Below are 222,458 nucleotides of genomic sequence, written 5' to 3' on the forward strand. Positions count from 1 at the left end.
TGGATCTCGCGCTGGCTGGCGTTGCGATCGAGTAATGTAAATACAGTGCTTTGCAGGTGTGGCTTCAAGACGTTCAACTCCCAGTCCCCTTGCTCGATAAAAGGGGACGAAAATAAACGTCCTGCCGGACCGGCTACCGCTGTTCAGCGGCGCTGCCGGCGATCATCAGGTGGGGGAGTTTCAAGTGACCATACCCGGGGGATTTTGACCGACCCACGGGGCCCGGGGGTTTCGACAGATCGACGATAGTCGTGCTCCCGGAGCGGGTCACCATGGGTGCATCGGCAAAGGGAAAGGTCGCGAAGGCGCTGCGCAAGACCCGGAGGGCCTTCTCGGCCTGCTGTCGCGACGGACGCTTGGGGATATCAGGCGCGTCGATTCCTGCGCACCAGTAGCCGGTCTGAGGATCGTAGCCCTGAGCGATCCGGATATTGCCGTCATTCGAAAGAATCGGAGCGCGGCAGATACCGTTCAATTCGCCGACAGCCCATTTGTCGTGCAGATTGAGATACAGGCGCGCAACGCGATCCGGCAGCGTCACCGGCTCAAGCACGATCTCTCCTTGGACGATCTTTTGAAAGACCGGCCGGCAGACGCGGTGACCATGATTGACCACGTCATGAACGGTGATCGGTCGCGCAACGGGCCCACGGTCCGACTCCACGACCTTCACCAGCGCCTCGGCTCTCCGAAAGAAGACATCAGCCGCCGAGAGCTGGTCGGCCAACCGTACGGCGGCGGCCGGAAGATCGGCCTGATCAATAATCAGATCGGGCAACCCGGCGGGGGCACACTTTGGAAGCGCAGACGTCGCGCCCTGCTGCTTGCGCTTGTTCTCTGAGGCGGCTTTCGACATCCGGTCCCCTTCTTCACCACTGTCGCCATCGTCCGGTGCAGCTCGAGGACGACCTCTACTCGCAAAAACAGCGGAAACTTCCCGAGACCCCCCAGGAAGTTTGCTCACGGCGATGAATTACGCTTGGCGCGGGTGATGGCATTCGACCCATCGTTCCTTCGAGTGCCGAGTGAAGCTGAGTGAGTAGGATGCGCTTCTTCACGTACGAGACAAGAATCAAGCGCGACGCCAAGCGCCTCAAGAAGTCTTTGGCCCGACATGGATACGATCTGCGGCACGTCGGCTGCCTCGATCTGATGGCGCGCTTGCATGGCTTTTCGCGCTTTACTGAGTGGAAGAGCGCGGTGTGGGACGGACCGCTGAGCGCCTTCGATGAGGACGCCGACGACGCGGTCGTCGAAGCCCGCTTCCAGCATCAGGAGCGTGTGATGACTGAGGCCGGTTTCACCGACATCGCGGGCGCAGTGTTGGATGAGGTGAACCCAACGGGCCGCCACAAGCAGCCGCTCCACAGCGGTGACGAGTTCGCGGACGACGCGAGCTCGGCCTCGGGCCTGGACTAGGGAAGGCGCGATGATGTCCGACACGTTCATCGAACAGATGATCACGGTGGCGCTCCCCGCCACTGACCGGTTTGTGGAGAACCACCACAACAAGGCCAAGGCGGCGATTGCGGCGATGTCGCTGTCCCGCCAGTGGGGCGCGGAAACGAATCTCCGGAGCTGGCGCCGCTGGATCAATTCTATCGATCCCGCCCGGGATAATGGCTGGGCCTTCTGCGGCGTTGAGCTCAAGCCCGGCGCTGACGCCACGCTGCCCCTCGGCGCGGTGATCGTGGCCTGCGACTACAGCTGGGCGAAGGCCAAGTGGTACGCCGGACAGTTCATCCAGCCCATGAGGGTCGATGCCGCGCTCTACGAGGTGAAGGATGACGGCTTGATCGAGTTGACGCGCTCGATGCGTCGGGCATGGGCGCGCGACCTGCTCGGCTGGCTTGTCAGGAACCGACCGGACGTGCCGGTCGCGAAGATCAGCACGTCGGACGCGCGCGGGGCGATGTGATGGCGCGCACCAACAAGACCAAGTTGCGCGGCAAACGATCAGCAGTGGATCGTACGAAACAGCGCCACCGCGCGAAGGCCCGGCGCAAGATCGATCCGATGTCGCAATCGTATGGACCGATCGGTCGCGCCTGGAAGGCGTTTAACCAGAAGCTGTTTGGCGGCGAGTTGCCGCCTTGCCTGATCACGCTACAGCGCAAGAAGCGCGCTTTGGGCTTCTTCGCAGGACGGCGCTTCCGGTCCTCGGACGGCACCATCATCACCGACGAAATTGCTCTCAACCCTGCGCACTTCGCACAGCGCGGCGCCAAGCGGGTGTTGTCGACGCTCGGTCACGAGATGGCCCACCAGTGGCAGCATCACCACGGCAAGGTCTCGCGTGGTGGCTATCACAACTTGCAGTGGGCGGCCAAGATGGAAGAAATCGGCCTCGTGCCCTCGCACACCGGGCGGCCGGGCGGCGAGAAGACGGGCCAGCGGATGACGCACTATGTCAGGCCCGGCGGCCCGTTTGACCGCGCCGCTGACAAGCTGATCGCGAAGGGTTTCGCGCTCGCGTACGTGGAGCGCACGACGAAAGCCGCACGCAAGATCGCGCTGAAGAAGCGCCTGAGCAAGACGCGATACCAGTGCGCCGGCTGCGGGCAGAACGCCTGGGCCAAGCCGGACGCCCATTTCATCTGCGGCGACTGCAAACTGCGGCTCCTGCCGTAGCCACCTAGTCAAGAGGCTTAGTCAGAGGAGAAGTAAGCGTGAGTGCAGCATGGGACTTTGTGTGTGCCATCGAGGCAATCGGTGAAACGCCGCTGGGGGTGGATTTTCAACAGACGCTGATGCGGTCCCTGACGCAGAAGCTGCAGCACGCTGTCGGCGACAAGCGCCCGTGCATCCTGGAAATCCCGGCCCAGCTCGGCCTTCCTCCCTATCTGCCGACCACGACCACTCCGGTTCGCTTTCACGTCGGCAATTGGGCAACGGTCTCCGCCGTGGAGCGCATGGTGCGCAACGGAGTCCTGCAGACCGCACCAGTCCAGCTCTGGGATGAGACCGGCCTGGTCACTCGCGGCATCCAGGGGATGCGTAACGACAGGCCGGTCATGATGATCACGGCCGCACGCAGTCTCGAAACGCTATTCGTCCGTATCGGCGCCTTTGATCGCCGGCTGCAGTTCGGCGGCAAGAACTAGGCGCAATCCGGCAATTCCATCCAAGACAATCAATTCAGGAGGTTGAACGTGGCGAAGAAGGTCCCGCCGAAGGCGTCCAATACGGCGAACGAGAAGGACAGGCGCAAGAAGGCGCGCAAGCGGCGAGAGAACGCTGCCGTGCGGCAGCGCGAACAGGACGCACGCGATTACGGCGAGATCCCTCCGCCGCTGGCAGTCTTCGAGATTCTGCCGAACGTGCTGCAGACCGGCAACAACGGCATCGTGATGGCCTTCGTGAAGGAGATGCCGCCGAAGAAGGACTTTGCGGGCCGCTATGAACAAAGCGGCGTGGTGCAGCAGCTCAACATTGCTCTCGGCGTGCAGACGCTGCTGGCGTACCACTGCCTCACGGCGCTGCTTGGGAGCGGTGCGAAAGCCAAAGAGGAACTGGGCAAAATTGGCGGCGGGTCCGATACCGTTGACTATCGGTTGAACATCGGACGCAAGCATTTGATGAGCCGCACCGCGTTTGAATCAGAGGACGAGCTCAAACTGTGGGCCCCCCTTAAGCTGCAAATGGACCATGGGACGCCGCCGTGCGCAGCGGAGTTCACCAAGATGATCGAGGCCGAGACGGAAGCGGTAAGGCTGATCTCTCGCGCCTATGACCGCGCCCAGCGCGTAGCGGCAGCTCACAAGGCGGCAGCCGACATGGGCGCAGCGGATGCGGCGGCGCGGTTGGAGCTAGACTACACCCATTCCAGCACGGATGTGTCTTGGACCGAAGCCTGCCAGATCGCGATTTCCGCCGACATCAATCCTGCGGAGCTCTGGATGGAATATGGAGCATCCTACGGGAAGACGTTCGAGATCGCGCGGTTCATCGGACGCATCAATGCCGGCCTCGAGGCCAAGCTCGGTCCCGAGCTCTTCGGGATCGCGCGGCAAGTGCTGGTCGCCCATCCCTGTGGGACCGAATTGTCGCGGGTTTGGACGAGATTGAGGGAGCTCCTGATCCTGGCGATCTCCGCGGACCAGTTCGAGCAGGGGCTCTGCAGCGCAGAAGCCGTCGCCGGCACCATCCGGATCGCGCGGGCAACGCGAGAGCTTTCAGTCATGCGACCCTCCACCGCTGTCCCGTAATCAGCGCGGCGGATGGCCGAGGCCATCCGGCGTCAGGGGCCCCCTGGACATAGTTGTAACACACTGATCCGACGGCGAAATTTCGCGCCCATTCATCCATTCGCTTGGTCGGGCGGCCGATGGAAGGATCGCGGGTGGGCGGATAATCGCCCGCTCACAAGAGGATCACCATATGCTGAAGAATCTCGACGCCTACCCGCTGCCCCTGGATCGCATCGCCGCAGAGGATGAGATCCCGCCGATGACGCGGCTCATCATCCAGGAAGTCGGTCATGTGACGGTGGCCGCGGCGGCCGGCATCCCCGTCGACTACGTCATCATCGACGAGCAGGGCCACCGTCACGCCACGTACATCGATGAGATCTATCGCCCGCGGTTGGAGCGCGACAGGGTGCTCAATGCCAGAATCCTGGCGGGGGGCTACGCGGCCGAGCTCGCCATGCTCGGTGCGGCCAACCTGTGGGTCTCGAGCGAGGACCTGTTCACCCTCGCCGGCTACCTCGGCATTTCCGCGAGCGGGGCTCCCGAGGGCTGGATGAAGCAGACCGCGCTCCGCGCGCTGTGGGTCTACCAGCCGGTGCTCGAGGTAGACGCGGTCGAGCCGATCAAGCGCACCTACGCCAAGCTCGCGGCGGCGATCAAGAGCAAGCAGTACCTCGGTTCTGGCGCCCACGTCATCCCGATCGAGGCCTTCCATACCATCGCGCTGCCGTTGCCGGATGCGGAGTACTGGCGCGCGCGCCAGCGCACCAAGGCCGGCAGCGGCTCGGACGAGATCCTGGCCACCTTGCGCGCCGGCGCCCCGTCCGGGGTCTAACGCGAAGGCGCCACGCCGAATGGCGTGGCGCCTTCGCCCATGCCTCACGCGGCGAGACATCCAGGCAGCCAGGATCGCATGGTCGACTGTCATGCCTCGTCAGATCTCAACGAGAATCGAGACCACAGAGCATGAAAAAAGACAGTAACACGGAGAGCAAAACGCCCGGATTTGCCGAGGTTGGTCCCGCCGCACTGATCCTGACCTCCGATGAAGGCGCCGCCGGCAAGACGACGACGGCGCTGCAGCTCGTCACCGCCTTCGGCCTCGCTGGCTTGCCGCTCGACCTTTTTCAGATGGACACCAAGCGCAAGCTGTCAATGAAGGCGGGCGTGCCGGTGGAAAGCCTTCTCGTCCCGGAGCACCGCGAGAGCCGCGGCGACGACTTGGTGCCCAGCGACATTATCGCGCCCTGGTACCGCGCCGTTACCGACGCGCCGCAGACGCTGCGTTCGACCTTGCTGGAGGTTGGCGGCGCGCTCGCGCCGCTGTTCCACGTCGCGATTGCGGATCTCGACCTCGATGAGGACATCACCAGCTTGGGCTTGCAGGTAATGCCGCTTGTCGTCTGCAAAGCTGGTGAGGATTCCGCCTCACAGATGATCCGCGAGCTCAAGCGCATCGAGCGGAATCTCCCCAACGCCACCACGGTGCTGGTGCTCAATCACTATGCGGGCGACCCGACGAAGGCCATCAGCTACTGCCAGGAAGACACCCGCAAAGCCTTCATGAGCGCGATCAAGCGCTATCCCGTGATCGAGATGCCAAAGGTCCGCGCTCGCAGCATGGCCATCTACGAGCGCCTTCAGGCGCTCCCCTCTACCATCGTGTCCTGGCACGCCGACAATTATGCGGAGGCGATCCGCCAGACCGGCGCGCCGCGTGACGAGGCGAAGATCCTGGTAAAGGACATCGCGGAGTGGTCGGCGATCATGCAGGATGAGATCTGCCGCATCCTGCCGTTCCTCTCGGGAGAGCGTCATGGCTGATCGCCGTGCCATCTTCCACAAGGACATGGCGAAGGTGAAGAGGGACGCCGCAAACGAGTCGCGGCAGCTCATGAACCGCCTCAAGCAGATGACGCCGGCGCAGTTCTTGCGCCTGCCTGCCAAGACATTGGCACGCCTGACGGCCGCCCAGCATCGCGAGGTCGTCGGTACGATCGCGCCGGAGATTACGCTGTCGGCGCCTCCCCCGCTGCCCGAACCGAAGCGCGCGACCCTAAGTTGGCGTGAGCGGTGGCAGCTGTTGCCCTCCTCGGCGCAGATGACGGCGATCACGTCGGTGTTGACCACTGTGATTGTCATCGTGGCAGTTGCGAGCCCGCAGGTCTTGAGGTGGACTCTGACGCACATCGAAATCGTGCGACCGGGAGAGCGTGGGAGCTGGCCGCGCTGCGCCCGGCTGAGCCGGTACACCGATGGCTGCCTGTATTCCCCGACCTATGACATGGACTGGGATGCTCTTGCAGAGCAACTGCACATTCCGCGGCCGCAGCTTTACGACGACAACAAGCATCTTCCCCCGCAGTTCATTCCTGCGCGGGCGCCAATCGTGGTTTGGCGTCACCGTGGCCGCCTAGTGGAGTGATAAGCATGAATCGCCTCGCAAAGTACGAATATCGCCCGGCGGCGCCTGCGGCATTCGCCCTCATTGGCATGGCTTTGCTGTCATGCCTGGTCGGGCTCGCGTTGTCCTTTGCCCTGCTCCCGCCGATGGCGTGGCGGGGGGATGTGGCGGTCGCGGTTACCGTTACCGATCTGGTTTCCAACATCAACGCGCGCGGCTTATACGCCGCACTATCCGCTGACGATCTGCTCCGCGAAACACTCCCCCGGCTGATCGGCGTAGCGCTCGCGGCGCTCATGTCGGGAGTTATCGCGTTTCGGATGCGCCGTCGCGCTACACCCATTGTGGATGGTCGTGAGCACTACGAAGGCCTCAAGCTCCTGAAAGGCGGAGCCGCGATTGCGAGCGCGAATGCGTTGCTGGGCAAGGAGCCCAAAGGAACTGATCGTACGATACAATGGCTGCCAGGCGTGTTCATCCCGCGCGTCATGGAGGTTCAAAACCTCTTGATCCTTGGCGCCATCGCTTCCGGCAAGACACGCATCATCCTGTATCTGCTGGAAGAAATGATCGGTCGGCTGCTGCGAAATCCCACCGCCGATTACGGCCTGTTCGTCCACGACACGACTGGCGAGATATTGGACGGATTCCCGATGGAGGACGGTCAGTTCGCCGTCATCAATCCTGATCGTCCGGGAACGTTTGCCTGGGCGATGGGGCGGGATCTTCGCGACGACAGCGATTGCGAAAGCGCGGCCGAGCAGATCATCGGACAGACCAGCGAAGCGTTCTGGGGCAAAGGTGCCGCGACGCTCTTTGCGGGTTGCATGATCGTGTGCAAAGCCAAGTGCGGCGACACCTGGGGGCTGCCGCAGCTCTATATGGCCTGCCTCCGCGAGCCCGCGCAAATGAAGACGGAATTCGAGCAATACTATCGCCCGGCGTCGGGTCTCATTGAATTCGATGCATCGGGCGAACTCAGCAAGACCACCGTCTCGCTGTTGTTGACGTTCCGTGGCAGCGTGCTGCGAGTGCTCCGACCACTGGCAAAAGCATGGGTGGACGTTCCGCGTGAGCGGCAATTCTCGTTTGGAGAGTGGGTTAGCGGATCGAACCCGAATCAGCCGAAGGTCGTCATCGTTCAGCGGTCCGGCCGTCATCCGGAAACCAGCGCGGCCTGGATCGGGATGGCCGTCGATTTCATTACGGCGGCGGTCGGTGACAATAGATTGCCGGTGAGCCAAACGCGCATCCGGAACTTCGTCCTTGACGAGGCCCCTGCGCTGGGCCGGCTGCGGCGATGGCCAGAGCTCCTGGACGTCGCAAGGAACAAGGGAGCATCTACAATCGCCGCCATTCAGGACATCGCACAGTTCAAGCGGATCTATGAGGATGCGGCTCCCAGCATCTTCCAGCGCTTCAGGATCAAGATCGTCTGCGCCCAGACACAAGGCCCCGAAACGACGGAGCTTGCCGAACAGACGATTGGCAAGCGGTCAATTCTCGAGGCGGACGTGACGCTGACCGTTGAGCGGGGGCCGGCAGGCCGAAGCGAGCAAAGCGTGATGACGAAACGGATCCGAGAGGTACCAATCGTCCGAGCGGAATACCTCGCGTACCGGCTCGGCGTTGCCCATCGGAAGGTCAAAGCTCTGGTTCTTGGGCTCGGCGACGTGCTGGAAGTGGAATGGCCAATGCGAGTCTGGCGGAAGCGGAGGCAGACTTAATACGCCACGGTCTTTGGCGCACGTACGCTGAAACTCTGGAATGTCTACAACGGAGGCGCAGGTGGTGCGCAGGGTTCTCGTGCATTCGTCCAATCGGACGGACGCCTTGCGCGATACGGGCTCGGCGGTGGGCCGATGACGTTCGGCGGAAGCCCTGGGCTCGGTTGACTCTCGAAGCCGTCGTGCCTGCGCTACTGCGTCTGCACGGTGACAATAGAAGAGAGCTTGCCTGCCGAGCAGCTGAACGACAAGCCCGCGAAATCTAGGCTCACGTCTTCGTCGGGTCTGGACAACGTCCTCTTGAGACAGCGTATTGCGCCCTCTCGAACGCTGTCCGCTCTGCCATGGAGCACGACCGAACCGGCGGCGCCGAGAAAATCAAAATAGTCAGTCTTCGGATATTTTCTCTCTACGACGGCGACAAAATTCCTGAATGGCAAGCAGCCGATCGAGGCATATTTTACGGATGGATGGGAAAGAAAGATCACCACTGAGCTTCGCCGGCCGACGCTAACGTCTGGTACGCGCGCGGCGACTTCGCCGGCCATCGCATCACACTCATCGGCTTTACCTGGACAAATCGATCCGAGGCTGAGCATCGCGATTGCGAGAGAAAGGACTTTCAGCATGCGCTCTTCGACGTGTTCTCGTTTCCAGAAGCCAGCCCAAAGGAGACTGCCTCACGTGCCATCATGCCGAGTTTCGCGCGCGGATGGTTGTTCTGCCCTAGCCAATTCGGAATGTTCGCCCCTTGCGAGACGAAATGCTCAACGTGAACGACGGTTATCTGTCCATCGGTGTACGCAACCTCGTTCACGGTTCGCCAAGTACCAGGCCGCCCCGCCTCGATCGCACGGCGCGCTGCGGACACATAGCTCCCCTTAGCGCCAAGACCGAACATGATGATCAGCTTCGTTCGATCGGGTAGGTTGCGCAAGAACGTGGTCGCGCAAGCATGCGAAATTCGCTTGCCAAACTCATGCTTCATGAACTCGTCGATCATCCCGCCACTGCCGACCCATGTCTTCCCGTCGAAGCGCTCGACGGTACAGCGGACCAGCGAGCCCCATCCGAAGCGGCCCTGCGTATTGGCAATCGTCTGATCGACGAGGTCCTTTAGCTCCTCGGGGTGGGCGGCCGGAAGCAGACCCACATGGGCCAGAATCTTGCCGACCTGTTTCCGGCCCTTTCGGTATGGAATTTCATTATGAGGAAGCCGTTGAAGCTCGCCAGCTTGGCTGGGACCCTTCGAGAAGCCCAGGATGAGGACTTCAGGTTCGGTGTTCCCCCAAGCGAGCGGATTTGCGGTTATCCGCCAAGCTTGATCTGCGCTCAGCGTCCGCGTTTCATCGAACGAGAATCGGTCGGAATGATAGATCGAGCAAGAAATGCGGCCATGCGCCGGAAGCGAGCAAGTCATGATTCCATCGTTGCTTTTTGCGAGTTAAAACAGCCGAGACGCTACCGAACACTTTAAATCGGCGGACATTCCCATCTGCGCCTTCTCCCCGCGATCAAGCTTGGTCTGCTCTTCCCTGCTTAACCACCGCATGTTCATTTCGCCGGATGTCCGGTCAAGCGAGCCGGCCACAAGAAAGCCCTTCCACGTCCCGTTGAAACTGACGGATGATTTATCGACGCCTGTTATGCCATAGCGCCCGAACGGCGTGCTGATGCGCATAGTTTCCAGATCAACCTGTGTCGCTGTTGGAGACACCGCCGCGTGGATTACAGTTGGAAGGTACTGATGGAGCGTGCCATTGCACGTAAGCTCGATTGGCGCAGCGGCGGCGCTCGAAGCGGCGCTCAGGAATGCAGCCACCGCAACAGAGAGTTTCATTGTTGGAACCAGCCCCGGGTCTTGGCGAACACACGGGCCTTCTAATCAGATCAACACCTCGAAGTCATCTCATCATTCGGTAGCATTGATTCTGGCTCTCGACCTTCAGTGCTATCGCGGTGCATGTGGATACCGAAACTCATCGGCCTGGGCCGTTTCGCATTGTTTACTTGGACGTCTCGCTCTCGACGTAGGCCATCCAGTTATCGGCGCCGGCATATTCGCGTGCCAAGCCGTCGAGCAGGATTTGGCGGTGCGCCTCTGCCGGAATGACCTGCGGCAGCATTGCCAGAAACAACGGCTGACGGCTTTCACCGCTGTCCGACATGATGGTCCGTAGCAGATCCTCGCCGTGGTGCTTCGGGGCGATGATGGTCTCGGCGAGACGGTAGGCCTTGCGCTTCATGATGGGATAGAGGTCTGACATTCGTGTTCCTTGCTGTAGCTTGGGCGTCCCTTGACTTAGAAGGCGTCAAGCCGCGCTTCAAGGTCTTGGGCTTAGTGGTCACAGTGAAAGCTCTTTGCGTGCCATTCAGGTCAGGCCGTGGCAAGCGAACTATCAAATGTCTCGAGGAGAAATAGCGCCGCTTTATCCAAGCCATCGCGAACGTCACCAAATTTGGACGCCATAGCGACGTACGGATCTCTCCAACGTCGGGGGCAAGCCGATCGATGCGGGGACGCGTACAGAGGGCCCTCGTCTGGAGGAGTTTTCTGGAACCCTCATCAAACGGACTTGAGTGCCGTAGAGCGAGGCAGCCTGGACAACCGCGGCGAGGTTGATCGGTTCTCTTGAGGAAGTCGAAACAAGAAGCGGGCACGCATGTGGCGCCTTCGGACTGAGCTTCCAAAGCATACAGCACATTCGAGCGGCTCGTTCTCTCCAGCAACGCTCGGGATCCAAGCAATTGAAATAACTTCATTAATTCGGCCGCATTGATTCAATCGCCTTTGCTGGAGATATGCATATTGAAGAAGGCCTCCATCGGGGGCCTTTTTCGTGGTTGCGACCTGGAATCCAGCAGCGGCGAGCTCGTACTACACGCGTCAGCGTGAGACGGAGTATTACGCCGGCAGTGGCGAGCCGCCCGGCATCTGGTACGCGCCGGCCGGGGATTTTGGTCTCGTCGACGGATCGTGCGTCGACCGCGTCACCTTCGATCGCCTGTATCATGCGCGCGATGAAGGTGGCGCTCCGCTGCTCGAACAGATTCGCCGCCACAAAGAGCGTACGCCCGCCTTCGACATCACCCTAAGCGCGCCGCGTTCGGTCAGCCTCGTTTGGGGCCTTGGATCGTACGATACAAAATGTCTGATCGAAGCGGCTCAGCAGAAGGCGGTTCGGGCCACGCTCGCCATGCTGGAACGCGAGGCGACATGGGCGCGTCGCGGGTTCAAGGGCGCCTTCCTGGAAGGAGTCGCGTTGTCCTCGGCGACTTTTCAGCACGGGGAAAGTCGAAAAGCTCAGCACAGTGACGGGCGTGTGTTTGCCGATCCGAATCTGCACACGCATTGCGTATGCCTGAACATCGCGACACGTCCGAGCGATCATACTGTCGGCGGACTCCACTCGAAAATCATCCGCGATTTCAAGATGGCGGCCGGGGCGACGTATCACGCCGCGCTGGCCCATGAGCTTGAGAAGATCGGATTCGCGATCGACCGCGTCGGCAAGAACGGCGTGTTCGAGATCGCCGGCGTTGACGATGCGACGATCAAGTATTTCAGCGCGCGGCGCCAGGAGATCGAGGACGAACTCGCTGGACACGGCGTAACCAGCGGCCAGGCGACTGCGCTTGCGGCCGCCATCGCCAAGGCGACGCGAAGCAGCAAGCGCGAGAGCGAGAGCGTCGGGCGGGAGGAGGTCTGGCGCGATGCCGCGCGGTCGTTCGGCCTGGATACCGAGTCGTTCGCCGAGAACTTGAGGGACCAATCAAACACGCTCGATCAGGAAGCGGGCGAACGGGTCCTCTCGGAGCGATTGACAGCCCTGCCGGCGAGCCTCACGGAACATGAGAGCGTCATCGAGCGGCGTGAGCTGCTGCGCTCGGTGACAGCCGGGTTGGTCGGCACCGGCCTGCTGGTCGAGCGCGCGGAGATCGAATTTAACCGCCTGCTGAGCCAAGGCGCGTTCGTGGAAATTGGGCATGATGCGCTTGGCTTGCCCTGCTACTCGACCCCGGAGATGCTCGCAATCGAGCGAGAGGTCGTCGAACAGGCGCAACGTCTCGCAAAGCAGTCCTGGCGTTTCGTCGATCCGGGGGCGCTGAGAGACCGTTGCCGAGCCTTGGGGCTCATGGCCGAGCAGACGGACGCAGCGCTCGCCGCAACGACAAGCTCGGCGGTTGCCATCGTTGAAGGCGCCCCCGGGGTGGGCAAGTCGACGCTCCTCGCGCCGGTTGTAGAGGGATACGCCAAGGCCGGATGCCGGGTGATCGGCGCCGCATCCGCGTGGCGAATCGCCAACATGCTCCGGGATGACCTCGGAATCGAAGCCCGGGCAACGGCCTCCTGGATCGCGCGGCTCAAAGCCGGCGAGAAGGTGCTCGACAAGCAGACGGTCTTGATTGTCGACGAGGCCGGCCTGCTGTCCTCGCGGGACATGCATGCGCTGCTTGGCGCCGTCACCGTAGCCGGCGCCAAGATCATCCTCGTGGGGGATCGGCAGCAGCTCCAGGCGATCGGCGCCGGTCCTGGCCTGGATCTGGTGGCGCGCGCCGTTGAAGCTGCGCGCGTCAACAACATTGTTCGCCAGCGCGAGGCCTGGGCGCGCGAAGCCATCACAGCCTTCGGCACCGGGCAGTCAGTGTCCGCGCTCGAGGCGTTCGCTGAGCAGGGCTTGCTGATCGAAGCCGACGGCGCCAAGGCGGCCATCGCTCAGGTGCTGGATTCGGCTGAGCAAGTCCATTCCGGCGACCCCGCTGCCTCGATCCTGATCCTTGCAAAGTCCAACGCCGCGGTGGCCGCCATCTCACAGGCCGCCCGCGAGCGCCTCAAGCACAGCGGCATCATCCGGGGCCCCGAAGTTAGCTTCACCGCGGCCACGCCGTCCGGCCACTCAACCCAGATTACGTTGGCGGCCGGGGACAAGATCAGGTTCCTCGTCCGCGATGACGAACTTGGCGTGGTCAATGGCTCTACCGCGACCATCATCAAGGTCAGTGAAGCCGCCGCGCCCCTTGTAGATGAAAATCGGATCATCATCGAAGCCGACATCGAGGGGCGGCGAATTGCCTTCGATCCGATGCGGCTTGCCGACGCGCAGGGACGCCCCCGTCTTGGTTGGGCTTATGCATCGACCATCTACGGCTGCCAGGGCCTCACGGTCGATCATGCGGTCGTGTATCTGGATCACAGCTACAATCGCCACGACGCCTACGTGGCGACGAGCCGTGCGCGGGAGCGGACGGCGCTCGTGGTCGACGCCAAGAGCATTGATCGGCGCCTCGCCGCCGAACTGCCCTTCGATCAACAGCGTGATGATGTGGTCTTTTCGGCGAGCCAGCGCCAGAACTGGCTTGCCGAACGACTATCGCGCGCCTCGCCCAAGATTTCCACGCTCGACGTCATTGAGGGTTCGCGACCGCTCGAGCGGCAGACGGAGAAGGATCGGCATCATCGGCGGGAGCTCAGCTATGAGCTCTAAGCCGATGGCGGCGCGGTCGCGCATCAAGCGGCGGACGAGGGCCGTCGGCGCATGCGTTCATGCTCCCGCGGCTACTCCTGATGGTGTGTCGAAGAAGAGAGGGCGCCGACAGCCGCAAGCCGAGGACTTTCACGTAACACTTGATCTGCCGCCCTCGCCGCCGATCCTGGACCGCGAGTTGCGCGCGATTGAGATCCTGCTTGGCCGAGAGCTGCAGGATTTGCTTGCTGGTATTGAAGATTTCCCCGGAAAATAGCCGTTGACAACCCATCGAGTGAGATTCACGAATCGAGCGTTGAGAACGCCGTCAGCATCGAGCGTCACTAGAGTTCCGTCATGAACAAGCACGTCTTTCGCAATTCGATTTCAAAGCAGACTGAGGCGGCCAAGCGCGTTGCGACCTATTACAGAGTCAGCACCGGTCGCCAGTATGCCAATGAAGCGTCGATTCCGAGCCAGCGGAAAATTACAGCAAGCTTCTGCGATCAGAACGGCTACATCGTGGTCGAGGAATTTGTCGAAGCCAAGACCGCGACCGACGATCGGAGGCCGGTGTTGCAGGACATGATCGAGCGCGCGTGTGCGCCGGATCATCCCTACGACGCGATCGTGTTCTATGCATTCAACCGATTCTTCCGCAACGTCGCCGAGATGGAGTTGACGATCCGGAAGCTGCGCAAGCACGGTGTCGAGGTGGTCTCGGTCACGCAGCCAACGGGGGATGATCCCAGTCAAATCCTCGTTCGTCAAATCATCGGAGCCTTTGACGAACACACATCCAGAGAGATATCCAAGAACACAACTCGCGCGATGCGCGAGTCGGCCAAGCAAGGCTTTTGGAACGGTGCGACGCCGCCCCTCGGCTACAAGATCGTCGAGGCGGAGCGGCGCGGGCAGAAGATCAAGAAGAAGCTCGACATTGACGCAGTCGAAGCCGAAACCGTTCGGCTGATGTTCAAGCTTTACCTTGAGGGCGACGGCAAGACCGGCCCACTGGGCGTCAAGGAGACGACGAAATGGCTGAACAGCCATGGCTACCGCACCCGCCGGGGCGCGACATTCGGTGTCGGGCCGGTCCACAAGATCCTGACCAACAGCTGTTACGCGACCGGACAATGGCCGTACGGCGTGCGCAGCTCGCGGGATGGCCGGAAGCATGACCCATCGACGGTGATCCATATTTCCGTCCCCGTCCTGATCGAGCAAAGCGATTTCGATCGGGTGCAGGCGAAGCTCGCTCGCAGCAATCCCAAGACGGCGCCGCCGCGGGTCGTGAACGGCCCTTCACTGCTGACGGGCATCGCGGTCTGCGCCTCCTGTGGTTCCGGAATGACCCGGACCGGGACGACCAATCGACAGGGACGGTCGTACTCGTATTATTCGTGTGCGGGTTGCCAGCAGAAGGGCAAGTCGGTTTGCAAAGGTCGGCACATTCCGGCGGCGACCCTGGACGAAATCGTCTTGACCAACCTCAAGCAGCGCGTGCTGGCGCCCGACCGCATCGCCGACCTCCTGAAATCACTGATCGAGCGTCAGGCGGCAAAGAGCGAGTCCGCGGACGGCCGGCTGCTGGGTTTGCAGAAGGAATTGACCGACTGCGAAGATCGCATGAAGCGGCTTTACCGCTCGATTGAGGACGGCATCGTCGAGCTCGATGATATTCTGCGCGAGCGCACCGCCGCTCTGAAAGCTCAACGGGACCGGGCCAAGGCGGCCCTCGATCATGCCCGCGCCCAATGCGGCATGGCAGCCGCCGTGAATGCAGAGAAGATCGACGCATTCGCCCGGTTGATGAACGCGAAGCTCGATGCGGGCGACACCAACACCCGCAAGGGCTATATCCATTCGATCATCGATGCGGTCGAGGTCGACGACCAAGCGATCCGGATCATCGGCAGCAAGGATATCCTCCAGGCGGCCATTGCGGGCAAACAGACCGAGAACGGAAATGTTCGTGGTTTTGTACGCAAATGGCGCACCCGACACGATTCGAACGTGTGACCTTTGCCTTCGGAGGGCAACGCTCTATCCAGCTGAGCTACGGGTGCAGTTGCAGGTTCATTTAGCCGATTGGCGAGGGGCGGGCAACCGCTTCTCGCGACATTGAGCGCTAGGCTGATTTGGCCGATTTGCGCCGGAAAGGGCCCGGAACCGCTGCGGCCTGCCGGCCGAGACTGGCGAACTCGGCCAGCACCCGTTCGGCGCAGATGACGCGATTGCGCCCGAGCCGCTTGGCGACATAGAGCGCCTCGTCGGCCGCGCCCAGCAGCCGGTCGGGGCTGCCGTCGATCGCGCCGGGAATGTGGCTGGCGACGCCGACGCTGAGGGTGACGTGGTCGCCGGCGCCCGCAGCGCCGTGGGCGATCGCTAAGGCCAAGACGGCGCCGCGGATCTCCTCGGCGATGACGCAGGCACTGTCGCAATCCATGTCCGGCAGGACCAGCGCGAATTCCTCGCCGCCATAGCGGCTGGCGAGATCGAGCGGGCGCACGGCATGCCGGCTGACGACGGAGGCGATCGCGCGCAGGCATTCGTCACCGGTCTGGTGGCCATGGTGGTCGTTGAACAGCTTGAAATGATCGACGTCGACGAACAGCAGCGCCAGTGGCTTTTGCGTGCGATGGGCCCGGGCCCATTCGCTCACCAGCATCTGGTCGAATGAGCGGCGGTTCGACAGGCCGGTCAGCCCGTCCTTGGTGGCGAGCTCCTTCAGCGCCATCTCGGCGCGCTTCTGGTCGGTGAGGTCGCGCAGCGTCTCCACCACGGCGATCAGATGGCCGGCCTCGTCGTGGATCGGGCCGGCGTCGATGGCGAGATAGAGCTGGCTGCCGAGCTTCGGCATCGTGCACCAGTTCTCCGCGGAAAAGCCCAGCCCGTTATGGCCGCGCGCGCCATATTCCGAATAGAACTCCGGAAGCCGCTCCGGTTGGTCGAGTGCGACGAGATCGGCAAGGCAAGGGCGCCTGGTTTCGTAGAAGCCCTGCCAGTGCTTGTTGGTGCCGATCACTTCCGAGGCGGCGAGGCCGGTCAACCGTTCGCAGGCCCTGTTCCAGATCACGACGTGGCGCTTCGGGTCGATCACGAAGGTCGGCACCACCAGGTGCTGCATCAGCCGCACGGCATAGGAATCAGCGACGTCGGTCGTCTTGGCCGAAGACTTGGCCGAAGACTTGACTGAAGACTTGGCCGAAGCCTTTCGCGGCATCTTGCCCGACGGCTTCACCGGTTTTGCCATCAGGCCACCGCCGCCACCCGCAAGGCGCCGGGCAAGCCGTCACTCGGGCCGAACAGCTTGCGCACCTCGGCGGCCGGCTTCGGCGCGCTGAACAGATAGCCCTGCATCTGCGTGCAGCCGAGCGCACGCAGCATCTCACGCTGAGCCTCGGTCTCGACGCCCTCGGCGACCGTGGTCATGCTGCTGGCGGCGGCGATGTTCACCACCGCCTGCACGATCACGGGCGACCCGCTCGCCTCCGCGATGTCGGCGACGAAGCAGCGGTCGATCTTGATCTTGTCGAACGGGAAGCGCTTGAGATAGCTGAGCGAGGAATAGCCCGTGCCGAAATCGTCGAGCGCGATGCGGACGCCGATCGAGCGGAGCTGGTGCAGGATCGAAAGCGCAGCCTCGTCGTCGCGGATCAGCACGGCCTCGGTGATCTCGAGCTCGAGCCGGCGCGGGTCGAGGCCGGAGGCGGCGAGTGCGCCTGCGATGCGGAGCGCCAGCGTGTCGCATTTGAGCTGTACCGGCGACACGTTGACCGCGACGCGGATATGCGTCGGCCAGGTCGCGGCCTCGTTGCAGGCCATGCGCAGCACCCAGTCGCCGAGCTCGGTGATCAGGCCGGTGTCCTCGGCGACCGGAATGAACTCCGCCGGCGAGACCATGCCGCGCTCGGGATGTCGCCAGCGCAGCAGCGCCTCGCAGCCCGAGACCTCGCCCGAGCGCAGATCGACCAGCGGCTGATAGTGAATCTCGAAGCCGCCGTCCACCAGCGCCTGGCGCAGATCCTGCTCCATGCTCAGGCGCGCCCTGGCGCAGGCATCCATCGCCGGCTCGAAGAAGCGATGGGTGCGGCGCCCTTCGGCCTTGGCGCCGTACATCGCGAGGTCGGCGTTCTTGACGAGCTGGTCGAGATCGGTGCCGTCCTGCGGCGCCAGCGCGATCCCGATGCTCGCGTCGGTGGAGAGTTGATGGCCGAGACAATGATAGGGCTGCCGGATCGCCTGGTAGATCCGCGTCACGAAGGCCAGCACCTCGGCGGAGGATTGGATCCCGGTCTGGATCACCGCGAACTCGTCGCCGCCCAGGCGTGCGATCAGATCGCCCTCCTTGAGACAGCCGCGCAGACGGCTTGCGATCGCCTTCAACAGCTCGTCGCCGACGTGATGACCGAGCGAATCGTTGATGCCCTTGAACTCGTCGACGTCGATATAGAGCAGCGCGAACTGATCCCCGTCCGCGACCTTCGCCAGCTCACGTTCGATCTGCTCGCGGAACAACGTGCGGTTCGGCAGGTCGGTCAGCGCATCGTAATGCGCCATATGCGCGATCTTCTCGTCGGCCCGGCGCCGCTCGGTGACGTCATCGACGACATTGATGATGTAGCGCGGCTCGCCGGATTTGTCGCGGATGCCGATCCGCGTCGAGGTGATGTAGCGCGGTCCGACAGCCGGCGTGTGCCAGACGTGCTCGTCCAGAAACAGCCCGTTCGGCGATTGCAGCACCCTGTCGTCGTCCCGGGTGATGATTTCGGCGGCTTCCGTCGGGTAAAGGTCGAATGCGCTCTTGCCGACGATCGTATCCGCAGTTTCGTCGAGCTGTTCCTCGGCCACTTGGTTGGCCAGGAGATAGCGTCGCGTCCGGGCGTCCTTCACGGTGATCCGGGACGGGATATGGTCAATGATCTCACGCAGGAAGGTGTGGTTGCGATCGCGCTCCTGTTCCAGGTGGCGGCGCTCGGTGATCTCTTCGATCGTGGCGACCCATCCGCCCTGCGCCAGCGGGGTGTTGATGACCTGGAAGGCGCGGCCGTTGGCCAGCTGATGCATTCTCGTGGAGACCGTGCCTTCGGCGGCCACCCGCATCACGTCGGCGCAAAACGCCTCGACGTCGCCGTCGAAAGCGCCGCGCTCCTTGCGATGATACATCGCCTCGCGAATGTGGCAGCCGGGCTTGATGACGTCGTGAGAAAGACCGAACATGTCGGCGTAACGGCGGTTGCAGGTGACGATGGTGCCGGCCGCGTCATACAGGATCAGCCCCTGCGTCATGTTGTTCAGGGCGGTGTCGAGCCGCAGCCGCTCCGCTTCCAGCCGTTCCTGCGCCTCGCGATTCTGCCGGTTGATCAGGCGAATGATCAGGTAGAGGATGAGCGCGATGACGGCTGCCGAAAGGGCGGCGGTGGCCACCATGAAATTGGTCTGCTGCCGCCAGTCCGCCAACGCCGCGGCTGTCGTGTTGGTGGCGACAATGACCAGCGGGAAATGCGTCAGCGATGCCGCCGAGCCGAGCCGGTCCTCGCCGTCGACGGGGCTCTTGCCGCGCAGCGTCAGCTGACCGCCCGTGGCCAGCACCTCCTGCAACAGCGGCGCGTCCTTGAAGTTTCGCCCGATCAGTTCTTCGCGATGCGGATAGCGCGCCAGCATCTTGCCTTCGCGATCGAACAGCGAGATGGCCGTGCCCTCGGCAAGCGCGACGGATGCGAAATAGTTCCGGTAGCTGTCCGGGTCGATCCGGCGGACCATCGCGCCGAGGAAAGTGCCGTCCGCGCCGTTCAAGCGGCGTGCGACGATCGTGGTCCATTTGCTGATGATGAAGCTGCGGACGGATTCCAGCAGCACCGGTTCGGACCGCGGGTTGGTCTTGAATGTCTGAAAGTAGGCCCGGGATGAAACGTTGACCTTAGGCAGCGGCTGGGCCCGCGACCAGTTGATCAGCTCGCCGTCGGCATCGTAGATCGCGATATCGCCGAGATAGGACACCGGGCTGATCTTGCCGCGCAGCATCTGGTGCGCCGCAGGCCCGGACATGCGCTCGCGGAACGTCTCCGGGGAGTTGATCTCCGCCAGGTTCATTTGCGCGATCAGGTCGGCGGCGACGACGTCGGAATCCTCAAATTGCTGGTCGAAGTGCCGCGCGATCAGCTGCACCGTGTTTTCGAGCTCGCGCTCGCGATTGGACAGCGCGCGCTCGCGAAACTCGCCGACGGCGATGGCCGTCACGCCGAAGATGGCCGCGACCAGCAAGACGCCGCACAGGGTCAACCACAGGACGGGACCACGGCGCATCAAGGCCTCCCAGCCGTTCCTTGCGGCTAGAGACGTTCCGGCGGCCACCGTGGAAAAGACCTGGCGCATTCCCCCTCCCTGGAGGAACACGAATACACCGCACAAATGGCCTAAACCTTAGGAAAGCCAGTTACCTAAGCATTAATCGAGTTGTGCGACCGCAGTCATACCTAGCCGGGCGGGAATCGCCTCGCGGTTGTGCTGCGCGCACTGCGATCGCCGCGCTGCATCATGAATCGTTCGTTAATGCGAACTGCCGGCGCTCTTGCCGCCCGCAGGATTGCGCAGCCGTCCGACCACGCCAGTCGGGAAGAAGTAGACGCTGGCGATGAACAATAGCCCCAGCCACAGCAGCCAGCGGTCGGGATGCAGCAGCCCGGGCAGCAGCGGCAGGCCGGCCTCCGAGGCCGCGTTGGAGGCGACGCCCATCAGCGACTGCAAATAGTTCTGGGCGAGGATGAAGATGCTGGCGCCGATGATCGCGCCGTAGATCGTGCCCATGCCGCCGATCACGACCATCAGCAGGATGTCCAGCATGATCGAGAAGCTGAGCGAGGTATCGGGACCGGCATAGCGCAGCCACAGCGCGTTCAGGATGCCGGCGCCGGCGGCGACCAGGGCGGCGAGGCAATTGGCGTAGGTCAGGTGAAACACCGTGCGGAAGCCGAGCGCCTCGGCGCGAAAGCGGTTCTCGCGGATGGCCTGCAGCACACGCCCGAACGGCGAGTTCACGACACGGAGCAAAGCGAGGATCATCAACGCGGAGCCGGCGAACACGAGGTAATAGGTCAGGATGCGGCCGTTGATTTCGAAGCCGAACATGTCCTTGGGGATCAGCACCGTGCCCGGCCGGAGCAGTTCCGGCAGCCGGAAGCTGCGCCCGTCCTCGCCGCCGGTCAGCCAGGACAGCTGCGAGGCCAGCACCTGGAAGGCGGAGGCGACCGCGAGCGTGATCATGGCAAAGAAGATCGCCGCAACCCGCAGCGAGAACAGCCCGATCGCGAGCGCCAGCAGGGCGGCCAGCGGCAAGCCGGTGACGATGCCGGTTGCGACCGCGGCCCAATTCGGACCCATCCCATACAACGCGATGGCGATGGCGTAGCTGCCGATGCCGTAAAACATGGTGTGGGCGAACGACACCGAGCCGGTATAGCCGAGCAGGAGGTCATAGGAGGCGACCAGCGCGGCGAAGACGCAGATCTTGGCCGCGACGTTCAGCGCCTTGGCCCCCGGGAACAGGAACGGCGTCGCCGCCAGCGCCAGGATGATGACGACGAGGACGAGCGTGAGAATTCGGCTGCGCGGCGGATCGCCGGAGAGGATCATCATCGGCTGGTCACCGCATAAAGGCCGCGCGGCCGCCACATCAGAATGGCGACCATCAGCAGGATGTTGGAGACGAGGGCGAGTTTCGGCACCAGGAAGCCGCCGTAATTGGCGACCATCGCCACCAGGATGGCGCCGATGAAGCAGCCGCCGATCGATCCCAGGCCGCCGATGATGACGACGATGAAGATCAGCACGGTGAGGTCGTCGCTCATGGAGGCGTGCACCTGCTCGCGATAGAGCGCCCACATCACGCCGCCGAGGCCGGCGAGCGCCGATCCCGTCATGAACACGCCGAGGAACAGGCGGCGGATGCGATAGCCGAGCGCCTCGACCATCTCGCGGTTCTCGACGCCGGCCCGGATCAGAAGGCCGAGCTTGCTGCGATTGAGCACGAGCTGGATCGCAATGAAGATGCCAAGGCCGATCAGCATTGCCAGCACGCGGTACTTGGCGATCGCGACGTCGCCGATGATGAAGGAGCCGCGCAGCGAGGCCGGTAGCGGCATCGGGATGATCTGCGGTCCCCACAGCGCATACAGCGTCTGCTCGGCCACGATGAGGCCGCCCGTCGTCATCAGGATCTGCTTCAGGTGCTGGCCGTAGACGGGGAGGATCAGCACGCGCTCGACGACGAGGCCGAGGGCGCCCGACACCGCCATCGACAGCAGCGCGGCCGGTGCCAGCACCGCGAGGTTCATCCACAGCGAATCGGCTTGGATGGAGGCCGCGAACGGCGCCAGCACCAGAGTCGCGACATAGGCGCCGACGGCGATGAAGGCGCCGTGGCCGAAATTGAGCACGTCCATCAGGCCGAACACCAGCGTCAACCCCGAGGCCATGATGAAGATCATCATGCCCATCGCAAGGCTCGCCGCAGTCAGCGTCAGCCAGGACGAGGTCGAGCCGATCAGCGGGATCATGAGCAGCGCGAGCGCGACCGGTAGCAAGATCGGCGCGATGTCGCGCTTCGGCTTCGGCAGCGGATCGTTTGCGGCAAGTTCGGTCACTGATGTGTCTCCAGGCTCAGGCCGAGCAGCCGCTCCTGCAGCGGCACGTCCGCGGCGAGCGCCGCCATCTCGCCGCGATGGACGATGGTGCCGTTGTCCATCACAAGCACGCTGTCGCCGAGCTCGCGGGCGGCGAAGAAGTTCTGCTCGACCAGCAGGATGGTCGCGCCCTTGCGCTTGATTTCCTTCAGGCACTCGATCAGCGCCATCACGATCGCGGGCGCCAGGCCCTTGGTCGGCTCGTCGATCAGGAGCAGCTGGCGCGGCTCGATGATGGCGCGGGCGATGGACAGCATCTGCTTTTGTCCGCCCGAGAGACTTCCCGCGCGCGACAGCCAGAACCGGCGCAGCGCCGGGAAGAAGCCGAAGATCCAGTCGAGCCGGCTGTCGTCGAGCGGGCCGTCGCGCGCCGCCAGCACGAGGTTCTCCTTCACCGTGAGATCGGAGAACACCGCCATGCTCTCCGGCACGTAGCCGACGCCGAGCCGCGCGATATCGGGCGTGGCGCGGCCCTCGATGCGCTCGCCACCGAGGCTGATCTCGCCGCTCGAGGCCTGCCACAGCCCCATGATGGTGCGCAGCGTCGTGGTCTTGCCGGCACCGTTGCGGCCGAGCAGCATCGTGACCTGCCCCTGCGGAACCGCGAGGTCGATGCCCTGCAGGATGTGATAGCGGCCGATATGGGTGTGCACGCCGGTGAGCTTGAGCAGATCGGTCATGCGACGCTCGCTGCGTTCTTGGGGGCGACGCCGAGATAGGCCTCCTGCACGATCGGCGAGGCGATCACCTCGGCCGGCGGGCCGTCGGCGACCAGTTGGCCGTTATGCAGCACGATGATGCGGTCGGCGAGCGAGCGCACCACGTCCATCTTGTGCTCGACCAGGAGGATGATCTTGCTCTTGTCCTGCTTGAGCTGCGCGATCAGGTTGAGGACGACAGGCACTTCGTCGATGCTCATCCCGGCGGTCGGCTCGTCGAACATGAAAACCTTCGGCTCGAGCGCGATCATCAGCGCGACCTCGAGCTTGCGCTGGTCGCCATGTGACAGCGCAGTCGCGGCGACGCCGCGGCGGCTGCCGAGCGCAACCTGGTCGAGGATGGCATCGGCGCGCGCGATCAGGTCGCGGCGCACCATCCACGGCCGCAGCATGTCGTAATGGGTGCCGTTGGCCGCCTGCACCGCCAGGCGCACGTTCTCTTCCACGGTGAGGTTCGGAAACAGATTGGTGAGCTGGAAAGCCCGCCCGAGGCCGGCGCGGGTGCGCAGCGGCGCGGAAAGCTGGGTGATGTCGGTGCCGTCGAACAGGATGCTGCCGTGCGAAGCGCGCAGCTGGCCCGAGATCAGGTTGAAATAAGTGGTCTTGCCGGCGCCGTTCGGCCCGACGATCGCGGTGAGCTCGCCCGGGCGAAACGTGCAGGAGACATTGTTGACTGCAACGTGACCGCCGAAGCGGATGGTGAGGTCCCGGGTTTCGAGGCTGAGCGGCATGAAAGGTCTGGCAAATGATGAGCGGAATAGTCTCGCAGGTGACGCTGCGCTCCCTCCCCCGCTTGCGGGGGAGGGCTGGGGAGAGGGTGCTTCCGCATGGGATAATCCCCAAGAGGAGAAACCCTCTCCCGGCCTCTCCCGCAAGCGGGAGAGGTGAAGCAAGACCTCAGCGCTTGTTCTTGACCGGAACTTGCATGTCCTCGATCTTCAGCTCGCGCACCGGCTCGAGCACGGCCCAGGCGACGTTCGGATCGACCTTGACCTTGAAGTGATACATGCTCTGCAGCGCCTGATGGTCTTCCTTCCGGAACACCATCTTGCCCTTCGGCGTGTCGAACTCGAGGCCCTCCATCGCCGTGATCAGCTTCTCGGTATCGGTCGACTTCGCCTTGGTGACGGCGGCGACGACGGACATCGCGGCGGCGAAGCCGCCGGCGGTGAAGAAGTCCGGCGGCGCGTTGAAGCGCTTCTGGTGCTCGGCGACCAGCCAGTCGTTCACCGGATTCTTCGGGATGTCGTAGAAATAATAGGTCGCGCCTTCCATGCCGGGCAGGCCCTTATAGGCCGCGAGCGCCGGCAGGATGTTGCCGCCGGTGGAGAGCTCGATGCCGTAGCGCTTCGGGTCCATGTCCTGCAGCTTGGCCAGTGGATTGCCGGCGCCGGCCCAGATCACCCAGATCACCTTGCGGCCCGGCTTGTCCTTCAGCGCGTCGAACAGGCGCTGGCCGACCGCGGTGAAGTCGGTGGTCGAGGTCGGCGCATATTCTTCGGCGGCAAGCGTGGCGCCGGTCTTGGCCAGCGCGTCCTTGAAGGCGGCGACGCCGTCACGGCCGAACGCGTAGTCCTGCGCCAGCGTTGCGACGGTGACGCCCTGCTTGCCGATCGCGACCGCGTTGGAGATCGCGTCCTGCGAGGAGTTGCGTCCGGTGCGGAAGATGTAGCGATTCCACTTCTCGCCGGTAATCTGGTCCGCGACCGCGGGCTCGACGATCAGGATCTTCTTGTTCTCTTCGGCGACTGGGAGAATGGCGAGCGCGGCGGCGGACGAAGTCGTGCCGATCGCGATATCGACCTTGTCGTCCTGGTAGGCTTCGGCGAGCGCGGCCTTGGCAAGGTCCGGCTTGCCCTGGTCGTCCTTGGTGATGATGACGATCTTGCGGCCGTCGAGCGTCATGCTGCCCTTGGTGGCGTATTCGAAACCCATCTTCAGGCCGGTTTCGGTCTGCTTGGCATAGGCCTCGAGCGGGCCGGTCTTGCCGTAGATCAGTCCGATCTTGAGATCGTCGGCCCGTGCGGCGGTGCCCGCGGCGAGCGCGAGAATGGTTGTTGTTAAGATGAGTGATCGACGCACGATGGTTCCTCCTGATGTAAAGCTTCTGGCAACAGCGATTTGCACAACGCTACGAACATTGCAATCGAACCTTCCGGCGACGCGGATCAGCCGCGCGAGCCTGCATCATGTCTGGGCCTGCTGCACGGCGCGCGCGGTGCCGGCGCCTTCGACGTGGCGCCAGTCGGACTGCGCTTCTTCCGCGCTTTCGAAAATATGCGGCGCGACGCCGCGCTTCTCCAGGGCTTCGCCGAGCTTGATGCGCAGGAAGCCGGACGTGGTGTAGCGCGACACGCCTGAATAGAAGCGGTCGACGAGGCGGCGCACCATGGCCGAATAATCGTCCATCAGCTCCGGCAGGATGGAAAAATTGTCATAATTGACGATGGCGTAGACCCGGCGGCCGAGCGGCGCGAGCCGCGCCTCGACGAGCGCAGCGATGGTGTCGATCTCGGCTCTGCTGCGCAGCGGATAGCGCTCCAGATTGACGAAGAAGAGGTTTTGCTGCTCGTCCAGCGTGAAGCGCTGGTCGAGCGGAATGGTGAGCAGGCGCTCGCGCAGGTCCATCATGCCCTCGCGGAAGATGCGCTCGTCCATCAGCGCGGGGTCGCGCGGGATCAGCGGCTTGAAATCCATCAGGCGCAGGATGTCGCGCTCGACGTCGATGCCGGGCGCGACCTCGGTGAGCTCGAGGCCGTCGGGCCTGAGCTCGAACACGCAGCGCTCGGTGACATACAGCGTGCGCTGCTTGCGGGCTGCGGCGAACGGGCCGCTGAAGGTGACATGCTCGACATTGCCTACGAATTTGCGCGACTTGGCCTCGTCGACGATGACGAGCTTCCCGCCCTCCACCCCAATGCGTTGCTTGCCCGCGCCGAAGGTGCCGACGAAGATGACCTCCTTGGCGTTCTGGCTGATGTTGATGAAGCCGCCGGCGCCCGCGAGCTTCGGCCCGAACTTGCTGACGTTGAGGTTGCCGGCGCGATCGACCTGGGCGAGCCCGAGGAAGGCGGCATCGAGCCCGCCGCCGTCGTAGAAGTCGAACTGATAGGGCTGGTCGATCACGGCCTGCGTGTTGATCGCCGCGCCGAAATCGATGCCGCTTGCCGGGATGCCGCCGATCACGCCGGGCTCCGCCGTCAGCGTGATGAGGTCGATGATCCGCTCCTCGTTGGCGATCGAGGCGATCCCCTCGGGCATGCCGATGCCGAGATTGACGACGCTGTTGGCCTTGAGCTCCAGCGCCGCGCGCCGCGCGATGATCTTGCGCTCGCTGACCGGCATCACCGGCAGCGAGGCGGCACGGACGCGGATCTCGCTCGAGAACGCCGGATTGTACTGGGTGCCGAAGGTCTGCCAGTGATTCTCCGGCCTTGCCACCACGACGCAGTCGACCAGGATCCCGGGGATCTTGACCTGGCGCGGATTGAGGCTGCCGGCCTCCGCCACCCGCTCGACCTGGGCAATGACGATGCCGCCGGAATTATGCGCCGCCATGGCAATGGCGAGCGCTTCCAGCGTCAGCGCCTCCTTCTCCATCGTGAGGTTGCCGTCGGGATCGCCGGTGGTGGCGCGGATGATGCCGACGTTGATCGGAAAGGTCTTGTAGAGCAGGCATTCCTCGCCGCGCAGCGTGATCAGCTCCACCAGATCCTCGGTGGTGCGCGCGTTCAGCTTGCCGCCGCCCTGCCGGGGGTCGACGAACGTGCCCATGCCGACGCGGGTGATGTGGCCGGGCCGGTGCGCGGCGATGTCGCGGAACAGATGCGTGATGACGCCCTGCGGCAGGTTGTAGGCCTCGATCTGGCCCGCGACCGCGAGCTGCTGCAATTTCGGCGCAAGGCCCCAATGTCCCCCGATCACGCGCCGGACCAGGCCCTCATGCGCGAAATGGTTGAGGCCGCGCAGCTTGCCGTCGCCCTGGCCCGCCGCATAGACCAGCGTCAGATTGCGCGGCTTGCCTTGCGTATAGGGCGCATCGCCCTCGTTGGCGAGGTAGAGCTCCTCCAGCGCGATCGCGATCTCCTCGGCAAAGCCGATGCCGACGAAGCCGCCGGTCGCCACCGTGTCGCCGTCGCGGATCAGCATGACCGCTTCGGCCGCCGTGACGACTTTGCCTTTCTCGGAATTGCGCAAATAGGGCAGAGCTGGATGATGGCTCACGGTGGTCCTCCCGATCCTTCGACCGTATGCCGATATTGTTTGTGTTGATTCTAGCGCAGGGACCGGCCCTGGAACAGCGTGCTCCCGTGAGAGCGGGCAGCAACGAGCAAGGTTTGCGCCAGATCCCTTTGGCCTGCGAAAGGCTGTCGAATCCAGGCAATTGCGGGATGGTTGGAGCCGAAAGAGTAGCCGGGCACCGTGTCAGGAATCCGAGACTCCGGACAGGTCCGTGTCTCGAAACTCAGACGGAGGCCTGCCCCGAGGCGAGGCCGAACTTGGCGAGCTTCTTGTAGAAGGTCGCGCGCGAGATCCGCAGCATCCTGGCGGCCTCGGAGATCTGGCCGTTGCTGGCGGCGAGCGCCTGTTCGAGCGTGTGCTTCTCGAACTCCGCCTCGGCTTCGGCATAGGGCACGACGAGGCCGGCCGGTCGCTCGGATGGCGCGTGCCTGACCTCGGTGCCCAGGGGAAGAATGCGCGCGACGTCCTCGCCGGTCAGCCGGCCGGAATCGCTGAGGATCAGCGCGCGCTCCAGGATGTTGCGGAGCTCGCGGACGTTGCCGGGCCAGTCGTAGCGTGCGAGTGCGGCGAGCGCGCTCGGCGTGATCTTCGCCTTGACGTAGTCGCCGGAGGCGCTGATGTCCTCGAGCAGCCTGGCGCAGATATCAGGGAGATCGTCGAGGCATTGGCGCAGCGGCGGCAGGTCGATCGAGAGCACGTTGAGCCGATAATACAGATCGGGTCGGAACGCACCGTCGCTGACGCGCTTGCGCAAATCCACATTGGTGGCCGCGACCACGCGCACGTCGATCCTGGAGATCTTGTCCGAGCCGAGCGGCTCGATCTCGCGCTCCTGCAGCACGCGCAGCAGCTTGGCCTGCAATTGCAGCGGCATCTCGCCGATCTCGTCGAGGAACAGCGTGCCGCCGTCGGCAACCCGGAACTTGCCTTCGCGTCCCCTGCGATCGGCGCCGGTATAGGCGCCCGGCGCGGTGCCGAAGAATTCCGATTCGATCAGCGTCTCCGGGATCGCGGCGACATTGACGCTGACGAACGGCTTGTCTGCGCGCGAGGAGGCATTGTGGATCGCCTGGGCCAGCATCTCCTTGCCCGTTCCGGTCTCGCCGGTGAGGAGCACGGTGACGCTCTGCCGCGCGGCGCGGCCTGCCAGCGCCTTGGCCTGCGCGATCCCGGCCGTGGTGCCGACGAAGTCGGCGAAGGTGAAGCGCGCCGCGCGCGCGTTCGACAATTGCCGGCGCGCCAGGCGCAGATCGCTTTCGAGCTGGGCGACGCGGGCGAGCAGCGGCTTCAGGCTTTCGAGGTGGTCATAGAGCACGAAGCCGATCGCGCCGATCACCGCCCCGTTCTCGTCCTCGATCGGCATTCGCGTGACGACCAGCTGCTCGCCGCCGAGCTCCATGATGTCGAGCAGGATCGGCTCCCCGGTCTCGGCCACCTTCCGCATCAGGCTGTTGGGGATGACCTCCTCGATCGGCCGGCCGATCGCCTCGCTGGTGCGCCCGAGGCCGAGCGCTGCGAGATATTTTTCATTGACGTAGACGACGCGCCCGTCGCGGTCGATCGCGATGGCGCCCTCGCAAAGCTTTTCCAGCCGTTCGAACAGCGTCTCCATCGCGCGCGCACGGAGATAGGCAGGGTCGCGGATCGAGCCGGAAGCGGACATGACAAATCCCACGGGAAGTCCGCCTGTGTATTAGCAAAAGGCCAGTGATTTCAAAGGGGGAAATGGTGGGGTTGAGGTGCGGGCCACACCCGCCGCTGTCATGCCCCGGCTTGACCGGGGCATCCAGTACGCCGTGGCCTATCGATTCAACAACGACTGTCTCTGGAATACTGGGTCGCCCGGTCAAGCCGGGCGACGACACCGAGATTGGAGCGGCGCTTGCGCCCCTACCGCCGATACCCGCTCGCCCGCGAATAGCCCTGGCGGTTCTGCTGCATCGGGCGGCTCGCGACGTTGGCCCGCGCCTCGCTGGAGAGCGGGGTTGCGAGCTTCAGCTCCTCGAGGAAGATCGGCCGCGAGAAGTAATAGCCCTGCGCGTAGCGGATCTTGGTCGCGGCTTGGAGATAGGCGAGCTCCTCGTAGGATTCGAGGCCCTCGGCGATCACGGTCATGCCGAGCGCTTCGCTCAAGGATTCGATCGCGCGCAGGATGCCCTGGCTGCGCGGGCGCTTGTGAATGTCGGTGATGAAGGAGCGGTCGATCTTGATCTCGTCCGCGGTGATGTCGGCGAGCGCCGAAAGCGAGGAATAGCCGGTGCCGAAATCGTCGATCGAGATGCCGACGCCGAGCTTGCGGAACATCGGCAGGACCTCGGCCTGGAAATGATTCTTGGCGACGAAGGCGTCTTCCGTCACCTCGATCATGAAGCGCTGCGGGAAGCCGGTCTCCTCCAGCGCCCGCGCAAAGCTGCGCATGAACTCGGGGTTGCCGGCCTGCTTGGCGGCGACGTTGATGCTGATGGTCGCGTCGGCGCCGAACGTGGCGTTGATCGCGTCGATCGACTTGACGATCTCGGCGAGCACGAGGTGGGTCAGCTCGTCGATCAGGCCGAGCTCGCCGGCGAGATTGATGAACGAGCCGGGCGCCTGGATCACGCCCTCGTCGTCGCGCAGGCGTACCAGGGCCTCGATGCCCTTCACGGCCTGCGTGCGGATGTCGACCTTGGACTGGAAAGCGCAGCAGAAGCGCTTCTCGAGGATGGCCAGTCGCAGCGATTGCTCGATCTTCATCCGTGCCAATGCCTCGCGCTCCATGCTGGAGTCGAAGAAGGCCGCCGATCCCTTGCCGTCGTTCTTGACGCGGTACATCGCGATGTCGGCGTTCTGGCGCAGCGCCTCGAAGCTGTTTCCGTGATCGGGATAGAGGCTGATGCCGACGGAGGTGGAGGCGAAGACTTCCGAATTGTCGATGAAGAACGGCGCCGTCAGCCGCTCCAGCGTCGATTGTATGAATTCGGCCACTTCCTCCACGCTCTGGATCGGCGACAGCAGCAGCAGGAATTCGTCGCCGGAGATGCGCGACAGCATGTCGGAATCGCGCAGGTCCCGTCCGAGCCGCTTCGACAATTCGACCAGCAGCGCGTCGCCGACGGCGTGGCCGTAATAGTCGTTGATGTGCTTGAAATTGTCGACGTCGAGGAAGGCGAGCGCGAAACGCCCGCCGCCGCCGTTCTCAGCAAGCAGGCTGTTGGCGCGATGTTCGATCACGCGCCGCGAGGGCAATCCGGTCAGCTCGTCGAAATAGGCCGAGCGGAACAGCTGGTCCTCGAAATTCTTCTGCTCGGTGATGTCGGAGGATGCCGAGATCAGGAGCTCGCGTCCGGCGAGCCGAACCGGACGATGGGTCGTGAGCAGCACCTGGCGTGCGGCGCCGCCGTGCAGCGCTTCCTCCATGACGACGGCCTGGCCGGCGTTCAGGGCGCGGCGACAGGCCTCGCGGCGCGGTGCCAGGTCGGGTGAAGGACGGCTGCCGTCGATGCCGAGCTGCGCGGCCGCGGCGTCGTTGACCAGCAGCAGCTCGCCATGCGCATCCTGAACGGTCAGGCCGGCCGGCAGCATTCTAACGATTTCCTTGAGAAAACCGAGCTCGGCTTCAGTCGCGCCGGAATATTCGTTGTCGTTCATAGATGTCATGAATCTTGTTGTTTCAGCGCGCTTTGCAATGGCCGCGATCTTGCGCGGTTCCCTCTTAAGTTTGGTTAAGGGGTCCGGAGAAATACGGGTCTGTTTTGGCGGAAACGTGCGGCGTTGCGGGGTGCGCTGGCGATCGTCATTAACAGAGCGTCAACGGCGCCTGCGAAAGCACAGGCGAAGGGCGCGGATGCGCTTTCGCTTGGCGCGCGCTGCTATTCGCTTTGCGGAATTCGGCACTGCATGATGCAATGCAGCCCGGTCTTCAGGTAAGAGATCTCGGTCCTGCCGTCGAAGGCCGACAGGGCCGATTTCAGCAGCTTGGTGCCGAAGCCGGGCTCGGAGACCTTGTCCACGCTCGGCCCCTCGGTTTCGTCCCAGGTGATGGTCAGGCGGTCGTCGCTGACGGTCCACGACACCTGCAACAGGCCGCGCGGTGCGGAGAACGCACCATATTTGCCGGCATTGGTGGCGAGCTCGTGAAACATCAAGGACAGCGTGACCGCGAGCCGCGGCGGCAGGAACAGTCGCTCGCCATTGAGGGTGAAGCGGACATGGCCGTAAGGCCCGAGCTCCGAGATCAGGAGGTCGCGGATGTCGCAGCCGGACTTGTCGATCCGCGAGATCAGATCGTCGGTCGCAGCCAGCGAGCGCAGCCGCGGATCGACCCGGCCCCAGACCTGCGGCTGGTCATGCAGCACCTGGTGCAGCACGGCGTGAACCGTCGACAGCTTGTTCTTCAAACGGTGCTGGAGCTCGTCGACCAGCAGCTTGCGATACTCTTCTTCCTCGATCAGGCGCTTGGAGATCCGGCGCTGCTCCGCCAGCATGGTGCGATAGTGCTCGACGCCCCAGATGGTGAGCGCGCAGACCGCCCAATAGAGTGCGAGCAGGGCAAACCGTGCACGATCGGCAAAGGCATCGCCGAAATTGACGACCACGCCCAGCACGCCGCCGACCAGCGCGGTCACGATCCCGATCCGGAAGCCTCCGAATGCGGCGGCAAAGAACACGGCCGGAAAGTAGGGCGTGAAGTAGACGTCGGGACGCACATGGGCGAGTCCCCAGCGCACCAGGGTCGCGGCCAACAGGCAGAGGACGGCAAAAGAGGTGCTGAGACTGAGCGAGGGCGGCGCCGTGCCCTGCCAGCCTTTGCGGAACTCGTCGATCAGCTTCCCCATGCGCGGCCCAGTTGCGATCGGCATTCGAAAGACGCGCGGCTCACCAGGATGCTACGCATGCCGTGCGCGCAAGCATAGCTTGCCTCGGCGGAAGCGGGCAGGAATAGTGGCAGCTCCGGCCACGGCAGCGGCCAGGCTTCGCCGTTTGGCATCAAATCGTTTGAAAACAGGAACATTCCATGGGCAGGTTGGACGGCAAGGTTGCGGTGATTACGGGAGCGACGAGCGGGATCGGATTGCGCACTGCGGAAGTCTTCATTGCCGAAGGTGCCAAAATTGTGATCGCGGGCCGGCGTGTACCGGAAGGCGAGGCGCTGGCACAGCAGCTCGGGGCCAACTGCATCTTCCGCCAGACCGACGTCACGGTCGAGGCGCAGATGCAGGCTCTGATCGCGCTCGCGCTGGACAAGTTCGGCCGGATCGACTGCCTGTTCAACAATGCCGGCGGGCCGGCGCAGACCGGCGGCATCGAGGGCCTCGAGGCCGAGCGGTTCGACGCGGCCATGGCGACGCTGGTGCGCAGCGTCATGCTCGGCATGAAGCACGCCGCGCCCGTCATGAAGAAGCAGGGGGCAGGCAGCATCATCAACAACGGCAGCATCGCCGGCCGCCTCGCCGGCTTCTCGTCGTCGATGGTCTATAGCGCGGCCAAGGCCGCGGTGATCCATCTCACCAAATGCGTGGCGATGGAGCTTGGCGAAGCCAACGTGCGCGTCAACTCGATCTCGCCCGGCGCGATCGCGACCGGCATCTTCGGCAAGGCGCTGGGGCTCTCGACCGATGCCGCAGAGAAGACCCCGGCCGTGATGCGCGAGGTCTACAAGACCGCGCAGCCGATCCCGCGCGCCGGCCTCCCTGACGACATCGCCCATGCGGCGGTGTTCCTGGCCAGCGACGAATCCAGCTTCATCAACGGCCACGATCTCGTCGTCGACGGCGCCATGACCGGCGGCCGCAACTGGAGCCAGCAGCAGCAGGGCTATGTGGCCTTGCGCAAGGCGTTCGATCAGGGGGCGTAGCGGTCGCCCCACCGGTGGTGCCGTGGGGTGGGCAAAGCGACTTGTCCGCCGTAGCTCGCAGAGCGAAGGCGGAAGCGTGCCCACGAATTCCTATCGCGACGAAACGTGGGCACGGCGCTCCGCGCCTTTGCCCACGCTACGAGACCTCGTGCCCCGGACGCAGCGCAGCGCTCCTTCAGCGATGCGCTGCAGAGCCGGGGCCCATCTCTCCAAGCTGAAGCGTTGCAAGATTCTGGGGCCCGGCTCGCGCTGCGCGCGTCCGGGACACGAGAGTGGCCGCTAGATCGCCTTCACCCGCACCCGCAAGCCGTCGCGCGGCTTCGGGATCGGCCACATCTGCCAGTCCGGCTTGTAGCCCTCTTCCAGCGACACCTCGATGTTCTGCAAAAAGTGCCGCGCGAAGCATTTCGCCTGCATGTAGGCGAAGTGCAGGCCGAGGCACATATGCGCGCCGCCGCCGAACGGGACCCATGCGAAGCGGTGGCGTCCGCGCTGGGCCTCCTCGGTGAAGCGCATGGGATCGAATCGGTCCGGCTCCGGCCAGATCTCCTTCATGTGGTGGGTATAGAGCGGATTGACGCCGACCGCAGTGCCGGCGGGGATCGTAAAACCCTTGAAGGTGAAATCGCGCATCGCCCGGCGCGGCATCGAGGGCACCGGCGGCTTGATCCGCAGTGCTTCCTTGAACGCCATCTCCGACAGCGGCATCTTCTCGAGGTCGTCGAAATTGCTGGGCGCACCCGGCGCCAGCCCGAGCGCGAGAACTTCCGCGCGCAGCCTGTCCTGCCAGTCCGGGTTGGCGGCGAGCTCGCCGACGAAGGAGGTCAGCGACGAGGTCAGCGTGTCGTGCGCCGCCATCATCAGGAAGCTCATATGGTCGATGATGTCCTGCTCCGTCAGCAGCGCGCCGTCCTCGTGGGTGGCGCGGCAGAGCTGCGAGAACAGATCGTCGCCGCCGTGATTGCCGCGTCGCAGCGGAATCTGCTCGCGGAAATAGGCGACGATGCGCTTGCGCCCCTTGACGCCGCGCGCCATCTGCGTGCCGGGCAGGGGGCGGCGGACCGGGGCGACGGCGGCGGCGACCATGTCGACGAAGGCGCGGTTGATCTCGTCGACCTCCGGTCCGATGTCGGCGCCGAGGAACGAGGTTGCGGCGAGATCGAGCGTGAGCTGCTTCATCGCCGGGTAGAGCTGCATCTCGCCGGGCTTGGCCTTCCACTGCGCGACCCGCGCGGCGATGCCGCGGTCGAGATCGGCGAGGTAGGATTTCATCGGGCCGGACTTGAAGGCGACCGACAGCGTCTTGCGGTGCAGCCGATGCTCGTCGAAATCGAGCAGCATCAATCCGCGCGGAAACAGCAGGCCGAGCACCTTGTTCCAGCCATGGGTCGAGGAGAACAGCTTCTGCTGGTCGAACATCACGAGCTCGTTGGCCTCAGGCCCGAGCAGCACGACATTGGTCTCGCCGAAAACATGGGTACGGTAGACCGGGCCGTATTTGACGCCATTCGCCTCGACATGGCCCTTGGGATCGGCCAGCACCTGGAGGGTCTTGCCGATGATCGGCCAGCCTTCGTCGCCGGGAATGTGCGTCAGGGCGTTGCGCTTGGGCGCGGTGTAGTCGGGCGCTGCTGCGGCCACATTCTGCATCGACATGACGATTGCTCCGGTTAAGCCAAGCTCCGCGAACATAGCACGATCCGGCCGCGATGGGCTGCGGTCGTCTAGCGCACGAGATCGTCACACTACCGCTTCGCCGCCTCCTTCTGCAGATCAGGGGCGTTGACGGCGGGGATGGCGACACGGCCCGGGCCGGTCACCTTGAGTGCCTCGGCGGCCTTTTCGTTCTCCATGATCTTGGCCATCACCGCCTGGCCCGCGCGCTCGAAGATCGCGCGGTTCTCGATCACGAATTTCTGCGACCTGCGCAGGCCGTCGATATAGCCGTTGATCTCCGGCACGACGTAGCGCGCCACCATGTCCCAGCTCCGGCGCGTCGCTTCCGGATTGGCCCAGTCGTGCACGAAACCGATGATGGCGCCGACGCCGCCCGACACCTGCATCACGTTCTTGATGGTCTTGACGAGATCGTCGGGCGTGCCGATGGTGGAGGCCGCGCCCTCGACGAAGGCGGTCTTGTCCACGGCTTCGTCGGGCGAGGAGAACGCGGTGAGGCCCGGCCGCTGCAGCGTGCCGACATTATATTCGTTGTGCCAGCGCATCAGCCCGGCGCCGGCCTCCTTGCGCGCCTGCTCGCGCGTCTCGGCGATGTGGAAGGTCAGCAGCACGCGCCAGTCGGCACGGTTCACCTTGGTGCCGTGCTTCTTGGCGGCATCCTCGGCGAACTGCCATTGCTGCTGCAGCGACATCAGCCCCTGCGTCGTCATCGAGCCCAGCGAGATGATGCCGATGCCGTATTTGCCGGCCAGCGTCATGCCCGACGGCGAGATCTGCGAGGCCACGACGAACGGCATCTCCTCCTGCAACGGCAGAATCTGCAGCGCGGCGTCGTTCATGGTGAACCAGTCGCTCTTGGCGGTGACACGCTCGCCGTTGAAGAGGCGGCGGATGATGCCGATGGCCTCGTCCTGGCGGTCGCGCTGCGTCATCGGGTCGATGCCGAGCGTATGGGCGTCGGAGGCGAGCGCGCCCGGGCCGGAGCCGAAGATGGCGCGGCCGCCGGTCATGTGGTCGAGCTGCACCATGCGCTGGGCGACGTTGTAGGGATGATGATAGGGTAGCGACACCACGCCGGTGCCGAGCTTGATCCGCTTGGTGCGCTCGCCGGCCGCGGCCAGGAACATCTCGGGCGAGGCGATCATCTCCCAGCCGGATGAATGGTGCTCGCCGCACCAGAACTCGTCGTAACCGAGCGCGTCGAGCTGCTCGACGAGGTCGAGGTCGCGCCGGAACTGGAGCATCGGATGCTCCCCGATCGGGTGATGCGGGGCAAGAAAGGCTCCGAACTTCAGGCGCGCCATGGCGTTTCTCCGGCTTTGATTTTCTGTTTGTTGAGGCGGCAAGGCTACGTGCCGGAGGGGGCAAACGCAATCGCGCCATGTCCCGTGTTGCGGAATGCAGGCATGCGGTTGAGATGCTTCGTCTCGCTCTCACCGCTTGCGGGGAGAGGATGACGAGCGCACGAACCGTAACTGGATTGGCGAATCGTCGCGGCCGCCCGGTTCATGTTCGGCGTCGCTGCCTTGATCGTGAACGGAGCCATTTCCACCATCGCGGTCGATGCGTCGCCCGTTCCTGCTCGCTCGGACTGTTTGTGACATTAATCATGATTTGCGCCGCATTTCTGGCGTGGCTGCGCCGCGCATCGGCATGAAGTTGCGCCAATGCGGTTAATGCGTGCCGATTTCCGCAGCATTTCCCGTGATTCCCGGTGAATTGACAGCGCACGGTCTTTTTATTTTGCAATGCAGCAACTATCTGGTTTGGCTGGACGTTGAACGTCGCCCACCAGGAAGTTGCCGTGTCGCTCGCCAAGAATATTGATCTGTTGAGACGTCTGCCGAGGCTGGACGGTCTGCGCTTTGCCGAGTTCGGTCGCGGCGCGGATACATCAAGTCCGTTGCAGGAGGTCACCGGCTTCGGCGGCAATCCCGGCGCCTTGCGCATGTTCGCCTTCGTGCCGGCGCGATTGCAGAAGCCGCGCGCGCTGGTCGTCGTGCTGCATGGTTGCGGGCAGACTGCGGCGGCTTACGATCTTGGCGCCGGCTGGTCGACGCTGGCCCAGCACTATGGCTTCGCACTTCTGATGCCCGAGCAGCAGCGCATCAACAACGGCAATACCTGCTTCAACTGGTTCAACCCGGAAGACACGGCGCGAGGCAGCGGCGAGGCGCATTCGATCCGCGAAATGATCGCGCACATGGTCGGGGCACATCGCATCGATCCCGCGCGCGTCTTCATCACCGGCCTGTCCGCCGGCGGCGGCATGACCTCGGTGATGCTCGCGACCTATCCGGAGGTCTTCGCGGCCGGCGCGGTCATTGCAGGACTGCCCTATGGCATCGCCTCGAACCTGCGCGAGGCGCTCGAGGGCATGTTTCATTCCCCGGTGCGTCCGGCGCGCGAGCTCGGCGATCTCGTGCGCAACGCTTCCGATCATCGCGGCCCCTGGCCGAAAATCTCGGTGTGGCACGGCAGTGCCGACCGCACCGTCAATCCCGGCAATGCCAACGAGATCGTCAAGCAATGGCTCGATCTGCACGATCTGCCGGACGCGCCGATGGCGGAGACCATCGTCGACGGTCATCCGCGGCAGGCCTGGTGGGGCAAGGACGGCGAGACGCTGGTCGAGTGTTACGCCATCACCGACATGGCGCATGGCACGCCGCTGGGCCTTGCAGACAATGATCAGCGCTATGGCGTCGAAGGCGCGTTCCTGATCGAGGCCGGCATTTCCTCGTCCTACCACATCGCCAAGTTCTTCGGCCTCACCGCCTGGATCGCGGACACCAAGCCTGCGGACGCCAAGCCCTTAGCCAAGCCCGCGCTGTCGCCCGCGCCGCATCTCGCCCGCACGATCCGCGCTGCGATCGCCGAGCAGCCGTCCGAACCGAAGCGCGAGCGCGCCCGCGGCTTCGATCTCAGCCAGATCATCACGCGCGCGCTGACCGCCGCGGGATTGATGAAGTAGCCCCGCGGGTCGTCCCGGGGCGCGACGTAGTCGCGAGCTATGATGCGCAATTGCGCATCTGAGGACCCATAGCCACAGGACGAAATGAGATGCGCAAGCGTCGCTCCGGGTCCCCCGCAACCACATTGTCCTGTGGTTATGGATTCCGGGCTCGCGCTGTCGCGCGCCCCGGAATGACGAGGAGTTTGCCGCAACCCTCACATCTCTCCGGTGATGAACGGATTGGTCATCCGCTCCTGGCCGATGCTGGAGCCGGCGCCGTGGCCGCAGATGAAGCCGACGTCGTCGCCGAGTGGCAGCAGCTTTGTCATGATCGAATTGATCAGGGTCGCGTGGCTGCCGCCGGGCAAATCGGTGCGCCCGACCGAGCCCGCGAACAGGACGTCACCGACATGGGCGAACCGTAATTCCTTGTTGAAGAACACCACGCTGCCCGGCGAGTGGCCGGGGCAGTGGAAGATGTCGAAGTTGAGATCGCCGATCGACACGGTATCGCCCTCGCTCAGCCATCGGTCGGGCGCGAAATCGCGCACGCCGGTCATGCCGAAGCGCGCACCGCTTTCGACCACGTTGTCGAGCAGGAATTTGTCCGCCTCATGCGGACCCTCGATCGGCACCTTCAGCGCGTCGCGCAAATCGGCTGCGCCGCCGACATGATCGATATGGCCGTGGGTCAGCCAGATCTTCTCCACGGTGACGCCGGTCTGCTTGATCGCGTCCAGGATCTTCGGGACGTCCCCGCCGGGATCGATCACCACGGCCTTCTTGGATGGCTCGTCCCAGATGATGGTGCAGTTCTGCTCGAACAGCGTCACGGGGACGATGATCGCGCCGGCCTTGGCTGTCGTGTCGTTTTGCTCGGTCATGGCGCCACAATGCCGATTTTTGCCAGGCCGCCAAGCAAAAGATTCGTGCCGGACCGCGGAACAATAGTCACACCGCCGTCCCAATTGGCCTGCCAATTTGAACCGGGGCGGCGTTGTCGCGTTCTCCCGCGCGAGAGGCAGATTTTGGGTGGTCTTCCGGCATGGCTCACGACAACGAGAACTGGTGGCGCGACGGCATCTTCTATCAGATCTACCCGCGCTCGTTTCAGGATTCGAACGGTGACGGGGTCGGCGATCTCGCCGGCATCTTGCGGCGGCTGCCTTATGTCAAATCGCTCGGTGTCGACGCGATCTGGCTGTCGCCGATCTTTCCGTCGCCCATGGCCGATTTCGGCTACGACATCTCGGACTATACCGGCATCGAGCCGCTGTTCGGCACGATGGCCGATTTCGATGCGCTGATCGCGGCAGTCCACGACAACGGCCTGAAGCTGATCCTCGATCTCGTGCCGAACCACACCTCGGACCAGCATCCCTGGTTCGTCGAGAGCCGCGCCTCGCGCGACAATCCCAAGCGCGACTGGTACATCTGGCGCGATCCCGCGCATGACGGCGGCGTGCCGAACAATTGGCTGTCCGAGTTCGGCGGCAGCGCGTGGCAGTTCGACGAGGCCACGGGCCAATATTACTACCACGCCTTCCTCGCCCAGCAGCCGGACCTGAACTGGCGCAATCCGGACGTCCGCAACGCGATCTACGACGTGATGCGGTTCTGGCTGGAGAAGGGCGTCGACGGTTTTCGCGTCGACGTGATCTGGCACCTCGTCAAGGATGCCGAGTTTCGCGACAATCCGCCGAACCCGCATTACGTCGAGGGCCGGCCGCCCAACGAGAAGATCCTGACCCAATATTCGACCGACCAGCCGGAGGTGCACGATGTCATTGCCGAAATGCGCCGCGTCACGGATGCCTACGGCGCGCGCGTCTTGATCGGCGAGATCTATCTGCCGCTGCACCGCCTGATGGCCTATTACGGCAACGACCTCACCGGCGCGCAGATGCCGTTCAACTTCGCGCTGCTCTCGACCTTCTGGAGCGCGCGCTCGATCGAGAAGATCATCGAGGACTATGAGAAGGCGCTGCCGCGCGGCGCCTGGCCGAACTGGGTGCTGGGCAATCACGATCGCCCGCGGGTTGCGAGCCGCGTCGGCACGGAGCAGGCGCGTGTCGCCGCAATGTTGCTGCTGACGCTGCGCGGCACGCCGACGCTCTATTACGGCGACGAGATCGGCATGCACCAGGTGGCCATCGCGCCGGAGGATGTCCGCGATCCCTTCGAGAAGAACGTGCCCGGCATCGGCGTCGGCCGCGACGGCTGCCGGACGCCGATGCAATGGGACGCCTCCGAATTCGGCGGCTTCTCCGCCGTGCGGCCATGGCTCCCGCTGCCCGAGCATTATGTGCGTGACAATGTCGCCAATCTCGAAGCCGATGCGCACTCGATCCTCAATCTCTACAAGCGCCTGATCGGCCTGCGGCAGAGTTGCCCGCCGCTGGTCGCGGGCGATTATGAGCCGATCGCCGCGCAAGGCGATCTGCTGATCTACCGCCGGCAGGCCGAAGGCAAGGCCGTGATCGTGGCGCTCAATCTCGGTGCGGACCCGGTCACCGTGACGACCAGCGCAGTCCGCTTCGGCAGCAGGATCCTGCTGTCGACCTTCCTGGATCGCGAGGGCGAGCAGATCGAAGGCGTGCTGGATCTGCGCGGCAATGAGGGGGTGATCGTCGCTCCACCCTAGCTGTCGTCCCGGGTCTCGCGTTCGCGGGGACGACACCGAATGTGCGGCAACAGCGCGCCCCCAACCGAACAGTGTCCGCCCCAAGCGGAATCGGCTATCCTCCGGCCTATGGACAGCACCGCCCGCAACCTCTCCCTCGTTCCACCGCCTGACCGCCGCCAATCCGAGACGGCGCTCGCGATCGCGCGCGGCACGTCGCGCCTCTTACGGTCGCTCGGCTTCTCCTGCATCAGCGAATTGCCGCTGCCCTCGGGCCGGCGTGCCGATCTGGTCGCGCTGAACGAGCGCGGCGAGATCTGGATCGTCGAGATCAAATCGTCGGTGGAGGATCTGCGTGCCGACCAGAAGTGGCACGAATACCGCGCCCATTGTGATCGGCTATTCTTCGCCTTCACGCAGGACCTGCCGTGCGAGATCTTTCCGCAGGACACCGGCCTGATCGTCGCCGACGCCTATGGCGCGCACCTGCATTGCGAGGCGCCCGAGCACAAGCTCGCCGCCGCCACGCGCAAGCAGATGACGGTGCGCTTTGCGATGGCGGCGGCCTTGCGCATCAACCGGCTGGTCGATCCGCAAGGCCACGCGGATTTCTGGGAATAGGCGCGCGCTGGACGATGCGCCGGCGTGATCCGGAGCCTTCGTGATTCGCGAGGGCACCGATTTGCAATGGGCCGCGGCTACTTCTTGGCGTGCGCCGCTCGGATCGGACCGAAAGGCCCGTACATGTGCTGCTGCTGATCGAATCCGTCGGCGTATGGTCCGTAAGGCGTGTCGACCGGCTTCTTCGAAAGGTCGGGATAATCCTTGTCGAGACCGTCCTTTCTCGGACGCGGTTGAGAGATCATATAGGCGGCCACATCCCAAGCCTGCTCGACCGTGAGCTGCGGATTCAGGTAGTCCGTTCCGTGCGGCATGTTGAAGTGCAAGAAGTTCGCCGCGGTAATCAGCCGCGCCATGCCGGCACCGTCATTGAAACTATCAGGGCCCCAGAGCGGCGGCACCATGTAGCCGAGATCGGCGCTCGGCAGGCTGCGGCGTATTCCGGAGCCGTCCTCGTTGTGACAGGAGAGACAAGCGCGCGCATAGATCGCTTTGCCACGAACGGGGTCGGCCGCTCGATCGAGCTCAGGCATCGATCCGGTGCCGAGTCCTGAGAGCGCCTTACCGGCCGGCACGCCGGACGAGAGGAACTTGATGTAAGCCACGAAGGCAGGCATTTCCGGACTGTCGAGCGGCAGCGCGCGGCCATTCATGCTGCGCGCCATGCACGAGTTCACACGATCCTCGATCGTGATCTCGGCGCCGAGGCGGGCACTGTATTGCGGGAAGAGTTCGACCAATCCAAAGATCGGCAAGCCGAATTTTTTCGTGCCAGCTTCGAGATGACAGTTGTTGCAGGCGAGATTGTTGCCGGCGTAGCGCTTGGCCGGGTCCGGCACCTCCGGCCCGATATGGGCGTAGGTCGCCGTGACGAGGTCGCGCCCGCGTCGCACGAGCCGACCATGAGCGTCATCAGGCAGCGCGCCGACTTCAGGCACCGTCCAGACCGGCGGAGAGACTTGCTGCGCACGCCCCGCACCTGGTGCGGCTACGGCGACGACAGCGACGGCAATTGCACGTAGCGTCCGGAAGCAAAGCGATGCAAGCAGCGGCGTAGGATGAACCATCGTTCTCTCGATATGTTCGACGCGTGAGGTCGGCGCGATGATCCGCCGTCTGAGGTTAACGTCGAGTTCAGCGAGCGCACGACGCCAGCACCCGGCTTTGTCAATATAGCGTGGGGATATCGGTCCGGGCACGCTCAGCCGCCGACCGACTTTGAGCGTGTTGGGCCAGGAGCGTACGCGCCGAGAGCTGCGGAGTCCGGCAGCTCATCCGCCTGAAGGGCAAACTCCGCGTTCGCGGCCTCACGAATCGGCCATGCCAGGTCAAAGCGACGACGCTTTGACCACCTCGAGCATCTCCGCCTCGGCCATGAAGGGCGGAGATCTGCGCTTCCCCGAGTGAGCGTCGGGATTACCTCGGCGCGCGCTTGGCCAGGATGCGCTGCAGGGTGCGGCGGTGCATGTTGAGCCGGCGCGCCGTTTCCGAGACGTTGCGGTTGCACATCTCGTAGATGCGCTGGATGTGCTCCCAGCGCACGCGGTCCGCCGACATCGGGTTGGCCGGCAGCTCGGATTTCTCCGCATTGGTCGACAGCAGCGCCGCGACCACGTCGTCGGCATCCGCGGGCTTGGAGAGATAATCGACCGCGCCCATCTTCACTGCGGTAACGGCGGTGGCGATGTTGCCGTAGCCGGTCAGCACGATCGCGCGCGCATCCGGACGCTTCTTCTTCAGCGCCGAGACCACGTCGAGGCCGTTGCCGTCGCCCAGCCGCAGATCCACCACGGCGAATGCGGGCGCAGCCCTGCCGATCTGCGCAAGACCGTCCGAGACGGTATCGCAGGAGGTCACCGTGAAGCCGCGCGTTTCCATGGCGCGCGACAGGCGCTCCAGGAACGGCTTGTCGTCCTCCACGATGAGCAGCGAGCGGTCGGCCTGTTCGTTCAGTTCGGCGATGGCGTTCAAGGTTTTGTCCTCTCTCCAACGCATTGACATATGGCCTTGCTATCGGGCGGTGCCAAGGCCGCCGATAGTCGATCGGCCCCGTTGTGCGACGCAAGGTCGCGGCCACAAGCGCGATGAATGCTCGTCGCGCCAGCGATTCCCGCTTTCAGCATGATCGCGTCGGAAACGCACTGAAGGCGCTTCCGGATCATACCCTACCCTATTGTTTCTTCGAGGGTCTCGATAGCCTCAATAGCCTCAAATCGTTGTCGCGGCCAACTGATCTGGACCACGGCACCGTGTTCCGGAAAGGTCCGGTTGGTAAACGAGACCTTGGCGCCGGTGCGTTCGAGCAATGTGCGCGCGATGAACACGCCCAATCCGAGGCCGCGTCGTTCACCGCCGCCCTCGTCCACGGTTCGCCGCCGCGACAGATAGGGCTCGCCGATGCGGTTCAGGATGTCAGGGGGAATGCCGGGACCGTCGTCGGAGATCACGAGGTCGATGATGTCCTTGTTCCACCACGCGTTGACCTCGACGGTGGTGCGAGCGAAATCGACCGCGTTCTCGACGATGTTGCCGACGCCGTAGAGGATCGCCGGATTGCGGGAGCCGACCGGCTCGGCCACGACGGCGACCGCGATCCGCACCTTGATCTCGACGCCGAAATCGCGGTGCGGGGCCACCACCTCCTCGATCAACTCCGACAGCTTCATGCGGTCGAACGGCGCGCCGATGGAGGAGAGCTGGGTGATCTTGCTCAGGATGTCGCGGCAGCGCTGGGTTTGCTCGCGCAGCGTCTTCAGGTCGGCGGCGATGCTGGCGTCCTTCACCGTCTTTTCCAGCTCGCGCGAGATCAGGAAGATCGTGGCGAGCGGCGTGCCGAGCTCGTGTGCGGCGGCCGCGGCAAGGCCGTCGAGCTGGGTCAGATGCTGCTCGCGCGACAGTACCAGCTCGGTCGCGGCCAGCGCGTCCGCGAGCTTGCGCGCCTCTTCGGTCACCTGGAAGGAGTACAGGCTGGTGACGCCGATCGCGAGCGCGATGGAGAGCCAGACGCCGACCAGATAGATCGGCGGCAGCACCAGCGGATCGTCCGAATCCCATGGTAGCGGCAGGTGGAAGAAGAACAGCACCGAGGCGCAGGCGACCGCAAGCAGGCCGAGGCCGAAGGTGAAGCGCGCCGGCAGCGCCGTGGCCGAGATCAGCACCGGCGCGAGGAACAGGAACGAGAACGGGTTCTGCAAGCCGCCGGTGAAGTACAACAAGCCGGCAAGTTCCACGATGTTCAGCGCGAGCAGGCCGGCCGCCTGCACCGGCTCCAGCCGCTGCATCGGGTTGACCGCGGTCTGGAGTCCCAGGTTCACCGCCGCCGACAAGGCGATGATGCTGACGCAGGGGACGATCTCGACGTCGAATTCCAGCCCCTGCGCCACGATGAAGATCGCAGCGAGCTGGCCCAGCACCGCGAGCCAGCGCAGCCGCAGGATCGTGTCCAGGCGGATATGCCGCTGCGGGTGGCGGAAGTTCGAAGCGGCAATTTCGGTCATGTCGGCCAATGTGGCGGCGCCTTCCAAAGTCACAAACGCGGGGCTCGCGGAACCACCGGATTACAAGCCTTGCGCTCCCTGCCGCAATAGCAGAAGAACGGTCAGCATGACCGAGAATGACGAGGCTTCAAGCCGGCCGACTGTCGCGGATCGCAGCCCGTCCGCGGCGATCGCGGTCGATCATCTCGTCAAGGTCTACAAGCAGACCCGCGCCGTCGACGACATCTCTTTTTCGCTGCCACGCGGCAGCATCACCGGGCTTCTGGGCGGCAACGGCGCCGGCAAGACCACCACCATCGCAATGATCATGGGCCTGGTGCTGCCGACCTCCGGCCGGGTCCAGGTGCTGGGCCATCGGATGCCCGAGGAGAGCGCCGCGGTGCTGGGGCGCATGAACTTCGAAAGCCCCTATGTCGACATGCCGATGCGGCTCACGGTGCGGCAGAACCTCACCGTGTTCGGCAAGCTTTATGCGGTGAAGAACCTCGCCGGCCGCATCAGGGAGCTCGCCGACGATCTCGACCTCACCGACTTCATCGATCGCGCCAACGGCAAGCTGTCCGCCGGGCAGAAGACCCGCGTTGCGCTTGCCAAGGCGCTGATCAACCAGCCCGAGCTCCTGCTGCTGGACGAGCCGACCGCCTCGCTCGACCCCGATACCGCCGACTGGGTGCGGGCGCATCTGGAGCGCTATCGCAAGGACAACAACGCCACCATCCTCTTGGCGTCGCACAACATGTTTGAGGTCGAGCGGCTCTGCGACCGCGTCATCATCATGAAGCGCGGCCGTATCGAGGACGACGACACACCCGGGGCGATCATGGCCCGCTACAACCGCACCACGCTGGAGGACGTATTTCTCGACGTCGCGCGCGGCCGGGTGAACGGGGTGAAGGAGGCGGCGCGGTGAGGGGGAGCACGGCCACGGGCGCTTTTTCCGTCAGTGCGAGCGCAGCGAAGCAATCCAGCAAATCTCTGAACGGCTGCCGTGGCCCGGATGGAGCGCAGCGCAATCCGGGATCAGTCTTTCCGGAGGTAGCGGCCCCGGATTGCGCTTCGCTCCATCCCGGCTACGGGAGAGCGCCATGACCGACGTCTCCGACCACACCGGCATCTCTATCCACCGCATCGGCGCGATGATCCTGCGCTATTGGTACCTGCTGCTGTCGTCCTGGCCGCGGCTGCTCGAGCTGCTGTACTGGCCGGCGCTGCAGGTCATCACCTGGGGTTTCCTCCAGCTCTACATCGCCGAGAACGCCAACTTCTTCGCGCGCGCCGGCGGCACGCTGATCGGCGCCGTCATCCTCTGGGACATCCTGTTCCGCGGCCAGCTCGGCTTCTCGATCTCGTTTCTGGAAGAGATGTGGGCGCGCAATCTCGGCAACCTCATGATGAGCCCGCTCAAGCCGATCGAATTTCTGCTCTCGCTGATGGTCATGAGCCTGATCCGGCTCGCGATCGGGGTGATCCCGATGACGCTGCTGGCGCTGTTCCTGTTTCACTTCAACGTCTATGCGCTCGGCCTGCCGCTGATCGCGTTCTTCTGCAACCTGATCTTCACGAGCTGGTCGGTCGGCATCTTCGTCTCGGGCCTGGTGCTGCGAAACGGCCTTGGCGCCGAGAGCATCGTTTGGACCCTGATGTTCGCGATCTTGCCGCTCACCTGCGTCTATTATCCGGTCAGCGTGCTGCCGACCTGGCTGCAATACGTCGCCTGGACACTGCCGCCGACCTACGTGTTCGAGGGAATGCGCGCGCTGCTGATCGAGAACACCTTTCGCGCCGACCTGATGCTGGACGCACTGGTCATCAATGCCGTGCTTCTGGTTGCTTCTTTTGGGGCATTCCTTGCTCTTCTGCGCAGCGCCAAAAAACACGGCTCGCTGCTGTCGGGCGGCGAATAGCGTCACTTTCTCGTGGATTTAGGCTGGTTTGCCCGCTTTCGGCTACGTAGATGTACGGAACCATGCATTGACGCAATATTACGCATTCGGCAGTATGCTGCGATGCGAAGAGGAATATAGCGATGCCCATTGGTGAGTTTGGCGGCGCGCCGCCCCTGGCGGCTGAAGGCAGTCCGGTCCTGACGACGCCGATGTACTGGATGTACGAGATGGCGCACGCCTCTCTCAATCCGGCGCGCGCCGTCACTGACGCGACCAAGCTGCTGTTTCAGAATCCGCTCAATCCCTGGGCGCGCACCGAGGTCGGCAAATCGGTCGCCGCGGCCTGCGAATTGTTCGAGCGCACCACGCGCCGCTACGGCAAGCCGGAATGGGGCCTCAACGACACCGAGGTCAACGGCATCCGCGTTCCGGTCGAGATCCGCTCGGTCTGGGAAAAGCCGTTCTGCCGGCTGCTGTACTTCGATCGCAAGTTCGCACGGCCCTTGCGCAGCCCGCAGCCGCGCGTGCTGATCGTGGCGCCGATGTCCGGTCACTACGCGACGCTGCTGCGCGGAACGGTCGAGGCCTTCCTGCCGGCGCATGAAGTCTACATCACCGACTGGGCCGATGCCCGCATGGTTCCGCTCAGCGACGGCCGCTTCGATCTCGACGATTACATCGATTACGTCATCGAGATGCTGCATGTGCTCGGCGGCAACACCCATGTCATGGCGGTGTGCCAGCCTTCCGTGCCCGTCGTTGCGGCGGTCTCGATCATGGAAGCGCGGCGCGATCCCTTCGTGCCGATCTCGATGACGCTGATGGGCGGCCCGATCGACACCCGTCGCAATCCGACCGCGGTGAACAACCTCGCGCAGGAACGCGGCATCGACTGGTTCCGCAACCACGTCATCACCAAGGTGCCGTTCCCGCATCCGGGCATGATGCGCGACGTCTATCCGGGATTCCTGCAGCTCAACGGCTTCATCAGCATGAATCTCGATCGGCACATGGATGCCCACAAGCAGCTCTTCGCCCATCTGGTGAAGGGCGACGGCGACCTCGCCGACAAGCATCGCGAGTTCTACGACGAATACCTCGCGGTGATGGACCTCTCCGCCGAGTATTACCTCCAGACCGTCGACACCGTGTTCGTGAAGCACTCGCTGCCCAAGGGCGAGATGACCCATCGTGGAACGCGAATCGATCCCTCCAAGGTCACACGCGTGGCGCTGATGACGGTCGAAGGCGAGAACGACGACATCTCCGGTCTCGGTCAGACCGAAGCAACGCACACATTGTGCAGCTCGATCCCCGATCATCGCCGTGTTCATTACGTCCAGAAAGGGGTCGGACATTACGGCGTGTTCAACGGCTCGCGATTCAAGTCGGAAATCGTGCCGCGGATTCATGATTTCATGGTCTCGACAGCGAATCCGACCTCATTGCAGGCGCGCGCCGCCGAATAAGTCGCGTTTTCGGCTTTCCCGTCGCGAATCCAGGCTTGGCCGAAGGATTCGGCGAGGCTGAGTTTCGGCCAGATTCGCGGTATTCAGGTAGCTTTATAGGAGTGAGTCTGCGCTCACCTCTTGGGGGTGTCGCATGCATCCAGCGAGGGCGAAAAAAGCCGGTTCCAACCCCAGTCTGTAGGGTCTCCCGGACGCCTGACCGCTGTATATTGGGCAAATGATTTGTTTTTGCGCCGAGCGCTTCCCATGGCGGCGGTTATGGCAGAATCCGGGCGCCCTCCTGCCCCCCGGACTGACAGACATGGCCACTCGCGCACTCCTTTATCGGCGGCCCCACGAACCGAAGACCCTCGTCATCACCCACGGATCGCAATTTTTTGCCATCCGATTGCGCCGGCACAGGCGCGCGCGCCGCTACACGCTTAGAATTCATCCGAGCGATCGCGAAGCCATCCTCACCATCCCGCCGCGCGGCACGCTCGCCGAAGCGAAGGACTTCGCGCAGCGTCACGGTGCGTGGATTGCCGCGCGCCTCGGTCGCTTGCCGAAGGCCGCGCCGTTCCAGCCGGGCACGGTGATACCGCTCCGCGGCACGCCGCATCGCATCGTTCATCGCGCCGGCACGCGCGGCACGGTGTGGACCGAGATGCGCGATAGCGGTGAACGCATCCTTTGCGTCGCCGGTGGGCTCGAGCATGTCGATCGCCGCGTCAGCGACTTCCTCAAGCGCGAAGCGCGCAAGGATCTGCAACGCTCGTCGGAAGCCTATGCCGCCGAGCTCGGTGTCAGGGTCAAGCGCCTCTCGATCCGCGATCAGTCCAGCCGCTGGGGCTCCTGCACCTCGGCCGGCTCGCTGTCGTTCTCCTGGCGCCTGATCCTCGCGCCGCCTTTCGTGCTGGACTATCTCGCCGCCCACGAGGTCGCCCATCTCGTCGAGATGAACCATTCGGCACGCTTCTGGCGCGTCTGCGGAAAAGTCTGCCCGTCGATGGAGCGCGCCAAGAAGTGGCTCGACACCTACGGCAACGATCTGCACCGCTACGGGGTCGAGGAGTAGGGCCTCGGCCCGAAGATCACGCCCACGGCGCCAACTCAGCAAACACTGTCATCGCCCGCGAAAGCGGGCGATCCAGTATTCCAGAGACAGCCGTTGTTGAGCCGAGAGGCTGCGGCGTACTGGATTCCCCGCCTTCGCGGGGAATGACAGCGTAGGGCCCCTTCGGTGTTTTTGCTGCCCGCGCAAGCCGTTGATATCGTTAGCCCCGGCTACTGTGCATGGGGTTGTTTTCGCAGTTTTTGTGTCCGAGGCCCGAATGCCCTCGGCCTGCGACTATCGGTTTCCGCCGAACAGCCGGTCCATCAGCCAGCCATCGAGCCCGGCCGCAGCCTCCGGCCGCGCATTGGCGCGCGTCGGCGGCGGGCGATAGCCGCCATTGTTGGCCGCTGCCGGTGCGGGCGCTGTCGGTGGCGACACCTGCGATGCCGCCTGCGCGAGGTTCGACAGGCCCCAGCCGCCCGGTGCGATTGGCAAGTTGGCAACCGGCACACCTTCGTGCGCGGTCTTCATGAAGCGCGACCAGACTTCCACCGGCAGGCCGCCGCCGGTGGCCTTCTTGGTCGGCGAGTTGTCGTCGTTGCCGAGCCAGACGCCGGTGACGAGATTGGCGGTGTAGCCGATGAACCAGGCGTCGCGATAATCCTGGCTGGTGCCGGTCTTGCCGGCCGCGGGCCAGCCCGGGATCTCGGCCTTCTTGGCGGTGCCGGAAACCAGCGTTTCCCGCATCATCGCGTTCATCATGCCGACATGGCGGGGATCGACGACCTGATTGCGCTCTTCGGGCTGGCGCATGTAGAGCAGCTTGCCGCTCTGCGTCCTGATCCGCGTCACGACATGCGGCGCCACCGCGAAGCCGCCATTGGCGAACGGCGCGTAGGCGCCGACCAGCTCGACCATCGAGACTTCCGACGTGCCGAGCGCGATCGAGGCGTTTGGCTCGAGCTTGGAGGAGATGCCGAGCCGGTGCGCGGTGCGCACCACATTCTTCGGCCCGACCTCGAGGCCGAGGCGGATCGCGACGGTGTTGAGCGACATCGCCAGCGCCTGCGTCAGCGTCACCGCGCCGAAATATTCATGGGTGTAGTTCTCGGGCTTCCAGCCTTTGACCTCGATCGGCGCGTCCTGGCGCATCGTGTCGGGCGTCAGGCCCTGTTCCAGCGCGGTGAGATACACGAATGGCTTGAACGCGGAGCCCGGCTGGCGTTTTGCCGTGACCGCGCGATTGTATTGGCTGTCGGAATAGTTCCGCCCACCGACCATGGCGCGGACGGCGCCATCGGGCGTCATCGCCACCAGCGCGCCCTGGCTGACGTTGAACTTCACGCTCTTGGCCGCGAGCTCGTCGATGATGGCGGCTTCCGCCACGCTTTGCAGCTTCGGATCGATCGTGGTCTCGACCTTGATGCTCTCGTCGATCTGGCCGACCAGGTCGTCCAGCACTTCGCCGATCCAGTCGGCGACGTAGTTGATGGTGCCGGCGCCGGCCGGTTTCACGTTGTAGGAGGGATGGCCGATCGAGGCCTTGGCCTGCGCGTCGGTGATGAACTTTGCATCGGCCATCGCCGCGAGCACGATCTGCGCGCGCGCTTCCGCGCCTTCGGGATTGCGGTTCGGTGCGAGGCGCGAGGGCGATTTGACGAGGCCGGCGAGCATTGCCGCTTCGGCGACCGTGACGTTCTTGGCCGACTTGCCGAAATATTTCTGCGCCGCGGCTTCGACGCCGTAGGCGCCCGAGCCGAAATAGACGCGGTTGAGGTACAGCTCCAGGATCTCGTCCTTGGAATGCTTGCGCTCCAGCCAGATCGCGAGCTCCGCCTCCTGCAGCTTGCGCTGCATGGTGCGCTCCTGGGTCAGGAACAGGTTTTTCGCGAGCTGCTGGGTCAGCGTCGAGCCGCCCTGCGAGACGCCGCGATGGAGCAAATTGGTGACGAGGGCGCGCGCGATGCCGACGGGATCGATGCCGAAATGCGAATAGAAACGGCGGTCCTCGATGGCGATGAACGCCTTCGGCAGATAAGGCGGCAGGTCCTTCAGCGCGACATTGGCGCCGGCCATCTCGCCGCGCTGCGCCAGCATGCTGCCGTCGATGCCGACGATCTGGATCGTCGGCGGGCGCTTTGGAATCTCCAGTGATTGGATCGGCGGCAGATGGGCGCCGACATAGATCACGACGCCGACCACCGCGATGGCGCCCCACAGGCTCAGCACCGCGCTCCAATAGACGAGGCGGCCGAGGCCGAACCCGCCGCGTGACTTTGCGCGACGCTTGGCACCGCTGCGGCTGCCAGCTGCCTTGCGCTCGCGCGGCGGCTCGTTGCCGGAATCCTCGCTCTTGCGCTTGGTCGATGATTTCGCTGATTTCTTCGGCTTATCATCGCCGCCGGGGACGCGGTCCGCCGGGGTCAGGCGCAGATCGGCGAGCGCCGCGGGCAAGCCGAACAGCGGCTCCTTCCGCCCACCCTTTTTCTTTCCCCACGCCATACGCAAAACGCCCGGTCAGCCTGCCCCGCCGAGACGCTAGCGGTCGCTGTTTAAGGCCCGGTTACCCCGGCGTTAACGCGCGATTAGGAGGTGGGGCATTCGCACCCCGCAGTTCCGCTCATTTGGCGCCGGAGCTAGGATCGTTGCGATCAAGAAGAGGGAGCACGCATGGGCCATATCGATCCGACCAAGGAGATCTTCGCGCAGTTCCGGGACAACGACCGTCCCGGCCCGATCCACATGCTGAACCTGGTGCGGCTGCGCAAGGAGGCGGCCTATCCGGACGGCCGCAAGGCGAGCGGCGCGGAAGCCTACGCGGCCTATGGCCGCGAGAGCGGCCCGGTGTTCGAACGCCTCGGCGGCCGCATCGTCTGGCAGGGCAAGTTCGAGCTGATGCTGATCGGCCCGGCGGAGGAACGCTGGGACCATTGCTTCATCGCCGAATATCCAAGCGTTGCCGCCTTCGTCGAGATGATCCGCGACCCCGTCTATCGCGAGGCGGTGAAGCATCGGCAGGCAGCCGTGGAGGATTCGCGACTGATCCGGCACGCCGTGCTGCCGGTCGGAAAGAATTTCGGGGAGATACCGACCTAGATTGTAAGGTGGGTTAGCGCAGCGGCGGCGCGAAGCGCAGTCCGCTGGGCGTAACCCACCTCATCTCGTTCCCGTGTATCGGCAGAAGGGGTGGGTTACGCCTTCGGCTAACCCACCCTACGAGACCAGCGCCTAGCCCGACGGCCCCGTGTCCTCGATGACCGGTCCGAACAGCTCCCAGCGTTCGCCGTTGAACTTCATCATCTGCATCTGCTTGTTGACGCGGAAGTCGTTCGGCCCGGTGTTGATCTTGATTCCGGGCAGCGCCAGGCTCGGCGTGTAGCCCTTGATGTTTGCGACCTGCTTCATGACGTTCTCGCGCGTGAGGTCGTCGCCGCATTGCTTCAGGACCTGCACCAGCAACTCCGCCACCGAATAGGCGTAAGTGTTGATAGTGTTGAGCTTGTCTCCTTCCGGGAAATACTTCTCCATGAAGGCGAAGAAGGCCTTCACGCCCGGATCGTCCTTCCACTGGGGATCGCCGGGATCCTTGCCGTAATTGGTCGAGATGATGCCCTTGGAGATGTCGAGGCCGGCGGGCTTCAGCGTCGCCGACACGGGGCTCGCATTGATGTCGAGGATGTGCACGGGGGTCCAGCCGAGATCGGCAAGCTTCTTGATCGCCTGCGCCGCGAATTTCGGCGTCGAGGCGTCGAACAACAGATCAATCCCCATCGACTTCAGCTTGACCACCTGGGAGTCGACGGTCGGGTCGGTGACCTCGTAGGAGACCTCGCCGACGACCATGCTGGCGGCCTTGTCGCCGAGGCCGCTCTTGAGGCCCGCGAGATAGTCGCGGCCCATGTCGTCGTTCTGGTAGAGCACGCCGATCTTGGCGTTCGGATGCTCCTTGAGAATGTACTTGGCGTAGATCCGTCCCTCGGACACATAGTTGGGATTGTAGGCGATGGTCCAGGGATAGTTCTTGGGATCGTTGAAGCGCGCGGCGCCGGTCGAGGCGAGCAGCTGCGGCACCTTCTTGCCGTTGAGGTATTTTTGCACGGCGGCATTGGCGGCGGTGCCGATCAACTGGAAGGTGAACAGCACCTCGTCGCCCTCGACGAGCTTGCGCACCTGCTCCACCGTCTTCGGCGGCGAGTAGGCGTCGTCATACTGGATCAGATTGATCTTGCGGCCGTTGATGCCGCCCTGATCGTTGATCATCTTGAAATAGGCGGCCTGGGTCTTGCCGATATTGGCATAGACGGAATATGGGCCGGAGAACGGCACGGTCTGGCCGATCTTGATCTCGGTGTCGCTCGCCCCGATGTCGTATTTCTTCTGGGCGAGAGCTTGGCTTGCGGAGAACGCGAACGCGAGCGCTGCCGTGGCAGCTAGGAAGGCCCTGCGATTGTTCATATTTGTTTGTTCCTCCTGACGGAATTTTCGGCCGATGGTCTTTATCCGTTGATTGCAACGGTCGCCATCGCTGCCGAAGATTGTGGAGGAAGGCGCAGCGCCGCGCAAGGATCGCGACGCCGCGCCGTCGCGTCTCAGGCGACAGACTAAGCCAGGAACAACGCAGCCAGCGCGATCACCGCCGGCAGCGCCTGCACCATCAGGATGCGTGAACTGACGGTCGCGGCTCCGTAGGCGCCGGCCACGATCACGCAAAGCAGGAAGAACGCCTTGATCTGGAATGCGAAGGCCGGATTGCCGTGGACGAGGCCCCAGATCAGGCCGGCGGCGAGGAAGCCGTTATAGAGGCCCTGATTGGCGGCCAGCACCTTCGTGATCTCGGCCTTCTCCGGCGTGTTGCGAAATACCTTCAGGCCCTGCGGCTTGTCCCAGAGAAACATCTCCAGGATCAGGAAAAAGACGTGCAACGCGGCGACCAGCGCCACCAGGATATTGGCGATCAGGACCAAGGTGAGCTCCCCCAAAAGCGTCAGCTTTCGGGTGGACGTTAGCACGGCCGGCATGGCAAGTGCGACGGGCGCGTTTCGATGCAATGGTGACGCAATGGCCAGTCGATCAACCAAACCTTCCGTTAGCTTCGGCCTCGATCGCCTGACGACGCCGATCGGGATCGCCCTGCTGGTCACGGATGCCGAAGGCGCCCTGCGCGCCCTCGACTGGGAGGACTACGAGCACCGCATGCGCGAGCTTTTGCGCCTGCATTACGGTGTGGTGGATCTGAGCGACCAGCCCGCGCCCGCGGCCATGCGGACCGCGCTGTCGGGCTATTTCGACGGCGATTTCGGCCAGCTCTCGGGCATCGCATGGCGCATTGCCGGCACCGCGTTCCAGCAGAAGGTCTGGACCGCGCTCGCGCAAATCCCTGCCGGCACCACGATGAGCTACGGTGCGCTCGCCGCAAGGATCGACACGCCAAAAGCCATTCGCGCCGTCGGCCATGCCAATGGCTCCAATCCCATCAGCGTGGTGCTGCCGTGCCACCGGCTGATCGGCGCGGATGGCTCGCTGGTCAAGTATGGCGGCGGGCTGGAGCGGAAGAGGTGGTTGCTAAGGCACGAGGGGGTGGAGATTTAGGCCTCTCGCCAAGTCATTCCGGGGCGCGCGCCCCGGAATAACGAGTGGAGAGAGACGCGCTCGAACGGTAGGCCTCACGCTGCCGGCTGAACCGCCTTGTCGCCGGCCATCACGTGGGTCAGCGCGCTCTTGATCGCGGCCTGGCGGGTCGGCGCGTTGATCTGAGCGCCCAGGAGGTCGGTGACATAGAACACGTCGCGCGCGCGCTCGCCGAAGGTCGCGACGTGGGCTGACGCGATGTTGAGGTTCAGTTTCGAGATTGCCGTGGTCAGCTCGTAGAGCAGGCCGGGCCGATCGAGGCCGGAGACCTCGATCACCGTGTAGCGGTCGGACCATTGGTTGTTGATGGTCACTTCCGGCTCGATCACGAAGGGCCGCGCCTTGCTGCGGACGGTGCGCCGCGCCACCACCTCCGGCAGGCGCAGCTTGCCTTCCAGCACGTCCTCGATCATCTCGCCGATGCGGGTGGCGCGCCGTCCCTCGTCCTCGTCGCGGTCGTATTCCCGCGAGATCGAGATGGTGTCGAGCGCGCGGCCGTCGGTCGTGGTGTAGATCTGGGCGTCGACGATGTTGGCGCCGGCCGAGGCGCAGGCGCCGGCGATGATCGAGAGCAGCCAGGGATGGTCGGCTGCGAAGATCGTCAGCTCGGTGACGCCGCGCACCTCGTCGAAGCCGACATTGATCGCGAGCTTGTGCCCGGCCTGCTCGCTGGAGCGGACGAAGCGGGCGTGGCGGATCTTGCGCGGCAGCTCGACCTTGAGCCAATAGGCCGGATAGTGGCGGCCGATATAGGCATCGAGCTCGTCCGCCGGCCATTCGGCAAAGGCCATGCGGAATTCGGCATAGGCGGCTGCGAGGCGCTTGCCGCGATCGACCTCCGAGAAGCCGCCGGTGAGCACCGGCTCGGTCTCGTAATACAGCGAGCGCAAGAGCTGCGCCTTCCAGCCGTTCCAGACGCCGGGACCGACGCCGCGGATGTCGGCCGTGGTCAGGATGGTCAGGAGCTTCATCTGCTCGACCGACTGCACCACCGCGGCGAAATTCTCGATGGTCTTGCGATCCGACAGGTCGCGCGACTGCGCGACCGTGGACATGGTCAGATGTTCCTCGATCAGCCAGGCGATCAGCTCGGTGTCGGCCGGACTGAAGCCGAGCCGCGGGCAGAGCCGGCGCGCCACCTTGGCGCCGGCGATCGAGTGATCCTCCGGACGGCCCTTGGCGACGTCGTGCAGCAGCGTGGCGATATAGATCACCGCGCGGTGCTCGGGCCTCGTCTTGCGCATGAGATCGCTGGCGAGCGCGAACTCCTCGACGCCGCCGCGCTCGATGTCCTGAAGGAAGCCGATGCAGCGGATCAGGTGTTCGTCGACGGTGTAGTGATGATACATGTTGAACTGCATCATCGAGACGATCTTGCCGAAGGCGCGGATGAAATGGCCGAGCACGCCGGTCTCGTTCATCCGCCGCAGCACGATCTCGGCGTTGTCGGAGGTCAGGATCTCCATGAACAGCCGGTTGGCCTCGGGATTTTCGCGCAAGCCTGCGTTGATCAGGCCCAGCGAACGCGTCACGCCGCGCATCGCATCCGGATGAAAGGCGAGATTGTTCTTCTGCGCGAGGCGGAAGATGCGGATCAGATTGACCGGATCGTGCTTGAAGACGTCGGGCGCGGCGACGTTGATGCGGTTGTTGTCGACGATGAAATCGTCGCTATCGGGGACGCGCCGTTTCACCGTGCTTGGCCGCAGCCGCGCCATCATCCGGCTCAGCACCGGCGCAGGCTTGGCCTGCTGATCCTCGAGCTTGGCGCAGAGGATGGCGGTGAGGTTGCCGACTTCCTTGGCGACCAGGAAGTAGTGCTTCATGAAGCGCTCGACGTCCTGCATACCGGGATGCGAGGTGTAGCCGAGCCGCACCGCGATCTCGCGCTGGAGGTCGAAGGAGAGGCGCTCTTCGGCGCGATTGCAGTAGAAATGCAGATTGCAGCGCACCGACCAGAGGAAATCGGCGCAGCGGCGGAAGCTGCGATATTCCTGCGCGTCGAACACGCCGCGCTCGACCAGCTCGCTGGTGTCGCGCACGCGGTAAACGTATTTGGCGATCCAGAACAGCGTGTGCAGGTCGCGCAGGGCGCCCTTGCCATCCTTGACGTTGGGCTCGACCAGGTAGCGCGACTGGCCGCCGCGGCGATGCCGCTCCTCGCGCTCGGCGAGCTTTGCGGTGACGAATTCCGAGGCGGTGCCCTGCACCACCTCCTTGTCGAAGCGCGCGACCAGTTCGTCATAGAGCGGCCTGTCGCCGGTGAGGAAGCGCGTCTCCAGGATCGCAGTGCGGATGGTCATGTCGCCGCGCGCCTGCCGGATCGATTCGTCGACCGAGCGCGTGGCGTGGCCGACCTTCAGCCCCATGTCCCAGAGACAATAGAGGATGGCCTCTGCCACCTGCTCGCCCCAGGCGGTCTGCTTGTAGGGCAGGATGAACAGCAGATCGATGTCGGATTCGGGTGCCATCAGGCCGCGGCCGTAGCCGCCGGTCGCGACCACCGCCATGCGCTCGGCGCCGCTCGGGATCGGCGAGCGGTAGAGATGACGGGTCGCCGCCGAATACAGGATGCGGATGATCTCGTCCTGGACGTGACACAGCCGCTCGGCGCAGCGGCGGCCGTGGCGGTCCTTCAAGAGGATTTCCTGTGCCGCGGCGCGCGCCGCGATCAGCTCGGCCTTGAGCAATTGCGCCATGGCGGTGCGGAACGCGTCTTCGCGCCCCTGATGCTTTTCGGCAAGCGCATCGACCGCGGCGGTGATCCGCGCGGTGTCGAATCGATCGTCCACCCCGGCCTTCTGCTCAGTCGCGATGCTGTCCATATCTCACCGGATATAAGAGGTGACGGGCGCTGTCACCCGCCATTCTCTGGCAATAGTCGTTCCATGCTGGAAAGCCGCGGCTTCGGGCAAGTCTGTTCTCGGCCGGCGGGCTTTCAGGGGACGGATTTTCTCGTTGATTCCCAGATATAACTCCTTGAAAAACAATGAAGTTTTTGAGGAGGCTGGGCATGACCTGGATGACACGACGCATTCTGCTGGCGGGAGCTTTTGCGCTCGCCGTGACACCTGCGGCCAAGGCGGCGGATCCGCTCAAGGAAATCCGCATCGACTGGGCGACCTACAATCCGGTGTCGATGGTCTTGAAGCAGAAGGGACTGCTCGAGAAGGAGTTCGCCAAGGACGGGATCACCGTCACCTGGGTGCAGTCGGCCGGCTCCAACAAGGCGCTCGAATTCCTCAATGCCGGCTCGATCGATTTCGGCTCGACCGCGGGCTCGGCGGCGCTGGTGGCCAAGATCAACGGCAACCCGATCAAGTCGATCTATGTCTATTCGCGCCCCGAATGGACGGCGCTGGTGACGTCGAAGGATTCCAAGATCGCCGGCGTCGCCGACCTCAAGGGCAAGCGCGTCGCGGTGACGCGCGGCACCGATCCGCACATCTTCCTGGTGCGTGCGCTGCTTGGTGCCGGTCTCACCGAGAAGGACATCACGCCGGTGCTGCTGCAGCACGCCGATGGCAAGACCGCGCTGATCCGCGGTGACGTTGACGCCTGGGCCGGCCTCGATCCGATGATGGCGCAGGCCGAGGTCGGGGAAGGCGCAAAGCTGTTCTACCGCAAGGCCGACGCCAACACCTGGGGCATCCTCAATGTGCGTGAGCAGTTCTTGAAGGACCATCCTGATGCCGTCCGCCGCGTGCTCGCCGTGTACGAGGAAGCGCGAAAGTATTCGCTGGCGAACTACGACGAGCTGAAGAAGACCTTCATCGCCGTGACCAAGCTGCCCGAGGCCGTCGTCGACAAGCAGCTGAAGGAACGCACCGAGCTCACCCACAGCCGCATCGGCGCGCCGCAGCGCGAGTCGATCCTTGCCGCCGGCCTCGCGCTGCAGCAGGCCGGCGTCGTCGACGCCAAGGTCGACGTGAAGGCGACGCTGGATGCCCTCATCGACGACCAAGTCCCGCTGCCGACGAATTAGTTCCCAGGCAAAGGGCAAGCCGCGCGCAACAAACTCCGCTGTCGTCCCGGGACGCGAAGCGAACCCGGGACCCATAACCACAGGGCGTGGTTGTTGCGCGAAGATGGTCACTCCGAGTCCCCGTAACCACATCTCCTTGTGGTTATGGGCCCCGGGTTCGCTTCGCTTGTCCGGGGCGACAACCGAGATTGCCGCACGCCCTTGCATTCCCAGACCAGACGCGCTTGCTAATGACCATGATCTCCGACGCGCCAGCTTTGCAGCAAACCTCGGAACCGGCCGAAAGCGCTGCGCCCTCACGGCTGTCGCGCTATGCGCGGCCGCTGCTTGGGATATTGCTGCCGCTGACGCTCGCGCTCGGCTGGGAGCTCGTGGTCCGGCTCGGCTGGTCCAACGGGCGGCTGGTGCCGCCGCCCTCGCGCGTCTTTGCCACCATCGCTGAGCTTGCCCGCTCCGGCGAGCTGGTCCGCCACATCGCAGCGACGCTGTGGCGGGTCTCGCTCGGCTTCGCATTCGGCGTGGTCGCAGGCACGTTGCTCGGCGCCATCTCCGGCTATTGGTCGCTGGCGCGGCGGCTGCTCGATCCGACCGTGCAGGCGCTGCGCGCCATCCCGTCGCTGGCCTGGGTGCCGCTGTTCATCCTCTGGCTCGGCATCTTCGAGACCTCGAAGGTCGCGCTGATTGCGGTCGGCGTATTCTTCCCGGTCTATCTCGGCGTGATGGGAGCGATCCTCTCGGTCGATCGCAAGATCGTCGAGGTCGGACGCACCTTCCGCCTTTCCGGCTTCGCGATGATCCGCCGCATCCTGTTGCCCGCCGTGCTGCCGGCCTATGTCGTGTCCTTGCGCGTCGGGCTTGGGCTCGGCTGGATGTTTGTGGTTGCGGCCGAGCTGATCGGCGCCTCCGAGGGCCTCGGCTATCTCCTGCTCGACGGCCAGCAGCTCGGCAAGCCCGCGCAGATCCTCGCCGCCATCGTGATCTTCGCCATCCTCGGCAAGCTCACCGACTGGCTGATCGAGGTCGCGGCCGCGCCCTTCCTGCGCTGGCAGGACGCGTTCGGCCGCACCAAGGGAGCGTGACGCGATGCTGACGCTCGATCGGGTCAGCAAGACCTATCCCAACGGCGTCGAGGCGCTGGCGCGCTTCTCCGCGGAGATCAGGCAAGGCGAGATCATCGCCGTCATCGGCGGCTCCGGCTGCGGCAAGTCGACATTGCTGCGCGCCATCGCCGGCCTTGATTGCGCCTCCTCGGGCACGGTGGCGCTCGACAATGAGGCGATCGCCTCGCCCCATGCCAAGATCGGCATCATCTTCCAGGAGCCGCGGCTTTTGCCCTGGCTCAGCGTCGCCGACAATATCGGCTTTGGACTTGCCGATCTGCCGGCGGCGCAGCGGCGCGAGAAGGTGATGCGCGCGCTCGAACGCGTGGGACTCGCCGACAAGGCCCAGGCCTGGCCGCGCGAGCTCTCGGGCGGCCAGGCGCAGCGCGTCGCGATCGCACGCGCGCTGGTTCCGCAGCCCGAGGTGCTTCTGCTCGACGAGCCGTTCTCCGCGCTCGATGCCTTTACCCGCAGGGATCTCCAGGATCATCTGCTCGATCTCTGGGCCGATACGCGGCCGACGCTCGTTTTCGTCACACATGACGTCGACGAAGCCGTGGTGCTGGCCGACCGCGTCCTGGTGATGCGGCCACGTCCCGGGCGGCTGTTCGACCGGATCGAGGTCAATCTGGGCCGGCCGCGCGACCGCAATTCGCCGCTGTTCGAGAATTTCAAGCGGAGCGTGCTGACGTCACTCGACCGCTCGCTCGACCGCAGCGTGCCCGACCGTGACGCAACCCAGGGTCCCGGTCAGGCCATGTGGTGGTGACAATTCCGCTTCGAGCCGGTACATCGAAGGTAATTTTTCCGGGAGAGAACAAGATGGACGCCGTCCAGCTGCGCCAGATGCAGGCTCCGATCAAGGAGCGCTACAAGACCGATCCCAAGACCGCGCTGATCACACTGAAAGCCAAGGGCTCCACCGACAGCGAAGGCATCGCGTGCAAGGTCGAGACCGGCCGCGCCATCGCGATGGCAGGCCTGCATCCGGCCACCGGCGGCTCCGGTCTCGAACTCTGCTCCGGCGACATGCTGCTCGAAGCCCTGGTCGCCTGTGCCGGCGTCACGCTGAAATCGGTTGCGACCGCGATCGAGGTGCCCATGAAGACCGGCAACGTCTATGCCGAAGGCGATCTCGATTTCCGCGGCACGCTCGGCATCGACAAGGAGACCCCGGTCGGCTTCGCCGAGATCCGTCTGCGCTTCGAGGTCGATACCGACGCGCCGCAGGACAAGCTCGATCTCCTGCTCAAGCTCACCGAGCGCTATTGCGTGGTCTACCAGACCATCAAGAACGGCCCGAAGGTCTCGGTGTCGATGCAGCGGATGTGACTCTCTTACCCTCTCCTGGAGGGGGAGGGTCGATCGCGCGCAGCGCGAGCGGGGTGGGGTGATCTCTCCACTCGGGCACCGAATCCGTCGAGAGACTGTCACCCCACCCCGTCTCATATTCCGCTGCGCTCCATATGAGCCGACCCTCCCCCTCCAGGGGAGGGTAAGAAGCCAAAATGTCCCCCGACCTCCATTTCATCCTCCTCCTGCTCCTGCGCATGGCGATCGCGGCGACGTTCGTCGTGACGGCGTCGATCATCACCGAACGCGCGGGGCCGGTGATCGGCGCGCTGGTCGCAACCCTGCCGATCTCAGCCGGTCCGTCCTACGTCTTCCTCGCGCTCGACCACGACGCCGCCTTCATCGCGCAGGGCGCGCTGGCGAGTCTTCCGATCAATGCGGCGACCATCTTCATGTGCCTCACCTATGTCGTGCTGGCGCAGCGGTACGATCTCGTGGTGAGTTGTGGCAGCGCGGTCGCGGTCTGGATCGTGCTTGCGTCGATCGTCCGTCAGTTCGAATGGTCGCTCACCGCCGGGCTGGCCGCGAACCTGATCGCCTTCGGCATCTGCATTCCGCTGCTGGCCGGCTACCGCCACGTGAAGATGCCGCTGGTGACGCGCCGCTGGTATGACGTTCCGATGCGGGCTGCGCTGGTGGCGACGCTCGTCGCCATCGTGGTCTCGACCTCGGGTTGGGTCGGGCCTCGCATCAGCGGTATCATCGCGCTTTATCCCGTCGTGTTCTCCAGCATCATGGTGATCCTGCATCCGCGCATCGGCGGCCCGCCGACGGCCGCCGTGCTCGCCAACTCCGCGTGGGGTCTGCTCGGATTCGGCACGGCGATCGCCGTCCTGCACGTGGCAGTGGTGTCGTTCGGATCAAGCGTCGGTCTGTGCCTCGCGCTCGGCACCTGCGTTGTTTGGAATCTGACGCTGTGGGGCATCGGTCGACGAGCGATGCGCAAGACGTCGCAGCCGTAAGACTACGGATCAGCGCGACGCCGGTGGCGAAAAGTCGTGTCGGGCATGTCGACCTCATGCTCACGCGGCATCTTCGTAAGCCGTTGAATGAGATGCGTCATTTCAAACTGTGCTGTCGGTCGCGCTGATCGCGACGTGGGCAGGTTGTTCCGGCACCCGCCGAATTCCGATACGTCTATTAGAACTTTGTTCGAGCTTTTGCCTTACGAATATCCTGCGTACCCCGCTTCCGCCGTCATCGGCGTGAACTCGTCCGAGCTGCATCCGAGTGCAGGGGACTCGCGGGAATTGTAGATTTGAGTACGGCTGTTTCGCCGCCGCGGTCGCTTCCTCTACGAGCTGCCCACCTAATTTCGAGATGGAGATTCCCTGATGTTCGGTCGCAAGTCCCAGGTTGATGCCCAAGCACGGCTCGATGCGATCGGCCGCTCGCAGGCCATGATCGAATTCAATCTTGATGGCACGATCGTCACGGCCAACAAGAACTTCCTCGACGCCCTCGGCTATCGGCTCGACGAGATCCAGGGCAAGCATCATTCCATGTTCGTGCCGGCCGACCAGCGCGACAGCGCCGAGTACAAGGCGTTCTGGGCTGCATTGAACCGTGGCGAGTATCAGGCGCGCGAGTTCAAGCGGATCGCGAAGGATGGCCACGAGGTCTGGATCGAGGCTTCCTACAATCCGGTGCTCGACGGCAACGGCAAGACGGTGATGGTCGCCAAGATTGCGACCGACATCACCGCGAAGAAGATCCGCAGCATGACGGATGCTTCGAAGATCGCCGCCATCAGCCGCGCCCAGGCCGTGATCGAGTTCAGGCTCGACGGTACCATCGTCAGTGCCAACGAGAATTTCTGCAAGGCGCTCGGCTATTCGTTGTCCGAGATCGAGGGCAAGCACCACGGCATGTTCGTCGCCGAGGCCGAGCGCAACGGCGCCGCCTATCGCGAGTTCTGGGCCAAGCTCAACCGCGGCGACTACCAGGCTGGGGAGTTCAAGCGCATCGGCAAGGGCGGCCGCGAGATCTGGATCCTCGCCTCCTACAATCCGCTGCTCGACGAGAACGGCAAGCCCTACGGCGTCGTCAAGTTCGCGACAGACGTGACCGCGGAGAAGCTGAAGAACGCCGATCTCGCCGGCCAGCTCGCGGCGATCGACAAGGCCCAGGCCGTGATCGAGTTCAACATGGACGGCACGATCATCACCGCGAACGCCAACTTCCTCGGCGCGCTCGGCTATTCGCTGGCCGAGATCAAGGGCCATCATCACAGCATGTTCGTCGAGCCCAGCGAGCGCGACAGCAGCGCCTATCGCGAGTTCTGGGCGGCGCTCAACCGCGGCGAATACCAGGCGGCCGAATACAAGCGGATCGGCAAGGGCGGCAAGGAGGTCTACATCCAGGCCTCCTACAATCCGATCATGGATCTCAACGGCAAGCCGTTCAAGGTCGTCAAATACGCCACCGACGTCACCAGGCAGGTGCTGGTCCGCATGGGCAACGAGCGGGTGCGCGGCATGATGGAATCGGTCGCCGCGGGTTCGGAGGAGCTCAACGCCTCGGTGCGGGAGATCTCCGAGGCGATGACCAAATCGCGCGAGACCGCGATGAGCGCGGTGGACCAGGTCGCCACCGCGGACGCGCAGGCGCAGCGCCTCACGGAAGCCGCACAGGCGATGAGCGGCATCGTCGAGCTGATCAACAACATCACCGGACAGATCAACCTGCTCGCGCTCAACGCCACGATCGAATCGGCCCGCGCGGGCGAAGCCGGCCGCGGCTTCGCGGTGGTCGCCTCGGAGGTCAAGAGCCTTGCCAACCAGGCCAAGCAGGCCACCGACAAGATCGGCGCGGAGATCGGCAGCCTCAACGGCATCTCCGGCGACGTCGTCAGCGCGCTCGGCGCGATCAAGCAGGCCATCAACAATGTCAGCGAATACGTGACGTCGACGGCCGCGGCGATCGAGGAGCAGAGCACCGTGACGAACGAGATGTCGACCAGCATGCAGCGCGCTGCGGCGGAAGCCGCGGCGATGGCCAACCGGGCATAGGATAGACAGTAGGGGGCAAAGGCGCGCTCTCGCGCGCCGTGCCCACCATCTCTTCGCGATCCAGCAGATGCGCGTGGGCACGCTTGGCTTTGCCCGCCCCACGGCCCCTTTACTGCTTCGGCAGCTTGGCCTTCAATGCATAGAGCGCTTCGAGCGCCTCGCGTGGCGACATCTCGTCGGGGTGTAGGGCCTTCACCGCGTCCATCAGCAGCTCGGCCTCGCTCGGCGGGGCGGCTTCCGCTGCGGCGCGCGAGGGCACGGCGAACAGCGGCAGGTCGTCCACCAGCGCGCGTGCGGTCTGGCCGCGGTCCTGTGCCTCCAGCTTGGAGAGAACTGACTTCGCGCGCGTGATCACCGCCGGCGGCAGGCCGGCGAGTTTCGCCACCTGGATGCCGTAGGAGCGGTCGGCCGAGCCCGGCAGCACCTCGTGCAGGAACACGACATTGCCCTGCCATTCCTTCACCCGCACGGTGGCATTGAACATCCGCGGCAGCTTGGCCGAGAGCGCGGTCAGCTCGTGATAATGCGTGGCGAACAGGGTGCGGCAACGGTTGCTCTCATGCAGATGCTCGATCGCGGCCCAGGCGATCGAGAGGCCGTCGAACGTCGCGGTGCCGCGGCCGATCTCGTCGAGGATGACCAGCGAGCGCTCCCCGGCTTGATTGAGGATCGCCGCAGTCTCGACCATCTCCACCATGAAGGTTGAACGGCCGCGGGCGAGATCGTCGGCGGCGCCAACGCGCGAGAACAGGCGGTCGACGATGCCGATCCGCGCACGCGTGGCCGGCACGAAGCTGCCGATCTGGGCGAGCAGCGCGATCAGCGCGTTCTGGCGCAGGAAAGTCGACTTGCCGGCCATGTTGGGACCGGTCAGCAGCCAGAGCTGGCCGGATTTCTGGCCGGGCGCGGGCGAAAGATCGCAGGCATTGGCGATGAACGGCTCGCCATTGCGCTTCAGGGCCTGTTCGACCACGGGATGGCGGCCGGCCTCGATCGCAAAGCTGAGGGAATCGTCCACGTCCGGCCGCACGTAATGATCGTCGACCGCGAGCTTTGCCAGCGATGTCGCGACGTCGAGCAGGGCAAAGGCGTGCGCCGCGGCGCGCAGATCGTCGCTGATCGCCATCGCCTTCGCTGACAGCCGCTCGAAGATCTCGAGCTCCAGTCCGAGCGCACGGTCGCCGGCATTGGCGATCTTGGCCTCGATCTCGCCGAGCTCGGAGGTCGTGAAGCGCACCTGGCCCGCCAGCGTCTGGCGATGGATGAAGGTCGCGTTCAGCGGCGCCGACATCAGCTTGTCGCCGTGCTGCGCCGTGACCTCGACGAAATAGCCGAGCACGTTGTTGTGGCGAATCTTGAGGCCTTTGACGGCGGTCGCGTCGGCGTAGCGGGCCTGCATCGAGGCCACCACCAGGCGCGAGGCGTCGCGCAGGTTTCGCGCTTCGTCGAGGGCGGGCTCATAGCCCTGTCGGACGAAGCCGCCGTCACGCTTGATCAGCGGCAGCTGCTCGTCGAGCGCGCTGGTGAATTCCGTCGCGAGCTCGCGTGACGGCCTTTGCAGCGCTGTCATCACCGCCGCGATCTCCTGCGGCGGCGCATCCAGTTCGGAGAGCCGCGTCAGCACCTGGTCCGCGGCGATGATGCCGTCGCGGATGCCGGCGAGATCGCGCGGCCCGCCGCGACCGACCGAGAGCCGGGCCAGCGCCCGCGACATGTCGGGCGCTCCGCGCAGGATGCTGCGGATGTCCTCGCGCGCGGCCGAATCGGTGACGAAGGTGCCGACCGCGTCGAGCCGGCGCGCGATGGCGGGTGCATCCGTCAGCGGCGCCGCCAGCCGCTGCGCCAGCAGGCGCGAGCCCGCCGAGGTCACGGTGCAGTCGATGGCGTCGAGCAGGGAGCCGCGGCGCTCGCCGGCGAGCGTCCGCGTCAGCTCGAGATTGGCGCGTGTGGCCGGATCGATCGCCATGGTCGCGCCGGAGGCCTCGCGCGCGGGCGGCGACAGCGGCGGATGCTTGCCGACCTGGGTGCGGTCGACATAGGTGATCGCGGCGGCCGCGGCGGTCGCCTCGAGCCGCGTGAGCTGCGCCAGCCCGTCCATGGTTGCGACCGCGAAATAGTCGCACAGCCGCTTCTCGGCGGTGGCGCCGTCGAAGACGTCGCGGGTCAGGGGCGTCACCGCCGGCAGCTCGCGCAGGGTCTGTCCGAGCTCGCTGTCATTATAGAGCGCGTCGGTGACGATCGCCTCGTTCGGGTTGATGCGCGCCAGCGTCGCGGCGAGCTCGCCGCTCGAGCATTCGGTGACCATGAACTCGGCGGTCGAGATGTCGATCCAGGCAAGGCCGAAGCGATCGCCGCCGCCGGAGGCGCGGGCGCGCGCGATCGCCAGCAGGTAATTGTTGGCGCGGGCGTCGAGCAGCGTGTCCTCGGTCAGCGTGCCCGGCGTGACCAGCCGCACCACGCCGCGGCGGACCACGCTCTTGTTGCCGCGCGCTTTCGCGGCGGCAGGATCCTCGGTCTGCTCGCAGACCGCGACGCGGTGACCGGCCGAGATCAGGCGGTGCAGATAATCCTCGGAGCGCTCGACCGGTACGCCGCACATCGGGATGTCGGCGCCCTGATGCTTGCCGCGCTTGGTCAAGACGATGCCGAGCGTCTTGGAGGCGATCTCGGCGTCCTCGAAGAACAATTCGTAGAAATCGCCCATCCGGTAGAACAGCAGCAGGCCCTGATGCGCCGCCTTGATCTCCAGATATTGTTCCATCATCGGCGTGACGCGCGCGGCGGCTTCCGCCGGCAGTGCGGGCGTTTCGTCGGGGGGCGGTGCTTGGATCGGCTGCTGCATCGTCATGGGCGGCGCAACCTACAAAATTTCGGCACCAGCTCCTATCGCTTTGGCCGGAGAGAGAAGGTTTTCCACGTTGTCCGCATCGCGGCAGCGGCTGCCACATTCTGGCTGTCATTCCGGGATGCGCCGTCAGGCGCAGGCCCGGAATCCATAACCCCGGCTCGTGGTTATGGATTCTCAGGCGCGCGATCGCGCACCGTAGCTCGCCCTTCGGGCGCCCCGGAATGACGACGGAATTCAGGCACTGCTCCGAATACGCCACCTGCGAATCCGTCAATTGACCTGCCGCGGGCGCCCTCCTAAAACTCCGCCGTCATTGAAGAATTTGGGCCGAACCGCGGCATTCAGGGAGAACAACGATGCGTGACGTCTTTATCTGCGATGCCGTGCGGACCCCGATCGGCCGCTTCGGCGGCTCGCTCGCCAAGGTGCGCGCCGACGATCTCGCCGCCGCCCCGATCAAGGCGCTGATGGCCAAGCACCCCAATCTCGACTGGGCGCAGGTGGACGAAGTCTTCTTCGGCTGCGCCAATCAGGCCGGCGAGGACAACCGCAACGTCGCGCGCATGGCGCTCCTGCTCGCAGGTCTGCCGGATTCGGTTCCCGGTCAGACCCTGAACCGGCTCTGCGCCTCCGGCCTCGATGCGGTCGGCGCCGCGGGCCGCGCCATCCGCTCCGGCGAGATCGAGCTCGCCATTGCGGGCGGCGTCGAGTCGATGACCCGCGCGCCGTTCGTGATGGGCAAGGCGCAGGAGGCCTTCTCGCGCTCGGCCGAGATCTTCGACACCACGATCGGCTGGCGCTTCATCAATCCGCTGCTGAAGGCGCAGTACGGCGTCGACGCCATGCCCGAGACCGGCGAGAACGTCGCCGAGGAATTCCAGGTCTCGCGCGCCGACCAGGACGCCTTCGCGATCCGCTCGCAGCAGCGCGCCGGCAAGGCGATCGCCTCCGGCTATTTTGCGGAAGAGATCACCCCGATCACCATTCCCGGCGGCAAGGCCGGCCCCATCACTGTCGACAAGGACGAGCATCCGCGTCCCGAGACCACGCTGGAAGGCCTCGCCAAGCTGAAGCCGATCGTGCGCAATCCGGGCACCGTCACCGCCGGCAACGCCTCCGGCGTCAATGACGGCGCTGCCGCGATGATCCTGGCCTCGGAGGCCGCTGTGAAGAAGCATGGCCTGACGCCCCGCGCCCGCATCCTGGGCCTCGCCTCGGCCGGCGTGCCGCCGCGCATCATGGGCATTGGCCCGGTGCCCGCGACCCGCAAGCTGATGGAACGCCTCGGCAAGAAGATCAGCGATTTCGACCTGATCGAGCTCAACGAGGCCTTCGCCTCCCAGGGCATCGCCTGCATGCGCCAGCTCGGCGTCGCCGATGATGCCGATTTCGTCAATCCGCATGGCGGTGCCATCGCGCTCGGTCATCCCCTCGGCATGAGCGGCGCGCGCCTCGCGCTCACCGCGGTCCACGGCATGGAAAAGCGTGGCGGCAAGCTCGCACTCGCCACCATGTGCGTCGGCGTCGGCCAGGGCGTCGCGGTCGCGATCGAGAAGCTGGACTGACCGGACGCGTAGCGTTCCGTCATTCCGGGTTCAGCCCTGCGGGCTGGCCCGGAATGACAGCTTCGGAAAGCCCGCGAAACCGGCTTCCCCAAATTAGTTATATCCTATAATGATCGGCGGTATTCATTGACCGACCGGCCGGAGCAACATGGCCGGGGAGGAGTTCGCCGATGACGTTCATCTATCCCACCGACAGCAACAAGGCGCATCCGCTGCCGCTGTCGCCCGACTACAAGAGCTCGATCAAGCGTGCGCCGAACAGGCCCTTGATTCCGATGCGCCATACCTTGTCGGAGCTCACCGGTCCGGTCTACGGCCATGAGACCGTGCGCGAGGGCGACAACGATCTCACCCGCCAGCACAGCGGCGAGCCGATCGGTGAGCGCATCATCGTTCACGGCCACGTGCGCGACGAGGACGGCCGCGGCGTGCCGAACTCGCTGGTCGAGATCTGGCAAGCCAATTCCTGCGGGCGTTACGTCCATGTCCGCGACCAGCATCCGGCGCCGCTCGATCCGAACTTCACCGGCGCAGGCCGCACCGTGAGCGATGCCTCCGGCTATTATCGTTTTGTCACGATCAAGCCCGGCGCCTATCCCTGGGGCAATCACCACAATGCATGGCGACCGGCGCATATCCATCTGTCGGTGTTCGGCTATTCCTTCGTCACGCGCCTCGTGACGCAGATGTACTTCCCGAACGATCCGCTGTTTCCGTTCGACCCGATCTTCAACTCGGTGCCGGACGAGAAGGCGCGGACGCGCATGGTCTCCTCGTTCGATCTCGAGAACACCCAGCCCGAATGGGCGCTTTGCTACCGCTTCGACATCGTGCTGCGCGGCAAGAACGCCACCCCCATGGAGAATCATTAAGTGCAGGACTCTGTGAAACCCAATGGGATCACGCCGTCGCAAACGGTCGGTCCGTTCTTCAAATACGGCCTGACGCCGGCCGGCGAGTACGCCTGGAACGATGCGTTCACCAACTCGACGCTGACCCCCGACGTCACGGGCGATCGCGTCCGGATCGAAGGCCGCGTGTTCGACGGCGACGGCGTCGCCGTGCCGGATTGCATGCTGGAGATCTGGCAGGCGGACGCGCAAGGCCGCTTCGCCGACCCGCAGGACAAGCGTGCGCTGCCGAATGCGAGTTTCCGCGGCTTCGCCCGTTGCGGCACCGACAAGGACGGCAATTACGCTTTCGAGACCATCAAGCCGGGCGCGGTGCCGGATCCCGACGGCAAGCCGCAGGCGCCGCACATCCTGCTCGCGGTGTTCGGCCGCGGCATGCTGCGGCATCTCTACACCCGCATCTATTTCAGCGACGAGTCCGGCAACGCCGCCGATCCCGTGCTGGCACTGGTGCCCGCTGACCGCCGCGCCACGCTGATTGCCGTGCGGGAGGTTGGCAAGCCGGTCTACCGGCTCGACCTCCGGCTTCAGGGCGACAACGAGACGGTGTTCTTCGATGTGTGAGGGAAACGGTGCCGCTGACGCCAGATCGCCGGCACCGCATTTCTCATCCAGCGCAAGCGGCCTTGGTCTCCGGCCGCATGCGTCTCTCTGATTGCCGGTGCGTCAGTCCCGTTGACCTAAAACCGACTGACCGGCGACCAATTGCCGTAGTCTTGCGGAGCCTTTCTTTCAGCACCGCCCCGGGGTGCAAGCCCGTATTTACCACATTGATCTAGGCTGCACGCGGTTTCGGCGCGCGCCCTGGATTATTTCATGAAAATTCGTTTGTCGCTGTCCTCCGCGATCATCGCATTCGGAATCGTTCTCGCGATTGGCTTTGCGGCGGTGGTCTCCACCAGCCTCTATGCGCTCCGTGAGCTCAAGGTCGGGGGTCCGCTCTATTCCGACATCAAGCTGGGCAACGACCTCATCGCGGACATCCTGCCGCCGCCCGAATATATCATCGAGGCCTATCTCGAGGCGACCCTGGCCATGCGCGAGCCGGATCAGCTCGCGGCCCACGGCGAGCGCCTGGTTCAGCTCCGCAAGGACTACGACGAGCGCAAGGCCTTCTGGGTCTCCTCCAGCCTCGCGGCCGACCTGAAGACGGCGCTGGTGTCGAAATCCGATGCCGAAGTGCAGAAATTCTGGAAGGCGTCCGACCAGCTCCTGCCGGCCCTCAAGGCCAGGGACACGGCTGCATCCGAGCGCGCCTATGCCCAGGTCAAGGAGGCCTATACCGCGCATCGCGCCGTGATCGACAGCATCGTCGAGAGCGCCAACAAGCAGAATGCCGCCATGGAGAAGCTGGCCGCGGACCGCGACAGCTCGATGCTTTGGATCCTCCTCGGCGTCGCAGCCGCCGTCCTGGCCTTTGTTGCCGCCGGCCTGCTCGGCGTTGCCGTCGGCGTGGTGCGCCCGATCGTGCGCATGACGGACACGATGCAGAAGCTTTCGACCGGCGATCTCGCCGCCGACATTCCGTTCGCCCACCGCCAGGACGAGGTCGGCTCGATGGCGGGTGCGCTCGTGGTGTTCAAGCAGGCGGCGGTCGAGAATTCCCGCCTGCGCGAGGAACAGTTGCGGCAGGAGCAGGAGGCGGCGCTGGCCAAGCGTGGTGCGCTGCAACAGATGGCGGAGACCGTCGAGCGTGAGACCGGCCGCTCGGTCGACACCGCCAGCGCGGCGAGCCAAGGCGTGGAGCGGGCTGCCACCAGCCTGTCCGAGATTGCAAATTCGCTCTCGGCGCAGTCGCAGGCCGTCGCCGCAGCCTCCACCCAGGCCCTCGGAAGTTCGCAGACCGTCTCGGCCGCGGCCGAGGAACTGAGCGCCTCGATCCGCGAGATCGCGAGCCAGGTCGCGCGGACCAGCACGGTCACGAAATCGGCGGTCGCCGGCCGCGAGCAGGCGCGTTCGACCATCCAGGCGCTGGCCGGATCGGTGAAGAAGATCGCCGAGGTCTCCGACCTCATCGGCGGCATCGCCGGCCAGACCAACCTGCTGGCGCTGAACGCCACGATCGAGGCGGCGCGTGCCGGCGAGGCCGGCCGCGGCTTCGCCGTGGTCGCCGCCGAGGTGAAATCCCTGTCGGACCAGACCGCCAAATCCACCGAGGAGATCGCGCGGCTGATTGCCGAGATCCAGGCTTCGACGCAGGCCGCGGTCGATGCCGTCGAGACGATGGGAGGCCACATCGTCGAGATCGACGGCGTGGCGACCTCTGTTGCCGCTGCGATGGAAGAGCAGGACGCCGCGACGCGGGAGATCACGCGGTCGATTTCCGAATCGGCGTCTGCGGCGAAGGAGGTCTCGGCCAAGATCGGCAATGTCAGCCGCGACGCCGCCTCCGTGAACGAGCGCGCAGCCGAGGTCAGGCAGGCGATCACCGGCATGGCGGCCAATCTCGAACAGCTGCGCTCGGTCGTGGTACGGACCGTGCGCGACTCGACCGCGGCAGCTTGAGCCCGGCGGCATTTCGGCTGCTGGTGCCCGGGAGTGCGAATCGTGCAGGATGGCGCGGGACAGGGGCATCGTGGTTCATGACATCTCCACAATTGCCGGCGGTCGTTGAGCCCGCCCGACTGACAGCCGCGCTGCGCCGCGGCGGCGTGCTGGACGCCGGTGCGGTGCGCGAGGTCAAGGTGCTGCACCAGCGCGACACCCTGGTGTCGCACATCATCCGGCTTGGCCTGCGCTATGTCGGCGAATCCGCCGGCGCCCCGCAATCGCTGATCCTGAAGACCGCGAATTCCGCCTTTGCCGAGAAACTTGCCGATGGCGGCCGGCGCGAGGTGGAATACTACACGCGGCTGACGCCGAGCATGCCGCCGGGACTCGTGCCCCGCTGCTTCGACGGACATTTCGACGAGGACAGCTTCGCCTGGCATCTTCTGCTCGAGGACCTCACCGAGAGCCACGCCATCGCGGCGGCGTGGCCGCTGCCGCCATCGCGCAAGCAGACGATCGCGATCGTGACGACGCTCGCACGCTGGCACGCGGCGTGGTGGGACCATCCGGGCCTCGGCGATGCCGTCGGCAGCTTCGCCAGCCCCGAGGACAGCGCGGAGCGCATGGAGACGTTCGCGGGACATTACGACCGCTTTGCCGATTATCTCGGTGACCGCCTCAGCGAGGAGCGGCGCACGCTCTATCGGCGCCTGATCGATCAATCGGATCGGCTGTCCCAGCGCTACCATTCACGCCGCCACCTCAGCATCACCCACGGCGATGCCCATGTCTGGAATTTCCTGCTGCCGCGCGCGGGCGTCGCCGACACCGTGCGGATCTTCGATTTCGATCTGTGGAGCATCAACGTTCCAACCCACGACCTCGCCTACATGATGGCGATGCATTGGTATCCGGAGCGCCGGCAGGCGCTCGAACGGTCGCTGCTCAATCTCTACCACGACACGCTGATCGAGGGCGGCATCGCCGGCTACACGCGCGGCGCGCTCGATCGCGACTATCGGTGGGCGGTGCTCTGGCAGATCACGCGGCCGGTCTGGCAGTGGAGCATCGACATCCCGCCGGTGATCTGGTGGAACAATCTGGAGCGGGTGATGGCGGCGGTGGACGATTTGGGCTGCGAGGAATTGTTGGCGTGATCTCTCGTGCCCCGGACGCAGCGCAGCACGCAGTGATGCGCTGCCGAGCCGGGGCCCAGAGCCGACAGAGAATGGATCCCGGTTCTGCGGCGCATCGCTACGCGCTGCACCGCGCCCGGGACACGAGATCGCGCGACTGCGTTACTCCATCACCGCATGTTCCGGCCCGGCCGCCTGCTTGCGCAGCGTGGTCTTGGTCGAGCCGATCAGGAGCGCGAGCGGGATGGTGCAGAGCACGAAGATCATCACCAGCTGGTAATCATGGGAAAAGGCGATGATCTGTGCCTGCACGCTGACCATTCGGTCGGCCATGGCGCGGCCGGCGTCGGTCGACAGATTGATCAGGCCGCTGACGCCGGGCATCTGCAGCGCGTGATTGAAGGGATTGATGTGCTCGGAGAGGATCGCGTAGGTCCATCGCGTGCCCTGCGTCAATTGCGCGATCACGATGGAAATGCCGACCGAGCTGGCGACGTTTCGCATCAGGGTCAGCATCGCAGTGCCGTCGGTGCGCAGCTCGTTCGACAATGTCAGGAACGCCACGGTCGAGAGCGGCACGAAGACGAGGCCGAAGCCAAATCCCTGGATGACGCTGACGGTCACGATTTCCGGCACCTGGGTCAGTTCGGTCCAGCCGGTCATCTGGAACAGCGAGCCGGCCGTCAGCGCCAGCCCGGCGATGATCAGCGTGCGCGCCTCGAAGTAGCGCATCATGCGGCCGACCAGCATCATGGCGAAGAAGGTGCCGATACCGCGGGTCGCCAACAGCAGGCCGGCGGTGATGATGGGATAACCGATCACGTTCTGCATGTAGGGCGAGGCCAGCGCCATGGTCGAGAACAGCACGAGCCCCATCACGATCATGAACATGCAGCCGGTGACGAAATTGCGGTCCCGGAACAGTGCGAAGCGGATGAACGGAGTCGAAGTCGTGAAGGAATGCGCAAGGAAGAAGTAGAACGCGACGGCCGACACGATGAACTCGGCGAGGATCTCGTTCGATTCCAGCCAGCCCAATTGCTCGCCGCGGTCGAGGGCGAGCTGCAGCGCGCCGATCGCGACCGCCAAGGCGGCGAAGCCGAACCAGTCGAATTTGAGGCTGATGTTCGTCTCGGTCTCGTCCATGAACACGATCAGCCCGAGCACCGTGATGACGCCGAACGGCAGATTGACGAAGAACACCCAGTGCCAGGAATAGGTCTCGGTCAGCCAGGCACCGAGGGAGGGGCCCATGATCGGGCCCATCATCACACCCATGCCCCAGATCGACATCGCCTTGGCACGCTCCTGGAGCGTGTAATAGTCGAGCATGACCGATTGCGACAGCGGCACCAGGGCGGCGCCGAACACGCCCTGCAGCAGGCGGAACAGCACCATCTGGTTGATGTCCTGCGCGAGGCCGCACAGCACCGAGGCCATGGTAAAGCCGGCCGAGCAGATGATGAAGATGCGCTTGCGGCCGAAGCGGTTGGCGATCCATCCCACCGGTGCCGTCATGATCGCGGCGGCGACGATGTAGGAGGTCAGCACCCAGTTGATCTGGTCCTGCGAGGCCGACAGCGTGCCCTGCATGTAGGGCAGGGCGACGTTGGCGATGGTGGTGTCCAGCGCCTGCATGATGGTCGCGGTCATGGCGCAGATCGTCACCATGTTACGGCGCAGGCCGGGGACCATCAGATTGGCGTTGGGACCGGACATCGGATCAGTCTTTGTCTTGTTGGTTTAGTCTTTGTCCTGGCTCGCGGTCGCCGACAGGCCGAAGAGGCCGGCGAGCGAGCGCCGATGGCCGGTGTCGATGGTGGCATAGACGCTCATGCCGGCCTTCAGCTTGCGCACGTATTTGTCGGTCTCGTCGAAATAGATGCGGATCGGTACGCGCTGCACCACCTTGACGAAATTGCCGGTGGCGTTCTGCGGCGGCAGGATCGCAAATTGCGCGCCGGTGCCGGGCGAGAGCGAGCCGATCGTGCCCTTGAAGACGTGGTTCGGGAACGCGTCGACCTCGAGCGTGACGGGCTGTCCTACGGTGACATGGGTGAGGTCGCTCTCCTTCGGATTGGCGTCGACCCAGGGATGGGCGACGTCGATGATGGAGAACACCGGCGTGCCGGCCGCGACGTAGCGTCCGAGCTGGATCTGCTCGACCTGCGTCGCCACGCCTTCCATCGGCGCGCGAAGCACGGTGTGGTCGAGGTTGCGCTGGGCGTCGTCCAGCTTGGCCTTCGCCTGCGCGTAGGGCGGAAATCGCTCCAGCGGCAATTCGGGGTCGCCGAGCAGCTGCGTCTTGGCGTTGGAGAGTTGCTGCTTGATGTATTGGGCCTGCCCGCCGGCGGTGACCAATGCGGTCGAGGCGTTGTCGAGGTCGAGCTGCGAGCCAAAATTGTTCTTCACCAGCGCCTGCTTGCGCTCGACATCGCGCTTCTTCAGATCGATGCCCTGCTGGGCCAGATCGAGCATATCGCCATAGATCTTGATGTTGGCGACCAGGTTGTCATACGTCGTGCGGGCCTGCGCGAGCTGCGCCTTGGCCTCGTCCACCGCGAGGCGGAACGGGACGGGGTCGATCTCGAACAGCTCGTCACCGCGCTTGACCGACTGGCCCTCCTTCACGATCACCTTCAAAATCTTGCCGGAGATGTCGGGCGTCACCAGCACCTTCTGGGCGCCGACATAGGCGTCGTCGGTCCCGACATAGCGGCCGCCATGCAGGTAGAAGGTGAGGCCGCCGATCGCGGCGGCAAGGGGCAGCACGACCAGGAGCAGGAAGCGGCGATAGCGGCGCAGGCCTGCCACCAGGCGGCGGCGCGGGTCGGTGCCGGCTTTTTTGGTGGGCTTGCCACCGTCAGACTTCTGCTCGGGCTGGAACTTGAGGACTTGGTCAGCCATAGCGCTGCTCCTTGCGTGCTTGCTCGGCGCCGGATGCCTGGATCGCAGTGCGCACGTTTTCCTTGATGGCCTCGAGCTGGGTCAGCAGGCGGTGGGCGTCCGCCGGTGTGATGCCCTCGAGCGCGTTGGCGGTCAGCTCGGACTTCAGCCCGCTCATCCGGCCCAGCAATTGCCGGCCGGCCTTCTTGAGATACAGGCGTTTGACGCGGCGGTCCGAAGCGTCGCTGCGGCGCTCGATCCAGTCGTTGTCGCAGAGCTTGTCGATCAGTCGGGTCAGCGTGATCGGCTGCATCTCGAGCAGCTCGGCGAGTTCCGACTGCTTCATGCCCTCGCTGCGCTCGACCTTGGACAGCACGGCCCATTGGGCGCGGGTGATGCCGAAGCGGGATGCCTCCTTGTCGGCGTAGACGCGGAGCAGGCGATAGAGCTCGCCCAGCGTGAACAGGAAGTTTTGATCGACCGACCCGCGGCTCATGAGCTTGATCTCCAATAAGCTTGGCATATAATAAGCAAGCTTATGATTATTCCCATGGCGAGTTAGAAGGGGCTGCCCCGCAGCGCCAGCATGGCTGACAGCCGTTTGCATGGTCGCGCTTTGGGTTCCCGAGCCCGGATGCTAAGATTGCCCACGCATGACCCTCGCCAAGCCGGCATTTCCCGCGCCCGATCACGATCACGGCCGCTGCACCGCGGATGCGCTGGCGCATGCCGAGGAGGTTTGCGAGCAGCGCGCGCAGAAATTCACGCCGATCCGCCGCCAAGTGCTGGCAGCGCTGCTCTCCAGTCACCGTCCCCTCGGCGCCTATGAGGTGATCGACGAGCTCGCCAAGTCGATGTCGCGGCCGGCGCCCATCACGGTCTATCGCGCGCTCGATTTCCTGATGGCCAACGGTCTCGTGCACCGTATCGAAAGCCGCAACGCCTACCTCGCCTGTGCCGCCCACGACCACGACGCGACCTCGGCGGTCGCGTTCCTGATTTGCGAGCGCTGCGGCCTGGTCGGCGAGATCCCGTCGGCCTCATTCGCCGGGGATCTCAATGCCGCGGCACGCAGCTCGGGCTTTGCTCCGAAGCTGTCCGTGGTGGAGATCACGGGCGTCTGCACCCATTGTCAGAAAGCTGCATAGCGCAACAACGGCGCAAAGCCGGTTTTTCGGGAAGACATGTCCTCACCACAAGCCAACCACTCCGCCGCACGTCCTCTCAGTGCCGGCGCCATCGCCCTGATGCTCATGCTGTGCCTGACCTGGGGGTTCAACCAGATCGCGGTGAAGCTGGTGCTGCCGGACATCCCGCCGATGCTCCAGGCCACGATCCGCTCGGCGGGCGCGCTGCCGGTGCTGTTCATCATCGGCACGTTTCGCGGCGTCAAATTCTTCGAGAACGATCACACCTGGAAGCCGGGCCTGATCGCCGGCCTGATGTTCGGCATTGAATTCGTGCTGATCTTCCAGGGACTGCGTCTCACCTCTGCTTCGCGTGCGGTGGTGTTCCTCTACACGACCCCATTCTTCGTTGCGCTCGGCTCCTATCAGATGCTCGGCGAGCGTCTCGGCGGTTCGCAATGGCTGGGCCTTGCCATCAGCTTTGCCGGCGTCGCGCTTGCGATCGGCGTGCCCCAGCCCAATGTCGACTCGCAGGTTCTGCTCGGCGATCTCCTGATCGTCGGTGGCGCCACGCTTTGGGCGGCGACGACGCTAATTGCCAAGGGTACGCGGCTGCGGTTTGCCGCGCCCGAGAAGGCGCTGGGCTATCAGGTCGCCACCTCGATCCCGATCCTGGGGCTCGCGGCCTGGCTGTTCGGCGAGAGCATCACCCATACGCCGGCGCCGCTATCGCTCGGCCTGATGGCGTTCCAGGCGATCTGGGTCGTTGGAACCACGTTCACGCTTTGGTTCGCGCTGGTGAAGACCTATTCGGCCAGCAAATTGTCGGCTTTTACCTTCATCACCCCTTTGTTTGGCGTGGTGGGTAGCTATTTCATCATGCACGACACCCTAAGCCTGGCATTCGGGGCGGCTGCCCTCCTTGTAATTGCTGGGCTTTTTCTGGTCAACCGTCCGAGCTCAACGGCTGCGGCGCCAGCTGATGCATTGCTGAACGTCACCAAAACCTGATATTTGGACCCCATGAACAAGCCCGAAACCAGCATCGATTCCGACATTGCGGGGCCTGCGCCGCGCCATCGTACCACCCAGGTCAAGGTCGGCGACGTCGCCGTCGGCGGCGGTGCGCCGATCGTCGTGCAGTCGATGACCAACACCGATACCGCCGACATCGACGGTACCATCGCCCAGGTCGCAGCGCTCGCGCGCGCCGGCTCCGAGATGGTCCGCATCACCGTGGACCGCGAGGAAGCCGCGGCCGCCGTTCCGCACATTCGCGACGGCCTCGCCAAGCGCGGTATCAATACGCCGCTGATCGGCGACTTCCACTATATCGGCCACAAGCTGCTCGCGGCCTACCCGGCCTGCGCCGAGGCGCTCGCCAAGTACCGCATCAATCCCGGCAATGTCGGCTTCAAGGACAAGCGCGACACCCAGTTCGCCGACATCATCGAGATCGCCAACAAGAACAACAAGCCGGTGCGCATCGGCGCCAATTGGGGCTCGCTCGACCAGGAGCTCCTGACCAGGCTGATGGACGAGAACGCAGCCTCCGCCAATCCGCGCGATGTCCGCGCCGTGACGCGCGAGGCCATGGTGCAGTCCGCGCTGCTCTCGGCCGCGCGCGCCGAAGAGCTCGGCATGCCCAAGAACCGCATCATCCTCTCCGCGAAAGTCTCGGCGGTGCAGGATCTGATCGCGGTCTATCAGGACCTCGCCAGCCGTTCCGATTACGCCATCCATCTCGGCCTGACCGAGGCCGGCATGGGCTCGAAGGGCATCGTGGCGTCCTCGGCCGCGCTCGGCATCCTGTTGCAGCAGGGCATCGGCGACACCATCCGCATCTCGCTGACGCCCGAGCCCGGCGGCGACCGCACCCGCGAGGTGCAGGTCGGCCAGGAGCTACTGCAGACCATGGGCTTCCGCACCTTCGTGCCGCTGGTTGCGGCCTGCCCCGGCTGCGGCCGCACCACCTCGACCACGTTCCAGGAGCTGGCGCGCTCGATCCAGGATTTCATCCGCGACGAGATGCCGAACTGGAAGACGAAATATCCGGGCGTCGAGGAGCTCAACGTCGCGGTGATGGGCTGCATCGTCAACGGCCCCGGCGAATCCAAGCACGCCAATATCGGCATCTCGCTGCCCGGCACCGGCGAAGCGCCGGCCGCGCCCGTCTTCGTCGACGGCAAGAAGTTCCGCACGCTGCGCGGCCCCACCATCTCCGCCGACTTCAAGGCGCTGGTGATCGACTATATCGAGCAGCGTTACGGCCAGGGCGCCAAGCTGCCGGTGACCGCGGCGGAGTAGGCGTTCAGGTCAGCATGTAATCGTGCTGACCTGTCCCGTTTCGCCATATCTCAGCAGCAATCCGTCCCGCGTAATCACGCTCGCGCCAAGGTCGCGAGCGGTCGCAATGATAATGCGATCCGCAGGGTCGCGTGGCGGCTCGCCCGGTAAGAATGACGACGCGATCAGGATATCGGGCGTGAGTTCGGCGAGCCGGACTCCTTCGACGGCAAGCAGCCGCTGAAACCAGAGTTCTGGTCTCGTGGAGAGGCCCAGCCTGTTGCGAGCAACGAGCAAGCCGATTTCCCATGCGGTAATTGCGGACACGAAGATTGCAGTCCCCGCCCGATAGGCGGCTTCGATCGCCTCGCTCGCCTCCGAGGCGATGGGCTTGTCTTCTGCAATCCAAACTGCGGCATGCGTATCGAGCAGAAGAGGCGCAGGTTCACTCATAGACCTTGCCCCAGTCTGGATCGGCCGGCTGGGTCAAATCCACGCCCGATGGGATGTGGGCCAATCCTTTGAGGGCGCCGAACAGCGGATGGCGGCCGAGCTTCTTGGCACGCGAAGGCGGCGGTTCTGCGGAACTCAATTCAACCCGCCGAAACACGACCTTGCGAGCCTTCGTGTCAACCTGCTCGGTACGAAAGCCCGCGGCTAGCCACACCTTCGTCATCACGTTGTTGGTCGGGTTATTGCTCCACCAGGCCGGATATTGAGGAGAGTTGGGGGGCAGCTTGCTTCCGATGATCCGCTCGATTTCGGCAAAGGTCAAAGGTACCTCCTTGGTCCTTTGGGACTTCAGGAATTCACCCAGGCGCTCATATTTACCCATCGGACGACCTCCATCTACAAAAACACTATTAAAGCTTTAGAAGTGTGTCAAGGCGGGTTTCGCCTTTGCGTCCGCTCATCCGAAGCCTAGGATCAGCACCAACGAAGAACAGATCGGGAGACACGCCATGAGCTCACTCGCCGGCAAGCAGGGTCCGCGCTATCGCCACACGGCCGAGGGCGACGCGCCTTACGAGACCATCGCGGTCGAAAAGCTCACGCCCATCATCGGCGCGGAAATCTCGGGCGTGGACATCGGCAAGCTCGTCTCGGACGAAGCGCCGTCCAACCGGCAGATGGACGAGATCCACCGCGCGCTGGCCGAAAATCTCGTCATTTTCTTCCGCGACCAACACATTACCCCGCAGCAGCATCTCGCTTTCGGCCGCAAGTTCGGCGAGCTGCACTTTCATCCCGCCGCGCCGCATGAGGACGAAGACCCGGCCCTGATGAAGATCTACGCCGACAGGAACTCGCCGCGGGCCAACGGCGAGGGTTGGCACTCCGACGTGTCCTGCGATCTCGAGCCGCCGATGGGCTCGATCCTCTACATCAAGCAATGTCCGCCGCGCGGCGGCGACACGCTGTTCGCCAACATGTACGCGGCCTATGAGGCTTTGTCGGAGCGCATGAAGGCCTATCTCGACGGCCTCACCGCCCTGCATGACGGCGAGCCGATCTATCGCGGGCTCTATGCGAATTACGGCGTTGCCGACCGGCCGAGTTATCCGCATGCCGAGCATCCCGTGGTGCGCACGCATCCGGTCACCGGCAGGAAGGCGCTTTACGTCAACCGCGGCTTCACCCGCCACATCAACGGCATTCCCCGCGACGAGAGCGACGCGATGCTTGCCTATCTGTACCAGCATGCCGAAAACCCGCTGTTCCAGTGCCGCTTCCGCTGGACCGAGAACGCGATCGCGTTCTGGGACAACCGCTGCACCCAGCACCGCGCGATGTGGGACTACTGGCCGCACACCCGCTCGGGCACGCGGGTGACGGTGAAGGGCGAGCGACCGGTTTGATCGCGCTTCGCGACACGCGCGCTATCTTGCGTTGACCCGCCCCGATTCCCGCGCCAATCTTCCCGAAGCCAAATCGCGGGCTTCGTCGGCCGCCCGCGGATCGCAGGGCGGAGCAGGGCTTGGGGCAATCGCGCAGCATCATCGCCGGGCTGGTCGCGTCGATCTTGCTGTCGCCGCTCGCCCTTGTCGACGCCAGCGAGGCGGCTGCCGCGCGAAGGATAGCCAGGTCCGGGCCGTTGCCACTGACCAAATGCGAGACGACAAAATTCCGGATCGTCGTGGATGTCGGGCACACGCCGGACTCTTACGGCGCGCTCAGCGCGCGCAATGATCCGGAGTTCGGCTTCAACTTCCGCCTCGCACGGCTGATCACGACGAAGCTCAAGTCTGAAGGCTTTGCCGAGACGCGGCTGCTCGTCACGGACGGCAAGGCGCGGCCGAGCCTGTTCAAGCGGGTCAGTGCCGCGAATGACGGCCGGGCCGATCTGTTCCTGTCGGTTCACCACGATTCGGTGCCGGACAAGCTGCTCGAGACCTGGGAATTCGACGGCGCAAAGAGCTATTTCAGCGACCGCTTTTCGGGCCACTCGCTGTTCGTGTCGCGGCAGAATCCGCACTTTGCGACCAGCCTGATGCTGGCCCGGATGATCGGCGGGCAGCTGAAGGAGCAGGGCCTGCGCTATGCCAGCCAGTACACTCTGCCGGTGATGGGCCGCTACCGCCGCCAGTTGCTCGACAAGGATGTCGGTGTCTACCGCTATGACGGGCTCGTCGTGCTGTCGCGGACGCGAAGCGCCGCGGTGCTGCTGGAGGCCGGCTCGATCATCAACCGCGACGAGGAAATGGAGATGAACTCGCCGGAGCGGCACGAGGCCGTCGCTGGAGCCGTGGCCGCTGCAATGAAGGAGTTTTGCGAGAGGCGGTAGTCGTTCAGCATTCGTCATTGCGACGGAAACGCTATGCGGGCAACTCCCGATACTCCCGGTTCACCAAGCTCGCCTCCTCCAGATCAAGATCACGCTCGATCCGTCGCCGCGTCTCGTCGGTGATCTGGCCGTCCCGCAAGAGATTATGGATGAATCGTCTCTCGGCGGCGATCAGTTCCCGTGTCAGCGCGGTACCGGCGGCCGAGACCTCGTGGTGGTTGGGATTGAGCGCATCGGGAAGCTGGTTCAAGCGAATCTCGTGGCGGGCGCGCAGCAGCCGCACGACTTCCTCGGAGACGTCCTTCTGCTCGGTCAATGCCTCGAGCGATTTCAGCGCGGCATCGAGCGCCTGGCGCCGGGCGGCGATCTCGGCCTCGTGCTCGGCGGCGTGCTCGGTGCGGCCGGCCTGCGCGACACCGAGCCAGCGCACCACCGGCGGCAGCGTGAGGCCAATGCCGATCAGCGTGACGAAGATGACGCCGAAGGCGACGAACAGGATCAGGTCGCGATACGGAAAGGCCTCGCCGTTGGGCAACGTGAACGGCAGCGCCAGCGCGGCCGCGAGCGAGACCGCGCCGCGCACGCCGGTGAAGGCGAGCACGAACGGCCATTGCCATGGAGGCGCCGGATCGCGCTGGCGCAGCGACTTGCTGAGCATCCGCGGCAGATAGGTTGCCGGATAGAGCCAGGCGAAGCGCGCGATCACGACGATCATCAGGACCAAGGCGGTTGCGATCAGGATGTCGTCGAGCGGAAATGACTTCGATTTCTCGTAGAGCGCGCGCATCTGGAAGCCGGTGAGCAGGAACAGCACGCCTTCGATCAGGTAGATCACGAGGTCCCAGAAGAAGATGCCTTGCAGCCGCGTCGCGGACGAGATCAGCAGCGGGCCGTTCCAGCTGACATAGAGCCCGCAGGCGACCGTTGCGATCACGCCGGAGCCGCCGACATGCTCGGGCAGCCAGTAGGACACGTAGGGCGTGATCAGCGACAGCGTCAGCTCGACCTGCGGATCTCCGGACCATTTGCGGAAGCGAAGGGAGAGCCAGCCGACGCCGATGCCGAAAGCGATCTCACTGGCGACGATGAGGAGGAATTCGCCGGCCGCAAGCGGCAGCGAGAAATGCCCGACCAAGATTGCTGCCAGCGCAAAGCGGTAGAGGATCAGCGCGGTGGCGTCGTTGGCGAGCCCTTCACCCTCGAGGATGACCAGGAGCCGCCGCGGCATGTTGAGCCGGCGCGCGATCGCAAGCGGTGCCACCACGTCGGGCGGCGCGACGATGGCCCCTAACAGGAAGCCGATGGTCCAGGGCAGGCCGATTATGTAATGCGTCGCGGCCGCCACCATCGCCGCGGTGAAGACCACGGCGCCGACCGCGAGCAGCACGATGGGGCGCAAATTCTTCCTGAACTCGCGCCAGCTCATGGCGACGCTCGCCGAGTAGATCAGCGGCGGCAGCACCATCAGCAGCACCAGTTCCGGCGGCAATTCCACCTGGGGCATGCCAGGCACGAAGGCGAGGCCGACGCCAGCCAGCATCAGCAGGATGGCTGGCGCGATGTTGAAGCGGCGTGCGGCCAACGCCACGCCTGCCAATACGGCAAGCAGGATGAGGAAAATCTGAAACTTCGCTTCCATGGCAGCCTGTCTTGACCCGGAAGCGATCGCTGCGTCAATGCGCGGCTCACGCCAGCCGCTCAGCCACCATCCGGCCGATCCGCGCGAACACGGCCTCGATCTGCGCCGCATTCGGCGCGCCGCCCTGGACGTAGGCCGTGATCAGGATCGGCGTGTCGGGTTTGGGCCAGGCCACTGCGATGTCGCCCGCTGCATCCTTGCCGTTGTTGCCGGTCTTGTCGCCGATGGTCCAGCTTGCGGGCAGGCCGCCGCGCAGCCGGTTCGCGCCGGTCCTGCAGTTCACCATCCACTCCGTGAGCAGGGCACGCGAAGCCGGCGACAAGGCTTCGCCGACCACCAGGCGGCGCAAATTGCCCGCCATCGCCGCCGGCGTCGTGGTATCCTGGGGATTGCCGGGAAGCGAGCGGTTGAGCTCCGGCTCGTTATGATCGAGCCGCGAGGTGGTATCGCCAATCGACCGCCAGAATGCGGTGAGGGCCGCCGGCCCGCCGATCCGTGCCAGCAGCAGATTGGCGCAGGTGTTGTCGCTGAGCTCGACGATCGCCTTGCACATGTCGGCGACCGACATCGTGCCGGCCGCGAGATTCTGTTTGGCGACCGGCGCATAGTCCAGCAGATCGGCCTTTCCGTAGCGGATCATGGCCGCGAGTTGCTCCTCGCCGCGATCGATCCGGGCCAGCACGCAGGCGGCGAGCGAGGCCTTGAAGGTCGAGCACATGACGAAGCGCTCATCGGCGCGCCAGCTGAGCTTTACGCCGGTCGCAAGGTTCTCCGCATGGAGCCCGACCCGCCCGCCGCTCTCGCGCTCGTAGGCTCCGAACTCGGGCGGCGCCTCCGCGGCAAGCACGGGAGACGCAGCCATCCAGCAGAGCGAGGCGAGCAGAGAACGGCGATCGAGCGGCATGGGAGACTTTCGGGTCAGCGGGGAGGGAAGAGATTACGCACGCGTTATCCGCGTCGTCATTGCGAGCGCAGCGAAGCAATCCAGAATCGATCCGCGGAGGGATTCTGATTGCTTCGCCGCATCTGCGCAAAATTGCCACGCAATTTTGTCGCCGAGCTCCTCGCAATGACATGTGGCGAGAGTTGGGCTCGCATTCATGAAGAGTGGGGGCGAGTGCCTCGCAAGTTAGACGGGGAAGACCCCCTCACTCCCTCAGGTCATACCGATACGATTTCGACACGATCTGCCAGCCGTCGGCGAGCTTCATCGCCACCAAATAATCGGTGAAGTAGCGCGGCGGCAATTGGCATCGGACCTTGATGAAGGCAGTCTTCTCGTCCGAACGGTCGATGGTGACGATGAAATCTTCGCGCGGCTTGCCCTCGGCCTTGGCGGAGGGGCGCTTGCGCACACGATCGAGCCAGTCGGGCACAGTCAGCACCTGCAACTCGCCCTTCTCGACCCAGCGCAAGTCAGCCGAGGGATGGAAGATGGCGCCGAGCTTTTCGGCGTCGCCCTCGTAAAGGCCGTCAAAATAGGATTGCACGACGGCTTCGACGCTGGAACGGTTCTGGCTCATGGATCACCCTTTTGCATGATGGCTTGCGGCGAACTTAGTCGTAGACATCAAAATGCGCTATGGGTGTGTCAGCCATTTGCGCCGGGGCTTGCCATGACCGGATCAGAAAATTCGAACGCGCGTATCTTGATCGGCGAATGCTACTGCCGCGCCGTCCGCTTCGAGGTGGCCGACGCGTTCTCCTATGCGATGAACTGCCATTGTTCGAATTGCCGCCGTACCACCGGCTCGGCCTTCAAGCCGTTCGCCGGGATCCCGCAGGACGAGCTCCGCATCGTCTGGGGTGACGACCAGCGCCTCATTTTCGGCGACGCCACCGCCCATGACGCCCATTGTCGGCGATGCGGCTCGCTGCTTTACTCCCGGGTGCGCGACGGACAATGGGTTCACGTCGCCATGGGAGCCCTGGTCGATGCCCCTTCGATCCAGCCGAGCGCCCATATTTTCGTAGGCTCGAAGGCGCCCTGGCACGAAATTACGGACAATCTGCCGCAATATCGGGGGCATATCGGCGACGGCTGAGGGAACTCGGCCGGAACGCCGGCCTGGCAGCGAACCCCGGCCGGCCTGGCGCGACAAACATAGGGGGGCTTTCGGGCAGTTGGCCGGTGCGGTCTTCGTGACCTCCATCACAAGCATCGCCACCACATCCTGCTAAAGCGGTCCCAAAGGGGGCTCGAGACGCCCCGAACTTCGGAAGTCGTGTCATGCGCAATCTGCTCAGACTGTCCCCGCTTCTCCTCGCCGCCGCGCTGCTATTCGGCGCGGATCCCGCGTTCGCCGGAAAGCGCGTCGCGCTGGTGCTCGCCAATTCGGCGTATCAGCACGCGCCGTCGCTCACCAACCCCGTCAATGACGGTGCGGTGATAGCCAAGACGCTGAAGGAGGCCGGTTTCGATATCGTCGATTCCCGGCACGATTTGTCCGCGCAGGAGACCCGGCGGGTGCTGCGCGATTTTGCCGACGCGACCCGCACGGCCGACATCGCCGTGGTTTACTATGCCGGCCACGGCATCGAGGTCGAGGGCTCGAACTATCTGATCCCGGTCGACGCCAAGCTCGAGCGCGACACCGACGTCTATGACGAGGCGCTCTCGCTCGACCGCGTTCTCGTCGCCGTCGAGCCCGCCAAGCAGCTCCGCCTGGTGATCCTGGACGCCTGCCGCGACAATCCGTTCGCCAAGAGGATGAAGCGCACGATTGCCTCGCGCGCCATGGGTCGAGGCCTTGCACAAGTCGAGCCGACCAGCCCCAACACGCTGATCGCCTATTCGGCGAAGGCCGGCTTTACCGCCCAGGACGGCGACGGCGCCAACAGCCCCTTTACGGTGGCGCTGTCGAAATATCTGACGACGCCGGGCCTCGATGTCCGCCGCGCCTTCGGTTTCGTGCGCGACGAGGTGCTCAAGTCGACCGCCAACAAGCAGGAGCCGTTCGTCTACGGCTCGCTCGGCGGCGAGGACGTGCCGTTGGTTCCGGTCAAGGTGGTGGCCGCTGCGCCCGTCGCGCCGGTGGCGAACCCCCAGGCCGATATCCGCCGCGATTACGAGCTCGCGCTGCAGGTTGGCAACAAGGCGGCATGGGACGCCTTCCTCGCCCAGCATCCCGATGGCTTCTATGCGAATCTCGCTAAGCTCCAGGTCGAAAAGCTCGGTGCCGAGCAGGCCCATGCAGCGGCTATCGCGAAGGCGAAGCAGGCCGAGGCCGAGCGCGATCGCCTCGCGGCCCTCGGCGCCCAGAAGGACGCGCAGGCCAAAGCCGCGGCCGACGCCAAAGCCGCCGAGCAGGCCCAGCTTGCCGCGCAGAAGGCGAAGGAGCAGGCGCAGCAGCAGGCGGCCGCCGCCGAGCAGCAGCGCGTCAACCTCGCCGCCGCGGCCCCGAGCGCCGCGCCGGCCAGCACGGCGAGCCCGGCCGGCACCAATGTCGCCTCGCTGACGCCGCCGACCGCGCCGGCCGATCTCAACCGGTCGGTGCAGACCGAGCTCGGCCGCGTCGGCTGCTTCTCGGGCTCGGCCGACGGCAACTGGAATACGTCCTCGCAGCGCTCGCTGTCGCAGTTCAATCGCTATGCCGGCACCAAGCTCGACGTGAAGGTCGCGAGCACCGACGCGCTCGATGCGGTCAAGGCCAAGCCGGCGCGGGTCTGTCCGCTGGTTTGCGAGCACGGCTTCAAGGCCGACGGCGACAAATGCACGAAGATCGTCTGCCGCGAGGGCTATGCCGTCAACGACGACAATGAGTGCGAGAAGCAGCGCGCCGCAAAGCCGGCCAAGCCGGCGACGGCGAAGCGCGACGTCGGTGACGAGCGTCCCGCTCGGCAGCGTCGTCAGGCCGGCGGTGCTGCCGCTGGCACGGCGGGCGGCTATGGTGCCGCGGCCGGCATGACTGCGGCGGCTGGTGCCAGCCGTCCGTCCGGCGGCGGGCAGATATTCTGCAACAGCCTCGGCTGCCGTCCCGTCAACCGCGGCTGCCATCTCGAATATCGCGGCGGCGGCGGCCCCCACGTCGACGCCAATGTCGAGGTGTGTCGCTGAGGGCATGCGTGGTCAAGAGCGTCGTCCGGCAAGGCTCGGACGACGTCAGGCCGAGATCGCGCTCGCTGCGATGTTCACCGTCAGGGCCAGCAAGGCCGTGTTGTAGATGAACGACACGATCCCGTGCGCGGTGGCCGTGCGGCGGATCGTCTTGTCGGTGATGCCGACGTCGGAGACCTGCGCGGTCATGCCAATCACGAACGAGAAATAGACGAAGTCCCAATAATCGGCGTGGTCTTCCTTGTCGCCGCTTGGGAATTGCAGGCCGCCCGGCGTGGTGCTGCGGTAATAATCATGCGCGTAATGCAGCGCGAAGGTCGTGTGCACGGCGGCCCACGACAAGGCGATGGTGGTGATGGCGATACTCAACTCCAGGACGCCGCGATGGGGCGTACCGAGTTCGGAGACGATTGCCGCGATGCTGGCGAAGGCGCCGATCGCCGTCACCAGCAGGATCACGAAGCGGCCGTCGTCCTGCATCGCGGCGGCGCGGCGGATGTGGTGGTGGTCGTTGCACAGCATCATCGCATAGACCAGCACGAGATAGACCGCGATCAGCGCGTCCCAGCCGAACAGGAGCCGCGTCACCAGCCGGTACGAGCCCGGTAGCAGCAGGCCGACCAGGATGCCGGCCCCGACCGCGATGAAGGTCCGCGGCCGCGCATAGATCAGCCGCACCGGCCGCGACATCTTGCGGAAGCGGGCGAGGACAGGATCTTCCTTGCCGTTGGCCATGATGGCTTCTGCCTCTCGCTCAACTCTCGTTGTCGCCACAGTGGCGGTGCGCTCCCTCCCTCACTTGCGGGGGAGGGCGGGGGAGAGGGTGTCTCCACAACCGAGAACCCCCAAGAAGAGGGAGCCCTCACCCGGCGCTTCGCGCCGACCTCTCCCGCAAGCGGGAGAGGTGAAGGAGCCCGGAGTTGCTAGTTCTTCCGCTCGGCGACGAAGCGCGCGGCGGCCTGCAGCACGGCGGCGCGGTCACCGAAGATCGAGACGGCGCTGTCGGCCCGCGCGAGCAGGTCGCGCACGCGCTGCTTGGCGCCTTCGATGCCGAGCTGGGTGACGAACGTAGTCTTGCCGAGCGCGGCATCGGCGCCGGCCGGCTTGCCGAGCGCTGCCGCATCGCCCTCGACGTCGAGCAGATCGTCCGCGATCTGGAAGGCTTCGCCGAGCGCGCGGCCGTAATCGTCGAGCGCCTGATATTCCTTCTGCGAGGCCTGGCCGAGGATCGCGCCTGCGATGCAGCCGTAGCGCAGCAGGGCGCCGGTCTTCATTTGCTGGATACGGGCGACATCGATCGGCTCGTTGCCGCCAAAGCGGCCCTCGCCGGCGAGATCGAGGATCTGGCCGCCGACCATGCCGCCGATGCCGGCGCAGCGCGCTAGCGCGCGCGTCAGCAGAAGGCGCACGTTGGCGTCGCGATGAATCTCGTCGCGGGTGACGATGTCGAAGGCGAGCGTCAGCAGACCGTCGCCGGCGAGGATCGCGGTGGCGTCATCGGTCTTCTTGTGCAGGGTGGGGCGGCCGCGGCGCAGGTCCGAATTGTCCATGGCCGGCAGGTCGTCATGGATCAGCGAATAGCAGTGGATGCATTCGAGCGCCGCGCCCACGAGCAGCGCCGCTTCGCGCGGCACGCCGAATATTGCTGCGCTCTCGACCACCAGGAACGGCCGCAAACGCTTGCCGCCGTTCAGGCTCGAATAGCGCATTGCGTCCATCAGTCGCTTGGGCCGGGCGATCTCATCGTGCAGGATATCGTCCGACAGCAGGCGCCCGAGCAGGGCCTCGGTATCATCAGCGGTCTTGTCCAGACGTTTGGCGAAATCGGACGGGGACGTGCCGGTCATCAAGGAGGGCTCCAGAACTAAAATTCGGCGGGACAATCCTTTATGCGCCCGTCTCAGTCAATCGTTTGGAAGGCCTAAAAAGTACTGGAAAAGGCCCGAATTATCACAGACTTAATGCTCCAGCCCGTGGCCGTGGTTCAGCTTGCGCCGGAAAGGTCGATTTGCGCGTCGTCAAAATCCTTCTTCTGGTGCTCGCGGTTGCGCTGCTCGCGCCCTATGTGATCGCGCCATTCTACCGCACCGGCCATCCTGTCTCGACGCTGATGGCCTGGCGCTCGCTTCGCGGCGCGCCGATGCAGCGGGAGTGGATCGATCTGGCCGCGATGTCGCCCTATCTGCCGCGCGCAGTGGTGGCAGCCGAGGACGCCCATTTCTGCAAGCATCACGGGATCGATTGGGGCGCGTTGCGCGAGGCGATCGATGATGCGCAGGAGGACGGTACGCCGTTCCGGGGCGCCTCCACCATCACCCAGCAGGTCGCAAAAAACCTGTTCCTCTGGCAGGGGCGGGATTTCGTCCGCAAGGCACTGGAATTCCCGCTGGCCCTTTGGATCGACCTCGTCCTGCCCAAGCCGCGGATCCTGGAGATTTACCTCAACATCGCCGAGCTCGGTCCGCAGGGGCAATTTGGCGTCGAGGCCGGCAGCGCCCATGCCTTCGGCAAGTCGGCGGAGGACCTTTCACCCCGGGAGGCGGCGCTCCTGGCCTCGATCCTGCCGAATCCAGTCAAACGCAGCGCCAAAACCCCGGGCCCTGGCGTCCGGCGGCTGGCGGCCACCTATATGGCGCGGGGGCAGGCGAGTTCGCTCGCGACCTGCTGGCGCGAAAACCGGTGATTTTGAGCCCGTTCCGGGCGTATTTTCCGGCCCAAGAGCCTAGCTTTACGGTCAGCCTTCCTCTATAAGCCCGGCCTTGATCGGCATTCAGCTCGCCTCGTATTGCGGGTGCTGAGCCGTCCCCTCCGGACGATGCCCTGATGACACCAATCCCTAGAGGATATTGAAATGGCCGTTCCGAGAAGAAAAACCTCGCCGTCGCGCCGTGGCATGCGCCGCTCGGCAGACGCCATCAAGAAGCCGACCTATGTGGAAGACAAGGACTCCGGCGAGCTCCGTCGTCCGCACCATCTCGACCTCAAGACCGGTATGTACAAGGGCCGGCAGGTCCTGAAGAAGAAAGAGTCCTGAGGTCAGGATCCTTCTTCGGGCAGGATGATCTGGCTTGCCTGGTTTCGGCCCATCCACGAGATAGACGGTGACGGCGGCGGAGCGAATGCTTCGCCGCTGCATTGTTCTGTCCGGATATCATGATCGAGAGGCATTTTGCCGATGGTCGGTTTCCCGCTGCTTCTGATTCCGCTTGCGGTCTACAACATCATCGCCTTCCTGATGCCGACCGTGTCCTTCACGGACGTGTTGTTCAGGGTACCGATGGTCACGGGAGAGACCTGGCCGGTCACGCTTGCCGATCTCCTGCTCGCGCTCGGCGTGGTTCTGCTGCTGCTGGAAGTGGTCAAGGGTGCGCGGCCCGGATCGAAATTCCTGATGGACCATCTGCTGTCGCTGATCGTCTTCGGCGCGGCGGCAGCCGAATTCGTGATGTGGCCCAAATTCGGCAACTCCACCTTTTTCCTGCTGGTGCTGCTGGCGATGGCGGACTTCTTCGCTGGCATTGCCCAGCGCACGCGCCGCCGCGTCACCTATGTCGCCGAGACCACGGTGCCGGCGCCGCGCAAGGCCAAGCGCCAGGCCGACGCGCCGGCGGAGGATGTGGCGTCCGAGCGCAAGTTCGAGCCGGTGATTGCATCGCAGCCGGCACCGGTCGAGCCTCCCGCAGCCTCGGCGCAATCCGTCGCCGAATCCGTGCTGATGGATCATCCTGCGCCCAAGCCCGTGCAGGGCGCGTCTTCGCCGGAAATTGCCTCGCCGCAGCTTCAGCCGGGGAACGGCACGCCGCCGTCCTCCGACACGCCGCCGCGCTAACCAGCCTCAAGCCACCTGACGTGTCCGTGCGCTGACGCTTTGCAGCGGGCGTTTGCTGCCGTAGGCCATCTGCGCGTCTTCAGAAGAGGCGCGGCGGAACCGGCTCGTTTGGGGCAGCTGCTCGGCATTGGCGATCAGCTGGGCGACGAAGCTCGGATCGGGACGTGGCAGCGGCGCCTTGCGGACCCAGCGCAAGGTCGGCATCAGCGGCACGAGGGCCGTGCCGGCTTGCCGCTCCGTCTCTTCCAATCCGTCCGCGTTCACCATCGCAACACCGTTCATCTGCTCGAACTGGCGCGTTTTGGGACATTGGCGCCGGGGCATGTGATGGTCTCGCAAGGCCTATGCCGGTCGAGCTTAATTGGTTCCTGGGTGCTTTGGGAACGTGGTTTCCAAATTGTTTATGAACTTTGCCTAGGGTCGGCAGCGAATCTGGCTCTATCCTGTGCCGACTCAGGACTTCCCGCTGTCCCGAAACGAGGCGATTTTGACCCCTGCATTGCCGCAAGCCTCCGACATTCTGGCCGCGCTCGGTCAGGCCGTGTTCGCCTGGGACATCGCCAGCGATGCCATGGTCTGGGGTGACCAGGTCGCCAGCGTTTTTCCCGGCATTCCTGCCGAGCGGCTGGCGACCGGCGCCGAATTCGCCAAGCTGATCGAGCCCGGGCCGGCGCTGCGCACCGCTGCGCTGGCGCAGACGTCCGCCGTGCATGGCGCGGACGGCACGCCCTACCGCATCGAGTACGGCGTCCGCATGAGCGCCGCCGATCCCGTGATCTGGATCGAGGAGACCGGCCGCTGGTTCGCCGGCCCCGACGGCCGCCCCACGCGCGCGATCGGCTCGGTCCGCATCAACAACGAACGTCATGCCCGCGACGAGGAGCTGACGAAGCTGGCTCGGCTCGATCCGCTGACCGGCGAGCTCAACCGTGCGCATCTGATCGCGGCGCTGGCCGAGGCGATCGAGGAGACGACCCGCTTCCGCTCCACCGCCGCCTTCATGCTGGTCGGCATCGATCACCTCGCCCGCGTCAACGACGCTTTCGGTTTCGACGTTGCCGACGCCGTGATCCTCGACGTCGCCAGGCGCATCCGCGCGCGGCTGCGCGGCGGCGACGTGCTCGGCCGTTTTTCCGGCAACAAGTTCGGCCTGATCCTGAAGAACTGCACCGTTGACGACATGAACGTCGCCGCCGAGCGCTTCCTTGCCGGCATCCGCGACGAGGTGGTGCCGACCAAGTCCGGTCCGGTCTCGGTCACCGCCTCGATCGGTGCGGTCAGCCTGCCGCGCTATGCCCGCAACACCGACGAGGCCGTCAACCGCGCCCACGAGACGCTGGACGTCGCCAAGCGCCGCCGCGCCGGCTCGTTCGCCGCGTGGCGTCCGGACGCCGCGCGCGACGCGCAGCGCCGCGTCAACATCCGCGTCACCGACGAGATCGTCACCGCGCTGAACGAGCGCCGCATCAGGCTCGCCTATGAGCCGGTGGTGTCCGCCGCCTCGCGCGAGCGCGCGTTCCACGAATGCCTGGTGCGGATGGACCAGGGCGACGGCCATGTGCTGCTCGCGCCCGACATCGTGCCGGTCGCCGAACGGCTTGGCCTGATCCGCCTGGTCGATCATCGCGTGCTCGAGCTCGTGGTCGCCGAGCTCGCCGCCGCGCCCGATGTCAGCCTCAGCCTCAACATCTCGCCGGATACGACGATGGACCCGGACTGGTGGGCGGGGATCGAGTCGCTGATGCTGTCCCATCCCGGCGTCGGCGAGCGGCTGATCGTCGAGATCACCGAGACGGTCGCGATCCAGGACATCGACGACGTCCGCGGCTTCGTCACGCGGCTGAAGAATTTCGGCAGCCGCATCGCCATCGACGATTTCGGCGCCGGCTACACCTCGTTTCGAAACCTGCGCAAGCTCGGCGTCGATATCGTGAAGATCGACGGCGCCTTCGTGCAGAACATCACCCATTCCGCCGACGACCGCGCCTTCGTGCAGACCCTGATCGACCTCGCCCGCCGCCTCGACATCAAGACCGTTGCCGAATGGGTGCAGGACGAGGAAGCCGCAGGCATGTTGCGCGACTGGGGCTGCGACTACATCCAGGGCCGGCTGATCGGGCTTGCTTCGGCTGAGCGGCCGTGGGGCGTTTCAACGGAGAGCGCGCTGCCCGCGGCGAGCTGAGGTCTGTAGGGTGGGTTAGCTCGCGGCTGCGCGAAGCGCAGTCCGCTAGCGTAACCCACCACGTCTGTCTCATCGGAAACGACAAGGTGGATTACGCCTTCGGCTAATCCACCCTACGAAACTACGCCCCCTCGTCCAGCGCCACCAGCTCGCGCTTCTTGCGCAGCGAGGGCAGGAGCGGCGCGACCAGCAGCACCATTGCGAACGCAAGGCAAACGCCCGAGATCGGCCGCTGCACGAATGTCCACAAATCGCCCTGCGACAGGATCAGCGACTTACGCAGGTTGTTCTCCATCATCGGTCCGAGCACGAAGGCCAGCACCAGCGGTGCCGGCTCGTAGCCGAGCTTGCGCATGAAATAGCCGATGATCCCGAACGCGATCATCACATAGACGTCGAACACGTTGTTGCTGGAGCAATAGACGCCGAGGATCGTGAACAGGATGATCAGCGGAAACAGGATATTGTAGGGCAGCTTGAGCAGCTGCACCCACATGCCGATCATCGGCAGGTTCAGGATCAGCAGCATGACGTTGCCGATATACATGCTGGCGACGATGCCCCAGAACAGGCCGGGGTTTTGCGTGATCAGCAGCGGTCCCGGCTGCAGGCCGTGAATGACGAAGGCGCCCAACAGCAGCGCCATCACCACGTTCGGCGGGATGCCGAGCGTCATCAGCGGAATGAAGGCCCCGCCCGCCGCGGCGTTGTTCGCCGCTTCCGGTCCCGCGACGCCTTCGATTGCTCCTTGGCCGAAACGCCCGGGCGTCTTCGACAGCCGCTTCTCCAGCGCGTAGGAGGCGAATGACGACACCACCGCGCCGCCGCCGGGCAGGATGCCGAGGAAAAAGCCGAGGATCGTGCCGCGGCCGATCGGACCCGCGCTCGCCTTCCAGTCCTCTTTGTTGGGCAGGAGATGAGTGATCCTGGTGCTGATGATGTCACGCTTGATGGCCTGCTCGGTGTTGAGCAGAACCTCGGCAACGCCGAACAGGCCCATCACGACGGGGACGAGGCCGATGCCGTCGATCAGCTCCATGCGGCCGAAGGTCAGCCGCGGCTGCGCGGTGATGCTGTCGAGCCCGACCAGCCCGAGTACGACGCCGATGCACGCCATCAGCAGCGCCTTCGGCATCGATCCCTGCGTGAGGAAGGTGAGCACGACGAGGCCGAGCACCATCAGGCTGAAATACTCGGCCGGGCCGAAGGCGATGGCAATGCTGGCAAGCTTCGGTGCCACCAGCATCAAGGCGACCAGCGCAAACGTGCCGGCGGCGAAGGAGCCGAAAGCGGCGATGCCGAGCGCCGGGCCCGCGCGGCCCTGTTTCGCCATCTGGTGGCCGTCGATGCAGGTGACGACGGAAGCCGCTTCGCCGGGGATGTTGACCAGGATCGAGGTGGTCGAGCCGCCATACATCGAGCCGTAATAGATGCCAGCCATCATGATGATGCCGGATTCCGGCGTGCCCGACAGCGTCACCGGCAGCAGCAGTGACATCGCCGAGATCGGCCCGATCCCCGGCAGCACGCCGACCAGCGTGCCGATGAAGACGCCGATGAAACAATAGAGCAGGTTGACCGGCAGCAGCGCGACGCCGAATCCGTGCGCGACATTGACGAGCGTATCCATGGCGTCAACCGATCCCGAACAGGCCCGAGGGCAATTGGATCAGCAGCAGCCGCTTGAGCACCCACCACATGCCCATGGGCGCCAGCACGGCGACCGGAATCGCCAGTATCCAGCGCACGGGGTCAATCAGCCGCAACAACAGCAGCATCAAGGGGATCGACGACAGCAGGAAGCCGAGCGGCTCCAGTGCAACGGAGAACGCCACCAGGCAGCCGATCAGCAGGAGCGGTTTGCTCCAGCGCACGTTCTCCCAGCGCGAGGCCAGCGTCGGGCCGCCCTCGGTGATCGCCGAGACGATGATGGACCCCGCGAACACGCACATCAAAATGCCCGTGTAGAACAGCACGTAGCCGGAGCCGGGATCGTTGATGGTGCCGAGCTTGAGCTTCGCGCCCGACCAGATCACGAAGCCGCCGAGCGCGAGCCCGATCAGCCCGCCCCAGAGCTCGGAATTGTTGAGGCGGAGCTTGACGTTGGTTGGATCGTCCATCGATTCTCTCTCGACCATTCCCCGGACGCTGCGCAGCACCCAAAGTGCGTTCACGCACGTCTTCGACGTGCTATTGGGGTGCGCTGCAGATCCGGGGGCCAGCGGTTCGTGGCAAGGTGGGTCCCGGCTCTGCAGTGCATCGATGAAGAAGCGCTGCACTGCGTCCGGGACACGAACAGCTCGCCCCTACTTCTTCGCAAGCCCGAGCTTGTCGATCACCTTGCGCTCGGACTCGGTGACCTCGACCACGAACTTCTTGTAGTCCTCGGTGTTCTTGTAGTTCGGCACCATGTCGTACTTGGCGAGCGTCGCCACGACGGCGGGGTCCTCGACCGCCTTCTTGAAGGCATCGTGCAGCTTGGCGACGATCTTGGGATCCATTCCCTTCGGGCCGGCGATGCCGAACGGAGAGTCGTAGACCATGGGATAGCCGAGCTCTTTCAGCGTCGGCACATCGGGGTAGTTAGGCGACCGCGCGCCCGTCCACACCATCAACAGGCGCAGCTTGCCCGCATCGACCAGCGGCCGCCATCCCGTGGAATCCGCCTGAAGCATGGTGTGCTGTCCCAGCACCGCGGCGTTGGTCTCCGCACCGCCCTTGAACGGGACTTGCGTCAGCTTGATGCCTGACATTCCCGCGATCTGCTCCATGCCGATATGCAGCGAGGTGCCGGCGCCCGGCGTGGCATAGGTGACCTTGCCCGGATTCGCCTTCGCGAACTCCACCACGTCCTTCCAGCTCTTGAACTGCGACTCTGCGCTGGTGGTCACACCGAAGGTGTAGCCGGTGAGATGGACGATGTAGCTGAAGTCCTTGGCCGGATCCCACGACACCTCCTGCATCAAGGGCAGGCGGAAGACCGTGATCGGGATCTGCGAGATGGTGTAGCCGTCCGGCTTCGCCGCCGCTGCCATGGTCGCCGGACCCACCGTGCCGCCGCCGCCGGCCTTGTTGTCGATCACGATCGGCTGCCCCAGCACCTTCGAGGCGCTGTCGGCGATTGCGCGCATCGAGATATCGGTCGATCCGCCGGCCGGCCACGGCACGATCAGCGTGATCGGCTTGGTCGGATAGTCTTGCGCGCCAGCGGTGGTTGCGGCCAACGCACCCATGACGACATGCATAGCGGCAAATGCAGCCGCCCTCAGCCCATACCCCGACATCGGAACTCCTCCCTCGCAGCGGCCCGTTCGGGCCGCAGTTTCTCATTGTTACGACGGGATTGTCCTCGAATTCACGGGAGAAGAAAAGCGCATTGCGCGGTCGCGGTGCACAGTCGGGGAGCCAATCATGCCGGAAACGGGGCGTGCGACAATCCGTCGTTCTGGCGCTTGCCGAGACACGGAATTTGCGCCGTCGGCGGACGGCGCGCGGCTCAGGCGACCTTTCGGACCGTGTTCAGCGTCTCGATCGTGCGGCCGACCTCCGACGCCAGGCACGGCTTGCCGAAATAATAGCCCTGCACCGCGGTGCAGCCGCATTCGCGGACGAAATCGAGCTGCTCCTCGGTCTCCACACCCTCGGCCGTCGTCTCGACGCCGAGCACGGAGCCGAGGCTTGCGATGGTGCGGACGATGGCAACACTCTCCGGGCTCTCGCCGAGCGTGCCGACGAAGGAGCGGTCGATCTTGATGCGGTCGAACGGAAACTTGCGTAAGTAGCTCAGCGAGGAATAGCCGACGCCGAAATCGTCGAGGCTGACGCGCACTCCCAGGGCGCGAAGCTGGTGCAGGATCCCGATCGTCGCCTCGCTGTCGTCGAGCAGGGCCGTTTCTGTGACTTCGAGCTCGAGCCGCTGCGGCGGCAGGCCGGCTTCAGCGAGCGCGCTCGTGACCATTGCCACCAATCCGCGCGAGCGAAACTGCACCGGCGACAGGTTCACCGCGACGCTGACGTCGGGCCAGGACGCGGCAGTCGCACAGGCGCTGCGCAGCACCCATTCGCCGATCGGAACGATCAGCCCGTTCTCTTCCGCGATCGGAATGAATTCGGCCGGCGAGACCAGACCGCGCGAGGGATGTTTCCAGCGCAGCAGGGCCTCGAAGCCGGTGAGCTCCGACGAATCGAGCCGCATCTGCGGCTGGAACACCAGGTGGAATTCGCGGGCCTCCAGCGCACCGCGCAGATCCTGTTCCAGCGCGTGACGGCTGCGTGCCTCCTCTTCCATCTCGGGCTCGAACAGCTGATAGGCGCCGCGCCCCTTGGCCTTGGCCTGGTAGAGCGCGAGGTCGGCGCACTTCATCAGCTCGTCCGCATCGAGCCCGTGGTCGGGCGCGATCGCGATGCCGACGGAGGCGCCGACATGGATCGACTGGTTCTCCAGCGGCGGCGGGCGGCCGATGACCTCGACCAGGCGTCTGGCGAGCTTCTCCGCCGATTGCGGCTGCGGTCCGCGCTGCAGGACGGCGAATTCGTCGCCGCCGAGACGTGCGACGGTGTCGTGCTCGCCGACATTCTCCTTGAGGCGCGCCGCGACCCAGCGCAGCAGGCGGTCGCCCGCGGCGTGGCCGAGGCGGTCGTTGACGGTCTTGAAATTGTCGAGGTCGAAGCACAGCACCGCCATCGCGCCGCCGGCGATCGCGACCTGGTTCAGCCCCTCGCTCATCTTCTCGCGGAACAGCAGGCGATTGGGCAGGTCGGTGAGCGAATCGTGCCGCGCCATGTGCGCCACGCGGGCCTGGGCCTTGTGACGCTCGGTGACGTCCTCGTAGGTGACGACCCAGCCGCCTTGCTCCATGCGCTTGTGGTTGAGCTTGATGATGCGGCCGTCGTTCAAATGCCGATGCAGCGTGTGCTCGCCTTCGCGCAGCCGTTCGACGTAATCGGCATAAAGCCTGGCTCCCGTCATGTCAGGATGGAGGCCCAGCTCGCAGCTGTGCTCCATGATCTCGCGCATCGAGACGCCCGGCTTCACGACGTCAGGCGACAGGCCGAACATCTCGATATAGCGGCGATTGCAGACGATCACGCGCAGGTTCGCATCGAGCATGCACAGGCCCTGGCTCATGTTGTTGAGCGCCGCGTCGAAACGGCGGTACTGCTCGCTCAGCTCCCCGATCGCATGTTCCCGCTCGGTGATATCCTCATAGGTGGCGACGAAGCCGCCCTCGGCGAGGGCGCAATAGCGTACCGAGACCACGGTGTCGTTCGACATGCGCCGACGCATCGGCGAGGAATCGCGGCTCGCGATCCGCGTGCGGGCGTCTTCCAGGATCTGCTGGGGGCTGTACTCGGACGAGAACGCGCCGTTCGCCATCGAACGCTCGATCAGCTCGGCCAGATGCGTGCCGGGCCTGGTTTCCTCCGGCGATAATCGGTAGAGCTTGCGGTAAGTGGTGTTGCAGATCCGAAGCCGCATGTCGCTGTCGTAGAAAGCGAGCCCGTGCGCCATGTTCTCCAGCGCCGCATCGAGCATGACGTTCTGTTGCCGCAATGTTTCCTCGTATTGCAGCCGCTCCGTGACGTCCTCGTGCACGGTCACCCAGCCGCCGTCGGGCAGGAAGCGGGAGATCGTCTGCACCATGCGGCCGTCGTAGCGCATCACGAGCAGCGATTTCGTCCGTCTGAGACGTACGTCCTCCAATCTGGAATCGTGGAATTCGTCGGCCGGCATACCCGACAAATTGCCGCGCGACACCCAATGGTCGAGCACCGCACGATGGGAGACCCCCGGCTTCACGATCCCGGGATCGAGGTTGTAGAGGTTCAGGAAACGCTCGTTGCAGACGACGACGCGGCTGTCGGCGTCGTACATGATGAGGCCGTGCGACATGTTGGCGAGCGCGTGCTGGCTGCGCTCGGTCTGCACGCGCAATTCCGCTTCGAGCCGGGCGAGGCGGGTGACATCGTCGCAGATCGTCATCCAGCCGCCGCCGGGAAGCGGCTTCAACTCGAGCGACATGACGAAGCCGGTCGCGAGCCGCTGTTCGGTCCGGAACGGCTTTCCCGCTGCGATCCGTGCGATCCGTGCCGAGTAAAGCGCGTCGAGCTCGCTGGGCGGGAAGTTGCCGCGCTCGGCGCTGTGCGCGAGCACTTCGCGATAGCTCGTGCCCACCCGCACGACGTCGGCCGACATATCGAACAGGCAGAGGTAACGCTGGTTGACCAGCACGACGCGGTTTTCCGCGTCGTAGACGCAGACGCCCTGCTCCATGTGGTCGAGCGCAAGCTGGCTCAGCGCGACCAGGGCCTCCGGGACCAGCTCGCGGCGTGCACCAAGCTCGTTGTCGCAGGTCGACGTCATGGGATTGGCGGGATCTCGGCGAGCAATCAACGCAACCTAATTCAACCACTGAGCGTAGCGAAGAGGCCGGAAAATTCCCTTAAGCGCGGTAGTTTACGGAGGGTGACCGGCGATGGAGAGAGTGTCGGAAATGAACAGGCGCAGGCGAGACTTGGCCGAGAGGCTACAAGACATCAGGTGTCGTCCCTGCGTTCGCAGGGATGACGGTGTGTTCTCGGCCGAGCACTGCCCTAAGGCCCGTACAACACGAGCTCCGTGTCCGTGAGATCGCCGAGCTGGGGCCGGTGCGGGCCCTTGAAGTACTTGCGACCGCGCCGTTCGGTATAAATACCGACAAGACCGGGAATCGGCCCGTTGGCATCGACCGCCACCGCGATCTTGCCGAGCCGAAGCAGCAGCCGGCCGATTCGGCCGGCGCAGGCGGCGTATTCCGCGGCGTTACGGCAATAGATCAGCTTCATCGCAGGGGGCGCGATGAAGCCGCGGCGGATGCGCACGGGCTGCAGAATGAAGGGAAACGTTCCCTGTGGCGTGCGGCAGACCAGGCTGAGGCAATTGTACCGCGCATGCTGGATCAGCAGCTCGGTTTCAGCCTCGGAAAGCCCCTCGATCGTTTTGGCGTGAGGCGAGATGACCTCGATCTCGCTCCAGCGCGGGACACGCGCCAGAGCCGGCACCGAGAAGAATATGCCGCGACAATAGGCACGAAAGCCCTGCGTCTCGATGATCGGCCAGGTCCACGGCGCCGGGCTGATGTTGAAGTAAGTCACGTCCTTGTGCCGCTGGGCGATCTTGGTCAGCAGCGGAGCATAGTTGCGATAGGCCGGATCGACATACCAGCTGGACAGGTTGCACTGAATGGCGGTCTCTTCGCCATTCCTGCGTGCCGTATAGATCAGCAGCAGCACGCCGACCGGCGTGCCGTCATTGTCGAGCATGTAGCCGAAGCGCGGATAGCCCTCCGGTACGGGCCGGAAGGCCTGTCGGCGCAGGCCCTGGATCCAGTAGTTGCGCGAGCGGCCCACGAAGCCGCGCGTCAGCAAGTCCGCGATCGCGTCTGCGTCGGACTCGGTGATCTCGCGGCATCGGACCTTGGTGTGGATCACGCTCGTCTTACCCGTGGAAATGACAGGCCTCGTTCGGTTAGCGCCAGCCTTCGACATGGGCAGCGACATGGGCATCGGCCGGTGCCAGCGGCTGCAGGCCCAGCACGTCCCGAACCTTGGCGGGCCAGGCCGCAAGGTCGGTGCCGTGAGTGTGGAACATGGCGACCGCGAGCCGGTCCATGCCGAAGGCAACGCAGCCGGTGTGGGCCGGCTCGCCGTTGGCATCCTGGATTCCCCAGGTCGTGCCGAAATGCTCGCGGTGATAGTTGAAGCTCATGCAGGCCGTCGGCTGCTCTTCCGAGCGCAGCGGAATGAGGAGCTCGAATTTGAGCTGCTGCTGCTTCTGGCTCACTGCCTTCATCTGGCCGACGCGACCGAAGAAGGGGTCGCTGGCATAGTCGACGCGGAAGGTGAGGCCGAGGTCGCGGGCGATCGCCTGCGCGCGCACCATCCAGCGCTCGCGGAAATCGGCGACGTCGTCGGGGCTGCCGATGCAGACATATTCGCGCATTCGGAACGATTGCAGACGATCGAGATGCTTCGACGGCTCGCGGCGGAAGCAATCCGCGGCGACGTCGAAGCGTAGGCCGCCCTTCGGCAGGGGCCCGCGGCTCGCCGCGATCGGATAGACCGGATAGCAGGCTGCAGGCGATAGCACGAGGTCGGCGGGCGACAGCGAGGTGGTCCAGTCGCCGCCGGCATCGAAGCGGCTCACCGCGGCGTTGATCTCGCGCTCGGTCCCGTGCAGGCCGCAGACGCAGCCGAGCAGGTTCGGAAAGCTCTTGAGGTAGCCGGATTTTTCCAGCTGAGCCCGGCTCATCACCGGCGGGAAGCGCATCACTTCGGTGCCGGATTCGCGATGACCCGTGATCAGCGCGGCCAGCTTCTCGACGACGCCTTCATAGAGCGCGGTGCGGGCGTAGACTCCGTCGGCACCCATGCGATGGAATAGCTTGTCGGCGAGATGATCGAGCGGATCGATCGCCTGCGGCGCGGTCGTCGGCGAATCGGGGAGGATGGCAATGTTCATGGTCCGGTATCCTGCTATCTCAAAATTGTTCTGTTGGTTCGGTCGCCGAGGACTTAGTCACGAAGGCTTGTCGGCACGCCGCTCATCAGCGTCGATGTCGCGGCATTGGCGAGAATGCGATCGTTGTTGATCATGATCGGAGCCGACAGCACGTCACGCAGGTGCCGGCCCATGGTGAATTCGCCGTCGTTGCGGTAGCCGGAAAGGCCCGCCGTGCGCATCGCATGCATCACGGTCTCGACCGCGAGCTCGGAGGCCTGCACCTTCAGAAGCGTGATCGAGGACTGGAAGTCGAGCGAGCCGAGCGCACGCTCGTCATGCTCGGCGCGGGCAAAGGCGTCGATATTGGCCGACAGCAGCGCGCGCAGTCTTGCCAGCGACATCTTGGCGGCGGTGAAATGTGCCGCGGCGGGCGGCATCTGGCCGCCGGAGCTGCGGGCCGCCTTGCGGATGAAGGCCTGTGCGCGGGTCACGGCTGCGGCGGCGATCCCGGCCCAGGCCGACGACCAGCACAGATGTGCGAACGGCGTCATGGTCTGGGCATGGATCTTGTCATAGGATTCCGGGAAGACGCGGTCGGCGGGGCAGTCGACCTTCAACTCGAACCCGGTCGAGCAGGTGCCGCGCATGCCGAGCGTCTCCCAGCCAAGGGTCCGCTTCAGCGAATAATCGTCCTTGGCGAGTGCCAGCAGCACCTGGTCGGAGGCCGCCGCATCGGTGGCACGACGGGCGATGGTGACGAGGCCGTCGGCCTCGGCGCCGTAGGAAATCACGGTGGCGTCGCGCACCAGCGAGATGGTGTCGCCGGCGTGGTCGACGGCGGCGGCGCTGGCGCGGATGTTGCCGCCGTTCTGGCCCTCGGTGGTGGAGGAGGCGAGCAGCCACTGGTCGCGGGCGACCCGGCGCATCATGGTCTCCATCCAGGGAATGCCGTGACCGTGCCTGATCACGCAGGCGACCTTGGTCTGGTGCATCGCGTAGATCATGGCGGTCGAGGCGCAGGCGCGGCCGAGCGTGTAGCAGATGTCGGTGACGTCGTAGATGGAGGCGCCGAAGCCGCCGAACTCGACCGGGATCATGACGCCGAGCAGCTTCTGCTCGCGGGCGGCCTCGAAAGCCTTGTGCGGGAAACGGGCGTCGCGATCGACCTCGTCGGCGTCGGCCGCCGCAGCAGCGGCGGTTCGGGCGGCGCGCTCGATCAGGGAGGGACCCTGCTCGAGGAAGCTCGTCTGTGCTTCGTCGACAGTGAGGATTGCTTCACGCACGTTCATACTCGTCCGCCTCCGGTTGCCGTTCGAGATCGCCGGCGTCATTGCGACGCCGCTGAAAGCGATCCTCCGGTCATCTTTGCTTGTGGGACGAGGCTACGGATTTAATTCAAATTCGTCGATCAAATAGAGGGTAAACAAAGCCAAATTCCGAACGAACAGTTAAGGTCGGGTTGTTTGCACCTGCCGCTTTTCGAGCATCGCGTTAGGAATCTGGAAGAAGCTCGAATTCCAGACAATCTGAGTCATCGTTTACTAACAAACGCGAAGTATTGGTGCCTCCCATTGCAGGACCGGCGGGCCGCGCCCATCGTAGCCGGAGCTGGTCCACCTCCGACGACAGACGGGAATTTGCCGATGCAGGCCTTTGATACCGAATTGCGCAACCGCATCATCAAGCTGGTGAAGGGCATCCTCGAGCAGAATTCGCTCAGCGCCGACCTCACGCCATCCGCCAAGCTGGTCGACGCCGGCCTGACCTCGATGGACATGGTCAATCTGATGCTCGGGGTCGAAGCCGAGTTCGACTTCACGATCCCGCAGTCGGAGATCACGCCGGAAAATTTCCAGTCCGTCGAGACCCTGGAGCGGATGGTGGCGGCGCAGCTGCAGCTGGCGAACGCGGCCTAAGCCGGGCGCACTGCGTGGGGAAGCGGCACCCGCGCTCCTCACGGCGCCGGGATCACTGCACCAGCCCGTTCCAAAGCCGCCGCAAAACTGGCATAGCTTAACCATGTCGCACGTGGCGAACGGGGTGGAGCAGGCATGGCGCAGGCGGTATTGGGCATCATCGGCGGTTCCGGCATCTACGATCTGCCGGGCCTCGAGGATGCGCGCGAAGAGGTGATCGGGAGTCCCTGGGGCGAGCCCTCGGCTCCCTTGCGGCGCGGCGCTATCGCCGGCCTGCCGATCGTGTTCCTGCCGCGGCACGACAAGGGCCATCGGCTGTCGCCGTCCGATATCAACTATCGCGCCAATATCGACGTGCTCAAGCGCGCCGGGGTCACCGACCTGATCTCGTTGTCGGCCTGCGGTTCGTTCAAGGAGGAACTTCCACCCGGCACCTTTGTCCTCGTCGACCAGTTCGTGGACCGTACCCACAAGCGCGAGAGCTCGTTCTTCGGCAAGGGCTGCGTCGCGCATGTGTCGATGGCGCATCCGGTCTCGCCGCGGTTGCGCATCCACCTTGCGGCAGCGGCCGAAGCCGAGAATATCGCGATTGCGCGCGGCGGAACCTATGTCTGCATGGAAGGGCCGCAATTCTCCACCTATGCCGAGAGCATGACCTACAAGACGCTGGGCTATTCCGTGATCGGCATGACCAACATGCCCGAGGCGAAGCTCGCGCGAGAGGCGGAGATCTGCTACGCTACGGTCGCGATGGTGACGGATTTCGATTGCTGGCATCCCGACCACGATGCCGTCACGGTGCAGGACATCATCCGCGTGCTGAGCTCCAACGCCGACAAGGCGAAGGCGCTGGTGGCGCGGCTGGCAAGGGATTTCCCGCGCGAGCACGAGCCGTGCCCGATCGGCTCGGACCGCGCGCTCGACACCGCGCTGATCACGGCGCCCGAGGCGCGCGATCCGGAGCTGCTCAAGAAGCTCGACGCGGTGGCGGGACGCGTGCTGCGGGCGTGATACGAAAGGCAGAATGCCATGAAGGTCGACGGCAAGCACTTCCGCAGCATCTGGCGTGAGCGTGACGGCTGGTCGGTCGGCGCGATCGATCAGCGCCGGCTGCCGCATGAGTTCGTCGTCGCGAAGCTGACCTCGTGCGAAGACGCGGCCGTCGCGATCCGCGACATGCTGGTGCGCGGCGCGCCGCTGATCGGCGCCACCGCCGCCTATGGCATGGCGCTCGCCATGCGCGAGGATGCCTCCGACGCCGGTCTGAAGCATGCTTACGACACGCTCGTGGTGGCGCGGCCGACGGCGATCAATCTGAAATGGGCGCTGGACGAGATGCGTGCGACGCTGGCGCCGATCGATCCCGATGAACGGGCGGAGGCAGCCTATGCGCGCGCCGACGAGATCGTCGAGCAGGATGTCGAGATCAATCGCGGCATCGCCGGCAACGGTCTGAAGCTGATCGAGGCGATTGCGGCAAAGAAGCCGGGCGAGGCGGTCAACGTGCTGACCCATTGCAACGCCGGCTGGCTTGCCACCGTCGATTGGGGCACCGCGACAGCGCCGATCTATCTTGCGCATGAGCGCGGCATCAAGATCCATGTCTGGGTCGACGAGACGCGTCCGCGCAACCAGGGCGCCTCGCTCACCGCATGGGAACTCGGCCATCACGGCGTGCCGCACACCGTGATCCCCGACAATACCGGCGGCCACCTGATGCAGCACGGCATGGTCGATCTCGCCATCGTCGGCACCGACCGCGTCGCCGCCAATGGCGACGTCTGCAACAAGATCGGCACCTATCTGAAGGCGCTCGCCGCCCACGACAACAACGTCCCGTTCTACGTCGCGCTGCCGTCGCCGACGATCGATTTCACCGTCCATGACGGCATCCGCGACATCCCGATCGAGCAGCGCAGCGGCGTCGAGGTCACCGACATGACCGGCCGCACCGCCGATGGCCGGCTGGAGACGGTGCGGATCGTGCCGGAGGGCTCGCCGGTCGCGAACTACGCCTTCGACGTGACTCCGGCGCGCCTTGTGACAGGTCTCATCACCGAGCGCGGCGTGCTGAAGCCGGATCGCGCCTCGCTCGCGGCAGCATTCCCGGAGCGGATCGCTGCCGCGGCGGAATAGCTCTCGTAGGGGATGGGCAAAGGCGCTCTTGCGCCGTGCCCACGATTTGCCAGTGGTGGCACGCTGCGCTTTGCCCACCCTACAGCATTTGTGGCCTACCCCAGCGTCAGCCCCGTCGCCTTCTCCAGCTCGGCAATCGCCTGTGCGCCGCTCGTCACCTTGATTGTGGTCATGCCCATCTCGCGCGCTGGCTTGAGATTGACGCCGAGATCGTCGAGATAGACGCAGTTCTTTGGATCAACCTTCAATGTGTCTACCATCTGCGCGTAGATGCGCGGGTCGGGCTTGCGCAGGCCGATCTTGGCGGATTCGATCACATGGTCGAACAGCACCATCACCTCGGCAATGTAGAGCGAGCGCCCGGTCAGGCTGCCGATCGCATTGGCCGGAAGGTTGTTGGTGATGCAGCCGGTCTTGAATTGCGCCTTGATGCGCTTCAAGGCCTCGACCATCTCCGGGCGCAGCTCGCCCTGCAGCAGCGGCAGCACCTCGCGGCCGCGCACCTCGGCGCCAAGCGCGCGAGATTCCTCGGCGAACAATTGGTCGAACGTCTCGATGTCGACCTCGGCCCGCTCGAACCTGGCCCAGGCGTTTTCCAGGTGGTTGGCGGCGTTGGTGCGCCGGATGATGTCGACGGGCAAGCCGCGCGCCGTCTCGAACCGCGCGAACGCCTCGAAGGGCGAGCTCGTCAGCACGCCGCCAAAATCAAAGATCACCGCCTCGATCGCCAATGTCCTGCCCTCGTCAATTCCTTCCCAAGACGGCTAGCATGCGCTATCGGCAAGGGCCAGTCCGAAGCCATCTGCCGCCGTCAACGACGCCGAAGCGTGTTCCCATGAAGAAGCTTGCAACTCTCGTCATCGCTGCGCTGCTGACCGTCGGGTCAGCTCATGCCATCGTCGGCGGCGGCACGCCGCAGGCCGACGGTGTCGCGCGCGCCATCGTCACCATCGTCGGCTCGCGCGGCAATTTCTGCACCGGCAGCCTGATTGCACCGCGCGTGGTCTTGACGGTCGCGCATTGCGTGCAGCCCGGCGCGGACTACAAGGTGGTCGATCGCGGCGCCGACGGTGCGCCGCAATTTCTGAACGTGCGCACGGTCGCGATCCATCCGAACTTCAACATGCAGGCGATGCAATCGCACCGCGCCACCGCCGACGTTGCGTTGCTGCAGCTGGAAATTCCACTCAAGGGAAAATCCACAGTGACGGTCGGCACGCCGACGATCCCAATCCGGGTCGGCAGCCGTTTCGTCATCGCCGGCATTGGCGTCACGGTCCATGGTGACGGCAAGAGTGGCGGCATCACGCGTGTGGCCGGGCTCGTTGCCACGGGCCAGCCCGGCACGCTTCAGATTAGGCTGGTCGATCCCGTAACCAACGGTGTTCGCGGGGGAATCGGCGCTTGCACCGGCGATTCCGGCGGTCCTGTGTTCGAGGACAAGCCGAATGGCGCCTTCCTCGTCGGGCTCGTCAGCTGGTCCACGGGTCCGAACGGCGCGGCAGGTTGCGGCGGAATGACCGGCGTCACGCCGCTCACGCTGTACCGCGACTGGATCTTGCAGACCGCGCGGGGCTGGGGCGCGGCGCTGTGATTTGACCGCGACTTGATCTATGTCATTTTGAAGCGGAAGCGCGCCGGGTGATCATGCCGGTCGCGGAGGAAACGCGTTGCCCGTCAAGGGCGGCCACAAAAACAAGCAAGGCATAGAAGCAACAATGAATGTCGCTGTTCGCAGTCACGCCACAACCAAGCAAGCTTCGGAACATTTCGACGTGCTGATCGTCGGCGCCGGCATCTCCGGCATCGGCAGCGCCTATCACATCCAGAAGCAGCTTCCGGGCACGAGCTACGTCATCCTGGAGACGCAGGAGACATTCGGCGGCACATGGAGCACACATCGCTATCCCGGCATTCGCTCCGACAGCGATCTCCATACCTTCGGCTACAGCTTCAAGCCGTGGGTCGGCCCGCCGATTGCGACCGCCGATGAGATACTTTCCTATATGAAAGAGGTGATCGACGAGAACGATATCGCCAAGCACATCCGCTACAAGCACAAGATCAATTCCGCGAGCTGGTCGAGCGAGCAGAATGTCTGGACCATCGAGGCGGTGACGACCGACACCGGCGAAGCAAGGACGTTCACCGCGAACTTTCTCTGGATGTGCCAGGGCTATTACCGCCATTCGGAAGGCTATACGCCGGAATGGAAGGGCATGGACCGCTTCAAGGGTCGCATCGTCCATCCCCAGACGTGGCCTGACGACATCGACCTCACGGGCAAGAAGGTCGTCGTGATCGGCTCGGGCGCAACTGCGGCGACGCTGGTGCCGAACATCGCGGACAAATGCGCGCATGTCACCATGCTGCAGCGCTCGCCGACCTATTTCCGGCTCGGCCGCAACGCCATCGAGATCGCGGAAGAGCTGCGCCGGCTTCAGGTCGACGAGGCGTGGATCCACGAGATCGTGCGGCGCAAGATCCTGTTCGAGCAGGATGCCTTCACCAAGCTTTGCGTGTCCAAGCCCGAGCAGGTGAAGAAGGAGCTGATCGGCCAGATCAGCGCCGTGCTCGGTCCCGACTACGATGTCGAGACGCACTTCACGCCGACCTACCGGCCTTGGCGCCAGCGCATCGCCTTCGTGCCGGATGCCGACCTGTTCAAGGGCATCGCCAGCGGCAAGGCCTCCGTCGTCACCGACGAGATCGAGTGCTTCGTCGAGAACGGCATCCAGCTGAAATCGGGCAAGCTGCTCGAAGCTGACGTCATCGTCACCGCGACGGGCTTCAATCTCGCCGCGCTCGGCGACATCGCCTTCGAGATCGACGGCAAGCCGCTCGCCTTCGGCGACACCGTCACCTATCGCGGCATGATGTTCACGGGCGTTCCGAACATGGTCTGGGTGTTCGGCTATTTCCGCGCCAGCTGGACGCTGCGCGTCGACCTCGTCGCCGATTTCGTCTGCCGGCTGCTCGGGCACATGAAGGCCAAGGGCGCCAGGAAGGTCGAGGTGAAACTGCGCCCCGAAGACCACAACATGCCGATCCTGCCCTGGATCGATCCGGAAAACTTCAATCCCGGCTACATGATGCGCAACATGGACCTGTTGCCCAAGCGCGGCGACAAGCCGGAATGGCAGCACAGCCAGGATTACTGGACCGAGAAGGACGAGATTCCGAAGACGGATCTGGACGACAGCGCGTTTGTGTATGGGTGAGGGGATGCGTGGCTGAAGGCTCCTGTGAGGGGCGGTGACGCTCACCTCACACTCCGCTGTCGTCCCGGGGCGCGAAGCGAACCCGGGACCCATAACCACAGGAAGCGGTTATGGAGCGAATTGGTCACTCTGAGTCTTCGCCAAACTGCTCCCTGTGGTTATGGGTCCCGGATCGGCGCGCGCTTAAGGGCGCGCTTGTCCGGGACAACAGGGGTTGTTGGAGCGGCCGGCGTCTTAACTCATTGAGACTGCAATTCACGAATTCCGCCTCGTCGCATTCGCCGCGATCGCCGCCGCCGCCGTCCGGTTCTCCACGCCGAGTTTGGCGTAGATCTGCTCGAGATGCTTGTCGACCGTGCGCGGGCTCAATCCAAGAATCTGCGCGATGTCGCGGTTGGTCTTGCCCTTGCTGAGCCAGGCGAGCACCTCGCCCTCGCGGGTGGTGAGGCCGAGCTCGCTGGTGAATTCGGGAGGCAGCGCGGTGCCGGACTCCCGGGAGAGCCGCAGCAGAAACTCATTCGGTGCCGTTTCGCCCATGTAATAGAGCCGGAGTTGCGGATTGTCGGGTAACGAGGTCGCCTGCGACTTCGAGCTGCCCTTAGCTTTGGCCTGCTCGAGCCATTGCAGCAGCGATGGCGGCAGCACGAAGTCGTCGGCTTGCGCGCCCTGGTGGTCGGACATCAGCTTCTGCGCCTGCGGCGTCGCCCACAGCACGTTGCCCTGGCGGTCGACCGCGAACAGGAAGCGGCCGGAGACGTCGAGCGCGGCACGCGCGCTCTGCGTCAGCCGGGCATTGCCGAGATGGACGCGAATGCGCGCCAGCATCTCCTCGATCACGATCGGCTTGGTCACGTAGTCGACGCCGCCGGCCTCGAGCCCGCGCACGATGTGCTCGGTTTCAGCGAGGCCCGTCATGAAGATGACAGGGACGTTGGCAAGGTCCGCGTCGCGCTTGAGCCGGCGGCAGGTCTCGAAGCCGTCGATGCCGGGCATCACCGCATCGAGCAGCACGATGTCGGGCGTGATCTGGTCGACGATACGCATCGCGGCTGCGCCGTCGAGCGCCACCATCACCGTCATGCCGGCACCGTCGAGCGCGTCGGTCAGCAGCCGCAGCGTCTCCGGAGAGTCATCGACAACGAGCGCGACGTCGCGCTTCTTCGGTTCAATGCTCATGCGCATGCAATGTCTTCAATGTGTCCATGTACTGATCGAGATCGAAGCGGTCGACCAGCGACCGCATCTGCGCGACGAAGTCGGCATGCTCCGGATGCTCGCTGCCGATCTCGTCCAGCTTCAACTGGATGCCCTTGACGTAGCCGATCCGGCCGAGTCCGATCAGCGCCTCGATGTGCCGCGCCGGCGGCCTTGATCCGCTCTCGGGGCGCCAGAACGGCACCGCGATCTCGTCCGAGCCGTATTGCCATTCGATCTTGAGCAGGTGACGGATCGTCTCCAGAAGGCGGGGGATGTCGATCGGCTTCATCAGATAGCCGTCGTGGAAGGGCTGCGCCAGCGGGGTGCCGTGGGCCTCGAGTGCGCTTGCCGACACCATCAGGATCCGCGCCTGGTGATGGCCGCTCGCGCGCAAGGCCTCCGCCACGGCCCAGCCGTCCATGGCCGGCATCGAGATGTCGAGCAGGAACAGATCGGGCCGGCAATGTTGCGCCAGTGCGAGGCAGCCAGGCCCATCGGGTGCGCTAAGCAGGATGAAGCCGAGCGGCGTCAGTACCTCGCGCAGCAGGTCGCGATGGACGGGATCATCGTCGGTGACGAGGATGGTCTTGCGCGCGCCGTGATAGCCGGAGACCGGCGCCTCCACCGGCGCGATGCGCTGCGGATTGGTGACCTCCGAGAGCAGAAGCTTGACCTTGAAGGTCGAGCCGGTGCCGACCGTGCTCGTCACCTTGATGTCGCCGCCCATCACCCCGGCCAGCAGGCGGCTGATGGTCAGGCCGAGCCCGGTGCCGGTCTGCGGCTGCGAGACGCCGAGCGCGCCGCGTTCGAAGGGCGCGAAGATGCGTTCGAGGTCGTCGGCCCGGATGCCCGGGCCAGTATCGATCACCTCGAACTCGGCCACGGGGCTGCGATAGTGCACGACGAACTGCACACTGCCGCTCTGCGTGAACTTGATGGCGTTGGAGAGCAAGTTGATCAATACCTGGCGCAGCCGCTTCTCGTCGGCATAGACCACCAGCGGCAGGTGCGGAGGCCGCCGGAACACGAAGTCGATGCCCTTGGCCGCGGCCTGCAAACGAAACATGCCGACGAGCTGGTCGAGGAATTCGCCGAGGCGCACCTCGTCGCGCGACAGATACAGCCGCCCTGCCTCGATCTTGGAGATGTCCAGAATGCCGTCGATCAGGCCGGAGAGGTGGTCGGCGCTGCGGCGGACGACGCGGACCTGGTCGCGCGGCTTGGCGCTCAGCGTCGCATCTTGCTCCAGCAGCTGGGCATAGCCGCTGATCGCGTTCAGCGGCGAGCGTAGCTCGTGGCTCAGGCCCACCACATAGCGGCTCTTGGCGAGGTTGGCGGATTCGGCCACTTCCTTGGCGCGCTGGAGCTCGGCGTCGGTGCGCTTGTGGGCGTCGATCTCCTGGATCAGCAGCGTGGTCTGTCGCCGCGTCTCGGCTTCGGCCGCGCGACGGCTCTGCTGCGCCAGCACGAACAGCCAGGCGACCACGCCGATGATGATGCTGAGCGAGAAGAACACCTTCCAGAGTATTTCGGAGACGAGCGCGTTCTCGCCATGTACGCTCGCCGACGTCTGCAAATAGATCAGCCCGAGCACCAGCGCGACCAGACCCGCCGAGACCACGAACACGCCGATATAATGGCCGAGCTGCGAATTGATCCGGGCGTAGATCGGCTGCGGCATCAGCTTGCCCAGCGTCTCCGACACCTGCGCCTGGATACGCGCGTGCGGCTTGCAGAGATCGTGGCAGCGGGCGTCCAGCGAACAGCACAGCGAGCAGATCGGCCCGGCGTAGGCGGGGCAGGAGGCCATGTCCTCCGGCTCGAACGCGTGCTCGCAGATGCAGCACTGGATCGATTCGATGTTCTGCCAGCTCCGCTTCGGCTTGCGTGCGATGTAGTACTTGCCGTCCGTGGCCCATGCAATCAACGGTGCGGCGATGAAGGCGACCGCCAGCGCGATGAAGGCCGACAGCGCCTTCGCGGTAGGCCCGAACAGACCGTAAAAGGCGCTGATGGAGACGATGGTCGCGATCGTCATCGCGCCGACGCCGACCGGATTGACGTCGTAGAGATGCGCGCGCTTGAACTCGATTTGCTGGGGCCGCAATCCAAGCGGCTTGTTGACGACGAGATCGGCGACCAGCGCGCCGACCCAGGCGATCGCGACGTTGGAGTAAAGCGCCAGCGTCTGCTCCAGGGCCTTGTAGACGCCGATCTCCATCAGCAGCAGCGCCACGATGACGTTGAAGACCAGCCAGACGACGCGGCCGGGATGGCTGTGGGTCAGACGCGAGAAGAAGTTCGACCAGGCGATCGAGCCGGCATAGGCGTTGGTGACGTTGATCTTGACCTGCGACAGGATCACGAACGTTCCGGTCAAGGCCAGCGCGAGATCGGGCTGCGACAGCACGTAGCGGAACGCTTCGAGATACATGTGCGCCGGCTCGGCGGCCTCCTCGGGCGGCACTCCGTGGCTCAGCGCGAAGAAGGCGAGGAACGAGCCCGCCAGGAGCTTCAGCGCGCCCAGCACGATCCAGCCGGGGCCCGCGCTCATCAGCGCCATCCACCAGGAGGCCCCGGACGCGCGGCGGTCGCGCGGCAGGAAGCGCAGGAAATCGACCTGCTCGCCGATCTGCGCCACCAGCGAAAACACCACCGAGGCCGCGACACCGAACAGCAGCAGATCGAATTGTCCGTTGAGATCGCCGTGCTCGCCGGAAAACTTGCGCCATTCCGTAAAGGAATGCGGGTTGTGCCAGGCAATCGCCGCGAACGGGATGATGTGCAGCACGATCCACAGCGGCTGCGTCCACAATTGAAAGCGGCTGATCAGCGTGATGCCGTAGGCCACCAGCGGGATGATGACGACGGCGCTGATGAGATAGCCGATCGGGCGCGGAATCCCGAAGCACATCTCCAGCGCGGACGCGAGGATCACCGCTTCAATCGCGAAGAAGATGAAGGTGAAGGACGCGTAGATCAGCGAGGTGACGGTCGAGCCGATGTAGCCGAACCCGGCCCCGCGCGTCAGCAGGTCGATGTCGATGCCGCATTTGGCGGCATAATAGGCGATCGGAACGCCGCAGCAGAAGATGATCAGGGAAACGACGAGAATGGCGGCGGTGGCGTTGGTGACGCCGTAGTTCAGCGTGATGGTGCCGCCGATCGCCTCCATCGCGAGAAACGAGATCGCGCCCAGCGCAGTGTTGGCGACCCGGGCGGCAGACCAGCGGCGTGCGCTCTTGGCGGTGAAGCGCAGCGCGTAGTCTTCCAGCGTCTGGTTGGCGACCCATTGGTTGTACTGGCGCCTGACGCGGTCTATTCGCTGCCGCCCTGCCACGCTCTACCCCACTGCCGATACGGACCCGGAACCCCTCGCAAATTCCGTACCAAGAGCCTACGTCGGCATTTTGCGGTGCAGTATACGCGATCTTGCGTATGCGCCCGCTGCCCCAATCCGCGCCATCCTCACGGCACCAATCGCGTGGTCTCGAACAAAAAGTGGGGTGCTCATGTCGGACGAAGGAAACAAGGGCCTGTTATCGCCGTTTCGGCGCAAATTATTGATGGGAATGGCCGCCGTGCCGGCCATGACGATGCTGCCGCGGGGGGCATTCGCCCAGGCGCCGGCGACCTCGGCGGTCAACACCACGGGTCTCGCCGTCACCGACACCGAGGTGACGGTCGGCATCCTGCACTCGGCGACCGGCACCATGGCGATCTCCGAGACTGGCTCGATCCAGGCCGAAAAGCTCGCGATCGAGCAGATCAACGCGGCGGGCGGCGTGCTCGGCCGCAAGATCAAGTTCATCCAGGAGGACGGCGCATCGGATTGGCCGACCTTCGCCGAGAAGGCGAAGAAGCTCCTCGTCAACGACAAGGTTGCGGCGATCATGGGTTGCTGGACCTCGGCCTCCCGCAAGGCCGTGCTGCCGGTCGTCGAACAATACAACGGCATGCTCTACTACCCGACTTTCTACGAAGGCCTCGAGCAGTCCAAGAACGTGATCTACACCGGCCAGGAAGCGACGCAGCAGATTCTCGCGGGCCTCAACTGGATCGCCAAGGAGAAGGGCGCCAAGTCCTTCTTCTTCATCGGCTCGGACTACATCTGGCCGCGCACCTCGAACAAGATCGCGCGCAAGCACGTCGAGAACGTGCTGAAGGGCAAGGTCGTCGGCGAGGAATATTACGCGTTGGGCTCGACCCAGTTCAACTCGGTCATCAACAAGATCAAGCTGACCAAGCCGGACGTGATCTTCACCGACGTCGTCGGCGGCTCCAACGTCGCGTTCTACAAGCAGCTCAAGGCGGCCGGCATCGATCTCTCCAAGCAGGCGCTGCTGACGATCTCGGTGACCGAAGACGAGATCGACGGCATCGGCGGCGAGAACATCGCGGGCGCCTATGCGTGCATGAAGTATTTCCAGTCGCTCGACAATCCGAACAACAAGGCTTTCGTCTCGGCGTTCAAGAAGATGTGGGGCGAGAAGACCGTGATCGGCGACGTCACCCAGGCTGCCTATCTCGGCCCGTGGCTGTGGAAGCTGACGGTCGAGAAGGCCGGCTCCTTCGACGTCGACAAGATCGCGGCGGCCTCCCCGGGCGTCGAGTTCAAGGGCGCGCCGGAAGGCTATGTGCGCATCCACGAGAACCATCATTTGTGGTCGAAGACCCGGGTGGGGCGCGCCAAGCTCGATGGCCAGTTCGAGCTGATCTACGAGACCGCCGATCTCGTCGAGCCGGATCCGTTCCCGAAGGGCTATCAATAAGCGACGACATCCGTCGCGCTTCTCCCACAGGCCAAGCCGCTCCCTGGCGTGGATCGCAAGTCCATGCCGCAAGACCCCGCGTCGCGACTCTGCATCGCGACGCGGGACCCTTATCCCCGACGGAGGACATCGATGTTCGGCGACTATTCGCTTGGTGATCTCGGCTCCATCTTCGTCATGCAGGGCTTTGCCGGGCTGATCCTGTTCTCGGTCTACGTCCTGATGGCGCTCGGGCTTGCCATCATCTTCGGCCAGATGGGTGTCATCAACATGGCCCATGGCGAGTTCATGATCCTCGGGGCCTATGTCACCTGGATGACCTCGAATTTCTTTCAGGCCTATTTGCCGGGCCTGTTCAGCGGCTACTTCTTCCTCGCCATGATCCTCGCCTTCCTCGCCTCCGGCGCGCTGGGGATGGTGGTGGAATGGGTGCTGATACGGCACCTCTACAAGCGTCCGCTGGATACGCTGCTCGCCACCTGGGGCCTCAGCCTGATGCTGCAGCAGGCCTATCGCTCGGTGTTCGGCGCCCGCGAGGTCGGCGTCGAGCTGCCGCAATGGATGCTCGGTTCGCTCCAGGTCACCGACAGCATCGAGGTGCCGATCAACGGCATCTTCGTGATGTGCCTCACCGTGCTGATCACCATCTCGGTCGCCTACGTGCTCTACATGTCACGCTGGGGCCGCCAGGTCCGTGCCGTGGTGCAGAACCGCATCATGGCCGGCGCGGTCGGCATCAACACCGAGAAGGTCGACCGCTACACCTTCGGCCTCGGCTGCGGCATCGCCGGAATCGCCGGCAGCGCCTTCACCATGATCGGCTCGACCGGGCCGACGTCGGGGCAGCTCTATATCGTCGATACGTTCCTGGTCGTCGTGTTCGGCGGCGCCGCCAGCCTGCTCGGCACCATCGCCTCCGCCTTCTCGATCTCGCAGACGCAATCGACGCTCGAATTCTTCATGTCGGGCTCGATGGCCAAGGTGCTCACGCTGCTCGCGGTCGTCGGCATCCTGATGCTGCGGCCCCAGGGCCTCTTCGCCCTCAAAGTCCGCAAATAACGAGAAGCAGGCAAGTCATGATCATCAACTCACGCTTCTTCAACCGATCCGAACTGATGGGCTTCATCGCGCTGGCCGCCGTGCTGTTCGTGATCCTGCCGCTGACGCTGGATGTATTCCGCCTCAATCTGGTCGCGAAGTATCTGACCTACGCCTTCGTCGCGCTCGGCCTCGTGCTGTGCTGGGGCTATGGCGGCATCCTGAGCCTGGGGCAGGGCGTGTTCTTCGGCCTCGGCGGCTATTGCATGGCGATGTTCCTCAAACTCGAAGCCTCGAGCGTCGAGAACACCAAGATTCAGTCGACGCCCGGCATCCCCGACTTCATGGACTGGAATCAGATCACGTCACTGCCGCTGTTCTGGCAGCCGTTTCACAGCCTCACCTTCACCATCCTCGCCATCATCCTGGTCCCCGGCATCTTCGCCCTGATCATCGGCACCGCGATGTTCAAGCGCCGCGTCGGCGGCACCTACTTCGCGATCATCACCCAGGCCGTCGCCGCCATCCTCACCATCCTGATCGTCGGGCAGCAGGGCTATACCGGCGGTATCAACGGCATGACCGATCTGCGCACGCTCAAGGGCTGGGATATCCGGCCCGACCACGCCAAGATCATCCTGTACTTCGTCGAAGTGGTGCTGCTGTTCGCCTGCATCGGCATCGCGCAGTTCATCCGCCTGACCAAGCTCGGCCGCATCCTGGTCGCGATGCGCGAGCAGGAGGACCGCGTCCGCTTCTCCGGCTACAGCGTCGCCAATTTCAAGATCTTCGCCTTCTGCATGGCGGCGGTCTTCGCCGCGATCGGCGGTGCCATGTTCGCGCTCAATGTCGGGTTCATGTCGCCGTCCTTCGTCGGCATCGTGCCGTCGATCGAGATGGTGATCTACACCGCGGTCGGCGGGCGCATGTCGATCTTCGGCGCGATCTGGGGCGCCATCCTGGTGAATTTCGCCAAGACCAGCCTGTCGGAATCCTTTCCGCAACTCTGGCTGTTCGGCCTCGGCGCGCTGTTCATTGCGGTCGTGCTCGCCTTCCCGAACGGCCTGTCCGGGCTCTGGGCCGACTACGTGCAGCCGCGCATCGACCGGCTGTTCGGCTCGCGCAAGGCGAAGCCGGGCTGGAGCGACAATTCGGTCGCCGACGGCGCGCCGGCAGAGTGAGGGAATCAATCATGCTCGTCGGACACCAGCCCAAGGACTTCCTGCTCGCCGTCTCCGGCCTGACCGTCTCGTTCGACGGATTCAAGGCGGTCAACGATCTCTCCTTCTACGTCGAGGAGAACGAGATCCGCGTCATCATCGGTCCCAACGGCGCCGGCAAGACCACGGTGCTTGACCTGATCTGCGGCAAGACCAAGGCGACCTCGGGCTCGATCCAGTTTCGTGGCAAGGAGCTCACGAAGATGAAGGAGAACGAGATCGTGCAGACCGGCGTCGGACGCAAATTCCAGACGCCGTCGGTGTTCGAGGACCTCACCGTGTTCGAGAACCTCGAGATCTCGTTCCCGCGCGGCCGCACCGTGTTCGGCTCGCTGACCTTCCAGCGCGACCAGTTGGTGAAGGACCGGGTCGAGGAGGTCGCCGAGATGATCTTCCTCAAGGACAAGCTCAACACCTACGCCGACGAGCTCAGCCATGGCCAGAAGCAGTGGCTCGAGATCGGCATGCTGCTGATCCAGGACCCGGACCTTCTGATGCTCGATGAGCCCGTCGCCGGCATGAGCGTGTCCGAGCGCGCCAAGACCGCCGAGCTGCTCAACCGCATCATCAAGAACCGTTCGGTGCTCGTGATCGAGCACGACATGAAGTTCGTCGAGGACATCGCGCACAAGGTCACCGTGCTGCATCAGGGCCAGATTCTCTCCGAGGGCACCATGGAGAAGGTGAAGAACGATCCCAAGGTCGTTGAAGTGTACCTCGGTCACTAGGGAGCACGTGATGCTGGCAATTTCGGACCTCCACGTCGCCTACGGCCAGAGTGAGGTGCTGCACGGGCTCAACGTCAAGGTTGCGCCCAATGAGATCGTGGCGATCATGGGCCGCAACGGCATGGGTAAGACCACGCTGATGAAGTCGCTGATGGGTATCCTGCCGGCGAAGAGCGGCTCGGTGACCATGGACGGCGCCGAGCTCGGCAGCCTCAAGAGCTTTGAGCGGGTGGCCAAGGGCCTCGCCTACGTGCCGCAGGGCCGCATGATCTTCTCGACCATGACGGTGAAGGAGAACATCGAGACCGGGCTCGTCGTTTCCGGCGGCTCCGAGGTGCCGGGTGATATCTACGAATTGTTTCCGGTGCTGCTGGAAATGAAGGGCCGGCGCGGCGGCAATCTCTCCGGCGGCCAGCAGCAGCAGCTCGCGATCGCGCGTGCGCTCGCGACCAAGCCGAAGGTTCTGCTGCTGGACGAGCCGACCGAAGGCATCCAGCCCTCGATCATCAAGGAGATGGCGCGCACGCTGAAGCGCATCCGCGACGAGAAGGGACTCTCGATCGTCGTGTCCGAGCAGGTCCTGAGCTTTGCGCTCGATATCGCCGACCGCGTGCTGGTGATCGAGAACGGCGAGATCGTGCGGGACGATCCGCGCGATGCCGTCGATGCCGCGCAGGTCTCGAAATATCTGTCCGTCTAACCAACCGTAGTCAAAGGGGAGCCTCTCGATGCCAGAGACACTGATCAAGGTCGATCTCACCAAATCGGCCTATGAGAACGACATGGTGCACAACCGTTGGCACCCCGACATCCCGATCGTGGCGTGGGTCAATCCTGGCGACGATTTCATCATCGAGACCTATGACTGGACCGGCGGCTTCATCAAGAACAACGATTCCGCCGACGACGTGCGCGACATCGACCTGTCGATCGTGCACTTCCTGTCCGGACCGATCGGCGTCAAGGGCGCCGAGCCGGGCGACCTCCTCGTCGTCGATCTGCTCGATGTCGGTCCGCTCAAGGAAAGCCTGTGGGGCTTCAACGGCTTCTTCTCCAAGCAGAACGGCGGCGGCTTCCTCACCGACCATTTCCCGCTGGCGCAGAAGTCGATCTGGGACATCAAGGGCCTCTACACCTCGTCGCGCCACGTGCCCGGCGTCAACTTCGCCGGCCTGATCCATCCCGGCCTGATCGGCTGCCTGCCCGATCCCAAGATGCTGGACACCTGGAACAAGCGCGAGGCCGAGCTGATCTCGACCAATCCGACTCGCGTGCCTGGCCTGGCCAATCCTCCGTTCGCGCCGACGGCCCATGGCGGCCGCGCCAAGGGCGACGTCAAGGCCAAGATCGGCGCCGAAGGTGCGCGCACGGTGCCGCCGCGCGAGCATGGCGGCAATTGCGACATCAAGGATCTCTCGCGCGGCTCGAAGATCTACTTCCCGGTCTATGTGCCGGGCGCCGGTCTCTCGATGGGCGATCTGCACTTCAGCCAGGGCGACGGCGAGATCACCTTCTGCGGCGCCATCGAGATGGCCGGCTGGCTGCATCTCAAGGTCGAGGTGATCAAGGACGGCATGTCGAAATACGGAATCAAGAACCCGATCTTCAAGCCGTCGCCGATTACGCCGAACTACAAGGACTATCTGATCTTCGAAGGCATCTCGGTCGACGAAGCCGGCAAGCAGCACTATCTCGACGTCCACATCGCCTATCGCCAGGCCTGCCTGAACGCGATCGAGTATCTGAAGAAGTTCGGCTATTCCGGCGCCCAGGCCTACTCGATCCTCGGCACCGCGCCGTGCCAGGGCCACATCTCCGGCGTGGTCGACGTGCCCAATGCCTGCGCCACGCTGTGGCTGCCGACGGAGATCTTCGACTTCGACGTGATGCCGTCGGCGGCAGGGCCCATCAAGCACATCACCGGCGATATCCAGATGCCGATCTCGCCGGACAAGTGACGCTTGCGCTCCCTCTCCCCGTTCTTATGGGGAGAGGGAGGCGGACGCTCCGCCATGACCGAATGCGAAGGGGTACAAGATGCCGGTCTACGAATATCTCTGTGACGATTGCGGTCCCTTCAAGGACCTTCGCCCGATGGCGGAATGTGACGATCCGCAAAGCTGTCCGCACTGCGAGACCCCAGCGCCGCGGGTGATCCTGACCGCCCCGAATTTCTTCTGCATGCCGGCCGACAAGCGCAAGGCGCATGCCGTCAACGAGCGCAGTTCGCACGCGCCGCAGACGCTGGCGCAATACAAGGCCTCGCACGGCCCCGGCTGCGGCTGCTGCTCGTCGGGCAAGACGGTGAAGGACAAGGACTCGTCGGACAAGAAGAAGCCGGCGCGGCTGATGACCAAGTCCAGAAGCGGCGCCAAGGGCTTTCCGACGGCGCGGCCCTGGATGATCAGCCACTAACGCGACACGCCAGCATCAACAGACAAGGTACAGGAGCGCTCAACATGCTTCACGGTGACATCTCCAGCAGCAACGACACGGTCGGCGTCGCAGTCGTTAATTACAAGATGCCCCGCCTGCACACCAGGGCCGAGGTGCTCGACAACGCCCGCAAGATCGCCGACATGATCGTCGGCATGAAGCTCGGCCTGCCCGGCATGGACCTCGTGATCTTCCCGGAATATTCCACGCAAGGCATCATGTACGATTCCAAGGAGATGTACGAGACGGCATCCATGGTGCCCGGCGAGGAAACCGCGATCTTCGCCGAGGCCTGCCGCAAGGCCAAGGTCTGGGGCGTGTTCTCGCTGACCGGCGAGCGCCACGAGGAGCATCCTCACAAGGCGCCCTACAACACCCTGATCCTGATGAACGACAAGGGCGAGATCGTGCAGAAGTACCGCAAGATCATGCCATGGGTGCCGATCGAGGGCTGGTATCCCGGCAATTGCACCTATGTCTCCGACGGACCGAAGGGTCTCAAGGTCAGCCTGATCATCTGCGACGACGGCAATTACCCGGAGATCTGGCGCGACTGCGCCATGAAGGGCGCGGAGTTGATCGTACGCTGCCAGGGCTACATGTATCCGGCCAAGGAGCAGCAGGTCATGATCTCCAAGGCCATGGCTTGGGCGAACAACGTCTACGTCGCCGTCGCCAATGCCGCCGGCTTCGATGGCGTCTATTCCTATTTCGGGCATTCCGCGATCATCGGCTTCGACGGCCGCACGCTCGGCGAATGCGGCGAGGAGGATTACGGCATCCAATACGCCCAGCTCTCCAAGCATCTCATTCGTGACGCACGCCGCAATGGCCAGTCGCAGAACCATCTCTACAAGCTGGTCCATCGCGGCTACACCGGCATGATCAATTCCGGCGACAGCCCGCGCGGCGTCGCGGCATGTCCGTATGATTTCTACAAGAACTGGATCAGGGATCCCGAAGGCACGCGTGACATGGTCGAGGCGATGACCCGCTCGACGCCAGGGACTGACGAATGTCCGATCGACGGCATTCCGAACGGCGCGGCGGCCAGCAACTACTGAGCTGTTGGCGGATTCCGCGTCGGTGATCTTGGAGTGTGAGTCCCTCGAACGTCGCTAAGCGGGGACTGCCGCCCTCCCCCTCCAGGGCAGGGTAAGAAAGAGGAATTACCGCTTCTGCTCCGTGGGCCTGCGCGGGGGCCGCGGCGGCGCCGGCGTTCCCGCCATCTTGTTGGCGGCTTCGCTGACATCGAGCAGCGAGCGGCGGATGTCCTCGAGATAACCCGCCGACTTCTTCTTCATGGTGTCGGCAAGCTCGTGCAGTCCCTTGATCTTCTCGAACAGTTCGTCGGCCTTGCCGTCGACGAAGCCGGGCACCACGCCCTCGATCTTCGTGACCGCCTTATCGAAGCCCGCGAAGGCGCTGTCGACCTTGGCCATGACGGAATCGATCTCGGCGCTCTTGCTCCGGAGATCGGCGGTGTAGTTTTCGAACGTGCTCAGGCCTTCCTTGATTGCGGGGGCATTGCTGACGATCGCGCGGTCGACGCTGTGCAGGGTTTCGACGATGGTTTCGGCATCGCTGAGATCGGCGGTCAGGATGGGGACGCCGTCCGAGTCCAGCGGCACCGGTGGCGCGGAGGGCGCGCCCCCGATCAGTGAGATCGCAGCGACGCCAGTCAGGCCCTGGAACTCGATGCCCGCCACCGTGTCCTTGCGGATCGGCGCGGTATTGTCGAGCATCACCAGCGCCACGATCCGGCGCGGACTCTCCAGCTTGATCGAGCGGATCTGGCCGGCCGGCACACCGTCGAAATTGACCGGCCCGCCGCGGCGCAGGCCGCTGGCGGAGCCACCCTCGAACACCACACGCAACTGGCTGCGGCTCTGGATGGTGCGCCATTTCTGCACGCCGAGCACGCCGCCGAGCGCCACGGCGATCACCGCCAGCGTCGCCGTTCCGATCACCAGATTGCTCGCACGTGCCATACGGGGGAGGTTTTACGGCCAAAGCAGGGAAGTTGGAAGGAGGCTATAATGGTACGTAGGGCGGGTTAGCGAAGCGTAACCCGCCATGTTCGCCTCATTAGCCCTGCAATTTGGCGGATTACGCTGGCGCTAATCCGCCCTACAGCCTCAATGCCCGGCCGCGCGCCTTGCCGCGGCATTGTTCAGCACGATCAGGGCATCGACGGCCACGCCGGTCCTGGTGTTGATCAGGAACGGGTTGACGTCGATCGAGGCGATCCGGTCGCCGGCATCCGCAATCAAATTGGACAGGCCGACCAGCGCCTTCACCACCGAGGCTTCGTGCAGGACCGGCTTGCCGCGATAGCCGCGCATCTTGATGCCGGCCTTCGTACGGCCGATCAGGAGCCGCGCCTCGGCCTCGTCCAAAGGCGCGCCGGCGAGCGCGACGTCCTTCATCAGCTCGATGTCAATGCCACCGGTGCCGAACAGCACCACAGGCCCCATCTCGGCATCGAGGGAGGCGCCGACCACGAGCTCGAGCTCGGCCTTGACCTGCTGCGCGATCAGGACGCCTTCGAGCCTCGGCTTGCCTTTCAACTTGCTCACCCGGGCCGTGATATCGGCGAACGCCTTCTTCACCTCGGAGGCGCTGTTCAGGTTCAACACCACGCCGCCGATGTCGGACTTGTGCAGGATCTCAGCGCTGACGACCTTGGCCACGACCGGAAATCCGATCTGCTTGGCGATCCCTGCGGCTTCCGCCGCCGTCTGCGCGATCGCCTCCTTCGAGATCGGAATGCCATACGCCTTCAGGAGCTTCTTCGAGGCGACCTCGTCGAGCGCGGCGCCGCTTGCCGATTTCAGCGCCTTCTCCAGCACGGCGCGTGCAGCGGGCTTCGAGCTCGAGACGATGTCGGGCACCTCCTTGCGCAGCTTGGCGTAGGCGAGCAGCGACTTGATCGCGGTCACCGCCCGGTCCATGCCCTGCATGACCGCAAGATGCGGCAGCGACTTGCGCAAGGATTTGGTGAATTCGGTGAAGCCGATCGACATCGCGCTGATATAGATCACGGGCTTGCCGCCCTTGCTCGCCATCTCGTCGACGATGCGCAGATTGCGTTCGCGCAGCTCATGCGGCGCCTTCGGCAGCTCGGCATCGATGATGACGATGTCGATATCGGGATCGTCGATCATCAGCTTGATCGACTTCATATAGACGGAGGGATCGACGACCGCGGCAAAGCCGGCATCGAGCGGATTGCCGACGATCGAGCCCGGTCCGAGCATCTTCGCCAGCTCCGAGCTGACATGCGGGCTCAGCGGCGCGAACTTCAGGCCTTCTGCGTCGAAGGCGTCGATCAGCATGCCGCGCTTTCCGCCCGACAGCGTGACGGCGGCAAGCCGGTCGCCTTTGGGCACGGCAGCGTGCACGAAGCATTCGGTAGTCTCGATCAGCTCGTCGAGCCCGCCGACCCGGATCACGCCTTCGCGCGTTGCAACCGCGTCGAACGTCTCGATCGAGCCCGCGAGCGCGCCGGTGTGCGCCATTGCGGCGGCGCGGCCGCCTTCGGAGGCGCCGAGCTTGAGCGCGATGACGGGCTTGCTTGCGGCGCGCGCCGCCTTGCAGGCATCGCGGAACGCCCTGGTGTTGCGTACGCCTTCGAGGTAGACGACGATCACCTTGATGCTCGGATCCTCGGCGAAATAGCGCATCAGATCTGGCGTCTCGAGGCCGGCCTCGTTGCCTGTTGTCACCATGTAGCCGACCCCGACGCCGCGATCCTCCAGCGCCTGGCGGATCGCCATGACGATAGCGCCGGACTGCCCGGCGATCGCCACCGCGCCCTGCTCCATGGTCACGACACGGTCGTCGATGTTGGTGAAGAGCTTTTCCACGGCACTCAGATTGCCGAGGCAGTTCGGGCCGGTGACGGCAAGGCCCGTCTCGCGCACGGCCGCCTGCAATTCGGCGGCAAGCTTCTGGCTTTCCTCGTCCTGCAACTCGCTGAAGCCGGAAGTGACGATGGTGGCCGAACGCGCGCCCGCTGCGGCGGCGTCGCGGATGACCTGCACGGCGAAGCGCGCGGGCACCAGCACGAGGACGTGATCGGGCTTCTCGGGGAGACTCGCGAAGTCCTTGAAGCAGGGCACGCCCCAGACGGCGTCGCGCTTGGCGTTGACAGGATAGAGGCCGCCTTCGAAACCGTATTTGACCAGATTGTTCCAGATGCGTTCTGCATAATTTCCGGGCTTGTCGGTCGCACCCACCAGCACGATGTTGCGGGGGTGCAGCATGGCATGGATGCCTTTGACGATGTCGTCGGCGTCGGCTGGCGGAGACCATGGACGGGACGCGGACGCAGCAGGCACCTGGGCTTCCATGGCGGGACCTCACGTTATTCTTCTTGGTTGAGCGTTACTCCGTTCTATGGCGACTCCTTGGCAGTCGCAACCGCGCAGATGGTATGCCGCATCGTGGAATGCAGCAGGATGCGGAGTCGCAACGCGGCGCGCGGTCTATCTGTCGGCTCCGATCAGTGTTGCATGCAGAAGGTAGCGCTCGGGACCCGAGCTGACGGCGTCGAATGGCCAGCAGGTCGCGAGAATGAGCGCGTAGCCCGCTGACGCGGGATCGATGCCGGATGCGTCGAAACGGACCACGGCCGCGGAATCCGCGCGATAGCGGAAATGTCGACCGTCGCGACGCGTGACATCGATGATGTCGCCAATGACGACATTGCGCAGGAAGCGGAAATGAGTGTCGCGATGGGCGGCATAGACGGCAGTCCCGCGCTCGCCCGCATCGGCTGTCTGGTGGATATGACCGGGGCCAAAAGCCAGCGCCTGTCCGCTCGCGCCTTCCAGCACGATGGCGCTGGCGCCGATTCGCCTGACCTCGATCCGCGCGACCGGCCAGGTGTCGGCCCAGGACCACGGCTTCACCGCTTGCCCCGTCGCAACGCTTCGGTCGAACGCCCGCGCCAGCAGCATTTGCGCGAGCCACGCCTTGGCGTGGATGTAGGCGCCGTCACCGAACAGGACGAGGCCGATCAGGGCCAGAACCAGAGGAGATATGATTCGGGGCATCTGTATTCTCTTCCCCCCAAAAAAAGGCGCGCGCGGCCGTTGATGACGGGACAGGCAGCCGCGCGCGCTAACAGAGGAGTCGGGGGGCTCCTCTCTCAAGCGGCGTTGGTGAGCAAGGGCCGACGCCGGTTGAACACGAACAGGACAAGGGCGAGCACGATCAGGATCAGACCGGCGATCATCTTCAGCTCGGCCGAGGTCGCCGTCTTGGGCAGGCGGATCGCATCGGGCGCTGCGGGCGTCGGGCGCCGCGCGGCCGGTGAGGTGGCTGCATCGGCATGGCGCTCGCGCAACTGCGCCGGGATCTGCGGCCGTTCGCCAAACACCTTCTCGAAATCCCAGCCGGCCGGCAGGTTGATCGGCAATTCGCTGAGCTTGAGCGGCGCGCCTTCGGGGCGGCTCGGCGTTCGGTCGACGGCGACCAGGCTGGTCAGGCGCGTGACGACCTGATGGTCGAGCGCCAGCGCCAGGATCGCCTTGTCGGCCTCCTCGGGGGCGAGCTCCCGCATGGCGCGCGCCACTTCGGCGTCGCCGATCTTGCGCCTGGCCCAGAGTTTCGACAGGCCCTTGCCTTCGGCGGCTTGTTGCAGCGGCAGCGACACCGACCATGGACGGTCGCCGACCCGTCCCCTGATCTCGAGCGCGCCCGCGAGCTTGTCGAGCTTCGCCGCCAGCACCAGCGGCTCGTCGCGATAGACGTCCGGGATGATCGCCGGGGTGACGTCGGCGTTGGCCTCGGAGAATTTCGCGGTGAGGCCGGTCACGGCCGGGTTTTCGAGCTTGGCGAACAGGCCGCGCATGCGCTCCTCCACCTGTTCGACCGAGCCGATATGGGTGAAAGCTCCGCGGCCGAGTTCGGCGGCGCGCGTCATCAGATAGGTGTTGGGCGCCGACCCGATGCCGACCATGAAGACACGCGAGCGGCCGCGCATCGCCGTGATCGCTTCGAACAATTGCTGCTCGTTGCCGATTGCGCCGTCGGTCAGGAAAACCACCTGGCGAACCATGCCGGTGTCGCCGAGCTTGTCGGCCAGCGCTGCGCGCATCGCCGGCACCATCTCGGTGCCGCCGCGCGCCTGCAAAGCGCTCACGAACGAGGTCGCCTCGCCGACATGCGCGGCATCTGCCGGCACGGAAGCGGGAAACAGCACGTCCATGGTGTCGTCGAACCGAATGACGTTGAAGCGATCGGTCGGCTGAAGCCGGGAGAGCGCGTAAGCGAGGCTCGCCTTGGCCTGGACGATCGACGTGCCGCCCATCGACCCCGAATTGTCGATCACGAACACGACCTCGCGTGGCAACGGCTTTTTTGTCGCCTGCTCGGTGCTGGGCGGGGTGACGAAGGCGAGCAGATAATCGGCGTCGCCGACACGTTCGCGGAACAGGCCGACCGATGGCGCTTTCTCGGCGGCGGGCTTCCAGGTCAGCTCGAAGTCGCGGTCGGCGGGGACCACGCCGTCGGCGAGCGTGACGATCCGTGTCGCGCTGTCCGGGCTGTCGATCTTGACGTTATGGTGGTGGCTCTTGACCTCGCCGAGCGCGAAGCCGGCGTTCAGGCGCACCGTGATGCTGGTCGGATTGACCGGTGTAGCCTTGGCGGGGTCCAGCACAGGCGGCGAGATCCGGTCGCGGTCCGGTACCGGGTCCGATGTTGCCGCGCCCCAGCCCGATCCATCCTTGCGGAAGTCGACGCTCTGGACGATCGGCGCCGGATTGTAGCGCGGTCCGACCACCAGCGGCAGCCGGAGCGAATATTCGTTGCCGGATTGGTGCACGGGCTCCTGATATTCGATCTGCACCAGCACGGTTTCGCCGGGGCCGATATTGGCAACCGAATTGGTGAAGATGTTTGGCCGTTCCTGCTCGGTGAGCGCGGCCCTCTGACCGGCGCGGCGCGCCTCTTCGTAGATCACACGCGCCTGCTGCCGCTCCTTGATGTCTCCCACGATGATACGGTCGCCGACCACCATCTTCAGCGTATCGATGGCACCGCCGGTCGCGAGCGGATAGACATAGGTCGCCTCGACCCAATCCTGGGTCGGGTTGCGGAATACCTGAGTGATCCGGGCACGCAAGGTCGGGCCGGAAACCGTGATGTCGACGTCGATGCCGAGGCGGATCGCTTCCGTGATGGCGTCGCCGTCCTTCAGGAGCAGGCTTCCGGACCTTGCATCGCCGGGCTGGAGCAAGCTGGCCTGCTCGGTCGTTGCCGACCAACTCGTCCCGAAGCTGACGAGCAGGGCCACGAAGGCCATCAGCATCACCGCGATGCCCTGAGCGAGGAGCAACAATCCGAACTTGATCAGTCCTTTCAACAGGGGGTGCTCGTCGTTGTCGGCTGTGTCGTAGGTGTCCATTTGGCCTGCTCCCGAAAGGGCGTTTGCTGGCTCCGAGCATTCGCCGGGAGCAGCCGCTTTCGCGAGCAGAATGATCGGCAATGTTCCGCCACGGCCGGCCGGGTGCGCCGCGGCCGGGGCGGCCATGTGCGGTTTTGTGCTGGTTTGTCCGGCCTGCTAGAGTGGCCGTGCTGGAGCAGGGCTAACGATGCAGATGCAGGACAAGGTTTCCGACAAGCAGCTTTCGGATGAACAGAGCCGCGAGATCGCCGAGACCATTCGCGAGGAGCTCGCCCGGCGCCGGATGTCCCGGCAGGCGCTGGCCGAGCAGGCCAAGCTCAGCCTCTCCACGCTGGAGAAGGTGCTCGGCGGACGACGCCCATTCACGCTGGCGACGACGGTCCGGCTGGAGCAGGCACTGGGCGTTTCCTTACGCAAAGGTCCCGTCGTGCCGGCGCCTCAGGCCGCCAACGATGTCGCTCCCGACAGCCTCGGCTCCTATGCGCATCGCGCCGTGACCTGGCTGGAAGACGTCTACATCACGTTGCGGCCGTCCTTCGGCGACAAGGACGCGATTTTCGCCTACCGCACCGAGATCGTCTGGGAGCCGAAAGTCTCCTCGCTGGTCTTCCGCGAGGGCGATCGAACCGATGCCGCCTACGAACATACCGGCGAGGTCGCCGTCCCCCATCAGTCCGGCTTCATCTACCTCGTCATCATCAAGCACGGCCAGCACCGCGTGATCACGGTGTCGCGGCCGACGGTGTCCGGCGAGATGTACGGCATCATCTCGACGCTTCGTGCAGGCCCTGGTTCGCAGCTCACGCCGATCGCGGCACCGATCGCCTATGTGCCGCTCAAGAACGTCCCGCAGCCATCCCTGGGGCGAGTTGCGCCTGGCGATGCCAACCACGCCCTGTATCGAAAGCATCTCCGCCGCACGGTGGAAGAGCCTTTTGCGCTGTTCTTGACGCAATAATCCGCGATCGACAGGCCGGCACGCCGGAAAAACAAAAGCATCCGCGACGGACGCTATCGTCAGGCGTTGGCGACCTTCTTGTCGACCTCCGAGGCCACCGAGAATTCCTTGCGCAAGGTCGGCTTGTGGATCTTGCCTGTGGCGTTGCGCGGCAGCGCGTCGACGAAGCGGATCTGGCGCGGGCACTTGAAGCGCGCCAGATTGGCCGCGCAATGCGCGAAGACCTCGGTCTCAGTGAGCTTCTGGCCGGGCTTGACCGCGACGATGGCAAGACCCACCTCGCCCCATTGCGGGTCGGGGATACCGATCACGGCAGCCTCCGCGATGGCCGTGAGCTGATGCAGGACGTTCTCGACCTCGGCCGGATAGACGTTCTCGCCGCCGGAGATGTACATGTCCTTCCAGCGGTCGACGATGTAGTAGAAGCCTTCCTCGTCGATACGCGTCGCATCGCCGGTGTGCAGCCAGCCGTCGGTGAAGGAGGTCTTGTTCGCCTCCGGCCTGTTCCAATAGCCCGGCGTGATGTTGGGGCCTCTGACCCAGAGCTCGCCGAGCTCGCCGATATCGGCATCGCTGCCGTTGGGGCGCACGATGCGCACCTCCGTATGCAGCACGGGCTTGCCGGCGGAGCCGGCCTTGCGCGCCGCATCCTCGCGATCGAGCACCAAGACGGCCGGCGAGGTCTCGGTCATGCCGTAACCCTGCTGCAGGGCGACGCCGCGCGCCTCCCACACTTTCAGCAGCGGCACCGGCATCGGCGCGCCGCCGACACCGCCGACGATCAGCCGGCTGAGGTCGGTCGTCGCAAACGCGGGATGCTGCGCCATGAACTGGTAGATCGCGGGAACGCCGAAGAACACGTTGATGCCCTGTGCGGGGTCGTTGATCAGGCCCAGCGCGGTGCCGGGATCGAACGCGCGCATGATCATCACGGTGCCGCCGGCATGCAGCACCGGATTGGTGTAGCAGTTGAGACCGCCGGTGTGGAATAGCGGCAGCACGGTGAGCAGCACCGAGGATGGCCCGATGCAGGCGGGGCCGCCGAGATTGACGCAATTCCAGAAGGTCATGCCATGGGTGATGGTCGCGCCCTTCGGATGGCCCGTCGTGCCCGATGTGTACATGATGGTCGAGACGTCATCGAGCGTGACTTCCTCGGCGCGATCAAGCGGCTTTGCGGCCGCAATGCCGGCCTCATAGGACCCGCCCGGGCCGAGCAGCAGGCTGGTCGCGACGCCGCAGAGCTTGGCGACGGCAAGCGCCGTCTCGGCGAGCTCGACGTCGTGGATCATCACCTTCGGCGCGCAATCGCCGGTGATGAATTGAAGCTCGGGAACGGTGAGGCGGGTGTTCAGCGGCACGAAGATGGCGCCGAGGCGGCCGCAGGCGAACTGTACCTCCAGCGTATCGGTCGTGTTCAGCGCCAGCACCGCAACGCGGTCGCCGCGCGAGACGTTCAGCGTGTGGCGCAGGAGCGAAGCGAGGCGGGAGACACGGGCGTCCAACTGCGAATAGGTGAAGCGGCGCTCGCTCGCGAGGTCGATCACCGCGATCTTGTTCGGAGTGCGGCGGCCATGATGAACGATCCAGTCGTAGTAACGAACGGCCAAAAATACCTCCCCTGCGCACTATGCCGGCGTGGCCCTGGGGCCAGCCGGAGTCTGTGCAGCAACGTCTTTTTGCGCCAGAGTTGGCCTGCGAGCGAGGAAAATCGTCTTGCGTTGAGTTGCTAGGTGGGACGCAACAGTGGAGCGGCTCCTTTCGGACAGCCACTCTGCGCAAGTGAATGGCAAATGTTCCAGCCATGGTGAACCAGCGAATCCGCCAACAGGGCGAGACCAATGAAAAGCCCGTTCTATACCGCCGAGCACGACGCCTTCCGCGACGTCATGCGGCGTTTCGTCGACAAGGAGATCACCCCGTTTGCCCATGAGTGGGACGAGGCCGGCGAATTTCCCCGTGAGCTCTATCGCAAGTCGGCGGAGATCGGCCTGTTGGGACTCGGATTTCCCGAGGAATATGGCGGGATCGCCGCCGATCAGTTCATGAAGATTGTTGCCAGCCAGGAGCTGGCGCGAGCCGGCGCCGGTGGCGTCAGCGCCAGCCTGATGAGCCACACCATCGGCTCGCCGCCGATCGCGCGGGCGGCTCGGCCCGAGGTGAAGGCGCGCGTGCTGCCGCAGGTGCTGTCGGGCGAGAAGATCTCCGCGCTCGCGATCACCGAGCCGGGCGGTGGCTCCGATGTCGCGGGCCTCCGCACCAGGGCACGGCGCGACGGCGATCACTATGTGGTGAGCGGAGAAAAGACATTCATCACCTCGGGGATGCGGGCCGATTATCTGACCGTTGCGGTGCGCACCGGCGGCGAGGGCGCCGGCGGCGTCAGCCTGCTCCTGATCGAAGGAGATACGCCAGGCCTGTCGCGCACCAAGCTCAAGAAGATGGGCTGGTGGGCCTCCGACACCGCGACGCTGCATTTCGACGAATGCCGCGTGCCGACCGAAAACCTGATCGGCGAGGAAGGCCAGGGCTTCAAGATCATCATGCAGAATTTCAACAGCGAGCGCATGGGCATGGCGGCGGGCTGCACCGCCTTCGCCCGGGTCTGTCTCGACGAGGCCATCGCCTACGCCAGGGAGCGCAAGACCTTCGGCAAGCCGCTCGCCCAGCATCAGGTCATCAGGCACAAGATCGTCGACATGGCGCAGAAGGTGGCAGCCTCGCAAGCAATGCTGGAGATGCTGGCCTGGCGGCTCGAGCAGGGCGAGAGCCCGGTTGCGGAAATCTGCATGATGAAGAACCAGGCGACGCAGACCATGGCATTCTGCGCCTCGGAAGCCGTACAGATTTTTGGCGGCGCCGGATTCATGCGCGGCATCAAGGCCGAGCGCATCTATCGCGAAGTCAAGGTCAACGCCATCGGCGGCGGCACCGAGGAGATCATGAAGGATCTGGCATCGCGGCAGATGGGGTTGTAACCGCGTCCTCCGTCATGCCCGGGCAGAAGCGCGAAGCGCGTCTTCGCGCTAGACGTCCCGGGCATCCACGTTCTTGTTGCCGGGTGACGAAGGCGTGGATGGCCGGGACAAGCCCGGCCATGACGAGCAAATGAGAGATATCGAGAGTTGAGCCGACGACATGCTATTCACCGCCGACCACGACGACATCCGCCGTTCCTTACAAAAATTCATCGCGAACGAGATCAATCCCCATGTCGATGAATGGGAGAAGGCCGACATCTTCCCGGCCCATGAGCTGTTCAAGAAGATGGGCAATCTCGGCTTCCTCGGGCTGAACAAGCCGGTGGAGTTCGGCGGCTCGGGCCTCGACTACTCCTATGCGCTGATGATGGCGGAGGAGTTAGGGGCCATCACCTGCGGCGGCGTGCCGATGGCGATCGGGGTGCAGACCGACATGGCAACGCCGGCGCTGGCGCGCTTCGGCTCGGACGAGGTCCGTCGTGAATTTCTGGCTCCCTCGATTGCCGGAGATTATGTCGCCTGCATCGGCGTCTCCGAGCCCGGCGCGGGGTCAGACGTCGCCTCGATCAAGACGCAGGCGCGCTCCGACGGCGACGATTACGTCATCAACGGCGGCAAGATGTGGATCACCAACGGCACCCAGGCCGACTGGATCTGCCTGCTCGCCAACACCGGCGACGGCCCCGTCCACCGCAACAAGTCGCTGATCTGCGTGCCCATGAAGAGCAAGGGCGTCACCGTCGCGCGAAAGCTCGACAAGATGGGCATGCGCTCCTCCGATACCGCGCAGATCTTCTTCGACAACGTCCGCGTGCCCAAGCGCAACCGGATCGGCGAGGAGGGCAAGGGTTTCACCTACCAGATGATCCAGTTCCAGGAGGAGCGGCTGTGGGGCGCGGCTGCCTGCCTCAAGTCGCACGAATACATCATCAACGAGACCATCGCGTACACCCGCAACCGCAAGGCCTTTGGCCAGAGCATCCTCGACAACCAGGTCGTGCACTTCAAGCTCGCGGAGATGCAGACCGAGGTCGAGCTGCTGCGCGCGCTGATCTATCGTGCCGCCGAGCAGCTGGTCGCCGGCGAAGACGTGACGCGGCTCGCGACCATGGCCAAGCTGAAGGCCGGTCGCCTCGGCCGCGAGCTCACCGACGCCTGCTTGCAATATTGGGGCGGAATGGGCTTTACCAACGAGACGCCGGTCAGCCGCGCTTATCGCGACAGCCGCCTGACCTCGATCGGCGGCGGTGCCGACGAGGTCATGCTGATGGTCCTGTGCAAGATGATGGGTACGTTGCCCGGCAGCAAAGGGAGTGCTTGATGATCACGCTCTATCACTGCGACGCCGCGCGCTCGTTTCGCCCGCTCTGGATGCTGGAGGAGATGGGGCTGCCCTATGAGCTCAAGATGCTGCCGTTCCCGCCGCGCGTCTTCGCCAAGGAATATCTTGCGCTCAATCCGCTGGGCACGATTCCCTTCATGGTCGACGGTGAGACCAAGATGACCGAATCCTCCGGCATCTGCCATTATCTCGGCATCAAACACGGCCCGACGCCGCTGATGGTCGGACCGGAGGATCCCGCCTATGGCGCTTTCCTGAACTGGATGTATTTCAGCGATGCCACGTTAACCTTTCCGCAGACGCTGGTGCTCCGATACACCCAGCTCGAGCCGGAGGAGCGTCGTAACCCGCAGGTCGCCGGCGACTATGCCAAATGGTTCTTGGGCCGACTGCGCGCCGTCGAGGCAGCCACCGCCAATGCCGAAACATTGTGCGCCGGCCGCTTCACCGCCGCTGACATCGTCATCGGATACGCGCTTCGACTGGCGAGCAATATCGGGCTCGCCAAGGATTTTGGGCCAAATGTCGCAGCCTATTGGGCACGCCTGCAGCAGCGCGACGGTTTCAAGCGTGCTGTTGCCGCGGAACAGAAGGCTGGCGTCGAGCAGAATGTTGCACCGAGGGTGAAGGCGTAGAGCAGACGGTCATTCCGGGACGATACGCAGCATCGAACCCGGAATCTCGCGCAGCAATCTCCAGGTTCCCCGGTGCGCAATTGCGCACCTGAGGTTCGGTCTGCGACCGCCCCGGAACGACGATGCCTGTTTTCATGACAGCGCTATCCTATCGTGACAGCGGCCAAATTTCCGCTAAGGTGACCTCCGTCCGCAGCGGCCAGAGAGCCGCGCGAGGAGGAACCCAATGGAAGATAAAGGTCGCGAATCCGACCATCTGATGCTGATCACGCCGGAGCGGGTTTTCTATGCCGGCCTGCTCGGGCGCCCTCGCAAGCGGACCCCCGGCTGCTGCCATGTCTATGTCGCGGTGAAGGGCAGCCTGCATCTGACGATCGACGACGTCCACACCTCGGACGAACTGATCGTGACCTTGCCGAACCAGCGGCACACCATCGCCAGCGACTATCGCACCGTCATCAGCGTCACGCTGGAGCCGGAGAGCATGCCGGACGGCGTGATCGAGGCCCTGGCCATGCGGCTGCGCGGGCCGGACAAAGCCGCCTATGCCCGCAAGATCCTCGCCGCTTACGCGTTGCTGCGCCAGCGCCGCTATGGCGACATCACCACCGCCGAGTTCGACGAGATGTGCTTTGGCGAGGCGCTGCCGCGCCGCGTGCTCGATCCGCGCATCACCCGGGCCGTCGCCCGCATCGAGCGCTTCTCCGGCGAGCCGGTGACGGCGGATACTTGCGCCGCCGAAGCCGGACTGTCCGCCTCGCGCTTCCTGCATCTGTTCAAGGAGGAGACCGGCATCTCGTTCCGCTCCTTCCGCGCCTGGAAGCGCGCGCGGCATCTGCTGCACTTCGCCAACCAGGATCTCAACCTCGCCCATCTCGCGCAGGACATCGGCTATCCCGACTCGACCCATTTCAGCCACTCGATCCGCCGCTTTTACGGCCTGAAGCCGCGCGCGATCTTCGTCGGCTCGCGCGACCTTGCGATCTACCGCAGCACCGAGACGGTGCGGATGGCGGAGGCTTCGTAGCCTCGTAGGGTGGGTTAGCCGGACAGATGCGCAAGGCGCATCTGTCCGGCGTAACCCACCACTTCTGCTTCCGCGGAGATTGACGTTGGTGGGTTACGCCTTCGGCTAACCCACCCTACGATTCGCTGTTTTTCCCAGCTTCTCCGCGCAAGAAGCCGCATGCCGCCCATCACATGATCGCAAACGTTGAATTCTCAACGTGCGAGATATTGTTGGCATGAGCGACAAGGCCGTTATCACCTGCGCGCTGAACGGCGTGCTCACCGACCCCAAGCAGCACAACGTACCCGTGACGCCCGAGCAGATGGCGCGCGAAGCCAAGGCCGCGTTCGAGGCCGGCGCGTCGGTCATGCACATCCATCTGCGCCAGCAGGCGCCGGGCAAGGGGCACCTGCCGTCCTGGGAGGTGAGCGTCAGCAGGGAGATTCAGCAGGCCATCCGCGAAGCCTGCCCCGGCGTCATCATCAACCACACCTCGGGCGTGTCGGGGCCGAACTACTCCGGCGCGCTCGATTGCATCCGCGAGACCAAGCCCGAGATCGCGGCCTGCAATGCCGGCTCGCTCAATTATTTGAAGGTGAAGGCCGACAACACCTGGGCCTGGCCGCCGATGATGTTCGACAACGCGGTCGAGAAGGTGAAGGACTATCTCGACGTCATGAACGCGGTCGGCACCATCCCCGAGTTCGAATGCTTCGACGTCGGCATCGTCCGCTGCGTCGGCATGTACCACCAGGTCGGCATGTACAGGGGACCGCTCGAATACAACTTCGTGATGGGCGTTGCCTCCGGCATGCCCGCCGATCCCGAGCTGCTGCCGATCCTGATCAAGCTGAAGCGTCCCGAGGCGCATTTCCAGGTCACCGCCATCGGCCGCGAGGAGATCTGGCCGCTGCACCAGCGCTGCGCCGAGCTCGGGGGACACTTGCGCACCGGACTCGAGGACACCTTCTATCTCGCCGACGGCAAGAAGGTGACCTCGAACGGCCAGCTGATCGAAGCCATCGCCGCCTGCGCAAGGCGTGCGGGGCGCGAGATCGCGAGCCCGGCCGAATCGCGGAAGATCTTTGGGACGAACAGGTAAGATATCGCCTCACCCGTCATTGCGAGCGAAGCGAAGCAATCCAGAATCTCTCCTCAGCTGCGGTCTGGATTGCGTCGTCGCTTCGCTCCTTGCAATGACGAGCAGGATCAAGTCATGTCCATCCTCGAAAACACCATCTCCCCCGGCGGGGCAGCCTACCAGGCCAACCGCGACGGTATGCTCGGTCTCATCGACCGCATGCGCGCGCTGGAAGAGCGCACGCGTGCCGCATCTGCCGCGGCGAAGGACCGTTTCCACAAGCGCGGTCAGCTGCTGCCGCGCGAGCGTGTCGCGCTGGTGCTCGATCCCGGCGCGCCCTTCATCGAGCTGTCCACGCTGGCCGGCTACCTGTTCGACGTGCCGGACGCGAGCAAGAGCGTGCCCGGCGGCGGCGTCATCGCCGGCATCGGCTTCGTTTCGGGCGTCCGCTGCATGGTCAGCGCCAGCGATTCCGGCATCGATGCCGGCGCGCTGCAGCCTTTCGGCCTCGACAAGACGCTGCGGGTGCAGGAGCTCGCGCTGGAGAACAAGCTGCCCTATGTGCAGCTCGTCGAAAGCGCCGGCGCCAACCTGTTGCGCTACCGCGTCGAGGACTTTGTCCGCGGCGGCAATATCTTTCGCAATTTGGCGCGGCTCTCGGCGGCAGGCCTGCCTGTCGTCACCGTCACGCACGGCTCCTCGACCGCCGGCGGCGCCTATCAGACCGGCTTGTCCGATTACATTGTGATGGTCCGCGGCCGCACCCGCGCCTTTCTCGCAGGACCGCCGCTGCTGAAGGCTGCGACCGGCGAGATCGCAACCGAGGAGGAGCTCGGCGGCGCCGAGATGCACACGCAGGTCTCAGGCCTCGGCGACTATCTCGCCGAGGACGACCGTGACGCACTGCGCATCGCGCGCGAGATCATGGCCGCGCTGCAATGGGAGCGGCCGGGCCGGGCGGCTCCGGAATTCAAGCCGCCCCGCTACGACCAGGACGAGCTGCTCGGCATCATGCCGATGGACCACAAGCGCCCGGTCGACATGCGCCAAGTGATCGCGCGCATCGTCGACGATTCCGATTTCACCGAGATGGCGCCCAATTACGGCCCGGCCACCGTCTGCGGCCATGCCCGGATCGAGGGACAGGCCATCGGCATCATCACCAACAACGGCCCGCTCGATCCCGCCGGCGCCAACAAGGCGACGCATTTCATCCAGGCCTGCTGCCAGACGCGTACGCCGTTGCTCTATCTCAACAACACGACCGGCTACATGGTCGGCAAGGCCTATGAGGAAGCCGGCATGATCAAGCACGGCTCGAAGATGATCCAGGCGGTCACTTCGGCGACGGTGCCGCAGATCACCATCTATTGCGGTGCCTCGTTCGGCGCAGGCAATTACGGCATGTGCGGGCGCGGCTTCCATCCGCGCTTCTGCTTCTCCTGGCCCAACGCCAAGACCGCCGTGATGGGCGGCGAGCAGGCCGCCGAGACCATGGCCATCGTCACCGAAGCGGCCGCCGCCCGCCGCGGCAAGCCGATCGAGAAGGAGAAGCTCGATGCCATGAGGGCGCAGATCATCGGCGTATTCGACGGCCAGATGGATGTGTTCTCGACCAGCGCGCGCGTGCTCGACGACGGCGTGATCGATCCGCGCGACACCCGCGCGGTGCTGTCCGAAGTGCTCGCGATCTGCCGCGAGGGCGATGCACGCACGCCGCAGCGCATGCAGTTTTCGGTGGCCCGCCCATGAGGAACGGATCAGTGCAGCACCGGCCGTTCCATAAGGTCTTGGTAGCCAATCGCGGCGAGATCGCTCTGCGCGTGATGCGCAGCGCGCGGCGGCTCGGCCTCGGTGTCGTCGCGGTCTATTCGGACGCGGATCGCGATGCGCTCCATGTGCGGCAAGCCGACCAGGCCGTGCGCATCGGCGAAGCGCTTCCGGCGCAGTCCTATCTCAACATCCCCGCGATCATCGCAGCGGCCAAGGCGAGCGGTGCCGATGCCGTCCATCCCGGCTACGGCTTCCTCGCCGAGAACGAGGCGTTTGCACAAGCCTGCAAGGATGCCGGCTTGGTCTTCATCGGCCCGTCGCCGCAGGCGATCGAGGCGATGGGCAACAAGGCCGGCGCCAAGGACATCATGAAGAAGGCCGGCGTTCCCGTCGTGCCTGGCTATCAGGGCGCCGAGCAGGGCGACGAAATCATGCTCGCGGAGGCCAGGAAGATCGGCTTTCCCGTCATGATCAAGGCCGTCGCCGGCGGCGGCGGCCGCGGCATGCGGCTCGTCACTGAGGCGGCCGCGTTCCCGGATGCGCTGCGCAGCGCGCGGTCGGAAGCCAAGGCCGCGTTCGGCGATCCCACAATCATCCTCGAGCGCGCGATCCAAAATCCACGGCATATCGAGATCCAGGTGTTCGGCGACAGCTTCGGCAACGCCATTCATCTCGGCGAGCGCGACTGCTCGGTGCAGCGTCGGCACCAGAAGCTGATCGAGGAGGCGCCGTCGCCCGCCGTCACGCCGGAGCTGCGCGCCAGGATGGGCGAGGTCGCCGTCGCGGCCGTGAAGGCGCTGCGCTATGAGGGCGCGGGCACGCTGGAATTCCTGCTCGATGCCAGCGGCGAATTCTACTTCATGGAGATGAACACGCGTCTTCAGGTCGAGCATCCCGTCACCGAGGCGATCACCGGGCTCGATCTGGTCGAGCTGCAGCTGCGCGTCGCGCGCGGCGAGCAATTGCCGGTGAAGCAGCAGGACATCAAGTTCTCCGGCCACGCCATCGAGGTGCGGCTGTGCTCGGAAGATGCCGCGCACGACTTCATGCCGCAGTCGGGCCGCATGGCGCGCTGGCAGGTGCCTGACAGCATCCGTGTCGAGCACGCGCTGCAATCGGGCTCGGAGATTCCCCCGTTCTACGATTCCATGATCGCCAAGGCGATCAGCCATGGCACCACGCGCGAGGAGGCGAGGGGACGGCTGATCGTCGGCCTGGAGCAGCTCACCGCGTTCGGCGTGACGACCAACCAGGCGTTCCTGATGTCGTGCCTGCGTCATCCCGGCTTTGCCAAGGGCGAGGCGACGACGGCTTTCATCGGAGCGCATCGCGACGAATTGCTGGCGCCGCGGCGAGAGGCGGCATTCGATACGGCGCTCGCAGGCCTGCTGCTCTATGTCACCAACCCGCGCGCGCCGTGCTGGCAAAGTGGCCGGAGCCTGTCGGCCACGTTCGCGCTTCCTGCGAAGATCGAGATCGCAGGCCACGCGCGCGAGCTCGACATCACGCGCGAGCGCGACGGCAGCTATACCGTAGCGACCGATGGCCGGCAGGACCGGTTCGAGATCGAGCAGCTTGATTCCGACGTGATCCGCTTCCGCCATGACGGCGTGATGGACAGCGCCAAATTCCTGCGCGACGGCGACCGGCTCCACCTCCAGCATCGCGGTATCCCGCTCACAGTGAGTGACCTGACCCTCGCTGCGCCGAAGGCGGCCGCAAGCAATGGCGGCGACGGTAAGGTCCGCGCGGCCCTGAACGGCCGCGTCGTCGCCGTCCTGGTCAAGCCGGGCGACCGCGTCGCAGCCGGCCAGCCGGTGATGACGCTGGAGGCGATGAAGATGGAGCACGTCCACAAGGCCGGCATCGACGGCGTCGTCGCCGCGATCGACGTCGCCGAGGGCGAGCAGGTGACCACGGGCAGGATCGTGGCGGAGATCGCCGCCTAACCTCGTGTCCCGGACGCGCGAAGCGCGAGCCGGGAGCCATGTCGCCCAAGGCGCGTGCTGCGAGGCCGGCCCGCACGAGAAATTGGGCCTCTCCCAAATTCTGAAAATATAATAATCCCAATTGGTTAGATGAGATTTCTCGGTCGCGAATGATCCTCATTGAACATTGTTCATTCTGCCGCTACTAATGATGAACAATGTTCAATTCAGGAGTCCCCGCATGTCGCGCGCAAACGATCCCATTCAGGCTTCTGCCATCCTCCCCTCAGTGTCCCGCCGCCTCTCGGTCGGCGCTCCGCAAGCCCGCGAGAAATATCTGGCCGCGGCGCTGCTCGTGCTGGCACTGACGTCGCTCTTCGCGCCCGCGCTGCCTGCCGCCGCCTGGCACATCCCGCATTTCGTCGACGGCCGAACCTGGCTCGGCGTGCCCAACGCCGCCGACGTACTGAGCAATCTCGCCTTTCTCGCGATGGGTGTCTGGGGCACGGAGCGGCTGCGCGGCCGTCTCGATGTGCCGGTCGGTGCAAGCTGGCTCTTCGTCGGACTGATCCTCACCTGCCTGGGCTCAGGCTTCTATCATCTCGACCCCGACGTGCCGCAACGGCTGGTCGCCGACCGCCTCGGCATGGCCGTGGCGTTTGCGGGATTTCTGGGCATCGCCGCCAGCGAGCGCATCAGCGTGCGCGCGGGCGAGGCGGTGCTGGTGCTGATGATGATCGCAGGCCTGCTGGCGGCCTGGGTGGCACGTGAGAATCTCACGCCATGGGTGGTCGTGCAGTACGGCGGCATCGCGCTCGCCGTGGCCCTGGCGTTGACGCGTCCCCGGCCCGGCGCGCTCGGCGTGCCGCTCGGCGGCGTGATCTTCTTCTATGCATTGGCCAAGCTGTTCGAGCTTGGCGATGCGATGGTGTTCGACGCGACGGGCCACATCGTCTCCGGCCACACGCTCAAGCATCTGGCTGCCGCGCTGGCGGCCTGGCCGGTGATTCGGGCGCTGGGATCAAGACCGTGTATGCATTAAGCGGCTGGCCCCGGCTTGCGCCCCAACACCGGCAGAGAAGCAGCAATCTTCCAATGCCGCTGAAGGGCCAGCAGCTCACGGCGACGATCCAATCCTCGTCATTCGCCAACGGTCATAGAGATCGCGCCTTAACGTCGGCGCAGATACACGAACCAATAGACCGCACCAACCAGAAGGCTTCCGCCGACAAGATTGCCAATGGTGGCTACGACAATGTTGTGAGCCGCGCTGACTGCGTTGAGCGCCGCATAATCTGTCGCACTGCCACCAATTGCAGTCCAGAATTCTGGCCCAACCCAATATTTGATCGCGAGCGCGTAAGGCAAGAAATAGAGATTGGCGACAGAGTGTTCGAAACCGGCGGCAACAAAGGCCGTGACGGGCGGCACGATAACCATAATCTTATCGGTTGCGCTTCGAGCCCCAAAAGACATCCACACGGCGAGGCAGACCAACACGTTGCAAAGCACGGCGAGGAAAAACAATTGGCCTGTGGGTAGCCCTGCTTTGGCCGATGCGATTGCAAGCGCCGTTTTCCCCACCTGGCCGCCGGCAACTCCATACTGACCAGCCAGAAATACCAGGGCGGCCGTGCCGACCGCACCACCGATGTTGCCGACGTACACCAGTGACCATGCGCGCAGGAGCGACCCAATCGTAATGCGCCGGCTTGCCCAGGCCACGATCATCAATGAGTCTCCGGTGAACAATTCAGCGCCACCGACAATCACCAGGACAAGGCCAAGCGAGAAGACGAGGCCGGCAAGAAGGCGTGCAATACCCCATGGGAGGTCGCCAGCTCCGGTCATTACGACCGTCATGAACATCGCGCCGAGCGCGATGAAAGCGCCTGCGAGAACGCCGAGGACAACGAGAGTAATCTCATCGCGCCCGGCTTTCGCAGCGCCGGCGACTTCGCACGCAAGAGCCATTTCGGGCGGTAGTGGAGCGTCGACACGACCGGTGTCGCACGACCTTTCGATTTTTTCGATCATGAGAGGAGCTGACATTGATTCTATGAGTCCACGCCCTAGCGGTCCCGCCCCGTCCCGTCATTGAGCAGGCATGCCACCTGGTGCCCGTCGCCCGCGTCCAGCAGCGCCGGCCGCTCGATCTTGCAGCGCTCCATCGCAAACCGGCAGCGTGTGTGAAATGCGCAGCCCGACGGCGGATTGACCGGGCTCGGTACGTCGCCGTCGACCAGCGGTACGAGCTTCTTCGCCAGCGGGTTTGCGATCGGCACCGAGGCGAGCAGCGCCTGCGTGTAGGGATGCCTGGGATTGCGGAACAGCTCGTCCTTGCCTGCGATCTCGACGATGCGGCCGAGATACATCACGGCGACGCGGTGGCTGATATGCGCCACCACGGCGAGGTCGTGGGCGATGAAGAGATAGGAGAAACCGTGCTGCCGCTGCAGGTCGATCAGAAGGTTGATCACCTGCGCCTGGATCGAGACGTCGAGCGCGGAGACCGGCTCGTCGCAGACAATCAGGCGGGGCCCCAGCGCCAGCGCCCGCGCGATGCAGATGCGCTGGCGCTGGCCGCCGGAGAATTGATGCGGAAAGTTGCGCATCTGATCCGGTCGCAAGCCTACCTGCTCGAACAGCTCTGCGACCCGCGCCTCCAGCGCCTTGCCGGTCGCAAGACCATGCACGATCAGCGGCTCGCCGACGATGTCGCCGGCGGTCATGCGCGGATTGAGCGAGGCGAACGGATCCTGGAACACGATCTGCATCGAGCGTCGGTGCGGGCGCAGCGCCGACTTGGAGAGATACGTGATGTCCTCCCCGTCGAGGCGGATCTGGCCGGAGGTCGGCTCGACCAGCCGCAGCACGCTGCGCGCCACCGTCGACTTGCCGCAGCCGGACTCGCCGACGAGCCCGAGCGTCTCGCCGGCCCGAAGGGAAAACGAGACGCCGTCGACCGAATGCACGGTGCCGACCTGCAGCCGCAGCACGCCGGCGCGTACCGGATAATATTTCTTGAGATCGGTGACCTCGAGCAGCGCCTCGGTCATGCCACCTCCGCGACTTCTTCCGCGCGCCAGCAAGCGGCGAGATGACCGTCGCCCCAATCCGCCAGCGGCGGATATTCGGCCTCGCAACGCTTGATGGCGAGCTTGCAGCGCGGCGCGAAGGCGCAACCCTTCGGCAAGCGCACCAGCGAGGGCACCGTGCCGGGGATCTCGTTCAGCCGCGCCGGCGCGACAATGCCGGGGGCGGGGACGGCCGGGATCGAAGCCATCAGCCCGCGCGTATAAGGATGCTTTGGCGAGGCGAACAGCGCCTCGACGCTGGCCTCCTCGACCTTCCGCCCCGCATACATCACGATCACGCGCTGGGCGGTCTGCGCGACTACGCCGAGATCGTGGGTGATCAGCACGAGCCCGGTGCCGAGCTCCTTCTGAAGGTCGAGGATCAGCGCCAGGATCTGCGCCTGGATGGTGACGTCGAGCGCGGTGGTCGGCTCATCCGCGAGCAGCAGCGCCGGCCGGCAGGCCAGCGCCATCGCGATCATCGCGCGCTGGCGCATGCCGCCGGACAGCTGATGCGGATATTCCCTCGCGCGTCGCGCCGGCTCGGGAATACGCACCAGGCGAAGCATCTCGACGGCGATGTCCTGAGCCGCCCTGGCCGGGATGTTCCGGTGCAGCCGCACCGCTTCGACGATCTGGTCGCCGATCCGCATCACCGGATTGAGCGATGTCATCGGCTCCTGGAAGATCATGGAGACGCGGTTGCCCCTGACGGCGCGCATCTCCGCTTCGTCCAGCGCCAGCAGATCGGTGCCCTCGAGCGAGACGGAGCCGCCGACGATGCGGCCGGGCGGGTCGGGCACGAGCCGCATCAGCGACAGCGCGGTGACGCTCTTGCCGCAGCCGGATTCGCCGACGATCGCCAGGGTCTCGCCGCGCCTCACGTTGAAGGAGAGATCGTCCACGGCCTTGAACAGGCCGGAATTGGTGAAGAACACCGTCTTCAGGTTCTTCACCTCGAGCACGAGATCGGATTGTTTCGTCATCAGCCGCGCTGCCGGGGATCGAGAATGTCACGCAGGGCGTCGCCGAACAGATTGGCGCCGAACACGGCGAGGCTGATGGCGATGCCCGGAAAGATCACCAGCCAGGGCGCCGTGCGGACATATTCGGCGGCGGATTCCGACAGCATGCGGCCCCAGGATGGATAGGGCTCGGGAATGCCGAGGCCGAGGAAGGAGAGGGAGGCCTCGGTCAGGATGGTCGAGCCGAGCTGGGCGGTCGCGAGCACGATCAGCGGCGCGAGCGTGTTCGGCAGCACGTGGCGCAGCGCGATCCGCACCTCGCTCATGCCGATCGACTTGGCGGCTTCGACGAAGGGCTGTTCGCGCAGCGCCAGCGTGTTGGCGCGGGTGACGCGCGATACGGTCGGGATCAGCGGGATCGCGATGGCGATGATGACGTTCGGCAGGGACGGGCCGAGCGCCGCCGTCATGATCAGGGCGAGGACCAGCAGCGGCAGCGCCTGAAGAACGTCGGACACGCGCTGGAAGACGAGATCGACCCAGCCGGACAGATAGCCGGAGGTGAGCCCGACGATGACGCCGATCGTGCCGCCGAGCGCGGTCGAGCCGATGCCGACCGCGAGCGAGATGCGCGCGCCGTGGATGATGCGGCTGAACACGTCGCGGCCGAAGGAATCGGTTCCCATCCAGTGCGCCCAGCTCGGGCGCGCCAGCGCGCGCGCGGAATCGACCGTCAGCGGGTCATAGCGCGCGATGAAGTCGGCAAAGACCGCGGTGAGCACGAACACCGTCATGATGACGAGCCCGGCCGCGCCGAGCACGTGCCGCTGCGCCAGGAACAGCACGCGCCGCCAGCCCCCGGTGGCATGCGCGCCGGCCCGCCTCAGTTCAACGTCGAAGTCGATCGCGGCCAAGTAGCTCTCCTAATCCGTGTACCTGATCCGCGGATCGAACACCGCGTAGAGCATGTCGACGGTGAAATTCGCGACCACGACGACCACGGCGATGAACATCACGAGGTTCTGCACGATCGGATAGTCGCGCCAGCGGATCGCCTCGACCAGGAAGCGGGCGACACCGGGGATGTTGAACACCGTCTCGGTGACGATCAGGCCGCCGATCAGGAAGGCCGCCTCGATGCCGATCACGGTGATCACGGGCAGAATCGCGTTCTTCAGCGCGTGACGATAGTTCACGGCGGCATCGGAGGCACCCTTGGCGCGTGCGGTGCGGATGTAGTCCTGCCGCAGCACTTCCAGCATCGAGGACCGCGTGATGCGCATGGTCAGCGCCGCGCTGCGGAAGCCGACGGCGGCGGCCGGCACGGCGTAGGTCGCGAACGCCTCGAGCCAGGTCTGCGGATTCGGGTTGAAGATCGGCATCTGGCCGAACATCGCCACCGACGCGGTGAGGATCAGAAGGCCGAGCCAGAACGAGGGTAGCGACAGGCCGCTGAGGCTGACCACGCGCAAGGCGTAATCCAGCCGCGTGCCTTGCTTCACGGCGCTGATGACGCCCAAGGGAATCCCGATCGAGGCCGAGAACAGCAGGGCGAGGCCGGCCAGCTTTGCCGTGATCGGAATTCGCGGCAATATCTCCTGCAGCGCCGGCTTCTCGGAAACGTAGGAAAAACCAAAGTCGCCGCGCACAAAGCCGCTGATCCAGTGCCAATATTGCACGATCAGCGGCTGGTCGATGCCGAGCTCCTTCTCCAGATTGGCCTTGTCGGCGGGATCGACATAGCCGGCGGCGGCGAACAGGATGTCGACGATATTGCCGGGCACGACGCGCAGCAGGACGAAGATGACGACCGAGATCCCGAGCAGGGTCACGAGCATCAGGAACAGGCGTCGCACCAGATAGGCAAACATCCTTCGCCCTCCGCGAGCCGCTAGTCTTCAGCCTGCCGTGCTACTTGTCGAGCCACACGTCCTCGTAGCGAAAGCCGTTATAGGAGCTGTTCGACATGATCGTGACGCCCTTGACGTAGGGCTGCCAGCAGGTGCCGGCGCGTGCATGGAAGATGATCGGGCGGGCGACGTCCTCCTGCAGCTTCCTGTCGATGTCCCACACCAGCGGCTTGCGTTTGTTGACGTCGGTCTCCTGCGATTGCACGTCGAACAGCTTCTCGATCTCCTTGTTGCAGTAATTGGTGTAGTTGCGTTCCGAGCCGCAGGAATAATTCTCGTAGAAGGACTGGTCGGGGTCGTCGACGGCGCTGCCGGTCAGATTGAGGCCGAGCATGTAGTCCTTGCGCGCGACCTTCGGAAACCAGTTGGCCGTCTCGACGACGTCGAGCTCGCCGTCGATATAGATGCTCTTGAGCTGGTCGATCAGGATCACCGCGGGGTCGCGATATTCCGCGATGTTGCGTGTCGAGACCTTCACCGCAAGATGCTTGTCGGGACCGTAGCCCGCCTTCTGCATCAGCTTCTTTGCCTCCTCGCGGTTCGCGTTGACGTTCGGGCCGTAGCCCGGAATGGTCTCGAGCTTGTCCTTGGGCATGCCCCAGATGCCCTGAGGCGGCGGCAGCATGGTGCCGCCGATATCGGCCTGGCCCTCGAACAGGATGTCGACGAAGGCCTTGCGGTCGAGCGCGAGCGACATGGCTCTGCGAACGTCGATGTTGTCGAACGGCGCCGAGGTCGAATTGACGATGATGTTGGTCGAAACGTTGGTCGGCTCGACGACGCAGGTCGCGTTCGGCGCCTGCGACTTGATGTCCTTCAGCAGCGGGATCGTGATGTGCGTCGGGAAGGTCATGTCGAACTTGCCGGCGACGAAAGCGAGGATCGCGGTCGAGCGGTTCGTGATGATCGTGTACTCGATGCCGTCGAGATGGGGCAGGCCCTTCTTCCAATAGTCCGGATTTCGTGTCAGCTTGATCGATTCATTGGCCTTGAACTCGACGAACTTGAACGGTCCGGTCCCGATCGGATGGGTGCGCATGTCCGCCGGAGAGACGTGGCAGGGATAGACCGGCGTATAGCCGGATGCGAGCATCGCGAGCAGCGAGGGTTGCGGCCGCTTCAGGGCGAATGAGACCTCGAAATCGCCGTTCGTCGTGATCTCGTTGACTTCGTTGTACCAGGCCTTGCGTGGATTCTGCCGCAGCTTCTGCTGCGATTTGCCCATCAGGAGATCGAAGCTGCATTTGACGTCGGCCGACGTGAACGGCTTGCCGTCGTGCCATTTGACGCCCTGACGCAGCTTGAACGTCAGCTTCTTGTTGTCGCTGCTCCAGGACCAGCTTTCGGCGAGCTCGGGCCTGAGCGTATCGGGAGTGTTCTGCGCGATGTGCTGATCGTAGATGACGAGATTGTTGAAGACCCCCATGAACGGCACATTGACCGAATAGGTCGCGCCCTCGAGGATCGACGCGTTGGCCGGACTGTCGCGGTGATACATCCGCAGGACGCCGCCCTGCTTGGGCTCGCCGGCAAGCGTGGCAGTTGAGGCCGTCAGCACAGATAGCGCCGCCGTCGCGGCGAGCGCCCACACGCTCCGCATGCTCATCCTCCCTGGACATCGGCCTTTTTGCGGCCTGTTTGTCGCGACGATAGCACGCAAGCCGCGCGTGGCAACCCCGATCGCGTCGCCTCGGCATTTCGGATGACGGAAGGCCGCGGGGTTTCACATCTCACAGCGTGAGAGTGCAGGTGCGAAGAGAGCGGGAACTGAAGTGTCTCGCTACTTCTCAAGCATCCATCGTCGTCCCGGACGAGCGAAGCGCAGATCCGGGGCCCATAATTCCAGGGAGGAGTTTTTCGATGACTCGGAGTTGTCTGCGCGCGCGACAACCACTCCTTGTGGTTATGGATTCCGGGTTCGCGACTTCGTCGCGCCCCGGGACGACACCTTCTGTTTGACGACGTCTCGCCCTTGAGTGACAGTCACCTCACACGATCCTTGACGCCTTGTTTCCCCAATACCGGTCCCGCAGCAGGCGCTTGTACAGCTTCCCGGTCGGCAGCCGCGGCAATTCCTTCTCGAAATCGACCGAGCGCGGCACCTTCTGCCGCGACAACGATTTCGCGCAGAACGCGATCAGCTCTTCGGCCAGCGCCGCGTCCGGCATCACGCCCGGCATCGGCTGCACCACCGCCTTCACCTCCTCGCCGAGATCGGCATTGGGCACGCCGAAAACCGCGGCATCGGCCACCTTCGGATGGGTGATCAGGAGGTTTTCGCATTCCTGCGGATAGATGTTCACTCCCCCGGAGATGATCATGAAGGTCGCGCGGTCGGTCAGGTACAGGAAACGGTCCTGGTCGACATAGCCGACATCGCCGACCGTGCTCATGCTGCCGTCGGCCGAGCGCGCCTCCCTGGTCTTCTCAAGGTCGTTGAAATATTCGAACGGTGTCGCCGTCTTGAACCAGACCTGGCCGGGCGTCCCGGCCGGACATTCCCGCATGTTCTCGTCGAGGATGTGGAGGTCGCCGAGCAGCACCTTGCCGACGGTGCCGCGATGGCTAAGCCATTCCTCGCTGTTGCAGGCGGTAAAGCCGAGGCCCTCGGTCGCGCCGTAATATTCGTGGATGATGGGTCCCCACCATTTGATCATGTCGTCCTTGACCAGCGCCGGGCAAGGCGCGGCGGCATGGATCGCGATCTCGAGCGACGACAGGTCGTAGCGCTTGCGGACCTCCTCCGGCAGCTTCAGCATGCGCGAGAACATCGTCGGCACCAGCTGGGTGTGCGTGATGCCCCAGCGCTGGACCAGCTCGAGGTACCGCTCGGGATCGAAGCTCTCCATGATGATCACGGTACCGCCCATGCGGATCGTGAGGTTCACGGCGGCTTGCGGGGCGGAATGATAGAGCGGGGCCGGCGAGAGGTAGACCATGCCCTCACGGTAGTGCCAGAGCTTGGTCAGGAAATCGAACAGCGGCAGATTGTGCTTCGGCGGCTCCTCCGGCAGCGGCCGCAGGATGCCTTTCGGCCGTCCCGTCGTGCCGGACGAGTACAGCATGGCGGTGCCCAGCCATTCGTCCGCGATCGGTGTCGCCGGCATGTCCGCGGTCACGTCCGCAAGCCCGACGATGCGCTCGCTTTCGCCCGGGCCATCGGCGACGATGCAGAGCTTGATATCGGGGCAGGACTTGATCGCCTCGCGCGCGATGTCGAGCTTCGCCACCGACGTGATCAGGATTTTCGACTGGCTGTTGACGAGCAGATAAGCGAGCTCGCCCGGCGTCAGGAAGGAGTTGATGCAGGTGTAGTACAGCCCGGAGCGTTCGCCCGCGCCGCAGGCTTCCAGGTACCGCGAATTGTTCTCCATGAAGATCGAGTAATGGTCGAGCCGCCTCAAGCCGTGCTTGCGGAACAGATGTGCCAGCCGGTTGCTGCGCGCCTCCAGCTCACGATAGGTGACGGCCTCGCCTGTGGCCGCCATGATGAAGGCGGGCTGCAGCGGGCGCAGGCGGGCGTGGTGACCTGTGTACATCTATCCTCCGGCTTGAATCATGCGGCAAGAAGCAGGATTTCGCGCACCTCTGCCGGGCTTTCGATCTTGCGCGGGTTGCGCGGCACCCAGGGCGTGCGCATCGCCTGGTCGGCGATCGACTCGAAATGCTCGGGCGACACATGCACGTCGGCAAGGCTGCGCGGCATGCCGAGCGAGCGGATGAAGGCATCGAGCACGTCGGCGGCGTTGTGGCCGGGATAGCCCATGGCGGCGGCGACGATCATCTGCCGCTCGGCGTTGTCGCGGGCATTCCAGCGCATCACCGCCGGCAGCATGACGCAGGAGGTGTAGCCATGCGGCACGTCGAAGGCCGCGCCCAGCACGTAGCCGATGCCGTGGCTCGCGCCCATCGGCACCCCGGCGGCGAGCGCGCCCATCGACAGCCAGGTGCCGATCTGCGCGTCCATTCGCGCGTCGAGATCGGCGGGATTGGCCTTCACCCGCGGCAGCGCGTCGGCGAGCATGGCGAGGCCCTTCACCGCCTGCGCGTCGGCATAGGGATGCGCCTCGCGCGAACAGATCGCTTCGACGCAATGGTCGATGGCACGGATGCCGGTCGACAGGAACAGCCATTCCGGCGTGTGCACGGTGATGGCCGGATCGAGGATGGTCGCGCGCGGCACCGTCAGCGGATGCCGCAGCATCTGCTTCACGTTCGTGCTGCGGTCGGTGACGCCGGCGATCGCGCTGAACTCGCCGCCGGCGATCGTGGTCGGCACGCTGATCTGCCGCACCGTCGGCGCATTCATCTCGGGCGCGATGCCCTTGCGGACGCGGATGCGCTCGATGCCCTCGACATCGGTGATGCCATTGGCGAGGCAAAGCTGCACCGCCTTGGCGCCGTCGGTGATCGAGCCGCCGCCGACGGTGACGATCAGATCAGCCTGCGCCTCGCGCGCCGCATGTGTGGCCGCGATCACCGCCTCGCGCGGCGTATGCGCCGGCATGGCGTCGAACAGGCCGGCGCAGCGCGGGCCCAGCGCCTGCTTGATCGTCTCGATTTCGTCGGTTTGCCGGTTGAGCGTGCCGGAGACCATCAGGAAGGCGCGGCGCGTTCCCAGCCGGTCCATCTGCGCGACGATGGCGTCCGCCGCGGGATGGCCGAATACGACCTCCTCGATCGCGCCGAAAACGACACGTCCCTGGTGCACGCCTGTCCTCCCGGACAATTCGCCTTGTTTTTGTGCGGGTTAATCTAGCCGAGCCGCCAGGTCCCGTCATGTGCGAAGGCGCTGAGGGCGCCGAAGCCGGCTCTCGAACTGTCAACCCGTCTTCCGGCCAGGGCGCTCGTCCGAGCATTGCGCGCATCGCAGTCTTGAAGAGTTCATCTTGGCCACCCATCTTGTGGCGCCCGCAGGTAGAAGCGTACCATGTGCCATTCTGCGGCTTGTGTGCGAGGACCTGGGATGAGCGGACCGGATGGAAGCGAGCGGTTTGTCAAAAAACACGATTTCGTTCGGACCCGACCGATTGCAATCGCCGCGCTGCTCGTCGCGGCTGTCGCGCTCACCGGTTGCGGACAACCGACCTCGCAAGCCGCTGCTCCGCCGCCGGCGGCGGTGACGGTGGCCCAGCCGGTCAAGCGCACCGTCACCGATTGGGACGAGTTCACCGGCCGCTTCGAGGCGGTCGAGGAGGTGCAGGTGCGCCCGCGTGTCGGCGGCTTCGTCAACTCGGTCGAATTCCAGGACGGCGCCATCGTGCGCCAGGGCGATCTGCTCTACGTGATCGACCCGCGTCCGTTCGAGGCGGTGGCGACGCAAGCGGAGGGCCAGCTTTCGGATGCACGGGCCAAGGTGGAGCTTGCCAAGCGCGAGCTCGATCGCGGCCTCAGCCTCGTGCAGAGCAGCGCCGTCTCCGAGCAGGTGGTGGATCAGCGCCGCCAGGCCCTGCAGGCCGCGCATGCCGCCGAGATGCAGGCCGAAGGCGCGCTGAAGGCCGCCAAGCTCAACATCGAGTTCACGCATGTGACGGCGCCGCTGACGGGACGCGTCAGCCGCCATCTCGTCAGTCCCGGCAATCTCGTGCAGGGCAGCGACAGCGGCACGTCGACATTGCTGACGTCCATCGTCACGCTTGATCCGATCTACATCTATTTCGACATGGACGAGGCGACCTTCATCAAATACAGCAAGCTGTGGTTCGAGGGGCGGCGCCCGAGCTCGCGCGACACGGCGAACCCGGTGCAGGTGACGCTCGCCGGCGAGACCAAGCCCTCGCATGAAGGCACCATCAACTTTCTCGACAACCGTCTCGACGTCTCGACCGGCACGCTGCGGAGCCGCGCGGTCGTCAAGAACACCGACCTTTCGATCCTGCCCGGCCAGTTCGGCCGTGTCAGGCTGATCGGCAGCGCGCCCTATGAAGCTCTGCTGATTCCCGATGCCGCCGTCGCGACCGACCAATCCCGCAAGATCGTTTTCGTGGTGAAGCCCGATGACACCGTCGAGGCCCGTCCGGTGGTGCTCGGCCCGCTGGATGACGGCCTGCGCGTGATCCGCGAGGGATTGAAGGCGGAGGACCGCGTCATCGTCAACGGCATCCAGCGCGCCCGGGTCGGCGCCAAGGTCGCTCCGCAGACCGCGCCAGCCCCAGCCGGTGACAAGTCATGAATCTCGGCCGTCTCTCCATCAACCAGCCCATTTTGGCGATGGTGCTGTCGATCGTGCTCCTGATCGTCGGCGCGCTCGCCTACACCACGCTGCCGGTCTCCGAATATCCGCAAGTGGTGCCGCCGACCGTGGTGGTCACGACGCAATACCCCGGCGCCTCCGCGCAGACGGTCTCCGACACGGTCGCAGCTCCCATCGAGCAGGAGATCAACGGCGTCGAGGACATGCTGTATCTCTACAGCCAGGCGACCTCGAACGGCCAGCTCACCATCACCGTCACCTTCAAGCTCGGCACGGACCTCGACAAGGCCCAGGTGCTGGTGCAGAACCGCGTCGCGATCGCGCAGCCGCGGCTGCCGGAGGAGGTGCAGCGCAACGGCGTCACCACGCGCAAGAACTCGCCCGACATCCTGATGGTCGTTTTCATGCTGTCGCCTGACGACACGTTCGACCAGCTCTATATCTCCAATTACGCGCTGCTCCAGGTCCGCGACCAGCTGCTGCGTCTCGACGGCGTCGGCGACATCCAGATCTTCGGCGCGCGCGATTATTCGATGCGGCTGTGGCTCGACCCTGACCGGATCGCCAATCTCGGCCTGACCTCGGCCGAGGTGCTGGCCGCGATCCGGGCCCAGAACGTGCAGATCGCCGGCGGCCAGATCGCCGAGCCGCCGATCGCCGACCGCGCCTTCCAGCCGAATCTCACCTTCACCGGCCGGCTGAAGGACCAGAAGCAGTTCGAGGACATCCTGATCAAGGCCGGGTCCGACGGCCGCGTCGTGCGGTTGCGCGACGTAGCCCGCGTCGAGCTCGGTGCGCTGGCGTACTCCACCAACAGCTTCCTGCTGCGCAAATCCGCGGTCGCCATGCTGGTGACGCAGCGGCCGGGATCGAACGCTCTCGCCACGGCAAAGAACATCAACGACACCATGACGAGGCTGAAGGAGAGCTTCCCGAAGGGCCTCGACTACAATATCGGCTACAACCCGACCGAGTTCATCGCGCAGTCCGTGCACGAGCTGATCAAGACGATCTACGAGGCCATGCTGCTCGTGGTGATCGTGGTGCTGGTGTTCCTGCAGGGATGGCGGCCCGCGATCATTCCCATCATCGCGATACCGGTGTCGCTGGTCGGCACCTTCGCGGTGATGGCGGCGCTGGGCTTCTCCATCAACAATCTCACCTTGTTCGGCCTGGTTCTCGCCGTCGGCATCGTGGTCGACGACGCGATCGTGGTCGTCGAGAATGTCGAGCGGCATCTCGAGCACGGCATGAGCCGGCGCGATGCCGCGCTGAAGACCATGGAGGAGGTCGGCAGCGCGCTGGTCTCGATCGCGCTGGTGTTGTGCGCGGTGTTCGTCCCGACCGCCTTCCTCGGCGGCATTTCCGGGCAGTTCTTCCAGCAATTCGCCGTCACCATCGCGGTCGCGACCGCGATCTCCTGCTTCTGCTCGCTGACGCTGTCGCCGGCATTGGCATCGCTGATCCTCACCCCCCACGAAGCGAAGCGGCCGCCGGCGAGCTGGAATGTCGTCGCGCGGGCGTGGGGTGCCTTCACCGGCGTGTTCAACCGCGTGTTCGACCGCCTGGCGCACGGTTATGCCGGCCTCGCCAATTTCGTGATCCGGCATTCGGTGCTGATGCTCCTGATCTACCTCGTGCTGATCGGCAGCGCCGGCTGGCTGATCGTGACCACGCCGCAGGGCTTCATCCCCGCGCAGGATCGCGGCTACGTCATCGTCTCCGTGCAATTGCCCGGTGCGGCCTCGCTGGCGCGCACCACCGAGGTCGTGCGCGAGATCGAGCGGATTGCGCTGGATACGCCCGGCATCGTCCGCGTCGCCGCCTTCGCCGGCTTCTCCGGCGCCACCCGCACCCAGGCCGGCAATGCGGCGGCGCTGTTCCCCGTGTTCGACGAGCCCGAGGCGCGCATCAAGAAGGGATTGTCTGCGAACGCGATCACGGTGGAGCTGCGCAAGCGCCTGTCCGCGATCCAGGGCGCCTTCATCATCGTGATTCCGCCGCCGGCCGTGCCCGGCATCGGCACCGGCGGCGGCTTCACTATCCGCATCCAGGACCGCCAGGGCCGCGGACCCGAAATGCTCGCCGCGGCCACCGACGAACTCGTCGCCGCAGCGCGCAAATCGCCCTTCTTGCTCGGCCCCTCCGTGTTCTCGCCGTTCACCGCCAACACGCCGCAGCTCTTCGTCGATATCGACCGCACCAAGGCGCAGAAGCTCGGCGTTCCCATCTCGAACATCAACGACACGATTCAGAGCTATTTCGGATCGACCTACGTCAACGACTTCAACCTGTTCGGGCGCACCTATCACGTCACCGCGCAGGCCGATTTTCCGTTCCGCAAGGAGCCGAGCGATCTGGCACGCCTGCGCACGCGCAATGCCTCCGGCGACATGGTGATGCTCGGCAGCGTAGTCGAGTTCAAGGACGTCTCGGGTCCCGACCGCGTCGCGCGCTACAATCTCTATGCCGCATCCGAGCTCCAGGGCGAGCCCGCGCCAGGCGTAAGCTCGACCACCGCGCTCAACGCCATCAAGCAGCTGGCGAACGACACCTTGCCGAGCGGCTTCACCTTCGAGTGGACGGATCTGTCGTATCAGCAGGTCACCGGCGGCAATGCCGGCCTCTACGTGTTCCCGATCTGCGTGCTGTTCGTCTATCTCGTGCTCGCCGCGCAATATGGCAGCTGGACCCTGCCGTTCGCGGTGATCCTGATCGTGCCGATGTGCCTGTTGGCTGCCACCATCGGCGTGCGCCTCATGGGCCAGGACGTCAACATCCTCACCCAGATCGGCTTCGTCGTGCTGGTGGGGCTGGCCGCGAAGAACGCGATTCTGATCGTCGAGTTCGCGCGCGACATCGAGAATGAAGGCAGGCCGCGGTTGGAGGCCGTGATCGAGGCCTGCCGCCTGCGCCTGCGGCCGATCCTGATGACCTCCTTCGCCTTCATCCTCGGCGTACTGCCGTTGGTGATCTCGACTGGCTCCGGTTCCGAGATGCGGCAGGCGGTCGGTGTTGCCGTGTTCTTCGGCATGATCGGCGTCACCCTGTTCGGGCTTCTGTTCACGCCGATCTTCTATGTGGTGGTGCGGAACCTGGCGGAGGGGCGGAACGAGGGCAAGAAGCCGGAGGTGGTTGCCTGATTCATTGTGGCCGCCGGCGTGTCCGCACCTTCGGTGTCGTCCCCGCGAAGGCGGGGACCCATAACCACAGGGAGGAGTTTGGGGCGATGCTAGCAAACCCGAGTCTTCGTCAAACCTCTCCCTGTGATTATGGGTCCCGGGATCTACGCGCGCTTGTGGCGCGCTTGTCCGGGACGACACCGGTTGTCTAGCGCACGGCCACCCATACTAACGACCAACGTGAAACGGATGGGCATGCGCGGGGTTCTTCCCTAGTATCGGCGCGATTTCAAAACAGAAACTGCTGGGAGATAATAGATGAAATCAGCACTTTTGGCCGCAGCGGCGTCGGCCGCATTGCTTGCCGCGCCGGCCTCCGCCCAAGGCGTCAAGATCGGCATCCTCAACGACCAGTCCGGCGTCTATGCCGATTACGGCGGCAAATGGTCGGTCGAGGCGGCCAGGATGGCGATCGAGGATTTCGGCGGCGAGGTGCTCGGCCAGAAGATCGAGCTCGTCACCGCCGACCACCAGAACAAGCCGGACCTTGCAGCCTCGATCGCGCGGCGCTGGTACGACGTCGAGAACGTCGACATGATCACGGAACTGACGACCTCCTCGGTCGCGCTCGCGATCCATGAGCTCTCCAAGGAAAAGAAGAAGATCGACATCGTCGTCGGCGCCGCGACCTCGCGGCTGACAGGCGATGCTTGCCAGCCCTACGGCTTCCACTGGGCCTACGACACCCGCGCGCTCGGCGTCGGCACCGGCGGCGCGTTGACCAAGGCCGGTGGCGACACCTGGTTCTTCCTCACCGCGGATTACGCCTTCGGCTATGCGCTGGAGAAGGACACCAGCGAGATCGTCGCCGCCAACGGCGGCAAGGTGGTCGGCTCGGTGCGCGTGCCGCTCAACTCCTCGGACTTCTCCTCCTTCCTGCTGCAGGCGCAGAGCTCCAAGGCCAAGATCGTCGGCCTCGCCAATGCCGGCCTCGACACCACCAACTCGATCAAGCAGGCGTCCGAGTTCGGCATCGTCGCCAGTGGTCAGAAGCTCGCCGGCCTCCTGATGACGCTCGCCGAAGTGCACGGCCTCGGCCTGCAGGCCGCGCAGGGCCTGGTGCTGACGGAAGGCTTCTACTGGGACGTCAACGACAAGAGCCGCAATCTCGGCGAGCGCTTTCTCAAGCGCACCGGCCGGATGCCGAACATGATCCAGGCCGGCACCTATTCGGCGACGCTGAGCTATCTGAAGGCGGTCAAGGCCGCCGGCACCAAGGATCCGGATGCCGTCGCCAAGAAGCTGAAGGAGCTCCCGGTCGACGACGACTTCGCGCAAGGCGGCAAGGTGCTGGAGAACGGCCGCATGGTCCACGACATGTATCTGTTCGAGGTCAAGAAGCCCGCGGAGTCGAAGAAGCCCTGGGACTATTACAAGCTGCTCGCCACCGTCCCCGGCGACAAGGCCTTCTTCACCGCCAAGGAAAGCGGCTGCCCGCTGACGAAGTGAGGCCCTCGTGTCCCGGACGCGCTGCAGCGTGAAACGCTGCTGCGCAGAGCCGGGACCCACGCTTCGCCGGGCGCAGAGGCTCGACTGGGTCCCGGTTCAGCGGCGCAGCGTTGCACGCTGCACCGCGCCCGGGACACGAGCACGCACGATGCAGTGCTTCACTTCACCAGCCGCAACACCACCGCCCCCAGCGCTCCCACCCACAGCGCAAACGCCGCGAGGATCTGGATCGCAAAACCTGGGCCGCGCTTGGCCGCGGCCTTCGAATAGCCGATGAAATAGACGATGCGGCCGATGATCCAGACCGCGCCGAGCCCCGCGGCGATGGCGTCGCCGATATAGATCGCGAACAGCCACAGCGCCGGCAGGACGATCGGCAGCCATTCCAGCGTGTTCATCTGGATGCGGAAGGCACGGTCGAAATCCGGATGGCCCGACATCGCAGGCACCTTGACGCCGGTCTTGGTGCGTGCGCGCGAGACGTTGATGATGGTGAAGAAGTAAAATGCGATCGCCAGCAGGGTGACGAGGGCGGTGAGGTGATACATCGCGAGGTCCCTTTAGAGGTCGCGGCTTCAATAGCCGGTCATCTCGAGATAGCCAACACCGTCATGGCTTCCGGCAAAGCTGATCGGCCCTTCCCAATAGGCGAAGCCGGTCCCCATCCAGGCTTTCGGATTGAGCGGCTTGCACTGGATCGAGAACGATCGCGACGGGATCGCGATCTGCCATTCCACCGGCACCTTGCGTCCTGCGACCTCCGCCGCCGCCATCGGAATCATCTGGATGTCGCCACCCGCGATCATCTGCGTGTTGCCTGCCGCGTCGATCCAATTGCCGAACGGATGATTCTTGCCGTCCTTCTGCCGCAGCCGGTACAGCATCAGCTTGTCGCCTGACGACAGATGCAGCGACAGCCAGTCCCAGCCGGTCTGATCCGTGTCGAGCGGCTGGCTGCTCCATTCGCGGTCCATCCAGGCCTGGCCCGAGACACTGGCCGGCTTGTCGTCGATGGTGAGCGTGCCGCGGGCGCGGTAGAACGGCTGGCTGTAATAATAGGACGCCTGGCCGCGTTCGGACTTGCGGCTGTAGCCGCCGTCGCCCTGCAACACCACGGGACGGTCGGCCTCGAGCGTCAGCGCGTAGCTGAAGTCGGTGCCGGACGCTTTCAGCGTCAGCGGCGCCAGATTGCGATCGTCGGTGGGCTCGAGGCCCTTCATCTGCCAATCGTCGATCCAGGCATCGAACGGCTTTTCCGTGACCCCGGCCTGCCCCACGCCGCCGCGCGAAAATGTCTCGTTGAAGCGGTGGGTGTCGGCGCGCGTCACCGCGGCATGGGCCATCCACACCTGCTGATTGGCCCAGCCTTCGCGTTGCGGGCCCGGCTGCGCTGCCTGGCGGAACAGCGTCCATTGCAGGCCGCAAGCCGCACCTCGGCCGTCAACGAGGTTGGCCGTGAGATACCACCACTCGATGCGAAAATCCGGATGCGGCCCGTGATCGGCCGGAAAGGCAAACGGTCGTCCCGGCGTCACCTTCGCAAAGCTGTCCGCGGTCTCGCCGAGCCCGGCATAGCCTTGCGCAGCGGCGCGGCGCGCGAGCGCCAGCGCGGCGATGCCGCTGGCGAAGGCGCGGCGCGAGAGGCGATCAGCGCTCATTGGCAAACACCTTGACGAGGCTCGCCGGCTGCATCCGCGCCAGCCGCACCACCGGCAGGAGGGCCGCCAGCAGCGAGGCCAGCAGCGCCACCGCGACCAGCCCGATCAATTGCTCCGGAAACACATGGAACGGCAGCCGCCAGCCGAACGCCTTCACGTTCACGATCGCAATCAGGCACCATGCCACCACGAGGCCGAGCGGCACCGCCAGCAGCGCCGTGAACAGCGCCACCGACAGCGTCTTGGCCAGCTCGATCGCGGCAAGGCGCGGCCGCGTGATGCCGATCGCCCACAGCGGCGCGAGCTGCGGCAGGCGGGAATTCGCCAGCGTCAGCAGGCTCGTGAAGAGTGCGATCCCGGCGACACCCAGCGTGAAGGCGTTCAGCGCCGAGGTCACCGCAAAGGTGCGGTTGAAGATGCGGATCGATTCCGCCTTCACCGTCGCCTGGTCGGCGACGCTGCGGTCGTCGAGCGCGAACTGCTTCTGCAACGCCGCGATCAGGCCCGGGATGCTTTCCTTCGCGGCGATGAGGCCGATCCGCGTCTGCGGCGTCTGCGGAAATTGCCGGATCAGCGCCGCGACATTCACGGTCAGCTGTCCCCTTGGATTGCCGTAATCGGCATAGATGCCGACGATGTCGAGCTCCCAGGTCCCGCCAGCTGCCGGCACCGCGACGACGTCGCCGATGCGCACATTCAGGCGGCGGCTGAGCTGCTCGCTGATGAAGGCGGCGTTGCCGGGCACCAGCCGGGTCCAGGCCCGCGGCGCGGCGTCCAGCAGCGGCCAGCGCTCGCGATAGAGCACGTGGTCGGGCAGGCCGAGCAGTTCCACCGGCTGGCCCTCAAGCTGCGCCTCGGCGCGCCCGCCCGACAGGATCGCCTGCACGTCGCTGCGCTGCTTCAGCCAGTTGCGGATCGCGACACCTTGCGCGTTGTCGGAGGCGCTGATGTAGACGTCGGCGGCGAGCCGTCCGTTCAGCCAGCCGAGGAAGGTGCGGCTGAACGTCTCCACCATGGTGGACACCCCGACATTGACAGCGAGCGCCAGCAGCAGCGCCATCAGCGCCAGCGACAGGCCGGAGAGCTGCTGCCGGCTGTCCGCCCAGAACCACAGCGCCAGCGGTCTTCGCGCGGTACGTTGGCCTGCGAGCAGGAGGAGCTCGAGCAACGCCGGCAGGATCAGGGCCGCGCCGAGCATCAAGGCCGCCAGCAAGCCAAAGCCCGCGATCAGCGATTCGCCGTAGCGCAGCAGCAGCAGCGCGACCGCGAACACGGCGCCGGCCGCACAGCTTTGCAGAACCAGCCAGCGGCGCTGCCGCTGCTGCCACGCGCGCGGCTGCGCCGTCGCCAGCACTGGCATCGTGACCGCCTTGATCAGGCTGGTGGCCGCCGCGACCAGCGCGCCTGCAATGCTGATGCCGATGCCGGCGAGCCACCATTCGGGCCGCAAGCTGAGCTGCCCCGGGATCTGCGCGCCATAGAGCCCGCGCAGCGACGCCGCGACGTCAGGCAGCAACACGGCGGCAATGAAATAGCCGCACACGAGCCCGATCAAACCTGCGACCAGCGCCAATGCGACGAGCTCGACCACCAGCACGGTGTTGACGAGCCGCGCCGAGGCACCGCAGGCGCGCAGCGTCCGCAGCATCGGCAGCCGCTGCTCGAAGGCGAGGCCGACGGCCGAGTTGACGATGAAGAGGCCGACGAAGAACGACAGCAGGCCGAAGGCCGTGAGGTTGAGATGGAAGCTGTCGGTGAGGCGCTCCAGCTCGGTCTCCGCATTCGGCTCGATCAGCTGCAATTGGTCGCCGACAACGCTGGCCAGCGGCGCGGGCCTGCTCTTCGGCTTGCCGATCAGCAGCCGCGACAGCTGATCCGGCTTGTTCAGCAGGCGCTGGGCCACGCCGATATCGACCACCAGCACGCCGGGCGCGAGCTGGGGCAGCACGCGCAAGAGCGGCAGTTCTGCGCCGTCGCTGATCGCGGGCCTCGCGCCTTCCGGCGCCTGCAAGTCGGCCAGCGTCTCGCGCGCCACCAAGGTCTGGCCGGGCGGTGCCACGAAGCTGCTCAAATCCGCGGCGCCGAGGCGCGGCGCATTGCCGATTTCGGCCGGCAGCGTCACCGGCTCGATCCCGAGCAGCCGCACCGAGCGGCCGTTGATCTGGACCCGGCCTTCCAGTGCCGGTGACACCGGCCAGCCGGCGCGGCGGAGCTTTACGAAAAGATCCTGCGGGAAAGTTGCCGCATGCGGTGCCACCAGCATTGCGGTGCGGGTGCCGCCGAATGTCGCCGCGGCGCGGTCATAGGCGGTGCGGGCCTGCTGGTTGATGGCCTGCACGCCGCTCCACAGCGCGGTCGCCGCGATCAGCCCGATCAGAAGCGTCGCGAACTGCATCTTGTGACGTCGCCAATGGCTGAGCAGCACCGCAAGGATCCAGAGCGCACGTCTCATGCGATCCGCCCCGCATGCAGGGTGAGGTGGCGGTCGAGTGTTGCGGCCAGATGCAGGCTGTGCGTCACCATCAGGAAGCCGCAGCCGGTGCGCGCGACGAGGTCGCGCGCCAGCGCCAGCACGTCCTCGGCGGTGTCTTCATCCAGATTGCCGGTCGGCTCGTCCGCCAGCAGCAGCGAGGGCTTTGTCGCCAAGGCCCGGCCAATCGCGACCCGTTGCTGCTGACCTCCGGACAATTGCTCGGGATAGCGCTTCAGGAGTGATCCAAGCCCGAGTCGTTCGGTCAGCTCGTTGGTCCAGGCTGCATCGTGACGGCCGGCGATCCGCGCCTGAAACACCAGATTGTCCGCAACCGAAAGACTCGGGATCAGGTTGAACTGCTGAAAAACCAGGCCGATCCGGTCGCGCCGCAAGCTGGCGCGACCGGCATCGGAGAGCTTGGTCACTTCGACGTCCTCCAGCCGGATCGTGCCGCCGTCGGCGGCGTCCAACCCCGCGATCAGGTGCAGCAGCGTGCTCTTGCCGCTGCCGGACTCGCCGGTCAGTGCGACGCGTTCGCCCTTGCCGAGGTCGAGATCGACGCCGCGCAGCACATGGACCGGTTCGCCGGCCGAGGAGAAGGTCTTGGAAAGATTTCGGATGCTCAGCACGATGAATGGCGCCGGACGGAATGGGGACTTGTTGCGTAGCACACTTGCTGTGGAAATGCCGGGTTGCGTTGGTCTCGAAGCCGTTGTTAGCTTCCAAGACGGCCAAATCAAAAAAGTGCCAAAAAGACATGCGGGGAGAACGATGAGCGCTCAGGGAACGCCCGATGCGGCGGGCAGGACGGCAGGGCAGTCCAGGGATTCGGCGAAGCCAACGCCGAAGGGCGCCTGGACCGTCACCTTTCTCCTCTTTCTCTTCATGGTCGTGAACTTTGCGGACAAGATCGTCGTCGGCCTCGCCGGCGTGCCGATCATGACCGATCTGAAGCTCTCGCCGGAGCAGTTCGGCCTGCTCGGCTCCTCGTTCTTCTTCCTGTTCTCGATCGCCGCCATCGTGGTCGGCTTCATCGTCAACAAGGTGCCGACGCGCTGGGTGCTGCTGACGCTCGCGGTGATCTGGGCGCTGGCGCAGTTTCCGATGGTCGGCACCGTCTCCTTCACCACGCTCCTGATCTGCCGCATCGTGCTGGGCGCCGGCGAAGGCCCGGCCTTCTCTGTCGCCGCGCACGCCATCTACAAATGGTTCCCCGACGAGAAGCGCACGCTGCCGACCGCGATCCTGTCGCAGGGCTCGGCCTTCGGCGTCATCCTGGCCGTGCCGGCGCTGAACTGGATCATCGTCAATCATTCCTGGCACTATGCCTTCGGCGCGCTCGGAATCGTCGGCCTGATCTGGGTTGCGGCCTGGCTCGTGCTCGGCAAGGAAGGGCCGCTGGAGGACACGCAGGTCCTCGCCGAGACCGAGCAGAAAATTCCCTACTTGCAGCTTCTGACCTCGCGCACCTTCATCGGCTGCGTCGCCGCGACCTTCGGTGCCTATTGGGCGCTGTCGCTCGGCCTGACTTGGTTCACGCCGTTCATCGTCAAGGGCCTCGGCTTCTCGCAGAGCCAGGCCGGCTTCGTCTCGATCCTGCCCTGGGTGTTCGGCGCCACCATCGTCATCCTCACCGGCTGGATCTCGCAGGTGATGATGGCGCGCGGCTACAACACGCGCGTCGCACGCGGCGTGCTCGGCTCGGTGCCGCTGGTGATCGGTGGGCTGGTTCTGGCGATGATGCCGCATGTTCAGGGTGCAGGCCTGCAGATCGCACTGCTGGTGGTCGGCTCGGGCCTGTGCGGCGCGATCTATGTCGTCTGCCCGCCGATGCTCGGCGAGTTCACGCCGACCTCGCAGCGCGGCGCCATCCTCGCGATCTACGGTGCGCTGTACACGCTGGCCGGCGTCATCGCGCCGGCCGTGATGGGCGCGACGATCCAGCGCGCCGGCAGCACGCTCGACGGCTACATGTCCGGCTTCACCATCAACGCCGTGATCATGGTCGGCTCCGGTCTGCTCGGCCTGCTGCTGCTGTGGCCGAACACGGAGAGGGCGAGGTTGACCCGTGGTGCCGCGGCACAGGCCAGCGCGCTGAAGGGCGCGGTGTCGCCGACGTAAAGGTGGCGGCGGCGTGGCGAACGCTGCCGGCCACAATCACAGTCGTCCCGGCCATTCCAGGGCAATTGCATTTGAACTTTGCAGAGGTCGTCATGCCCGGGCTGTCCCGGGCATCCACGTTCTTTGTGTGGATAAGCGTGGATGGCCGGGACAAGCCCGGCCATGACGCTGCCGCGCGCGCAATTGCGCACCAGGCGGGGACGACAGTTGAATTCGTAGCGCTACCGGCCGCTCAATTGGCAGGAGCCTGCCGCTTCCGCTCCGTGAACGGCGACAGCACCACCGTCGCCACCATGAAGATCACGGACGCGCCGAACACCCAGTGCGGCGCGCTCTGGTCCATGATCCAGCCGAACAGCAGCGGCGAGACGATGCCGCCGAGATTGAAGCCGGTGGAGACGATGCCGAAGGCGCGCCCCGCGGCGCCCGCCGGCGCGGCATTGCGCACCAGCATGTCGCGCGACGGGGCGATCACGCCGGAGAGGAAGCCCGCGACCGTCATCGCCGCGGTCAAAGCCCAGCCGGGCAGCGTCATCAGCGCGATCAGCAGCACGATCGCCGCGTTCACGGCAAAGCAGGCCGCCGCGACATAGCCGTGGCGTTCGGTGTGGTCGGCGAGGAAGCCGCCGGCGAGCACGCCGGCGGCGCTGGCGCCGAGGAATGCCGTCAGCATGACGTTGGCTGCCGAATAGGACGTGCCGTAGCCGCTCATCAGCGCGACGACGCCGAAATTGTTGATGCCGGCGACGGACAGGCTGAGCAGCATGAACAGCGCCGTCAGCGTGATCAGCGCCGGGGTGATGACCGCCTGCTTCGGCGTGTTCTCCGCGCCCGGCTTTGTCTTGCTGGCGCCGGCGTCGGGAATGTTCATGACGAGCAGCAGTAGCGCCACCAGAATGCCGATCGCGCCCGACGCGATCAGCGCGCCGACGCCGCCGGACACGGCGACGAGCGCCGCCACGATCGCCGGCGCCACCGCGCCGCCGAGAAAGCCGGCAAAGGTGTGGATCGAGAAGGCGCGGCCCATCCGCGCCTCGTCCATGTGCGCGGCCAGGATGGCGTAGTCCGCGGGATGATAGACACTGTTGGCGAGGCCCAGCAGCACGGCGCAGGCAATCAGCGAGACATAGCTGAGATGCAGGCCGAGCAGGATCAGCGCGAAGCCGCCCAGCGTGAGGCCGATCAGCAGGATCCTGCGCGCGCCAAAATGATCGACGAGATAGCCGGTCGGCGCCTGCGTTAGTCCGGACACCACCGCGAAGACGGTGAGTGCGAAGCCGAGCTCGATATAGCCGACGCCGAGCTGCGCTTTGAGAAACGGAAACAGCATCGGCAGGACCAGCAGATGAAAATGGCTGACCCAATGCGCGATCGAGATTCCCGTCAGCGTGCGCAGTGCGCTGTCCGCCTTGCCTTGCTGCGGTGCGGCGAGAACGTCGACCATTGCAGTTCCGTCTGACTTCCTTCGGGATGCGGAAACTATCGAAGGGCGGTTATTTGTCCATGAACGCAAGCGCATGGCAGGTAGGGCGGGCGCGGAGTGACGACGCCGAGGTGCCTCCAGTCGTCCCTGCCGAGTGCGCAATTGCGTACTACGCAGGGACGACGTCGGAGTATGGGACTAAGACCTCACAACGGCTCGTCATCCAAACCATAACGGTCGCGCTTCGGCGTTGCGATGTCGCCGTCTTCGTAATCGTCGTCGTCGATGTCGGGCGGCAGCGGCTTCTTCGCCTTGCTGTCCGCCGGTTTCTCGTCGGCGGTCTTGGGCGGCGCGCTCGGCTTGGCGGTCTTGCTCATGGTTGGTCCCGGATGGTGATGCTGCATCCGATCCTAGTCCGAATATGTGGGCGGTTGCTGACCTATCTCAAGAAGCCCCGTGGGGCCGTCAGTGCACGAGCGGCCCGCCGGCCTTCTTCCAGGCATCCAGGCCGCCGGCGATGTGCGCCGTATTGGCAAGGCCGGCCTCCTTCGCCGCCGCCACCGCCATCGCCGAGCGTTCGCCGAAGGCGCAGAAGAACACGATGCGGCGGCCGGTGGCGGCTGCGACCTCGCGCAGCATGCCGCCGGGCTTGAGGCTCTCCTCCACCGACTGATACGGCGCGTGCAGTGCGCCTTCGAGCATGCCGTGCTTGGCGCGCTCGTTGCCCTCGCGCAGATCGACCAGCAGGATATCCGGCCGGCCGAGACTGCGGATCGCTTCAGTCGCACTGAGCGCGCGGCCCTCCTTCTCCAGCTCCTCCTGATGCAGGCCGACATGCATGTTGGCGGGCACCGCCACGTCCATCATCTTCGGATTCGGCAGCTTCAGATTGGCCATCAGCTCGATATATTCGTCGACCGAGCGCACCTGGAGCCTGGGATTGTAGCGCTTCTCCTCGCCGATGGTGGAGACGGTGTCGCCCTTGTAGTCGTGCGCCGGGAACACCATCGTCTCGTCCGGCAGCTTCAGCAGCCGGTTGAAGATCGAATCGTACTGCGCGCGCGAAGAGCCGTTCTGGAAATCGGTGCGGCCGGTGCCGCGGATCAGGAGCGTGTCGCCGGTGAAGACGCGATCGCCCATCAGATAGGAATAGGAATCGTCGGTGTGGCCGGGCGTGTACATCACGTCGAGCGACAGGCCCTCGATCGTCACCTTGTCGCCGTCGGCGACCCGCATCGCCACCACGTCGGCCTTGGTCTGGTCGCCCATCACGGTCATGCAATGGGTGCGGTCGCGCAGCTCGCCGAGTCCGGTGACGTGGTCGGCATGCAGATGGGTATCGACCGCCTTGACCAGCTTGAGGTCGAGCTCGCGCAGCAATTGGCAGTAGCGGTCGACCTTCTCCAGCACGGGATCCAGGATCAGCGCCTCGCCGCCGGAGCGGCTGGCAAGGAGATAACTGTAGGTGCCCGAGACGCTGTCGAAGAGCTGGCGGAAGATCATGGCAGGAAGTCCGGCAGTGGAACTGGTGTCGAGGAATTCTACTACGATCCGGGCTGAAAAGAGAAGCAATTCACTGTACGGAGAGGAAAATTGAGAAGATCCTTATCACGAGGCTAGCTGTCATTCCGGGGCGGCTCGAAGAGCCGAACCCGGTATCTCGAGATTCCGGGTTCGATGCTTCGCATCGCCCGGGAATGACAGTGGCTTCGCTATGGCCTCACGACCGTGTATCCGTTCTCCGCCAGAAACAGGATCTGCCCGACGCCGACCTGCACCGGCGTTGCCGCGGGAATGAATTCCGGCCGCTTGCCGGTCTCGCGCTCGATCGTGTCCACCGTGTTGAGGCAGATGTCGAACCGCACGCCCTGCGCGATCAGGCTCTCGACCTGTTTGCGGCGCTCGCTGCCTGACAGCAGGAGGTCGATGCCCGGGCCGAACGCCACCACTTCGAGCGCGATCTTGTCGGGGGCGTAGGCCTTCAGCAGATTGTTGGCGACGCTGAGCACCAGTGCTTGCTTCCTGGCATCGCCATCGGAGAGCTGCAGCACGATTCTGTGCTCGGCGAATGGCTTGTCCTGGAGCGGCACCTGTTGCGCCGAGGCCGGCGGGACGGCGAAGGCGAGCAGCGCCAGCATCAGCGCGGACAGGATCTGCGCGCGCCTCATCCCTGCCCCGCGATGCCTGGATTGTCGTCGACCCCCTTGAGGGTGACCCCGGAGCCGAGCCGCTCCTGAAACATCCGGCCCGAGCGCAGATATTTGCCGACGACGTCCCACACCGGCGCGCCTTGCTGGCCGGTGACCGAAGCCCAGCCTGCGACCTTGTAGCGATGGCCGGCGCTGATCGCCTTGCCAGTATGGATTCTCAGATCCGAGATGCGGCTGCCGATCGCGGCGGTCGGGGTGCAGGTGTAGCTGAGCCCGCCGGCGCGCACCATGTCGCCGCCCTGCTGGTAGTAGGGATCGGCGTTGAAGAGGTTGTCGCAGATGTCCTCGAGCACGTCCTTGATCTGGGCGCCCGTCATCTCCTGCACATAGGTCTCGGGATAGGTGATCGCGGTCTCCGCGAGCAGATCCTCCATGGTCAGCGCCTGGCCGGACAGTGCGGTGACGCCCCAGCGGAAGCCCGGCGACAGCGCGATCTCGGTGTCGAGCTCGGTGCGGAGCGCGGTGCAGATCAGCTCGTCGACCGGTCCGGAGAAATTGCCGCGGCGATAGAGCAGGCGGTCGGGCGTTGCGATCTTCTCCGACCAATCGGTCACATGCGGCGCGCGCAGCCGGCCGATCAGCTCGGCCATGGCCGGATCGGGCTTCAGCAGCTCGGAATAGACCGGCAGCAGATGATAATGAACGTCGCTGACCTTGCCCTTGTCGATGGCGAGATCGAGCACGCCGAGGAATTTTCCGTTGGAGCCGGCATTGGTGACGAGCGTGATGCCGCCGGCGTTCTTCACCGCAATCGGCTGCGGCACGGCATCATGGGTGTGGCCGCCGAGAATGACATCGATGCCGGTGACGCGGCTTGCCAGCTTGAGGTCGACGTCCATGCCGTTGTGCGACAGCAGGATGACCGCATCGACCTTGTCGGTGCCACGCAAGGCATCGACATGTTTCTGCAATTCCTCCTCGCGGATGCCGAAGGTCCAGTCCGGCGTGAACCGCTTCGGGTGCGCGATCGGCACGTAAGGGAAGGCCTGGCCGACGATCGCGACCCGATGGCCGCCGATCTCCTTGATCATCGACGGCTTGAACACGCGCCCCGTGGCTTTGTCGAAGGCGGGGGCGTCGTTGAACGCGGCTTCCTCAGTCAGGAAGACGTTCTGCGCCAGGAATTCGCCCTTGAAGCGCTCGAGATTGTCGCGCAGCGCCTGCTCGCCATAGGTGAACTCCCAATGTCCGGTCATCGCTTCGATGCCGAGCAGGTTGGCGACCTCGACCATGTCGCGGCCCTGCATGACATTGGCAAGCCCGGTGCCTTGCCAGAGATCGCCGCCGTCGACGAGCAGCGAACGTTGCTCGCCGACGTCGCCGCGCAGGCGGTCGACCAGCGTCTTCAGATGGGCAAAGCCGCCGAGCTTGCCGAAGCGGCCTGCCGACTTCTCGAATTCGACACAAGTGAAGGCATAGGCATCGGCGCTGTCGGAGCGGATGCCGAACCGCTCCAGGAAGGCGCGGCCGACCAGATGAGGCGGCCGTCCGGCCATCTCGCCGATGCCGATATTGACGCTCGGCTCGCGGAAATAAACCGGGTTCAGCTGCGCATGCGCGTCGGTGATGTGCAGGATGCGTGCATTGCCGAACCGCTCGAGGTCGTAGATGCCAGCGGTCTCGGCACCACGCGCGAGCCGCGGCAGACCGAGCGATGCGGCGGCAAGGCCTGCAGACTTCAGGAAATCGCGGCGGCGGATCGCCATCCAAAAATTCTCCGCGCCCTCAATGGTCGCAAGACTGGTCCAGTTGAGGCCAGTCTAGCGGATTTCCATCGCCTTCCAGGCTTCTTTTTCAGACGTCGCCTGGAAGATCGACGCCTTTGCCAGCGCCTCGGCCTCCTTGGCTGCGGCGATGGCGCGGTCGAAGTCGCCGCCATCGGCCGCTTTCCTGGCCGCGGCCAGCATTGCGACGGTCACGGTCCACTGGTTGCGCAAGCCGGCAGCCTCCTTCGATGCGGCTTCGGCGGCGGTGTACGCCGCCTTGTAGTCCGCTTCGCTCGCCGCGCGCGCCGTGGCGGTGAGGTCGAGCGCGAGCAGCATGGCGAGAGCAAGTGTCCGCTTCATGGCCGCGCTCCCGGGCCCGATATCGGCAGGCCGTTGGCGACGTAGGACAGGAAATATTCGACGTCGCGGTATTCGTCCGCCTGCGGCTCCAGCGGAACCGCGCGGGTCTGGCTGTTGCAGGTGACGAAGCGGCGGCTGGTCGTGCCCATGCCGCTCCATTCGGAGCGGTAGATCGGCATCGCGTTCACGATGCCGAGCGCCGGCGCCAGGATCTCGGCGCGGATGCGCTCGCCCGGGCTCTGCACATGGCAGCTGGCGCAGGAGAAGTTCATCTGGCCGCGGCGGGTGTAGAAATAGCGCTTGCCGTTCTCGAAGGCTGCGAGCGCGCGCGGATCGTCGGGGATCTTGATGTCCATCGGCTTGCCGCGCGAGGTGTAGGCCATGTACGCGGTCAGCGAGGCCATCTCGTCCTTGACGTAGGAATAGGGCGCTTCCCCATTGGCCTCGCGGCAGCGGTTGAGCGCGAGCTCCAGCGTGATGACCTTGCCTTCCCCAGTGTCGAAATAGGGATAGTTCTGGCGGACGCCGATACCGCCGTTCGGGAAGCAGTCGGCATAGGTCTTGCCGTTCTTGAACGGCGTCGCAAACATCTCCTTGCCGGCCTCAAGCGCGAACTCGTAGGGCGGAAATTCCTCCTTCTCCTGCCACTGCCGCTTCAAATCGGCGTTCATGGAGTACGGGCCGTTGACGAAGTCCTCGTGCTTCACGTCAGGAAACTTCCGGAAGAAGAAGTTCCGGAACGCCTTGGCGTCGGCCACGGGATCGACCTTGTCGGCCGCGACGACGCGCGGAGCGGCGAGGGCGAACGCAACGAGCGCGGCGCCGAGCGAGCCAAGCAGCAGGGCAGACCGGGTCTTCATCACGCGATCTTCGCGGTGGTCGTATCCGAGCCACCCTTGTTGTCGGTCCAGGAGATCTTGAGCTCGTCGCCCTTCTTGGCGCCCTTGAAGCTGAACTTCACATAGGGGTCCTTGGAGACCGCGGTGCCCCAATCGGCGACGAAGACGTCCTTGCCGTTCCATTCGAATTTCAGCTGCTGGATGAAGTGCGCGGGGATCAGCTCGCCCTTGGGATCCTTCACCAGGCCGGTATCCATGGGATGCTGGATCAGCGCCTGCACCTCGGTGATGTCGCCGTTGGATGTTGCGCGCACGCGAATGCTTGATGCCATCGGACCGATCCTCCTAGCCGCCGCAGCCGCCGACGGTGACCTTCACTTCCTTGGTCGCGCTGTAGAGCTTGCCGTCGGCCTCGACGATGGCGACCAATTTAGTGGTCTTGGCCATCTTCAGCCGGTTGGCGACGGCCGGAATCGTGCCCTCGGCGATCTTGTAGGACGCCGCGAGCGCGTACGGGTTCTCGGCCACGAGGAACGAGATCGAGCTCACCTTGTCGAGCGTCGTCGTCACCGACACCGGCACGACGCCGCCGTTCTCGGCGATCTCAGGCGCATCGAGCTTGACCTTGTCAGAGGGCTCGGCGGTCTTGCCGTAGAGCGCCTTGATCGCGTCGGCCTCGTGCTTCTGCTTGAAGGCCTCTTCCGGATATTTGTCGTTGGCCGCGGCGCGCGCGGCGCCGAACGGCAGATTGCCAAGGCCGAGCAGTGCGACGGAGGCCGCGCCCTGAAGGATCAGGCGCCGTGTCGCAAGGGGGCCGGTGGTCATGGTCATCTCTGGTCTCCTGGCAGCCGGCCGTTACAGGGTCTGCAGGAAATCAACGATCGCGCTGATCTCCTGCTCGGTCAAAATCCGGTTGCGGCCGAACGGCGGCATCATGGTCTGCGGATTGCGCTTGGTCTCGTCGAAGATGATCGCGGTCAGCTCGTTGCGGTCGGGATACTTGGCCTTGAGGTCCTTCAGCTCCGGACCGATCGTTCCCGGCAGGTCGCCGCCTTTGATGACGTGGCAGGTCAGGCAATTGCCCTTGCCGCGGTCGAACGCGAGCTTTTGGCCGTCGGCCACACTGGATTGCGCCCGTGCCGCAGCCGTGCCGGCGCAGAGGACCAGCGCCACCAGGATGGCAGGCTTGCAGGGAAAAGCGGTCAAGGCATCGTCCCGAGCGTTATGTCGATGATCTCATTTGTGGAAATATATAGCGCGTTCCAAAGCACAAAGGGCATCGCCTGACAATCAAGACTATGCACGCGGCAAAATGGAGTTAATATCCTCCGCATTGCAACCCATGAGATAGTTCGTTCATCCAATAGGGCGGCACTAGCAAATTATTCTAGGGCGTTTGGCCCTCGGGCCTTTCCTTTTCTGTTCGCATATTTTGGGGATCTCGCTTGGCTGAATATGTCGTCGAGTTTGGCAGGGATGGTGGACGGGTCGAGCCGGATGGGCGGCTCGACGCGCCGGCGTTCCATCGCAATCACGTGCCGATCTGGGCGGCGCTGGAACAGCAACTCGCTGGCCTGACCGGCAACGTGGTCGAGCTCGGCAGCGGAACAGGGCAGCACGTGGTCCATTTCGCCCGCCACACGCCCGGTCTGGTCTGGTGGCCGAGCGACCTCAATCAGCGCCATCTCAGGAGCATCGAGGCCTGGCGCGTCTATGCCGGCCTGCCGAACGTCCGTTCACCGCTGCGGATCGATCTCACCGATCCCGACTGGTGTCCCGAGATGAAGAGCGGGCAGGCGCCGACGAGCCTTGCCGCCGTGTTCTGCGCCAATGTCATCCACATCGCGCCCTGGGCCGTGGCCGAGGGCCTGTTCGCCGGCGCCGGCCGCTATCTGCGCGCCGACGGCAAGCTGTTCCTCTACGGTCCCTTCAAGCGCGACGGCAAGCACACCGCGCTCAGCAATGCGGTGTTCGACACCTCCTTGCGCGAAGGCAATCCCGAATGGGGCGTGCGCGACATCGGCGATGTCGAGACGCTCGCGACCGCCGTGGGCCTTCGCCTCGTTGATTCCATCGACATGCCCGCGAACAATCTGACGCTGGTGTTTGCGCGGTAGGAAGTCGTCATGCCCGGGCTTGTCCCGGGCATCCACGTTCTTCGTGCGAAAGGTAAGGCGTGGATGGCCGGGTCAAGCCCGGCCATGACGGCGCTAGCCTTCATCCCCCCACCCGATCTTCTCCTTCAGGAACCGGAAGCCGAGCACCTCGAATCCCGCGCGCTCCTTGTTGTCCTTGCCGTAGCCGTGACCGCCGGCGGCCGGCTCGTAGAACCAGGCTTCATAGCCCATCGCCTGCAGCTTCGCCGCCATCTTGCGCGCGTGGCCGGGATGGACGCGGTCGTCGCGTCGCGTGGTGGCGATCAGGATCGGCGGATAGGACTGACCGGCCCTCACGTTATGGTAGGCCGAGTAGGTCTTCAGCCAGTCCCATTCCTCGGGCTTGTCGGGATCGCCATATTCCGCGATCCAGCTCGCGCCCGCCAGCAGCCTGGTGTAGCGGCGCATGTCGATCAGCGGGATGGTGCAGAACAGCGCACCGAAGCGATCGGGATAGCGCACCAGCATGTTGGTGATGAGGATGCCGCCGTTCGAGCCGCCTTGCGCGGCGATGCGCTTCGCACTCGTCACGCCGCGGCGCACGAGATCGGCCGCGACCGCCGCGAAATCGTCGTGCGACAGCTTCTTGCCCGCGAGCCGCCCGGCATCGTGCCAGCGCGTGCCGAACTCGCCGCCGCCGCGCAAATTCGCCTGCACCGTCGTGCCGCCGCGCTCCAGCCACAGCTTGCCGAGCGAGGCATTGTAATAAGGCTTCACCGCAAGTCCGAAGCCGCCATAGGCACTCATATAGACCGGTGCATCGCCGATCTCCTTGGCGGGGCCGGTCTGCACATAGGGAATGCGCTCGCCGTCGATCGAGACCGCCTCGTGCTGCGTCACCACGAGACCGTCGGCGGTGAAGGTCTTCGGCGCCTGCTTCAGCACGATCGGGCTGGCGACGCCGCGTTCGAGCAACAGCAGCGACGGCGGCGTGAGCGGATCCTGCACGTTGGCGAGCAGATCGCCGTTGCTCTCGGATGGATGACGATCGAGCGGCCAGACATCGACGACGCCGATCTCAGGCAGGCCGGCAAGCGTTTCGCGGTTCCAGCCGGTCGCGGATGGCGTGCAGATCTCGAAGCGCGGACGCAGCTCGTCGAGGATCGACAGCACAAGCTTGCCCGCCGCCCAGAACAGGCCCTGCAGCGCGCGCCGCGGCGCCGGCTCGAACAGCACCGCGAAATCGCGGCTGCCGGCGAGGAACGCCGAGAGCGAGATGCCGAGCACGGTGTCGGTGGCGTAGGTCCGGCCCCCGGCCGTCCAGTCCTTGCGCAGCTTCATCGCGAACCAGTCGCCATGGGCCTGCAGCCAGATGCCGGTCGGCAGATCGAGCTTCGTCATGCTGCCGGCTGCGTCGCGCAGCCAGATCGCGTGATTGAAGAAATCGATCTGGTCGACGATCCAGACCCGCGGCTCAGGTCCGGTGTCGTCGGCCATGCCATGGATCACCATGTGCTCGGCAATGGTCTCGATGATCACCTCGGCTTGATCGACGGGCTGGCCGCGCCGCCACAGCCGGACCGTTCGAGCATAGCCCGAGCTCGTCGCCATGCCCTCGCCATGCGCGCTCGACAGCAGCAGCGTATCGGCATCGAGCCAGTCGAGGCCGCCCTTCGCCTCCGGCAGCGTAAAGCCATCCGTCACGAAGCTCTTCGTCGCCATGTCGAATTCCCGCAGCGTCACGGCGTCGCTGCCGCCGCGCGACAGGCTCAGGACCGCGCGCGAGCTTCCCGGCATGGTGGCGATCCCGCTGAGCAGCCAGTCCTCGCCTTCGCGCGCGGCGAGCTTGTCGATATCCAGCATGGTCTCCCACGCAGGCGTCGTCTTGCGAAACTCCGCAAGCGTGGTCCGCCGCCACAGGCCGCGCGGGTTGGCGGCATCCTTCCAGAGATTGTGCAGATCGGAGCCGCGCCGGGTGACATAGGGAATGTTGTCGGGCCGGTCGTAGATCGCAGCCAGGACGTCGCGGTCGTGCTCGTAGGCCTTGCCGCCGAACGCCTGCAGCGTCAGCTGATTCTGCCGCTCGACGAAATCGAGCGCCTGCTTGCCTTCGATCTCCTCCAGCCACAGGAAGGGATCGTCGTCGGGAGCTTGAAGCGTGGGCCTGTCGTCGACGGACATGAAGGAAACTCCCGGGAAAATCGCGGCGGATCAGATTTGATCGAGCGCAAGCCGTCAAGGGCGCGAGCCGCTATCATCGCACCGATTGCGTCAGAGGCATGGCCTGCGCCCGTTTGCGCCGGTTGCCCGCCCTCCTGCGTCCCTCCATAGTGCCGGGAATCAACAGAGCCCCGAGAGCCCCTTGAGAGCCCATTGGGGCGGAAAAGCCGATGCTTGACGTGACTGCAGCCCACGAGATCGCCGACGACGCCCGCGCGCGCGCCAATGTGGTGCGCCTCGCCGCAGCCCAGGCGCTGACCGGTGCCAACTCGGCCGTGATCTTCGCCACCGGCTCGATCGTCGGCGCCACCCTCGCGCCCGACATGTCGCTCGCGACCGTGCCGCTGTCGATGTACGTCCTCGGGCTCGCCGCCGGCACGCTGCCGACCGGCGCGATCTCGCGCCGTTTCGGCCGCCGCGTCGCCTTCGTCATCGGCACGGGCTTGGGCACGCTGACCGGCCTGCTCGGCTCGTTCGCGATTCTGCGCGGCTCGTTCGTGCTGTTCTGCGTCGCGACCTTCCTCGGCGGCCTCTACGGCTCCGTCGCACAATCCTATCGCTTCGCCGCGGCCGATGGCGCCAGCGCGGCCTACCGGCCCAAGGCGCTGTCCTGGGTGATGGCGGGCGGCGTGTTCGCCGGCGTGCTCGGGCCGCAGCTCGTGCAATGGACCATGGACGTCTGGCAGCCCTATCTGTTCGCCTTCAGCTTCCTGGTGCAGGCGGCCGTGGCGCTGATCGCGATGGGCATCGTCGCCGGCGTCGACATTCCGAAGCCCGGGCCGGCCGACCTGCACGGCGGCCGGCCCCTGCTCTCCATCGTGACGCAGCCGCGCTTCATCGCGGCGGCGCTGTGCGGCGTGATCTCTTATCCCATGATGAACCTGGTGATGACCTCGGCGCCGCTCGCCATGCAGATGTGCGGCCTGTCCGTGTCCGATTCCAATTTCGGCATTCAATGGCACATCGTCGCCATGTACGGGCCGAGCTTCTTCACGGGCGCGCTGATCGCCCGCTTCGGCGCCCCGAAGATCGTGGCCGTCGGCCTGCTGCTGGAAGCGGGCGCTGCCGGTATCGGCCTTTCGGGCCTCACGGCCATGCATTTCTGGGCCACGCTCGTCGTGCTCGGCGTGGGCTGGAATTTCTCCTTCATCGGCGCCTCGGCACTGGTGCTGGAGACGCACCGCCCGCAGGAGCGCAACAAGGTGCAGGCCTTCAACGACTTCCTGGTATTCGGGATGATGGCGCTCGGCTCATTCGCCTCCGGGCAGCTGCTCGCCAATTACGGCTGGTCTGCGGTGAACCTCGTGGTGTTTCCGCCGGTCGTGCTCGGCCTCATCGTGCTCTCGCTCGTCTCCTGGGCCCGTCGTCGCAAGGCGCGGCTGGACGCGGCCATGGGCGAGTTTCCGGACGCGGTCTAGGTTGGCAGGAGGCTGTCAGCAGCGTTGATGCTTCGATCGCGGTCGAAGTGATTTTCTGAAGAAGGCAATTTAGATGTCGTCATGGCCGGGCTTGTCCCGGCCATCCACGTCTAGCCACGTCGGAAGAAGAACGTGGATGCCCGGAACAAGTCCGGGCATGACGGAGCGAAACGAACGGCAGATGAAATGCTCGACAATTCTCGACATCCCACGCTTGACGAATCCTCGTTCCGTTACGAAGGCTGGCGCATCGTCGCGGTTTGCTTCCTGCTCGCGACTTTCGGCTGGGGCCTCGGCTTCTACGGCCAGAGCGTCTATGTCGCCGAGCTGCAGCGCGCGCGGGGCTGGCCGACCACGCTGATCTCCTCCGGCACGACGTTCTTCTATCTGTTCGGCGCGCTGCTCGTCGTGTTCGTCGGCGAAGCCGTGCGGACATACGGTCCGCGCCTCAGCCTGATCGCCGGCACGCTGGCGATGGCGGCAGCCAGCGTCGCGATCGGCGCGGTGCGCGAGCCCTGGCAGCTCTATCTCGCCAACGCCGTGCTCGCCTTCGGCTGGGCCGGCACCAGCCTTGCCATGATCACCAACACGATCAGCCTGTGGTTCGACCACAAGCGCGGCATGGCGATCAGCCTCGCGCTCAACGGCGCCAGCTTCGGCGGCATTGCCGGCGTGCCGCTGCTGGTCATGTTGATCGGCCATGTCGGTTTCGCTGGCGCGATGTACATCGCCGCCGGGGCCATGCTGGTGCTGCTGCTGCCGGTGATCCTGGTTCTCGTCGGCCGGCCGCCCGATCACCACCGCCGGCACGCGGCGGCGAATTCCAGGCCGCGATCATCGACGCAGATCCGCGCCTGGGCGCTGCGTGACGTCGGCTTCCTGACGGTGACCATTGCATTCGCCCTGGTGCTGTTCGCGCAGGTCGGCTTCATCGTGCACCTGATCTCGTTCCTCGATCCCGTGATCGGCCGCGAGCGCGCCGCCGTCGCGGTCGCGGTGCTGACCGCGATGGCGGTGGTCGGCCGCGTGCTGTTCTCGCTGGTGATCGATCGTCTCAACCAGCGCCTCGCCTCGGCGCTGTCGTTCCTCAGCCAGGCCGCGGCGCTCCTCGTCGTCATCAATCTGCACGACGACTATGTGCTGATCGCGGCCTGCGCCTTGTTCGGCTTCTCCGTCGGCAATCTCATCACGCTGCCGTCGCTGATCGTGCAGCGGGAGTTCGACAGTGCCGCGTTCGGCGTGCTGATCAGCCTGAATACCGCGATCAACCAGGTCACCTACGCGTTCGGCCCGGGCGTCGTCGGGGCCTTGCGCGATTGGTCCGGCGGCTATTCATTGCCGTTCTATCTGTGCCTTGCGCTGGAGGTTGTTGCCGCGGTGCTGATCATGGTGCGGGGCAAGCCAGGAACGAAGCTTTCGTAGTATGGCCGGAGGCGCGTAGCGCCGTACCCTTCGGCGGCGCGCTTGATGCTTTCGATGTCCCCGCAACACACTCCGTCATTGCGAGCGCAGCGAAGCAATCCAGAATCGTTTCTCAGCGACAATCTGGATTGCTTCGTCGCTACGCTCCTCGCAATGACGGGAGAAGAAAGCGAAGTTCACAACTCGCGCTGCTTCAGCAAACCCTCCACATCCAGCCGCTTCGTGAACATCGCCAGCTTCCCATCCGGCCCGAACGGCCACTGCTCCCTGGGCTTGTCCCAATACAGCTCCACGCCATTCTCGTCGGGATCGCGCAGATAAAGCGCCTCGCTGACGCCGTGATCGCTGGCCCCATCCAGCACAATCCCGGCCGCGAGCACACGATGCAGCGCGTCCGCGAGCGCCGGCCGCGTCGGATAGAGGATTGCGGTGTGATAGAGCCCCGTCGCATCAGGCGGCGGCGGCGAGCCGCCCTTGCTTTCCCAGGTGTTGAGCCCGATGTGGTGATGATAGCCGCCGGCCGAGATGAAGGCCGCGCCCGAGCCCATCCGCTGCATCAGCTCGAAGCCGAGCACGCCGCAATAGAAACCGAGCGCGCGATCGAGGTCGGCGACCTTGAGGTGGACGTGGCCGATCCTGGTGCCGGGGGCGATGGGCTCAGTCTGCGACATGTGGATGCTCCCTTGAAACACACACCTAAGGCGCGCCCCGGGGCGGCGCTACGGCCGATCCCGAAACTCAGCGTTTCCCGATGCGCAATTGCGCATCAGGATCGGCAACTAGGCGAGTTCCTTCACCTCGCCCTCGGGCAGCTCGAACTCGAACGTGTTCAGCGTCATCGACACCATCGTGTAATAGCCGCACAGGCCGATCACCTCGACCACGCCGCGCTCGCCGAGCAGCTTGACTGCCGCGTCGTAGAGGCCCTTCTCGACGCCGTGGCCTTCATGCAGCGATTTCGCGAGATCGTAGATCATCTTGGCCTTGGGATCGTCGAAGTCGGGCGTGCGGCGGTCGCGGATGGCGTCGATGACGCCAGGATCCATGCCGCCGGCGAGCGCGAGCCCCTTATGTGCGTACCATTCGTAATGCGCGGTCCAGTGCCGCGCCGTCACCAGGATCGCGATCTCCGAGAGTTTTGCCGGGAAGATCGTGTCGAAGCGCAAGACCTCGCCGAGCCGCGTGGCGTGGCGCGCCATCTCCGGGCTGTTGAGCCAGGCCATCATCGGCGCCGGCGGCTTGCCGCGCTTGCCGGCAATCGACTCGTCGTAGGTCTGCCGCTGGCTCTCGTTCATTTCGCCAGGCGAAAGAAGCTTCAGGCGCATCGTCGTTTCCTCTTTGTTTTCAAGCACCGTCCTCGCCGCGGACTATAGCGGAATGCGGCGCGCGGAAGTGGTTGAATTCCACGGGAGCTTGGCCCAGAGTCCTCGCCAACAAGTCGATTACGATTGATGGAAACGACCATGAGCGACACTGAATCCGCCGAGCTCGAAACATTCCGCGCCGAGACGCGCGCCTGGCTGGAAGCCAATTGTCCTCCGGAGATGCGCAAGCCCGCGACGTCGGACGCCGACGTGTTCTGGGGCGGCCGCAACGCGAAGTTCTCGTCCGAGCCGCAACGGATCTGGTTCGAGCGCATGCGCGACAAGGGCTGGACCGTGCCGGACTGGCCGAAGGAATATGGCGGCGGCGGCCTCAGCGCGGCCGAGCACAAGGTGCTTCGCGCAGAGATGGCGCGGATCGGCGCGCGACCGCCGCTGTCGAGCTTCGGCATCTGGATGCTCGGACCGGCGCTCTTGAAGTACGGCAACGAGGCTCAGAAGAAGGAGCATCTGCCGAAGATCGCGGCGGGCGAGATCCGCTGGTGCCAGGGCTATTCCGAGCCGAACGCCGGGTCCGATCTCGCTTCGCTCCAGACCCGCGCCGAGAGCGACGGTGACGATTTCATCATCACCGGCCAGAAGATCTGGACCTCCTACGCCAATTACGCCGACTGGATCTTCTGCCTGGTCCGCACCGATCCCGCGGCCAAGAAGCACGACGGCATCAGCTTCATCCTGTTCGACATGACCTCGAAGGGCGTCTCGACCAAGCCGATCCTCCTGATCTCCGGCTATTCGCCGTTCTGCGAGACCTTCTTCGACGGCGTCCGCGTGCCGAAATCGCACGTGGTCGGGCAGATCAACCGCGGCTGGGACGTCGCGAAATATCTGCTGCAGCACGAGCGCGCGATGATCTCAGGCATGGGCGAGCGCGGCGTCGGCCGTCCGCTCGGCCAGATCGCGGCCGATACCGTCGGCACCGATGCGCTGGGGCGGCTCGACGATTCCATGCTGCGCGGCAGGATCGCGACGTTCGACGTCGATGAAGCCGCCCTTGCGGCCTGCGCCGAACGCGCCGTCGATCTCGCCAAGGCCGGGCAGGCGCATCCGGCGTTCTCGTCGGCGATGAAATATTACGGCACCGAGCTCAACAAGCGCCGCCACGAGATCCTGATGTCGGCGGGCGGCGTCGACGCGCTGGAATGGGAGAGCGAGCGCTCCCGGCAGGGCGCCCGTCCGCGGGCCTGGCTGCGCACCAAGGCCAATTCGATCGAGGGCGGCACCTCCGAGGTCATGCTCGGCATCGTCGCCAAGCGCATCCTGGATCTGCCGGGGGCCTAGCTCACCGTCGTTCCGGGGCGCGCGAAGCGCGAACCCGGAACCTCGAGATTCCGGGTTCACGCTTCGCGTGCCCCGGAATGACAGCAACAAACATGCATTCCGCCAGACGTTAGAGACTTTAGCCATGGCCCTCGTCCTCACCGAAGAACAATCGATGCTCCGCGACTCCGCGCGCGGGCTGATCAGCGACAAGGCGCCGGTGTCGCACCTGCGGCATCTGCGCGACAGCAAGGACCCGACCGGCTTCTCCAAGGAGCTTTGGCATTCCTTCGCCGAGATGGGTTTTGCCGGCCTCCTGGTGCCGGAGGAATTCGGCGGCAGCGGGCTTGGCTTCATGGAAGCTGGAATCGTGATGGAGGAGATCGGCCGCACCCTGATGCCGTCGCCCTTCCTCGCCACTTCAGTGGTTGCGGCCTCGGCGCTGAACCGCGGCGGCAATGCCGCGCAGAAATCGGACTACCTGCCGAAGATCGCGAACGGCTCGCTGCTCGCGACGCTGGCGATCGACGAGGGCGCCAAGCATCGTCCGCTGCAGACCAGCCTGCAGGCCGTGCGCGCCGGCAACGGCTTCAAGCTTTCCGGTGCCAAGGCGCTGGTGGTCGACGGTCACGTCGCCGATCTCTTCATCGTCGCCGCCCGCACCGCGGGCTCGGCCGGCGAGCGTGACGGCCTGACGCTGTTCCTGGTCAACCCCAAGGCCAAGGGCGTTGCGATCGAGCGCACCATCATGGTCGACGCTCACAATGCCGCGCGGATCGAGCTTGCCAATGTCGAGGTCAATGCCGACGGCGTGCTCGGCGAGGTCGATCAGGGCGCCGCGCTGCTCGACGGCGTGCTGGACATCGGCCGCGGCGCGGTCGCCGCGGAAATGGTCGGCCTCAGCGACGAGGTCTTCAATCGCACCGTCGAGTATCTCAAGAACAGAAAGCAGTTCGGCAAGCTGATCGGCGAATTCCAGGCGCTGCAGCACCGCGCCGCCGAGCTCTATGTCGACATCGAGATCACCCGCGCCGCCACCATGAAGGCGCTGCAGGCGCTGGACGCCGACGTCGCCAAGGCCGCATCGAGCGTCGCAGTGGCGAAAGCGCGCGCCGGCACCACCGCGACGCGCGCGGTGCAGGAAGGCGTGCAGATGCACGGCGGCATGGGCATGACCGACCAGTTCGACATCGGCTTCTTCATGAAGCGCGCAAGGGTATGCGAAGAATTGTTCGGCGATGCCAATTACCACACCGAGCAGCTGGCGCGGGCGCGGGGGTATTGAGGGGCTCTCGTAGGGTGGGTTAGCGAAGCGTAACCCACCAACTTCGTTCGGCATACGCGGATGCATGGTGGGTTACGCCGTGCAGATGCACTTCGTGCATCTGCAGAGCTAACCCACCCTACGACCCTCTCGATTGATCACGACCGTCTCTGGAATACTGGATCGCCCGGTCAAGCCGGGCGATGACAGTTGAGATTGTAGAGAGCGCTTGCCCCAATCTCGTCATTGCGAGCGCAGCGAAGCAATCCGAGATCTTTCCGCGAAGACGAGCCTGGATTGTTTCGTCGCTGCGCTCCTCGCAATGACGGCGGAGAGACCGTCCCCTACCGCATCGGCGGCGCGTACTGCACGCCGCCGGCATTCCACAGCTGGTTCATCCCACGCGGAATCTTCAGCTTCGATTTCTCGCCGATGTTGCGGTCGTACATCTCGCCGTAATTGCCGACGTGGCGGATGATGCGGGCGGCCCAGTCCTTGGTGAGGCCGAGCTGCTCACCGTAACGGCCTTCGGTGCCGACGAGGCGCATCACTTCCGGCTTCTTCGACTTCAAGGCCTCGTCGATGTTCTCCGAGGTCACGCCCAGCTCCTCGGCGTTGATCATGGCATACAATGTCCACTTCACGATCATCATCCAGTCGTCGTCGCGCTGGCGCACGACGGGGGCGAGCGGCTCCTTGGAGATCATGTCCGGCAGGATCATGTGGTCGCCGGGTTTTGAGAGGTTCAGCCGCAGCGCATAAAGCTGGGAGACGTCGGCGGAGAAGGTGTCGCACTTGCCGGTGTCGTAGGCTTTCACGACGTCGTCGAGCTTGTCGAACTTCACCTCTTCATACTTCATGTTATTGACGCGGAAGTAATCGGCAACGTTGAGCGTCGTCGTGGTTCCGTTCTGCACGCAGATCTTGCTGTCGGCCAGCTCCAGCGAAGTCTCCTTGTTGCGCGCGCGCGGCACCATGAAGCCGACGCCGTCGTAATAGGCCACCGCCGGAAAATACAGGTCGTAGTCGAGCTCGCGCGCCATGCTCCAGGTCGTGTTGCGCGAGAGGATGTCCACCTTGCGGCTCTGCAATTCCTTGAAGCGCTCGTTGGCGTCGAGCGGAACGAACTTCGCCTTGCCGGGATCGTTGAAGATCGCGGCGGCGACCGCGCGGCAGAAGTCGACGTCGAAGCCGGTCCAGTTGCCCTTGTCGTCGGGGATCGAGAAGCCCGGCAGGCCCTTGTTGACGCCGCACAGCACCTCGCCGCGGCGCACGGTGCGCTTCAGCGTGCGGGTGTCGTAGAATTCATAGATGATGGCCAGGACGGCGACCAGCACGGCGACCGCGAGCCCGATCAGCAGGCCGCCACGAAAAGTGCGCATCATGTTGTTCTCTCGAAAAATCGGGAAAAGGAATCAGGCGAGGGCGGGAGAGCGTGATCCTGATCCGGACAGGCCGCGCCGGCAAGGCGCGACGCGGTCGTCCGAAGAGATCATGCTCGAATCGTGTCTCTCAGAGCTCCGGCTTCTGCCGGATGACCACCTTGGTGCCGACAGGGACGCGGTCGTAGAGATCGGCGACGTCGTTGTTGACGAGGCGGAAGCAGCCCGAGGACACCTTGGTGCCGATCGTGTCGGGGCGGTTGGTGCCGTGGATGCGGTAGACGGTGGTGCCGAGATACATGGCGCGGGCCCCCAAGGGATTGCCGGGGCCGCCGGCCATGAAGCGCGGCAGATAGGGCTGGCGCTGGATCATCTCCGGCGGCGGCGTCCAGTCCGGCCACTCCTTCTTGTTGGTGATGGTCACCAGCCCCTGCCACTGGAAGCCGTCGCGGCCGACGCCGATGCCGTAGCGGATCGCGCGCCCGCCGGGCTGCACCAGATAGAGGTGACGCTCGGCGGTCGAGACGATGATCGTGCCCGGCGGCTCGGTGGTGCGGAAGTAGACCACCTGCTTCTGCCATTCCGGATCGAGTTGGTAGCCGTCATCGGCGATCAGGCCCGGCTCGTCGCCGCGGTCGGGCTGCTGGGCGAAGCTTTGCGGTGCGGACAGGATGAGCCCCACTGCAGCCATGAACATCCCTGTCAGGCGACGAAAATCGGTCATGTGAAGCTCTCCCCGCTGCCACAGCGCAAATCATTCATAAGCATCAAACCTGAGGGGCAAGTTCATGGCAAGTTGATGGCGTGCCGCCCCGATATGTCACGAGAATACCTACGGTTTCTTGACCGTGCCCGGCAATGCCACAATCAGGGGATGGCGCGAAAAGCATAGATGGCAACCGCGGGGACAGTGCACTCCCTCCTCCGCCCGCGGGGGAGGGCAGGGGAGAGGGTGCCTCCGCAATGGGACACTCCCGACGTGGAGAGAACCCTCACCCGCCGCTGCGCGGCGACCTCTCCCGCAAGCGGGAGAGGCTCAGACCGAACGCGCGGTGACATCAACCTCGAGAATTGGCAGTGGAATCCAGTCAGATCTTGTTGTTCTCCGGCGCGATTCCCAGCCGCCGCACGATCTCCGTCGCCACCGCGCGGGCCTCGATCCGCGAGCCGATTCGGGGGCTGCGAAACCTCCGCCCCGAGCGCAAACGGATCGTGACGATGCAATGTTCATCCTCGGAGCGGCCGCGGCGCTCGACGGTGATCGTCTTCACGTCGGGGCCCTCGATATGATCGGCGCGCGGGGTGCCGTCGCCCCACAGCCGCTCAACGCGTATATCGCCTTGCCGGATGATCCAGAACGCACCGGTCAGGAGGTTGGCATATCTGTGGACCGCGAACGCGGCGAGCGCGCCGAGCGGCAGTAGCAGGATGTCGACATGGCTGGGCGGCCATCCGCGCCACAGCTTGTAGGCGTAGGGCAGGGCGAACAGCGCGACGGCGATCAGCGACACGATCCTGATGTCCCGCGCGGAAAACGCCTCGAGCGGCTCGCCGAGATGCATCTCGGGATTGCTGGCGTCGAGCGGATTGACGGGCTCCTCGACATTAGGAACCTCGAACTGCGCCGCGATCCGCGCCACGGTGTCGCGAACATGGGTGACGTCCGAGATCGGTGGAGACGTCAAGCGCTCTCCCGAAGCCAGCGTGAACACGAGTTGGAAGCGCGCCTTGACCCGCTTGCTGCCGGGAACCTGTAACGCCGTGATGTCGTCTTTTCCGACGACCCGCGTGCGGAGCTTGCCGAACGGACTCTGCCGCCCGATCAGGATCTCGTTCGCCGTGATGATCCACACCACCGCCGGCGCCATCATGATGCCGACGACGAATCCCGCGCCGACGAGCAGCGCAACCACGGAGATGATGATCTCCAGCGTGTCGTGCGTGAACAGGCCGGGCGTGAAGCACAGCGCAACGGCCGCCGCAAAGGCGGACATCACCAGCCGCTGCGCGATCGAAGCGCCTTCACGAAGGCGAATATCTGTGCTGGTGTTCGCGTCCATTGCGGGCGGCTGATTCCGTCGCTCGCGAAACTCCACGGACGGGTCCGCGGAGTCAAGCAACAAGGCCGGCAACTGAAAGCCGCCGCGCGATGCCCGCGCGGCATCAGCTGCCGGCGTTGAGCAGCTTTGCCACGGTGCGGTCGATCTGGTCGTAAGCCCCTTCGCCGGCGTGCTGGAACACGATCTTGCCGCTCTGGTCGATGATGTACTGTGCCGGCCAATATTGGTTGCGGTAGGCGTTCCAGGTCTTGGAATCATTGTCCTGCGCCACCGGATAGGTGATGCCGTGACGCTTCAGCGCGGCTTGTACGTTGGAAGCCGAGCGCTCGAACGGGAATTCCGGCGTGTGCACGCCGACCACGACGAGCCCTTTGTCCCGGTATTTGGCGTAGAGCTCGGTGACGTGCGGCAGCGTGTTGACGCAGTTGACGCAGCCATAGGTCCAGAAGTTGACCAGCACGACCTTGCCGCGGAGCTCGGCGAGGCTGAGCGGCTTGGAGTTGAACCAAGTGTTGATGCCGGTGAAGTCCGGCGCGGCCTGCTGGCTTGCTGCGGCGACGGTGATCGGCGTTGCGCGCGCAGCCTCGCCGCAGAGGCCGGGGATGACGGCGCCTGTTACGGCCATGCCGATCGTGGCGGCGGTCACAGCGAGCAATTTGAAAGTCATGGGTGCGTCCTCCGGTGACGATGAGGGATTACAGGCCGATCTGGCCGGTCGGGTAGAAGCCGGTGAGCCACGCCACGATCAGCGTGTCGTATTGGAAATAGGCGGCGACCGCGAAGCCGATCACGACGATGCCAAAGCCCTGCTGAAGGCGCGGGGTGATCCGCGCGAGGCTGCGCACGCGCGTGGTCGCGGCCTGTCCGCCATAAGCGATCGCCAGCATCGGGATCGCCGCGCCAATGGCGTAGACGATCAACAGCGTGCCGGCCCAGCCGAGATTCTTCGACGTCGCAACCAGCGTCAGGATCGAGCCGAGCACCGGCCCTGCGCAGGGTGTCCAGACCAGACCGAGCGTGGTGCCGAGGATCAGCCCGCCGAGCGCGCCCTCGCGCTGCGCGCCGCCTGCGTTGCCGAGATCGAGCCAGCCATTGAGCCGGCTCGACAGCCATTCGAACGGCGCCGGCCACAGCATCAACAGGCCGAAGCCGAGCAGCAGGATCGAGGCGGCCTCGCGCAGCACGCTCGGATCGAAATCGAACAGCCGGGTCAGCGCGCCGAGCAGCAGCGCGACGGCCGAGAAAGAGACGACGAAGCCGAGCGCGATCATCGCGGGACGCCAATGCCCCGCGCGCCCGATCGAGGCGCCGAACAGGATCGGCAGCATCGGCAGCGTGCACGGCGCGGCGATGGTGAGAATGCCGGCAAGGAAGGCGAAGACTAGCTCGAGCATGGCGCACTCGCGGGGGGAGGTCACGAGGGCAGTTCGAGATGGATGCGGCGGTCGTTACGACGCGTCACGCCTTCGTGACGGGGCTTACTGTTTGGCAGAGCGCTGTGCCGACTCCGCGATCGTGCGCTCCCTCCCCCGCTTGCGGGGGAGGGCTGGGGAGAGGGTGTCTCCACGACGGGACACTCCCCCAGAGGAAAGAACCCTCACCCGCCGCGCGGGGCGATGCTGCGCATCGCCCGGGCGCGTCGGCCTCTCCCGCAAGCGGGAGAGGCGGGGCCTGCAGCTACACCGCGGGCCCAAACACAAAACGACCCGGAGGGGGGCATCCCGTCCGGGTCGTTGGAGGTCCTTGGGAGGTTTAAGCAAAACCGTATGTGAGCTTTATAGGGGGGAAGTTTTTCCGCCTGATGTTGTGCTTTGTTTCAATTGTTTCGCGGGCGGTAACACTTCCGTGTCCCGGACAGGACCACATTCAAGGCCCTATCCCATTGAAATACCTGAGCTTCAGGCGGCGAAGCGCTCGACGCCGCAGCCTTTAAGCAATTCGGCCAATTGCTTGCGGGCGTAGAACATCCGCGTCTTCACCGTGCTCTGGGGAATGCCGATGATCTGCCCGACCTCCTCCACCGACTTCTCGTGGTAGTAGATGAGGTTGATGATCTCGCGATGGGCGGGCGACAGCTTCTGCACGCAGGCGCGCAGGATGGCGCTGGTGTCGCTGCGGTCGAGCGAGGTCTCGGGCGTATCGTTACCGTCGGGAACCTGGCGCACGTCCTCCTGGTCGATGTCCTCGAAGCGGCGCTGGCGCATCGCGGTCAGGGCCTTGAAGCGGGCGATCGAGAGCAGCCAGGTCGAGACCTGCGAGCGGCCCTGGAACTGGCCGGCGGTCCGCCACACGTCCAGGAACACCTGGCTGACGAGGTCTTCCGCCGCGGTCGCATCGCGCACGATGCGCAGGATGAAGCGGTACACCCGCACATTGTGCCGGCAATAAAGGATGTGCATGGCCGTCCGGTTGCCGTCGGCAATGCTCTCCAGGAGCATGTCGTCCGAGGTCGCCTGAGCGGCGATGATGCTCTGGCTGGCTTGGGCGTTGATGGCGATGACGTTCGGCATGGACTTGGCTCCCCGTAGCGCCGCAACCGAGCGGCGTTTCCTTGGACCAAAGTGTTAATCAGCCAACGTTTCGGGACGTCTGCACGAAAAGCGGAAAATGGTTTCGTGCGCCGCCAAATTGTTTCGTCGAACGGGGGATGACGAAACATTCGCGGCAAAAAAGCGTGGAATTTCAACGTGCGGAAAATACGGGGGTGGGATTCTGGAGGCGGACTGGAGCGCCCCGGAACGAATCTCGGCGATTTGCGTTCGGTCGCGCCGTTTCCCGTCATTCCGGGGCGATGCATAGCATCGAACCCGGAATCTCGAGATTCCGGGTTCGCCCTTCGGGCGCCCCGGAATGACGGGAGCCGTTACGCCTTCTCGCCTTGCGGCGAGAACAGGTAGCCGCCGCCGCGGATGGTGCGGATCACGGCCGGCTTGGCCGGATCGGGCTCGATCTTGCGGCGGATGCGCATGATGCGCAGGTCGACGGCCCGGTCGAAGGCTTCGGCGTCGCGCGCATTGGCCAATTCCAGCAGACGCTCGCGCGACAGCACGCGCTTCGGATTGGCCGCGAACACTTTGAGCAGCCCGAACTCGGACGCCGTCAGCGGATGCTCGTTGCCCTCGTCGTCGCGCAAGGCCTGGGCTTCGAGATCGAGCCATTTGGTGCCGAAGCGCACCAGTTGCTCCTTGTCGGATTTCGCCGCCGACGCGTCGGGTGCCGCGGCCTTGGCCGGCACGCTCCGGCGCAGCACCGAGCGGATGCGCGCCATGAGTTCGCGCAGCTCGCAGGGTTTGGCGACGTAATCGTCGGCGCCGAGCTCGAGCCCGACGACGCGGTCGATCGGGCTCGCCGTCGCCGTCAGCATGATGACCGGCACGTTGATGCGGCTCTTGAGGTCGCGGATGATCGAGAGGCCGTCTTCCTCGGGCATGTTGAGGTCGAGCACGACCAGATCGGGCATGCTGCCCTGGATTGCGGTGCGCAGCGACTTGCCGCCGTCGCACAACGTCACGGTGAAGCCGTGCATCTTGAGATAATCGCCGACCATCTCCCGGGCCGGGGCTTCGTCGTCGACGATCATGATGTGCTGGCTTTGGGTCATGGCGGCTTGATCACGGCATTTCGGTCGCGGGGAGGGTGATGGTGAAGGTCGAGCCCTGGCCGGGCCCGCCGCTGTCGGCTGTCACCTCGCCGCCATGCATGTCGATGATGCGCTTGACGATGGAGAGGCCGAGCCCGGTCGAGCTCTCGCCGGCGGTCGGCTTGGCCGACAGCCGCTGGAAGCGGCCGAACAGGCGGCCGAGATCCTCCGGCGACAGGCCGGCGCCCTCGTCGCTGACGCGGACGATGGTGTCGCCGCCTTCATGGCTGACGGCGACGTCGATCCTGCCGCCGATCGGCGAGTATTTGATGGCATTGCTGATGAGATTGTCGATCGCCTCGCGGATGCGGTCGGTGTCGCACATGGTGACGATGTTGGCCGGCGCGGTGACGCTGATCGTCTGCTGCTTGTTGACGGCGAGCGGCTGGTTGGCTTCGGCGACCTCCTTGACCAGGGCGGCGACGTCGACCGGCTCGCGGCGGATGGTGATGTCGAAGGCGTCGGCCATCGCATCCGAGATCAGATGATCGACCATCGTGGTCAGGCGCTTGGTGGCGTCGCGGATGTGGTCGACCTGGGCGACCACGCCGCTTTGCGACGCGCCGGTCGAGATCAGCTCCTTCAGCATCTCGGTGCGGCCGAGGATGACGCCGAGCGGGTTCTTCAGGTCGTGGGCGACGGTGCCCAGGATCTCGTTCTTGAAGCCGTTGGCGCGCTGCAGCCGCAGCCATTGCGCCGAGAGGCGGCGGTTGGCCTGCATCAAGGCGCGGGTGCGCTGGGCGACGCGGTCCTCCAGCTGCGTGTTGGCGTCCTGCAACTGCTGATACAGGATCACGTTGTCGAAGGCGATCGAGAGCCGGCTAGAGAAGATCTCGACCAGCGAGCGGTCGGTCTCGGACAGCTCGCGCTCGGCCTGCAGCAGCACCACCACCTCGCGGCCGGAGCCGGTGCGCAGATAGATCACGCTGCGATGGTCGGCGAATTCGTTCTTGCGGCGCTGGAACGCGGCCTCCACCATCGCCCGCAGATCGGGATCGAGCGCTTTCGACGTGGTGGTGCCGATGAAGCGGCTATAGCAGCCGCTGCCGGCGAGCACCGAGAGCTCGGGGTCGAGGCCGCCATTGTCGCGCAGAACCAGGATGCCGGCGCAGTCGACGTTGAGCAGCGAGGCGAGCTGGGTCAGCACGCCCTCGGCGAGCCGCTGCATCGACTTGAAGTCGTACAGCGTCGAGGCGGCGTCGATGATGATCTCCAGCCCGCGCCTTGTCTGCACCATGCGCTCGAGCTGCTGATAGGAGCGCAGCGCCGCGGTCAGCGAGGTGAACAGCTTGTCGGCGGTGAGCTCGGTCTTGGCCTTGTAGTCGTTGATGTCGTACTGCACGATCACGCGCCGCTCCGGCGCCTGGCCGGGCTGGCCGGTGCGCAGGATGATGCGGACGGTCTCGTTCTTGATCTCGTTGCGGATGAACTCGACCAGCTCGAGGCCGGCGACGTCGGTCTCCATGATGACGTCGAGCAGCACGGCGGCGATGTCGCTGTGCTCGGCCATCAGCTTGCGGCCTTCCGCCGCGGAATAGGCCGACAGGATCTCCAGGCTCTGGCCGTTCAGGCTGTAATCCGACAGCGCGAAACGGGTGCCGTCATGCACGGCCGGATCGTCGTCGATGACGGCGATCTTCCATTTCCGGGCATTGGCATCCTCCGATGCGGTACCGGTGTCGTCGATCAGGTGGAGGACATCGTCCTGTTCGGCCATTGAGAAGTCCCGTCAATCTCTGTGCTTTGCGCGCCGCCCTTGGCGATGCGGGGCATGATAATGCGAAAAGTAGTGCCTTGTCCCAGCTTGGATTCCAGCATCATGCGGCCGCCGAGCTGCTGGGTGACGAGGTTATAGACGATATGCAGGCCGAGACCCGTGCCGCCTTCATTGCGCCGGGTGGTAAAGAAAGGGTCAAAGGCCTGGCGCTGCACGTCCGGGGTCATGCCGGCCCCGTCATCGGTGAAGATGAGCTCGACATCGTCGGTGCCGCGGGGGCGCGCCGAGATCGTGATGGTGCCGGCGCGCCCGTCGGCGAAGGCGTGGTTGGCGGCGTTGAGGAACAAATTGGTCAGGATCTGGCCATAGGAGCCCGGGTAGCCGTCGAGCAGCAGGCCCTCGGGCACGTCGACCTCGAGCGTGATCGGCGAGCGCTTCAAGACCGGCCTGAGGCTTGCAATGATCTGGTCGGTAGCCTCGCCGAGCGAGAATTGCCGCCGCTCGGCGTGGGAGCGGTCGACCGCGACCTGCTTGAACGACTGGATCAGCTCGCCGGCGCGCTGGAGATTGGCGACCAGCTGCTGCGAGGCGTCGCGCGAGGACTGCACAAACTCTTCCAGCTGCGAACGGCGCAGGCCGCCCTCGCCCCTGAGCTGGGCCTCGAAGATCTCGGTGCGCCGGGCGAAGCTCGAGGCAACCGTCAGGCTGATGCCGATCGGGTTGTTGACCTCGTGCGCGACGCCGGCGACGAGGCCGCCGAGCGCCGCCAGCCTTTCGGCGTCGATCAGGTTCTGCTGCGCGGTGTTGAGCTCGAGCAGCGCACTTTCGGCCTTTTCCTTGGAGGCGCGGAGCTCGTCCTCGGTCCGGCGCTTGGCGATGGCGTTCTCGCGGAACACCTCCACCGCGCGCGCCATGGCCCCGACCTCGTCGCGCGCCCTGGTGCCCTGCACCTCGCGGTCGAGGTCGCCAAGCGTGATCGCGCGCATCGCGGTCATGATCTGCTGCAGCGGCAGCCGGATCGACAGCGCGATCATCACGCCGGCGGTGAGGATGATGCCGAGGAAGATCACCGCGATCGACAGCACCCGCCGCGAAATATCCGCCAGCGTGCGGTCAAAGGTCGCCTGCGCCTTCTGCTCGCGCTGGCGCATCTTGGTCGAGAGGTCGTCGATGGCGCCGATCGCCTCGGCCTGGCTGGCGTCGATGCTGTTGCGCAGCAGCTCGGTGCGGTTCGCAAGCTGCTCGGAGAGCTTGGCGAAGCCCTCGCGCAGCGCGGCGGTGCGGGCCGCGAGCCGCTGCAGCGCCATGCGCTGGAGGTCGTTGTCGGCGAGATCGATCATCACGGGGATGGTCTTCTCGATCGTTTCGGTGTTGCGGCGCGCGTCGTCGGCCGCGCCCGTCGACAGCGACAGGTAATAGGAATTGGCGGCGACCAGCATCGCGGTGAAGGCCTCGCGGGATTTTCCGAGCGAGGGCCAGATCAGCGCGTCGCGGTGGCCGGTGGCGCCTTCGATGATGGAGTAGAGGCCGGCCATGTCGCGGGCCGGGCCCTGCACCTGCTCCTCATAGGTCTTGGCGATGGTGGACTGCACGCCGCGCAGCTCGCCGAAGCCGTTGAGGAAGCGGTCGGTGGTGCGCTCGAGCTCCTCGACCGAGCCCGACAGCATCGGGTCCTTGGCGGCGCGGTTGGACAATGTGCCCAGCACCGCCTCGCGCAGCAACAGGATCTCGGCGAACAGGTCCGGGCTCGGCTGGTTGATGTAGCGGTGGATCAGATTGTGCAGCCGTCCGGTCTCGCTTTCGAGCAGCGCCAGGATGCGGTCGGATTCGCGCACCTGGCGGACATCATCCCAGGCCGAGCCGAGCACCTGCGCGCCGTTCCAGATCATCGCCACCAGCACCACCACCACGGCGGAGTTCAGCGCGGCGATCGACAGGATGCGCCAGCGGATCGGCACTGCCCGCAGCACCCCGACCAGGCGCGCGCGCATCCGCCCGATCGGGCCGGGCGACCGTTCCGCGTGCTCGTGATGTCCAAGCGCAGCCAACGCGGCTCACTCCACCTTGCGAATGCGTTCGATCAGCGCGGCCGCGGCGGCATCGCGGCCGGCCTTGGCGTAGATCGGGGCCATCGCGTCCTCGAACGGCTTGCGGTCGATATCCCTGATGATGGTGACGCCGGCTTGCTGCGCCTTGCGCTGCGACTGCTCCTCGAGATCGCGCCACTTTTCGCGCATGAACCGGCTGGAGCGCTGGGCGGCCTCCCGGAAGATCTTCCGGTCGTCCGGCGACAGGCTCTGCCAGGCCTTCAGCGAGATCACGAGGACCTCGGGGCTCATCGTGTGCTCGGTAAGGGTGTAGTGGCCGGCATGCTTGTAATGGTCCGTCGTCACGAAGGATGGCCAGTTGTTTTCCGCACCGTCGATCAGATGGTTGGCGAGGCCGGTCAGCACCTGCCCATAGGGCAGCTCGACCGGCTCGGCGCCGAGCGCGCGGATCATCTGGCTCATCAACTCCGACTGCTGCACCCGGATCCGCAATCCCTTGAGGTCCGCAAGCCCCCGCACCGGGCGGACGCCGTTATAGATCGACCGCGCGCCGGAATCGTAGAAGGCGAGGCCGACGAAGCCGTACGGCTCGAAACTGTCGAGGATCTCGCTGCCGACGGGCCCGTCCAGCACCTTCTGCATGTGCTCGATGGACCGGAACAGGAACGGCATGGCGAGCACGTTCATCGCCGGAACGAAGTTGCCGATCAGCGCCACATTGGTCCGGTTGAGGTCGATCGCACCGACCCGGGTCTGCTCGATGGTCTCCTTTTCCTCGCCGAGCTGGCGGGAGTGGAACACCTTGATCTCGTGGCGGCCCTGGGTGCGCTCGGCGATCAGGGCGCCCATGTAGCGCAGCGCCTGGACGGTCGGGTAATCCTCGGTCTGGGTGTCGGCGGCGCGAAATTCGCGCGCAGCGGCGCCCGTCGTCCAGACGGCAACCAGAAGCGCGACGAAGATCACCCCGGTCCGCGAGAGTTCGGCACGGCTCAGCACTGGCACACTCAACCCCTCAGTGGTGGTGTCTATGGCGGATGGAAAAGGTTCAATGCAATCTAGCAGATGGTCAAGGGAAGGCCATCCCGCGTGAGCCCGCAGACCGATTGTGCGGCGCGGCCGCCGTTCATTCCCGGTTGAAACCGGAGATGCCGCGCCTTAAGCAGGACCGCCGCGTTTTTTGACCGCGGGCCGGGAAGAGCCATCCTGATGTCAGCCTTACGCCTCTTGCAGCTCGCTGCCGTCGTTGCGGCGCTTTCATTGGCCGCCCCCGTGCGCGCCGCCACCGACATCGCCTGGTGGCACGCCATGTCCGGCGAGCTTGGCCGGCAGCTCGAAAAGCTCGCCACGGACTTCAACGCCTCGCAGTCCGACTACCGCATCGTGCCCGTCTACAAGGGCAATTACACCGAGACGGTGACGGCCGCGATCTTCGCCTTCCGCTCGCGCAGCCAGCCGGCGATCGTCCAGGTCAACGAGGTCGCCACCGCCACCATGACCGCGGCCAAGGGCGCGATCTACCCGGTGTTCAGCCTGATGCGGGACCAGGGCGAGCCTTTCTCGCTCGCCGATTATCTGCCCGCGGTCTCCGGCTATTACACCGATGCGGCCGGCAATCTGTTGTCGTTCCCGTTCAATTCCTCGACGCCGATCCTTTATTACAACAAGACTATGTTCCGCGACGCTGGCCTCGATCCCGAGACGCCGCCGAAGACCTGGCCGGCCTTGGGGATGGCTGCAAAGCGCCTGCGCGATAAAGGCGCTGCATGCGGCTTCACCACGTCCTGGCCGTCCTGGATCCATGTCGAGAACTTCTCCGCCTTCCACAATCTGCCGGTGGCGAGCCGGGCCAACGGCTTTGCCGGGCTGGATGCGGAATTGACCATCAACAATCCCACCCTCGTGCGTCACGTCGCCCAGCTTGCCGAATGGCAGAAGACCAAGCTGTTCGATTATGGCGGCCGTGGACAAGCGGCCGAGCCGCGCTTCCAGAGCGGCGAATGCGGCATCTTCATCGGCTCCTCGGCGACGCGCGCCGACATCAAGGCGAATTCCAAATTCGAGATCGGCTACGGCATGATGCCGTATTGGCCCGACGTGAAGGACGCGCCGCGGAACTCGATCATCGGCGGTGCCACGCTGTGGGTGCTGCGCGACCGCCCGCGCGAGGAATACAAGGGCGTGGCGCGCTTCTTCGCCTATCTGTCGCAGCCCGGCGTGCAGGCCGCCTGGCATCAGAACACCGGCTACCTGCCGATCACCCGCGCCGCGTTCGAGCTGACGCGGTCGCAAGGCTTTTACGAGCGCAATCCGGGCTCGGCGATTTCCTTCGAGGAGATCACCCTGCATCCGCCGACGGAGAATTCGAAGGGCATAAGGCTCGGCTCCTTCGTGCTGATCCGCGGGGCGATCGAGGACGAGCTGGAGCAGGCCTTTGCCGGTCACAAGAGCGCGCAAGGAGCGCTGGATTCCGCCGTCGAGCGCGGCAACAAGCTGCTCCGCCAGTTCGAGCGCGCCAGCCCGGAGCGGTAGGGTGTGTGTGTGTTGCGCGTGATCTTTCCACGGCGTCATGGCCGGGCTTGTCCCGGCCATCCACGCCTTGCCGCAGCCCCAGAACGTGGATGCCCGGGCCTTCGCCGCGCCGAAGGGGCTTCGGCCCCGCAGGCGGGACAAGCCCGGGCATGACGGGCCCCTCATCACTGCGCGATCCCGATGACACTGCCATACCTCACCGACGCCGAAAGCTTTCGCGCCTTCCGCTCCGATCCGGCGCGATGGCTGCCCATCGCCCTCGACATCGCCCGCAGCCATGGCCTCGACACCAGTGCGCCGCATGTGTTTGCGACCGGCACCAATCTCGTGATCGGGCTCGGCGACAAGCTGATCCTCAAAATCTTCCCGCCACTGCTGCACGCGCAGTTTGTCTCCGAGCGCGGCTCGCTGACGCAGCTCAAGGGGCATCTCGATCTGCCGATCCCCGAGATCGTCGCGGAGGGGACTCGCGACGGCTGGCCTTATCTCGTCATCACACGTCTCACGGGCACGCTCGGCTCGGAGGTCTGGCCCTCACTGCCGGAAGACCAGAAGGAGCGGCTGCTGCGCCAGATCGGCGAGACCATCGTGGCCGTCCAGCGCGTCCCGCTCGGACCGCTCGCGTCGATTGAGCCGCACTGGAACGATTTCATGTGCCGGCAGATGCAGGGCTGCCGTGCCAGGCACACCCGTCTCGGCCTTGCGCCGAAGTTTCTCGCCGGCCTCGACGATCTCCTGCGCGATGCAGAAGCGCTGATCCCGATGGACGCGCCGCCGGTGATCCTGATCGGCGAGTACATCCCGGAAAATTTCCTCCTCGCCTGCCATGACGATCAATGGTCGCTCGAAGGTCTGTTCGACTTCGGCGACGTGTTGGCGGGGTGGCGCGACTACGACCTGCTCGGCCCCAGCGCGTTCATGGCGGCGGGCCGGCCGGGGAGGGTGAAGAGCCTGCTCGAAGGCTTTGGCTATTCAAAACCGGATTTCGCGCTCAAGCGCCGCCTGATGGCCTTGATGCTGCTGCACCGGGCCAGCGATCTCAACAGCCACATCTGCATCGAGGCCTGGCAGGAGCAGGCGGATGATCTGGTCGGGCTGCAGGAGCTGATCTGGCCGGGCTGATCACTCCGGGCGCTACCGTCATTCCGGGGCGCCGCGAAGCGGCGAGCTAGGGCGCGCAATTGCGCACCTGAGAATCCATTGTCCCGCGCGTGCTGCCGCTCGATGGATTCCGGGCTCGATGTTGTGCATCGCCGGTGCCGCTGCAGCGAGACGTTCTCTGAAGGGGTCATCCTCTGCCGCCTCGCGAACGAGCGGCGATGTTCTCTTGCCTAATCTATATGCAAACGACGTTCTTTGTATGCAATCCATAATGCCGCCGCGCCTCGCGGCTTTGGGCATTATCTGAGAAATATAACGATATCAGTGTCTTACAGGTTTGTAACGTCTCGTTAAGCCTTGGCACGAACCTTGCGAATCCGGTTCCAACCAAAACCTTTGTGTTGGAGCATTTCATGAAGCGCCGCGATTTCCTCAAGTCCGTTTCCGGATTGGCCGCCGGGGCGGCGCTTCCGGCCATGCCGTCCGTGATCTCCACCGCCTATGCCGATGCCCGCTCGGAGACGCTGCTGATCGTCTCGGAGGGCGGCCCCAACAATCTCGACATCCACGGCGTCGGCACCAACGTGCCCGGCTATGAGGTGTCCTGGAATTGCTACGACCGTCTGATCAGCCACGAGATGAAGAGCGGCCCCGGCGGGGTGCCCTATTACGACCGCGACAAGTTCAAGGGCGAGCTCGCCGAAGACTTCAAGATCGACGACATGTCGGTCACCTTCAAGCTGCGCAAGAACGCCAAATTCCACGACGGCACGCCAGTCACCGCCAAGGACGTGAAGTGGTCGCTCGATCGCGCCGTCAGCGTCGGCGGCTTCCCGACCTTCCAGATGAGCGCGGGCTCGCTGACCAAGCCGGAGCAGTTCGTCGTCATCGACGACCATACCGTGCGGGTCGACTTCCTGAAGAAGGACAAGCTGACCATCCCCGATCTCGCCGTGATCGTGCCCTGCATAGTCAATTCCGAGCTGGTGAAGAAGCATGCCAGCGAGAAGGATCCCTGGGGTCTGGAATTCACCAAGCAGCAGACCGCGGGCTCCGGCGCCTACAAGGTGACGAAGTGGACCGCCGGCACCGAAGTCATCATGGAGCGCAACGACGATTGGGTCTGCGGTCCGCTGCCGAAGATCAAGCGCGTGATCTGGCGCATGGTGCCGCAGGCCGGCAACCGCCGCGCGCTGCTGGAGCGCGGCGATGCCGACATCTCCTACGAGCTGCCGAACAAGGATTTTCAGGAGATGAAGGCGAACGGCAAGCTCAACGTGGTGTCACTGCCGTTCTCCAACGGCATCCAGTATATCGGCATGAACGTCACCAAGCCGCCCTTCGACAATCCGAAGGTGCGCCAGGCCGTGGCCTACGCGCTGCCCTATCAGAAGATCATGGACGCGGTGATGTTCGGTCTTGCCAATCCGATGTTCGGGGCGCCCAAGGACAAGCCGACCGAAGTGGCCTGGCCGCAGCCGCACAAGTTCAACACCGACATGGAGAAGGCGAAGGCGCTGCTGACGGAGGCCGGCTACGCCAACGGTTTCGAGACCACGATCTCGTTCGATCTCAACTTCGCCGGCGTCAACGAGCCGCTCTGCGTGCTGGTGCAGGAATCTCTAGCGCAGATCGGCATCAAGACCACCATCAACAAGGTGCCCGGCGCCAACTGGCGCACCGAATTGAACAAGAAGGAGATGCCGCTCTTCACCAACGTGTTCTCGGGTTGGCTCGATTACCCCGAATACTTCTTCTACTGGTGCTATCACGGCAACAATTCCGTCTTCAACACCATGAGCTACAAGTCGGCGGCGATGGACAAGCTGATCGACGGCGCGCGCACGGCGGCCGCGGCCGGAGACAAGGCGGCCTACGACAAGGACGTGAAGGGCTTCGTCGATCTCGCCTTCACCGACATCCCTCGCATTCCGCTCTATCAGCCCTTCGTCAACGTCGCGATGCAGAAGAACGTCAGCGGCTACCAATACTGGTTCCACCGCAGGCTCGATTATCGCGCGATGGCGAAGGGGTGAGGCGTGATGAGAGAAGTGGCCACCGCTCTCTCTCACCCTCTCCCCTTGTGGGAGAGGGTGGCTCGCCGCGTAGCGGCGAGACGGGTGAGGGGTAGCCACGGACTCCGACCTCGCTTGGGGCTACCCCTCACCCCAACCCTCTCCAACAAGGGGAGAGGGGGCGCAGCGGAGTGCGGGGCGCAATCTAATTCCCACATCAGGAGCGCCCCATGCTGACCATGATCGGCAAGCGCCTGATGTTCGCGATTCCCTCGCTGATCGGCGTCGTCATCGTCACCTTCCTGCTGACGCGTGCGCTGCCCGGCGATCCCGCTGCCTACTTCGCCGGCCCCGCCGCGACCAAGGAGGCCGTCGAGCAGATCCGCAAGAAGCTCGGTCTCGACAGGCCGCTGATCGAGCAGTTCTTTCGCTACACCAGCGATCTCGCCCATGGCGATTTCGGCAACTCGCTCACCACGGGACAGCCGGTCGCCGCCGAGATCCGCAACCGTCTGCCGGCCTCCGCCGAGCTGACGCTGCTCGGCCTGATCGTCTCGGTCGTGATCGCGATTCCGCTCGGCGTGCTCGCAGCGACGCGGCCGGGATCGTGGATCGACCATCTCTGCCGGGTCACGACGACGGCAGGCGTCTCGCTGCCGGTGTTCTTCACCGGCCTCGTGCTGGTCTACGTGTTCTATTTCCGTCTGGGCTGGTCGCCCGCGCCGCTCGGCCGTCTCGACGTGTTCTACAGCGCGCCGCCGACGGTGACCGGCTTCTATCTGATCGACACCTTGATCGAGCGCGATTTCGAGGCGTTCCGTTCGGCGCTGAGCCAGCTCATCCTGCCGGCGACGACGCTTGCGATCTTCTCGCTGGCGCCGATCGCGCGCATGACGCGCGCCTCGATGCTGGCTGTGCTCGCATCCGACTTCGTCCGCACCGCGCGCGCCAGCGGCCTGTCGCCGGCGACCGTGATCGTCACCTACGCCTTCCGCAACGCGATGCTGCCCGTCATCACCACGCTCAGCATGGTGTTCTCGTTCCTGCTCGGCGCCAACGTGCTGGTGGAAAAAGTGTTCGCCTGGCCCGGCATCGGCTCCTACGCCGTGGAAGCCCTGATCGCATCGGACTTCGCGCCGGTGCAGGGCTTCGTGCTGACCATGGCGGTGATGTACGTGCTGCTCAATCTCGTGATCGACATCTTGTACGGCGTGATCGATCCGCGCGTGCGGCTGGAGGGATAGCCGACCATGATCGCGTTCGATGCGAATCACATGGACGGTGCGCTCCCTCTCCCGCTTGCGGGGGAGGGTTGGGGAGGGGGTCTCTCCGCGGGCGAGAGCCCCCAAGAGGAGAAAGCCCTCACCCGCGCCTTCGGCGCGACCTCTCCCGCAAGCGGGAGAGGGGAAGCGAGCTTGCCGCTGGTCCGTTCGTCCCAACGCTCGAAAGGTCCAGGAGAGAATCCATGAGCTCCGCTGCGCCTGCTGTCGAACCCGTCGGCCCCGCCCGCACGTCGGGACTGTCGGCGATCCTCGAACAGACCCGCTACGTCCTCGGCGAGAACAAGGTCACGGGCTTTGCTTTCGCGCTGCTGATCCTGATCCTCCTTGCCGCGATCTTCGGCCCCTACGTGGTGCCGTACGATCCGCTTGCCTCGGACACCGCCGCGGCGCTGAAGCCGCCGTCGGCGGCGCATTGGTTCGGCACCGACCAGCTCGGGCGCGACATCTTCAGCCGCGTCATCGTGGCGACGCGGCTCGACACCTTCATCGCGGTCGCCTCGGTCGCGCTGGTGTTCCTGATGGGCGGCCTCGCCGGCATCGCGGCCGGTTACTTCGGCGGCTGGACCGATCGCATCGTCGGCCGCATCGCCGACACCATCATGGCCTTCCCGCTGTTCGTGCTGGCGATGGGCATCGTCGCCGCGCTCGGCAACACCGTGCAGAACATCATCCTGGCGACCGCCATCGTGAACTTCCCGCTCTATGCCCGCGTCGCCCGCGCCGAGGCCAATGTCCGCCGCAACGCCGGCTTCGTGCAGGCCGCGCGCCTCTCGGGCAACGGCGAATTCCGCATCCTCTTGGTGCACATCCTGCCCAACATCATGCCGATCATGATCGTGCAGATGTCGCTGACCATGGGCTACGCCATTCTCAACGCCGCCGGCCTGTCCTTCATCGGTCTCGGCGTCCGCCCGCCGACCGCCGAATGGGGCATCATGGTCGCCGAAGGCGCCGGCTTCATGGTGTCAGGGGAATGGTGGATCGCGCTGTTTCCCGGCCTTGCCCTGATGATCGCCGTGTTCTGCTTCAACCTCCTCGGCGACGGCCTGCGCGACATCGTCGACCCCCAGCGGAGGACGTGATGGCAAATTTCCGCCAGAAATTCCCCAACGATTCCAACGCTGTTCTACTGTGCATGGGGTTGTTTTCGCACTTTTTGAGTGACGGCAGGCCTGCATGACCGCCCAGCCACTGCTCGACGTCCAGGACCTCACGGTCGAGTTCACCACCCGCCGCGGCATCGTCAAAGCCGTGCAGCACGTCAACATTTCCGTCGCCAAGGGCGAGACGCTGGCCATCGTCGGCGAATCCGGCTCCGGCAAATCGGTGACCTCCTATGCGGTGATGCGCATCCTCGACCGCGCCGGGCGGATCGCCGAGGGTTCGGTGATGTTCTCGGGCATCGACGTCAAGGCGGCGAGCGAAGACCAGATGCGCGATCTGCGCGGCCGCGAAGTCTCGATGATCTTCCAGAACCCGCGCGCCGCGCTCAACCCGATCCGGAAAGTGGGCGATCAGATCGAGGACGTGCTGCGTACCCATGTGCAGCAGGCCCAGGTTAGCGATCGCGGCGAGAAGGCGATCGAGGCGCTGGAGCAGGTCAAGATCGCCCGCCCGCGCGAGCGCTACCACGCCTATCCGTTCGAACTATCGGGGGGCATGTGCCAGCGCGTTGTCATCGCGCTCGCGCTCGCCTGCAATCCGCAGCTCCTGATCGCGGACGAGCCGACCACTGGGCTCGACGTCACCACGCAGAAGGCGGTGATGGATCTGATCGTCGAGCTCACCAGGCGCCGCGCGATGTCGACCATCCTGATCACGCACGATCTCGGCCTCGCTGCCGCCTATTGCGACCGCGTCGTCGTCATGGAGAAGGGCCGCGTGGTCGAGACCGCCAAGGCTGCCGACATCTTTGCCAACCCGCAGCACCCCTACACCAAGAAGCTGATGCGCGCGACGCCGCGGCTGGGGGTGAGCTTGCGGGATCTGTTGCCGGAAGAGGAGGGCGCTTTGCAAGCCTCAGCCGTCATGGCCGGGCCTGACCCGGCCATCCATCACGCTTCGCAAGATGCTCCTTCGTCGATGGACCCCCGGGTCAAGCCCGGGGGTGATGAGAGCGCACAGCCCCTGCTTCTCGTCGACAAGCTCGTCAAGGAGTACCCCCGCCAGGGCGCCACCGCCGTGCTCGGCAAGCTGTTCGGCCGCAAGCCTCCCGTGGAGCCGGACGTGTTCCGCGCCGTCGACGGCATCAGCTTTGCGATCGGCCATGGCGAGAGCGTCGGGCTGGTCGGCGAATCCGGCTGCGGCAAATCGACCACGTCGATGATGGTGATGCGGCTGCTGGACCAGACCTCCGGCCTGATCCAGTTCGACGGCGAGGAGATCTCCGGCATCGCACCATCCGCCTTTGCCCGGCTGCCGCAGCGCAGCCGCATCCAGATGGTGTTCCAGGACCCCACCGACAGCCTCAACCCGCGCTTCACCGCCGTGCGCGCCATCGCCGACCCGATCATGCAATTGGGTGACATCAAGGGGCGCGACGCGCTGCGCGCCCGCTGCGAGGAACTGGCGACCATGGTCGGCCTGCCGCACAATCTGCTCGACCGCTTCCCGCACCAATTGTCCGGCGGCCAGAAGGCCCGCGTCGGCATCGCCCGTGCCATCGCGCTGCATCCGAAGCTCGTCATCCTGGACGAGCCGACGGCGGCGCTCGACGTCTCGGTGCAGGCGGTCGTGCTGAACCTGCTTCAGGACCTCAAGGCGCGGCTCGGTATGAGCTATCTGTTCGTCTCGCATGATTTGAATGTGGTGCGCTTGCTGTGCGATCGTGTCATTGTGATGCGGACGGGGCGGATCGTCGAAGAGGGCTCTTCGGAGCAGGTCTTGAGCGATCCTCAGGACGACTACACCAAGGAACTGCTGACGGCGATCCCGCATCCGCCGTTGCATTGAGAGATTGTTTGGGAGCGTGATGGCCGAGCCGCTGGACGACTACATCGACGCATTATCGAAAGCGCTGGCGCTGCCGGTCGAGGACGCCTGGAGGCCCGCGGTGCGCGCCAATCTCGAGGTCTCGCTGCGGCTCGGCCGCATGGTCGACGAATTCGCGCTGCCGGACGAGACCGAGCCGGCGCCGATCTTCACGGCGTGATGCTGTCATGCCCGGCAAGCCAGAGATGACGGCCGCGGACATCGCGAGCGCGGTCGCAAGTCGCAAAATGTCCGCTCTCGATGCCGTCGAAGCCGCGCTCGCGCGCATCAAGCAGCACGACGGCATCCTCAACTCCTTCACCGACGTCACCGCCGAGCGCGCCCGCGCCAAGGCGCGCGCCGTCGATGCCGACATCGCCGCCGGCAAGGAGGTCGGCCCGCTCGCCGGCGTGCCCTTCGCGGTGAAGAACCTGTTCGACGTGGCGGGCCTGCCGACGCGCGCCGGCTCCAAGATCAATCGCGATCTCGCACCCGCCAAGCGCGACGCCACGCTGATCGAGCGCATGGAAGCCGCCGGCGCCGTGCTGGTCGGCGCGCTCAACATGGGCGAATACGCCTACGATTTCACCGGCGAGAACGTCCATGACGGTCCCTCGCGCAATCCGCATGACACCACGCGAATGACCGGCGGCTCCTCCGGCGGTTCGGGCAGCGCCGTCGGCGGCGCGCTGGTGCCGATCGCACTCGGCTCCGACACCAATGGCTCGATCCGCGTGCCGTCCTCGTTCTGCGGCATCTTCGGCCTGAAGCCGACCTATGGCCGGCTGTCGCGAGCGCGCTCGTTCCCGTTCGTCGCGAGCCTCGATCATCTCGGTCCGTTCGCACGCTCCGTCACCGATCTCGCGCTGGCCTATGACGTCATGCAGGGGCCGGATCCGGAGGACAGCGCCTGCACCACGCGCGGCCTGGAGCCGACGCTGCCGCTGATCGCCAATCCGGTGTCGGATCTGCGCATTGCGATTGCCGGCGGCTACTTCCAGAAGAACGTGTTTCCGGAGGCCGTCGAAGCGGTCAGCCGCGTCGCCAAGGCGCTCGGCGCAACTGAGGTCGTGGACGTGCCCGAGGCCGCCCGTGCGCGCGCGGCGGCCTATGTCATCACCACGACCGAAGGCGCATCGCTGCATCTCGATCGCCTGCGCAAGCGACCGAACGATTTCGATCCGGCGGTGCGCGACCGGCTGATCGCGGGCGCGATGGTGCCGGCGCCCCTGGTCGACCGCGCGCAGAAATTCCGCCGCTGGTATCGCGCGCAGCTCGCGGACATCTTCAAGTCGGTCGACGTGCTGCTGGCGCCGGCGACGCCCTGCACGGCCCCGAAGCTCGGCCAGGTGAACTTCAATCTCGACGGCGTCGAGCTGCCGGTGCGCGCCAATATCGGCATTCACACCCAGCCGATCTCGTTCATCGGCCTCCCGGTGGTGGCGGTCCCGGTGCCGCTCGAGCCGTTGCCGATCGGTGTGCAGATCATCGCCGCGCCCTGGCGCGAGGACATTGCGCTCCGCGTCGCCTACGCCTTGGAAAAGATGGGCGTGGTCGCCGCGCCGTCGCCGAGAGGACTCTGAGATGGAGATCGATCTCCCCGACGTGATCGCGGAAGTCAAAGCCGCGTTCGATCGTTATGAGCAGGCCCTCGTCAGCAACGACGTCGCCGTGCTCGGCGAGCTCTTCCGCAACGATCCCCGCACCTTGCGCTACGGCATCGGCGAGAACCTCTATGGCCATGCGGCGATCAGCGGCTTCCGCGCTGCACGCTCGCCCGTCGGCTTGAACCGCCGCACGGCCAGGACGGTCATTACCAGCTATGGCCGCGACACCGCGGTCGCCTCCACCCTGTTCTATCGCGACACCGCGCCCGGCAAGGTCGGCCGGCAGATGCAGACCTGGATTCGCTTCCCCGAGGGCTGGCGCGTGGTCGCCGCCCATGTCAGCGTCATCGACGAGCCGAAAGAATCCGCATGACGCTCGACGATCTTCCGCAGGGGACATCGCCGGCCGAGCCGGTGGTGCCTCGCGTCGACCGGGCGCGGCCCAGCGTGCACAAGGTCACGCGCGCCGAAGAGCTGCGGCTGCAACTCGCCGACGAGATCGTGCGCGGCGCGCTCGCCCCCGGCGCGGCGCTGGACGAGACCGAGATCGCGCGCCGCTTCAACGTGTCGCGCACGCCGGTGCGCGAGGCGCTGCGCCAGCTCGTGGCCAGCGGCCTGGTCGAGGCGCGCGCCCATCGCGGCGCGGTGGTGGCGCAGCCCTCGATCGAGCGCCTCAAGAGCATGTTCGAGGCGATGGCCGAGCTCGAGGCGCTCTGCGCCGGCCTTGCGGCCGAGCGCATGTCGGCCGCCGAGCGCCACGGCCTGGAGGCCATCCACGAAGAGCTGCGCGTGCTGAGCTACACCGGCAACCCGGATCGCTTTCACGAGGTCAACGAACGCTTCCACAACGCCATCTATGCCGGTTCGCAGAACGGCTACATCGCCGAGATCACGCTGGCCACCCGCGTCCGCGTGCAGCCGTTCCGCCGCGCCCAGTTCCGCAACCTCGGCCGGTTGGCGAAATCGCATGCCGAGCACGACCGCGTCGTCGTCGCCATCATGCGCGGCGACAAGCAGGGCGCCGCCGCCGCGATGCGCGCGCATATCGAGCTGGTGCGCGGGGAGTACGAGATCTACGCGGTGTCGGTATAGGACGGTCTCGTGTCCCGGACGCGGTGCAGCGCTTCTTCAGCGCTGCTCCGCAGAGCCGGGACCCATCTGTCCATTTCACGCGCTGCTTTATGGGTCCCGGTTCAGCAGCGCACCACTGCGTGTTGGGCTGCGCCCGGGACACGAGATCTCTCACCTGTTTTCGACTTCGTTCATATACGCGCGCCAGCCGCCATACGCCGTGATATCGCGCGCTTCGCCCAGCACTTCCGGCTCGACGAGGAATCCCTTCACACTCCGTCCATCCGCAAGGCGCACCGTCCCGATCGCCATCGGCGCGGGGATTGCGTTGACGAACTTGCCGAAGGCCGATGACGACAGCGACCAGATCTCCAGCTCGATCGCCGCGCCTGTTCCGGCGGCGACGCGCAGCATGCCGGGCTTCGGCGGCGTGGTCTTGAGCGCGTAGAGCTTGTAGTTAGGCGCGGTCCTGGTTGCCTCGATCAGCTTGCCATTCAGCGCGGTCAATTCACCGTTCAGCGCCATGCCAGTGAGATGCGCGCCGACCACCGCAATCGGGATTTCATCGCCATTGCTCGCGGGCAGTGGCGCGAGTGAGGCCTGCGCCACACCCTTCGCGCCGAGCGTCAGCTTCGTATCGGCATGGAACACCCGGCCGATGCTCGCGAGCAGCGCGTCGCGCCCTGCGGGCGCCAGCAGTGTGATGCCAAACGGAATGCCGTCGCTGCGCATCGACGCCGGCACGGCGAGGCCGCAGAGGTCGAGCAGGTTCACGAAATTGGTGTAGGTGCCGAGCCGGCTGTTGAGCTCGATCGGATTGGCGAGCACCTGCGCGGTCGTATAGGCGGTCGGCGCCGTCGGCAGCACCAGCGCGTCGATGTCGGCGAATGTTCGCTCGGCGATCTTGCGCAGGCCCTGCAGGCGATAGAGCGCCGAAAACGTTTCAGCCGCCGTCAGCCGCGCGCCGGCCGCGGTGATCTCCCGCGTGACGGGGTGGATCGCATCAGGCGCGGACGCCAGCAGGTTCTTGATCACGAGGTAACGCTCGGCGACCCAGGGGCCCTCATAGAGCAGCCGCGCCGTCTCGTAGAACGGCTCGAGGTCGAACTCGACCAGATTTGCCCCGAGCGCGGTCCATCGCTTCAGCGCATCGGCGTAGGCAGTCTCGGCATCCTTGTCCCCGAAGAAGATCAGCTGTCCGTTGCGCGGCACGCCGAGGCGCAGATCTGCCGGGAGCGGCGTCATCGCGCCAAGCGGCCGGTCGCGCGAGAACGGATCGGCCGGGTCCGGTCCCGCCATCACGGACAGCGCCAGCGCCGCATCGTCGACCGTCAGCGCGAACACCGAGATGCAGTCGAGCGTGCGGCAGGCCGGTACCAGACCGGCATTCGAGATCATGCCGAGGCTCGGTTTCAGCCCGACGATGTTGTTGAGCATCGCCGGCACGCGCCCTGAGCCGGCAGTGTCGGTGCCGAGCGACAGCGGCACGAGGCCGGCGCCGACCGCCACGGCCGAGCCGGAGCTCGAACCGCCGGGAATGAGATCCTCACGGATCGAGTTCCGGGGAATGCCGTAGGGCGAGCGTACGCCGACGAGGCCGGTCGCGAACTGGTCGAGATTGGTCTTGCCGATGATGATGGCGCCGGCGGCGCGCAGGCGCTCCACGGCGGTCGAATCGTGCGCCGGCGTGTAAGCGAAGGCCGGGCACGCGGCTGTGGTCGGAAATCCCAGCGCGTCGATATTGTCCTTCACCGCGACCGGCACGCCGTACAGCGGCAGGCCGGCGGCGTCCGCTCGCGCGGCGACCCTCTCGGCCTCCGCGACCGCGTCCTTCTCGTCGCGCAGGCTGATGAAGATGGCGGGATCGCCGTGATCGCGGATGCGCTGATAGGTCCGCGCGACCGTCTCGGCCGGCGAAAGCCGGCCGGCGCGATGCGCGGCCACAATCGCGGCGATCGTTTCAGGCTGCTCAGCCCCCATTTCAGCCCCCATGGCGACAAAACTCCGGCAATCTGTTCTCACCGCGAGGGAAGCAAGCGATGTGCCATTGTGTACAATGCCAGGACGGCACGAAAGATCTGGAAAATAATCAATTGATCAGATGCTTATGAGGTATTTCGACAAGCTCATCGGCGCCGGCGTCATCGCCCTCCGACAGGCATCTGCCCAAATCATAGGCAGTCGAGTCTAGGTAAAGCCGGCGAGGATCCGGAGCAGCTGCGCCCGGTTTTCCTTGCCGATTTTCTCTTCGACGTGCCGCTCGTGCTCGGCCGCGAGCCGCTTGAATTTCGTCAGCGCCGTCTCGCCCTGCGCGGTGAGGTGCAGCGCATGGGAACGGCGGTCCGCCTTCGACTTGACCCGCTTGAGGTACTTGCGGTGCTCGAGGCTGTCGAGCAGGTGCACCAGCCGGGCGCGCTCGATGCCGAGGCGCTTGGCCACCGCCATCTGCGACAGGCCCGGATTGGCGCCGATCAGCGTCAGCACCGAATATTGCGTCGGCCGGATGTCGACCGCGCGAAGCGTCTTGATGAAGTCCTGGAAAATCCAGATCTGGAAGCGCCGCACCGCGTAGCCGGCGTGCCCGACCAGCGCATCGAGCCCGATGTCGTCGGCGGCATCGCGATGCGCCGCGCCATTGCCGGTGCGTTTGCGTGGGGCAGTCTGGGGGGCGCTGGCTGTCACATCGTGTCTCCCGCCCGCCAACCTTAGCGCGTCAGGGGCACAAGCGAAAGATTGTTGTTGACGACAACAATTGTCATGCCCAACATTATCGCAAAGCAGCCCGAACGAGGTTGCGGCCGATCCGTATCCGGACGGAGGGAGGGACCCATATGACAGTCGCCCCACGTGGTGACGTTGCAGGCCTGTTCGCAAGCCCGCGGACCGTCGCAGAGCATCGCGCCGACGGCAGCATCGTGTTGCGATCGCCCGATCCGCTCGGCGAAAGCGCGCGCTGCGTCGGCGACTGGCTGGAGCATTTTGCGCGGCAAACGCCGGATGCGATCTTCCTCGCCGAGCGCGGCAATGTCGAAGCGCCCTGGATCACCGTCACCTATGCGCAGGCGCTGCGCCAGGTGCGTGCGGCGGCGTCCTGGATCCTGGCGCAGGGCCTCAGCGCGGAACGCCCGCTCGCGATCCTCTCCGACAACAGCATCGACCACGCGCTGCTCGCGCTCGCCGCCCAGCATGTCGGCGTGCCCTCGGCCGCGATCTCGCCGGCCTATTCGCTGATGTCGCGGGATTTCGAGAAGCTCAAGAGCATGATCGCGCTGCTCGAGCCGGGCGCGATCTACGTCTCTGCGACCAGGCCCTTCGCGGCCGCGCTGGCCGCCATCGCGCCGCTGCACGATGCGCAGATCATCAGCGGCAATGAGGATGACGCCGGCGCGCTCGCCTTCCGCGCCGTCGCGGCAACGCCGGAGAGCCCTGATGTCGCAACGGCGTTCGCCGCGGTGACGCCGGACACGATCGCAAAGTTCCTGTTCACGTCAGGCTCGACCGGCACGCCGAAAGCCGTCATCAACACCCAGCGCATGCTGACCTCGAGCCAGCAGGCCAAGGCGCAGACCTGGACGTTTCTCGAGCAGACGCGCGGCGATCTCGTCATCCTGGACTGGCTGCCCTGGAGCCATACCTTCGGCGCCAACCACAATTTCAATCTCGTGCTGCGCAATGGCGGCTCACTCTATATCGATGGCGGCAAGCCCGCGCCCGGTCTGTTCGCGACCTCGCTGGCCAATCTGAAAAGCATACTGCCGACGGTCTATTTCAACGTGCCGCGCGGCTTCGACATGCTGATCGCGGCGCTGCGCGGCGACGAGGAGCTGCGCCGCCGCTTCTTCGGCGAGGTGAAGTTCGCCTTCTATGCCGGCGCTGCCCTGCCGCAGAATCTCTGGGACGCGCTCGCGGAGCTTTCGATCAAGACCGTCGGCCGCGCGCTGCCGATGGTTTCGGCCTGGGGCTCGACGGAAACGTCGCCGCTCGCGACCGACTGTCATTTCCTCGCCGAGCGCTCCGGCAATATCGGCGTGCCCATTCCCGGCACCGAATTGAAGCTGGTCGCCTCCGGCGACAAGCTGGAGGTGCGGGTGCGCGGCCCCAACGTCACGCCGGGCTACTGGAAGGCGCCGGAGCTGACCCGGCAGGCCTTCGACGACGAGGGCTTTTACCTGATCGGCGATGCCGTCAAGCTTGCGGACAATGCGCGGCCGGAGCGCGGCCTGTTCTTCGACGGCCGCGTCGCCGAGGATTTCAAGCTCAACTCCGGCACCTGGGTCAATGTCGGCACGCTGCGCGTCGCCGGCATCGCCGCCCTGGCGCCGCTGGCGCAGGACATCGTGGTCGCAGGCCATGGCGGCGACGAGGTGCGATTTCTGGTGTTTCCGAACATCGCGGCCTGCCGCGCCCAGGCCGGCTTGGGCGAGACGGCCGACGTGAGCGAGCTGCTCGCCCATGACAAGGTCAGGCGCGCCATCGCGCAGGGCCTCGCAAGATTGAAGCAGCAGGGTTCCAACTCCTCTGGTCACGCCACGCGTGCGCTGCTGCTCGCCGAGCCGCCGTCGGTCGACGGCGGCGAGATCACCGACAAGGGCTACATCAACCAGCGCGCCGTGCTGGCGCGGCGCGCCGATGCGGTGACGCGATTGAACGATGATGCATCGTCGGAATGGGTCGGCTTGTCGTGAGCCGATGAAGGAGCAGCGTAGGAGGGCGCGTAGCTCATCTCGCTGTCATTCGGGGAGCGCCTGCGGCGCGAACCCGGAATCGATTTTCCCGCATAGATGGCTGCACGATGGATTCCGGGTTCGCGCTACGCGCGCCCCGGAATGACGATCGGTATGCGAGAAGGTGCTGGCGAAACGGGACAGCCGCCTGCCGCAATATATTTCTGATTATTTTGTTGCCTAGGCAACTAATTCGTGCGAACCATTCCAGGGAGCGATGACGGCAGGGAAACTGCCGCGTCCGATCCTGGAGGAAACAATGCTCGGCCCGAACGGTGCCGTCGGCAGACGCCGGCGCATGTCTGCACGTGACGGAAGGTGGCGCCTGAAGCGCGACCCGTCAGGGCTCCGTGCCGCCGGTGACCGCGCCGAGATTGTCGTGCAGCCGGCGGAGCAGGTTGATCAGCACCTCGCGCTCGTCCTTGTTGAGGCACGACAGCAGCCGCCGTTCGCGCTCGAGCGCCGCAACGATCACCTTGTCATGCGTGGCGCGGCCCTTTGCCGTCAGCGCGATCGAATGGGTGCGGCCGTCATTAGGGTCGGTGCGGATCGAGACCAGGCCGCGCTTCTCGAGGCCGGCCAGCGTCCGGCTCACCGGCCCCTTGTCGAAGCCGATGACGTGGCAGATGCGCGAGGCCGGAATGCCGGGCTCGATCGCCAGCAGCGACATGATCCGCCATTCCGTGACGTTGACGCCGAACTCCCGCTGATAGAACGCAGTCGCGCTGTTCGAGAGCTTGTTGGCGATGAAGGTGACGAACGCGGGGACGTAGCGGTCGAGATCGAGCGTCGGCCCCGCCTCAACGGGCGCAGGCTTTTGCCGGGATCTGGTCGAAGGCGCAGGCATGTCGGGGTTCTGACTCGCGGTGGGCCCAAAGACCTAATGGTATGCGCCGCCCTTTCACAAGATCAAAATGAGGGAGGTCTTCCATGACCGCATCAGGCACCCCGGTATCGACGGGCCCTGCGTCCGTCCCGCACCTCGACGTCGATCCGTTCGACATGACGTTCTTCGCCGACCCTTATCCCGCACATCAGCGGCTGCGCGAGGCGGGGCCGGTGGTCTATCTCGACAAGTGGAACGTCTATGGCGTAGCGCGCTATGCCGAGGTCCATGCGGTGCTGAACGATCCCGCGACCTTCTGCTCCAGCCGCGGTGTAGGCCTGTCCGACTTCAAGAAGGAGACGCCGTGGCGGCCGCCGAGCCTGATCCTGGAGGCGGACCCGCCCGCGCACACCCGCACCCGTGCCGTGCTGTCGAAAGTGCTGTCGCCGACCGCGATGAAGCAGGTGCGCGACCGCTTCGCCGCCGCGGCGGAGCAGCGGGTGGACGCGCTGCTGGAGAAGCGCAGCTTCGACGCGATCGCCGATCTCGCCGAGGCCTATCCGCTCTCGATCTTTCCGGATGCGCTGGGCCTGAAGCCGGAGGGACGCGAGCATCTGATTCCCTACGCCAGCGTCGTGTTCAACGCGTTCGGCCCTCCGAATGAGCTGCGCCAGCAGGCGATCGCGCGCTCTGCGCCGCACCAGGCCTATGTCGCCGAGCAATGCCAGCGCGACAACCTCGCGCCCGGCGGCTTCGGGGCCTGCATTCATGCCCGCGTCGACCATGGCGAGATCACGGCCACCGAGGCGCCGCTGCTGGTGCGCTCGCTGCTGTCGGCCGGCCTCGACACCACGGTGAACGGCATCGGGGCCGCCGTCTATTGCCTCGCGCGCTTTCCCGACCAGTGGCAGCGCCTGCGTGATGATCCGACGCTGGCGCGCAACGCCTTCGAGGAGGCGGTGCGGTTCGAAAGCCCGGTGCAGACCTTCTTTCGCACCACCACACGCGAGGTCGAGCTGTCCGGTGCCACGATCGGCGAGGGCGAGAAGGTGCTGATGTTCCTGGCCGCCGCCAATCGCGATCCCAGGCGCTGGGACCGGCCCGACAGCTACGACATTACCCGCCGCACCTCCGGCCATGTCGGCTTCGGCTCGGGCATCCACATGTGCGTCGGCCAGCTCGTGGCCCGCCTCGAAGGCGAGGTGATGCTGACCGCGCTGGCGCGCCGTGTCGCGACAATCGAGATCACGGGCGAGCCGAAACGCCGCTTCAACAACACGCTGCGCGGGCTCGACAGCCTGCCCGTGACGATCACCCCGGCCTGACGAGGAGCTTCATGCCCGCCATCACCTTCATCCATGCCGACGGCAAGTCCGAGCGCGTCGAGACCTCAGGTGAGGAGAGCGCCATGCAGGCGGCGACCCGTCACGGCCTCGACGGCATTCTGGCCGAATGCGGCGGCAACGCCATGTGCGCGACCTGTCACGTCTATGTCGATGAAAGCTGGCTCGCGCGCCTGCCTGGGATGGCCGATGACGAGGACGCGCTGCTCGACGGCACCGCGAGCGAGCGGCGGCCGAACAGTCGGCTGTCCTGCCAGATCACGATCACGCCGGAGCTCGACGGGCTCGTCGTGAGGCTGCCGGAGCGGCAGGTCTGACCTGCAAAGCCAACTGATCTTTCGACCGCTCCCGGCAACGACCGGCGCTTCAACGCATCAACAGGGAAGGGAAACATGAAACATCTGAAGTGGACGTTCGCGCTGGCCGCGAGCCTGGTGGCCGGCGCGGCAAGCGCCGAGATCTCGGACAATGTCGTCCGGATCGGCGTGCTCAACGACATCTCCGGCATCTTCCAGGACACCAACGGCATGGGCTCGGTGGAAGCTGCGCGCATGGCGGCGGAAGACTTCAACGGAGGGGCCAAGAACATCAAGGTCGAGATCGTCTATGCCGACCACCAGAACAAGGCCGACGTCGGCAACGCCATCGCGCGCAAATGGCTCGATGTCGAAGGCGTCGATGCCATCGTCGACGTACCGAATTCGGCGGTCGGTCTGTCCATCAACACGCTGCTGCGCGACAGCCGCATGACGTTCCTGGCGTCGTCGACCGCAAGCTCCGATCTCACCGGCAAGGCCTGCTCGCCCAACACCATCCAATGGGTCAACGACACCTGGGCCACCGGCAACACCACCGCGGCTGCCATGATGTCGCGCGGCGGCAAGGACTGGTACTTCCTCACGGTCGACTACGCCCTCGGCAAAGGCATCGAGGCCGAGGCGCAGAAATACATCGAGGGACACGGCGGCAAGGTGCTGGGCTCCTCCAAGCATCCGCTCGGCACCTCCGACTTTGCCTCCTTCCTGTTGCAGGCGCAGAGCTCGAAGGCCAAGGTGATCGGCCTTGCCAATGCCGGCGGCGACACCATCAACGCCGTGAAGCAGGCTGCCGAGTTCGGCATCCAGCAGAACGGCCAGAAGCTCGTCGCCTTCCTGCTCTTCATCAACGACATTCACGGCATGGGTATCAAGGTCGCGCAGGGCTTGCAGCTCATGGAAGCCTTCTATTGGGACATGAACGACGACACCCGCGCCTTCGCCAAGCGCTTCGCCGCACGGCCCGGCATGAACGGCAAGATGCCGAGCGGCAATCAGGCCGGCGTCTATGCCTCGACGCTCGCTTATCTCAACGCCGTCGCGGCGACCGGCAGCGACAACGCCAAGGATGCCGTGCCCGAGATGAAGAAATTCAAGGGCAAGGACAAATTGTTCGGCGACACCACGATCCGCCAGGACGGCCGCGTCGTGCATCCGATGTACTTGTTCGAGGTGAAGAAGCCGGAGGAGTCGAAATACCCGTACGATTATTACAAGCTGGTCTCGACGATTCCCGCCGACCAGGCCTTCCGCCCGCTGGCGGAAGGCGGGTGTGAATTGGTGAAGTAGGTCTCGTGCCCCGGACGCGGTGCAGCGCGAAGCGTTGCGCCGCAGAGCCGGGGCCTACTGCCTCCTGGGTCCCGGCTCTGCGTCGCGTCATTTCATGCCGCGCCGCGTCCGGGACACGAGAGCAACCCTACACCACCTTGCTACTCCCCTGCGTGATCAACCGCGCCGCGCGCTGGTCGCGCGCGTAGATCCAGAGCCAGCTCAGGGCGACGCTAAGGCGGTGGCGGAGGCCGATCAGGAAGTAGATGTGGGCGATGCCCCAGATCCACCACGCGATCGCGCCGCGCAGCTTGAAGCGGCCGAAATCGATGACGGCGACCCGCTTGCCGATTTGAGCCAGGCTGCCGGCGTGCTTGTAGCGGAACGGGCCGGTCGCAGCCCCCCGCAGGCGGGCCTTGATGGTCTCGGCGACATGACGGCCCTGCTGCTTGGCCGCCGGCGCGATGCCAGGCACCGGCTTGCCGTCCCAGGCGTTGACGCTGACTGTGTCGCCGATCGCGAAGATCTCGGGATGGCCTGATATGGTGAGGTCGGCCTCGACCAGCACACGTCCGGCGCGATCGTGTGGTGCGCCGAGCCATTCGGCGGCGGGCGAGGCGCGCACGCCGGCGGCCCAGATCCTGGTCTTGGCTTCGAGCAGCTTGCCGCCGAACACGACGCCCTCGCGGTTGATCTCGGTGACGGCCTGTCCCAGCACGACCTCGACGCCGATCCTCTCCAGCGACGCCTGCGCGTAGGCCGAGAGGTCGTCGGCGAAGCCGGCGAGTACGCGCGGCCCCGCCTCGATCAGCACCACGCGCGCTGTCGTCGTGTCGATGTTGCGGAAATCGCCGGGCAGCGTATGGCGCGCCATTTCGGCGATGGTGCCGGCGAGCTCGACGCCGGTCGGGCCGGCGCCGACGATGACGAAGGTCAGCCGCGCCGCGCGCTTCGCCGGATCGGTCTCGCGCTCGGCGCGCTCGAACGCCACCAGGATATGACGGCGCAAGGTGGTCGCATCCTCCAGCGTCTTCAGCCCGGGCGCCCATTGCTCCCATTCGTCGTGGCCGAAATAGGCGTGCCGCGCGCCGGTCGCCAGCACCAGCGTGTCGTAGGGCACCTCGCTGCCGTCGTCGATCAGCACGCAACGTCGTGCCGCATCGACGCCGTTCACGGTCGCGAACAGCGTCGTCACTTCGGGCCGGTCGCGCATGAGATGGCGGATCGGCCAGGCGATCTCGCTGGTCGCGAGCGAGGCGGTCGCGACCTGGTAGAGCAGCGGCTGGAACAGATGATGGTTGCGGCGGTCGATCAGCGTGATCTCGACGCTTGCGCCCGCGAGCCGATAGGTCGCCTCCAGCCCGCCGAAGCCGGCGCCGACGATGACGACGCGATGGGGATGTGCGGCCATGGTACGCCCTCGAATCTCGCTGCTGCTCCTTCCTCATTTAAGTGCGGATCGGGGGTCGCGGTCCAATAGAGGCCATCAATCGCGGCATAGGCGGGGTGTATCGATCCGGTGCAAAACAGCACCAGAGCTCCGGATCGCCCCTGAAGCTAGCCTCGGCCGAGCTTAGTAGAATTATATTTCTTGCCATTCGCGATCGGGGCGAAATATGGTGCAGGGGCGGGCGCTGAGCCATTGGCGGCGCGACGGATTTTGCGTTCAATAGAGAAGGCCCGGGGCGGCGATCACCCCGCTTGCGGGCTCAATCATAAGGAGGGGAGTGATTATGAGGACGGCATTCTGGCTGGCGGGCGCAGCGGCGCTGGTGCTGGCGAGCCCGGCTTTCGCCGGCGACACCATCAAGATCGGTTTCGTCTCGACCTTCAGCGGCCCGACCGCCGTGATCGGCAACGACATGCGCAACTCCTTCGAGCTCGCGCTTGACCATCTGGGCCGCAAGATGGGCGGCAAGCCGGTCGAGGTGATCTATGAGGACGACGGCCAGAAGCCCGATGTCGGCAAGCAGAAGACCGAGAAGCTGGTGCAGTCGGACAAGGTCGACTTCATCGTCGGCTATATCTGGTCGAACGTGCTGCTGGCCTCGCTGAAGACCGCGGTGGATTCGCAGACCTTCCTGATCTCGGCCAATGCTGGCCCGTCCCAGCTGGCCGGTGAGCTCTGTTCGCCCTACGTGTTCTCGACCTCCTGGCAGAATGACCAGACGCCGCAGGCGATGGGCCTCTACATGAACCAGAAGGGCGTCAAGAGCGTGTTCCTGATCGGCCCGAACTACGCCGCCGGCAAGGACATGCTCGCGGGCCTGAAGAGCACGTTCAAGGGCGAGATCAAGGGCGAGGAATATACGGTCTGGCCGAGCCAGCTCGATTTCTCCGCCGAGCTCTCCAAGGCGCGCGCCTCGGGCGCCGAGTCGATCTTCGTGTTCTATCCGGGCGCGGCCGGCGTGCAGTTCCTCAATCAATACGCGCAAGCGGGCCTGAAGAGCACGATGCCGCTCTACACCGCCTTCACCATCGACGAGCTGTCGCTGCCGCTGCAGAAGGAGAACGCGCTCGGCGTTCCCGGCGCGCAGGAATGGGTCAATGACCTTCCCAACGAGCAGAACAAGCGCTTCGTCGCCGACTACCGCAAGAAGTACACCGGCCTGCGCCCGACCTATTACGGCGCGCAATCCTACGACGCCGCCCAGCTCATCAACAGCGCGGTGGTCGCGGTGAAGGGCGACACCAGCAAGAAGGACGCGATGAAGGCCGAGATGGAGAAGGCCAACTTCAAGTCGGTGCGCGGCGCGTTCAAGTACGGTAACAACCATATCCCGGTGCAGAGCTTCTATCTGCAGGACGTGGTCAAGGACGCCGAAGGCCAGCTTGCGCTGAAGACCGTCGCCACCATCGTCGAGAACGACCAGGATCGCTTCCACGACAAGTGCAAGATGAAGTGAGCGTGGTGTAGCCACGATCGACGTAGCCCCTTCTCCCCTTGTGGGCCTGTTGCGTTATCGGCCTTTGAGGCTGAGGCCGTCAGGAGAGAGGGACACGGACACGGCAATTGCCCGGCAAGTCTGTAGTTGTCGCCCTCGGTGGGCGGCTCAGGCCGCGATCGTGGCCCACCGCCTCATGTTGAAGGCGATCGAGGCGAGTAGGACCTGCCCGCTTGCCTTCATCAGACCAACGTAGCGGATGCAGGTCAGTCGCATGCGGCGTTTGAGGGTGGCGAAAGTGGTCTCGACCTGGGCTCGTCGTCGCGCGATGAGAAGATTGTAGCGTTTGAGCCGGGCCGGCAGTTCCGGATGGTGCCTGTTGGGACGGAACGCGATGCGGGGCTTTTTGCATTCCGCCTTCAGTCGAGCCCTCCTGGCATGCGTGTCATAGGCCGCATCAGCCCACACCACGGCCTCGTCGCCGCGGATCAACTCATCGGCTGGCGTCGTGTCATTGATGTTGGCAGGCGTGGTCAACACCGCGCGGATCAGGCCGGATCCTTCGTCAACGCCCATATGGGCCTTGTAACCGAAGGTCGAGCCGCTCTTGCCCTGCCGCTTGGTGAAGCGAGCGTCGGGATCGTTTGAAGGACGATCCTCCTTCGGAGGAGCCGACACCGCCTGGATCAGGGTTGCATCCAGCATCGTGCCGCGCTTGAGGATGACGCCGGCATTCTCAAGCTGGCGATCCAGTTCGCCAAACAGCTTCTCCAGCAGGCCTTGCTCAACAAGCCGGTTCCGGAAACGGTTCAGGACCGTATGATCGGGGGTGGCATAATCCAGGCTCAAACCAACGAAGCGCTTGAACGACAACCGGTCGCCCAGCGCCTCCTCCAGTTCGCGTTCCGAAAGACCATAGAGCGACTGCAACAGCACCGCACGAAACAACACAAGCACCGGATAGCCTGGACGACCGGGGCTCCCTTCATCCCGTAAATGACCGATCAGCTTCTCGAACCGATACCACTTAACCAAGCCAGCCAACCGATCCAGCGCCGCATTGGCGCCGGCGCCCTTCGGCATCAGCGCTTCTACAAAGCTCGGCTGCCCCGTCCGCTTCACCGCCATCGATCCCTCCAGCCTTTGCCTTAGGGAATCACAACTGGCGAATTACGCAACAGCCCCCTTGTGGGAGAAGGTGGCGCGAAGCGCCGGATGAGGGGTTCTCTCCGCGAAATAAGCTCTATCGAGTGCGCGGAAAGAGACCCCTCACCCGTCCTCTCCCACACGGGGAGAGGGTCATCACACCCTGGGCATGCTCATCGGCCGCACCTCGCGCTCCTGCGCCGCGAGCCGTATGCCCGCATTGGCTGCGCCAAATCCCTGATAATTCCGTCGTTCGACGATCTCGAAGAAGAAGCGCTCGTCGAAGATGTGGGTGTAGACCTGGAAGAACTCGCCGTCGCCCTCACGGTCGTAGAGGATGTGGTTGGCGCGCAGCTGCGCCATCAGCTCGGGCGCGAGGTCGTACTTGGCTTCGATGTCGTCATAGTAATTGGCGGGGATGTCGAGAAAATCCGCTCCGCGCCGGCGCATCTCCGCGACCGTCGTGAAGATGTCGCTGCAAGAGAACGCGACGTGCTGCACGCCTGAGCCGAAGAATTCCGAGATGAATCGCGCCGGCAGCGTGCGGTTCGCGGAGGAGCCGTTGAGGACGACGCGCAGGCTCCGGTCGGCGTTGACGATGGCCTGGCTCTGCACGAGGCCCCTGGGATCGGCGATCTCCATCTGCGGCAGCCGCTCGAGATCGAGGATGCCGGTGTAGAACAGCAGCCAGGACAGCATCTCGTCATAGGGCATCGACTGCGCGATGTGGTCGACGGCGAGCAGCGCGTCTGCGTGCGCATCGCTCGGGACAGGCTCGAAATCGGTGTCCCAGTTCGTTCCGGCCTGATCCAGGAAATAGAGCAGGCTGCCGCCGACGCCGTGGATCGCGGGAATCTCCAGCTCGCCCGGTCCGACCGGCTGATAGAAGGTGCGCGCCTTCAGCATCTCGGCACGCTGCATCGCGAGACCGGCATTGTCGACGTCGAGGGCGATGGCGCAGACGCCTGGGCCGTGCGTGACGTAGTGAGAATGTGCAAAGCCGTCGGTCTCGCTGTTGATGACGAGCTCGACCTTGCCCTGCGACCAGCGCTCCACCGCCTTGCTGCGATGCGCGCCGGTCTTGCGGAAGCCGAGCTGCGAAAACAGGCGGGCGAGATCGCCGGCCTTGGTCTCGTTGACCGCAAACTCGATGAAGCCGGTGCCGCGGCTCTTCGCCTTCGGCGCCAGCGGCTCGGCGGCGAATTTCGGCCAATCCGGCGCCAGCTGGTCTTCCAGCAGGATCAGCGAGCGCAGGCCGTCGAGCGCGGTCTGCGCGGCCGAGCCGGCGCGGAACTGGTCGTTGAAGATCTCCAGCGACAGCGGCCCGGCATAGCCGGTCGCGGCGATCGCGGTCATGAATTCAACGACCGGCAGATCGCCCTGGCCGGGGAAGGAGCGGAAGTGCCGGCTCCACGACAGCATGTCGAGCTCGAGCTTCGGCGCGTCCGCAAGCTGCACCAGGACGATCTTGTCGCCGGGGATCGAGGCGATCGCGCGGGTGGGAAATCCCGGCGCCAGCGCGTGAAAACTGTCGAGGACGAGGCCGATCGCGGCATGGTCGGCGCGCCGCACGATTTCCCAGGCGTCGCGATAGTCGCTGACATGGCGGCCCCAGGCCAGCGCCTCGTAGCCGACGCGCAAGGAGCGTCTGGCCGCGCGTTCGCCGAGCTCGCGAAAATCGTCAGCGGCGCGATCGATGCCGCCGAGCGAGGCGGACGAGACGTTGGAGCAGATCAGCAGGAGATCGGTGCCGAGCTCCTGCATCAAATCGAACTTCCGCTCGGCGCGAGCGAAGTTGCGCGAGCGCTGCGGCTCGGGCATGCCCTCGAAATCGCGGAACGGCTGGAACGCGCAGATGTTCAGGTTGAGATCGCGGCAGAGCTTTGCGATGTCGCGCGGGCTTGCGCCGAACGACAACAGATCGTTCTCGAAGATCTCGACCGCCTCGAAGCCGGCGGCCGCGATGGCGCGGAGCTTCTCGTCGAGGGTGCCGGAGAGCGAGACCGTTGCGATCGAGCGTCTGTTCATGCCGCACTCTCCTCCATCGCGCCGCCGAGGAAGAGCTGGCCGATGCGCGGATCGTTCAGGATGCGCTTGGCGTCGTCGACCATGCGGGTCTGGCCCAGCTCGAGCACGATGCCGATGTCCGAGATTTCCAGCGCCGACCGCGCGTTCTGCTCGATCATCAGGATGGTGACGCCGCGGGAGCGCAAGGACTTGAGGATGTCGAAGGTCTGCTGCACCATCAGCGGCGACAGGCCGATCGAGGGCTCGTCGATCAGCATCAGCCTGGGTTCGAGCAGCAGCGAGCGGGCGATCTCGAGCTGCTTCTGCTCGCCGCCGGACAGGGTCGAGGCCTGCTGCGTCGACTTCCGCCGCAGCGCCGGAAACAGGTCGAGCGCCGCCTCGATCCGCTTCGGCAGGTCGAGACCCTTCCCGGCCGCGACGCCGCCGAGCTCGATATTGTGGCGCACCGACAGCTCGGGGAAGATGTTGCGGCCCTGCGGCACGTAGCAGACGCCGGCATTGAGCAGCGCGCGCTGGCTCAAATTGGTGACGTCGCGGCCGGCAAAGCTGATCTTGCCCTCGCGCAGCTTGAGCAGGCCGAAGATCGCCTTGAACACGGTGGATTTGCCGGCGCCGTTCGGACCGATGATGGTGGTGATGGTCGCCGGCGGCACCGAGAACGTCGTGCCGTTCAAGATCGTCATCTTGCCGTAGCCGCCGACGAGATTGTGAACCGAGAGGATCGGGTCGCTCATGGCTCGCGCTCCCTAATGTCCGAGATAGGCTTCGATCACGGCGGGGTTCTTGCGCACCTCGTCGGGTCGTCCCATCGCCAGCACCTTTCCTTCCGCCATCACCATCACGCGCGAGCACAGCGACATCACGAACTCCATGTTGTGCTCGATCACGACGAAGGTGGCGTTCTTTTCGCGGTTGATCGCGATCAGGCGATCCTTGAGGTCCGCCAGCATCGACGGGTTGACGCCACCGGCGGGCTCGTCGAGCAGCACGAGGCGCGGTCCGCCCATGAAGGCCATGGCGGCGTCGAGCAGCTTCTGCTGGCCGTAGGAGAGGCCGCCGGCGGGCTCGTCGGCGAGATGATCGAGCTTGAAGAAGCCGATCATCTGGTTGGCGGCCTCGGTCAGCCCGGCATCGGAGCGGCCGACCAGCCGCGAGGCCATGCTGCCCTGGTGCTCCTGTCCGGCGAGGATCAGGTTCTCGCGCACCGAGAGCTTCGGGAAGACCTGCAGCAGCTGAAAGGTGCGGCTGACGCCGAGCTTGTTGAGCTCGGCGGGGCGCAGACCGGTGACGACCTTGCCATCGAGCTTGACCTCGCCGCCCGAGGGCGTGAGCTGGCCGAGAATGCAGTTGAACAGGGTCGACTTGCCGCAGCCGTTCGGGCCGATCAGGCCGAGGATCTCGCCCTCGCGCACGTCGAAGGAAACGCCGTCGACGGCGCTGATGCCGCCGAAATTCTTCTTGATCTCCGAGACTTCCAATACCGCGCTCATTGCGCCGTCTCCAGGCGGGACTTTGCGACGGCGCGCAGGGCGGACGCCGCTTTGGTGCGGCGTTCGGCGAGATAGCGATCGAGGATGCCAAGGATGCCGGTCGGCGACCAGATCAGCAGCAGCATCACCGCGACCGCGTACAGCATCAGGTAATAGCCCTCGGTGAAGCGCAGCCATTCCGGCAGCAGCACCGCGATCATCGCGCCGAGGAACGGGCCGAAATAGAACCCGGCGCCGCCGACGATCACCATCATCAGGAGGTCGAGCGAGAGCGACAGGTTGAAGGGGACAGGGTCGATATATTGCGTCAGCGGCGCATAGAGCGCCCCGGCGACGCCGCCGAGCGCCGAGCCGATCGCGAATGCCATCAGCGTGTAGCGCCGCGTGTCGATGCCGAGCGATTGCGCGCGCATGGGATTCTCGCGTAGCGCCATGAAGGCGCGGCCCCAGGGCGAGCGGATCAGCCACCACACCGCCAGCGACACGATCGCGAGCGCGCCGAGACAGACGTAATAGAAGGGGAGGGGCTTGTTGGTCGCGATGCCGAAAATATGCGGCCGCGGGATGTTGGAGATGCCGTAGATGCCGCCGGTGAGCCAGCTTTCGTTGCGGAACACCAGGAAGGCGAGGGTGGAGAAGGCCAGCGTGACGAAGGCGAGGTAATGGTGCTGGACGCGCAGCGCGGGATAGCCGAGCACCCAGCCGACCGCGAAGCTGAGCAGGATCGCGACCAGGATCGCCGCCGGCAGCGGCCAGCCATGCGTCGTCATGATCGCCGCCGCATAGGCCCCGATGCCGACGAAGGCGCCCTGCGCCAGCGAGACCTGGCCGGCATAACCGAGCGTGAGGTTGAGGCCCATGGCGGCGATGCTCATCACCGCCCATTGGCTGAGGATGAACAGGCCGTAGCGGTTGAAGTTCATGGGGATGACGATCAGGCCGGCGATGACGGCGAGGCCGAGCGCGATCTTCAGGGGTTTGCCGAAGCTGCTCATACCGTGCGCTCCTCGGCGCGGCCGAGCAAACCTTGCGGTCGGAACAGGATGACCACGATCAGGAAGAGCATCGGCACGGCGGCACGATATTGCGTCGAGACATAGGCGGCGGCGAGATTGTCGAGCACACCGATCAGCAGGCCGCCGGCGATGGCGCCGCGCACCTGGTTGAAGCCGCCGACGATCGCGGCGATGAAGGCGGCCTGGCCCAGCACCTCGCCGGAGGAGAATTTTGCTAGGTAAATCGGCGTGATCAGAAGCGAAGCCAGCGCGACCAGGAAGGCGTTGATCAGGAACGTCAGCAGGATCATGCGTTCGACGGGTACGCCGATGATGCGCGCCACCGTCGGGTTCTGCGCCGCCGCCTGCATCTGGTGACCGAGCGAGGTGCGGTTGAGCAGCGTGGTCAGGCCGACCACCGCGAGGATGGCGACGACGAGCACGCCGATGCTTTGCAGCGAGACCGCGTGTCCGAGGATGGAGATGTCGCCGGTCGGCACCACCGAGGGGAACGGCGAGGCCTCGGCGCTGTAGAATTGCTTCACGGCTTCCTTGATGCCGATCGCGAGCGCCATGGTCGCGATCGCCAGCGGCAAGACGCCGTGGCGCATCATCGGATCGACCAGCAGCAGCTTGAATCCGAGCCCGAGCAGGACCATCGACAGCAGGATGCCGAGCATGATCGCGAGCCAGAACGGCGCGCCGGCATGCATCGCCGCCAGCATCAGGAACGCCGGCAACATCACGAACTCGCCTTGCGCAAAATTGATGGTCTGCGAGGTCTGCCACAACAGCGTGAAGCCGACCGCGACCAGCGCGTAGATCGCGCCGGTGGCGAGCCCCGCGACCAGAAGATCGAATAGGTTGGACATGGGTTCTCGTTGATCGTTAGAGCCCCGATGGGTCGGGTCGACGCGAACTCAGCTCTCACTCCTGAACTTCCTCCGAATGAGTGGACACCTGTAGTAGGCTCGTTGAGCCTGGAGGTGTTGAATGGAACGTGCACGTCGGTCGTTTACTGAAGAGTACAAGCGCGAGGCGGCGGGGTTGGTGGTGTCGAGCGGCCGCTCGATCGGGTCGGTAGCCAAGGAGCTCGGTCTGCGCGACTCAGTGCTGCGGCGCTGGGTCGATAAGCTCCGGCGCGAGCCGGCATCGGCGGCGTGGCGCCCCACCACGCAGGCGACGCCGATGTCGGCGGACCAGGCTTCGGAACTCGCCGTGTTGCGCCAGGAGAACGAGCGGCTGCGGATGGAACGCGACATTTTAAAAA

At 65.0% G+C, this 222,458-nt stretch carries 189 protein-coding genes and 1 tRNA gene; 91 read left to right on the forward strand and 99 right to left on the reverse strand.

Going from position 1 to position 222,458, the window contains the following annotated elements; genetic code table 11:
• Positions 1-133: 133 nt before the first annotated feature.
• Positions 134-856 (reverse strand): hypothetical protein, encoded by a 723-nt coding sequence (locus K410_RS0104580; RefSeq protein ID WP_028133739.1) that lies wholly within the window; start codon positions 854-856, stop codon positions 134-136.
• Between the two features lie 188 nt (positions 857-1,044).
• Here K410_RS0104580 and K410_RS0104585 point away from each other — a divergent pair, with 188 nt between their 5' ends.
• From K410_RS0104585 to K410_RS0104625, 9 genes are all read left to right on the forward strand, one after another.
• On the forward strand, positions 1,045-1,419 hold the full coding sequence (locus K410_RS0104585) for a hypothetical protein (protein ID WP_028133740.1): 375 nt from the start codon (positions 1,045-1,047) through the stop codon (positions 1,417-1,419).
• A gap of 10 nt (positions 1,420-1,429) precedes the next feature.
• Positions 1,430-1,918, forward strand: a complete 489-nt coding sequence (locus K410_RS0104590) for a hypothetical protein (RefSeq protein WP_028133741.1) — start codon at positions 1,430-1,432, stop codon at positions 1,916-1,918.
• A complete protein-coding gene (locus K410_RS0104595; protein ID WP_080672124.1) occupies positions 1,918-2,631 on the forward strand; it encodes a SprT-like domain-containing protein in 714 nt (237 codons plus the stop codon). Before K410_RS0104590 ends, K410_RS0104595 begins: the two co-directional genes overlap by 1 nt.
• A 38-nt stretch (positions 2,632-2,669) precedes the next feature.
• The gene (locus K410_RS0104600) at positions 2,670-3,104 is read left to right on the forward strand and encodes a hypothetical protein (RefSeq protein ID WP_155253229.1); all 435 of its coding nucleotides are present in this window, start codon (positions 2,670-2,672) and stop codon (positions 3,102-3,104) included.
• Positions 3,105-3,320: 216 nt separating this feature from the next.
• Entirely contained in the window at positions 3,321-4,208 is an 888-nt protein-coding gene (locus K410_RS0104605; RefSeq protein ID WP_155253230.1) for a hypothetical protein, read from the forward strand.
• Positions 4,209-4,380: 172 nt separating this feature from the next.
• Positions 4,381-5,025 carry a hypothetical protein gene (locus K410_RS0104610; RefSeq protein ID WP_028133745.1) on the forward strand — a complete coding sequence of 215 codons (645 nt, stop codon included), beginning with the start codon at positions 4,381-4,383 and terminating at the stop codon, positions 5,023-5,025.
• Between the two features lie 131 nt (positions 5,026-5,156).
• A complete protein-coding gene (locus K410_RS0104615) occupies positions 5,157-6,014 on the forward strand; it encodes a nucleotide-binding protein (protein WP_028133746.1) in 858 nt (285 codons plus the stop codon).
• Positions 6,007-6,615, forward strand: coding sequence for a hypothetical protein (locus tag K410_RS0104620; RefSeq protein ID WP_028133747.1), 609 nt, complete (start codon positions 6,007-6,009; stop codon positions 6,613-6,615). The genes K410_RS0104615 and K410_RS0104620 overlap by 8 nt, the downstream gene beginning before the upstream one ends.
• 5 nt (positions 6,616-6,620) lie before the next feature.
• The gene (locus K410_RS0104625) at positions 6,621-8,321 is read left to right on the forward strand and encodes a type IV secretion system DNA-binding domain-containing protein (protein ID WP_155253231.1); all 1,701 of its coding nucleotides are present in this window, start codon (positions 6,621-6,623) and stop codon (positions 8,319-8,321) included.
• 191 nt (positions 8,322-8,512) lie between these two features.
• Here the strand turns inward: K410_RS0104625 and K410_RS0104630 are convergent, their stop codons facing one another.
• From K410_RS0104630 to K410_RS0104645, 4 genes are all read right to left on the reverse strand, one after another.
• Positions 8,513-8,950 carry a hypothetical protein gene (locus K410_RS0104630; RefSeq protein ID WP_028133749.1) on the reverse strand — a complete coding sequence of 146 codons (438 nt, stop codon included), beginning with the start codon at positions 8,948-8,950 and terminating at the stop codon, positions 8,513-8,515.
• Positions 8,944-9,741, reverse strand: coding sequence for a hypothetical protein (locus K410_RS36510; protein WP_245269326.1), 798 nt, complete (start codon positions 9,739-9,741; stop codon positions 8,944-8,946). The genes K410_RS0104630 and K410_RS36510 overlap by 7 nt, the downstream gene beginning before the upstream one ends.
• A 24-nt stretch (positions 9,742-9,765) precedes the next feature.
• The gene (locus tag K410_RS0104640) at positions 9,766-10,161 is read right to left on the reverse strand and encodes a hypothetical protein (protein ID WP_028133750.1); all 396 of its coding nucleotides are present in this window, start codon (positions 10,159-10,161) and stop codon (positions 9,766-9,768) included.
• A 166-nt stretch (positions 10,162-10,327) separates the two neighbouring features.
• A complete protein-coding gene (locus tag K410_RS0104645) occupies positions 10,328-10,588 on the reverse strand; it encodes a hypothetical protein (RefSeq protein WP_028133751.1) in 261 nt (86 codons plus the stop codon).
• Positions 10,589-11,161: 573 nt separating this feature from the next.
• Here K410_RS0104645 and mobF point away from each other — a divergent pair.
• The 3 genes from mobF (at position 11,162) to K410_RS37955 (ending at position 15,808) form a co-directional block, all read left to right on the forward strand.
• Positions 11,162-13,807, forward strand: coding sequence for a MobF family relaxase (gene mobF / locus K410_RS0104650; RefSeq protein ID WP_049819931.1), 2,646 nt, complete (start codon positions 11,162-11,164; stop codon positions 13,805-13,807).
• On the forward strand, positions 13,797-14,063 hold the full coding sequence (locus K410_RS36515; protein ID WP_155253232.1) for a hypothetical protein: 267 nt from the start codon (positions 13,797-13,799) through the stop codon (positions 14,061-14,063). The genes mobF and K410_RS36515 overlap by 11 nt, the downstream gene beginning before the upstream one ends.
• An 80-nt stretch (positions 14,064-14,143) precedes the next feature.
• Positions 14,144-15,808: a recombinase family protein gene (locus K410_RS37955; protein WP_028133752.1), complete on the forward strand. Its 1,665-nt coding sequence runs from the start codon at positions 14,144-14,146 to the stop codon at positions 15,806-15,808.
• Here the strand turns inward: K410_RS37955 and K410_RS0104660 are convergent.
• The 12 genes from K410_RS0104660 to K410_RS0104715 form a co-directional block, all read right to left on the reverse strand.
• Positions 15,779-15,855 (reverse strand) — tRNA-Arg (locus K410_RS0104660). The two genes, K410_RS37955 and K410_RS0104660, sit on opposite strands and share 30 nt — an antisense overlap.
• A 62-nt stretch (positions 15,856-15,917) precedes the next feature.
• Positions 15,918-17,012, reverse strand: a complete 1,095-nt coding sequence (locus K410_RS0104665) for a sensor domain-containing diguanylate cyclase (protein ID WP_028133753.1) — start codon at positions 17,010-17,012, stop codon at positions 15,918-15,920.
• 29 nt (positions 17,013-17,041) lie between these two features.
• Positions 17,042-20,164 carry a bifunctional diguanylate cyclase/phosphodiesterase gene (locus K410_RS0104670; RefSeq protein ID WP_028133754.1) on the reverse strand — a complete coding sequence of 1,041 codons (3,123 nt, stop codon included), beginning with the start codon at positions 20,162-20,164 and terminating at the stop codon, positions 17,042-17,044.
• A 174-nt stretch (positions 20,165-20,338) separates the two neighbouring features.
• Positions 20,339-21,424 carry a branched-chain amino acid ABC transporter permease gene (locus K410_RS0104675; RefSeq protein WP_028133755.1) on the reverse strand — a complete coding sequence of 362 codons (1,086 nt, stop codon included), beginning with the start codon at positions 21,422-21,424 and terminating at the stop codon, positions 20,339-20,341.
• Positions 21,421-22,431, reverse strand: coding sequence for a branched-chain amino acid ABC transporter permease (locus tag K410_RS0104680; RefSeq protein WP_028133756.1), 1,011 nt, complete (start codon positions 22,429-22,431; stop codon positions 21,421-21,423). The genes K410_RS0104675 and K410_RS0104680 overlap by 4 nt, the downstream gene beginning before the upstream one ends.
• Complete coding sequence (locus K410_RS0104685; RefSeq protein ID WP_028133757.1) at positions 22,428-23,150, reverse strand: ABC transporter ATP-binding protein; 723 nt, start codon at positions 23,148-23,150, stop codon at positions 22,428-22,430. Before K410_RS0104685 ends, K410_RS0104680 begins: the two co-directional genes overlap by 4 nt.
• On the reverse strand, positions 23,147-23,920 hold the full coding sequence (locus K410_RS0104690; RefSeq protein ID WP_028133758.1) for an ABC transporter ATP-binding protein: 774 nt from the start codon (positions 23,918-23,920) through the stop codon (positions 23,147-23,149). Before K410_RS0104690 ends, K410_RS0104685 begins: the two co-directional genes overlap by 4 nt.
• A 166-nt stretch (positions 23,921-24,086) precedes the next feature.
• Positions 24,087-25,271 carry a substrate-binding domain-containing protein gene (locus tag K410_RS0104695; protein WP_028133759.1) on the reverse strand — a complete coding sequence of 395 codons (1,185 nt, stop codon included), beginning with the start codon at positions 25,269-25,271 and terminating at the stop codon, positions 24,087-24,089.
• Between the two features lie 105 nt (positions 25,272-25,376).
• Positions 25,377-27,413, reverse strand: a complete 2,037-nt coding sequence (locus K410_RS0104700) for an acyl CoA:acetate/3-ketoacid CoA transferase (protein WP_028133760.1) — start codon at positions 27,411-27,413, stop codon at positions 25,377-25,379.
• A 241-nt stretch (positions 27,414-27,654) separates the two neighbouring features.
• Positions 27,655-29,094, reverse strand: coding sequence for a sigma-54 interaction domain-containing protein (locus K410_RS0104705; protein ID WP_028133761.1), 1,440 nt, complete (start codon positions 29,092-29,094; stop codon positions 27,655-27,657).
• A gap of 227 nt (positions 29,095-29,321) precedes the next feature.
• Complete coding sequence (locus K410_RS0104710; protein WP_028133762.1) at positions 29,322-31,058, reverse strand: putative bifunctional diguanylate cyclase/phosphodiesterase; 1,737 nt, start codon at positions 31,056-31,058, stop codon at positions 29,322-29,324.
• Between the two features lie 221 nt (positions 31,059-31,279).
• Positions 31,280-32,245 (reverse strand): sensor histidine kinase, encoded by a 966-nt coding sequence (locus tag K410_RS0104715; protein WP_028133763.1) that lies wholly within the window; start codon positions 32,243-32,245, stop codon positions 31,280-31,282.
• A gap of 179 nt (positions 32,246-32,424) precedes the next feature.
• Here K410_RS0104715 and K410_RS0104725 point away from each other — a divergent pair, with 179 nt between their 5' ends.
• Positions 32,425-33,264, forward strand: a complete 840-nt coding sequence (locus K410_RS0104725) for an SDR family NAD(P)-dependent oxidoreductase (RefSeq protein ID WP_028133765.1) — start codon at positions 32,425-32,427, stop codon at positions 33,262-33,264.
• Between the two features lie 279 nt (positions 33,265-33,543).
• On the opposite strand, the gene K410_RS0104730 is transcribed toward K410_RS0104725, so the two are convergent.
• Entirely contained in the window at positions 33,544-34,920 is a 1,377-nt protein-coding gene (locus K410_RS0104730) for a cytochrome P450 (RefSeq protein ID WP_028133766.1), read from the reverse strand.
• Between the two features lie 89 nt (positions 34,921-35,009).
• Positions 35,010-36,245 carry an LLM class flavin-dependent oxidoreductase gene (locus tag K410_RS0104735; RefSeq protein ID WP_028133767.1) on the reverse strand — a complete coding sequence of 412 codons (1,236 nt, stop codon included), beginning with the start codon at positions 36,243-36,245 and terminating at the stop codon, positions 35,010-35,012.
• Positions 36,246-36,745: 500 nt separating this feature from the next.
• On the opposite strand from K410_RS0104735, the gene K410_RS0104740 reads away from it, so the two are divergent.
• On the forward strand, positions 36,746-37,915 hold the full coding sequence (locus tag K410_RS0104740) for an extracellular catalytic domain type 1 short-chain-length polyhydroxyalkanoate depolymerase (RefSeq protein WP_028133768.1): 1,170 nt from the start codon (positions 36,746-36,748) through the stop codon (positions 37,913-37,915).
• A 197-nt stretch (positions 37,916-38,112) separates the two neighbouring features.
• Here K410_RS0104740 and K410_RS0104745 read toward each other — a convergent pair whose 3' ends face one another.
• Positions 38,113-38,781, reverse strand: coding sequence for an MBL fold metallo-hydrolase (locus K410_RS0104745; protein ID WP_028133769.1), 669 nt, complete (start codon positions 38,779-38,781; stop codon positions 38,113-38,115).
• A 161-nt stretch (positions 38,782-38,942) separates the two neighbouring features.
• Between K410_RS0104745 and K410_RS0104750 the strand changes: the two genes are divergently transcribed.
• Together K410_RS0104750 and K410_RS0104755 are read left to right on the forward strand one after the other, a co-directional pair.
• Positions 38,943-40,541, forward strand: coding sequence for an alpha-amylase family glycosyl hydrolase (locus K410_RS0104750; protein WP_028133770.1), 1,599 nt, complete (start codon positions 38,943-38,945; stop codon positions 40,539-40,541).
• 108 nt (positions 40,542-40,649) lie between these two features.
• Positions 40,650-41,141: an MmcB family DNA repair protein gene (locus K410_RS0104755; RefSeq protein ID WP_028133771.1), complete on the forward strand. Its 492-nt coding sequence runs from the start codon at positions 40,650-40,652 to the stop codon at positions 41,139-41,141.
• 77 nt (positions 41,142-41,218) lie between these two features.
• On the opposite strand, the gene K410_RS36525 is transcribed toward K410_RS0104755, so the two are convergent.
• From K410_RS36525 to K410_RS0104770, 3 genes are all read right to left on the reverse strand, one after another.
• Positions 41,219-42,340, reverse strand: coding sequence for a c-type cytochrome (locus K410_RS36525; protein ID WP_245269327.1), 1,122 nt, complete (start codon positions 42,338-42,340; stop codon positions 41,219-41,221).
• Positions 42,341-42,557: 217 nt separating this feature from the next.
• Positions 42,558-43,112, reverse strand: coding sequence for an ActR/PrrA/RegA family redox response regulator transcription factor (locus K410_RS0104765; protein WP_028133772.1), 555 nt, complete (start codon positions 43,110-43,112; stop codon positions 42,558-42,560).
• A 194-nt stretch (positions 43,113-43,306) separates the two neighbouring features.
• Complete coding sequence (locus K410_RS0104770) at positions 43,307-44,638, reverse strand: ActS/PrrB/RegB family redox-sensitive histidine kinase (protein ID WP_028133773.1); 1,332 nt, start codon at positions 44,636-44,638, stop codon at positions 43,307-43,309.
• A gap of 106 nt (positions 44,639-44,744) precedes the next feature.
• Between K410_RS0104770 and K410_RS0104775 the strand changes: the two genes are divergently transcribed.
• From K410_RS0104775 to K410_RS0104790, 4 genes are all read left to right on the forward strand, one after another.
• A complete protein-coding gene (locus K410_RS0104775; RefSeq protein ID WP_028133774.1) occupies positions 44,745-45,548 on the forward strand; it encodes an ABC transporter ATP-binding protein in 804 nt (267 codons plus the stop codon).
• Positions 45,549-45,723: 175 nt separating this feature from the next.
• Complete coding sequence (locus K410_RS0104780; protein WP_028133775.1) at positions 45,724-46,542, forward strand: ABC transporter permease; 819 nt, start codon at positions 45,724-45,726, stop codon at positions 46,540-46,542.
• A 122-nt stretch (positions 46,543-46,664) separates the two neighbouring features.
• Positions 46,665-47,993 carry a polyhydroxyalkanoate depolymerase gene (locus K410_RS0104785; RefSeq protein WP_028133776.1) on the forward strand — a complete coding sequence of 443 codons (1,329 nt, stop codon included), beginning with the start codon at positions 46,665-46,667 and terminating at the stop codon, positions 47,991-47,993.
• A gap of 217 nt (positions 47,994-48,210) precedes the next feature.
• Complete coding sequence (locus K410_RS0104790; RefSeq protein WP_028133777.1) at positions 48,211-49,050, forward strand: M48 family metallopeptidase; 840 nt, start codon at positions 48,211-48,213, stop codon at positions 49,048-49,050.
• 273 nt (positions 49,051-49,323) lie between these two features.
• Here K410_RS0104790 and K410_RS0104795 read toward each other — a convergent pair whose 3' ends face one another.
• Complete coding sequence (locus K410_RS0104795) at positions 49,324-51,531, reverse strand: transglycosylase domain-containing protein (RefSeq protein ID WP_028133778.1); 2,208 nt, start codon at positions 51,529-51,531, stop codon at positions 49,324-49,326.
• A gap of 168 nt (positions 51,532-51,699) precedes the next feature.
• On the opposite strand from K410_RS0104795, the gene K410_RS0104800 reads away from it, so the two are divergent.
• Positions 51,700-52,125: a DUF1330 domain-containing protein gene (locus K410_RS0104800; RefSeq protein WP_028133779.1), complete on the forward strand. Its 426-nt coding sequence runs from the start codon at positions 51,700-51,702 to the stop codon at positions 52,123-52,125.
• A 132-nt stretch (positions 52,126-52,257) separates the two neighbouring features.
• On the opposite strand, the gene K410_RS0104805 is transcribed toward K410_RS0104800, so the two are convergent.
• The gene (locus K410_RS0104805) at positions 52,258-53,484 is read right to left on the reverse strand and encodes an ABC transporter substrate-binding protein (protein WP_028133780.1); all 1,227 of its coding nucleotides are present in this window, start codon (positions 53,482-53,484) and stop codon (positions 52,258-52,260) included.
• A gap of 146 nt (positions 53,485-53,630) precedes the next feature.
• Positions 53,631-54,047, reverse strand: coding sequence for a DUF1304 domain-containing protein (locus K410_RS0104810; protein WP_049819936.1), 417 nt, complete (start codon positions 54,045-54,047; stop codon positions 53,631-53,633).
• Positions 54,048-54,087: 40 nt separating this feature from the next.
• Here K410_RS0104810 and K410_RS0104815 point away from each other — a divergent pair, with 40 nt between their 5' ends.
• Complete coding sequence (locus K410_RS0104815; RefSeq protein WP_028133782.1) at positions 54,088-54,618, forward strand: methylated-DNA--[protein]-cysteine S-methyltransferase; 531 nt, start codon at positions 54,088-54,090, stop codon at positions 54,616-54,618.
• A 74-nt stretch (positions 54,619-54,692) separates the two neighbouring features.
• On the opposite strand, the gene K410_RS0104820 is transcribed toward K410_RS0104815, so the two are convergent.
• Positions 54,693-57,482: a [protein-PII] uridylyltransferase gene (locus K410_RS0104820; protein ID WP_028133783.1), complete on the reverse strand. Its 2,790-nt coding sequence runs from the start codon at positions 57,480-57,482 to the stop codon at positions 54,693-54,695.
• A 188-nt stretch (positions 57,483-57,670) separates the two neighbouring features.
• Here K410_RS0104820 and K410_RS0104825 point away from each other — a divergent pair, with 188 nt between their 5' ends.
• The 6 genes from K410_RS0104825 to K410_RS0104850 all read left to right on the forward strand — a co-directional run bounded on the left by K410_RS0104825 (position 57,671) and on the right by K410_RS0104850 (position 64,106).
• Positions 57,671-58,642, forward strand: coding sequence for an aliphatic sulfonate ABC transporter substrate-binding protein (locus tag K410_RS0104825; RefSeq protein WP_028133784.1), 972 nt, complete (start codon positions 57,671-57,673; stop codon positions 58,640-58,642).
• 236 nt (positions 58,643-58,878) lie between these two features.
• Complete coding sequence (locus K410_RS0104830; RefSeq protein ID WP_028133785.1) at positions 58,879-59,721, forward strand: ABC transporter permease; 843 nt, start codon at positions 58,879-58,881, stop codon at positions 59,719-59,721.
• A gap of 4 nt (positions 59,722-59,725) precedes the next feature.
• Positions 59,726-60,511 (forward strand): ABC transporter ATP-binding protein, encoded by a 786-nt coding sequence (locus K410_RS0104835; RefSeq protein ID WP_028133786.1) that lies wholly within the window; start codon positions 59,726-59,728, stop codon positions 60,509-60,511.
• Between the two features lie 53 nt (positions 60,512-60,564).
• Entirely contained in the window at positions 60,565-61,074 is a 510-nt protein-coding gene (locus tag K410_RS0104840; protein WP_028133787.1) for an OsmC family protein, read from the forward strand.
• A 176-nt stretch (positions 61,075-61,250) separates the two neighbouring features.
• Positions 61,251-62,057 (forward strand): hypothetical protein, encoded by an 807-nt coding sequence (locus tag K410_RS0104845; protein ID WP_028133788.1) that lies wholly within the window; start codon positions 61,251-61,253, stop codon positions 62,055-62,057.
• A 372-nt stretch (positions 62,058-62,429) separates the two neighbouring features.
• A complete protein-coding gene (locus tag K410_RS0104850) occupies positions 62,430-64,106 on the forward strand; it encodes a methyl-accepting chemotaxis protein (protein ID WP_028133789.1) in 1,677 nt (558 codons plus the stop codon).
• 109 nt (positions 64,107-64,215) lie between these two features.
• Here K410_RS0104850 and mutS read toward each other — a convergent pair whose 3' ends face one another.
• Positions 64,216-66,954: a DNA mismatch repair protein MutS gene (gene mutS, locus K410_RS36530; protein ID WP_049819938.1), complete on the reverse strand. Its 2,739-nt coding sequence runs from the start codon at positions 66,952-66,954 to the stop codon at positions 64,216-64,218.
• 356 nt (positions 66,955-67,310) lie between these two features.
• Here mutS and pcaF point away from each other — a divergent pair, with 356 nt between their 5' ends.
• The 5 genes from pcaF to K410_RS0104885 all read left to right on the forward strand — a co-directional run bounded on the left by pcaF (position 67,311) and on the right by K410_RS0104885 (position 73,077).
• Complete coding sequence (pcaF, locus tag K410_RS0104865) at positions 67,311-68,519, forward strand: 3-oxoadipyl-CoA thiolase (protein ID WP_028133790.1); 1,209 nt, start codon at positions 67,311-67,313, stop codon at positions 68,517-68,519.
• A 170-nt stretch (positions 68,520-68,689) separates the two neighbouring features.
• Entirely contained in the window at positions 68,690-69,391 is a 702-nt protein-coding gene (pcaH, locus tag K410_RS0104870; RefSeq protein WP_028133791.1) for a protocatechuate 3,4-dioxygenase subunit beta, read from the forward strand.
• Positions 69,392-69,994, forward strand: a complete 603-nt coding sequence (pcaG, locus tag K410_RS0104875) for a protocatechuate 3,4-dioxygenase subunit alpha (RefSeq protein WP_028133792.1) — start codon at positions 69,392-69,394, stop codon at positions 69,992-69,994.
• A gap of 252 nt (positions 69,995-70,246) precedes the next feature.
• Positions 70,247-71,935 carry a methyl-accepting chemotaxis protein gene (locus tag K410_RS0104880; protein ID WP_028133793.1) on the forward strand — a complete coding sequence of 563 codons (1,689 nt, stop codon included), beginning with the start codon at positions 70,247-70,249 and terminating at the stop codon, positions 71,933-71,935.
• Positions 71,936-72,012: 77 nt separating this feature from the next.
• Positions 72,013-73,077 (forward strand): phosphotransferase, encoded by a 1,065-nt coding sequence (locus tag K410_RS0104885; protein ID WP_028133794.1) that lies wholly within the window; start codon positions 72,013-72,015, stop codon positions 73,075-73,077.
• Positions 73,078-73,218: 141 nt separating this feature from the next.
• Here K410_RS0104885 and K410_RS0104890 read toward each other — a convergent pair whose 3' ends face one another.
• From K410_RS0104890 to K410_RS0104900, 3 genes are read right to left on the reverse strand one after another with little or no spacing between them, the layout of a single operon-like run.
• Positions 73,219-74,775 (reverse strand): MDR family MFS transporter, encoded by a 1,557-nt coding sequence (locus tag K410_RS0104890; RefSeq protein WP_028133795.1) that lies wholly within the window; start codon positions 74,773-74,775, stop codon positions 73,219-73,221.
• Between the two features lie 24 nt (positions 74,776-74,799).
• A complete protein-coding gene (locus K410_RS0104895; protein WP_028133796.1) occupies positions 74,800-75,963 on the reverse strand; it encodes an HlyD family secretion protein in 1,164 nt (387 codons plus the stop codon).
• Positions 75,956-76,438, reverse strand: coding sequence for a MarR family winged helix-turn-helix transcriptional regulator (locus K410_RS0104900; RefSeq protein ID WP_028133797.1), 483 nt, complete (start codon positions 76,436-76,438; stop codon positions 75,956-75,958). Before K410_RS0104900 ends, K410_RS0104895 begins: the two co-directional genes overlap by 8 nt.
• Before the next feature lie 157 nt (positions 76,439-76,595).
• Between K410_RS0104900 and K410_RS0104905 the strand changes: the two genes are divergently transcribed.
• From K410_RS0104905 to ispG, 3 genes are read left to right on the forward strand one after another with little or no spacing between them, the layout of a single operon-like run.
• Entirely contained in the window at positions 76,596-77,090 is a 495-nt protein-coding gene (locus K410_RS0104905) for a Fur family transcriptional regulator (protein WP_028133798.1), read from the forward strand.
• Positions 77,091-77,126: 36 nt separating this feature from the next.
• A complete protein-coding gene (locus K410_RS0104910; RefSeq protein WP_028133799.1) occupies positions 77,127-78,080 on the forward strand; it encodes a DMT family transporter in 954 nt (317 codons plus the stop codon).
• A 12-nt stretch (positions 78,081-78,092) separates the two neighbouring features.
• Positions 78,093-79,376 carry a flavodoxin-dependent (E)-4-hydroxy-3-methylbut-2-enyl-diphosphate synthase gene (gene ispG, locus K410_RS0104915; protein WP_028133800.1) on the forward strand — a complete coding sequence of 428 codons (1,284 nt, stop codon included), beginning with the start codon at positions 78,093-78,095 and terminating at the stop codon, positions 79,374-79,376.
• A 9-nt stretch (positions 79,377-79,385) separates the two neighbouring features.
• On the opposite strand, the gene K410_RS0104920 is transcribed toward ispG, so the two are convergent.
• On the reverse strand, positions 79,386-79,808 hold the full coding sequence (locus tag K410_RS0104920) for a type II toxin-antitoxin system VapC family toxin (protein ID WP_028133801.1): 423 nt from the start codon (positions 79,806-79,808) through the stop codon (positions 79,386-79,388).
• Positions 79,801-80,190, reverse strand: coding sequence for a DUF7662 domain-containing protein (locus tag K410_RS36535; protein WP_063831406.1), 390 nt, complete (start codon positions 80,188-80,190; stop codon positions 79,801-79,803). The genes K410_RS0104920 and K410_RS36535 overlap by 8 nt, the downstream gene beginning before the upstream one ends.
• A gap of 127 nt (positions 80,191-80,317) precedes the next feature.
• Here K410_RS36535 and K410_RS0104930 point away from each other — a divergent pair, with 127 nt between their 5' ends.
• Positions 80,318-81,214: a TauD/TfdA dioxygenase family protein gene (locus K410_RS0104930; protein ID WP_028133802.1), complete on the forward strand. Its 897-nt coding sequence runs from the start codon at positions 80,318-80,320 to the stop codon at positions 81,212-81,214.
• 119 nt (positions 81,215-81,333) lie between these two features.
• Positions 81,334-82,140: an N-acetylmuramoyl-L-alanine amidase gene (locus tag K410_RS0104935; protein WP_028133803.1), complete on the forward strand. Its 807-nt coding sequence runs from the start codon at positions 81,334-81,336 to the stop codon at positions 82,138-82,140.
• 31 nt (positions 82,141-82,171) lie between these two features.
• On the opposite strand, the gene K410_RS0104940 is transcribed toward K410_RS0104935, so the two are convergent.
• The 3 genes from K410_RS0104940 to K410_RS0104950 form a co-directional block, all read right to left on the reverse strand.
• A complete protein-coding gene (locus K410_RS0104940; protein WP_028133804.1) occupies positions 82,172-83,779 on the reverse strand; it encodes a Na+/H+ antiporter in 1,608 nt (535 codons plus the stop codon).
• Between the two features lie 46 nt (positions 83,780-83,825).
• Positions 83,826-84,683 carry a class A beta-lactamase gene (bla, locus tag K410_RS0104945; protein WP_028133805.1) on the reverse strand — a complete coding sequence of 286 codons (858 nt, stop codon included), beginning with the start codon at positions 84,681-84,683 and terminating at the stop codon, positions 83,826-83,828.
• Positions 84,684-84,927: 244 nt separating this feature from the next.
• The gene (locus K410_RS0104950) at positions 84,928-85,302 is read right to left on the reverse strand and encodes a nuclear transport factor 2 family protein (protein WP_028133806.1); all 375 of its coding nucleotides are present in this window, start codon (positions 85,300-85,302) and stop codon (positions 84,928-84,930) included.
• A 93-nt stretch (positions 85,303-85,395) separates the two neighbouring features.
• On the opposite strand from K410_RS0104950, the gene K410_RS0104955 reads away from it, so the two are divergent.
• Both K410_RS0104955 and K410_RS0104960 read left to right on the forward strand, forming a co-directional pair.
• Positions 85,396-85,824, forward strand: coding sequence for a GFA family protein (locus K410_RS0104955; protein WP_028133807.1), 429 nt, complete (start codon positions 85,396-85,398; stop codon positions 85,822-85,824).
• Between the two features lie 185 nt (positions 85,825-86,009).
• A complete protein-coding gene (locus K410_RS0104960) occupies positions 86,010-87,836 on the forward strand; it encodes a caspase family protein (protein ID WP_028133808.1) in 1,827 nt (608 codons plus the stop codon).
• Positions 87,837-87,881: 45 nt separating this feature from the next.
• Here the strand turns inward: K410_RS0104960 and K410_RS0104965 are convergent, their stop codons facing one another.
• The gene (locus K410_RS0104965) at positions 87,882-88,571 is read right to left on the reverse strand and encodes a DUF1345 domain-containing protein (RefSeq protein WP_028133809.1); all 690 of its coding nucleotides are present in this window, start codon (positions 88,569-88,571) and stop codon (positions 87,882-87,884) included.
• A gap of 188 nt (positions 88,572-88,759) precedes the next feature.
• Positions 88,760-89,683, reverse strand: a complete 924-nt coding sequence (locus tag K410_RS0104970) for a polyprenyl synthetase family protein (protein WP_028133810.1) — start codon at positions 89,681-89,683, stop codon at positions 88,760-88,762.
• Between the two features lie 161 nt (positions 89,684-89,844).
• On the opposite strand from K410_RS0104970, the gene mtgA reads away from it, so the two are divergent.
• The 3 genes from mtgA (at position 89,845) to K410_RS0104985 (ending at position 91,665) form a co-directional block, all read left to right on the forward strand.
• Positions 89,845-90,519 (forward strand): monofunctional biosynthetic peptidoglycan transglycosylase, encoded by a 675-nt coding sequence (gene mtgA, locus K410_RS0104975; RefSeq protein ID WP_028133811.1) that lies wholly within the window; start codon positions 89,845-89,847, stop codon positions 90,517-90,519.
• Positions 90,520-90,687: 168 nt separating this feature from the next.
• On the forward strand, positions 90,688-90,870 hold the full coding sequence (rpmF, locus tag K410_RS0104980; RefSeq protein ID WP_007598106.1) for a 50S ribosomal protein L32: 183 nt from the start codon (positions 90,688-90,690) through the stop codon (positions 90,868-90,870).
• Positions 90,871-91,011: 141 nt separating this feature from the next.
• Entirely contained in the window at positions 91,012-91,665 is a 654-nt protein-coding gene (locus K410_RS0104985; RefSeq protein WP_028133812.1) for a hypothetical protein, read from the forward strand.
• 6 nt (positions 91,666-91,671) lie between these two features.
• Here K410_RS0104985 and K410_RS0104990 read toward each other — a convergent pair whose 3' ends face one another.
• Positions 91,672-91,947: a hypothetical protein gene (locus K410_RS0104990; RefSeq protein WP_245269328.1), complete on the reverse strand. Its 276-nt coding sequence runs from the start codon at positions 91,945-91,947 to the stop codon at positions 91,672-91,674.
• Positions 91,948-92,152: 205 nt separating this feature from the next.
• On the opposite strand from K410_RS0104990, the gene K410_RS0104995 reads away from it, so the two are divergent.
• Entirely contained in the window at positions 92,153-93,847 is a 1,695-nt protein-coding gene (locus tag K410_RS0104995) for a bifunctional diguanylate cyclase/phosphodiesterase (protein ID WP_028133814.1), read from the forward strand.
• 121 nt (positions 93,848-93,968) lie between these two features.
• Here K410_RS0104995 and K410_RS0105000 read toward each other — a convergent pair whose 3' ends face one another.
• The 7 genes from K410_RS0105000 to K410_RS0105030 form a co-directional block, all read right to left on the reverse strand.
• On the reverse strand, positions 93,969-95,477 hold the full coding sequence (locus K410_RS0105000) for a tripartite tricarboxylate transporter permease (protein WP_028133815.1): 1,509 nt from the start codon (positions 95,475-95,477) through the stop codon (positions 93,969-93,971).
• A 4-nt stretch (positions 95,478-95,481) separates the two neighbouring features.
• Positions 95,482-95,967: a tripartite tricarboxylate transporter TctB family protein gene (locus K410_RS0105005; protein WP_028133816.1), complete on the reverse strand. Its 486-nt coding sequence runs from the start codon at positions 95,965-95,967 to the stop codon at positions 95,482-95,484.
• 186 nt (positions 95,968-96,153) lie between these two features.
• Positions 96,154-97,131, reverse strand: a complete 978-nt coding sequence (locus K410_RS0105010) for a tripartite tricarboxylate transporter substrate binding protein (RefSeq protein ID WP_028133817.1) — start codon at positions 97,129-97,131, stop codon at positions 96,154-96,156.
• Positions 97,132-97,343: 212 nt separating this feature from the next.
• Positions 97,344-100,211: a PAS-domain containing protein gene (locus K410_RS0105015; protein ID WP_028133818.1), complete on the reverse strand. Its 2,868-nt coding sequence runs from the start codon at positions 100,209-100,211 to the stop codon at positions 97,344-97,346.
• A 230-nt stretch (positions 100,212-100,441) separates the two neighbouring features.
• Positions 100,442-101,317 carry a GNAT family N-acetyltransferase gene (locus tag K410_RS0105020; protein WP_028133819.1) on the reverse strand — a complete coding sequence of 292 codons (876 nt, stop codon included), beginning with the start codon at positions 101,315-101,317 and terminating at the stop codon, positions 100,442-100,444.
• 37 nt (positions 101,318-101,354) lie between these two features.
• A complete protein-coding gene (locus K410_RS0105025; protein ID WP_028133820.1) occupies positions 101,355-102,347 on the reverse strand; it encodes an amino acid--[acyl-carrier-protein] ligase in 993 nt (330 codons plus the stop codon).
• 53 nt (positions 102,348-102,400) lie between these two features.
• Positions 102,401-103,618, reverse strand: coding sequence for an acyl-CoA dehydrogenase family protein (locus K410_RS0105030; protein ID WP_028133821.1), 1,218 nt, complete (start codon positions 103,616-103,618; stop codon positions 102,401-102,403).
• A 354-nt stretch (positions 103,619-103,972) separates the two neighbouring features.
• On the opposite strand from K410_RS0105030, the gene K410_RS0105035 reads away from it, so the two are divergent.
• The 3 genes from K410_RS0105035 to mtnA all read left to right on the forward strand — a co-directional run bounded on the left by K410_RS0105035 (position 103,973) and on the right by mtnA (position 106,381).
• The gene (locus K410_RS0105035; RefSeq protein ID WP_028133822.1) at positions 103,973-104,245 is read left to right on the forward strand and encodes a phosphopantetheine-binding protein; all 273 of its coding nucleotides are present in this window, start codon (positions 103,973-103,975) and stop codon (positions 104,243-104,245) included.
• A 135-nt stretch (positions 104,246-104,380) separates the two neighbouring features.
• A complete protein-coding gene (locus K410_RS0105040) occupies positions 104,381-105,256 on the forward strand; it encodes an S-methyl-5'-thioadenosine phosphorylase (RefSeq protein WP_028133823.1) in 876 nt (291 codons plus the stop codon).
• 18 nt (positions 105,257-105,274) lie between these two features.
• Positions 105,275-106,381, forward strand: coding sequence for an S-methyl-5-thioribose-1-phosphate isomerase (mtnA, locus tag K410_RS0105045; RefSeq protein ID WP_028133824.1), 1,107 nt, complete (start codon positions 105,275-105,277; stop codon positions 106,379-106,381).
• Between the two features lie 95 nt (positions 106,382-106,476).
• Here the strand turns inward: mtnA and K410_RS0105050 are convergent, their stop codons facing one another.
• Positions 106,477-107,112 carry an HAD-IA family hydrolase gene (locus K410_RS0105050; RefSeq protein WP_028133825.1) on the reverse strand — a complete coding sequence of 212 codons (636 nt, stop codon included), beginning with the start codon at positions 107,110-107,112 and terminating at the stop codon, positions 106,477-106,479.
• Positions 107,113-107,216: 104 nt separating this feature from the next.
• Between K410_RS0105050 and K410_RS0105055 the strand changes: the two genes are divergently transcribed.
• Entirely contained in the window at positions 107,217-107,975 is a 759-nt protein-coding gene (locus tag K410_RS0105055) for a S1 family peptidase (RefSeq protein WP_028133826.1), read from the forward strand.
• 124 nt (positions 107,976-108,099) lie between these two features.
• On the forward strand, positions 108,100-109,602 hold the full coding sequence (locus tag K410_RS0105060; RefSeq protein ID WP_028133827.1) for a flavin-containing monooxygenase: 1,503 nt from the start codon (positions 108,100-108,102) through the stop codon (positions 109,600-109,602).
• A gap of 255 nt (positions 109,603-109,857) precedes the next feature.
• Here the strand turns inward: K410_RS0105060 and K410_RS0105065 are convergent, their stop codons facing one another.
• Together K410_RS0105065 and K410_RS0105070 are read right to left on the reverse strand one after the other, a co-directional pair.
• The gene (locus tag K410_RS0105065) at positions 109,858-110,784 is read right to left on the reverse strand and encodes a response regulator (protein ID WP_049819940.1); all 927 of its coding nucleotides are present in this window, start codon (positions 110,782-110,784) and stop codon (positions 109,858-109,860) included.
• A complete protein-coding gene (locus K410_RS0105070) occupies positions 110,768-114,139 on the reverse strand; it encodes a hybrid sensor histidine kinase/response regulator (protein ID WP_028133829.1) in 3,372 nt (1,123 codons plus the stop codon). Before K410_RS0105070 ends, K410_RS0105065 begins: the two co-directional genes overlap by 17 nt.
• A gap of 172 nt (positions 114,140-114,311) precedes the next feature.
• Here K410_RS0105070 and urtA point away from each other — a divergent pair, with 172 nt between their 5' ends.
• From urtA to K410_RS0105110, 8 genes are all read left to right on the forward strand, one after another.
• Positions 114,312-115,571 (forward strand): urea ABC transporter substrate-binding protein, encoded by a 1,260-nt coding sequence (urtA, locus tag K410_RS0105075; protein ID WP_028133830.1) that lies wholly within the window; start codon positions 114,312-114,314, stop codon positions 115,569-115,571.
• Positions 115,572-115,703: 132 nt separating this feature from the next.
• Positions 115,704-116,630: an urea ABC transporter permease subunit UrtB gene (urtB, locus tag K410_RS0105080; protein ID WP_028133831.1), complete on the forward strand. Its 927-nt coding sequence runs from the start codon at positions 115,704-115,706 to the stop codon at positions 116,628-116,630.
• 17 nt (positions 116,631-116,647) lie between these two features.
• Positions 116,648-117,790: an urea ABC transporter permease subunit UrtC gene (gene urtC, locus K410_RS0105085; RefSeq protein ID WP_049819941.1), complete on the forward strand. Its 1,143-nt coding sequence runs from the start codon at positions 116,648-116,650 to the stop codon at positions 117,788-117,790.
• An 11-nt stretch (positions 117,791-117,801) separates the two neighbouring features.
• Positions 117,802-118,557 carry an urea ABC transporter ATP-binding protein UrtD gene (urtD, locus tag K410_RS0105090; RefSeq protein ID WP_028133833.1) on the forward strand — a complete coding sequence of 252 codons (756 nt, stop codon included), beginning with the start codon at positions 117,802-117,804 and terminating at the stop codon, positions 118,555-118,557.
• Positions 118,558-118,567: 10 nt separating this feature from the next.
• Positions 118,568-119,257, forward strand: a complete 690-nt coding sequence (urtE, locus tag K410_RS0105095) for an urea ABC transporter ATP-binding subunit UrtE (RefSeq protein WP_028133834.1) — start codon at positions 118,568-118,570, stop codon at positions 119,255-119,257.
• 28 nt (positions 119,258-119,285) lie between these two features.
• Positions 119,286-120,515, forward strand: coding sequence for a formamidase (gene fmdA, locus K410_RS0105100; protein WP_028133835.1), 1,230 nt, complete (start codon positions 119,286-119,288; stop codon positions 120,513-120,515).
• 79 nt (positions 120,516-120,594) lie between these two features.
• The gene (locus K410_RS0105105; protein ID WP_028133836.1) at positions 120,595-120,972 is read left to right on the forward strand and encodes an FmdB family zinc ribbon protein; all 378 of its coding nucleotides are present in this window, start codon (positions 120,595-120,597) and stop codon (positions 120,970-120,972) included.
• A 44-nt stretch (positions 120,973-121,016) separates the two neighbouring features.
• Positions 121,017-122,057, forward strand: a complete 1,041-nt coding sequence (locus tag K410_RS0105110; protein ID WP_028133837.1) for an aliphatic amidase — start codon at positions 121,017-121,019, stop codon at positions 122,055-122,057.
• 105 nt (positions 122,058-122,162) lie between these two features.
• On the opposite strand, the gene K410_RS0105115 is transcribed toward K410_RS0105110, so the two are convergent.
• From K410_RS0105115 to K410_RS0105130, 4 genes are all read right to left on the reverse strand, one after another.
• Positions 122,163-122,984 (reverse strand): MlaD family protein, encoded by an 822-nt coding sequence (locus tag K410_RS0105115; RefSeq protein WP_028133838.1) that lies wholly within the window; start codon positions 122,982-122,984, stop codon positions 122,163-122,165.
• A gap of 147 nt (positions 122,985-123,131) precedes the next feature.
• Entirely contained in the window at positions 123,132-125,348 is a 2,217-nt protein-coding gene (locus K410_RS0105120; RefSeq protein ID WP_028133839.1) for an acetate--CoA ligase family protein, read from the reverse strand.
• A gap of 135 nt (positions 125,349-125,483) precedes the next feature.
• Positions 125,484-126,053: a class GN sortase gene (locus K410_RS0105125; protein WP_028133840.1), complete on the reverse strand. Its 570-nt coding sequence runs from the start codon at positions 126,051-126,053 to the stop codon at positions 125,484-125,486.
• 95 nt (positions 126,054-126,148) lie between these two features.
• On the reverse strand, positions 126,149-128,410 hold the full coding sequence (locus K410_RS0105130) for a marine proteobacterial sortase target protein (protein ID WP_028133841.1): 2,262 nt from the start codon (positions 128,408-128,410) through the stop codon (positions 126,149-126,151).
• A gap of 187 nt (positions 128,411-128,597) precedes the next feature.
• Between K410_RS0105130 and K410_RS0105135 the strand changes: the two genes are divergently transcribed.
• Positions 128,598-129,368 (forward strand): helix-turn-helix domain-containing protein, encoded by a 771-nt coding sequence (locus K410_RS0105135; RefSeq protein ID WP_028133842.1) that lies wholly within the window; start codon positions 128,598-128,600, stop codon positions 129,366-129,368.
• A gap of 59 nt (positions 129,369-129,427) precedes the next feature.
• Here the strand turns inward: K410_RS0105135 and K410_RS0105140 are convergent, their stop codons facing one another.
• Complete coding sequence (locus K410_RS0105140) at positions 129,428-130,978, reverse strand: acyl-CoA synthetase (protein WP_028133843.1); 1,551 nt, start codon at positions 130,976-130,978, stop codon at positions 129,428-129,430.
• Positions 130,979-131,209: 231 nt separating this feature from the next.
• Between K410_RS0105140 and K410_RS0105145 the strand changes: the two genes are divergently transcribed.
• From K410_RS0105145 to K410_RS0105180, 8 genes are all read left to right on the forward strand, one after another.
• A complete protein-coding gene (locus tag K410_RS0105145; RefSeq protein ID WP_028133844.1) occupies positions 131,210-132,346 on the forward strand; it encodes an acyl-CoA dehydrogenase family protein in 1,137 nt (378 codons plus the stop codon).
• 160 nt (positions 132,347-132,506) lie between these two features.
• Positions 132,507-133,670 (forward strand): acyl-CoA dehydrogenase family protein, encoded by a 1,164-nt coding sequence (locus K410_RS0105150; protein WP_028133845.1) that lies wholly within the window; start codon positions 132,507-132,509, stop codon positions 133,668-133,670.
• A complete protein-coding gene (locus tag K410_RS0105155) occupies positions 133,670-134,326 on the forward strand; it encodes a glutathione S-transferase family protein (protein WP_028133846.1) in 657 nt (218 codons plus the stop codon). The genes K410_RS0105150 and K410_RS0105155 overlap by 1 nt, the downstream gene beginning before the upstream one ends.
• Positions 134,327-134,552: 226 nt before the next feature.
• Positions 134,553-135,353, forward strand: a complete 801-nt coding sequence (locus tag K410_RS0105160) for a helix-turn-helix domain-containing protein (RefSeq protein WP_028133847.1) — start codon at positions 134,553-134,555, stop codon at positions 135,351-135,353.
• A gap of 217 nt (positions 135,354-135,570) precedes the next feature.
• Positions 135,571-136,437, forward strand: coding sequence for a beta-keto acid cleavage family enzyme (locus K410_RS0105165; protein ID WP_028133848.1), 867 nt, complete (start codon positions 135,571-135,573; stop codon positions 136,435-136,437).
• A 114-nt stretch (positions 136,438-136,551) separates the two neighbouring features.
• Positions 136,552-138,168 carry an acyl-CoA carboxylase subunit beta gene (locus K410_RS0105170; RefSeq protein ID WP_028133849.1) on the forward strand — a complete coding sequence of 539 codons (1,617 nt, stop codon included), beginning with the start codon at positions 136,552-136,554 and terminating at the stop codon, positions 138,166-138,168.
• Positions 138,165-140,138: an acetyl/propionyl/methylcrotonyl-CoA carboxylase subunit alpha gene (locus K410_RS0105175; RefSeq protein ID WP_028133850.1), complete on the forward strand. Its 1,974-nt coding sequence runs from the start codon at positions 138,165-138,167 to the stop codon at positions 140,136-140,138. The genes K410_RS0105170 and K410_RS0105175 overlap by 4 nt, the downstream gene beginning before the upstream one ends.
• Before the next feature lie 220 nt (positions 140,139-140,358).
• Positions 140,359-141,159 (forward strand): hypothetical protein, encoded by an 801-nt coding sequence (locus tag K410_RS0105180; protein ID WP_028133851.1) that lies wholly within the window; start codon positions 140,359-140,361, stop codon positions 141,157-141,159.
• Between the two features lie 128 nt (positions 141,160-141,287).
• On the opposite strand, the gene K410_RS0105185 is transcribed toward K410_RS0105180, so the two are convergent.
• The 8 genes from K410_RS0105185 to K410_RS0105220 all read right to left on the reverse strand — a co-directional run bounded on the left by K410_RS0105185 (position 141,288) and on the right by K410_RS0105220 (position 150,780).
• Positions 141,288-142,154 carry a formate/nitrite transporter family protein gene (locus tag K410_RS0105185; protein ID WP_028133852.1) on the reverse strand — a complete coding sequence of 289 codons (867 nt, stop codon included), beginning with the start codon at positions 142,152-142,154 and terminating at the stop codon, positions 141,288-141,290.
• 35 nt (positions 142,155-142,189) lie between these two features.
• Positions 142,190-143,176 (reverse strand): ABC transporter ATP-binding protein, encoded by a 987-nt coding sequence (locus tag K410_RS0105190; protein ID WP_028133853.1) that lies wholly within the window; start codon positions 143,174-143,176, stop codon positions 142,190-142,192.
• A complete protein-coding gene (locus tag K410_RS0105195) occupies positions 143,173-144,180 on the reverse strand; it encodes an ABC transporter ATP-binding protein (RefSeq protein WP_028133854.1) in 1,008 nt (335 codons plus the stop codon). The genes K410_RS0105190 and K410_RS0105195 overlap by 4 nt, the downstream gene beginning before the upstream one ends.
• Positions 144,180-145,073 carry an ABC transporter permease gene (locus tag K410_RS0105200; protein ID WP_028133855.1) on the reverse strand — a complete coding sequence of 298 codons (894 nt, stop codon included), beginning with the start codon at positions 145,071-145,073 and terminating at the stop codon, positions 144,180-144,182. The genes K410_RS0105195 and K410_RS0105200 overlap by 1 nt, the downstream gene beginning before the upstream one ends.
• Before the next feature lie 9 nt (positions 145,074-145,082).
• Positions 145,083-146,030, reverse strand: a complete 948-nt coding sequence (locus tag K410_RS0105205; protein ID WP_028133856.1) for an ABC transporter permease — start codon at positions 146,028-146,030, stop codon at positions 145,083-145,085.
• A 40-nt stretch (positions 146,031-146,070) separates the two neighbouring features.
• The gene (locus tag K410_RS0105210) at positions 146,071-147,669 is read right to left on the reverse strand and encodes an ABC transporter substrate-binding protein (RefSeq protein WP_028133857.1); all 1,599 of its coding nucleotides are present in this window, start codon (positions 147,667-147,669) and stop codon (positions 146,071-146,073) included.
• Positions 147,670-148,057: 388 nt separating this feature from the next.
• Positions 148,058-149,608, reverse strand: a complete 1,551-nt coding sequence (locus K410_RS0105215) for an AMP-binding protein (RefSeq protein WP_028133858.1) — start codon at positions 149,606-149,608, stop codon at positions 148,058-148,060.
• A gap of 17 nt (positions 149,609-149,625) precedes the next feature.
• The gene (locus tag K410_RS0105220) at positions 149,626-150,780 is read right to left on the reverse strand and encodes an iron-containing alcohol dehydrogenase (protein WP_028133859.1); all 1,155 of its coding nucleotides are present in this window, start codon (positions 150,778-150,780) and stop codon (positions 149,626-149,628) included.
• Between the two features lie 255 nt (positions 150,781-151,035).
• Here K410_RS0105220 and K410_RS0105225 point away from each other — a divergent pair, with 255 nt between their 5' ends.
• The 3 genes from K410_RS0105225 to K410_RS0105235 all read left to right on the forward strand — a co-directional run bounded on the left by K410_RS0105225 (position 151,036) and on the right by K410_RS0105235 (position 156,893).
• The gene (locus K410_RS0105225; RefSeq protein WP_028133860.1) at positions 151,036-152,241 is read left to right on the forward strand and encodes an efflux RND transporter periplasmic adaptor subunit; all 1,206 of its coding nucleotides are present in this window, start codon (positions 151,036-151,038) and stop codon (positions 152,239-152,241) included.
• Positions 152,238-155,405 carry an efflux RND transporter permease subunit gene (locus tag K410_RS0105230; protein WP_028133861.1) on the forward strand — a complete coding sequence of 1,056 codons (3,168 nt, stop codon included), beginning with the start codon at positions 152,238-152,240 and terminating at the stop codon, positions 155,403-155,405. Before K410_RS0105225 ends, K410_RS0105230 begins: the two co-directional genes overlap by 4 nt.
• 297 nt (positions 155,406-155,702) lie before the next feature.
• Positions 155,703-156,893: an ABC transporter substrate-binding protein gene (locus K410_RS0105235; protein ID WP_028133862.1), complete on the forward strand. Its 1,191-nt coding sequence runs from the start codon at positions 155,703-155,705 to the stop codon at positions 156,891-156,893.
• Positions 156,894-157,051: 158 nt separating this feature from the next.
• Here the strand turns inward: K410_RS0105235 and K410_RS0105240 are convergent, their stop codons facing one another.
• From K410_RS0105240 to K410_RS0105255, 4 genes are read right to left on the reverse strand one after another with little or no spacing between them, the layout of a single operon-like run.
• Positions 157,052-157,441 carry an MAPEG family protein gene (locus K410_RS0105240; RefSeq protein WP_028133863.1) on the reverse strand — a complete coding sequence of 130 codons (390 nt, stop codon included), beginning with the start codon at positions 157,439-157,441 and terminating at the stop codon, positions 157,052-157,054.
• Positions 157,442-157,468: 27 nt separating this feature from the next.
• A complete protein-coding gene (locus K410_RS0105245) occupies positions 157,469-158,551 on the reverse strand; it encodes a lipocalin-like domain-containing protein (protein ID WP_028133864.1) in 1,083 nt (360 codons plus the stop codon).
• Positions 158,541-161,003 (reverse strand): FtsX-like permease family protein, encoded by a 2,463-nt coding sequence (locus tag K410_RS0105250; RefSeq protein ID WP_028133865.1) that lies wholly within the window; start codon positions 161,001-161,003, stop codon positions 158,541-158,543. Before K410_RS0105250 ends, K410_RS0105245 begins: the two co-directional genes overlap by 11 nt.
• Positions 161,000-161,653 (reverse strand): ABC transporter ATP-binding protein, encoded by a 654-nt coding sequence (locus K410_RS0105255; protein WP_028133866.1) that lies wholly within the window; start codon positions 161,651-161,653, stop codon positions 161,000-161,002. Before K410_RS0105255 ends, K410_RS0105250 begins: the two co-directional genes overlap by 4 nt.
• A gap of 142 nt (positions 161,654-161,795) precedes the next feature.
• Between K410_RS0105255 and K410_RS0105260 the strand changes: the two genes are divergently transcribed.
• Positions 161,796-163,145 carry an MFS transporter gene (locus K410_RS0105260; RefSeq protein ID WP_028133867.1) on the forward strand — a complete coding sequence of 450 codons (1,350 nt, stop codon included), beginning with the start codon at positions 161,796-161,798 and terminating at the stop codon, positions 163,143-163,145.
• A gap of 232 nt (positions 163,146-163,377) precedes the next feature.
• Here the strand turns inward: K410_RS0105260 and K410_RS0105265 are convergent, their stop codons facing one another.
• From K410_RS0105265 to soxX, 10 genes are all read right to left on the reverse strand, one after another.
• On the reverse strand, positions 163,378-164,589 hold the full coding sequence (locus tag K410_RS0105265; protein WP_028133868.1) for an MFS transporter: 1,212 nt from the start codon (positions 164,587-164,589) through the stop codon (positions 163,378-163,380).
• 185 nt (positions 164,590-164,774) lie between these two features.
• The gene (locus K410_RS39255; RefSeq protein ID WP_063831407.1) at positions 164,775-164,945 is read right to left on the reverse strand and encodes a hypothetical protein; all 171 of its coding nucleotides are present in this window, start codon (positions 164,943-164,945) and stop codon (positions 164,775-164,777) included.
• Positions 164,946-165,033: 88 nt separating this feature from the next.
• Positions 165,034-166,071, reverse strand: coding sequence for an MBL fold metallo-hydrolase (locus K410_RS0105275; protein ID WP_028133869.1), 1,038 nt, complete (start codon positions 166,069-166,071; stop codon positions 165,034-165,036).
• A 209-nt stretch (positions 166,072-166,280) separates the two neighbouring features.
• Positions 166,281-166,736: a DsrE family protein gene (locus K410_RS0105280; protein ID WP_028133870.1), complete on the reverse strand. Its 456-nt coding sequence runs from the start codon at positions 166,734-166,736 to the stop codon at positions 166,281-166,283.
• Positions 166,733-168,484 carry a thiosulfohydrolase SoxB gene (gene soxB / locus K410_RS0105285; RefSeq protein WP_028133871.1) on the reverse strand — a complete coding sequence of 584 codons (1,752 nt, stop codon included), beginning with the start codon at positions 168,482-168,484 and terminating at the stop codon, positions 166,733-166,735. Before soxB ends, K410_RS0105280 begins: the two co-directional genes overlap by 4 nt.
• A gap of 54 nt (positions 168,485-168,538) precedes the next feature.
• Positions 168,539-168,844: a hypothetical protein gene (locus tag K410_RS0105290; RefSeq protein WP_028133872.1), complete on the reverse strand. Its 306-nt coding sequence runs from the start codon at positions 168,842-168,844 to the stop codon at positions 168,539-168,541.
• Positions 168,841-169,704 (reverse strand): sulfur oxidation c-type cytochrome SoxA, encoded by an 864-nt coding sequence (soxA, locus tag K410_RS0105295; protein WP_028133873.1) that lies wholly within the window; start codon positions 169,702-169,704, stop codon positions 168,841-168,843. Before soxA ends, K410_RS0105290 begins: the two co-directional genes overlap by 4 nt.
• Positions 169,704-170,015, reverse strand: coding sequence for a thiosulfate oxidation carrier complex protein SoxZ (soxZ, locus tag K410_RS0105300; protein ID WP_028133874.1), 312 nt, complete (start codon positions 170,013-170,015; stop codon positions 169,704-169,706). The genes soxA and soxZ overlap by 1 nt, the downstream gene beginning before the upstream one ends.
• Positions 170,016-170,028: 13 nt before the next feature.
• Positions 170,029-170,514, reverse strand: coding sequence for a thiosulfate oxidation carrier protein SoxY (gene soxY / locus K410_RS0105305; RefSeq protein WP_028133875.1), 486 nt, complete (start codon positions 170,512-170,514; stop codon positions 170,029-170,031).
• A gap of 24 nt (positions 170,515-170,538) precedes the next feature.
• Positions 170,539-170,889: a sulfur oxidation c-type cytochrome SoxX gene (gene soxX, locus K410_RS0105310; RefSeq protein ID WP_028133876.1), complete on the reverse strand. Its 351-nt coding sequence runs from the start codon at positions 170,887-170,889 to the stop codon at positions 170,539-170,541.
• Positions 170,890-171,128: 239 nt separating this feature from the next.
• Between soxX and K410_RS0105315 the strand changes: the two genes are divergently transcribed.
• Positions 171,129-171,800, forward strand: a complete 672-nt coding sequence (locus K410_RS0105315; RefSeq protein ID WP_028133877.1) for a DUF938 domain-containing protein — start codon at positions 171,129-171,131, stop codon at positions 171,798-171,800.
• Between the two features lie 93 nt (positions 171,801-171,893).
• On the opposite strand, the gene K410_RS0105320 is transcribed toward K410_RS0105315, so the two are convergent.
• Positions 171,894-173,960, reverse strand: coding sequence for a prolyl oligopeptidase family serine peptidase (locus tag K410_RS0105320; protein ID WP_028133878.1), 2,067 nt, complete (start codon positions 173,958-173,960; stop codon positions 171,894-171,896).
• 209 nt (positions 173,961-174,169) lie between these two features.
• Here K410_RS0105320 and K410_RS0105325 point away from each other — a divergent pair, with 209 nt between their 5' ends.
• Entirely contained in the window at positions 174,170-175,417 is a 1,248-nt protein-coding gene (locus K410_RS0105325) for an MFS transporter (protein ID WP_028133879.1), read from the forward strand.
• Between the two features lie 186 nt (positions 175,418-175,603).
• On the forward strand, positions 175,604-176,839 hold the full coding sequence (locus tag K410_RS0105330) for an MFS transporter (protein ID WP_028133880.1): 1,236 nt from the start codon (positions 175,604-175,606) through the stop codon (positions 176,837-176,839).
• Between the two features lie 176 nt (positions 176,840-177,015).
• Here the strand turns inward: K410_RS0105330 and K410_RS0105335 are convergent, their stop codons facing one another.
• Both K410_RS0105335 and K410_RS0105340 read right to left on the reverse strand, forming a co-directional pair.
• Complete coding sequence (locus K410_RS0105335; protein ID WP_028133881.1) at positions 177,016-177,510, reverse strand: VOC family protein; 495 nt, start codon at positions 177,508-177,510, stop codon at positions 177,016-177,018.
• 108 nt (positions 177,511-177,618) lie between these two features.
• The gene (locus K410_RS0105340; protein ID WP_028133882.1) at positions 177,619-178,164 is read right to left on the reverse strand and encodes a carboxymuconolactone decarboxylase family protein; all 546 of its coding nucleotides are present in this window, start codon (positions 178,162-178,164) and stop codon (positions 177,619-177,621) included.
• 138 nt (positions 178,165-178,302) lie between these two features.
• Here K410_RS0105340 and K410_RS0105345 point away from each other — a divergent pair, with 138 nt between their 5' ends.
• Together K410_RS0105345 and K410_RS0105350 are read left to right on the forward strand one after the other, a co-directional pair.
• Positions 178,303-179,502, forward strand: coding sequence for an acyl-CoA dehydrogenase family protein (locus tag K410_RS0105345; RefSeq protein ID WP_028133883.1), 1,200 nt, complete (start codon positions 178,303-178,305; stop codon positions 179,500-179,502).
• A gap of 124 nt (positions 179,503-179,626) precedes the next feature.
• Positions 179,627-180,766 (forward strand): acyl-CoA dehydrogenase family protein, encoded by a 1,140-nt coding sequence (locus K410_RS0105350; RefSeq protein ID WP_028133884.1) that lies wholly within the window; start codon positions 179,627-179,629, stop codon positions 180,764-180,766.
• Between the two features lie 323 nt (positions 180,767-181,089).
• Here the strand turns inward: K410_RS0105350 and K410_RS0105355 are convergent, their stop codons facing one another.
• The 10 genes from K410_RS0105355 to K410_RS0105400 all read right to left on the reverse strand — a co-directional run bounded on the left by K410_RS0105355 (position 181,090) and on the right by K410_RS0105400 (position 192,594).
• Positions 181,090-182,127, reverse strand: a complete 1,038-nt coding sequence (locus K410_RS0105355; protein ID WP_028133885.1) for an amino acid ABC transporter substrate-binding protein — start codon at positions 182,125-182,127, stop codon at positions 181,090-181,092.
• Positions 182,128-182,257: 130 nt separating this feature from the next.
• Positions 182,258-182,851, reverse strand: a complete 594-nt coding sequence (locus K410_RS0105360; RefSeq protein ID WP_028133886.1) for a L,D-transpeptidase — start codon at positions 182,849-182,851, stop codon at positions 182,258-182,260.
• Between the two features lie 364 nt (positions 182,852-183,215).
• Positions 183,216-184,187 carry a hypothetical protein gene (locus tag K410_RS0105365; RefSeq protein WP_028133887.1) on the reverse strand — a complete coding sequence of 324 codons (972 nt, stop codon included), beginning with the start codon at positions 184,185-184,187 and terminating at the stop codon, positions 183,216-183,218.
• A gap of 103 nt (positions 184,188-184,290) precedes the next feature.
• Positions 184,291-184,854: a thioredoxin family protein gene (locus K410_RS0105370; protein WP_028133888.1), complete on the reverse strand. Its 564-nt coding sequence runs from the start codon at positions 184,852-184,854 to the stop codon at positions 184,291-184,293.
• Positions 184,855-184,882: 28 nt separating this feature from the next.
• Positions 184,883-185,581: a cytochrome c biogenesis CcdA family protein gene (locus K410_RS0105375; RefSeq protein ID WP_028133889.1), complete on the reverse strand. Its 699-nt coding sequence runs from the start codon at positions 185,579-185,581 to the stop codon at positions 184,883-184,885.
• 504 nt (positions 185,582-186,085) lie between these two features.
• Positions 186,086-186,697, reverse strand: coding sequence for a sigma-70 family RNA polymerase sigma factor (locus K410_RS0105380; protein WP_028133890.1), 612 nt, complete (start codon positions 186,695-186,697; stop codon positions 186,086-186,088).
• Positions 186,698-187,050: 353 nt separating this feature from the next.
• On the reverse strand, positions 187,051-187,788 hold the full coding sequence (locus tag K410_RS0105385; protein ID WP_028133891.1) for a response regulator: 738 nt from the start codon (positions 187,786-187,788) through the stop codon (positions 187,051-187,053).
• Positions 187,789-187,798: 10 nt separating this feature from the next.
• The gene (locus K410_RS0105390) at positions 187,799-189,544 is read right to left on the reverse strand and encodes an ATP-binding response regulator (protein WP_028133892.1); all 1,746 of its coding nucleotides are present in this window, start codon (positions 189,542-189,544) and stop codon (positions 187,799-187,801) included.
• On the reverse strand, positions 189,514-191,535 hold the full coding sequence (locus K410_RS0105395; protein ID WP_196236049.1) for a sensor histidine kinase: 2,022 nt from the start codon (positions 191,533-191,535) through the stop codon (positions 189,514-189,516). The genes K410_RS0105390 and K410_RS0105395 overlap by 31 nt, the downstream gene beginning before the upstream one ends.
• A 63-nt stretch (positions 191,536-191,598) precedes the next feature.
• Positions 191,599-192,594: a TRAP transporter substrate-binding protein gene (locus tag K410_RS0105400; protein WP_028133894.1), complete on the reverse strand. Its 996-nt coding sequence runs from the start codon at positions 192,592-192,594 to the stop codon at positions 191,599-191,601.
• 204 nt (positions 192,595-192,798) lie between these two features.
• Here K410_RS0105400 and ugpB point away from each other — a divergent pair, with 204 nt between their 5' ends.
• The 10 genes from ugpB to K410_RS0105450 all read left to right on the forward strand — a co-directional run bounded on the left by ugpB (position 192,799) and on the right by K410_RS0105450 (position 204,189).
• Entirely contained in the window at positions 192,799-194,121 is a 1,323-nt protein-coding gene (ugpB, locus tag K410_RS0105405; RefSeq protein WP_028133895.1) for a sn-glycerol-3-phosphate ABC transporter substrate-binding protein UgpB, read from the forward strand.
• Between the two features lie 180 nt (positions 194,122-194,301).
• The gene (locus K410_RS0105410; protein ID WP_049819942.1) at positions 194,302-195,243 is read left to right on the forward strand and encodes an aminoglycoside phosphotransferase family protein; all 942 of its coding nucleotides are present in this window, start codon (positions 194,302-194,304) and stop codon (positions 195,241-195,243) included.
• A 392-nt stretch (positions 195,244-195,635) separates the two neighbouring features.
• A complete protein-coding gene (locus K410_RS0105415) occupies positions 195,636-197,258 on the forward strand; it encodes an ABC transporter substrate-binding protein (RefSeq protein ID WP_028133897.1) in 1,623 nt (540 codons plus the stop codon).
• Between the two features lie 209 nt (positions 197,259-197,467).
• Positions 197,468-198,481, forward strand: coding sequence for an ABC transporter permease (locus tag K410_RS0105420; RefSeq protein WP_028133898.1), 1,014 nt, complete (start codon positions 197,468-197,470; stop codon positions 198,479-198,481).
• 221 nt (positions 198,482-198,702) lie between these two features.
• Complete coding sequence (locus tag K410_RS0105425; protein ID WP_028133899.1) at positions 198,703-199,602, forward strand: ABC transporter permease; 900 nt, start codon at positions 198,703-198,705, stop codon at positions 199,600-199,602.
• A 94-nt stretch (positions 199,603-199,696) separates the two neighbouring features.
• On the forward strand, positions 199,697-201,472 hold the full coding sequence (locus K410_RS0105430; protein WP_028133900.1) for a dipeptide ABC transporter ATP-binding protein: 1,776 nt from the start codon (positions 199,697-199,699) through the stop codon (positions 201,470-201,472).
• Between the two features lie 19 nt (positions 201,473-201,491).
• The gene (locus K410_RS0105435) at positions 201,492-201,671 is read left to right on the forward strand and encodes a DUF4089 domain-containing protein (protein ID WP_028133901.1); all 180 of its coding nucleotides are present in this window, start codon (positions 201,492-201,494) and stop codon (positions 201,669-201,671) included.
• A gap of 7 nt (positions 201,672-201,678) precedes the next feature.
• Complete coding sequence (locus K410_RS0105440) at positions 201,679-203,073, forward strand: AtzE family amidohydrolase (protein WP_028133902.1); 1,395 nt, start codon at positions 201,679-201,681, stop codon at positions 203,071-203,073.
• A 1-nt stretch (position 203,074) separates the two neighbouring features.
• On the forward strand, positions 203,075-203,470 hold the full coding sequence (gene hpxZ / locus K410_RS0105445; RefSeq protein WP_028133903.1) for an oxalurate catabolism protein HpxZ: 396 nt from the start codon (positions 203,075-203,077) through the stop codon (positions 203,468-203,470).
• Positions 203,467-204,189, forward strand: a complete 723-nt coding sequence (locus tag K410_RS0105450; RefSeq protein ID WP_028133904.1) for a GntR family transcriptional regulator — start codon at positions 203,467-203,469, stop codon at positions 204,187-204,189. The genes hpxZ and K410_RS0105450 overlap by 4 nt, the downstream gene beginning before the upstream one ends.
• Positions 204,190-204,339: 150 nt before the next feature.
• Here the strand turns inward: K410_RS0105450 and atzF are convergent, their stop codons facing one another.
• Both atzF and K410_RS0105465 read right to left on the reverse strand, forming a co-directional pair.
• Entirely contained in the window at positions 204,340-206,148 is a 1,809-nt protein-coding gene (gene atzF, locus K410_RS0105455; RefSeq protein WP_155253610.1) for an allophanate hydrolase, read from the reverse strand.
• A gap of 207 nt (positions 206,149-206,355) precedes the next feature.
• Positions 206,356-206,850 carry a MarR family winged helix-turn-helix transcriptional regulator gene (locus K410_RS0105465; protein ID WP_028133906.1) on the reverse strand — a complete coding sequence of 165 codons (495 nt, stop codon included), beginning with the start codon at positions 206,848-206,850 and terminating at the stop codon, positions 206,356-206,358.
• 149 nt (positions 206,851-206,999) lie between these two features.
• Here K410_RS0105465 and K410_RS0105470 point away from each other — a divergent pair, with 149 nt between their 5' ends.
• Positions 207,000-208,853 carry a feruloyl-CoA synthase gene (locus K410_RS0105470; protein WP_028133907.1) on the forward strand — a complete coding sequence of 618 codons (1,854 nt, stop codon included), beginning with the start codon at positions 207,000-207,002 and terminating at the stop codon, positions 208,851-208,853.
• Positions 208,854-209,232: 379 nt separating this feature from the next.
• Here K410_RS0105470 and K410_RS0105475 read toward each other — a convergent pair whose 3' ends face one another.
• The gene (locus tag K410_RS0105475; protein WP_028133908.1) at positions 209,233-209,739 is read right to left on the reverse strand and encodes a MarR family winged helix-turn-helix transcriptional regulator; all 507 of its coding nucleotides are present in this window, start codon (positions 209,737-209,739) and stop codon (positions 209,233-209,235) included.
• A gap of 83 nt (positions 209,740-209,822) precedes the next feature.
• On the opposite strand from K410_RS0105475, the gene K410_RS0105480 reads away from it, so the two are divergent.
• From K410_RS0105480 to K410_RS0105490, 3 genes are all read left to right on the forward strand, one after another.
• Entirely contained in the window at positions 209,823-211,043 is a 1,221-nt protein-coding gene (locus K410_RS0105480; protein ID WP_028133909.1) for a cytochrome P450, read from the forward strand.
• Positions 211,044-211,054: 11 nt separating this feature from the next.
• Positions 211,055-211,378, forward strand: coding sequence for a 2Fe-2S iron-sulfur cluster-binding protein (locus tag K410_RS0105485; RefSeq protein WP_028133910.1), 324 nt, complete (start codon positions 211,055-211,057; stop codon positions 211,376-211,378).
• A 75-nt stretch (positions 211,379-211,453) separates the two neighbouring features.
• Positions 211,454-212,665, forward strand: coding sequence for an ABC transporter substrate-binding protein (locus K410_RS0105490; RefSeq protein ID WP_028133911.1), 1,212 nt, complete (start codon positions 211,454-211,456; stop codon positions 212,663-212,665).
• A 127-nt stretch (positions 212,666-212,792) separates the two neighbouring features.
• Here the strand turns inward: K410_RS0105490 and K410_RS0105495 are convergent, their stop codons facing one another.
• Positions 212,793-214,055, reverse strand: coding sequence for an NAD(P)/FAD-dependent oxidoreductase (locus K410_RS0105495; protein ID WP_028133912.1), 1,263 nt, complete (start codon positions 214,053-214,055; stop codon positions 212,793-212,795).
• Between the two features lie 322 nt (positions 214,056-214,377).
• Here K410_RS0105495 and K410_RS0105500 point away from each other — a divergent pair, with 322 nt between their 5' ends.
• Positions 214,378-215,550 (forward strand): ABC transporter substrate-binding protein, encoded by a 1,173-nt coding sequence (locus K410_RS0105500; RefSeq protein WP_028133913.1) that lies wholly within the window; start codon positions 214,378-214,380, stop codon positions 215,548-215,550.
• A 147-nt stretch (positions 215,551-215,697) separates the two neighbouring features.
• On the opposite strand, the gene K410_RS0105505 is transcribed toward K410_RS0105500, so the two are convergent.
• From K410_RS0105505 to K410_RS0105530, 6 genes are all read right to left on the reverse strand, one after another.
• Complete coding sequence (locus tag K410_RS0105505) at positions 215,698-216,657, reverse strand: IS5 family transposase (protein WP_028133914.1); 960 nt, start codon at positions 216,655-216,657, stop codon at positions 215,698-215,700.
• A 174-nt stretch (positions 216,658-216,831) separates the two neighbouring features.
• The gene (locus K410_RS0105510) at positions 216,832-218,703 is read right to left on the reverse strand and encodes a bifunctional sugar phosphate isomerase/epimerase/4-hydroxyphenylpyruvate dioxygenase family protein (protein WP_028133915.1); all 1,872 of its coding nucleotides are present in this window, start codon (positions 218,701-218,703) and stop codon (positions 216,832-216,834) included.
• Positions 218,700-219,437, reverse strand: a complete 738-nt coding sequence (locus K410_RS0105515; RefSeq protein WP_028133916.1) for an ABC transporter ATP-binding protein — start codon at positions 219,435-219,437, stop codon at positions 218,700-218,702. Before K410_RS0105515 ends, K410_RS0105510 begins: the two co-directional genes overlap by 4 nt.
• 12 nt (positions 219,438-219,449) lie before the next feature.
• Entirely contained in the window at positions 219,450-220,193 is a 744-nt protein-coding gene (locus tag K410_RS0105520; protein ID WP_028133917.1) for an ABC transporter ATP-binding protein, read from the reverse strand.
• Positions 220,190-221,188, reverse strand: a complete 999-nt coding sequence (locus tag K410_RS0105525) for a branched-chain amino acid ABC transporter permease (RefSeq protein ID WP_028133918.1) — start codon at positions 221,186-221,188, stop codon at positions 220,190-220,192. The genes K410_RS0105520 and K410_RS0105525 overlap by 4 nt, the downstream gene beginning before the upstream one ends.
• Positions 221,185-222,060, reverse strand: a complete 876-nt coding sequence (locus K410_RS0105530; RefSeq protein WP_028133919.1) for a branched-chain amino acid ABC transporter permease — start codon at positions 222,058-222,060, stop codon at positions 221,185-221,187. Before K410_RS0105530 ends, K410_RS0105525 begins: the two co-directional genes overlap by 4 nt.
• A 121-nt stretch (positions 222,061-222,181) precedes the next feature.
• Here K410_RS0105530 and K410_RS36540 point away from each other — a divergent pair.
• On the forward strand, positions 222,182-222,458 hold a 277-nt coding region (locus K410_RS36540), incomplete at its 3' end, for an IS3 family transposase (RefSeq protein WP_049819943.1).

It is taken from the genome of Bradyrhizobium sp. 22, assembly GCF_000482425.1.
Classification (GTDB): Bacteria; Pseudomonadota; Alphaproteobacteria; order Rhizobiales; family Xanthobacteraceae; genus Bradyrhizobium; species Bradyrhizobium japonicum_B.

Bases quoted from the DNA above. Each gene is read 5' to 3' on its own strand.
- ugpB (WP_028133895.1), top strand. From the start codon at position 192,799: ATGTCAGCCTTACGCCTCTTGCAGCTCGCTGCCGTCGTTGCGGCGCTT.
- K410_RS0104805 (WP_028133780.1), bottom strand. From the start codon at position 53,484: ATGAACAATCGCAGGGCCTTCCTAGCTGCCACGGCAGCGCTCGCGTTC.
- K410_RS0104880 (WP_028133793.1), top strand. From the start codon at position 70,247: ATGAAAATTCGTTTGTCGCTGTCCTCCGCGATCATCGCATTCGGAATC.
- K410_RS0105345 (WP_028133883.1), top strand. From the start codon at position 178,303: ATGAGCGACACTGAATCCGCCGAGCTCGAAACATTCCGCGCCGAGACG.
- K410_RS0105395 (WP_196236049.1), bottom strand. From the start codon at position 191,535: ATGCGCGCGCGCCTGGTCGGGGTGCTGCGGGCAGTGCCGATCCGCTGG.
- K410_RS0104830 (WP_028133785.1), top strand. From the start codon at position 58,879: ATGATCTCCGACGCGCCAGCTTTGCAGCAAACCTCGGAACCGGCCGAA.
- K410_RS39255 (WP_063831407.1), bottom strand. From the start codon at position 164,945: ATGAGCAAGACCGCCAAGCCGAGCGCGCCGCCCAAGACCGCCGACGAG.
- K410_RS0105355 (WP_028133885.1), bottom strand. From the start codon at position 182,127: ATGCGCACTTTTCGTGGCGGCCTGCTGATCGGGCTCGCGGTCGCCGTG.
- soxB (WP_028133871.1), bottom strand. From the start codon at position 168,484: ATGGCGATCCGCCGCCGCGATTTCCTGAAGTCTGCAGGCCTTGCCGCC.
- K410_RS0104775 (WP_028133774.1), top strand. From the start codon at position 44,745: ATGACCGAGAATGACGAGGCTTCAAGCCGGCCGACTGTCGCGGATCGC.
- K410_RS0105230 (WP_028133861.1), top strand. From the start codon at position 152,238: ATGAATCTCGGCCGTCTCTCCATCAACCAGCCCATTTTGGCGATGGTG.
- K410_RS0105160 (WP_028133847.1), top strand. From the start codon at position 134,553: ATGGAAGATAAAGGTCGCGAATCCGACCATCTGATGCTGATCACGCCG.
- rpmF (WP_007598106.1), top strand. From the start codon at position 90,688: ATGGCCGTTCCGAGAAGAAAAACCTCGCCGTCGCGCCGTGGCATGCGC.
- soxZ (WP_028133874.1), bottom strand. From the start codon at position 170,015: ATGGCATCAAGCATTCGCGTGCGCGCAACATCCAACGGCGACATCACC.
- K410_RS0104845 (WP_028133788.1), top strand. From the start codon at position 61,251: ATGTCCCCCGACCTCCATTTCATCCTCCTCCTGCTCCTGCGCATGGCG.
- K410_RS0104930 (WP_028133802.1), top strand. From the start codon at position 80,318: ATGAGCTCACTCGCCGGCAAGCAGGGTCCGCGCTATCGCCACACGGCC.
- K410_RS0105250 (WP_028133865.1), bottom strand. From the start codon at position 161,003: ATGAGACGTGCGCTCTGGATCCTTGCGGTGCTGCTCAGCCATTGGCGA.
- K410_RS0104990 (WP_245269328.1), bottom strand. From the start codon at position 91,947: ATGAACGGTGTTGCGATGGTGAACGCGGACGGATTGGAAGAGACGGAG.
- K410_RS0105180 (WP_028133851.1), top strand. From the start codon at position 140,359: ATGTCGCGCGCAAACGATCCCATTCAGGCTTCTGCCATCCTCCCCTCA.
- urtB (WP_028133831.1), top strand. From the start codon at position 115,704: ATGTTCGGCGACTATTCGCTTGGTGATCTCGGCTCCATCTTCGTCATG.
- K410_RS0105260 (WP_028133867.1), top strand. From the start codon at position 161,796: ATGAGCGCTCAGGGAACGCCCGATGCGGCGGGCAGGACGGCAGGGCAG.
- K410_RS0104745 (WP_028133769.1), bottom strand. From the start codon at position 38,781: ATGACCGAGCAAAACGACACGACAGCCAAGGCCGGCGCGATCATCGTC.
- K410_RS0104725 (WP_028133765.1), top strand. From the start codon at position 32,425: ATGGGCAGGTTGGACGGCAAGGTTGCGGTGATTACGGGAGCGACGAGC.
- K410_RS0105365 (WP_028133887.1), bottom strand. From the start codon at position 184,187: ATGGACGCGAACACCAGCACAGATATTCGCCTTCGTGAAGGCGCTTCG.
- mtnA (WP_028133824.1), top strand. From the start codon at position 105,275: ATGAAGGTCGACGGCAAGCACTTCCGCAGCATCTGGCGTGAGCGTGAC.
- K410_RS0105325 (WP_028133879.1), top strand. From the start codon at position 174,170: ATGCTTGACGTGACTGCAGCCCACGAGATCGCCGACGACGCCCGCGCG.
- K410_RS0104580 (WP_028133739.1), bottom strand. From the start codon at position 856: ATGTCGAAAGCCGCCTCAGAGAACAAGCGCAAGCAGCAGGGCGCGACG.
- K410_RS0105475 (WP_028133908.1), bottom strand. From the start codon at position 209,739: ATGCCTGCGCCTTCGACCAGATCCCGGCAAAAGCCTGCGCCCGTTGAG.
- K410_RS0105380 (WP_028133890.1), bottom strand. From the start codon at position 186,697: ATGCCGAACGTCATCGCCATCAACGCCCAAGCCAGCCAGAGCATCATC.
- K410_RS0105185 (WP_028133852.1), bottom strand. From the start codon at position 142,154: ATGATCGAAAAAATCGAAAGGTCGTGCGACACCGGTCGTGTCGACGCT.
- K410_RS0104640 (WP_028133750.1), bottom strand. From the start codon at position 10,161: ATGAAACTCTCTGTTGCGGTGGCTGCATTCCTGAGCGCCGCTTCGAGC.
- K410_RS0104730 (WP_028133766.1), bottom strand. From the start codon at position 34,920: ATGTCGATGCAGAATGTGGCCGCAGCAGCGCCCGACTACACCGCGCCC.
- K410_RS0104960 (WP_028133808.1), top strand. From the start codon at position 86,010: ATGCGCAATCTGCTCAGACTGTCCCCGCTTCTCCTCGCCGCCGCGCTG.
- K410_RS0105135 (WP_028133842.1), top strand. From the start codon at position 128,598: ATGCAGATGCAGGACAAGGTTTCCGACAAGCAGCTTTCGGATGAACAG.
- bla (WP_028133805.1), bottom strand. From the start codon at position 84,683: ATGCCGCTCGATCGCCGTTCTCTGCTCGCCTCGCTCTGCTGGATGGCT.
- urtC (WP_049819941.1), top strand. From the start codon at position 116,648: ATGATCATCAACTCACGCTTCTTCAACCGATCCGAACTGATGGGCTTC.
- K410_RS0104675 (WP_028133755.1), bottom strand. From the start codon at position 21,424: ATGATGATCCTCTCCGGCGATCCGCCGCGCAGCCGAATTCTCACGCTC.
- K410_RS0105145 (WP_028133844.1), top strand. From the start codon at position 131,210: ATGAAAAGCCCGTTCTATACCGCCGAGCACGACGCCTTCCGCGACGTC.
- K410_RS0105510 (WP_028133915.1), bottom strand. From the start codon at position 218,703: ATGAACAGACGCTCGATCGCAACGGTCTCGCTCTCCGGCACCCTCGAC.
- K410_RS0105055 (WP_028133826.1), top strand. From the start codon at position 107,217: ATGAAGAAGCTTGCAACTCTCGTCATCGCTGCGCTGCTGACCGTCGGG.
- K410_RS0105520 (WP_028133917.1), bottom strand. From the start codon at position 220,193: ATGAGCGCGGTATTGGAAGTCTCGGAGATCAAGAAGAATTTCGGCGGC.
- K410_RS0105245 (WP_028133864.1), bottom strand. From the start codon at position 158,551: ATGAGCGCTGATCGCCTCTCGCGCCGCGCCTTCGCCAGCGGCATCGCC.
- K410_RS0105530 (WP_028133919.1), bottom strand. From the start codon at position 222,060: ATGTCCAACCTATTCGATCTTCTGGTCGCGGGGCTCGCCACCGGCGCG.
- K410_RS0105350 (WP_028133884.1), top strand. From the start codon at position 179,627: ATGGCCCTCGTCCTCACCGAAGAACAATCGATGCTCCGCGACTCCGCG.
- K410_RS0105390 (WP_028133892.1), bottom strand. From the start codon at position 189,544: ATGGCCGAACAGGACGATGTCCTCCACCTGATCGACGACACCGGTACC.
- K410_RS0105175 (WP_028133850.1), top strand. From the start codon at position 138,165: ATGAGGAACGGATCAGTGCAGCACCGGCCGTTCCATAAGGTCTTGGTA.
- pcaH (WP_028133791.1), top strand. From the start codon at position 68,690: ATGACGTTCATCTATCCCACCGACAGCAACAAGGCGCATCCGCTGCCG.
- K410_RS0105265 (WP_028133868.1), bottom strand. From the start codon at position 164,589: ATGGTCGACGTTCTCGCCGCACCGCAGCAAGGCAAGGCGGACAGCGCA.
- K410_RS0104900 (WP_028133797.1), bottom strand. From the start codon at position 76,438: ATGAGCCGCGGGTCGGTCGATCAAAACTTCCTGTTCACGCTGGGCGAG.
- K410_RS0104815 (WP_028133782.1), top strand. From the start codon at position 54,088: ATGGCCAGTCGATCAACCAAACCTTCCGTTAGCTTCGGCCTCGATCGC.
- K410_RS0105485 (WP_028133910.1), top strand. From the start codon at position 211,055: ATGCCCGCCATCACCTTCATCCATGCCGACGGCAAGTCCGAGCGCGTC.
- K410_RS0104825 (WP_028133784.1), top strand. From the start codon at position 57,671: ATGACCTGGATGACACGACGCATTCTGCTGGCGGGAGCTTTTGCGCTC.
- K410_RS0105115 (WP_028133838.1), bottom strand. From the start codon at position 122,984: ATGGCACGTGCGAGCAATCTGGTGATCGGAACGGCGACGCTGGCGGTG.
- K410_RS0105495 (WP_028133912.1), bottom strand. From the start codon at position 214,055: ATGGCCGCACATCCCCATCGCGTCGTCATCGTCGGCGCCGGCTTCGGC.
- K410_RS0105330 (WP_028133880.1), top strand. From the start codon at position 175,604: ATGCTCGACAATTCTCGACATCCCACGCTTGACGAATCCTCGTTCCGT.
- K410_RS0105190 (WP_028133853.1), bottom strand. From the start codon at position 143,176: ATGACCGAGGCGCTGCTCGAGGTCACCGATCTCAAGAAATATTATCCG.
- K410_RS0105410 (WP_049819942.1), top strand. From the start codon at position 194,302: ATGACACTGCCATACCTCACCGACGCCGAAAGCTTTCGCGCCTTCCGC.
- K410_RS0105125 (WP_028133840.1), bottom strand. From the start codon at position 126,053: ATGCCCCGAATCATATCTCCTCTGGTTCTGGCCCTGATCGGCCTCGTC.
- K410_RS0105150 (WP_028133845.1), top strand. From the start codon at position 132,507: ATGCTATTCACCGCCGACCACGACGACATCCGCCGTTCCTTACAAAAA.
- K410_RS0105470 (WP_028133907.1), top strand. From the start codon at position 207,000: ATGACAGTCGCCCCACGTGGTGACGTTGCAGGCCTGTTCGCAAGCCCG.
- K410_RS0105385 (WP_028133891.1), bottom strand. From the start codon at position 187,788: ATGACCCAAAGCCAGCACATCATGATCGTCGACGACGAAGCCCCGGCC.
- K410_RS0104645 (WP_028133751.1), bottom strand. From the start codon at position 10,588: ATGTCAGACCTCTATCCCATCATGAAGCGCAAGGCCTACCGTCTCGCC.
- K410_RS0104810 (WP_049819936.1), bottom strand. From the start codon at position 54,047: ATGCCGGCCGTGCTAACGTCCACCCGAAAGCTGACGCTTTTGGGGGAG.
- K410_RS0104970 (WP_028133810.1), bottom strand. From the start codon at position 89,683: ATGACCGGCACGTCCCCGTCCGATTTCGCCAAACGTCTGGACAAGACC.
- hpxZ (WP_028133903.1), top strand. From the start codon at position 203,075: ATGGAGATCGATCTCCCCGACGTGATCGCGGAAGTCAAAGCCGCGTTC.
- K410_RS0104785 (WP_028133776.1), top strand. From the start codon at position 46,665: ATGCCCATTGGTGAGTTTGGCGGCGCGCCGCCCCTGGCGGCTGAAGGC.
- K410_RS0104755 (WP_028133771.1), top strand. From the start codon at position 40,650: ATGGACAGCACCGCCCGCAACCTCTCCCTCGTTCCACCGCCTGACCGC.
- urtA (WP_028133830.1), top strand. From the start codon at position 114,312: ATGTCGGACGAAGGAAACAAGGGCCTGTTATCGCCGTTTCGGCGCAAA.
- urtD (WP_028133833.1), top strand. From the start codon at position 117,802: ATGCTCGTCGGACACCAGCCCAAGGACTTCCTGCTCGCCGTCTCCGGC.
- K410_RS0105425 (WP_028133899.1), top strand. From the start codon at position 198,703: ATGAGCTCCGCTGCGCCTGCTGTCGAACCCGTCGGCCCCGCCCGCACG.
- soxA (WP_028133873.1), bottom strand. From the start codon at position 169,704: ATGAAGACCCGGTCTGCCCTGCTGCTTGGCTCGCTCGGCGCCGCGCTC.
- K410_RS0104795 (WP_028133778.1), bottom strand. From the start codon at position 51,531: ATGGCGTGGGGAAAGAAAAAGGGTGGGCGGAAGGAGCCGCTGTTCGGC.
- K410_RS36535 (WP_063831406.1), bottom strand. From the start codon at position 80,190: ATGGGTAAATATGAGCGCCTGGGTGAATTCCTGAAGTCCCAAAGGACC.
- fmdA (WP_028133835.1), top strand. From the start codon at position 119,286: ATGCCAGAGACACTGATCAAGGTCGATCTCACCAAATCGGCCTATGAG.
- K410_RS0104595 (WP_080672124.1), top strand. From the start codon at position 1,918: ATGGCGCGCACCAACAAGACCAAGTTGCGCGGCAAACGATCAGCAGTG.
- K410_RS0104850 (WP_028133789.1), top strand. From the start codon at position 62,430: ATGTTCGGTCGCAAGTCCCAGGTTGATGCCCAAGCACGGCTCGATGCG.
- K410_RS0105165 (WP_028133848.1), top strand. From the start codon at position 135,571: ATGAGCGACAAGGCCGTTATCACCTGCGCGCTGAACGGCGTGCTCACC.
- K410_RS0105195 (WP_028133854.1), bottom strand. From the start codon at position 144,180: ATGACGAAACAATCCGATCTCGTGCTCGAGGTGAAGAACCTGAAGACG.
- K410_RS0105235 (WP_028133862.1), top strand. From the start codon at position 155,703: ATGAAATCAGCACTTTTGGCCGCAGCGGCGTCGGCCGCATTGCTTGCC.
- K410_RS0105060 (WP_028133827.1), top strand. From the start codon at position 108,100: ATGAATGTCGCTGTTCGCAGTCACGCCACAACCAAGCAAGCTTCGGAA.
- K410_RS0105430 (WP_028133900.1), top strand. From the start codon at position 199,697: ATGACCGCCCAGCCACTGCTCGACGTCCAGGACCTCACGGTCGAGTTC.
- K410_RS0105415 (WP_028133897.1), top strand. From the start codon at position 195,636: ATGAAGCGCCGCGATTTCCTCAAGTCCGTTTCCGGATTGGCCGCCGGG.
- K410_RS0104950 (WP_028133806.1), bottom strand. From the start codon at position 85,302: ATGAGCCAGAACCGTTCCAGCGTCGAAGCCGTCGTGCAATCCTATTTT.
- K410_RS0105515 (WP_028133916.1), bottom strand. From the start codon at position 219,437: ATGAGCGACCCGATCCTCTCGGTTCACAATCTCGTCGGCGGCTACGGC.
- K410_RS0105000 (WP_028133815.1), bottom strand. From the start codon at position 95,477: ATGGATACGCTCGTCAATGTCGCGCACGGATTCGGCGTCGCGCTGCTG.
- K410_RS0105215 (WP_028133858.1), bottom strand. From the start codon at position 149,608: ATGTACACAGGTCACCACGCCCGCCTGCGCCCGCTGCAGCCCGCCTTC.
- K410_RS0104615 (WP_028133746.1), top strand. From the start codon at position 5,157: ATGAAAAAAGACAGTAACACGGAGAGCAAAACGCCCGGATTTGCCGAG.
- K410_RS0104955 (WP_028133807.1), top strand. From the start codon at position 85,396: ATGACCGGATCAGAAAATTCGAACGCGCGTATCTTGATCGGCGAATGC.
- K410_RS0104885 (WP_028133794.1), top strand. From the start codon at position 72,013: ATGACATCTCCACAATTGCCGGCGGTCGTTGAGCCCGCCCGACTGACA.
- K410_RS0105450 (WP_028133904.1), top strand. From the start codon at position 203,467: ATGACGCTCGACGATCTTCCGCAGGGGACATCGCCGGCCGAGCCGGTG.
- K410_RS0104715 (WP_028133763.1), bottom strand. From the start codon at position 32,245: ATGGGGAAGCTGATCGACGAGTTCCGCAAAGGCTGGCAGGGCACGGCG.
- K410_RS0104630 (WP_028133749.1), bottom strand. From the start codon at position 8,950: ATGCTGAAAGTCCTTTCTCTCGCAATCGCGATGCTCAGCCTCGGATCG.
- K410_RS0104750 (WP_028133770.1), top strand. From the start codon at position 38,943: ATGGCTCACGACAACGAGAACTGGTGGCGCGACGGCATCTTCTATCAG.
- K410_RS0104710 (WP_028133762.1), bottom strand. From the start codon at position 31,058: ATGAACGACAACGAATATTCCGGCGCGACTGAAGCCGAGCTCGGTTTT.
- K410_RS0104790 (WP_028133777.1), top strand. From the start codon at position 48,211: ATGATTTGTTTTTGCGCCGAGCGCTTCCCATGGCGGCGGTTATGGCAG.
- K410_RS0105280 (WP_028133870.1), bottom strand. From the start codon at position 166,736: ATGAGGCGCGCGCAGATCCTGTCCGCGCTGATGCTGGCGCTGCTCGCC.
- K410_RS0104585 (WP_028133740.1), top strand. From the start codon at position 1,045: ATGCGCTTCTTCACGTACGAGACAAGAATCAAGCGCGACGCCAAGCGC.
- K410_RS37955 (WP_028133752.1), top strand. From the start codon at position 14,144: ATGAACAAGCACGTCTTTCGCAATTCGATTTCAAAGCAGACTGAGGCG.
- K410_RS0104985 (WP_028133812.1), top strand. From the start codon at position 91,012: ATGGTCGGTTTCCCGCTGCTTCTGATTCCGCTTGCGGTCTACAACATC.
- K410_RS0104835 (WP_028133786.1), top strand. From the start codon at position 59,726: ATGCTGACGCTCGATCGGGTCAGCAAGACCTATCCCAACGGCGTCGAG.
- K410_RS0105290 (WP_028133872.1), bottom strand. From the start codon at position 168,844: ATGAAGCGGACACTTGCTCTCGCCATGCTGCTCGCGCTCGACCTCACC.
- K410_RS0105370 (WP_028133888.1), bottom strand. From the start codon at position 184,854: ATGACTTTCAAATTGCTCGCTGTGACCGCCGCCACGATCGGCATGGCC.
- K410_RS0105130 (WP_028133841.1), bottom strand. From the start codon at position 128,410: ATGGACACCTACGACACAGCCGACAACGACGAGCACCCCCTGTTGAAA.
- K410_RS0105490 (WP_028133911.1), top strand. From the start codon at position 211,454: ATGAAACATCTGAAGTGGACGTTCGCGCTGGCCGCGAGCCTGGTGGCC.
- K410_RS0104610 (WP_028133745.1), top strand. From the start codon at position 4,381: ATGCTGAAGAATCTCGACGCCTACCCGCTGCCCCTGGATCGCATCGCC.
- K410_RS0104890 (WP_028133795.1), bottom strand. From the start codon at position 74,775: ATGTCCGGTCCCAACGCCAATCTGATGGTCCCCGGCCTGCGCCGTAAC.
- K410_RS0104735 (WP_028133767.1), bottom strand. From the start codon at position 36,245: ATGGCGCGCCTGAAGTTCGGAGCCTTTCTTGCCCCGCATCACCCGATC.
- K410_RS0104665 (WP_028133753.1), bottom strand. From the start codon at position 17,012: ATGCCGCGAAAGGCTTCGGCCAAGTCTTCAGTCAAGTCTTCGGCCAAG.
- K410_RS0104620 (WP_028133747.1), top strand. From the start codon at position 6,007: ATGGCTGATCGCCGTGCCATCTTCCACAAGGACATGGCGAAGGTGAAG.
- K410_RS0104705 (WP_028133761.1), bottom strand. From the start codon at position 29,094: ATGTCCGCTTCCGGCTCGATCCGCGACCCTGCCTATCTCCGTGCGCGC.
- K410_RS0104905 (WP_028133798.1), top strand. From the start codon at position 76,596: ATGACCCTCGCCAAGCCGGCATTTCCCGCGCCCGATCACGATCACGGC.
- K410_RS0104590 (WP_028133741.1), top strand. From the start codon at position 1,430: ATGATGTCCGACACGTTCATCGAACAGATGATCACGGTGGCGCTCCCC.
- K410_RS0105210 (WP_028133857.1), bottom strand. From the start codon at position 147,669: ATGCGGAGCGTGTGGGCGCTCGCCGCGACGGCGGCGCTATCTGTGCTG.
- K410_RS0105335 (WP_028133881.1), bottom strand. From the start codon at position 177,510: ATGTCGCAGACTGAGCCCATCGCCCCCGGCACCAGGATCGGCCACGTC.
- K410_RS0105440 (WP_028133902.1), top strand. From the start codon at position 201,679: ATGCCCGGCAAGCCAGAGATGACGGCCGCGGACATCGCGAGCGCGGTC.
- K410_RS0105015 (WP_028133818.1), bottom strand. From the start codon at position 100,211: ATGACGTCGACCTGCGACAACGAGCTTGGTGCACGCCGCGAGCTGGTC.
- K410_RS0104940 (WP_028133804.1), bottom strand. From the start codon at position 83,779: ATGGAAGCGAAGTTTCAGATTTTCCTCATCCTGCTTGCCGTATTGGCA.
- K410_RS0105005 (WP_028133816.1), bottom strand. From the start codon at position 95,967: ATGGACGATCCAACCAACGTCAAGCTCCGCCTCAACAATTCCGAGCTC.
- K410_RS0104820 (WP_028133783.1), bottom strand. From the start codon at position 57,482: ATGGACAGCATCGCGACTGAGCAGAAGGCCGGGGTGGACGATCGATTC.
- urtE (WP_028133834.1), top strand. From the start codon at position 118,568: ATGCTGGCAATTTCGGACCTCCACGTCGCCTACGGCCAGAGTGAGGTG.
- K410_RS0105360 (WP_028133886.1), bottom strand. From the start codon at position 182,851: ATGACCGATTTTCGTCGCCTGACAGGGATGTTCATGGCTGCAGTGGGG.
- K410_RS0105480 (WP_028133909.1), top strand. From the start codon at position 209,823: ATGACCGCATCAGGCACCCCGGTATCGACGGGCCCTGCGTCCGTCCCG.
- K410_RS0105105 (WP_028133836.1), top strand. From the start codon at position 120,595: ATGCCGGTCTACGAATATCTCTGTGACGATTGCGGTCCCTTCAAGGAC.
- K410_RS0104840 (WP_028133787.1), top strand. From the start codon at position 60,565: ATGGACGCCGTCCAGCTGCGCCAGATGCAGGCTCCGATCAAGGAGCGC.
- atzF (WP_155253610.1), bottom strand. From the start codon at position 206,148: ATGGGGGCTGAGCAGCCTGAAACGATCGCCGCGATTGTGGCCGCGCAT.
- K410_RS0105065 (WP_049819940.1), bottom strand. From the start codon at position 110,784: ATGCGCATGAGCATTGAACCGAAGAAGCGCGACGTCGCGCTCGTTGTC.
- K410_RS0105170 (WP_028133849.1), top strand. From the start codon at position 136,552: ATGTCCATCCTCGAAAACACCATCTCCCCCGGCGGGGCAGCCTACCAG.
- K410_RS0104690 (WP_028133758.1), bottom strand. From the start codon at position 23,920: ATGCCGCTCAGCCTCGAAACCCGGGACCTCACCATCCGCTTCGGCGGT.
- K410_RS0105040 (WP_028133823.1), top strand. From the start codon at position 104,381: ATGGCGCAGGCGGTATTGGGCATCATCGGCGGTTCCGGCATCTACGAT.
- K410_RS0105420 (WP_028133898.1), top strand. From the start codon at position 197,468: ATGCTGACCATGATCGGCAAGCGCCTGATGTTCGCGATTCCCTCGCTG.
- K410_RS0105320 (WP_028133878.1), bottom strand. From the start codon at position 173,960: ATGTCCGTCGACGACAGGCCCACGCTTCAAGCTCCCGACGACGATCCC.
- K410_RS36510 (WP_245269326.1), bottom strand. From the start codon at position 9,741: ATGACTTGCTCGCTTCCGGCGCATGGCCGCATTTCTTGCTCGATCTAT.
- K410_RS0105030 (WP_028133821.1), bottom strand. From the start codon at position 103,618: ATGAACGTGCGTGAAGCAATCCTCACTGTCGACGAAGCACAGACGAGC.
- K410_RS0105035 (WP_028133822.1), top strand. From the start codon at position 103,973: ATGCAGGCCTTTGATACCGAATTGCGCAACCGCATCATCAAGCTGGTG.
- K410_RS36515 (WP_155253232.1), top strand. From the start codon at position 13,797: ATGAGCTCTAAGCCGATGGCGGCGCGGTCGCGCATCAAGCGGCGGACG.
- K410_RS0105025 (WP_028133820.1), bottom strand. From the start codon at position 102,347: ATGAACATTGCCATCCTCCCCGATTCGCCGACGACCGCGCCGCAGGCG.
- K410_RS0104800 (WP_028133779.1), top strand. From the start codon at position 51,700: ATGGGCCATATCGATCCGACCAAGGAGATCTTCGCGCAGTTCCGGGAC.
- K410_RS0105155 (WP_028133846.1), top strand. From the start codon at position 133,670: ATGATCACGCTCTATCACTGCGACGCCGCGCGCTCGTTTCGCCCGCTC.
- K410_RS0105505 (WP_028133914.1), bottom strand. From the start codon at position 216,657: ATGGCGGTGAAGCGGACGGGGCAGCCGAGCTTTGTAGAAGCGCTGATG.
- K410_RS0104780 (WP_028133775.1), top strand. From the start codon at position 45,724: ATGACCGACGTCTCCGACCACACCGGCATCTCTATCCACCGCATCGGC.
- K410_RS0105375 (WP_028133889.1), bottom strand. From the start codon at position 185,581: ATGCTCGAGCTAGTCTTCGCCTTCCTTGCCGGCATTCTCACCATCGCC.
- K410_RS0105225 (WP_028133860.1), top strand. From the start codon at position 151,036: ATGAGCGGACCGGATGGAAGCGAGCGGTTTGTCAAAAAACACGATTTC.
- K410_RS0105240 (WP_028133863.1), bottom strand. From the start codon at position 157,441: ATGTATCACCTCACCGCCCTCGTCACCCTGCTGGCGATCGCATTTTAC.
- K410_RS0105110 (WP_028133837.1), top strand. From the start codon at position 121,017: ATGCTTCACGGTGACATCTCCAGCAGCAACGACACGGTCGGCGTCGCA.
- K410_RS0104670 (WP_028133754.1), bottom strand. From the start codon at position 20,164: ATGCGCCAGGTCTTTTCCACGGTGGCCGCCGGAACGTCTCTAGCCGCA.
- K410_RS0104685 (WP_028133757.1), bottom strand. From the start codon at position 23,150: ATGACCGATCTGCTCAAGCTCACCGGCGTGCACACCCATATCGGCCGC.
- pcaF (WP_028133790.1), top strand. From the start codon at position 67,311: ATGCGTGACGTCTTTATCTGCGATGCCGTGCGGACCCCGATCGGCCGC.
- K410_RS0105500 (WP_028133913.1), top strand. From the start codon at position 214,378: ATGAGGACGGCATTCTGGCTGGCGGGCGCAGCGGCGCTGGTGCTGGCG.
- K410_RS0105525 (WP_028133918.1), bottom strand. From the start codon at position 221,188: ATGAGCAGCTTCGGCAAACCCCTGAAGATCGCGCTCGGCCTCGCCGTC.
- K410_RS0104920 (WP_028133801.1), bottom strand. From the start codon at position 79,808: ATGAGTGAACCTGCGCCTCTTCTGCTCGATACGCATGCCGCAGTTTGG.
- soxY (WP_028133875.1), bottom strand. From the start codon at position 170,514: ATGACCATGACCACCGGCCCCCTTGCGACACGGCGCCTGATCCTTCAG.
- K410_RS0104625 (WP_155253231.1), top strand. From the start codon at position 6,621: ATGAATCGCCTCGCAAAGTACGAATATCGCCCGGCGGCGCCTGCGGCA.
- mutS (WP_049819938.1), bottom strand. From the start codon at position 66,954: ATGACGATGCAGCAGCCGATCCAAGCACCGCCCCCCGACGAAACGCCC.
- K410_RS0105340 (WP_028133882.1), bottom strand. From the start codon at position 178,164: ATGCGCCTGAAGCTTCTTTCGCCTGGCGAAATGAACGAGAGCCAGCGG.
- K410_RS0104770 (WP_028133773.1), bottom strand. From the start codon at position 44,638: ATGACCGAAATTGCCGCTTCGAACTTCCGCCACCCGCAGCGGCATATC.
- K410_RS0104910 (WP_028133799.1), top strand. From the start codon at position 77,127: ATGTCCTCACCACAAGCCAACCACTCCGCCGCACGTCCTCTCAGTGCC.
- ispG (WP_028133800.1), top strand. From the start codon at position 78,093: ATGAACAAGCCCGAAACCAGCATCGATTCCGACATTGCGGGGCCTGCG.
- K410_RS0105205 (WP_028133856.1), bottom strand. From the start codon at position 146,030: ATGTTTGCCTATCTGGTGCGACGCCTGTTCCTGATGCTCGTGACCCTG.
- K410_RS0104895 (WP_028133796.1), bottom strand. From the start codon at position 75,963: ATGGCTGACCAAGTCCTCAAGTTCCAGCCCGAGCAGAAGTCTGACGGT.
- K410_RS0105435 (WP_028133901.1), top strand. From the start codon at position 201,492: ATGGCCGAGCCGCTGGACGACTACATCGACGCATTATCGAAAGCGCTG.
- K410_RS0105010 (WP_028133817.1), bottom strand. From the start codon at position 97,131: ATGTCGGGGTATGGGCTGAGGGCGGCTGCATTTGCCGCTATGCATGTC.
- K410_RS0105275 (WP_028133869.1), bottom strand. From the start codon at position 166,071: ATGATCTTCCGCCAGCTCTTCGACAGCGTCTCGGGCACCTACAGTTAT.
- K410_RS0105120 (WP_028133839.1), bottom strand. From the start codon at position 125,348: ATGGAAGCCCAGGTGCCTGCTGCGTCCGCGTCCCGTCCATGGTCTCCG.
- K410_RS0104965 (WP_028133809.1), bottom strand. From the start codon at position 88,571: ATGGCCAACGGCAAGGAAGATCCTGTCCTCGCCCGCTTCCGCAAGATG.